At 45.2% G+C, this 161,528-nt stretch carries 151 protein-coding genes, 1 rRNA gene and 7 pseudogenes (2 of these 159 running past the window's edge); 107 read left to right on the plus strand and 52 right to left on the minus strand.

The genetic code is table 11. The annotated features are described in order from the left end of the window. From NSQ09_RS09725 to NSQ09_RS09745, 5 genes are all read left to right on the plus strand, one after another. A protein-coding gene (locus NSQ09_RS09725; RefSeq protein WP_041337838.1) for an extracellular solute-binding protein crosses the window boundary here: on the plus strand, nucleotides 1-138 show its 3' portion. 1,371 nt of this gene lie to the left of the window's left edge; only the last 138 of its 1,509 coding nucleotides appear in the window; its start codon lies beyond the left edge, outside the window; it ends in the stop codon at nucleotides 136-138. Between the two features lie 54 nt (nucleotides 139-192). Further along, nucleotides 193-1,149: an ABC transporter permease gene (locus NSQ09_RS09730; protein ID WP_014479122.1), complete on the plus strand. Its 957-nt coding sequence runs from the start codon at nucleotides 193-195 to the stop codon at nucleotides 1,147-1,149. Between the two features lie 13 nt (nucleotides 1,150-1,162). Continuing rightward, nucleotides 1,163-2,050, plus strand: a complete 888-nt coding sequence (locus tag NSQ09_RS09735) for a carbohydrate ABC transporter permease (RefSeq protein ID WP_069964041.1) — start codon at nucleotides 1,163-1,165, stop codon at nucleotides 2,048-2,050. An 8-nt stretch (nucleotides 2,051-2,058) separates the two neighbouring features. Beyond that, on the plus strand, nucleotides 2,059-3,399 hold the full coding sequence (gene lplD, locus NSQ09_RS09740; RefSeq protein ID WP_272515669.1) for an alpha-galacturonidase LplD: 1,341 nt from the start codon (nucleotides 2,059-2,061) through the stop codon (nucleotides 3,397-3,399). A gap of 74 nt (nucleotides 3,400-3,473) precedes the next feature. Beyond that, nucleotides 3,474-4,169 (plus strand): DUF421 domain-containing protein, encoded by a 696-nt coding sequence (locus NSQ09_RS09745; protein WP_272515668.1) that lies wholly within the window; start codon nucleotides 3,474-3,476, stop codon nucleotides 4,167-4,169. A 36-nt stretch (nucleotides 4,170-4,205) separates the two neighbouring features. On the opposite strand, the gene hmoA is transcribed toward NSQ09_RS09745, so the two are convergent. From hmoA to NSQ09_RS09760, 3 genes are all read right to left on the minus strand, one after another. Next, on the minus strand, nucleotides 4,206-4,532 hold the full coding sequence (gene hmoA, locus NSQ09_RS09750; protein ID WP_003243958.1) for a heme-degrading oxygenase HmoA: 327 nt from the start codon (nucleotides 4,530-4,532) through the stop codon (nucleotides 4,206-4,208). Nucleotides 4,533-4,635: 103 nt separating this feature from the next. Then, nucleotides 4,636-4,998 (minus strand): VOC family protein, encoded by a 363-nt coding sequence (locus NSQ09_RS09755; RefSeq protein ID WP_041332676.1) that lies wholly within the window; start codon nucleotides 4,996-4,998, stop codon nucleotides 4,636-4,638. A gap of 91 nt (nucleotides 4,999-5,089) precedes the next feature. Next, nucleotides 5,090-5,560: a hypothetical protein gene (locus NSQ09_RS09760; RefSeq protein ID WP_341031187.1), complete on the minus strand. Its 471-nt coding sequence runs from the start codon at nucleotides 5,558-5,560 to the stop codon at nucleotides 5,090-5,092. A gap of 197 nt (nucleotides 5,561-5,757) precedes the next feature. Here NSQ09_RS09760 and NSQ09_RS09765 point away from each other — a divergent pair, with 197 nt between their 5' ends. The 5 genes and pseudogenes from NSQ09_RS09765 (at nucleotide 5,758) to NSQ09_RS09785 (ending at nucleotide 9,721) form a co-directional block, all read left to right on the plus strand. Beyond that, nucleotides 5,758-6,630, plus strand: coding sequence for an STAS domain-containing protein (locus tag NSQ09_RS09765; protein ID WP_341031190.1), 873 nt, complete (start codon nucleotides 5,758-5,760; stop codon nucleotides 6,628-6,630). A gap of 154 nt (nucleotides 6,631-6,784) precedes the next feature. Next, nucleotides 6,785-6,952 (plus strand): YezD family protein, encoded by a 168-nt coding sequence (locus tag NSQ09_RS09770; RefSeq protein ID WP_003244522.1) that lies wholly within the window; start codon nucleotides 6,785-6,787, stop codon nucleotides 6,950-6,952. Nucleotides 6,953-7,060: 108 nt separating this feature from the next. Beyond that, nucleotides 7,061-7,705 carry a Bax inhibitor-1/YccA family protein gene (locus tag NSQ09_RS09775; protein ID WP_015252597.1) on the plus strand — a complete coding sequence of 215 codons (645 nt, stop codon included), beginning with the start codon at nucleotides 7,061-7,063 and terminating at the stop codon, nucleotides 7,703-7,705. 68 nt (nucleotides 7,706-7,773) lie between these two features. Then, nucleotides 7,774-8,111: pseudogene (locus tag NSQ09_RS09780) on the plus strand (FAD-dependent monooxygenase); the annotation flags it as partial. Nucleotides 8,112-8,290: 179 nt separating this feature from the next. After that, complete coding sequence (locus tag NSQ09_RS09785) at nucleotides 8,291-9,721, plus strand: excalibur calcium-binding domain-containing protein (RefSeq protein WP_270581550.1); 1,431 nt, start codon at nucleotides 8,291-8,293, stop codon at nucleotides 9,719-9,721. 144 nt (nucleotides 9,722-9,865) lie between these two features. Here the strand turns inward: NSQ09_RS09785 and NSQ09_RS09790 are convergent, their stop codons facing one another. From NSQ09_RS09790 to NSQ09_RS09800, 3 genes are all read right to left on the minus strand, one after another. Further along, entirely contained in the window at nucleotides 9,866-11,113 is a 1,248-nt protein-coding gene (locus tag NSQ09_RS09790) for an IS256-like element ISBsu2 family transposase (RefSeq protein ID WP_031600262.1), read from the minus strand. A gap of 100 nt (nucleotides 11,114-11,213) precedes the next feature. Beyond that, entirely contained in the window at nucleotides 11,214-12,461 is a 1,248-nt protein-coding gene (locus NSQ09_RS09795) for an IS256-like element ISBsu2 family transposase (protein ID WP_031600262.1), read from the minus strand. A 135-nt stretch (nucleotides 12,462-12,596) separates the two neighbouring features. After that, the gene (locus NSQ09_RS09800; protein WP_017695590.1) at nucleotides 12,597-13,670 is read right to left on the minus strand and encodes a DUF3900 domain-containing protein; all 1,074 of its coding nucleotides are present in this window, start codon (nucleotides 13,668-13,670) and stop codon (nucleotides 12,597-12,599) included. Nucleotides 13,671-13,814: 144 nt separating this feature from the next. Here NSQ09_RS09800 and cypD point away from each other — a divergent pair, with 144 nt between their 5' ends. The 7 genes from cypD (at nucleotide 13,815) to NSQ09_RS09835 (ending at nucleotide 24,419) form a co-directional block, all read left to right on the plus strand. Continuing rightward, nucleotides 13,815-17,000: a bifunctional P-450/NADPH--P450 reductase gene (gene cypD, locus NSQ09_RS09805; RefSeq protein ID WP_258996389.1), complete on the plus strand. Its 3,186-nt coding sequence runs from the start codon at nucleotides 13,815-13,817 to the stop codon at nucleotides 16,998-17,000. Nucleotides 17,001-17,446: 446 nt separating this feature from the next. Then, a complete protein-coding gene (ltaS1, locus tag NSQ09_RS09810; RefSeq protein WP_003243930.1) occupies nucleotides 17,447-19,366 on the plus strand; it encodes a lipoteichoic acid synthase LtaS1 in 1,920 nt (639 codons plus the stop codon). Nucleotides 19,367-19,601: 235 nt separating this feature from the next. Next, entirely contained in the window at nucleotides 19,602-20,366 is a 765-nt protein-coding gene (locus NSQ09_RS09815; RefSeq protein WP_014479136.1) for a glucose-1-phosphate cytidylyltransferase, read from the plus strand. A gap of 6 nt (nucleotides 20,367-20,372) precedes the next feature. Then, nucleotides 20,373-21,341: a GDP-mannose 4,6-dehydratase gene (locus NSQ09_RS09820; RefSeq protein WP_003244102.1), complete on the plus strand. Its 969-nt coding sequence runs from the start codon at nucleotides 20,373-20,375 to the stop codon at nucleotides 21,339-21,341. Nucleotides 21,342-21,364: 23 nt separating this feature from the next. Then, the gene (locus NSQ09_RS09825) at nucleotides 21,365-22,276 is read left to right on the plus strand and encodes a putative nucleotide-diphospho-sugar transferase (RefSeq protein WP_038428585.1); all 912 of its coding nucleotides are present in this window, start codon (nucleotides 21,365-21,367) and stop codon (nucleotides 22,274-22,276) included. A 28-nt stretch (nucleotides 22,277-22,304) separates the two neighbouring features. Then, nucleotides 22,305-23,483 carry a glycosyltransferase family 2 protein gene (locus tag NSQ09_RS09830; RefSeq protein ID WP_326233860.1) on the plus strand — a complete coding sequence of 393 codons (1,179 nt, stop codon included), beginning with the start codon at nucleotides 22,305-22,307 and terminating at the stop codon, nucleotides 23,481-23,483. After that, nucleotides 23,484-24,419 carry a putative nucleotide-diphospho-sugar transferase gene (locus NSQ09_RS09835; protein WP_041337843.1) on the plus strand — a complete coding sequence of 312 codons (936 nt, stop codon included), beginning with the start codon at nucleotides 23,484-23,486 and terminating at the stop codon, nucleotides 24,417-24,419. 28 nt (nucleotides 24,420-24,447) lie between these two features. Here NSQ09_RS09835 and NSQ09_RS09840 read toward each other — a convergent pair whose 3' ends face one another. From NSQ09_RS09840 to NSQ09_RS09850, 3 genes are all read right to left on the minus strand, one after another. Continuing rightward, nucleotides 24,448-25,677, minus strand: a complete 1,230-nt coding sequence (locus NSQ09_RS09840; RefSeq protein ID WP_041351090.1) for an MFS transporter — start codon at nucleotides 25,675-25,677, stop codon at nucleotides 24,448-24,450. 111 nt (nucleotides 25,678-25,788) lie between these two features. Next, on the minus strand, nucleotides 25,789-26,496 hold the full coding sequence (locus NSQ09_RS09845; RefSeq protein WP_041351089.1) for a YjjG family noncanonical pyrimidine nucleotidase: 708 nt from the start codon (nucleotides 26,494-26,496) through the stop codon (nucleotides 25,789-25,791). Nucleotides 26,497-26,587: 91 nt separating this feature from the next. After that, nucleotides 26,588-27,973 (minus strand): amino acid permease, encoded by a 1,386-nt coding sequence (locus NSQ09_RS09850; RefSeq protein ID WP_328207010.1) that lies wholly within the window; start codon nucleotides 27,971-27,973, stop codon nucleotides 26,588-26,590. 249 nt (nucleotides 27,974-28,222) lie between these two features. Here NSQ09_RS09850 and yfmT point away from each other — a divergent pair, with 249 nt between their 5' ends. The 7 genes from yfmT (at nucleotide 28,223) to NSQ09_RS09885 (ending at nucleotide 35,397) form a co-directional block, all read left to right on the plus strand. After that, a complete protein-coding gene (gene yfmT / locus NSQ09_RS09855) occupies nucleotides 28,223-29,680 on the plus strand; it encodes a benzaldehyde dehydrogenase (protein WP_328207012.1) in 1,458 nt (485 codons plus the stop codon). Between the two features lie 469 nt (nucleotides 29,681-30,149). Further along, nucleotides 30,150-30,554 (plus strand): methyl-accepting chemotaxis protein, encoded by a 405-nt coding sequence (locus NSQ09_RS23080; RefSeq protein ID WP_369888597.1) that lies wholly within the window; start codon nucleotides 30,150-30,152, stop codon nucleotides 30,552-30,554. 134 nt (nucleotides 30,555-30,688) lie between these two features. Continuing rightward, nucleotides 30,689-32,578, plus strand: a complete 1,890-nt coding sequence (locus NSQ09_RS09865; protein WP_017695580.1) for an ABC-F family ATP-binding cassette domain-containing protein — start codon at nucleotides 30,689-30,691, stop codon at nucleotides 32,576-32,578. A 122-nt stretch (nucleotides 32,579-32,700) separates the two neighbouring features. Further along, nucleotides 32,701-33,147: a YfmQ family protein gene (locus tag NSQ09_RS09870; protein WP_017695579.1), complete on the plus strand. Its 447-nt coding sequence runs from the start codon at nucleotides 32,701-32,703 to the stop codon at nucleotides 33,145-33,147. A gap of 125 nt (nucleotides 33,148-33,272) precedes the next feature. Continuing rightward, nucleotides 33,273-33,695, plus strand: a complete 423-nt coding sequence (locus NSQ09_RS09875) for a MerR family transcriptional regulator (protein WP_014479143.1) — start codon at nucleotides 33,273-33,275, stop codon at nucleotides 33,693-33,695. A gap of 65 nt (nucleotides 33,696-33,760) precedes the next feature. Beyond that, nucleotides 33,761-34,951 (plus strand): MFS transporter, encoded by a 1,191-nt coding sequence (locus NSQ09_RS09880; protein ID WP_041338227.1) that lies wholly within the window; start codon nucleotides 33,761-33,763, stop codon nucleotides 34,949-34,951. A gap of 290 nt (nucleotides 34,952-35,241) precedes the next feature. After that, nucleotides 35,242-35,397, plus strand: a complete 156-nt coding sequence (locus NSQ09_RS09885; protein WP_080262654.1) for a hypothetical protein — start codon at nucleotides 35,242-35,244, stop codon at nucleotides 35,395-35,397. A 119-nt stretch (nucleotides 35,398-35,516) separates the two neighbouring features. Here the strand turns inward: NSQ09_RS09885 and NSQ09_RS09890 are convergent, their stop codons facing one another. Further along, nucleotides 35,517-37,073, minus strand: a complete 1,557-nt coding sequence (locus NSQ09_RS09890) for an ABC-F family ATP-binding cassette domain-containing protein (RefSeq protein WP_014476110.1) — start codon at nucleotides 37,071-37,073, stop codon at nucleotides 35,517-35,519. Nucleotides 37,074-37,246: 173 nt separating this feature from the next. Between NSQ09_RS09890 and NSQ09_RS09895 the strand changes: the two genes are divergently transcribed. After that, nucleotides 37,247-38,377: a DEAD/DEAH box helicase gene (locus NSQ09_RS09895; protein ID WP_029317503.1), complete on the plus strand. Its 1,131-nt coding sequence runs from the start codon at nucleotides 37,247-37,249 to the stop codon at nucleotides 38,375-38,377. A 67-nt stretch (nucleotides 38,378-38,444) separates the two neighbouring features. Next, nucleotides 38,445-38,906, plus strand: coding sequence for a GNAT family N-acetyltransferase (locus NSQ09_RS09900; protein WP_341031212.1), 462 nt, complete (start codon nucleotides 38,445-38,447; stop codon nucleotides 38,904-38,906). On the opposite strand, the gene NSQ09_RS09905 is transcribed toward NSQ09_RS09900, so the two are convergent. The 7 genes from NSQ09_RS09905 to NSQ09_RS09935 all read right to left on the minus strand — a co-directional run bounded on the left by NSQ09_RS09905 (nucleotide 38,898) and on the right by NSQ09_RS09935 (nucleotide 45,736). After that, nucleotides 38,898-40,145, minus strand: coding sequence for an IS256-like element ISBsu2 family transposase (locus NSQ09_RS09905; protein WP_031600262.1), 1,248 nt, complete (start codon nucleotides 40,143-40,145; stop codon nucleotides 38,898-38,900). The two genes, NSQ09_RS09900 and NSQ09_RS09905, sit on opposite strands and share 9 nt — an antisense overlap. Nucleotides 40,146-40,320: 175 nt before the next feature. Continuing rightward, on the minus strand, nucleotides 40,321-41,340 hold the full coding sequence (locus NSQ09_RS09910) for an NADP-dependent oxidoreductase (RefSeq protein WP_095843569.1): 1,020 nt from the start codon (nucleotides 41,338-41,340) through the stop codon (nucleotides 40,321-40,323). 103 nt (nucleotides 41,341-41,443) lie between these two features. Then, a complete protein-coding gene (gene yfmF / locus NSQ09_RS09915; protein ID WP_003233737.1) occupies nucleotides 41,444-42,244 on the minus strand; it encodes a Fe(3+)-citrate ABC transporter ATP-binding protein YfmF in 801 nt (266 codons plus the stop codon). 12 nt (nucleotides 42,245-42,256) lie between these two features. Beyond that, a complete protein-coding gene (gene yfmE, locus NSQ09_RS09920; protein ID WP_144453928.1) occupies nucleotides 42,257-43,240 on the minus strand; it encodes a Fe(3+)-citrate ABC transporter permease YfmE in 984 nt (327 codons plus the stop codon). Then, nucleotides 43,237-44,238, minus strand: a complete 1,002-nt coding sequence (gene fecD, locus NSQ09_RS09925) for a Fe(3+) dicitrate ABC transporter permease FecD (protein WP_015482945.1) — start codon at nucleotides 44,236-44,238, stop codon at nucleotides 43,237-43,239. Before fecD ends, yfmE begins: the two co-directional genes overlap by 4 nt. A 72-nt stretch (nucleotides 44,239-44,310) precedes the next feature. Then, entirely contained in the window at nucleotides 44,311-45,258 is a 948-nt protein-coding gene (gene yfmC / locus NSQ09_RS09930) for a Fe(3+)-citrate ABC transporter substrate-binding protein YfmC (RefSeq protein WP_129137513.1), read from the minus strand. A gap of 109 nt (nucleotides 45,259-45,367) precedes the next feature. After that, nucleotides 45,368-45,736, minus strand: a complete 369-nt coding sequence (locus NSQ09_RS09935; protein WP_015252572.1) for a YfmB family protein — start codon at nucleotides 45,734-45,736, stop codon at nucleotides 45,368-45,370. A 243-nt stretch (nucleotides 45,737-45,979) separates the two neighbouring features. Between NSQ09_RS09935 and NSQ09_RS09940 the strand changes: the two genes are divergently transcribed. The 3 genes from NSQ09_RS09940 (at nucleotide 45,980) to NSQ09_RS09950 (ending at nucleotide 49,342) form a co-directional block, all read left to right on the plus strand. After that, on the plus strand, nucleotides 45,980-46,327 hold the full coding sequence (locus NSQ09_RS09940) for a general stress protein (RefSeq protein WP_003233729.1): 348 nt from the start codon (nucleotides 45,980-45,982) through the stop codon (nucleotides 46,325-46,327). A 190-nt stretch (nucleotides 46,328-46,517) separates the two neighbouring features. Further along, the gene (locus NSQ09_RS09945; protein ID WP_003244025.1) at nucleotides 46,518-47,780 is read left to right on the plus strand and encodes a pectate lyase; all 1,263 of its coding nucleotides are present in this window, start codon (nucleotides 46,518-46,520) and stop codon (nucleotides 47,778-47,780) included. Nucleotides 47,781-47,905: 125 nt separating this feature from the next. Then, nucleotides 47,906-49,342 (plus strand): anion permease, encoded by a 1,437-nt coding sequence (locus NSQ09_RS09950; RefSeq protein WP_015383080.1) that lies wholly within the window; start codon nucleotides 47,906-47,908, stop codon nucleotides 49,340-49,342. A 131-nt stretch (nucleotides 49,343-49,473) separates the two neighbouring features. Here NSQ09_RS09950 and NSQ09_RS09955 read toward each other — a convergent pair whose 3' ends face one another. Beyond that, on the minus strand, nucleotides 49,474-50,826 hold the full coding sequence (locus tag NSQ09_RS09955) for an IS1182 family transposase (RefSeq protein ID WP_014478984.1): 1,353 nt from the start codon (nucleotides 50,824-50,826) through the stop codon (nucleotides 49,474-49,476). A gap of 219 nt (nucleotides 50,827-51,045) precedes the next feature. On the opposite strand from NSQ09_RS09955, the gene yflR reads away from it, so the two are divergent. The 7 genes from yflR (at nucleotide 51,046) to nosA (ending at nucleotide 57,845) form a co-directional block, all read left to right on the plus strand. Further along, on the plus strand, nucleotides 51,046-52,674 hold the full coding sequence (yflR, locus tag NSQ09_RS09960) for a two-component sensor histidine kinase CitS (RefSeq protein ID WP_341031218.1): 1,629 nt from the start codon (nucleotides 51,046-51,048) through the stop codon (nucleotides 52,672-52,674). Continuing rightward, a complete protein-coding gene (gene citT / locus NSQ09_RS09965; protein WP_041332880.1) occupies nucleotides 52,646-53,326 on the plus strand; it encodes a two-component response regulator CitT in 681 nt (226 codons plus the stop codon). The genes yflR and citT overlap by 29 nt, the downstream gene beginning before the upstream one ends. 2 nt (nucleotides 53,327-53,328) lie before the next feature. Further along, complete coding sequence (locus NSQ09_RS09970; RefSeq protein ID WP_041332877.1) at nucleotides 53,329-54,288, plus strand: tripartite tricarboxylate transporter substrate binding protein; 960 nt, start codon at nucleotides 53,329-53,331, stop codon at nucleotides 54,286-54,288. Between the two features lie 26 nt (nucleotides 54,289-54,314). Beyond that, the gene (locus tag NSQ09_RS09975) at nucleotides 54,315-54,440 is read left to right on the plus strand and encodes a hypothetical protein (RefSeq protein WP_041057042.1); all 126 of its coding nucleotides are present in this window, start codon (nucleotides 54,315-54,317) and stop codon (nucleotides 54,438-54,440) included. A 43-nt stretch (nucleotides 54,441-54,483) separates the two neighbouring features. Beyond that, the gene (gene citM / locus NSQ09_RS09980; RefSeq protein ID WP_041057044.1) at nucleotides 54,484-55,785 is read left to right on the plus strand and encodes a citrate transporter CitM; all 1,302 of its coding nucleotides are present in this window, start codon (nucleotides 54,484-54,486) and stop codon (nucleotides 55,783-55,785) included. A gap of 55 nt (nucleotides 55,786-55,840) precedes the next feature. After that, nucleotides 55,841-56,635, plus strand: coding sequence for an MBL fold metallo-hydrolase (locus NSQ09_RS09985; protein ID WP_129137515.1), 795 nt, complete (start codon nucleotides 55,841-55,843; stop codon nucleotides 56,633-56,635). 118 nt (nucleotides 56,636-56,753) lie between these two features. After that, on the plus strand, nucleotides 56,754-57,845 hold the full coding sequence (gene nosA / locus NSQ09_RS09990; protein ID WP_041338238.1) for a nitric oxide synthase: 1,092 nt from the start codon (nucleotides 56,754-56,756) through the stop codon (nucleotides 57,843-57,845). Here nosA and NSQ09_RS09995 read toward each other — a convergent pair. Continuing rightward, nucleotides 57,836-58,111 carry an acylphosphatase gene (locus NSQ09_RS09995; RefSeq protein WP_003233709.1) on the minus strand — a complete coding sequence of 92 codons (276 nt, stop codon included), beginning with the start codon at nucleotides 58,109-58,111 and terminating at the stop codon, nucleotides 57,836-57,838. The two genes, nosA and NSQ09_RS09995, sit on opposite strands and share 10 nt — an antisense overlap. Nucleotides 58,112-58,177: 66 nt before the next feature. On the opposite strand from NSQ09_RS09995, the pseudogene NSQ09_RS10000 reads away from it, so the two are divergent. Next, a pseudogene (locus NSQ09_RS10000) lies at nucleotides 58,178-58,835 on the plus strand (MOSC domain-containing protein). 40 nt (nucleotides 58,836-58,875) lie between these two features. On the opposite strand, the gene NSQ09_RS10005 reads toward NSQ09_RS10000, so the two are convergent. The 4 genes and pseudogenes from NSQ09_RS10005 to map all read right to left on the minus strand — a co-directional run bounded on the left by NSQ09_RS10005 (nucleotide 58,876) and on the right by map (nucleotide 60,573). Further along, entirely contained in the window at nucleotides 58,876-59,013 is a 138-nt protein-coding gene (locus tag NSQ09_RS10005; protein ID WP_003239885.1) for a YflJ family protein, read from the minus strand. A gap of 156 nt (nucleotides 59,014-59,169) precedes the next feature. Continuing rightward, a complete protein-coding gene (locus NSQ09_RS10010) occupies nucleotides 59,170-59,325 on the minus strand; it encodes a hypothetical protein (protein ID WP_003244572.1) in 156 nt (51 codons plus the stop codon). A gap of 106 nt (nucleotides 59,326-59,431) precedes the next feature. Next, nucleotides 59,432-59,742, minus strand: a pseudogene (locus tag NSQ09_RS10015) (DUF3243 family protein). A gap of 81 nt (nucleotides 59,743-59,823) precedes the next feature. After that, nucleotides 59,824-60,573, minus strand: coding sequence for a type I methionyl aminopeptidase (gene map, locus NSQ09_RS10020; protein WP_017697493.1), 750 nt, complete (start codon nucleotides 60,571-60,573; stop codon nucleotides 59,824-59,826). A 172-nt stretch (nucleotides 60,574-60,745) separates the two neighbouring features. Between map and nagE the strand changes: the two genes are divergently transcribed. Continuing rightward, entirely contained in the window at nucleotides 60,746-62,104 is a 1,359-nt protein-coding gene (gene nagE, locus NSQ09_RS10025) for an N-acetylglucosamine-specific PTS transporter subunit IIBC (protein WP_003243372.1), read from the plus strand. Between the two features lie 32 nt (nucleotides 62,105-62,136). Here the strand turns inward: nagE and ltaS are convergent, their stop codons facing one another. Beyond that, the gene (gene ltaS, locus NSQ09_RS10030) at nucleotides 62,137-64,086 is read right to left on the minus strand and encodes a lipoteichoic acid synthase (protein WP_041338240.1); all 1,950 of its coding nucleotides are present in this window, start codon (nucleotides 64,084-64,086) and stop codon (nucleotides 62,137-62,139) included. Between the two features lie 100 nt (nucleotides 64,087-64,186). On the opposite strand from ltaS, the gene NSQ09_RS10035 reads away from it, so the two are divergent. The 3 genes and pseudogenes from NSQ09_RS10035 to NSQ09_RS10045 form a co-directional block, all read left to right on the plus strand. Beyond that, nucleotides 64,187-64,324, plus strand: a complete 138-nt coding sequence (locus tag NSQ09_RS10035; protein ID WP_144453932.1) for a hypothetical protein — start codon at nucleotides 64,187-64,189, stop codon at nucleotides 64,322-64,324. A gap of 18 nt (nucleotides 64,325-64,342) precedes the next feature. Beyond that, a complete protein-coding gene (locus NSQ09_RS10040; protein ID WP_003233692.1) occupies nucleotides 64,343-64,735 on the plus strand; it encodes a DnaJ family domain-containing protein in 393 nt (130 codons plus the stop codon). A gap of 124 nt (nucleotides 64,736-64,859) precedes the next feature. Next, nucleotides 64,860-65,045, plus strand: a pseudogene (locus tag NSQ09_RS10045) (sodium:alanine symporter family protein); the annotation flags it as partial. On the opposite strand, the pseudogene NSQ09_RS10050 reads toward NSQ09_RS10045, so the two are convergent. Then, a pseudogene (locus NSQ09_RS10050) lies at nucleotides 65,045-65,779 on the minus strand (spore germination protein); the annotation flags it as partial. The pseudogenes NSQ09_RS10045 and NSQ09_RS10050 overlap by 1 nt on opposite strands. A gap of 192 nt (nucleotides 65,780-65,971) precedes the next feature. Here NSQ09_RS10050 and treP point away from each other — a divergent pair. The 4 genes from treP to NSQ09_RS10070 all read left to right on the plus strand — a co-directional run bounded on the left by treP (nucleotide 65,972) and on the right by NSQ09_RS10070 (nucleotide 70,685). Beyond that, nucleotides 65,972-67,384, plus strand: a complete 1,413-nt coding sequence (gene treP / locus NSQ09_RS10055) for a PTS system trehalose-specific EIIBC component (protein WP_003233682.1) — start codon at nucleotides 65,972-65,974, stop codon at nucleotides 67,382-67,384. A gap of 70 nt (nucleotides 67,385-67,454) precedes the next feature. Then, the gene (gene treC / locus NSQ09_RS10060) at nucleotides 67,455-69,143 is read left to right on the plus strand and encodes an alpha,alpha-phosphotrehalase (protein WP_341031234.1); all 1,689 of its coding nucleotides are present in this window, start codon (nucleotides 67,455-67,457) and stop codon (nucleotides 69,141-69,143) included. Nucleotides 69,144-69,163: 20 nt separating this feature from the next. After that, nucleotides 69,164-69,880, plus strand: a complete 717-nt coding sequence (gene treR, locus NSQ09_RS10065) for a trehalose operon repressor (protein WP_003233679.1) — start codon at nucleotides 69,164-69,166, stop codon at nucleotides 69,878-69,880. Between the two features lie 139 nt (nucleotides 69,881-70,019). Continuing rightward, nucleotides 70,020-70,685, plus strand: a complete 666-nt coding sequence (locus tag NSQ09_RS10070; RefSeq protein WP_041055571.1) for an NAD(P)H-dependent oxidoreductase — start codon at nucleotides 70,020-70,022, stop codon at nucleotides 70,683-70,685. Between the two features lie 36 nt (nucleotides 70,686-70,721). Here NSQ09_RS10070 and NSQ09_RS10075 read toward each other — a convergent pair whose 3' ends face one another. Beyond that, nucleotides 70,722-75,110 carry a multifunctional 2',3'-cyclic-nucleotide 2'-phosphodiesterase/3'-nucleotidase/5'-nucleotidase gene (locus NSQ09_RS10075; protein ID WP_341031239.1) on the minus strand — a complete coding sequence of 1,463 codons (4,389 nt, stop codon included), beginning with the start codon at nucleotides 75,108-75,110 and terminating at the stop codon, nucleotides 70,722-70,724. Between the two features lie 242 nt (nucleotides 75,111-75,352). On the opposite strand from NSQ09_RS10075, the gene yfkM reads away from it, so the two are divergent. Further along, entirely contained in the window at nucleotides 75,353-75,871 is a 519-nt protein-coding gene (gene yfkM, locus NSQ09_RS10080) for a general stress protein 18 (RefSeq protein WP_257986488.1), read from the plus strand. Nucleotides 75,872-75,909: 38 nt separating this feature from the next. Here the strand turns inward: yfkM and NSQ09_RS10085 are convergent, their stop codons facing one another. After that, nucleotides 75,910-77,100 carry an MFS transporter gene (locus NSQ09_RS10085; RefSeq protein WP_328207021.1) on the minus strand — a complete coding sequence of 397 codons (1,191 nt, stop codon included), beginning with the start codon at nucleotides 77,098-77,100 and terminating at the stop codon, nucleotides 75,910-75,912. Between the two features lie 109 nt (nucleotides 77,101-77,209). Further along, complete coding sequence (locus NSQ09_RS10090; protein ID WP_010330293.1) at nucleotides 77,210-77,425, minus strand: DUF1128 domain-containing protein; 216 nt, start codon at nucleotides 77,423-77,425, stop codon at nucleotides 77,210-77,212. Between the two features lie 202 nt (nucleotides 77,426-77,627). Here NSQ09_RS10090 and yfkJ point away from each other — a divergent pair, with 202 nt between their 5' ends. The 3 genes from yfkJ to NSQ09_RS10105 are packed head-to-tail and all read left to right on the plus strand — an operon-like array spanning nucleotide 77,628 to nucleotide 79,287. Continuing rightward, complete coding sequence (gene yfkJ, locus NSQ09_RS10095; protein ID WP_014479169.1) at nucleotides 77,628-78,098, plus strand: protein-tyrosine-phosphatase; 471 nt, start codon at nucleotides 77,628-77,630, stop codon at nucleotides 78,096-78,098. Between the two features lie 17 nt (nucleotides 78,099-78,115). Continuing rightward, complete coding sequence (locus NSQ09_RS10100; protein WP_003233665.1) at nucleotides 78,116-78,436, plus strand: hypothetical protein; 321 nt, start codon at nucleotides 78,116-78,118, stop codon at nucleotides 78,434-78,436. 23 nt (nucleotides 78,437-78,459) lie between these two features. Continuing rightward, nucleotides 78,460-79,287, plus strand: coding sequence for a YihY family inner membrane protein (locus tag NSQ09_RS10105; RefSeq protein ID WP_041332851.1), 828 nt, complete (start codon nucleotides 78,460-78,462; stop codon nucleotides 79,285-79,287). A gap of 222 nt (nucleotides 79,288-79,509) precedes the next feature. Here NSQ09_RS10105 and NSQ09_RS10110 read toward each other — a convergent pair. Together NSQ09_RS10110 and NSQ09_RS10115 are read right to left on the minus strand one after the other, a co-directional pair. After that, nucleotides 79,510-80,660 (minus strand): IS3 family transposase gene (locus NSQ09_RS10110; protein WP_087614160.1). Its coding sequence is split into 2 segments (ribosomal slippage): nucleotides 79,510-80,387 and nucleotides 80,387-80,660, totalling 1,152 coding nucleotides; the frame shifts between segments, so codons are not numbered across the junction. 116 nt (nucleotides 80,661-80,776) lie between these two features. Beyond that, nucleotides 80,777-81,954: pseudogene (locus NSQ09_RS10115) on the minus strand (MFS transporter). Nucleotides 81,955-82,121: 167 nt separating this feature from the next. Between NSQ09_RS10115 and cax the strand changes: the two are divergent. The 3 genes from cax to NSQ09_RS10130 all read left to right on the plus strand — a co-directional run bounded on the left by cax (nucleotide 82,122) and on the right by NSQ09_RS10130 (nucleotide 85,307). After that, on the plus strand, nucleotides 82,122-83,177 hold the full coding sequence (gene cax, locus NSQ09_RS10120) for a calcium/proton exchanger (protein WP_003242902.1): 1,056 nt from the start codon (nucleotides 82,122-82,124) through the stop codon (nucleotides 83,175-83,177). Between the two features lie 70 nt (nucleotides 83,178-83,247). Next, a complete protein-coding gene (locus NSQ09_RS10125) occupies nucleotides 83,248-84,042 on the plus strand; it encodes a YfkD famly protein (RefSeq protein ID WP_072557051.1) in 795 nt (264 codons plus the stop codon). A gap of 114 nt (nucleotides 84,043-84,156) precedes the next feature. Then, nucleotides 84,157-85,307 (plus strand): IS3 family transposase gene (locus tag NSQ09_RS10130; protein WP_087614160.1). Its coding sequence is split into 2 segments (ribosomal slippage): nucleotides 84,157-84,430 and nucleotides 84,430-85,307, totalling 1,152 coding nucleotides; the frame shifts between segments, so codons are not numbered across the junction. Nucleotides 85,308-85,369: 62 nt separating this feature from the next. Here NSQ09_RS10130 and mscC read toward each other — a convergent pair. Further along, nucleotides 85,370-86,212: a mechanosensitive ion channel protein MscC gene (gene mscC / locus NSQ09_RS10135; RefSeq protein WP_010886444.1), complete on the minus strand. Its 843-nt coding sequence runs from the start codon at nucleotides 86,210-86,212 to the stop codon at nucleotides 85,370-85,372. Further along, nucleotides 86,213-87,334 carry a radical SAM/CxCxxxxC motif protein YfkAB gene (gene yfkAB / locus NSQ09_RS10140; protein ID WP_341031249.1) on the minus strand — a complete coding sequence of 374 codons (1,122 nt, stop codon included), beginning with the start codon at nucleotides 87,332-87,334 and terminating at the stop codon, nucleotides 86,213-86,215. Nucleotides 87,335-87,478: 144 nt separating this feature from the next. On the opposite strand from yfkAB, the gene NSQ09_RS10145 reads away from it, so the two are divergent. The 3 genes from NSQ09_RS10145 to NSQ09_RS10155 all read left to right on the plus strand — a co-directional run bounded on the left by NSQ09_RS10145 (nucleotide 87,479) and on the right by NSQ09_RS10155 (nucleotide 89,821). Beyond that, complete coding sequence (locus tag NSQ09_RS10145; protein WP_003223132.1) at nucleotides 87,479-87,664, plus strand: SE1561 family protein; 186 nt, start codon at nucleotides 87,479-87,481, stop codon at nucleotides 87,662-87,664. Between the two features lie 100 nt (nucleotides 87,665-87,764). Further along, nucleotides 87,765-88,556: a delta-lactam-biosynthetic de-N-acetylase gene (gene pdaA / locus NSQ09_RS10150; protein WP_129093301.1), complete on the plus strand. Its 792-nt coding sequence runs from the start codon at nucleotides 87,765-87,767 to the stop codon at nucleotides 88,554-88,556. A 114-nt stretch (nucleotides 88,557-88,670) separates the two neighbouring features. Further along, nucleotides 88,671-89,821 (plus strand): IS3 family transposase gene (locus NSQ09_RS10155; protein WP_087614160.1). Its coding sequence is split into 2 segments (ribosomal slippage): nucleotides 88,671-88,944 and nucleotides 88,944-89,821, totalling 1,152 coding nucleotides; the frame shifts between segments, so codons are not numbered across the junction. 61 nt (nucleotides 89,822-89,882) lie between these two features. Here NSQ09_RS10155 and NSQ09_RS10160 read toward each other — a convergent pair. Continuing rightward, nucleotides 89,883-90,743, minus strand: a complete 861-nt coding sequence (locus NSQ09_RS10160) for an NAD(P)-dependent oxidoreductase (protein ID WP_046160199.1) — start codon at nucleotides 90,741-90,743, stop codon at nucleotides 89,883-89,885. A gap of 98 nt (nucleotides 90,744-90,841) precedes the next feature. Continuing rightward, nucleotides 90,842-91,801 carry a magnesium/cobalt transporter CorA gene (gene corA / locus NSQ09_RS10165; RefSeq protein ID WP_042978096.1) on the minus strand — a complete coding sequence of 320 codons (960 nt, stop codon included), beginning with the start codon at nucleotides 91,799-91,801 and terminating at the stop codon, nucleotides 90,842-90,844. A gap of 116 nt (nucleotides 91,802-91,917) precedes the next feature. Between corA and NSQ09_RS10170 the strand changes: the two genes are divergently transcribed. From NSQ09_RS10170 to NSQ09_RS10225, 12 genes are all read left to right on the plus strand, one after another. Further along, entirely contained in the window at nucleotides 91,918-92,781 is an 864-nt protein-coding gene (locus NSQ09_RS10170) for a DNA-3-methyladenine glycosylase family protein (RefSeq protein WP_095010724.1), read from the plus strand. A gap of 113 nt (nucleotides 92,782-92,894) precedes the next feature. Next, on the plus strand, nucleotides 92,895-94,295 hold the full coding sequence (gene rlmD, locus NSQ09_RS10175; RefSeq protein ID WP_095843580.1) for a 23S rRNA (uracil(1939)-C(5))-methyltransferase RlmD: 1,401 nt from the start codon (nucleotides 92,895-92,897) through the stop codon (nucleotides 94,293-94,295). Between the two features lie 627 nt (nucleotides 94,296-94,922). Next, entirely contained in the window at nucleotides 94,923-95,207 is a 285-nt protein-coding gene (locus tag NSQ09_RS10180; RefSeq protein WP_129137524.1) for a YfzA family protein, read from the plus strand. A gap of 751 nt (nucleotides 95,208-95,958) precedes the next feature. Then, nucleotides 95,959-96,936 (plus strand): tRNA dihydrouridine synthase, encoded by a 978-nt coding sequence (locus NSQ09_RS10185; protein ID WP_041339072.1) that lies wholly within the window; start codon nucleotides 95,959-95,961, stop codon nucleotides 96,934-96,936. Nucleotides 96,937-97,131: 195 nt separating this feature from the next. Continuing rightward, nucleotides 97,132-97,584 (plus strand): DUF6884 domain-containing protein, encoded by a 453-nt coding sequence (locus NSQ09_RS10190; protein WP_015715510.1) that lies wholly within the window; start codon nucleotides 97,132-97,134, stop codon nucleotides 97,582-97,584. A gap of 27 nt (nucleotides 97,585-97,611) precedes the next feature. Continuing rightward, the gene (locus tag NSQ09_RS10195; RefSeq protein ID WP_069837369.1) at nucleotides 97,612-98,301 is read left to right on the plus strand and encodes a YfjL-like protein; all 690 of its coding nucleotides are present in this window, start codon (nucleotides 97,612-97,614) and stop codon (nucleotides 98,299-98,301) included. Between the two features lie 231 nt (nucleotides 98,302-98,532). Continuing rightward, nucleotides 98,533-99,534, plus strand: a complete 1,002-nt coding sequence (gene acoA / locus NSQ09_RS10200; RefSeq protein ID WP_015383114.1) for an acetoin:2,6-dichlorophenolindophenol oxidoreductase subunit alpha — start codon at nucleotides 98,533-98,535, stop codon at nucleotides 99,532-99,534. A 3-nt stretch (nucleotides 99,535-99,537) separates the two neighbouring features. After that, nucleotides 99,538-100,566 carry an acetoin:2,6-dichlorophenolindophenol oxidoreductase subunit beta gene (gene acoB, locus NSQ09_RS10205; protein ID WP_017696484.1) on the plus strand — a complete coding sequence of 343 codons (1,029 nt, stop codon included), beginning with the start codon at nucleotides 99,538-99,540 and terminating at the stop codon, nucleotides 100,564-100,566. Nucleotides 100,567-100,579: 13 nt separating this feature from the next. After that, nucleotides 100,580-101,776, plus strand: coding sequence for an acetoin dehydrogenase complex dihydrolipoyllysine-residue acetyltransferase (gene acoC, locus NSQ09_RS10210; RefSeq protein WP_017696483.1), 1,197 nt, complete (start codon nucleotides 100,580-100,582; stop codon nucleotides 101,774-101,776). A 20-nt stretch (nucleotides 101,777-101,796) separates the two neighbouring features. Further along, on the plus strand, nucleotides 101,797-103,173 hold the full coding sequence (gene acoL / locus NSQ09_RS10215; RefSeq protein WP_017696482.1) for an acetoin dehydrogenase complex dihydrolipoyl dehydrogenase: 1,377 nt from the start codon (nucleotides 101,797-101,799) through the stop codon (nucleotides 103,171-103,173). 115 nt (nucleotides 103,174-103,288) lie between these two features. Beyond that, on the plus strand, nucleotides 103,289-105,106 hold the full coding sequence (gene acoR / locus NSQ09_RS10220) for an acetoin dehydrogenase operon transcriptional activator AcoR (protein ID WP_041332829.1): 1,818 nt from the start codon (nucleotides 103,289-103,291) through the stop codon (nucleotides 105,104-105,106). 53 nt (nucleotides 105,107-105,159) lie between these two features. Then, nucleotides 105,160-105,339, plus strand: a complete 180-nt coding sequence (locus tag NSQ09_RS10225; RefSeq protein WP_003244276.1) for a small acid-soluble spore protein H — start codon at nucleotides 105,160-105,162, stop codon at nucleotides 105,337-105,339. 35 nt (nucleotides 105,340-105,374) lie between these two features. Here NSQ09_RS10225 and NSQ09_RS10230 read toward each other — a convergent pair whose 3' ends face one another. The 5 genes from NSQ09_RS10230 to NSQ09_RS10250 are packed head-to-tail and all read right to left on the minus strand — an operon-like array spanning nucleotide 105,375 to nucleotide 108,654. Next, nucleotides 105,375-105,704 carry a YnfA family protein gene (locus NSQ09_RS10230; RefSeq protein ID WP_072557049.1) on the minus strand — a complete coding sequence of 110 codons (330 nt, stop codon included), beginning with the start codon at nucleotides 105,702-105,704 and terminating at the stop codon, nucleotides 105,375-105,377. A gap of 49 nt (nucleotides 105,705-105,753) precedes the next feature. Further along, nucleotides 105,754-106,311: a YfjD family protein gene (locus NSQ09_RS10235; RefSeq protein ID WP_017696479.1), complete on the minus strand. Its 558-nt coding sequence runs from the start codon at nucleotides 106,309-106,311 to the stop codon at nucleotides 105,754-105,756. A 23-nt stretch (nucleotides 106,312-106,334) separates the two neighbouring features. Continuing rightward, nucleotides 106,335-107,099, minus strand: coding sequence for a hypothetical protein (locus NSQ09_RS10240; protein WP_017696478.1), 765 nt, complete (start codon nucleotides 107,097-107,099; stop codon nucleotides 106,335-106,337). An 11-nt stretch (nucleotides 107,100-107,110) separates the two neighbouring features. Further along, nucleotides 107,111-108,334 (minus strand): hypothetical protein, encoded by a 1,224-nt coding sequence (locus tag NSQ09_RS10245; RefSeq protein ID WP_017696477.1) that lies wholly within the window; start codon nucleotides 108,332-108,334, stop codon nucleotides 107,111-107,113. A gap of 5 nt (nucleotides 108,335-108,339) precedes the next feature. Next, complete coding sequence (locus tag NSQ09_RS10250) at nucleotides 108,340-108,654, minus strand: WXG100 family type VII secretion target (protein ID WP_017696476.1); 315 nt, start codon at nucleotides 108,652-108,654, stop codon at nucleotides 108,340-108,342. Nucleotides 108,655-108,989: 335 nt separating this feature from the next. On the opposite strand from NSQ09_RS10250, the gene glvA reads away from it, so the two are divergent. From glvA to lnrN, 12 genes are all read left to right on the plus strand, one after another. Continuing rightward, entirely contained in the window at nucleotides 108,990-110,339 is a 1,350-nt protein-coding gene (gene glvA / locus NSQ09_RS10255; protein ID WP_014476180.1) for a maltose-6'-phosphate glucosidase, read from the plus strand. Between the two features lie 64 nt (nucleotides 110,340-110,403). Continuing rightward, nucleotides 110,404-111,168: a MurR/RpiR family transcriptional regulator GlvR gene (glvR, locus tag NSQ09_RS10260; protein WP_128473730.1), complete on the plus strand. Its 765-nt coding sequence runs from the start codon at nucleotides 110,404-110,406 to the stop codon at nucleotides 111,166-111,168. Nucleotides 111,169-111,182: 14 nt separating this feature from the next. Further along, on the plus strand, nucleotides 111,183-112,766 hold the full coding sequence (gene malP, locus NSQ09_RS10265; protein ID WP_003233606.1) for a PTS maltose transporter subunit IIBC: 1,584 nt from the start codon (nucleotides 111,183-111,185) through the stop codon (nucleotides 112,764-112,766). A gap of 105 nt (nucleotides 112,767-112,871) precedes the next feature. Continuing rightward, complete coding sequence (locus tag NSQ09_RS10270; RefSeq protein ID WP_095010722.1) at nucleotides 112,872-114,593, plus strand: ABC transporter ATP-binding protein; 1,722 nt, start codon at nucleotides 112,872-112,874, stop codon at nucleotides 114,591-114,593. Further along, on the plus strand, nucleotides 114,587-116,401 hold the full coding sequence (locus NSQ09_RS10275; RefSeq protein ID WP_144453882.1) for an ABC transporter ATP-binding protein: 1,815 nt from the start codon (nucleotides 114,587-114,589) through the stop codon (nucleotides 116,399-116,401). Before NSQ09_RS10270 ends, NSQ09_RS10275 begins: the two co-directional genes overlap by 7 nt. A gap of 153 nt (nucleotides 116,402-116,554) precedes the next feature. After that, nucleotides 116,555-116,959, plus strand: a complete 405-nt coding sequence (gene catD / locus NSQ09_RS10280) for a DoxX family oxidoreductase CatD (protein ID WP_015252533.1) — start codon at nucleotides 116,555-116,557, stop codon at nucleotides 116,957-116,959. A gap of 17 nt (nucleotides 116,960-116,976) precedes the next feature. Beyond that, nucleotides 116,977-117,834, plus strand: coding sequence for a catechol 2,3-dioxygenase (gene catE, locus NSQ09_RS10285; protein ID WP_128473732.1), 858 nt, complete (start codon nucleotides 116,977-116,979; stop codon nucleotides 117,832-117,834). A gap of 118 nt (nucleotides 117,835-117,952) precedes the next feature. Beyond that, entirely contained in the window at nucleotides 117,953-119,155 is a 1,203-nt protein-coding gene (locus tag NSQ09_RS10290) for a sensor histidine kinase (RefSeq protein ID WP_341031276.1), read from the plus strand. Then, nucleotides 119,152-119,814: a two-component system response regulator LnrK gene (gene lnrK, locus NSQ09_RS10295; RefSeq protein WP_144453876.1), complete on the plus strand. Its 663-nt coding sequence runs from the start codon at nucleotides 119,152-119,154 to the stop codon at nucleotides 119,812-119,814. The genes NSQ09_RS10290 and lnrK overlap by 4 nt, the downstream gene beginning before the upstream one ends. Nucleotides 119,815-119,956: 142 nt before the next feature. After that, on the plus strand, nucleotides 119,957-120,892 hold the full coding sequence (lnrL, locus tag NSQ09_RS10300; protein ID WP_341031279.1) for a linearmycin resistance ATP-binding protein LnrL: 936 nt from the start codon (nucleotides 119,957-119,959) through the stop codon (nucleotides 120,890-120,892). Between the two features lie 12 nt (nucleotides 120,893-120,904). Then, nucleotides 120,905-122,095: a linearmycin resistance permease LnrM gene (lnrM, locus tag NSQ09_RS10305; RefSeq protein ID WP_341031282.1), complete on the plus strand. Its 1,191-nt coding sequence runs from the start codon at nucleotides 120,905-120,907 to the stop codon at nucleotides 122,093-122,095. A gap of 13 nt (nucleotides 122,096-122,108) precedes the next feature. Next, nucleotides 122,109-123,266, plus strand: coding sequence for a linearmycin resistance permease LnrN (gene lnrN, locus NSQ09_RS10310; RefSeq protein WP_003243650.1), 1,158 nt, complete (start codon nucleotides 122,109-122,111; stop codon nucleotides 123,264-123,266). A gap of 72 nt (nucleotides 123,267-123,338) precedes the next feature. On the opposite strand, the gene padR is transcribed toward lnrN, so the two are convergent. Further along, entirely contained in the window at nucleotides 123,339-123,887 is a 549-nt protein-coding gene (padR, locus tag NSQ09_RS10315; RefSeq protein ID WP_341031285.1) for a transcriptional regulator PadR, read from the minus strand. Between the two features lie 272 nt (nucleotides 123,888-124,159). On the opposite strand from padR, the gene estB reads away from it, so the two are divergent. The 3 genes from estB to bstA all read left to right on the plus strand — a co-directional run bounded on the left by estB (nucleotide 124,160) and on the right by bstA (nucleotide 126,747). Then, nucleotides 124,160-124,792, plus strand: a complete 633-nt coding sequence (estB, locus tag NSQ09_RS10320) for an esterase EstB (protein ID WP_041332795.1) — start codon at nucleotides 124,160-124,162, stop codon at nucleotides 124,790-124,792. A 218-nt stretch (nucleotides 124,793-125,010) separates the two neighbouring features. Then, nucleotides 125,011-126,099: an acyltransferase family protein gene (locus tag NSQ09_RS10325; protein WP_017696460.1), complete on the plus strand. Its 1,089-nt coding sequence runs from the start codon at nucleotides 125,011-125,013 to the stop codon at nucleotides 126,097-126,099. A 111-nt stretch (nucleotides 126,100-126,210) separates the two neighbouring features. Then, the gene (gene bstA, locus NSQ09_RS10330; RefSeq protein WP_017696459.1) at nucleotides 126,211-126,747 is read left to right on the plus strand and encodes a bacillithiol transferase BstA; all 537 of its coding nucleotides are present in this window, start codon (nucleotides 126,211-126,213) and stop codon (nucleotides 126,745-126,747) included. Here bstA and NSQ09_RS10335 read toward each other — a convergent pair. Continuing rightward, nucleotides 126,744-128,300 carry an MFS transporter gene (locus tag NSQ09_RS10335; protein WP_341031290.1) on the minus strand — a complete coding sequence of 519 codons (1,557 nt, stop codon included), beginning with the start codon at nucleotides 128,298-128,300 and terminating at the stop codon, nucleotides 126,744-126,746. The two genes, bstA and NSQ09_RS10335, sit on opposite strands and share 4 nt — an antisense overlap. A gap of 111 nt (nucleotides 128,301-128,411) precedes the next feature. Then, the gene (locus NSQ09_RS10340) at nucleotides 128,412-128,894 is read right to left on the minus strand and encodes a MarR family transcriptional regulator (protein ID WP_003233577.1); all 483 of its coding nucleotides are present in this window, start codon (nucleotides 128,892-128,894) and stop codon (nucleotides 128,412-128,414) included. Between the two features lie 171 nt (nucleotides 128,895-129,065). Here NSQ09_RS10340 and mprF point away from each other — a divergent pair, with 171 nt between their 5' ends. Continuing rightward, a complete protein-coding gene (gene mprF / locus NSQ09_RS10345; protein ID WP_095843589.1) occupies nucleotides 129,066-131,636 on the plus strand; it encodes a bifunctional lysylphosphatidylglycerol flippase/synthetase MprF in 2,571 nt (856 codons plus the stop codon). 18 nt (nucleotides 131,637-131,654) lie between these two features. Here mprF and NSQ09_RS10350 read toward each other — a convergent pair whose 3' ends face one another. Beyond that, nucleotides 131,655-132,632 carry an ABC transporter substrate-binding protein gene (locus tag NSQ09_RS10350; protein ID WP_042975711.1) on the minus strand — a complete coding sequence of 326 codons (978 nt, stop codon included), beginning with the start codon at nucleotides 132,630-132,632 and terminating at the stop codon, nucleotides 131,655-131,657. A 130-nt stretch (nucleotides 132,633-132,762) separates the two neighbouring features. On the opposite strand from NSQ09_RS10350, the gene NSQ09_RS10355 reads away from it, so the two are divergent. The 4 genes from NSQ09_RS10355 (at nucleotide 132,763) to NSQ09_RS10370 (ending at nucleotide 136,460) form a co-directional block, all read left to right on the plus strand. After that, a complete protein-coding gene (locus tag NSQ09_RS10355) occupies nucleotides 132,763-133,764 on the plus strand; it encodes a FecCD family ABC transporter permease (protein WP_003233570.1) in 1,002 nt (333 codons plus the stop codon). Continuing rightward, nucleotides 133,761-134,792, plus strand: a complete 1,032-nt coding sequence (locus NSQ09_RS10360) for a FecCD family ABC transporter permease (protein ID WP_003233568.1) — start codon at nucleotides 133,761-133,763, stop codon at nucleotides 134,790-134,792. Before NSQ09_RS10355 ends, NSQ09_RS10360 begins: the two co-directional genes overlap by 4 nt. Before the next feature lie 114 nt (nucleotides 134,793-134,906). Next, nucleotides 134,907-135,788 carry a PhzF family phenazine biosynthesis isomerase gene (locus NSQ09_RS10365; RefSeq protein ID WP_041332789.1) on the plus strand — a complete coding sequence of 294 codons (882 nt, stop codon included), beginning with the start codon at nucleotides 134,907-134,909 and terminating at the stop codon, nucleotides 135,786-135,788. Nucleotides 135,789-135,875: 87 nt separating this feature from the next. Further along, nucleotides 135,876-136,460 carry a nitroreductase family protein gene (locus NSQ09_RS10370; protein WP_003243940.1) on the plus strand — a complete coding sequence of 195 codons (585 nt, stop codon included), beginning with the start codon at nucleotides 135,876-135,878 and terminating at the stop codon, nucleotides 136,458-136,460. A 38-nt stretch (nucleotides 136,461-136,498) separates the two neighbouring features. Here NSQ09_RS10370 and NSQ09_RS10375 read toward each other — a convergent pair whose 3' ends face one another. From NSQ09_RS10375 to NSQ09_RS10385, 3 genes are all read right to left on the minus strand, one after another. Next, nucleotides 136,499-136,690, minus strand: a complete 192-nt coding sequence (locus NSQ09_RS10375) for a YfhD family protein (RefSeq protein WP_003233561.1) — start codon at nucleotides 136,688-136,690, stop codon at nucleotides 136,499-136,501. A gap of 66 nt (nucleotides 136,691-136,756) precedes the next feature. Next, the gene (locus NSQ09_RS10380) at nucleotides 136,757-136,867 is read right to left on the minus strand and encodes a YfhE family protein (RefSeq protein ID WP_003223230.1); all 111 of its coding nucleotides are present in this window, start codon (nucleotides 136,865-136,867) and stop codon (nucleotides 136,757-136,759) included. 54 nt (nucleotides 136,868-136,921) lie between these two features. After that, entirely contained in the window at nucleotides 136,922-137,833 is a 912-nt protein-coding gene (locus tag NSQ09_RS10385; RefSeq protein WP_041332787.1) for a TIGR01777 family oxidoreductase, read from the minus strand. Between the two features lie 88 nt (nucleotides 137,834-137,921). Here NSQ09_RS10385 and recX point away from each other — a divergent pair, with 88 nt between their 5' ends. The 3 genes and pseudogenes from recX (at nucleotide 137,922) to NSQ09_RS10400 (ending at nucleotide 140,349) form a co-directional block, all read left to right on the plus strand. Then, complete coding sequence (gene recX / locus NSQ09_RS10390) at nucleotides 137,922-138,716, plus strand: recombination regulator RecX (protein ID WP_326233824.1); 795 nt, start codon at nucleotides 137,922-137,924, stop codon at nucleotides 138,714-138,716. A gap of 1 nt (nucleotide 138,717) precedes the next feature. After that, a complete protein-coding gene (locus NSQ09_RS10395; RefSeq protein ID WP_024573179.1) occupies nucleotides 138,718-139,032 on the plus strand; it encodes a YfhH family protein in 315 nt (104 codons plus the stop codon). 142 nt (nucleotides 139,033-139,174) lie between these two features. Beyond that, a pseudogene (locus NSQ09_RS10400) lies at nucleotides 139,175-140,349 on the plus strand (MFS transporter). 31 nt (nucleotides 140,350-140,380) lie between these two features. Here the strand turns inward: NSQ09_RS10400 and NSQ09_RS10405 are convergent. After that, complete coding sequence (locus NSQ09_RS10405; protein ID WP_003223241.1) at nucleotides 140,381-140,533, minus strand: small, acid-soluble spore protein K; 153 nt, start codon at nucleotides 140,531-140,533, stop codon at nucleotides 140,381-140,383. 124 nt (nucleotides 140,534-140,657) lie between these two features. Between NSQ09_RS10405 and NSQ09_RS10410 the strand changes: the two genes are divergently transcribed. The 7 genes from NSQ09_RS10410 to NSQ09_RS10440 all read left to right on the plus strand — a co-directional run bounded on the left by NSQ09_RS10410 (nucleotide 140,658) and on the right by NSQ09_RS10440 (nucleotide 148,024). Next, nucleotides 140,658-140,927 (plus strand): YfhJ family protein, encoded by a 270-nt coding sequence (locus tag NSQ09_RS10410; protein ID WP_003243789.1) that lies wholly within the window; start codon nucleotides 140,658-140,660, stop codon nucleotides 140,925-140,927. A gap of 110 nt (nucleotides 140,928-141,037) precedes the next feature. Next, nucleotides 141,038-142,188 (plus strand): IS3 family transposase gene (locus tag NSQ09_RS10415; protein ID WP_087614160.1). Its coding sequence is split into 2 segments (ribosomal slippage): nucleotides 141,038-141,311 and nucleotides 141,311-142,188, totalling 1,152 coding nucleotides; the frame shifts between segments, so codons are not numbered across the junction. 173 nt (nucleotides 142,189-142,361) lie between these two features. Continuing rightward, nucleotides 142,362-142,880 (plus strand): SH3 domain-containing protein, encoded by a 519-nt coding sequence (locus tag NSQ09_RS10420; protein WP_003243363.1) that lies wholly within the window; start codon nucleotides 142,362-142,364, stop codon nucleotides 142,878-142,880. A gap of 84 nt (nucleotides 142,881-142,964) precedes the next feature. Then, complete coding sequence (gene spdL, locus NSQ09_RS10425) at nucleotides 142,965-143,297, plus strand: SdpC immunity protein SpdL (RefSeq protein WP_024573182.1); 333 nt, start codon at nucleotides 142,965-142,967, stop codon at nucleotides 143,295-143,297. Continuing rightward, nucleotides 143,284-144,144, plus strand: a complete 861-nt coding sequence (gene ephM, locus NSQ09_RS10430) for an epoxide hydrolase EphM (protein ID WP_014479220.1) — start codon at nucleotides 143,284-143,286, stop codon at nucleotides 144,142-144,144. Before spdL ends, ephM begins: the two co-directional genes overlap by 14 nt. A 233-nt stretch (nucleotides 144,145-144,377) precedes the next feature. Continuing rightward, complete coding sequence (locus NSQ09_RS10435) at nucleotides 144,378-145,367, plus strand: glycosyltransferase family 2 protein (protein WP_041052569.1); 990 nt, start codon at nucleotides 144,378-144,380, stop codon at nucleotides 145,365-145,367. Between the two features lie 71 nt (nucleotides 145,368-145,438). Then, the gene (locus NSQ09_RS10440; RefSeq protein WP_341031296.1) at nucleotides 145,439-148,024 is read left to right on the plus strand and encodes a YfhO family protein; all 2,586 of its coding nucleotides are present in this window, start codon (nucleotides 145,439-145,441) and stop codon (nucleotides 148,022-148,024) included. On the opposite strand, the gene NSQ09_RS10445 is transcribed toward NSQ09_RS10440, so the two are convergent. Continuing rightward, nucleotides 148,017-149,000: a metal-dependent hydrolase gene (locus NSQ09_RS10445; RefSeq protein WP_041332766.1), complete on the minus strand. Its 984-nt coding sequence runs from the start codon at nucleotides 148,998-149,000 to the stop codon at nucleotides 148,017-148,019. The genes NSQ09_RS10440 and NSQ09_RS10445 overlap by 8 nt on opposite strands. A 215-nt stretch (nucleotides 149,001-149,215) precedes the next feature. Here NSQ09_RS10445 and mutY point away from each other — a divergent pair, with 215 nt between their 5' ends. Beyond that, nucleotides 149,216-150,325: an A/G-specific adenine glycosylase gene (gene mutY, locus NSQ09_RS10450; RefSeq protein WP_026113736.1), complete on the plus strand. Its 1,110-nt coding sequence runs from the start codon at nucleotides 149,216-149,218 to the stop codon at nucleotides 150,323-150,325. A gap of 7 nt (nucleotides 150,326-150,332) precedes the next feature. Here mutY and NSQ09_RS10455 read toward each other — a convergent pair whose 3' ends face one another. Continuing rightward, complete coding sequence (locus NSQ09_RS10455) at nucleotides 150,333-150,557, minus strand: hypothetical protein (protein WP_003233542.1); 225 nt, start codon at nucleotides 150,555-150,557, stop codon at nucleotides 150,333-150,335. Nucleotides 150,558-150,638: 81 nt separating this feature from the next. On the opposite strand from NSQ09_RS10455, the gene fabL reads away from it, so the two are divergent. The 5 genes from fabL (at nucleotide 150,639) to NSQ09_RS10480 (ending at nucleotide 154,650) form a co-directional block, all read left to right on the plus strand. Next, a complete protein-coding gene (gene fabL / locus NSQ09_RS10460; protein WP_341031300.1) occupies nucleotides 150,639-151,391 on the plus strand; it encodes an enoyl-[acyl-carrier-protein] reductase FabL in 753 nt (250 codons plus the stop codon). 68 nt (nucleotides 151,392-151,459) lie between these two features. Next, a complete protein-coding gene (sspE, locus tag NSQ09_RS10465; protein WP_041332762.1) occupies nucleotides 151,460-151,714 on the plus strand; it encodes a gamma type acid-soluble spore protein SspE in 255 nt (84 codons plus the stop codon). A 172-nt stretch (nucleotides 151,715-151,886) separates the two neighbouring features. After that, on the plus strand, nucleotides 151,887-152,147 hold the full coding sequence (locus NSQ09_RS10470) for a YgaB family protein (protein ID WP_003242708.1): 261 nt from the start codon (nucleotides 151,887-151,889) through the stop codon (nucleotides 152,145-152,147). Nucleotides 152,148-152,290: 143 nt separating this feature from the next. Then, complete coding sequence (gene ntdP, locus NSQ09_RS10475) at nucleotides 152,291-152,821, plus strand: nucleoside tri-diphosphate phosphatase (protein WP_003223272.1); 531 nt, start codon at nucleotides 152,291-152,293, stop codon at nucleotides 152,819-152,821. An 86-nt stretch (nucleotides 152,822-152,907) separates the two neighbouring features. After that, complete coding sequence (locus NSQ09_RS10480) at nucleotides 152,908-154,650, plus strand: ABC transporter ATP-binding protein (protein WP_009966836.1); 1,743 nt, start codon at nucleotides 152,908-152,910, stop codon at nucleotides 154,648-154,650. Between the two features lie 74 nt (nucleotides 154,651-154,724). Here the strand turns inward: NSQ09_RS10480 and NSQ09_RS10485 are convergent, their stop codons facing one another. Both NSQ09_RS10485 and NSQ09_RS10490 read right to left on the minus strand, forming a co-directional pair. Next, a complete protein-coding gene (locus NSQ09_RS10485; RefSeq protein ID WP_041052566.1) occupies nucleotides 154,725-155,786 on the minus strand; it encodes an aromatic acid exporter family protein in 1,062 nt (353 codons plus the stop codon). A gap of 220 nt (nucleotides 155,787-156,006) precedes the next feature. Beyond that, complete coding sequence (locus NSQ09_RS10490) at nucleotides 156,007-157,296, minus strand: glutamate-1-semialdehyde 2,1-aminomutase (RefSeq protein WP_341031305.1); 1,290 nt, start codon at nucleotides 157,294-157,296, stop codon at nucleotides 156,007-156,009. 151 nt (nucleotides 157,297-157,447) lie between these two features. Between NSQ09_RS10490 and bcp the strand changes: the two genes are divergently transcribed. Both bcp and perR read left to right on the plus strand, forming a co-directional pair. Then, complete coding sequence (gene bcp, locus NSQ09_RS10495; protein WP_003233532.1) at nucleotides 157,448-157,921, plus strand: thioredoxin-dependent thiol peroxidase; 474 nt, start codon at nucleotides 157,448-157,450, stop codon at nucleotides 157,919-157,921. 122 nt (nucleotides 157,922-158,043) lie between these two features. Further along, nucleotides 158,044-158,481 carry a peroxide-responsive transcriptional repressor PerR gene (gene perR, locus NSQ09_RS10500; protein WP_003223285.1) on the plus strand — a complete coding sequence of 146 codons (438 nt, stop codon included), beginning with the start codon at nucleotides 158,044-158,046 and terminating at the stop codon, nucleotides 158,479-158,481. A 34-nt stretch (nucleotides 158,482-158,515) separates the two neighbouring features. Here the strand turns inward: perR and NSQ09_RS10505 are convergent, their stop codons facing one another. Beyond that, on the minus strand, nucleotides 158,516-158,869 hold the full coding sequence (locus NSQ09_RS10505) for a YgzB family protein (RefSeq protein WP_014479226.1): 354 nt from the start codon (nucleotides 158,867-158,869) through the stop codon (nucleotides 158,516-158,518). 207 nt (nucleotides 158,870-159,076) lie between these two features. Here NSQ09_RS10505 and NSQ09_RS10510 point away from each other — a divergent pair, with 207 nt between their 5' ends. Then, a complete protein-coding gene (locus tag NSQ09_RS10510; RefSeq protein ID WP_003243727.1) occupies nucleotides 159,077-159,961 on the plus strand; it encodes a nucleotidyltransferase-like protein in 885 nt (294 codons plus the stop codon). Between the two features lie 293 nt (nucleotides 159,962-160,254). Further along, a 16S ribosomal RNA gene (locus NSQ09_RS10515) occupies nucleotides 160,255-161,528 on the plus strand; it runs 276 nt beyond the window's last position.

Here is a 161,528-nt window from a genome sequence, read left to right on the forward strand (position 1 = left end):
ATCCTCGACGCGAGAACACAATTTATCATTGGAGAAATTGATGAAAAAGGGTTCGATGATGCGGTGGAGCTTTGGAAAAAAAGCGGCGGCAATGAACTGATGAAGGACTTGAACAAATTGTACCAATCGTCAAAATAAACCGATGCGCCTGCCTTTCGGCGGGCGCCCCGGTATCACGAAAGGAGAACAGATATGGAAACAGTGCCGAAGAAGGGAGATGCACCTGTTCTCACCGCTGGAAAAGGCATCAGCTGGATGGCTGCGCTCAAACGGGACAAATGGCTTTATCTTCTTCTTATTCCCGGTCTGCTTTATTTCTTGATTTTCAAATACTTGCCGATGTGGGGCGTGCTCATCGCTTTTAAAGACTACTCGCCATATCTCGGTTTCTGGAAAAGCGAATGGGTCGGCTTTGATTATTTCAAAGACTTTTTTATGAATCCGGATTTTTTCCGGCTGCTGCGCAACACCCTCATGCTGGCGAGCCTGGATCTTTTGTTTGCCTTTCCCGCGCCTCTCATTTTGGCTCTGCTTTTGAATGAGGTAAGAAAGGCCGTGTATAAAAGATGTATCCAAACCTTTATTTACGTACCCCATTTTGTATCATGGACAATTGTGGTCAGCATCACCTTCGTTTTCTTTACTGTCGATACAGGTGTGATCAACAAATTGATTATGAGCCTGACAGGTGAGCAGATTTCTTTCTTGTCGGATGCAGACTGGTTCCGGCCAATGATTGTGATGCAAAGCATTTGGAAGGAGACAGGCTGGGGAACGATTCTATTTTTGGCAGCGCTTGCTACGGTTGATCAAGAGCAGTATGAAGCGGCCATCATGGACGGAGCGGGACGGTTCAGGAGAATGTGGCATATTACGCTGCCGGCGATTAGAAGCACCATTATCGTTTTGTTGATTTTAAGAATCGGCAGCTTTTTGAATCTAGGCTTTGAACAGGTGTATTTGATGACGAACTCGCTCAACCGCAGTGTGGCTGACATCTTCGACACGTATGTGTACATGATGGGGATTACCCAAGGGGCGTATAGCTACAGCACGGCGGTCGGTTTGTTTAAATCAGTTGTCGGGATTATCTTGATTTTTGGCGCCAATTACATTGCGAAAAAGTTTGATCAGGAAGGATTGTTTTAGAGGAGGGAGAGGTATGGCTGAAATTCACACGATGCACAACACCAAAGCCGGACGGGTGTTTGACGTCTGCAACATTCTGTTTCTCGGCGGTGTCGGCGCGATTACCATTTTGCCGTTTTTATATATTATCGCCGGTTCCTTTGCGACAGAAGCGGAACTCGCCCAGCGGAGCTTCTTTATTTTCCCGAAAACCTTTACACTTGATGCTTACAAGTATGTGTTTTCGACACCGACGTTCCTTCGAAGCATGGGCGTGTCCATCTTCATCACGGTGGTTGGGACGGCTGTACAGCTGTTTTTTACCTTCACGATGGCGTATCCGCTGGCGAAGCGGCATGTGAAGGGACGGAATCTGCTGTTGAATCTGGTGATTTTCTCCATGCTGTTTTCAGGCGGCATGATTCCGATGTACCTTGTCGTAAAATCACTTGGCCTTTTGGATACGTATTGGGCATTGATTCTGCCGATGGCGATTAATCCGTTCAACCTGATTATTATCAAAAACTTCTTTCAGCAGCTGCCGCGCGAGCTGGAGGAATCAGCAAAAATTGACGGCTGTTCCGAAATCGGCGTCTTCTGGCGGATCGCCCTGCCACTGTCAAAGCCAGTTATTGCGACCTTTGCGCTGTTTTATGCGGTCGGGATTTGGAATGATTTCTTCCACGCTCTCTTATATATCAATGACAGTTCAAAATGGCCGCTGCAAATGGTGCTTCGCCAAGTCACGATTTTATCGGATTTAACGGCGACCAATGGCGATACGATGCAAAATGCCGTTCCGCCGGAGCAGGGAATTAAACTCGCTGTCATTGTCATTGCGACGCTGCCGATTTTGGCGGTCTATCCATTTTTACAAAAACACTTTGCAAAAGGAATGCTGATCGGTTCGGTGAAAGGCTGAGAAAGGGAGTGTTTCATATCAGTACATTAGATCAGATTAAGATTGCCTATATCGGCGGGGGGTCCCAAGACTGGGCCAGAAGCCTGATGAGTGATTTGTCGATTGATGAACGGATGTCAGGCACGGTGGCGCTCTATGATCTTGATTTTGAAGCCGCTCAGAAAAATGAAGTGATCGGCAATCACAGCGGGAACGGCAGATGGAGATATGAGGCTGTTTCTACTTTGAAAAAGGCGTTATCAGCCGCGGATATCGTCATTATTTCCATTTTGCCGGGATCACTGGATGATATGGAAGTCGATGTGCACTTGCCTGAGCGCCGCGGTATTTATCAGTCTGTAGGTGATACTGTCGGGCCTGGAGGGATCATCAGGGGCTTGCGTGCTGTGCCGATATTTGCGGAAATTGCCCGGGCAATAAGAGACTACGCACCTGAATCATGGGTCATTAATTATACAAACCCGATGTCTGTCTGTACAAGAGTGCTGTATAAAGTGTTTCCCGGCATCAAAGCGATTGGCTGCTGCCACGAGGTATTCGGGACGCAAAAGCTATTGGCGGAAATGGTCACGGAAAGACTGGGGATAGAGGGGCCGCGGCGTGAGGATATCCGCGTTAATGTGCTCGGCATTAACCATTTTACATGGATCACAAAAGCCTCTTACCGCCATATTGACCTGCTGCCTATATTCCGTGAATTCAGCGCGCACTATGGGGAATCAGGATATGAGCTGGAGGGGGAAAGCTGGAGGGACAGCGTCTTTTGTTCGGCACACCGTGTTGCGTTTGATTTATTTGAAACGTATGGCGCCATCCCTGCTGCGGGTGACAGGCATCTGGCAGAGTTTCTTCCCGGCCCATACCTCAAACAGCCTGAGGTATGGAAATTTCATCTCACACCTATACCATTCAGAAAACAAGACAGAGCTGAGAAACGACAAGAAACAGAACGGTTGATCGTGCAACAACGGGGCGTTGCTGAGAAAGCTTCGGGAGAAGAAGGCGTGAATATCATAGCGGCTCTTCTCGGATTGGGTGAACTCGTCACAAATGTAAATATGCCGAATCAAGGCCAGGTCTCAAACCTTCCTATACAAGCCATTGTCGAAACAAACGCATTCATCACAAGGAACCGTGTCCAGCCGATTTTGTCCGGAGCGCTTCCGAAAGGTGTGGAAATGCTGGCGACTAGGCATATATCCAATCAGGAGGCAGTGGCGGACGCAGGTTTAACAAAGGACACTGGCCTCGCGTTTCAAGCCTTCCTCAATGACCCGCTTGTCAAGATTGACCGCAGTGATGCAGAGCAGCTTTTCAATGACATGCTCCAATTCACCATGCAACGTTGAGCGGAGCTTTTCCGGTTTAGAAAGGAAAGCATTGACCATACTGATAGTATAATCAAGAAGTAGGTGCTATCAATATGGGAAATTATTTAAGCGTTGCGGTAGAACTGGTCTGCGGTCTAGGCATTTTATTTATCATCTTAAAGCTTCTCGGGAAAACCCAATTTTCTCAAATTACGCCGTTTGATTTTATCTCTGCTTTAATTTTAGGAGAATTGGTCGGAAATGCCGTTTACGATCATGAAATCAAAATCAAAGAAATTATTTTTGCTTTGCTATTGTGGGGCTTGCTGATTTATATTATTGAATTTATCACGCAAAAAATGAAATCATCGCGAAAGTTCTTGGAGGGCGAGCCGAATATCGTCATCCGCAAAGGGGAGCTTCAATATAAAGTATTGAAGAAAAATAAGATGGACATTAACCAGCTGCAAAGCCTTTTGAGGCAAGCTGGGAGCTTTTCGATCCAAGAAGTAGAATATGCGATTTTGGAAACAAACGGGATGGTCAGTGTGCTTCCAAAATCCGACTTTGACAAACCGACAAATAAGGATTTGCAGATTCCTTCGAAGTCCGTTTCTCTGCCGATCACTTTAATCATAGATGGAGAGGTTGTCCGGGATAATTTGAAGGAAGCAGGTGTGGATGAACAGTGGCTGAAGCAAGAATTGAAAAAGAAGAACATTGATAAGACGGAGGACGTGTTATTTGCAGAATGGCATAAAAATAAGCCGCTGTATACCGTAACATACGAACAAAGCAGATCAACATGACTCTTAGAAAAAAGCTTGCAGCAAGGCGCAAGCTTTTTATTGATTGTATGTCCCTTGTTTGACAGCACGTACATGGTACATGCTCACTTCAGTGCTGATCAGATAGTCAGGCTTTGGTTTGCCTTTGTTTGCTTTGTGGCCGGCGATATGCGCATCGCTTTTTTCCCATTGCTTCCAGTGATCCTCTGATTCCCAGCGAATCATGACAACAACTTCTTCATCACCGCGGCGCACATTTTTTTCAAGCACTGTCACATCAATTAAACCTTCTTGTTTTTCAATGATTCCTTCAGCGCTGAAACGTTCTATGACTTTATCTGCAAAGCCTTCTTTAACCGTCATTTTTCTCAACTGTACAAACATTTGTCTCACTCCAATCATTCTCACATATGAATAATTGTAAATGAAATTCATTCTCAATGTCAAAGAAAGCGCAGGGCGGAATCGAACCGCCGTGCGCAACAGTTTATTCTTTTAATAAAAACACATTTCCGTCTTCGTCCTTAAATTGAACGAAGGTGCCCCACTCCATTTGATTGGGCTCACCGAGAAATTCTACACCGTTTGTCTTCATTTTCTCGTATGTACCAAAGATGTCTTCGCATTCAAACACAATAGAAGCCTTCATTTGCTCTGAGCCTTTCATCATGGCTTTCGGGTAAATGACTAAACGAGTCTCGGCCCCTTTTGGCGCAACCTCCAGCCAGCTTGCTTCAGGTCCCATTGGGTGGTCCGCTGCAATATCAAAGCCTACCTTCTCTGTCCAAAATTGCTTCGCTTTCTGCTGGTCCTCGACATATATAGCAACAGTGCCAATTTGTTTGATCATAGGGAAACCTCCAAGTTGAAAAGATAATAATACTATAACCTGTTTACGGACGAAGTAACATAAAAAAATCAGCCGGGAAACCGGCTGATTATTAAAATGAGCAGCTTACAACATCGATGTGATTTGTGTCTAAGGCGAAATAAACCCAGCGGCGCCGTGAGGAATCCCAATAAAAGCCGCCGACGGATCTTCTGCCAAGGATGATCGGGTAAAACCAAAATGAGCGGCCATTGGTTAACCAAACATAGGTAAATCGGAAAAGGCAAGGACGAATGGTGATTGGTTCAACTAACAAAACGGCTCCTTGAGAACCCTGCGGTTTTGGGGGTTTCGCTGGTATTTGGGAAGGAGGAGGTCCCTGCGGCGCACCGCCGAAGCCTGGGCTGGCACCGCCGCCAAAGCCTGGAACAGCGCCACCGCCAATACCAGGGCCGGAGCCGCCGCCAGAGCCCGGAACAGCGCCGCTGCCAATGCCAGGCCATGGATATCGGTATTCATATTCAAAAGCAGGCCAAGGCTCATAAAAATGCCCCGCAAACATATAAGGATCAACATAATACATGTGATAACGTCCTTTCTCATTGTAAACTGTACATTGCAGTTTATGCGGGCGGACTCTTATTGGTGCATTCGCCTAAGGATATAAAGCTGGAATGCTCTCAGAGAGCATAATCATTTGATTTTTCTCTAGTCTTATTCACAATTCCGATTTATCATTTTATAATGAAAGTGCTTCTATTACGAAAAAGGAGACAGACCGTGAATATCGATCAATTATTATATCAATATATCATAGACAACACTGCGGATATTACTGAGAAATGGTTCAGTTTGCGTTGCCAGCTAAAAGGCGAGCTATATTCCGCCAGCCATTTAAGTGAAGAAACGAAAACACTTTTAACCGAGCAGCATACATTTACCAATATAACAATCGCAAGCGCATTTCTGGAGGATCAAACCGATTTTCAAGAAAACATGACAAAATGGGCGGAAAACGTTGCGAAAAACAGGGTAGAGCAGGATGTTCAAGTGCATGAGGTCGTAGAAGCCATATCCAATTCTAGAATCTCATTCTGGGACGCAGTCGCAACATTTATAAAAGAGAATCAGGAGATCATCACAAATGAGGATGCAGACCGATGGAACCGCATTGTGAATCAGTCGTTCGATAAGCTGATTATTGAATTCTCCGAGCAGTACCAAAAATTCATGCTGATGAGGCTCACATCTCAGCAGGAATTGATCTCAGAGCTTGGCTGCCCGGTCATTTCCATTGCCGATGGAATCGGGATATTGCCGCTTATCGGCTCCATTGATACAAAACGGGCACATGTCATTTTAGAAACAGTGCCGGTCCGCTGTGTCGAGAGAAAAATCACAAGCCTCGCCGTTGATCTTTCAGGTGTTCCGATTGTGGATACCATGGTGGCTCAGCAATTGTACAACCTGTCTAAAACGCTTTTCTTATTAGGCGTCAAAGCCGTATTTTCAGGGATTCGCCCGGATGTGGCCCAAACATCGATTCAATTGGGGCTTGATTTTAGTGAATATGAAACGTACGGCACGCTGAAGCAGGCATTAGAAAACATGGGTGTCCGCTGTATTGTTGAGGAATTGGAAGAAAACAAATAGAAAGTTTCCAGGCATATGATTGTCCGTCACCGGGTGATCATATGCCTTTTTGATTTGAACAGAAATCACCATTGATTTATCAAAAAAAACATAATATTATAATTCTTATAAGAATACTGTGAATTAAAACCTGTTCATCAGGGGGGAAGGTCTTTTGGTTTCAAAATCAACGATTGATCCGGAAGTGATTGAAAAAATAATCAGCTCGCTGGAAACACTCGATTTCGGCACCGTTCAGATTACGGTTCATGATTCTCAGATTACCCAAATTGAGAAAATAGAAAAGCACCGTTTTTCGCTGAAAAGGAAAGAATCAAAATGATAATGTAAAGGGCGTTTGTTTCATTAAATTCTCCTTAAAACATATACATATTTCATCCAATTTTTATATAATAGACCTTTAAGATCATTTTTTAGGAGGATTTTTGACATGCAAGCTACGGTTCACGAGAGTAAGCAATCGATCATGCAACGCATTTTGACAGTCTTTGTCTTCACTTTGCTGATCGCGACTGTAGGCCTTTTTATCGGCCAATTTGTTCCTGCCGCTTTGATGCTGCCGCTTTCTATTCTTGAAGTGGCGATGATTATTCTGGCCTTCTGGATGCGCAGAAGAAAAGCGGTCGGGTATGCGTTTGTATATACATTCGCGTTCGTTTCCGGCATTACCTTATTTCCGATCGTCAGCCATTACGCTTCCATCGCCGGCGCCTATGTCGTGCTTGAAGCCTTTGGCTCTACATTTGTCATTTTTGCCGTCTTAGGCACAATCGGCGCAAAAATGAAGAAGGATTTATCCTTCCTGTGGTCATTTCTGCTGGTAGCGGTGCTCGCCCTCGCAGTGGTAGGGATTTTCAACATTTTCAGCCCGTTAAACTCAGCGGCGATGATGGCGTATTCCGTGATCGGAACCATCGTCTTTTCCCTTTACATTTTGTATGATTTGAATCAAATCAAACACCGCCACATTACGGAAGACTTGATTCCGGTTATGGCGTTATCGCTGTACCTAGACTTTATCAACTTGTTCATCAACCTGCTCCGCTTCTTCGGCATTTTGAGCAGTGATGATTAATGAAAAAGCGCCTGTCTTTGGATAGGCGCTTTTTTTCCATACATAAAAAGGGCAGATGGAGTGTTTATGAGTATCCTATCATTTTAAATACGCTGGAGCAGGTCACAGTGCTGGAGCCATGGTACGAAGACCCGTCATCATCGGAGGAGACGCCGCCCACGCCGGTGCGCCAACCCTGGCACAAGGAGTGGCAATGGCGATCGAGGATGCCATCGTCCTCGCCGAAGAACTCCAAAACCACGCCGACCACGAAACAGCATTACAGGCGTACTATAAAAGAAGAGCCCCACGAGCGCTCAAAGTCCAGAACCTATCATCGGAAATCGTCCGCCGTGGGCTGAAAGGAGAGCCGGGAGCGGAAGAACTGATTGGGGAATGCTATGCGGTGTTGAGGGAAGGATATTAAATAGGAAAAGTCCAGAAAGTGATTTCTGGACTTTTTTGTTTAGAAAGACACAAGTGTTTAACTAAATTATCTAGAAATTGATAACAATAAATGATGTAAAATCATCCGGTATTTGGTAAAATTAAGTCAAAAAATATAAGTTTCTGTTAGAATATCATTATGTAAAATAGGGGGACATTATGGAAAAGTGGATAGGTAAACGCCCTACAATAGGTCAAAAAACCTTAGTAACAAAGTATGGAAGATTATTACAAGAAGCAGAAATCGCAACCTTATCGTCGCAGGAAAGCGTTCTAAAGATTATCGAAGCTGAATGTGATAAAAAAAGTGGTAGAGAATTAAAAGGGATATTAGCACTTACTACACAATCCATTTTCTTTGTTTCTAAGCACGAACAGATGACTTATGAATATTCACAAATTAATGATATTGAAGTAAGGACTAATGGAAAAGATAAAAATAGTTGGAGTTTAAGCCTTAAAATAGGCCGTAAAAAACGTACATTCGATGATATTAAGAAAAACGATGATAGCCAAGAATTTATAGAGATTTTAGAATACATAATAACTAATCAATCAAAAGAAATTCTAACGACAGTTACACATGATTTTGATTATTTTTTACATGCTGAAAAATTAAATGATTTACAAAATCGAAATGTTAAAATTACTTCATTTCTAATGAAGAGGGACAATCTAAATCTGTCGAAAAATGGTGAACGATTATTGCGTGAAAAGCATAAAGGTGCTTCCTTGATAGCGGAAGGCTTTTTTCAAGAGGATAGACAAAGTAAGGGTAATTTTATTGTACTCGACAATCAAGTGGTGTACTTATATGAATTTAATAATAAAGAAAGAAAAGCCAAACTATTAAATAAGTGGGATTTTAAATATTTTTCTCATGCGGTTATTGATCGATTTGCAATAAAAACAGTTATCAATGTTACGGAGACAGGAAAAAGTTTAATTATAAATCTATCTGGCAAGGAATTTGTTTCTATTTTAAATGATGCAAATATTCCCCTACATCAGAAGAAGAGGAAATGGTACCAAAAAATCCTAGGGTTCCGAAGTGGTAAGTGGTGGAAGAGAGCTATTGCTTCATTGGTTTACCTGCTGATATTACTGTTAACCTTTAACGCATTTTTTGGTGAAAACAATAAAGAAGCTAGCTCTGTAAAATCAAGTGATAAAACAGCTGTTTCAAAGACCGAACAAAAGGAAGAACAGACAGAAAATCAAAGCAAACAGGAAGGTAATGAACAACAAGATAATAAGAGTAAGAAAGAAGAAAAAGCAAAAAAGCAAGCAGAAGAGAAACGTAAGCAAGAGGAAGAAGCGCGATTAGCAGAAGAAAAACGCAAGCAAGAGGAAGAAGCACGACTAGCACAAGAAAAGCGCAAGCAAGAGGAAGAAGCGCGACTAGCACAAGAAAAGCGTAAGCAAGAGAAAGAGATACAACAAGCAGAGGCACAAGAACAACAGACGAATGTCTATTACAAAAATTGTACCGTAGCACGGCAAGCTGGTGTTGCACCTATCCATTCTGGTGAACCGGGATATGCTAAACATCTTGACCGTGATGGTGATGGAATTGCTTGTGATCGCTAATTCATATATGGTTATCTAAAGAAAGAGAGAATACTGAAGGGCTTGTCAAGAAAAGTGTGTAAGTTATTCTAGGATATTTCTTCACACGTTGGGCTTGTCAAGAAAAGTGTGTAAGTTATGGGCTTGTCAAGAAAAGTGTGTAAGTTATTCTAGATATTTCTTCACACGTTCCTTTAGGTGGTCATGAACTAATAGTTGATTCATGACCATAGCCCATTGCTGGATGCGTCCACCATCCCATTTCTTTTCTAATTCTTTTGTTCGTAAAAACAATATTTTTAATAGGGCATTCTCATGGGGGAATGCTCCTTTTTTCGTGACTTTTCGAAAGCTAGAGTGGATACTTTCAACGGCATTTGTAGTGTACATGATTTTACGAATATTACCACCATAATCGAAAAGTTGTTCCACATGAGAAAAGTTTCGTTTCCATACGTCTACAGCTCCAGGGTACGTAGACCACTGCTTTTCAAAAGATTCAAATGCACTGTGACAAGCCTTAAGGCTTGGAGCTCCATACACTTTCTTTAAGGCAGCAGTAAAAGGCTTGTAGTCTTTACTTGGTATATACTTAATCGAATTTCGAATTAAATGAACAATACATCTCTGTACGGTCACATCAGGAAAAATCGCACGTGCTCCTTCTTCCAGACCACTAACGCCATCCATTGAGAGAAAGAAGATATCTTCTACACCACGAGATTTGATTTCATCAAAAATTTGCATCCATTTATGTTTACTTTCCGTTTCATTCAACCACAAACCTAGAATGTCCTTTTTACCTTCTATGGTATATCCTAGTATTGTGTAAACGGCATACTTCTTCGTTTCATAGTCATTACGAATGGTTGTGTAAAGACAATCGACAAACACAAAAGGGTAACAGTTACTTAAGGGACGATTTTGCCACTCTTCTAAATTAGGAAGTACAGTATCCGTAATGTCGGATACCATTTCATGAGATACAGAAAAGCCATAGATGTCTTCTATCGTGGAAGAAATGTCTCGTTGTGACATTCCTCTGGCATACATCGAAATGACCTTATCCTCTATAGAGGATACATCTCTTTTACGCTTTGGAATCAACTGCGGTTCAAATGAACCATCACGATCACGGGGGACTGCAATTTCAACTTCTCCTGCTGTTGTTTTCACGATCTTTTTGCCATATCCATTTCTTCTATTTCTTGTTTCTTTTTCTCCCTTGTCATTGGATTCATAGCCCAAATGGTGATTCATTTCACCTTTTAGCATTGACTCAAACATGGGACCAAATATGTCTTTTAATGCTTCTTGCATATCTTCTACTGATTTAGGCTGATACTGTTCGATAATCTTGTTAGCTAATTCTACGGAGTTCGGATCTCTTTTCAATTTCCCCACTGAAACCACTCCTTTAGCTTTATACTTATTATTCTATCAAATAAAAAACTGTGTGAGTAAGGAACCGTACGCATTCCTTACTTACACAGTTAATATTACACTCCCGAAGTTATTCTAGATATTTCTTCACACGTTCCTTTAGGTGGTCATGAACTAATAGTTGATTCATGACCATAGCCCATTGCTGGATGCGTCCACCATCCCATTTCTTTTCTAATTCTTTTGTTCGTAAAAACAATATTTTTAATAGGGCATTCTCATGGGGGAATGCTCCTTTTTTCGTGACTTTTCGAAAGCTAGAGTGGATACTTTCAACGGCATTTGTAGTGTACATGATTTTACGAATATTACCACCATAATCGAAAAGTTGTTCCACATGAGAAAAGTTTCGTTTCCATACGTCTACAGCTCCAGGGTACGTAGACCACTGCTTTTCAAAAGATTCAAATGCACTGTGACAAGCCTTAAGGCTTGGAGCTCCATACACTTTCTTTAAGGCAGCAGTAAAAGGCTTGTAGTCTTTACTTGGTATATACTTAATCGAATTTCGAATTAAATGAACAATACATCTCTGTACGGTCACATCAGGAAAAATCGCACGTGCTCCTTCTTCCAGACCACTAACGCCATCCATTGAGAGAAAGAAGATATCTTCTACACCACGAGATTTGATTTCATCAAAAATTTGCATCCATTTATGTTTACTTTCCGTTTCATTCAACCACAAACCTAGAATGTCCTTTTTACCTTCTATGGTATATCCTAGTATTGTGTAAACGGCATACTTCTTCGTTTCATAGTCATTACGAATGGTTGTGTAAAGACAATCGACAAACACAAAAGGGTAACAGTTACTTAAGGGACGATTTTGCCACTCTTCTAAATTAGGAAGTACAGTATCCGTAATGTCGGATACCATTTCATGAGATACAGAAAAGCCATAGATGTCTTCTATCGTGGAAGAAATGTCTCGTTGTGACATTCCTCTGGCATACATCGAAATGACCTTATCCTCTATAGAGGATACATCTCTTTTACGCTTTGGAATCAACTGCGGTTCAAATGAACCATCACGATCACGGGGGACTGCAATTTCAACTTCTCCTGCCGTTGTTTTCACGATCTTTTTGCCATATCCATTTCTTCTATTTCTTGTTTCTTTTTCTCCCTTGTCATTGGATTCATAGCCCAAATGGTGATTCATTTCACCTTTTAGCATTGACTCAAACATGGGACCAAATATGTCTTTTAATGCTTCTTGCATATCTTCTACTGATTTAGGCTGATACTGTTCGATAATCTTGTTAGCTAATTCTACGGAGTTCGGATCTCTTTTCAATTTCCCCACTGAAACCACTCCTTTAGCTTTATACTTATTATTCTATCAAATAAAAAACTGTGTGAGTAAGGAACCGTACGCATTCCTTACTTACACAGTTAATATTACACTCCCATACTGAAATATTCTCTCTTTTATTATTTTCAACAAACGTTAATCGTCATTTATATTTTTCCCTTTTATCCGCTCAATCACCTCATGCAGCCCCTCAGGCTTATAAAACTCCACCGGCGAACTGCCTTTCTCAAACGAAATCGTCTCGGCTTCAATCAGCGCGACATAGCGCCCGTTTACTTTTGCGAGATGAATAGAATCGCCAAAATCCGCTAGCAATCCCTTAATCTCTGTTTCTCCGACTTTCATTTTCAGCTGGGCCTCTGGCGTGTGCTCGATGATTTGGGCGGAGGCTTCGATGACTTGATGGGTGTCGAGGCGCTCTTGGATTTCCCGTTTTTCGCTTGCTTCCCAAATCTCAATGTCGTGCTCGAACTGCTTGAGCTCTTCGCTGTTGTCTTCAAATGTCTCGTAGACGTGCTCCTGTACCATGTTCATGACCTGATTTTTCATGATTTCCGGCATCGATTCTCCGTACTCGACGAATTTCAGAAAGTCCTCAAAATAGCGGGCGTGCGAAGCCTGGTGGATTTTCAGCTCACCTTCCTCGACCATTCCTTCCTCTGGCATGTACGGGTATTGGATGCTTTTCATGTTTTTTGTCGTGATCGCCATTTCGACTTTTTTAATGAGAGAAGACGCGTCAGAGATGCGGGCGACCTTCGGCTCAAAATCACATTTCATAATGAAGACAAATGACTCGTCAAAGTATTTTCTCGGCACGGCCGAAGCGACGAGAAACACGCCGCCGCGAACCGCGCTTGTGTCGAGGTACGTGCGGACGAACAGCTCACTCAGCTCATTGAAGTCTTCTTTTGTTTCCGCCAGACGCGCGCGGTTGAACATGTTGTAGTTTGGGTTGGAATCGAGCTCGTGGCCGGGCTCGACGATAAAATGGCCGATTTTCGTCGGGACCTGCTCGGACTGCGGATGGCGGTCGGCTTTCCGTTTGACGATTTTTTTCAGTTCCCCGTCGAGAAAGTCCTTCAGCTCGCTTTCTTCAAATTCGCCCGTATCAAGGGTCTGGAAGTGCTTGAACTGCTTGTTCGCCTGCTCATCTTTGCCTTCCACCTGTATGACATAAAAGGATAAAAACCGAATTTCAAAATCCATATATAAACTCACCTTATTCGCGTATTGTACAGCTTCTCAAGTATAGAAAAAACAGCGATCATGCGTCAATTGGGAGAATAATCATGACCATGAAAGGGAAATGTAATCAAATAGAAGGCATCTCATACGGAAAGGAATGGTTCGATGAAGGAAACAAGCCCGATTCCTCAGCCGAAGACGTTTGGGCCGCTCGGCAATTTGCCTTTAATCGATAAAGACAAGCCGACGCTTTCGCTGATCAAACTGGCGGAAGAACAGGGCCCAATTTTTCAAATCCATACACCCGCGGGCACGACCATTGTAGTGTCCGGCCACGAATTGGTGAAAGAGGTTTGTGATGAAGAACGGTTTGATAAAAGCATTGAAGGCGCCTTGGAAAAGGTTCGCGCATTTTCCGGTGACGGATTGTTTACGAGCTGGACGCATGAGCCTAACTGGAGAAAAGCGCACAACATTCTGATGCCGACTTTCAGCCAGCGGGCCATGAAGGACTATCATGAGAAAATGGTCGATATCGCTGTTCAGCTCATTCAAAAATGGGCAAGGCTCAACCCGAATGAAGCAGTCGATGTCCCGGGAGATATGACCCGGCTGACGCTCGACACCATTGGGCTATGCGGGTTTAACTACCGCTTTAACAGTTACTACAGAGAAACGCCCCACCCGTTTATCAACAGCATGGTGCGGGCGCTTGATGAAGCGATGCATCAAATGCAGCGGCTTGATGTTCAAGATAAGCTTATGGTCAGAACAAAACGGCAATTCCGCCATGATATTCAAACGATGTTTTCGTTAGTCGACAGCATTATTGCAGAGCGCAGGGCGAATGGAGACCAGGATGAAAAAGATTTGCTCGCCCGCATGCTGAATGTGGAAGATCCGGAAACGGGTGAAAAGCTCGACGACGAAAATATCCGCTTTCAAATCATTACGTTTTTGATTGCCGGCCATGAAACAACGAGCGGCCTGCTTTCCTTTGCGACTTACTTTTTATTGAAGCATCCTGACAAACTGAAAAAGGCGTATGAAGAGGTCGATCGGGTGCTGACGGATGCAGCGCCGACCTATAAACAAGTGCTGGAGCTTACATACATACGGATGATTTTAAATGAATCACTGCGCTTATGGCCGACAGCTCCGGCTTTCAGCCTTTATCCAAAAGAAGATACAGTCATTGGCGGGAAATTCCCGATCACGACGAAAGACAGAATTTCTGTGCTGATTCCGCAGCTTCATCGTGATCGAGACGCTTGGGGAAAGGACGCCGAGGAATTCCGGCCGGAACGGTTCGAGCATCAGGACCAAGTGCCTCATCATGCGTACAAACCATTCGGAAATGGACAACGGGCCTGTATCGGCATGCAGTTTGCCCTTCATGAAGCCACACTTGTGTTAGGCATGATTCTAAAATATTTCACATTGATTGATCATGAGAATTATGAGCTTGATATCAAACAAACCTTAACACTTAAGCCGGGCGATTTTCACATCAGGGTTCAAAGCCGTCATCAGGAAGCCATTCATGCGGACGTCCAGACAGCTGAAAAAGCCGCGCCTGATGAGCAAAAGGAGAAAACGGAAGCAAAGGGCGCATCGGTCATCGGTCTTAACAACCGCCCGCTTCTCGTGCTGTACGGCTCAGATACCGGCACCGCAGAAGGCGTCGCCCGGGAGCTTGCTGATACTGCCAGTCTTCACGACGTAAGGACAGAGACAGCACCTCTGAACGACCGGATTGGAAAGCTGCCGAAAGAGGGAGCGGTTGTCATTGTGACCTCGTCTTATAATGGAAAGCCGCCAAGCAATGCCGGACAATTCGTGCAGTGGCTTCAAGAAATCAAACCGGGTGAGCTTGAGGGCGTCCATTACGCGGTATTTGGCTGCGGCGACCACAACTGGGCGAGCACGTATCAATACGTGCCGAGATTCATTGATGAGCAGCTTGCAGAAAAAGGCGCGACTCGGTTTTCTGGGCGCGGGGAAGGGGATGTCAGCGGTGATTTTGAAGGGCAGCTTGACGAGTGGAAAAAAAGCATGTGGGCGGATGCCATCAAAGCATTCGGACTTGAGCTTAATGAAAACGCAGATAAGGAACGAAGCACGCTGAGCCTTCAGTTTGTCAGAGGGCTGGGCGAGTCTCCGCTCGCTAGATCGTACGAAGCCTCTCACGCATCCATTGCCGAAAATCGTGAACTCCAGTCCGCAGACAGCGATCGAAGCACTCGCCATATCGAAATTGCATTGCCGCCGGATGTTGAATATCAAGAGGGCGACCATCTTGGCGTATTGCCAAAAAACAGCCAAACCAATGTCAGCCGGATTCTCCACAGATTCGGCCTGAAGGGCACCGACCAAGTGACATTGTCGGCAAGCGGCCGCAGTGCGGGGCATCTGCCATTGGGCCGTCCTGTCAGCCTGTATGATCTTCTCAGCTACAGCGTCGAGGTGCAGGAAGCAGCCACAAGAGCGCAAATACGTGAACTGGCGGCATTTACAGTGTGTCCGCCGCATAGGCGTGAATTAGAAGAACTGTCAGCAGAGGGTGTTTATCAGGAGCAAATATTGAAAAAAAGAATTTCCATGCTGGATCTGCTTGAAAAGTACGAAGCGTGCGACATGCCGTTTGAACGATTTTTAGAGCTTTTACGTCCGTTAAAACCGAGATATTATTCAATTTCAAGCTCTCCAAGAGTGAATCCGCGGCTAGCATCGATCACAGTCGGCGTCGTGCGCGGCCCTGCGTGGAGCGGCCGTGGCGAATACAGGGGCGTGGCATCAAATGATTTAGCTGAGCGTCAAGCGGGTGATGATGTCGTGATGTTTATCCGCACACCGGAATCCCGGTTTCAGCTTCCGGAAGACCCTGAAACGCCAATCATTATGGTCGGACCTGGCACGGGAGTCGCGCCATTCCGCGGTTTCCTTCAAGCCCGCGAAGTTTTAAAGCGGGAGGGGAAAACGCTCGGTGAAGCTCATCTCTATTTTGGATGCAGGAACGATCGTGATTTTATATACCGCGATGAACTTGAGCAGTTTGAAAAAGACGGAATCGTCACTGTCCACACAGCCTTTTCCCGCAAAGAAGGCATGCCGAAAACGTATGTCCAGCATGTCATGGCTGACCATGCAGAAACGTTAATATCAATTCTTGACCGCGGAGGCAGGCTTTATGTATGCGGTGACGGCAGCAAAATGGCCCCGGATGTGGAGGCGGCACTGCAAAAGGCGTATCAGTCTGTTCATGGCACCGGGGAGCAAGAAGCGCAAAACTGGCTGAGACATCTGCAGGGTACCGGTATGTACACCAAAGATGTCTGGGCAGGGATATAGATAAAGAAGACTGGAGACATCCAGTCTTTTTTGTCCTTTCGAAAAAATGGTGATCGCGCTAAACATTCATGCATACAATAACTTCAGTCCGCCGGAAGGGCGGGCTGTCTGCAAAACCTATTTTTCGTTTTTGCTAGTTTATGTTATTCTTATACTCGGTATCTATTTCTTTTTTCAAAGGCACACATGACAAAAGAAATCCTTTTTTTATTTCCGAGAAAAAAATGTGAAACGAAATGAAGGTTTCTTTCGTCCAGTGATTGGTTTCCAAATGGTTGTAATAAAAATGATATGGTGCGAAACATAAATATTCCGGCTTGCCGCGGTGTATTTATTGTTGTGTGATGCCTTGATTTTGTTTGGAAAGAAGGAATTGGAAGGCAGGATATAAAGAGCAGGTAAATATGAATGAAGAACTTAAAGTGTTTAAGAAAGTAGAGGTTGCCATGAAGAAACTTTTTTCTTACAAACTTAGCTTTTTTGTGCTGGCTGTTATACTGTTTTGGGCAAAAACGTATTTATCCTACAAGACTGAGTTTAATCTTGGGGTAAAAGGCACAACCCAGGAGATCCTCCTGATATTTAACCCATTCTCAAGCGCCGTCTTCTTTTTAGGACTGGCTTTGCTGGCGAAAGGGCGTAAATCAGCCATTATTATGCTGATTATCGATTTCTTGATGACATTTGTGTTATATGCAAATATTTTATTCTATCGTTTCTTTGACGATTTCTTGACGTTCCCGAACATTAAACAGTCCGGAAACGTTGGAAACATGGGAGACGGGATTTTCAGTATCATGGCCGGTCATGATATTTTCTATTTCTTGGATATTATCATTTTGATTGCGGTATTGATCTGGAGACCTGAATTAAAAGAATACAAAATGAAAAAACGCTTTGCATCTTTAGTGATCCTTTCTGGGATCGCACTGTTTTTCATCAACCTGCACTATGCGGAAAAAGACCGTCCGCAGCTGCTGACAAGAACGTTTGACCGCAATTATATTGTGAAATATTTAGGTTTATACAACTACACCATTTATGACGGTGTACAGACGGCTCAAACAGAAACGCAACGGGCCTATGCAAGCAGCGATGATTTAACAAGCGTCGAGAATTACACGACGTCTCATTATGCGAAACCGAACGCCGAGTACTTCGGCTCTGCCAAAGGCAAAAATATCATTAAAATTCACCTCGAAAGCTTCCAGTCATTCCTGATTGACTACAAGCTAAACGGTGAAGAGGTGACGCCTTTCTTAAATAAGCTTGCGCACGGCGGGGAAGATGTGACGTATTTTGATAACTTCTTCCATCAGACAGGCCAGGGAAAAACATCTGATGCCGAGCTGACAATGGATAACTCGATCTTCGGTCTTCCTGAAGGCTCCGCGTTTGTGACGAAAGGCGAAAACACTTACCAGTCGCTTCCTGCGATTTTAGACCAGAAGGAAGGCTATACAAGCGCCGTCCTGCATGGTGATTACAAATCGTTCTGGAACCGTGACCAGATTTACAAACATATCGGATATGACAAGTTCTTCGACGCAAGCACGTATGATATGTCAGATGAAAATGTGATTAATATGGGGCTTAAGGATAAGCCGTTCTTTACAGAATCGATTCCAAAGCTTGAATCTCTTAAACAGCCATTTTATGCGCATTTGATTACATTGACAAACCATTATCCGTTTAACCTTGATGAAAAAGACGCGTCTCTTAAAAAAGCGACAACAGGCGATAACACAGTTGACAGCTACTTCCAGACAGCGCGTTACCTTGACGAAGCGCTTGAGCAATTCTTCAAGGAGCTGAAGGAAGCCGGCCTGTATGACAACTCAGTCATCATGATTTACGGTGACCATAACGGTATTTCTGAAAACCATAACCGAGCGATGAAAGAGATTCTTGGAAAAGAGATCACAGATTATCAAAACGCACAGAACCAGCGTGTGCCGCTGATGATCCGCGTTCCTGGCAAAAAAGGCGGAGTGAACCATACGTATGGCGGCGAAATTGACGTTATGCCGACACTTCTGCACTTAGAAGGAATTGATTCTCAGAAATACATCAACTTTGGTACTGATTTATTCTCTAAAGACCACGACGATACGGTGGCATTCAGAAACGGAGACTTCGTAACGCCGAAGTACACATCAGTCGACAATATCATTTACGATACGAAGACAGGTGAAAAACTGAAAGCGAATGAAGAAACGAAGAATCTGAAAACAAGAGTGAACCAGCAGCTGAGCCTTTCAGACAGTGTCCTGTACAAAGACTTGCTGAGGTTCCATAAACTAAATGATTTCAAAGCCGTTGATCCGTCAGACTATCATTACGGCAAGGAAAAAGAAATCAAATAAGATAAAAAAAGAGCCTTGAGCGGGCGCATTGCCTTCGCTCAAGGCTCTTTTTTGGTTATACAACCAACTTGAAAAAATAGATTCCATTTGGTCACCAAGGCTGGCTTTTTCTCATATCATTACAGTAGATTTTGAAACCGGATTGAAATCGGACAAATTATCGGGGAAATGCCTTGATAGATTGTGAAGATGTACCAGGTTTCGAACTCAATATTCATAGAGATGAGGGGTAGAGATGAAAGCGGTCATTCTCTGCGGCGGAAAAGGAACGAGAATGAGTGAAGTCACGAATGACATTCCTAAACCGCTCGCCATGATAGGCGGCAAACCGATTCTATGGCATATTATGAAAATTTATCAGTACTACGGAGTAAACGAGTTTATTCTGCTTTTGGGCTATAAAGGAGAAAAAATCAAGGAATACTTTCTCGATTATGAATGGAAGCACAACAGCCTGACACTCGACAGCTCTACGGGAGAGGTACAGATGCTGGGGCAGCCTGAAACGTGGAAAATTACGTTTTTGGAGACTGGGGAAGATACGCTGACAGCCGGAAGAATCTTGCAGGCGAAAGACTATATCGGTGATGAAACATTTCTGCTTACCTATGGGGACGGGCTGGCCAATATCAATCTTTTCCATCTCATCAGCTATCATCAGACAAAAGGTGCTGCCGCGACTGTCACCGGCATTGACAAAGTCTCGCAGTTTGGCACCTTGACGGTTGAGGACGGCATGGCGAAAACATTTTCTGAGAAGACATCAAGTGACGGAATCATCAACGGCGGATTCTTCGTTCTCAGTCCAAAGGTTTTCGATTATTTGCCGAAGGACGGAAACACGATGTTCGAAGATGAACCGCTGAAGAACCTTGCCAAAGACGGGGAGCTTGCTGTGTACCGCCATTACGGATTTTGGACGGCCATTGATACGTATAAAAATCTCTTAGAAGTCAACAAAATGTGGAATCAAGGACAACAAGTATGGAAGGTATGGTGAATCGATTTGAGTTTCTGGAAAAATAAAAACGTATTTGTCACGGGATGCACAGGTCTTTTAGGAAGCTATTTGGTGAAAGAGCTGATTGAACAGGGCGCAAACGTTACGGGGCTTGTCAGGGATCATGTGCCTCAATCCAATCTTTATCAGGGAGAACATATCAAGAAAATGAACATCGTGCGGGGCTCTCTTGAGGACTTGGCTGTGATTGAACGCGCGCTTGGCGAGTATGAGATCGACACTGTCTTTCATCTTGCTGCACAAGCGATTGTCGGCGTGGCAAACCGCAACCCGATTTCTACCTTTGAAGCGAATATCCTCGGCACATGGAATATTCTCGAAGCCTGCCGCAAGCATCCGTTAATTAAGCGGGTCATTGTCGCTTCAAGTGATAAAGCTTACGGCGATCAAGAAAACCTTCCATACGATGAAAACATGCCGCTGCAAGGCAAGCACCCGTACGACGTCTCAAAAAGCTGCGCAGATCTGATCAGCCACACCTATTTTCACACGTACGGGCTTCCGGTCTGCATTACGCGCTGCGGAAACTTATACGGCGGCGGAGATTTGAACTTCAACCGCATCATTCCTCAGACGATTCAGCTTGTGCTGAACGGGGAAGCGCCGGAAATCCGAAGCGACGGTACCTTTGTACGGGACTACTTCTATATTGAAGACGCCGTTCAGGCTTATCTGCTTCTTGCAGAAAAAATGGAAGAAAACAATCTTGCCGGAGAGGCCTTTAACTTCAGCAATGAGATCCAGCTGACCGTACTTGAACTGGTAGAGAAAATATTAAAGAAAATGAACAGTAATCTGAAACCTAAGGTGCTGAATCAGGGAAGCAATGAAATCAAACATCAATATTTATCCGCGGAAAAAGCGAGAAAGCTGCTGAATTGGACACCGGCCTACACCATTGATGAGGGACTTGAAAAAACGATTGAGTGGTATACGGAATTCTTCAAAAAGTAATGTGAAACGAGGTGAACAAGACTGTGACCAGCGCGTATTGCACCGTTTTATCAAAAGGAAGATTATATCAGGCAGTCGCTTTGTTTAAGTCGTTAGAGCAAGTTGATCAAGACAGTCCCATTTTTATACTTTGCATGGATGAAGATACGCACCGCGTGTTACAGAAGCTGAAGATGAAGCAGCTGAACCTTGTGCCGGTGGCCGCTCTTGAAAATGAATTGCTGCTGAAGCTGAAGGAAACTAGAGATCAAAGTGAGTATTGCTGGACGATGAAGCCGATCTTTCTGCAAGCTGTGCTGAACAGCAATCCTGAGCTGGAGCGTGTGACGTATATTGACGGGGATCTCTTTTTCTATGCAGATCCATCGCCGATTTTTGAAAACCAGCCGGACTGCTCGGTGCTGCTTTCACGAGGGGATATTGTAATCCCTTCTTTTGAGAAAGAGCAGATTGACATGCTGCAGCGTCTTTTAGGCAGATATAATTCCGGGTTTATCAGCTTCAAGCATGATGATGCAGGCACGGATTGCTTGGAGTGGTGGAAGGAACGCTGTCTTGAGGAATGCAAAAATGCACCGGGTGAAGGGAAATTCGGTGATCAGGGCTATTTGGATTATATGTCTGAGCTGTTTCCGAATGTGTGTGACATTACAACACCCGGCGTGAACATTGGGCATTGGAATTATGGGCAGCATACGTTTTCCTGGAAAGATGGCCGGATCGTGCTGGAGGATGGCAGTCCGCTGATCTTTTATCATTTCAGCGGATACCGAATCGTCAGCATCAATGAAATCAAACAGATTCATGAAACAACCCGCACAGATCTGCCGTTTGTGCATGAACTGTATCAAGAGACACTGCCGCATATCATTCAGCACATCAAAACGTTAGACCCTGAATTTAACGGTTTTGCTTCAAAAGATGACAACAAATAAATGAGTAAATACAGGAAGTGAAAATGAAGTGAAAGCAAGCGTTATTATTCCTGCATATAATTCAAAGGAGCGCCTTTACAACAGCCTTCTGTCACTAAACCAGCAGGAGTGCGATGAAGAATTCGAAGTCATTGTAGCGGACAATGGCTCTGAGGACGGGACGCTCTCGATGCTTGAGTCATTTCAAGCTGATTTTCCGCTGATCTTTACACGGATTAAAGAAAACAGGGGCATTGCGTACGGACGAAATCAGGCGCTTCGCAATGCCAGAGGAGACATCCTGATTTTCCATGACAGCGATATGCTTGCGGCAAAGGACCTTGTGGCAAAACATATTAAAGCCCATGAGAACGAAGAGAATCTCGTCGTGTGCGGGTTGTTTTGGAAACGGATCTACAGTTTTTACTATGAACGGTTTGAAGAAGAACATAAGGAACAGCTCGCAAAGCTCACAGGTGAAATGCCGAAGAAAGACAAACAAAAGCTGCTGGAGGAAGCGGACATCAAAAACGGAAGCTTTCTTGATAAAAGCTTTGACCTCGATACCGACTTTATAGACGTGCTCAAGAAGATTTTAGATGAGTACGGCGATGACTTGAAAGGCTATCATATGCCATGGCGCTTTTTTATCACGAATAATTCCTCTGTGAAACGCAAGCATGTGGTTGACCTCGGTTTATTTGACGAAGGCATTGTGCGGTACGGGTTTGAGGATTATGACCTCGGGATCAGGCTTCATCAGGCCGGATTGACCTTCAGGCTTCGCCGTGATATTGTCAGTGTTCATCAGGAACATCCAAGCAATTGTAAATCTGTAGACGATATTCGGGCAAACATTGCCTATATGTGCGATAAATACAATAACATCCGCTCTTTAGACGTTCATCTCGCTTTTAATGGGCCGTTCCCGCCTGACATGACGAACAGAATCATGACTGATATTCAAAAGCTGCTGGAATCACAGAAATATGATATGCTGCTGAATCTGTTTCTTGAGCTTCTGCATGTTGTTAAAGAGCGCAACATTGATCCGGATCGGCGAAAGAAATCCCAAAGGGTGACGGCGAAAAGCTTTGATTTACAAACTGTCCGCAAGCTTCTGCCAAAAGCGAAGAAAAAGCTAGGCGTGAACGATTTTGCCAACGCACTGTATGCGCTTGTCAACGATTTGCTGCACGTGGATCTTAGATCATTGGATGTGGTATAAGTGAGTACATTTCATTTTTCAACGATAGTGTCAAGGACACATATCTTTAAGCTCATGCCTATGATTCATTCTCTCCATGAGCATTGCGATGATTTTCATTTATATGTGCTGTGTGTCGACCAGAAAGCGTATGAATTGCTTCAGCACGTGCTATGGGAGCATGTAACCTTTGTGCAGCTGCATGAAATGGAAGACCCGGAGCTGCTGAAAGCGAAAAGCAACAGAACGTTTCATGAATATTGCTGGACGTTAAAGCCCGCCTTTTTGTTTCATGTGATGAGCAAGTGGGATGACGCTGAATACTTTGCCCATATGGATACGGATCTATTTTTCTTTTCTGATCCGGCACGTATTTTTGCAGAAAACCCAACGGCGTCTCTGTATTTGACTGATCATCGTAATTCGCCGCGCTTCATGTCCTACTACAACCGAACCGGACGCTTTAATACAGGCTTTGTCGGCGCCGGTAATACAAAGGAAGCATATGAAGCGGTGTGGCAGTGGAGACAGGACTGTATTGAATTTTGCACGGTCGAAATGGATACGGAACGAAAGACATATGGTGATCAAAGATATGTGGAGAAATGGCCGGCGCAGTTTAAAGGTGTTCATGTTGTCAAATCAATAGGAGCCAATACAGCGCTTTGGAATATCGAAAACTATAAGGTCGGGCAAAAGGACGGCCGCGTGTATATAGATGAAACGCCGCTGATTTTCTATCATTTCTCTGGGTTTACACTGGTGACAGAAAAAGAGTTTAATCTTTGCTGGTACTATCGGATTGAAGACGAAGCGACAATTGAGATGATTTATATGCCGTATATATTAAATCTGAAAAGATGGATTGATGAAATACAGTCGGCGTTTCCGGACTTTGCGGATGGCTTTATCCCGAAGCACGCAGTGCCTGACACTCATTTTATCCAGCTGGATTAAAAAACCCCTGCCGCCTGGCAGGGTTTTTTCAGCTATGCCATTCTCTAAGCTTCTGGTCACTCGGCAATAGGAAGGCAAGGATGCCGAGAACAGGGAGAAAGGCAATGGCGATCATCGTCGGGGTCAGTCCCGCGGCGTCAATCAGAGCGCCCAGCGCCACAGCGCCGATTGCGCCCATCCCGAAGGCAAGCCCGACGGTTAAACCGGACATTGTGCCGATTTTTCCAGGAACTAGCTCCTGTGCGTAGACGACCGTTACAGAAAAGCTCGACATCAGAACCAAGCCAATCAATGCGAGCACGCCATAGGCGAGAACCGGGCCGGCAAATGGCAGCACAATCGCCAGCGGCGCCGAGCATAACAGCGAACCGAGGATAACGAAGCGTTTTCCAAAACGGTCTGCAAGCGGGCCGCCGAGAAACGTGCCGATTGCGCCGAACAGCAAGAAGACAAAAATATAGCTTTGTGCCTGCTGAATGCTTACGTGATATGTATCCATCGCGTAAAACGTGTAAAAGTTACCGATCGCACTCGTATACCAAGAACGAGCAAAAATGAGAAATATAATAATAATAAGAGCAGATACAACAGATTTGGTGATGGCCGTGTTTTCAGCCGTTTTCTTTTGTTTGCCTGATTTCTGGGCAAGGCTGCCGAGACGTGAGGCGTACCATTTCGCGATATACATGAGAAACATAACAGCAAGCGCGGCGACAAGCGTGAACCAAACAGCGCCGAATTGCCCGAGCGGCACAAGAATCAGCGCGGTGATCAGCGGCGCCATCGCCTGGCCTGAGTTTCCGCCCACCTGATAAATCGACTGGGCGAGCCCGCGTTTTGTGCCGGCGGCCATATACGCCACACGGGAGCCCTCCGGATGGAAAATGGCCGAGCCTAATCCAATGAAAAACACACAGCATAAGATCGTTATGAATGACGGGGCAAATGCAAGGCCCAAAATGCCAAGCATGCTGGCGGTCAAACCGACTGGCAGCGCATACGGCCGCGGCCGTTTATCGGTATACCAGCCGACAACAGGCTGCATGACGGATGACACCATGTTTAATGTGAAAGCGATGATGCCGAGCTGTGTAAACGTCAGGCTCATGGAGCGTTCCAAAATAGGTAACATGGCCGGAATCACAGCTTGAAGCGAATCGTTGAGCATATGGCAGATTCCGATAATAATCAAAATCGGATACACCGTGGTGCCTGGTTTTTGAACTGTTTTTTCTTTTAACGGGGCGGCGATAGCCAATTGAGTCTCCTCCTTACATATATAACCAAAGCATACCACCATATTATTCATAAGGTGAAGAATTTATCAAGAGGAAAAAAGATTCTTATGAAAGAAATACCGTCAGCCTGATTAGCAGCTGACGGTATTTTCGATATTCAAAATGTGATATAGCTCTTCAAGCTTACGAATCTCATAGGTTGGTATGATCTCTGGCACATTCGGCTTCATGTCAGGGTTCATCCAGCAAGTATCAAGCTCGGCGAGCTGTCCGCCTTTGATATCAGCAGTTAGTGAATCCCCGATGATTAATGTGTGCTCTGCTGAAAACTGAGGAATCCGTTCAAACACGTAATCGAAATATTCCTTCATCGGCTTTTGGAAGCCTGTGTCTTCAGAAACGAAAATGTCCTTGAAGAATGGAAATAATCCTGAATCACGGAGACGCTTATATTGTGTGTGAGACACGCCGTTTGTCACGATGTACAAATCAAACTGTTGCTGCAGATTTGAGATGAGATCAAATGCACCGTCAATAAGCTGATGTCCTTCTTCAAGAAAGCGGCGGTATTTTTGCTCAAGCAAGGTGCCGTCCGCCTCGTAACCGTACTCCTTGAGCAAAGCGGAAAAACGCGTGTTTACGACTTCATCCCGTGTCATCTTACCTTCTTCAAAGGCTCTCCAGAGACCTTGATTGATAGTTTTATACTGCGCCTTCATGTCATTTGTTAAAGGAATGTTCTGATCTTCAAACAGCAAACGCAGGGCTAAAGCTTCTGCCGCTTGAAAATCAAGGATGGTATCATCTGCATCAAATAATAAAGTGCGGTATCGTTTCATCTGTGTGTCTCCCTTTCTCATATGTACTCAAAGTATAGCACATAAAAAAAGGAAAAAGCCGGCGGGTGAGGCACCGCCGGCTAAAAAGAGATTATTTGTTTAATAAGCTGTGTTTTCTCGAATATAGGAAGTAAACCAGCGTTCCGACAGCGATCCAGATGACAAATGAAAGCCATGTGACGCCGGGAAGGCTGTACATGAACCAAATGCAGATGCCTGCGCTGATAATCGGCACAACCGGAACGAACGGCACTCTGAAGGACGCCTTGATTTCAGGATGTTTCTTTCTTAGCACAATGACAGCAATAGATATGACCGTAAACGCGGCAAGTGTTCCCATGTTCACCAGGTGGGCCAGCGTTCCGAGGTTAATAAAGCCGGCGATTCCCGCTGCAACGATCCCTGTCAGCCATGTGTTGCGGAACGGGGTTTTAAATGACGGATGAACCTTTGCGAACAATCCAGGCAGAAGGCCGTCTCTGCTCATGGCAAATGTCAAACGAACCTGAGCATACAGCAAAGCGAGCATCACCGTCGTAATCCCGATAATCGCACCGACAGAAATAATTCCGGCAACAGCGTCCTGTCCGACGAATGTCAGCGCAAAGGATACAGGATCTCCGACATTCAATTTGGCATAAGGCATCATGCCTGTCAGCACAAGCGATACCGCGATGTACAGAACCGTGCAGACGGCTAGAGCTGAAATAATGCCGACGGGCATGTTTTTTTGCGGATTTTTCACTTCCTCTGACGCGTTAGAAACCGCGTCAAACCCAAGGTACGCGAAGAATACAGTGGCAGCGCTAAGTATGACGCCTTTCATCCCGAATGGCATAAAAGGAGACCAGTTATCCGGTTTCACATAGCCGATGCCGACAATAATGAACAATAATATGATCGCGATTTTCATCAGTACGATGACGTTGTTAAAGCGTGTGCTTTCCTTGACGCCTCTGCTGACAATCGCAGTGATGAGGAGAATGATCACCGCAGCCGGAAGGTTAAATACGGCGCCCGCCGTGCTTCCCGGCGCTCCTGTCAGTGCAGCCGGAATATGAAGATTGAAGCCGGCAAGCAGTGATTGAAAGTATGAAGACCAGCCGGTGGCAACCGCCGACAGTGCAATGACATATTCAAGCATGAGATCCCACCCGATCAAAAAGGCGAGCAGCTCTCCAAGTGTCACGTATGAGTATGAGTACACGCTTCCCGAAATCGGAATGGAAGACGAAAACTCAGCATAACAGAAAGCAGCCAGCGCACAGGCGAGCCCCGCTAAAATAAACGATATGATGAGGGCGGGACCTGCACCGGTCGCTGCCACTGTTCCTGTAATGACAAAAATCCCTGTACCGATGACACAACCGATACCGAGCAAGGTTAAATCAAATGCGCTTAACGTACGGGCAAGGCTTTTTGACTTGCTCTGCGCACTCAATGTTTCAAGCGGTTTTTTTCTAAATAATGAACTCATCAAAAGTTCCTCCTAGAAATATTCAAAATATTCTAATCATTATATGCAGTTCTTGTTGTATTATATTGTCGAAATTTGACGCAGTCAATAAAATATTTTTCTGCTTTAAATGATAGAAGCGAAACAGCGTTGTCGTATCATAGGATAGTAATTTTTACTAATCGTATATTCAATTTTATGCAAGATGAACCGATAGAAAAAATAGATTCGCCCATATTTTGATTTGCGGTTATAAAGGAGATGCTGACCATGTTTCAATATGAAGAGTTGAATAAACAGTTTATCGGCGGGAAATGGCAGGAGGGCAGCAGCCCAAATGTATTGGAAAACAAAAATCCTTATACTCAAAAAACATTCACAACATTCCGTAAAGCGACTGCTGACGATATAGATGAAGCGTACAGGGCAGCGGCGCTGGCGAAGAAAAAATGGGATGCGGTCAATCCGTTCGAGAAAAGAACCATTTTAGAAAAAGCCGTCACGTATATCGAAGAGAACGAAGAAGCCATTATTTATTTGATTATGGAGGAGCTTGGCGGAACAAGGCTCAAAGCAGCTTTTGAAATCGGTCTTGTCAAAAACATCATAAAAGAAGCGGCAACGTTCCCTGTCCGCATGGAAGGCAAAATTCTTCCGTCCACAATAGACGGCAAGGAAAACAGATTATATCGCGTGCCGGCAGGCGTTGTCGGTGTCATCAGCCCGTTTAACTTCCCATTCTTTTTATCTATGAAATCAGTGGCGCCTGCACTCGGAGCCGGCAATGGCGTTGTGCTAAAGCCGCATGAGGAAACGCCGATTTGCGGCGGAACGCTGATTGCGAAAATTTTTGAGAACGCGGGAATTCCAGAGGGACTGCTGAATGTTGTTGTCACAGACATTGCTGAAATCGGCGACAGCTTCGTTGAGCATCCAGTGCCGCGGATCATCTCATTTACCGGTTCTACGAAAGTCGGCAGCTACATCGGACAGCTTGCGATGAAGCATTTTAAAAAGCCGCTTCTTGAGCTTGGCGGGAACAGCGCCTTCATCGTACTTGAGGATGCAGATATAGAATATGCGGTCAATGCGGCGGTGTTCAGCCGATTTACACATCAAGGACAGATTTGCATGTCAGCCAACCGAGTGCTTGTTCATTCTTCTATTTATGACAAGTTCCTTGAGCTGTACCAGGCAAAAGTGGAATCGCTGAAAGTCGGCGACCCAATGGATCCTGATACGATTATCGGGCCATTAATCAACAGCAGACAGACGGACGGGCTGATGAAGACTGTAGAGCAAGCAATTGAAGAAGGCGCTGTACCAGTGAAGCTTGGCGGATTTAACGGGACGATCGTGGAACCCACGATCTTAAAAGACGTCAAACCGTTCATGAGCATTGCCAAGGAAGAGCTGTTCGGACCAGTCGTCTCCTTTATGAAGTTTGATTCAGAAGACGAAGCGGTGGATATCGCAAACGAAACCCCGTTTGGCTTGAGCGGCGCCGTACATACGTCAAATCTTGAGCGCGGCGTGGCTTTTGCGAAACGTATTGAAACAGGCATGATTCACGTTAATGACACGACCATTAATGATGAACCGAATGTAGCCTTCGGCGGTGAAAAGCAATCAGGCCTCGGCCGTTTGAACGGTGAGTGGAGCCTTGAAGAATTTACAACGCTGAAATGGATCTCGGTTCAGCACGAAAAACGCAGCTTCCCTTATTAATGAATAGGAGTGAATGGACTTGAGCATAAAAACGGAAAAAGAAACCGCAGATATTCTGGACGCATTTATCAAAGTAGCCCCTTATTTAAACAGCCTGGTTCAGGATGATATTACAATCGGCATTTATGATACGGAAAAACTGCTCGTGAATATACCGGCCAAAAGCTTTTCGCTGAACGTAAAAGCCGGCGATCCGCTGCGGGAAGGGGATATCATCACAGATGCCATCCGAAGCAATCAGAAGAAGACGAGCATGGTTCCGAAAGAATTGTTCGGCTTCCCATTGATCGCGCGTGCCATCCCGCTGCACGACGAGAATGGAAGAGTCATTGGAGGCGTCGGCCTCGGAACGAGCCTTGAGGAGTCGTCAAAGCTGCATGATGTGGCGGAAAGCTTATCAGCTGTCGTTGAACAAACAGCCGCAGCCATTTCCGACATTTCTGAATCAATTAACGGGTTTTCAACTCAAATGTCGGGCATTTCCTCTCAGGCGAAAAAAGTAAGCGAAAGCGCCGGTGAAATCGCCGATATTTCAGTAACTGTTAAAGGCATCTCGGACCAAAGCAATCTGCTCGGCTTGAACGCCGCGATCGAAGCGGCAAGAGCAGGGGAGTCCGGAAAAGGGTTCTCTGTCGTCGCAGATGAGATCAGAAAGCTAGCGACGCATTCAAAAGAAAATGTCGGCCAAATTGACCAGATTACGAAAAAAATCCACAGCCTGCTGAAAGGGCTGGAGGAATCCATTGAGTCGATTAACCAGCATACAGACGGACAAGCCGCTGCCGTTGAACAAATTTCCGCCACGATGCAGGAGATTTCAGGAAGCGCGCAGCATCTTGCAAAAATGGCTGAAAAAGCGCTTGAGGAAGAGTAAGAGACCGGGGACAAACATCCCCGGTCTTTTTCTTATCCTGCATTTCCATGAAATTCGTCTGACGTTTTACTAGTTTTATTCCAGCGGCTGATTTAAAATGTACACATGAACTTACGTGAGGATTGATAGGAACCATGAGCATATTAAAAGCGGAAAATCTTTATAAAACATACGGAGATAAAACATTATTTGACCATATCTCCTTTCATATTGAAGAGAATGAGAGAATCGGATTAATCGGGCCGAACGGAACTGGAAAATCAACGCTGCTGAAAGTAATTGCCGGCTTGGAATCTATCGAAGAAGGAGAAATCACGAAATCCGGAAGCGTGCAGGTCGAATTTCTTCATCAAGACCCGGAGCTGCCTGCGGGGCAAACAGTGCTGGAGCATATCTATTCCGGTGAATCGGCTGTGATGAAAACCTTACGTGAATATGAAAAAGCGCTGTATGAACTGGGGAAAGATCCCGAAAATGAACAGCGCCAGAAACACCTGCTGGCAGCGCAGGCGAAAATGGACGCGAACAATGCATGGGATGCAAACACCTTGGCAAAAACCGTATTGTCTAAGCTGGGCGTCAACGACGTAACAAAACCGGTCAATGAGCTCTCAGGCGGCCAGAAAAAACGGGTGGCCATTGCCAAAAACTTAATTCAGCCCGCTGATCTGCTCATTTTGGACGAGCCGACAAACCATTTGGATAATGAAACGATTGAGTGGCTTGAAGGGTATTTAAGCCAATATCCCGGCGCCGTCATGCTGGTGACGCACGATAGATATTTCTTAAACCGTGTCACCAACCGCATTTATGAGCTTGAAAGAGGCAGCCTCTACACGTACAAAGGCAACTATGAAGTGTTTTTAGAAAAACGCGCGGAACGGGAAGCGCAGGCTGAGCAAAAGGAAACGAAGCGGCAAAACCTGCTGCGCCGCGAGCTGGCCTGGCTCAGACGAGGAGCGAAAGCCCGCTCAACAAAACAAAAGGCGAGAATTGACCGGGTAGAGACGCTTAAAGAGCAGAAAGGCCCTCAGTCATCAGGTTCACTCGATTTTGCCATTGGCTCGCACCGTCTCGGAAAACAGGTTATTGAAGCGGAGAACGTCATGATCGCTTATGACGGCCGCATGCTCGTCGACCGTTTTAATGAACTTGTCATACCAGGTGAACGGATCGGGATCATCGGGCCGAACGGCATCGGGAAAACAACGCTGTTAAATGCCCTTGCCGGCCGTCATACGCCGGACGGAGGCGATATTACGATCGGACAGACGGTCAGAATCGGCTACTATACTCAGGATCATAGTGAAATGAACGGTGAGTTAAAGGTCATTGACTATATAAAAGAAACGGCGGAGGTCGTAAAAACGGCAGATGGCGATATGATTACAGCTGAACAAATGCTCGAGCGTTTCCTCTTCCCGCGTTCAATGCAGCAGACGTATATCCGCAAGCTGTCCGGCGGGGAAAAACGCCGTTTATACTTGCTTCAGGTTCTCATGCAGGAGCCGAATGTCCTGTTTCTCGATGAGCCGACGAACGATTTGGATACTGAAACATTAAGCGTTCTTGAGGATTATATTGACCAGTTTCCTGGCGTCGTCATCACCGTATCCCATGACCGCTATTTCCTTGACCGCGTCGTCGACCGTTTGATTGTATTTGAAGGAAATGGCGTCATTTCCCGCTTTCAAGGCTCCTACAGCGACTATATGGAGGAGTCAAAAGCGAAAAAAGCGGCCCCAAAACCGACAGCTGAGGAAAAAACGGCTGAAGCCGAGCCGAAGAAAAAACGGAAAAAGCTTTCTTACAAAGACCAGCTGGAATGGGACGGCATCGAAGATAAAATTGCCCAGCTGGAAGAAAAGCATGAACAGCTTGAAGCTGACATCGCCGCAGCAGGCAGTGATTTTGGCAAAATCCAAGAGCTGATGGCCGAGCAGGCGAAAACGGCGGAAGAGCTTGAGGCTGCGATGGACCGCTGGACAGAATTGTCCCTCATGATCGAAGAACTGGAAAGCTAAAAAGCGTGGCCGCAGCAGGCCGCGCTTTTTTTCACATAATGGACAAAAACGAACCGGCCTGCTTATGTTAGGATAAAATTGTGTGTCAGCGGCACATGGAAAACTAACGGAGATGATGAAGTATGACATGGGCGATCGTGATGTTAATTCTCATGAGTCTGGTGAAAATCGTATTAACCTGTCTTCCTACAGGCGTCATAGAATGGCTGCTCGGTAAATTTGAAGTGCACGCCAAGCTGAGTGGCGAAAATGCGAGTCTCTCTCTAGATGGAAAACGCCTCGAGGGTGCAGAGAAGCAGAAAGTGATTGATCAATTTAACGAAGCTATCTTCCTGGAAAAATATTATATCTATCCAGGTGATGAAGAGCGTTATTTACATCCGGAAAACGGCGGGACGCCGCTGGTGATAGATACAAAAAAAGGAAACAAAGACGTGAAGCTGTTCGTGTACCGCTATGACGACCATATTGACGTCGTGAAACAGTACAAGAAGAAAGTGATCGCGTATCGAGTGCTTTCTGAAAGCCTTCAAAAAGAGTCTCTGTCAGTGGCGGGAAGTTTAGCTTAAACAGGAAAGTGAAAGGCGGGTGCTTTATGCTACTCGTCTTTTTTATTGTTTTTTAAAACTTAACGTTTACGTTAAGGTTCAATAAGGTGTATAATGGTAACAGAAACGGTGAAGGGGGATTTACCTTGGAATGGATGAAGATTGATCAAGTGGCCAAAAGAAGCGGACTGACAAAGCGGACCATCCGGTTTTATGAAGAAATCGGCTTGATTCCGGCGCCGAAACGGACAGACGGCGGTGTAAGGCTTTATTCAGAGGATGATATGGAGGAGCTTGAGAAAGTCATCAGCACAAAAGAGGTGCTCGGTTTTTCCCTTCAGGAGCTTCAGCATTTCATGGAAACCAGCCGCCAGCTAGAGTTAAACAAAGAGGGGTATTTGTTGTCACTGGATCCAAAGGAACGGAAAGAAAAACTGGAGGAAATTCAGGAAACCCTGAATCACCAGCTGAGTTTGATTGATGAGAAAATCCGCACATTCCAAAGCTTTAAAGAACGCCTGCAAGGCATGAAAGGCAAAGCGGAACGCGCCATTCAATCAATCGAATGAAAAGTTTGTTAAACGCTATTTTTGTAGCGTTTCTTTTAATGGAATAAAGATGGAGGTCAGGTCAAATGGATAAGACAACACAAGTGAATCAGAAAACAGGCTTGCTCAGCCAGCCGAAAGCGGTATGGGCTGTCGCGTTTGCCTGTGTGATTTCTTTTATGGGAATCGGGCTGGTCGATCCAATTCTTCCGGCTATTGCCGCACAATTACATGCTTCACCTAGTGAAGTATCACTCTTGTTTACAAGTTATTTGCTTGTAACCGGATTTATGATGTTTTTCTCAGGAGCCATTTCCAGCCGCATCGGCGCGAAATGGACGTTAATTCTCGGACTTATTTTTATTATTGTATTTGCGGGGCTTGGCGGCAGCTCAAGCTCAATCGCTCAGTTAGTCGGCTATCGCGGCGGCTGGGGATTAGGGAATGCTTTGTTTATTTCAACAGCGCTTGCGGTCATCGTCGGCGTGTCAGTCGGCGGCAGCGCCCAAGCGATTATTTTGTATGAGGCCGCGCTTGGTCTCGGAATTTCCGTCGGGCCGCTTGCAGGCGGAGAGCTCGGAAGCATTTCATGGCGCGCACCGTTTTTCGGAGTATCTGTCCTGATGTTTATTGCGTTAATCGCGATTTCTTTCATGCTTCCGAAGCTGCCGAAACCGGCAAAACGCGTCGGTGTGTTTGATGCGATGAAGGCGCTCAAATATAAAGGCCTGCTGACAATGGCGGTATCGGCATTCCTATACAACTTTGGATTTTTTATTTTGCTTGCTTATTCTCCGTTCGTTCTGGATTTAGATGAACACGGTCTTGGATATGTCTTCTTCGGCTGGGGCCTTCTGCTGGCGATTACGTCAGTCTTTACGGCGCCGCTCGTCCACAAAGCGCTGGGCACTGTGCGTTCGCTCGTCGTTCTCTTTATCGCCTTTGCGGCCATTCTCATTATTATGGGGATCTGGACAGACCATCAGACTTTGATTATTACATGTATCGTTGTCGCCGGTGCTGTCCTCGGTATGGTGAATACGATCATGACAACTGCTGTGATGGGTTCTGCGCCGGTTGAACGTTCAATCGCGTCTTCAGCCTACAGCTCAGTCCGCTTCATCGGCGGCGCGCTCGCCCCGTGGATTGCAGGAATGCTGTCAGAACACTTCACCGCAAGCACACCATATACAGTCGGAGGAATCGTCGTTTTTGTCGGCATGCTTGTCCTTCTCATGGGACGTAAACATCTTGCTGGGATTAAGGCGGGACATTAATAACGAAAGACACTGCACAGATGCAGTGTCTTTTTATTCGTTATAATGCATCATAATCGAATTGGTGCAGGAAAGGACAACCTTTATGACACAATTTTACTATTTTCCGGCTGAAAACTCCCTTTAGAAACCGGTTTTTTCGGTCAGCAAGAACGGCGTTCGCGGAAAGGGCATCCGCTTCGGTCAGGCATTGATGCGGCTGGGATTTATCTTGCAGAAGCTGAGAATGTGTCCGTTCATTTACGATTGCCATTTCAGTGATGGTTCATGCTGTAGAGGGGACGTTTGCCATGGATAAGGCAAAACCTGACGAATATGATCAGAAATGTTTAGAAACGCTCTATCAATACATACACAGCGTCATGAAAAACAGCTTTTCTCGGTCGAGTGGTTTACCGCTTGGGCAGATGAGGAGGATTTTGAGCTGTCTGCCAAAAGAGAGCTGACACTTGATGAATTCACATCTCCATTGCAGCTCATTTTAAAAGACAGAGAGCTTTTGAGAATCGTTCAGAAAAAATGGCAGTAAAAAACCCGCCCTTCAGCAGGCGGGTTTTTTTATAAATTAAAGCACTTTCGTCGTCCAAGACTCGCAGTTCCACGTTTCTGTCGCAATATCCATATAAAAGTCTGGCTCGTGGGAAATGAGCAGAATGGAGCCTTTATATTCTTTCAGAGCGCGCTTGAGCTCTTCCTTGGCATCGACATCCAAGTGGTTTGTCGGCTCATCGAGCACCAGCAGGTTTGTTTCTGAGTTGATTAGCTTGCACAATCTGACTTTCGCTTTTTCGCCTCCGCTTAATACGGAGACGCGGCTTTCGATATGCTTTGTCGTCAGTCCGCATTTTGCCAGAGCGGCACGGATTTCATACTGCGTATAAGAAGGGAATTCGCTCCATACTTCTTCGATGCACGTATTGTTGTTTGTTTCCTTGACCTCTTGCTCGAAATAGCCGGTATAGATGTGCTCACCGCGTTCTACAGAGCCTTCGAGCGGCTGGATTTCGCCAAGCAAACTTTTCAGCAACGTCGTTTTTCCGATCCCGTTTGCGCCGTAAAGGGCGATTTTTTGGCCGCGTTCCATGCGGAGGTTGAGCGGACGGGACAGCGGGGAATCGTAACCGATCACGAGATCCTTCGTTTCAAAAATCAGCTTGCCTGACGTTCTCGCCGGCTTAAAGTGGAATTCCGGCTTTGGCTTTTCTGCCGCAAGCTCGATCATATCCATCTTATCGAGTTTCTTTTGGCGGGACATCGCCATGTTTCTCGTGCTGACACGCGCTTTGTTGCGGGCAACGAAATCCTTCAGCTCCGCGACTTCCTGCTGCTGCTTTTTGTAGGCCGCTTCAAGCTGCTGTTTCTTCACCTCGTAGACTTCCATAAACTGATGGTAGTCGCCGACATAGCGTGTCAGCTCTTGATTTTCAACGTGATAAATCAGGTTGATGACGCTGTTTAAGAACGGAATATCGTGGGAAATCAGAATGAACGCGTTCTCGTATTCCTGCAGGTAGCGCTTCAGCCATTCAATATGCTGTTCATCAAGATAGTTGGTCGGCTCATCGAGAAGCAGAATTTCCGGCTTTTCAAGGAGAAGCTTAGCGAGAAGGACCTTTGTGCGCTGGCCGCCGCTCAAATCGGTGACATCGCGCTCTAAACCGATATCACTCAAGCCGAGGCCGCGGGCGATTTCTTCCACTTTGGAATCAATAACATAAAAATCATTGTTTGTCAGCGCGTCTTGAATGACGCCGACTTCTTCAAGCAGCTTCTCGAGCTCGTCGGGATCAGCCTCGCCCATTTTGTTGTAAATCTCGTTCATTTCCTCTTCCATCGCAAATAAATAATGGAACGCGTCTTTCAGGACGTCACGAATGGATTTTCCTTTTTCAAGCACGGTATGCTGGTCAAGATAGCCGACACGGACATTTTTTGACCACTCGACTTTTCCCTCATCAGGTTCAAGCTTTCCGGTAATAATATTCATGAAGGTTGATTTTCCTTCACCGTTTGCGCCGATCAGCCCGACGTGCTCGCCTTTTAACAGGCGGAAGGAGACGTTATTAAAAATGGCCCGGTCACCGAAGCCGTGGCTTAAATCCTTTACAGATAAAATACTCATGTTTACACCTCTATCGTTTATCAAACACGCTCAATCGGCGTGTAATATTCACCCTTTTGATTATAAAGGAGGATTCGGAATGTTGAAAGGTATAGGAAAGAAAAAGAAAAATTGCGTTCCGGGCGAGGTTTTGAGATACTATGGAATAGATTTCAGGAATTGAGGAGAACAAAATGACGCAAACTTGGCCATTTTTACATAATGCACAATCATTTATACAAGAGAATTGGAATGCTTCCGGCTTTCAAAAGCCAACTCCTGTACAGGAGCAGGCTGCCCAGCTGATCATGGACGGAAAGGATGTCATCGCGGAATCGCCGACAGGCACAGGGAAGACGCTGGCGTATGCGCTGCCGGTCTTGGAGCGGATCAAACCAGAGCAAAAGCATCCGCAGGCGGTGATTTTAGCGCCTTCCCGTGAGCTGGTGATGCAGATTTTTCAGGTGATTCAGGATTGGAAAGCGGGCTCAGAGCTGCGCGCGGCTTCCTTAATCGGCGGGGCGAATGTGAAGAAGCAGGTCGAAAAGCTGAAGAAACATCCGCATATCATCGTCGGCACGCCAGGCAGGGTATTTGAACTGATTAAAGCAAAGAAACTCAAAATGCATGAAGTGAAAACGATTGTATTTGATGAAGCGGATCAGCTTATCCTGCCGGAGCATCGCGAGACGATCAAACAAATTATTAAAACGACATTAAGAGACCGCCAGCTTCTATGTTTTTCCGCGACACTCAAAAAGGAAACAGAGGATGTGCTCCGCGAATTGGCGCAAGAGCCTGAGGTGTTGAAGGTACAGCGAAGCAAGGCGGAGGCAGGGAAAGTGAAACATCAATACCTGATTTGCGACCAGCGCGACAAAGTGAAGCTGCTGCAAAAGCTGTCAAGGCTTGAAGGCATGCAGGCACTCGTATTTGTGAGAGACATTGGCAACCTGAGTGTATATGCGGAAAAGCTGGCATATCACCACGTTGAACTCGGCGTTTTGCACAGCGAAGCGAAAAAAATGGAGCGGGCGAAAATCATTGCCGCATTCGAAAACGGAGAGTTTCCTCTTTTATTGGCGACTGACATTGCAGCACGCGGTTTAGACATTGAAAACCTGCCATACGTGATTCATGCTGATATTCCAGATGAAGATGGCTATGTCCACAGATCAGGACGAACAGGCCGGGCCGGAAAAGAAGGCAACGTGCTGAGCCTTGTGACAAAATTGGAGGAATCAAAGCTGAAAAAAATGGCGAAGAAGCTTGGTGTTGAGCTGAGTGAAGCTGTGTATGCAGGCGGAAAACTGAAGACGAAATAAAAAGGAGGGCGGAAAGCCCTTTTTTTGTTGTAAAATAATAGAAAAGATTTTGCGCGGAGGTGGGAAAATGGCTTCAATAGACAGGTTTCAAGTAATGCAGGAGCCAGAGCTGAAAATACTTGAACACTGGTTTGAGAATGAGGATACCAGACGGAGAATGGATGGGATGCTGCCATTAGATGAGTGGTATGCACGAGTAAATAAAGATAAACACGATACTGTCATCATGGCGTATGATGGACAGCTGCCGGCAGGGATGGTCGTTATTGAGTTCGGGGAGAAGCGGACATATATTGGATTGATCGTCAATCCTTTGTACCGGCTTCAAGGGTACGGAAAACGGATATTGCAAAAGCTGATGACCGAACCTGATTTTACTAGCGTGCGGGAATGGGTGGCATGCATTGAAGAAGACAATCGAATCAGTTTAGCTTGCTTTCAAGCAGCAGGATTCACTTTGGAAGATACAGAACCTGATGAAGATGGTTTTCTTACGGGCTTGTCAAGAAAAGTGTGTAAGTTATTCTAGATATTTCTTCACACGTTCCTTTAGGTGGTCATGAACTAATAGTTGATTCATGACCATAGCCCATTGCTGGATGCGTCCACCATCCCATTTCTTTTCTAATTCTTTTGTTCGTAAAAACAATATTTTTAATAGGGCATTCTCATGGGGGAATGCTCCTTTTTTCGTGACTTTTCGAAAGCTAGAGTGGATACTTTCAACGGCATTTGTAGTGTACATGATTTTACGAATATTACCACCATAATCGAAAAGTTGTTCCACATGAGAAAAGTTTCGTTTCCATACGTCTACAGCTCCAGGGTACGTAGACCACTGCTTTTCAAAAGATTCAAATGCACTGTGACAAGCCTTAAGGCTTGGAGCTCCATACACTTTCTTTAAGGCAGCAGTAAAAGGCTTGTAGTCTTTACTTGGTATATACTTAATCGAATTTCGAATTAAATGAACAATACATCTCTGTACGGTCACATCAGGAAAAATCGCACGTGCTCCTTCTTCCAGACCACTAACGCCATCCATTGAGAGAAAGAAGATATCTTCTACACCACGAGATTTGATTTCATCAAAAATTTGCATCCATTTATGTTTACTTTCCGTTTCATTCAACCACAAACCTAGAATGTCCTTTTTACCTTCTATGGTATATCCTAGTATTGTGTAAACGGCATACTTCTTCGTTTCATAGTCATTACGAATGGTTGTGTAAAGACAATCGACAAACACAAAAGGGTAACAGTTACTTAAGGGACGATTTTGCCACTCTTCTAAATTAGGAAGTACAGTATCCGTAATGTCGGATACCATTTCATGAGATACAGAAAAGCCATAGATGTCTTCTATCGTGGAAGAAATGTCTCGTTGTGACATTCCTCTGGCATACATCGAAATGACCTTATCCTCTATAGAGGATACATCTCTTTTACGCTTTGGAATCAACTGCGGTTCAAATGAACCATCACGATCACGGGGGACTGCAATTTCAACTTCTCCTGCCGTTGTTTTCACGATCTTTTTGCCATATCCATTTCTTCTATTTCTTGTTTCTTTTTCTCCCTTGTCATTGGATTCATAGCCCAAATGGTGATTCATTTCACCTTTTAGCATTGACTCAAACATGGGACCAAATATGTCTTTTAATGCTTCTTGCATATCTTCTACTGATTTAGGCTGATACTGTTCGATAATCTTGTTAGCTAATTCTACGGAGTTCGGATCTCTTTTCAATTTCCCCACTGAAACCACTCCTTTAGCTTTATACGTATTATTCTATCAAATAAAAAACTGTGTGAGTAAGGAACCGTACGCATTCCTTACTTACACAGTTAATATTACACTCCCTTTCTTACGCTGATTCTTCGCAGCTGATCTCATCGAAACATAAAAGGAGGGCAAAAAGCCCTCCCGTTTTCATCTTCATTCAGCTCGGATCACTGACCTTGATCAGCTGTTTCCCTTTATTTTCTCCCTTAAATAAACCGAGAAACGCGTCAGGAATGTTTTCGAAGCCTTCTGTGATGGTTTCCTCGTAATGGAGTTTACCAGCCTTCAGCCATTCTGCCAGCTGTTTTGCTCCCTCAGAAAAACGATCGAAGTAGTCGCTTACGATAAAGCCTTGCATCAGCGACTTCGTTTTAATGAGTTTTGATTGGACACGAGGGCCCATGTCATCTGCTTCGCTTTCTGCGTTATAGGAAGAAATGGCGCCGCACACCGGAATGCGGGCAAATTCATTGAGCAGATTCATCACCGCGTCTGAAATCGGTCCGCCGACATTGTCAAAATACACATCGACACCGTCAGGACAAGCGTTTTGAAGCGCTTTTTGGATATCATCCGCTGTTTTGTAATTGATGGCTTCATCAAACTGAAGCTCCTGTTTTAAATAGTCGATTTTTTCATCAGAACCCGCGATACCGACAACTCGCGCGCCTTTGATTTTGGCAATTTGCCCGACTGTTGAACCGACGGCTCCCGCAGCTCCGGAGACAACCACGGTTTCGCCTTCCTTCGGGCGTCCGATGTCCAGCAATCCGAAGTATGCTGTTAAGCCGGTCATTCCCAAAATGCCGAGATAGGCCGAAGCGGGAGCAAGGCTTGTATCAATTTTTCGCAAGGCAGACTCGCCCACAGCGGAAAATTCCTGCCAGCTGAGATTTCCGATGACGATATCGCCTTTTTTCAGATGATTCCCGTCTGACACAACTTCAGCGATAACCCCGCCAGAAAGCGCTTTATCCAAGGCGAACGGCTCAACATATGACTTCGTATCCTGCATACGGCCGCGCATATAAGGGTCAACCGATACATAAAGCGTTTTGACAAGCACTTCCCCTTGCTTGGGTTCAGGAACCGGAATGGTTTCAAAGCGAAAGTCTTCATGAACAGGAATACCTTGTGGACGTCTTGCTAATTGAATTTGCTGCTGAGATGCTGTCATTTTTATCCTCCTATCACTTGGTTGACACCACTGTAACATGGACAGGAGAGGAAATACAAAAGGTAAGCTGGCATACAAAAAAGGAGAGGGGCTCCTCTCCTTTTCATTTCGCCCGTAGTTTCGGGCACAGTCCCGTCGGCAGGCACATTGGCTTCTGGTCGATCGGGCTTCTCATGATGCAGCATTCCAAGCCGAAGACTTCACGGAAAAATGGCTGGGTGAACACATCTTCCGGTGTTCCGGCGTTGTATATTTTTCCGTCCAGCACACTGATCAGATAGTCAGCGTATTGAGCGGCTTGGTTTAAATCATGGAGCACCATGACAACGGTGCGGCCATGGTCGCGGTTCAGCTTTTTCAGCAGTTCAAGCACTTCAATCTGGTGTGAGATGTCTAAATACGTGGTCGGCTCATCAAGCAAAAGCAAATCAGTGCCTTGCGCAAGTGCCATTGAAATCCAGGCTCTTTGTCTTTGGCCGCCTGAAAGGGCATCCAGCGTCCGATCCTTCAGTTCAATCATGCCCGTTGCTTCCAGCGCCCACTCTACCATGTCATGATCCTCTTGGGTATGCTTGGATAACAGCTTTTTGTGAGGATGTCTGCCAAAATAGCATAATTCCTCTACCGTCAATCCTTCAGGGGCCTGAGGAGATTGTGGAAGAATGGCCAGTTTTTTTGCGACTTCTTTTGATGGCTGGCGGTGGATGTCTTTTCCTTCTAGTAGCACTGTACCGCTTTTCGGGGCCATCAGCCTGGCGAGCGATTTGAGGATTGTTGATTTACCGCAGCCATTAGCGCCGATGAGCGCAGTGATTTTTCCTTCTTCTATCTTTAAGTCGACTCCGTCAATAATCACTGTACTGTCATATGAAAGAGTGAGCTGGTCTGCAGCCAGTTTTCCCATGGTATCCTCTCCCTACTGTTTCCTCGCTTCGAATTTCAATAAATATAAGAAATAAGGCGCGCCGATCACGGCTGTCAGTATTCCGGCAGGTATTTCAACCGGAGGCATGATGCCGCGCCCTAACGTATCTGCAATTAATAATATAATAGCACCAATCAATGCCGATGCAGGCAGTAAATATTTAGCTTTTTCTCCGGTAAGCCGTCTGGCGATATGCGGAGCAAGCAAGCCGATAAAACCGATTGAGCCGACGACGGCTACACAGCTTCCCGCCAGCGCCACCGCGGTGAAAATCAGGATGAATCTCAGCCGGTTTGCGTTTTCTCCGAGACCCTGTGCAAGCTCATCCCCGAGTGACATAAGATCCAGCTTCGGTATGAGTATGCAGACGATCGGAAAAAGAATCAAAAGCCATGGCGCAAGCAGCTTGACTTCTTCCCAGTTTCTTCCCCAGAGGCTTCCTGTCAGCCAAATGAGTGCAGCATTCACGTCGCCTGGAAACTTTACCATCATATATTGCATTCCGGCATGGCAGACCGCGCCTAAAGCAATGCCTGATAAAGCCAGTGAAGAGGGCTGAATGCTCTTTAATAGTACAGCAATAATGGCGGCTCCGGCAAATGCGGAGAACGGAAGCACGTATACCGGCGACTCAGGAAAGATGAGAATCACAGCCATCGCCGCAAGTCCGGAGCCTTTTGAAATGCCGACAACGTCCGGGGAAGCGAGCGGATTTCGGATCACACCCTGTAAAATCGCTCCGGCAGCGGCAAGCCCTGCACCGGCCAAAATTGCTAATATGATGCGGGGAAGGCGATATTGCTGGATGATAAATTCAAAGGAATGATCCAGTCCCAGCAGATTCGTCACTACCGCATCAGGTGAAATGTATAATGCACCGATTCCCATGCTGATGACGGACAGAACGATTAAAATCACGGCCAATATGAGTATCGCCAGCAAGGGGCGTTTTTGTTTTCTGGTTGTTTTCTTCATTTCAGATGTCGCCCTTTCCTTGCCAAATATAAGAAAAACGGCGTTCCGATAATCGCGGTGACAATGCCGACCGGTGATTCATAAGGAAATGCAATCCATCTGGCCAGAACATCTGCGTACACCAGCAAAATGGCACCGAACAGTGCCGAAAACGGAAGCACGTATTGATAATGTTCTCCGATCAGCTTGCGGACAATATGCGGGACGAGCAGCCCGACAAAGCCAATCGGCCCGGCGACGGCTACGGAAGCGCCGGAAAGGATTAAAATAATCAAACTGATCAGAATCCGGATGCCGTTCATATTTTGTCCAAGCCCTTTTGCTGTTTCGTCTCCGAGACCGAGAACAGAAACAGAACCGGAAAATACGAGGGCAAGCCCGATGCCAATGACAGAAAACGGAGCGATGGTTATGACATCCTGCCAGTTGCTGCCGTCGATTGCGCCTGTCATCCAGTACAGAACATCCTCACCTGACTCATTTAAAATAATGATGGCCTGTGTCATAGAGGAGAGGAACAAATGCACGGCCATTCCCGACAGCGCCAGCTTGACAGGTGTCATTCCGCCGGATGAGGCAATCATATACACAATCGCGCCGCCTGCTGCCGCACCCGCAAAAGCGAATATAACAGATGAATAGGGCGATGCCGGCAGAATGACGAGAGAAGCAACGACAAAAAGCGATGCACCCGCATTCACACCGAAAATTTGGGGTGAAGCCAGAGGATTTCTGGTCATAGCCTGCATCAGCGCCCCTGCTACAGCTAGGCTGGCGCCGACAAAAACGCCGATTAATGTGCGGGGAAGGCGAAGAGTAGAGATGATGAGCTGTTCCTTTGAACCGTCCCATACAAAAAGATATTTCAATGAATCTATGATGCCGATGTCTGAGGCTCCTACTGAAAGATTCAGCCCAAGCCCAAATATAAAAATAATCAGTGCAATGATAAACATCATCAGTCTTGATGATGAGCGCCGTTTGGCTGAATGATACAACAGTCTCACTTCCTTACTGCGTCTGGTTGCAAAAACGAAGAAGCAAGGATTTCCCCTCGCTTCTCATTTGTCCTATTTATTATACACTTTTTTAAGCACATCTTTGGCGCTTGTTTCACTAGACTTGATGCCTCTGAATCTTGTCCAAGTGTCACGGTCCGCATCATAGACTTGTCCATTTTTCACCGCTTTGAGATTTTTCCAGAGCGGGTTCGTTTTCCACTCATCTACAATGGTTTTGCCTTCGTTGGCTGAGATGAACAAAATATCAGGATCGATTTTGCTCAATTGCTCAAGGCTGACCTCTTGATAGGCGTTATCTGACTTCACAGCGTGTGTAAAGCCTAGCATTTTAAAGATTTCTCCGTCATAGGATGATGATGTATGAAGCTGGAAGGAATCCGCTCTTGCAACGCCGAGAACGATGTTGCGGTTTTCATCTTTCGGAAGTTCGGCTTTTAGATCGTTGATGACTTTTTTGTGCTCGGCAAGCTTTTCTTTTCCTTCATCTTCTTTATTTAATGCTTTAGCAATGGTCGTAAAGCTGTCGATCGTTTCGTCATATGTCGCTTCACGGCTTTTTAATTCAATCGTCGGGGCGATTTTTTTCAGCTGTTTATAAATGTTTTTATGGCGCTCAGCGTCAGCGATGATTAAATCAGGCTTCAAGGAACTGATGACCTCAAGATTGGGTTCGCTGCGTGTGCCTACAGATGTGTAATCAATGGAGCTTGCGACAAGCTTTTTAATCATATCTTTTTTGTTGTCATCGGCGATGCCCACCGGCGTAATGCCGAGATTGTGAACGGCATCCAAGAATGAAAGCTCAAGCACAACCACCCGCTTAGGTGTGCCGCTTACTGTCGTTTTTCCTTCTTCGTCATGGATCACTCTGGAATCCTTAGACTCGCTTTCGCCGCTTCCGTTGTTATTCTGGCTTGATGAACAGCCGGATACAATGAGGCAGGCGAGCAATAAAACACTCATGATGGCAATCAACTTGTTAGAATAGGTGCGCATGTCATTCTTCCTTTTTTCAGATTTAGTAATGAGAATCATTATCACATGTAACACTATAATAGCATGGCTTATCATGTCAATATTTTTTTAGTAAAGAAAGATGCGTTTTTTACTGCTTTCTCATGAAAGCATCATCAGACACAAATAAGTGGTATGAAGCGTTACCGTGTCTTCGAGACAAAAACGCATGGGCGTTGGCTTTAGAGGTTTCGAACATATCAGCAGTGACATAAGGAAGGAGAGTGCTGAGATAACCGGACAATTTCTTTTCTATTTCATCTGTTAGTGCAAATTCAATGTCGCCGATATTCATGATAATCGAGAAAACAAAGTCGATATCGATATGAAAATGTTCCTCGGCAAAAACCGCAAGCTCGTGAATTCCTGGTGAACATCCGGCACGCTTATGGAAAATCTGTTTGACTAAATCACTCACAATCCAAGCATTGTATTGCTGTTCTGGTGAAAAGTATTGCATTAGACATACCTCCTGCTCGTACGGATAAAGGCAGCGTTTCATGGTCGTGTGCTCCGTGCAGCGGCTTCTCCTTAATTTTGATTTTTCTGAAAATAGGTCCCGTTCCTATCACTTTACCATGGACGGAAAACAAATAGCTACTACCATTCCTCCTGTTTTTCTCTTTAATGTTCTGGAATCTGTTTCAGGTACAGACGATCGGGTATGAAAGAAATATAGAAAACATGAAGGAGGAATATCGACATGAAACCAGTTGTAAAAGAGTATACAAATGACGAACAGCTCATGAAGGATGTAGAGGAATTGCAGAAAATGGGTGTTGCGAAAGAGGATGTATACGTCTTAGCTCACGACGATGACAGAACTGAACGCCTGGCAGACAACACGAACGCCAACACGATCGGAGCCAAAGAAACAGGTTTCAAGCACGCGGTGGGAAATATCTTCAATAAAAAAGGAGACGAGCTCCGCAATAAAATTCACGAAATCGGTTTTTCTGAAGATGAAGCCGCTCAATTTGAAAAACGCTTAGATGAAGGAAAAGTGCTTCTCTTTGTGACAGATAACGAAAAAGTGAAAGCTTGGGCATAAAGCAAGGAAAAAACCAAAAGGCCAATGTCGGCCTTTTGGTTTTTTTGCGGTCTTTGCGGTGGGATTTTGCAGAATGCCGCAATAGGATAGCGGAACATTTTCGGTTCTGAATGTCCCTCAATTTGCTATTATATTTTTGTGATAAATTGGAATAAAATCTCACAAAATAGAAAATGGGGGTACATAGTGGATGAAAAAAGTGATGTTAGCTACGGCTTTGTTTTTAGGATTGACTCCAGCTGGCGCGAACGCAGCTGATTTAGGCCACCAGACGTTGGGATCCAATGATGGCTGGGGCGCGTACTCGACCGGCACGACAGGCGGATCAAAAGCATCCTCCTCAAATGTGTATACCGTCAGCAACAGAAACCAGCTTGTCTCGGCATTAGGGAAGGAAACGAACACAACGCCAAAAATCATTTATATCAAGGGAACGATTGACATGAACGTGGATGACAATCTGAAGCCGCTTGGCCTAAATGACTATAAAGATCCGGAGTATGATTTGGACAAATATTTGAAAGCCTATGATCCTAGCACATGGGGCAAAAAAGAGCCGTCGGGAACACAAGAAGAAGCGAGAGCGCGCTCTCAGAAAAACCAAAAAGCACGGGTCATGGTGGATATCCCTGCAAACACGACGATCGTCGGTTCAGGGACTAACGCTAAAGTCGTGGGAGGAAACTTCCAAATCAAGAGTGATAACGTCATTATTCGCAACATTGAATTCCAGGATGCCTATGACTATTTTCCGCAATGGGATCCGACTGACGGAAGCTCAGGGAACTGGAACTCACAATACGACAACATCACGATAAACGGCGGCACACACATCTGGATTGATCACTGTACATTTAATGACGGTTCGCGTCCGGACAGCACATCACCGAAATATTATGGAAGAAAATATCAGCACCATGACGGCCAAACGGATGCTTCCAACGGTGCTAACTATATCACGATGTCCTACAACTATTATCACGATCATGATAAAAGCTCCATTTTCGGATCAAGTGACAGCAAAACCTCCGATGACGGCAAATTAAAAATTACGCTGCATCATAACCGCTATAAAAATATTGTCCAGCGCGCGCCGAGAGTCCGCTTCGGGCAAGTGCACGTATACAACAACTATTATGAAGGAAGCACAAGCTCTTCAAGTTATCCTTTCAGCTATGCATGGGGAATCGGAAAGTCATCTAAAATCTATGCCCAAAACAATGTCATTGACGTACCGGGACTGTCAGCTGCTAAAACGATCAGCGTATTCAGCGGGGGAACGGCTTTATATGACTCCGGCACGTTGCTGAACGGCACACAGATCAACGCATCGGCTGCAAACGGGCTGAGCTCTTCTGTCGGCTGGACGCCGTCTCTGCATGGGTCGATTGATGCTTCTGCTAATGTGAAATCAAATGTCATAAATCAAGCGGGTGCGGGTAAATTAAATTAAGAAAGTGAAAAACACAAAGGGTGCTAACCTTTGTGTTTTTTAATTAATTAAAATGTTTATTAACTTAGTTAAGGAGTAGAATGGAAAAGGGATCGGAAAACAAGTATATAGGAGGAGACCTATTTATGGCTTCAGAAAAAGACGCAGGAAAACAGTCAGCAGTAAAGCTTGTTCCATTGCTTATTACTGTCGCTGTGGGACTAATCATCTGGTTTATTCCCGCTCCGTCCGGACTTGAACCTAAAGCTTGGCATTTGTTTGCGATTTTTGTCGCGACAATTATCGGCTTTATCTCCAAGCCCTTGCCAATGGGTGCAATTGCAATTTTTGCATTGGCGGTTACTGCACTAACTGGAACACTATCAATTGAGGATACATTAAGCGGATTCGGGAATAAGACCATTTGGCTTATCGTTATCGCATTCTTTATTTCCCGGGGATTTATCAAAACCGGGCTCGGTGCGAGAATTTCGTATGTATTCGTTCAGAAATTCGGGAAAAAAACCCTTGGACTTTCTTATTCACTGCTATTCAGTGATTTAATACTTTCACCTGCTATTCCAAGTAATACGGCGCGTGCAGGAGGCATTATATTTCCTATTATCAGATCATTATCCGAAACATTCGGATCAAGCCCGGCAAATGGAACAGAGAGGAAAATCGGTGCATTCTTATTAAAAACCGGTTTTCAGGGGAATCTGATCACATCTGCTATGTTCCTGACAGCGATGGCGGCGAACCCGCTGATTGCCAAGCTGGCCCATGATGTCGCAGGGGTGGACTTAACATGGACAAGCTGGGCAATTGCCGCGATTGTGCCGGGACTTGTAAGCTTAATCATCACGCCGCTTGTGATTTACAAGCTGTATCCGCCGGAAATCAAAGAAACACCGGATGCGGCGAAAATCGCAACAGAAAAACTGAAAGAAATGGGACCGTTCAAAAAATCAGAGCTTTCCATGGTTATCGTGTTTCTTTTGGTGCTTGTGCTGTGGATTTTTGGCGGCAGCTTTAACATCGACGCAACCACAACCGCATTGATCGGTTTGTCCGTTCTCTTATTATCACAAGTTTTGACTTGGGATGATATCAAGAAAGAACAGGGCGCTTGGGATACGCTCACTTGGTTTGCGGCGCTTGTCATGCTCGCCAACTTCTTGAATGAATTAGGCATGGTGTCTTGGTTCAGTAATGCCATGAAATCATCCGTATCAGGGTTCTCTTGGATTGTGGCATTCATCATTTTAATTGTTGTGTATTATTACTCTCACTATTTCTTTGCAAGTGCGACAGCCCACATCAGTGCGATGTATTCAGCATTTTTGGCTGTCGTCGTGGCAGCGGGCGCACCGCCGCTTTTAGCAGCGCTGAGCCTCGCGTTCATCAGTAACCTGTTCGGGTCAACGACTCATTACGGTTCTGGAGCGGCACCGGTCTTCTTCGGAGCAGGCTACATCCCGCAAGGCAAATGGTGGTCCATCGGATTTATCCTGTCGATTGTTCATATCATCGTATGGCTTGTGATCGGCGGATTATGGTGGAAAGTACTGGGTATATGGTAGAAAGAAAAAGGCAGACGCGGTCTGCCTCAGCTTGTAGAGAAAACGATGTTTTTTCTACAAGCTTTTTTGTTTTATACTGTTTCTTTAGATATTCACCAGGTTTCAGATGCAGAAAAAGCGCTCCCACATGCCTAGCCTTGCTTGGCTAGGTATGTGGCAATCTTCTTCATGTTCTGGCATGCGGCTGTGAGGAGAACTTGTTCACTCACATTTCGTTTTCCCCTCAACCTGCAATAGCGAAGCCCATGCAGCTGTTTTGAATCTGCAAAGCTTCGCTCTATTTTTTCTTTTCTTTTTTTGTAGAGGTTTTTTCCTGAAACAGACAAGCGATTTTGTCTGACCTTTTCTTTATGATCTTCCCATACATGTCGAGTAATCACTTTCTGCCGATTCTTTGATTTTGTACAGTTTTCAAGCAGTGGGCATGAGGAACATATTTCAGGATTTGATTTATATGACCGGTAGCCTTTTCGGTCAGTTGTTGAGTATGTAAGTGTTTGGTGATTTGGACAAATGTATCTGTCTTGTTCACTGTCATAATGAAATTTCCATTTTGGAAACAAGCCTCGGATAGGGTGATAACGTCTATGTGCGATGACACCAAAGATTTGGCGGTCAGATAATCCTTTACAGATCGGAGTCGTTAAATATCCGGAATCAAGGGCGACGGCTTCTACTTGAAAACCAAATCGTGCGATTTGGTGGTCTAATCGGTCAAGATAAGGCACAGAATCATGGACATTTCCAGGTGTGACGTAGGCATCGGTGATAATGTTGTATTTCATATCTGTTGTGCGGTGATCTAAATAGAAAAAACCTTCTGGTTTGTTTTCACGATACAGATAGCCACTTTCCGGATCGGTTGTACTGTGGCGGATCTCTTTTTCAGCTTTCACCTCCTCTTTGGCTGTTAATGGTTTTTTTCCGTGTTCCTCCCGATCCTCTTGAATGGCTTCATTTAAATCCTTGATATAGTTTTGGGTATCCTGCGCAATTGTTTTTCTTGTGTATTTATGCTTGTTGGCATTGGCTTTAAGGTGTGTGGAGTCGGTGAATAGGACTCGTCCGCCCACCATGTCATGATTGATGGCCTGAAGAACGATCTCATCAAAAATGTCTTGGAAGATGGTTGTATCTTTAAAGCGTGTGCGTCTGTTCCAGCTGATGGTGGAGTGGTGTGGAACCGGGTCGTTTATGTTCAATCCGAGAAACCATCTGTACGCCATATTGTAGTAAATTTCTTTTTCAAGCTGTCTTTCTGAACGGATACCATAGAGGTATCCGATAAACATCATTTTAAATAAAATAAGCGGATCAAGTGAGGGGCGGCCTTTGTTTTCACTGTAGTAAGGTTTCACCTTTTCAATGATGAAAGAGAAGTCTATGTGTTTATCAATTTTCCGAAGCAGGTGATCCTCTTCAACGAGTTGGTCAAGCAGAACAAATTCGGCTGTGTTTTGAGAAGAGTTTCTTGTGTGGAACATGAGAAAGACACCGTCCTTTTAAGTCTTTCTTTTATTTTATTACAGAAGAATGGATATTTTAAGGAAAAATAAAGGCTGACGAGATTTTCTCGACAGCCTGAGGCAGACGCGGTCTGCCTTTTTTTTATTTTCACTCCTTCGCAAGAAAACGGATTTTGAAAAATGAGAAAATTTCCTGTGAAAAATGGTATGATCTAGGTAGAAAGGACGGCTGGTGCTGTGGTGAAAAAGCGGTTCCATTTTTCCCTGCAAACAAAAATAATGGGGCTGATTGCGGCTCTGCTGGTCTTTGTCATTGGTGTGCTGACCATTACGTTAGCCGTTCAGCATACACAGGGAGAACGGAGACAGGCAGAGCAGCTGGCGGTTCAAACGGCGAGAACCATCTCCTATATGCCGCCGGTTAAAGAGCTCATTGAGAGAAAAGGCGGACATGCGGCTGAGACGCAAGAGGTCATTGAACAAATGAAAGAACAGACTGGCGCGTTTGCCATTTATGTTTTGGACGAAAAAGGAGACATTCGCAGCGCCTCTGGAAAAAGCGGATTAAAGAAACTGGAGCGCAGCAGAGAAATTTTGTTTGGCGGTTCGCATGTTTCTGAAACAAAAGCGGATGGACGAAGAGTGATCAGAGGGAGCGCGCCAATTATAAAAGAACAGAAGGGATACAGCCAAGTGATCGGCAGCGTATCTGTTGATTTTCTGCAAACGGAGACAGAGCAAAGCATCAAAAAGCATTTGAGAAATTTGAGTGTGATTGCTGTGCTTGTACTGCTGCTCGGATTTATTGGCGCCGCCGTGCTGGCGAAAAGCATCAGAAAGGATACGCTTGGGCTTGAACCGCATGAGATCGCGGCTCTATATCGTGAGAGGAACGCAATGCTTTTCGCGATTCGAGAAGGGATTATTGCCACCAATCGTGAAGGCGTCGTCACCATGATGAACGTATCGGCGGCCGAGATGCTGAAGCTGCCCGAGCCTGTGACCCATCTTCCTATAGATGACGTCATGCCGGGAGCAGGGCTGATGTCTGTGCTTGAACAAGGAGAAATGCTGCCGAACCAGGAGGTAAGCGTCAACGATCAAGTGTTTATTATCAATACGAAAGTGATGAATCAAGGCGGGCAGGCGTATGGGATTGTCGTCAGCTTCAGGGAGAAAACAGAGCTGAAGAAGCTGATCGACACATTGACAGAGGTTCGCAAATATTCAGAGGATCTCAGGGCGCAGACTCATGAATTTTCAAATAAGCTTTATGCGATTTTAGGGCTGCTTGAGCTTGGGGAGTATGATGAAGCCATTGATCTGATTAAAGAGGAATATGCGATACAAAATGAACAGCATGATCTTTTATTCCATAACATTCATTCGCAGCAGGTGCAGGCCATTTTGTTAGGGAAAATAAGCAAGGCATCGGAAAAGAAGGTCAAGCTGGTGATTGATGAGAACAGCTCACTCGCGCCTCTTCCTGCACATATCGGCTTGTCCCATCTTATTACGATTATTGGCAATTTAATTGATAACGCTTTCGAAGCTGTAGCGGAGCAAAGCGTGAAGGAAGTTTTGTTTTTTATCACGGATATGGGCCATGACATTGTCATTGAAGTATCAGACACAGGGCCCGGTGTGCCGCCAGAGAAAATAGAAGCTGTGTTTGAGAGAGGCTATTCTTCAAAGGGGATGAGGAGAGGCTACGGTCTGGCCAATGTGAAAGACTCAGTGCGTGAACTGGGCGGCTGGATCGAACTGGCGAATCAAAAAACTGGCGGGGCGGTATTCACTGTGTTTATACCGAAGGAGAAACAAAGGGGGAATCCATTTGATTCACATCGCGATTGCGGAGGATGATTTTCGAGTTGCGCAAATCCATGAGAGATTGATTAAACAGCTTGATGGATTCAAGATTATCGGCAAGGCGGCTAACGCAAAAGAGACATTGGCGCTTTTGAAGGAACACAAGGCTGATTTGCTTCTGTTGGATATTTATATGCCGGACGAGCTTGGGACCGCGTTGATTCCCGATATACGAAGCCAATTTCCTGAAGTGGACATTATGATTATCACAGCGGCAACAGAAACCCGGCATTTGCAGGAAGCGCTAAGGGCAGGAATTGCCCACTATTTGATCAAACCCGTAACGGCTGACAAGTTCAGGCAGGTGCTGCTTCAGTATAAAGAAAAAAGGAAGCTGCTCATGTCTCAGCCGGAGGTCAGCCAATCCATGATCGACCATATTTTTGGGAACGGTGTGAAGACAGCTTTGCCGGCAGAGGATTTGCCGACTGGCATTAATTCGATTACACTGCGAAAAATTAAGGAAGCGCTTCAGACTGCGTCAGAAGGATTGACAGCGGAGGAACTTGGGGAAAAAATGGGGGCGTCACGAACAACTGCCCGCCGTTATGCCGAGTACCTTGTGTCAAAGGAAGAAGCAATAGCCGAGCTTGAATACGGGATTATCGGCAGGCCGGAGAGAAAATATTATTTGGCGGCGGATTAGATATGAAAAAATCTATAATATTATTGATTTTTCTATTGATCTTTATGCAGGGTGATATCAGGCAGGCGGCTGCGCCGCGCCTGCCGGACGGGCCGATAGAAATTGTCGTCCCCGCCGAACCTTCTGGCGGCTGGGACGTCACAGCGCAGGCGATCCAATCAGTATTGAGGAAGAAGCAGATCGTGAAGGATGATGTTCATATCGTCTATAAATCCGGCGGAGGGGGAGAGAAAGGCTGGAAATATGTCAACAAAAGCAGCAAACAAACCATCAGCATGACGTCCAGCCTAATATTGAGCAATGATCTTCTCGGGCAAAGCAAATTAAAAATGTCCGATTTTACTCCGCTCGCCATTCTCTCCAAGGAATGGCAGACGGTTGCATTGCCAAAAGGATCAGCGTTAACAAATGGCAAGGATGTGCTGAATGAGATCAACATGCATCCCGGCAAGGTGAGAATCGGCTTTGCCCCGGGGTTTGGCAATGATGATCAGCTCTCGTTCGTCAGAGCGGCAGATATGTACGGCATTGACCCGTTTGACATTCAATTCTCACAGTATGACAGCAGCGAACAGCTCATTCAGGCGCTGATCAGACATGAGATAGAAGCGGCTTCCATGACACTTTCTGAAGCGAAACCATATGAACGAAACGGCGATATCACGTTAGCCGCTGTAACATCTGATAAAAGACTTCCCGGTTTTCCAAATGTACCGACGTGGAAGGAGCAGGGAATCCCGTTTGTTTTTTCTCATTGGAGAGGGATTTTGGGCCCGAAAAATATGTCTGAGGAAGAGATTTCTTACTGGGATCAAGCGCTAAAGAAGGTCACCTCTTCACCTGAATGGAAGCGGAAAATAAACGAACAGGACTGGGAAAGCTTTTATTTGAACAGCAGGGAAACGAAACGGTTTTTAGAAGAGCAATCCGCTTTTTATCAAAGCATCATGACAGGAAATTAAGATCCCGGCATCCCGGGATTTTTTTCATGCTGAAAATTGATCAAAAAGAACAAAACGGTTTTAAAAATTTAAAAATACAAAAAAACCAAATTATTTACTTGCGGTTGGTTTTCCCATACGATGGCAAAAAGGCAAGACAAAAAGGGGAGTAAGGGAGAAAAAAATGTAAGCGGATTCATTTAAGGGGGAATGGATGTGTTAGCAATCTTAGGCTTTCTCATGATGCTTGTGTTTATGGCATTGATCATGACAAAACGGCTTTCTGTTTTAACAGCATTAGTTTTGACGCCGATTGTGTTTGCGCTTATCGCCGGATTTGGATTTACTGAAGTTGGGGACATGATGATTTCGGGGATTCAGCAAGTCGCGCCGACTGCGGTCATGATTATGTTTGCGATCTTATATTTTGGAATTATGATTGATACAGGCCTGTTTGATCCAATGGTTGGCAAAATTTTAAGCATGGTCAAAGGAGACCCTTTAAAAATTGTTGTCGGGACAGCGGTCCTTACAATGCTCGTCGCCTTGGACGGAGATGGCTCGACAACGTACATGATTACGACAAGCGCCATGCTTCCGCTCTATTTGCTGCTAGGCATCCGGCCAATTATCTTGGCAGGAATCGCGGGAGTCGGCATGGGAATCATGAACACGATTCCATGGGGCGGTGCGACGCCGAGGGCCGCGAGTGCGCTGGGGGTTGATCCAGCTGAGCTTACAGGGCCGATGATTCCTGTCATTGCAAGCGGGATGCTTTGTATGGTGGCGGTTGCGTATGTGCTTGGAAAAGCGGAACGAAAGCGCCTTGGTGTGATTGAACTGAAACAGCCAGCCGATGCCAATGAACCGGCTGCTGCGGTTGAAGATGAGTGGAAGCGGCCGAAGCTTTGGTGGTTCAATTTATTGTTAACGCTTTCTTTAATAGGATGTTTAGTATCGGGTAAAGTCAGTTTAACCGTACTGTTTGTCATTGCGTTTTGTATTGCGCTGATTGTGAATTATCCCAATCTCGAGCATCAGAGACAGCGCATCGCGGCGCATTCCAGCAACGTGCTGGCTATCGGTTCAATGATTTTTGCCGCGGGGGTGTTCACGGGGATTTTGACAGGCACGAAAATGGTTGATGAAATGGCGATCTCGCTCGTGTCCATGATACCGGAACAAATGGGCGGATTGATCCCGGCGATTGTTGCCTTAACAAGCGGCATTTTCACATTCTTGATGCCGAATGACGCGTATTTCTACGGGGTGCTGCCGATTTTATCAGAAACAGCTGTCGCATACGGTGTGGATAAAGTGGAAATTGCCAGAGCCTCTATTATCGGCCAGCCGATTCATATGCTGAGTCCGCTTGTGCCATCCACTCATTTGCTTGTCGGACTCGTCGGAGTTTCTATTGACGACCATCAAAAATTCGCATTGAAATGGGCGGTTCTCGCAGTGATCGTCATGACGGCTATCGCTCTATTGATCGGTGCGATCTCTATTTCCGTATGATAATTCAGGCGTAATGACACACACTAACGGCATACAACATTCCGGAGGTGTCATTATGAGTGATCCTTATATGCCGCTGACTTCCGTCAGAAGCGGAACGGGGTTCGAAGCGGCAAAAGGGGTGCACGGCCTGACTGTGCAAATTGCGAATGTCTATTTTATTCAGCTGCCTTCTGAACCTCACTCATTTGTTTTAATTGATGCCGGCATGCCTCAATCAGCCGGCATGATTGTCAATGAAGCCAAACAAAGATTCGGTGAAGGGTTTCAGCTGAAGGCGATTATCCTCACACACGGGCACTTTGACCATATTGGGGCAATCGAAGAGATCCTTGAGCATTGGGATGTGCCTGTTTATATCCATTCTCGGGAAATGCCCTATGTAACAGGTAAAGAGGATTATCCTCCGGCTCGTCCTGACAGCAAGAGCGGGCTGGTCGCCAAGCTGTCGCCGCTGTTTCCGCGGCACTCCATCGATATTTCCTCACATGTCCAGGCACTGCCGGAAGACGGTTCAGTTCCTTTTCTTGACGAGTGGATATGGATCGCGACACCAGGACACACGCCGGGCCATATTTCGTTATTCCGCGATGACGGACGCGTGCTTGTGGCAGGTGATGCTGTTATTACAGTGGAACAAGAGAAAATGGCTGACGTCTTGATACAAAAACAGGAGCTTCACGGGCCGCCGGCTTATTTCACGCCTGACACAGAGACGGCCGCGGAGTCCATTCTAAAGCTGGCCGGTCTTGAACCGGAAGCGTTATTGACCGGGCACGGCATACCGATGACCGGCAAAAACTTTCGAAGTGACTTAACTGAATTGGCAAATCGGTTATCGTCTATTTGACACCCGCACCACGCGGGTGTTTTTTATTGTTTTCCAGGAAGTTGCAGAAAAATCATTTGTCTTGCCGCTTAAAAACGATACAATGAAAAGCATGAAGTGATGTGAAGGGGAGAGTTTGTTGGAAGAAAAAGAAATACTCTGGAACGAAGCGAAAGCGTTTATTGCCGCATGCTATCAGGAATTGGGAAAGGAGGAGGAAGTGAAAGACCGTCTCGAGGACATTAAAAGCGAAATTGACCTGACCGGAAGCTATGTACATACGAAGGAAGAGCTGGAGCACGGAGCGAAAATGGCTTGGAGAAACAGTAACCGCTGCATCGGCAGATTGTTCTGGAATTCGCTGAATGTTATTGACAGACGAGACGTCCGGACGAAGGAGGAAGTGCGTGACGCCCTCTTTCACCATATTGAAACCGCCACCAATAACGGGAAAATCAGACCGACCATTACGATTCTCCCTCCGGAAGAGAAGGGTGAAAAGCAAGTCGAGATCTGGAATCATCAGCTGATCCGGTACGCTGGATATGAGTCAGACGGAGAAAGAATCGGCGACCCGGCTTCCTGTTCACTGACAGCAGCCTGCGAAGAGCTCGGCTGGCGCGGAGAGCGAACGGATTTTGACCTGCTGCCGCTCATTTTTCGCATGAAAGGCGACAAACAGCCTGTCTGGTATGAGCTGCCGCGTTCACTTGTGATCGAGGTTCCAATCACACATCCGGACATCGAGGCGTTTTCTGATTTGGAGCTGAAGTGGTACGGCGTGCCTATCATCTCTGATATGAAGCTTGAAGTCGGGGGCATTCATTATAATGCCGCGCCATTTAACGGCTGGTATATGGGCACGGAGATCGGAGCGAGAAACCTCGCAGATGAAAAGCGGTACGACAAGCTGAAAAAAGTAGCGTCCGTGATCGGCATCGCCGCTGATTACAATACGGATTTATGGAAGGATCAAGCGCTAGTTGAATTGAATAAAGCTGTGCTGCACTCGTATAAAAAGCAGGGTGTCAGCATCGTTGACCATCATACAGCGGCAAGCCAGTTTAAACGGTTTGAAGAACAGGAGGAAGAAGCGGGCAGAAAGCTGACGGGAGACTGGACGTGGCTGATTCCGCCAATTTCACCCGCTGCCACTCATATCTTCCACCGATCCTATGATAACTCAATCGTTAAGCCGAATTACTTTTATCAAGATAAGCCTTATGAGTAAACAATAGAAAATCGATGATGGCCTTCAAGGCTGCGGGATTCAGTCACAGAGATGTCGGTAACCTTTGAGAAAGGGCTTCCGTTCTTTACAGCCTCAACAAACGATTGCAGGGCGTTTTCCGGACCCTCTGCCAAAATCTCGACACGCCCGTCATCACGGTTTTTGACCCAGCCGGCCAGTTTTCGCTTATCAGCTTCCATTTGAACAAAATAGCGAAAGCCCACACCTTGAACCCGGCCGTTTACAATGATTCGGTATTGAAGCATGTAAAAACCACCTTTTCTTTTTATGATAATCAATCATTTTACAACCTGTAAAGGGGATGTGTTTGTATGAAACCAGAGCGCTATTCAGTTCTTTCTCTTAATCTGGGAAAACCGCAGACGCTTGAATATGACGGAAAGAAAATCGAAACCGGCATCATGAAGCGGCCGGCTGAATCAGCCGTCATGCTGTATCGGGAGAATTTTGAAGGAGACTGACAGGCGGACCTCGTCAACCACGGCGGACCTGATAAGGCTGTCTGTGTCTACCCGGCGGAGCATTATGGGAAGAGTTCCTCTCAAGACCGCTGTCAAATGCCGCATTTGGAGAAAATCTGACGGTCGCGGGCCTGACTGAGGAGAATGTTTGCATCGGGGATGTGTTCAGGATTGATGAAGCTGTTGTTCAGGTCAGCCAGCCGCGCCAGCCGTGTGTAAAGCTGGCGAAAAAGTTTGGTGTAAAAGAAATGGTGCTGAAGGTCCAGCAAACCGGCTATACAGGGTTTTATTTTCGCGTGCTGGAGGAGGGCAGGGTGTCTCCCGGCGCGAACCTTGAATTGCTGTCCAGAGGAGAGAAGGGCATATCCGTCCAGTTCGCCAACCGCATCAACTACCATGATGCAAAAAATCTCACCGCCATAGAACTGATTTTAAGTGAGGCTGCACTATCGGAAAGCTGGAGAGCGTCCTTTATGAAAAAAAGGACAGGCTGCTGCCGGTTGAATAGAAAAAAGCCGCGCATATCAACGTGCGCGGCTTTGCCATATTTAAGATTGTTTTTTCTTTGTTTCAAGCAGGTTGGCAAGAAAATAGGTTTTATAGCTTTGAAGCTTTCTTCCCTCATGGTGCGTGATCCCCTGCTTTTTTAGTTCTGCCACATACCAGCCTTTACTGCCGTAATGCATGTCAGAAAACTCCTTTCCCTATCTGATTTCGAAACGATTGGCATTGTAACATCTATAAAAAGATGCTGAAAAGAGATGCGGGGAAAACTGAGCCTTTCGCACTAGATGTACGAATGTTCTTCTGTATGTATATGCGGAGCAAAAGCCGAATATGATTTAATGACCGGTTAGTTTGATCATGACAACGCCAAATGTCATAATGGCGAAAACAATGCCGATATATGTGAGCATCCCGTTTTTTTTCTTAACGCCGTAAACGGTCATAATGATGCCTTCAATGAAAAAAATGATGCCGAAAATAATAAACCACATGCAGATAAAGGCTCCTTTCACAGAGATAATAGTAGTGTAGCATATCTGAAAGAGCCGGGCTGTGACAATATCAAGAAAGCCGGGCGCATATCGCCCGGCTCATGTTTTATTGTTTATCAACCAATTTGACCAGAAGCTGTGCCAAATGTTCTTTCTCATCTTCGTCCGCAACGCTCCAAAGCTCTTGCAGCAGCATTTCTTCACCGTTTTGCGGCTCTTCATGCTTTGCGAGGTAGTCTCTCAGGATCGCAGCGCTTTTTACAAGCTTGCCGTCATCCAATCCCAGCTTTTTGCCTCGGTTGACTTGTTTTTTCAGGTAGCCTTTAAATTCATCAAAGTCTTTTAAAATGTCTTCTTTTATTGTGCCATGCATCGCGTTCATTTCGCAATTTGGATTTTTTCTTGATCTCTGTTCATTGCAAGACCTCCTCGTGCAGAATAATGATGTTTTACCTGCTATTGGAGGAGGTTAAACCTGCCGGAAGCCCGGAATGTGTTTTACAGTTTCGTCAGGATAATCGGTTCATCTTTTGTGATGACGATCGTGTGTTCAACTTGGGCAACCATGCTTTTATCCGGCGTCTTGAGCGTCCAGCCGTCTCCAGCTTCAAAAATCGTTTCTGCTTTCGTTGAAATAAACGGTTCAAGCGCGATGACTGTGCCATTTTTGAACAGCGCGTTATCAAACGGATCATAATAGTTCATGATGTGGTTCGGCGCTTCATGCAGGCTTCGGCCGATTCCGTGGCCGGTCAGGGTTTTGATGACGGTAAAGCCTTGAGAGCGTGCTTCATGATAAACGGCTCTTCCGATCTGGTTTTGGCGCTTGCCCGCTTTTGCCTGCTGAAGCCCCTTTTGAAATGCGTTTTCCGCGCATTGGCAAAGCTTATGAAGGCGTTCTTCTCCTTCACCGAGCACAAATGAGATGCCTGTGTCGGAATAGAAGCCGCCAAATTCAGCGGAGATGTCGATGTTGACAAGGTCCCCTGCTTTTAAAATTTTGGATGTGCTTGGTATGCCGTGAGCCACTTCATCATTTACGCTGATGCATGTCACGCCTGGAAAATCGTATTCCTTCTCAGGAGCTGAAACGGCGCCGTGCTCATCAAGCACAGCTTTTCCGATAAGGTCAAGGTCTTTTGTGCTCATGCCGGGCTCTGCCTTCCGCTTCATTTCTTCACGCGCAAGCGCGACGATTCTTCCGATTTTTTTCAGGCCTTCTAATTCTTGATCGTTTGTTACAATCATCTGTCATTCCCGCTTTCTTTTTAAATAATCTAGATTAAGCTTACCACAACTGTCTTAAAAATAGGAAACACACGGACCTGGGAAAAAAGAAATACCCCCGGGAAAATTGGTATAGATCACTAGATATCTTATATGGTATATTTGAAAAAAAAAGGGTATGAGGGGGATGGGTATGCTTTCATTTTTACAAAAACTCGGGAAGTCATTTATGCTCCCGATTGCGGTTCTGCCTGCGGTTGGAATTATCCTTGCGCTTGGCAGAGAGGATGTATTTAATATCCCGTTTGTCTATCAGGCGGGGACGGCGGTTTTTGATCATCTGCCGCTTATTTTTGCGATCGGTATTGCCATCGGCATTTCAAAAGACAGCAATGGGGCAGCGGGTTTATCAGGGGCGATATCGTATCTGATGCTTGACGCGGCAACAAAGACAATTGATAAAACAAATAACATGGCGGTGTTTGGGGGAATTATTGCCGGTTTAATTGCCGGTTACACCTATAACCGCTTCAAGGATACCAAGCTGCCTGAATATCTCGGGTTCTTCAGTGGCAGACGGCTTGTGCCGATTTTAACAGCCATTATTACGATCATTTTAGCGGGCATATTCGGAGTGGTCTGGCCGCCGATTCAATCGTGTATCAACTCGTTTGGAGAGTGGATGCTCGGGCTCGGCGGCATCGGGGCAGGCATATTCGGCCTATTCAACAGGCTGTTAATTCCGCTTGGCCTTCACCATGTGCTGAACAATATTTTCTGGTTCCAATTCGGAGAATATAACGGAGTGACAGGGGATTTGGCGCGCTTTTTCGCGAAAGATCCGACTGCGGGCACATATATGACCGGATTTTTCCCAATCATGATGTTCGGTCTTCCGGCGGCGTGTCTGGCTATGGTTGTGACTGCGAAGCCGTCTAAACGGAAAGCGACGGCTGGAATGATGATTGGATTTGCTTTAACGGCGTTTATCACAGGGATTACGGAGCCGATTGAGTTTGCATTTATGTTTTTATCTCCGCTTTTATACGCTGTTCACGCGGTCTTAACCGGGTTATCTTTATTTATCGTCAACTGGCTCGGCATCCGCTCAGGCTTCTCTTTTTCAGCCGGAGCTATCGATTATGTGCTCAGCTATGGAATCGCGGAAAAACCGCTGCTTCTGCTTTTGGTAGGTATATGCTATGCAGCGGTATACTTTATCGTGTTTTATGTACTGATTAAGGCTTTGAATTTAAAAACGCCTGGACGGGAAGACGATGATGTGGATGAAGTGCTGGATGAAAATACTGTCCAGGATGTAAATGAAAACATCATGCTGAAAGGGCTCGGCGGAAAAGAAAACCTTCAAACCATTGATCATTGCGCCACAAGGCTGCGACTGACTGTGAAGGATACCGCTTTGGTGGATGAAGCGCTGCTAAAAAAAGCAGGCGCAAAAGGGGTTGTCAAATCGGGCGGACAATCGGTTCAAGTCATTATTGGCCCGAATGTGGAATTTGCAGCTGAGGAATTAAGAGCTGCTGTCAAATAAAAAAGCGGAGAGGTTGCCCTCTCCGCTTTTTCTTATTTATCTTCGTTATCCTTTGACGTTTCGGAAGAATCTTCGTCATGTTTTGTGTAATCATAATCAGAAGGATTCACCTTCTTAAAACCTTTCGGCTCGTAGAACCGCAGCAGGTCTCCGTTTATGATTTTATCGGACATTTCAAGTTCCTTCTTGACGAGTGAGTCTTCTGACTTGTCTACTTCGGATTCATCGAGTTCTTTTCCGGTTTTCGTGTCGTAATACTTACCGGATATTTTCGTGTACTTCGGTGAAATAAAGTCTCCGTTTCGAAACGGAATCACTTCACGGTGTTCTTTCGATAAAATATCAGAACCGGACATCAGATAGTCCTTCGTATCCACTCCGAGCAGATGCAGAATGGTAGGAGCCACATCAACGTCTCCGGCATATTTATGAACTTTCTCGCCCTTCACGCCGGCAGCGTGGATAAAGAGCGGCACCCGTTGAAGCTGGGCGTTGTCGTAATCAGTGATTTCATCTTTGCCAAGCACTTTCGCCATCGCTTTATTGTGGTTTTCAGAGATGCCGTAGTGGTCTCCGTACATCACAATAATCGATTTATCATATAACCCGTCTTTTTTCAGATCATTGAAGAATTGTTCAATGGACTGATCAAGGTAATGGGCTGACTGGAAGTAGTTATCGACGACAGAGTCACCAAAGTCTCCAGCCGGGAAGTCTGTATCCCCCTCATCCATTCCGAATGGGAAGTGGTTGGACAGGGTAATGAACTTCGTATAGAACGGCTGCGGCAGGCTTTCCAGCAGCGGCATTGATTCTTTGAAGAACGGTTTGTCTTTCATGCCGTAGTTTTTCGTGTTTTCTTCGTTCATGTCATAGTAGGCAGAATCAAAGAATTTATCAATGCCTTCCGCTTTGTACATTTCGTTACGGTTCCAGAACGTCTGCGTGTTCCCGTGGAAAGCAGCAGATGTGTAATTCTTAGACTTCAGAATCGCCGGAACGGATTGCAGCGTGTTTTGCGCTTTGTTTACGAAAACTGAACCTTGAGCCAGCGGGTACAGAGAGTTTTCCATCATAAATTCAGCATCAGATGTTTTACCTTGTCCCGTTTGGTGGAAAAAGTTATCAAAGTAGAACGTTTCGTTATCATGTGCCAGTTTATTTAAGAACGGTGTCACTTCTTTGCCGTCAATTTTATAGTCGATGATAAATGACTGCAAAGATTCAAGTGAAACGTAAATGACGTTTTTGCCTTCCGCTTTGCCGAAATACACGTTATTCGGCACATCGTAATTGGCTTTCATGTAGTTTTCCACTTCCGTCACGTCGCTGGAATCGGCAAGCGCGCGCTGGCTGTTGGACTTGATATTCTGTACAGCGTCATAAATCGTGAAATTGTATGTTCCCAAGTATTTCACAAGATAGTTCCGGTCGAATGATCTTGTCAGCAATTCAGGACGGTCTGATTCCGCAACTGCCAGGTTGATCAAGAACACAAGAATTGAAGACGCAAAAATAATTCGGAACGATTTTTTGCTTGACGTTTCGGCAGGCTTGTTTACTTTGATCGCCAAGATGATCAGGATGATCGTATCGATAAAGTAAAAGGCGTCAGTCGGTCTCATCAGCGAAAATGCGCTGTCTCCGAGTTGGCCGCCGTTTGTTTTAGCCTGCATAATGACCGGAATTGTAATAAAATCATTGAAAAATCTGTAGTACACAATGTTGGCGTACAGTAAAAAAGACATTAAAAAATGAATCACTATAATGGCTGTCTGCTGTAATTTTTTCTTGAACAAGAGTCCAAAGCCAAGAAAGAACAAGCTTGAGCTAAGAGGATTCACAAAAAGCAATATTTTTTGTATCGTGTTGTCTATTCCTAAGTTGAAATTCAGGACATAACCGACATACGTTTTGATCCATAACAGGACGACCGCAATTAAGAAGAAGGCCAGTCCTCTTTCTTTTATAAATGTTTTCATTGTTACACTCCTTTTTTCCGATCCAGTTCGAGCGAAACGATAGAAAAAACGAACGTATCCAATATAACACGAATCAGCAGATTAGAAAAGTGAAAATCGTATGATGGAGAAAGTGGCGAAAAACGCCGTCGAATCAACGTTTCGCTTTGATATTACCAAATGTAAAACAAGGTATCTTTCTAGAAATAAAGGAATAAAATGGCACATTGAGAATTGTATGATAAAATATAAGGTATAGATAAAAAGAGGTGAAATGATGGATTTTTCCCATATTGTGTCTGAAGATAAAATTAAGCGCGCCATCAAAGACGGGGACTTTCAAAACCTCCCGGGAATGGGGAAGCCGCTGCCGAAGGATGACGCGGCACACTTGCCGGAATCGCTGCGCATGGGCTATCGTATTTTGAAAAACGCGGGAATGGCAGAGGACGAGGGCGCGCTCAAAAAAGAGCTTATGACCATCGACCATTTAATCGAAAAGTGCTATGACGAAAAAGAACGCGAGCAATTAATCAGAAAAAAATCTGAAAAGCAATTGCTGCTTGATAAGCTTGTCGACAAAAAAGGCATGTTTTCAAAGCCAGCATCCGCTTTTTATAAGAATAAAGTATATGACCGGCTTGGACGAAACAGACCTTCTTCCAGCTGATTGGTCTGATCTGCAGGATGGCGATTGATAAAAGCCATCCTTTTTATGTTCCAAGTTCTATGTCAAAAGGTTTATGTTTTTCCATCTATGGGAAATGACCCATAAACGAAATAAGGGTGATGGGATGGAACGACTATTAGTATGGATAGAGCATATATCTGATTGGCTGTGGGGCCCGCCGCTAATCATCCTGCTGACGGGGACGGGGTTGTATTTCACTATTTTGCTGAAAGGTTTTCAATTTCGCTATCCTTTATACATTTTCAAACAGGGAAAAAAGCCGAAGGGAGAAGGCACAGTCACACCGCTTTGCAGCTGGGGGAATGGCGAGTACGTGTCGTCTTCGATAAACTCTTCAATATATCCGCTTTCTAAAACAGCATCAATCTTTATCTTTTTGATTCTTTTTTTTGCTTTGTCAATGACCTTTGGATCGGCAAGCCCGTCAATATAGGCCAAGACAACATCGGTTTTGGTTTTCGTGCCGATTTTAAACGAAATCATTTTAAGCTGAAACGTTTTGACGCGAAAGCGCACAAGAGCGGTATTGACCCTGAGGCTTTCAGTGAAGCCCTCTCTTGACCCTCTGATGGTCGATTCTGTTATCGGCTCTTCAATGCTTCTTCTTTGTCCGCCTTTTATATTTAAGATCAGGCCTTTTGAGTGCCCGTCGGCAAATAAAACCGCGTTCCCCTCAATGATGGATGCAGCCACTTTGCTCATACTCGTTTCTGTTGCAACACTTGAAATGGATAGAGTATTTTGCAGCGCCTCTTCATGTTCATTTATTTGTTCCGTCAAATGCATTAAGAAAGGGCGGAGGGCGTGATCCTGAATATGTTCAGATTTTACAATTCCTTCGATATAAACAATAAATCCGCACAGCCCGTTTCCAAAGTCAAATTGTCTAAATACGATGTTTGAGCAACCTTCTGTAAGCTGGGTCAGATTATCGAGGTTTTCCTTCAAATTGGGAGAGATCGGTCTGTCCTGATTGTCTTCTAGCTCTTTGATGCGCTGAAGCGCTTTGTCGCATTTATTGATAGAGGCTCACCCTGCTTTTTAATGTCATATTCAATAAGTGCTTGTGACTTTTAGGGTAACCTTGTCTGTTTCATATATTCCAGACTAGGATGAAAGCGCTATAAAAAAGTGTTGACTACCTGTATATACAGGAATACAATATGATTATAAGTTGTATATACAAGTTATAAAAACGGATACGGAGGGGTTGGCATGGGGGAACTGAACAAATCGGCACGTCAGATTGTCGAAGCAGTCGGCGGTGCTGAAAATATTGCAGCGGCAACTCATTGTGTTACACGTTTGCGTTTTGCTTTAATAGATGAAAGCAAGGTTGACCAAGAGATGCTTGATCAAATTGATGTGGTAAAGGGATCATTCTCGACAAACGGACAGTTTCAGGTCGTAATCGGCCAGGGAACTGTCAATAAAGTATATGCTGAACTGGTCAAGGAAACGGGGATTGGCGAGTCAACAAAGGATGAAGTGAAAAAGGCCTCAGAAAAAAATATGAATCCTTTGCAGCGTGCTGTGAAAACGCTTGCAGATATTTTTATTCCAATATTGCCTGCGATTGTCACGGCAGGTCTTTTAATGGGGATCAATAACATTTTAACGGCGGAAGGCATTTTCTTCAGCACAAAATCGATTGTGCAGGTTTATCCGCAGTGGGCGGATCTTGCTAATATGATTAACCTGATTGCAGGCACGGCCTTTACGTTTTTGCCTGCGTTAATCGGATGGTCTGCCGTCAAGCGGTTCGGCGGCAATCCGCTTCTCGGCATCGTGCTCGGGGTTATGCTCGTGCATCCTGATTTGCTGAATGCGTGGGGATATGGCGCGGCAGAACAAAGCGGAGAGATCCCGGTATGGAATCTATTCGGCCTAGAGGTGCAGAAAGTCGGCTATCAGGGCCAGGTGCTCCCAATTTTGCTTGCTTCTTATATGCTGGCGAAGATTGAGGTATTTTTAACAAAACGCACACCTGAGGGCATACAGCTGCTCGTTGTCGCACCAATTACGCTTCTCTTAACGGGATTTGCCTCTTTTATCATTATCGGCCCGATTACATTTGCGATCGGTAATGTACTGACTTCAGGGCTTATCTCGGTGTTTGGTTCTTTTGCCGCACTGGGCGGCCTGTTATATGGCGGTTTCTACTCAGCGCTCGTGATTACCGGTATGCATCACACGTTTCTTGCAGTCGACCTGCAGCTCATCGGTTCAAAGCTCGGCGGCACCTTTTTATGGCCGATGCTGGCGCTTTCTAATATCGCACAAGGTTCGGCGGCTCTGGCCATGATGTTTATCGTGAAGGATGAGAAACAAAAAGGCCTCTCCCTCACATCAGGGATTTCTGCTTATCTTGGCATTACAGAGCCTGCCATCTTTGGGGTGAATCTGCGATACAGATTCCCGTTTATCATTGCAATGGTCAGCTCTGGCCTGGCCGGAATGTATATTTCTTCTCAAGGTGTGCTGGCAAGCTCCGTCGGTGTCGGCGGCGTGCCGGGGATTTTCTCAATCATGAGCCAGTACTGGGGCGCGTTTGCAATCGGGATGGCTATTGTATTGATCGTGCCGTTTGCCGGAACATACGCGTATGCGAGATTCAAACATAAATAACAAATGGGGAGCGGGACGTGTTGAACGTTCCCTTTTCCCGTTTTCAATTTAAATATGGTGGTGGAAACAGATGAAAACAGAACAAACGCCATGGTGGAAAAAAGCTGTGGTTTATCAAATTTATCCGAAAAGCTTTAACGATACGACGGGAAACGGTGTCGGCGATTTGAACGGCATTATTGAAAAGCTGGATTACTTAAAAACACTTCAGGTGGATGTGCTTTGGCTGACGCCGATTTATGATTCTCCTCAGCATGATAATGGGTACGATACTCGTGATTATTACTCGATTTATCCTGAATACGGAACGATGGAGGATTTTGAGCGGCTAGTGTCCGAAGCACATAAAAGAGACCTGAAAGTCGTCATGGATCTTGTGGTCAATCATACGTCAACAGAGCACAAATGGTTTCGCGAGGCGATCTCTTCAATAGACAGTCCGTATCGTGATTTTTATATATGGAAAGACCCGCAGGAAAACGGTTCTCTTCCGACAAACTGGGAATCGAAATTCGGCGGCTCGGCATGGGAGCTTGACGAAGCATCGGGCCAATACTATTTGCATCTGTTTGATGTGACGCAGGCTGATTTGAATTGGGAAAATGAAGAGGTCAGAAAGCATGTCTATGACATGATGCATTTTTGGTTTGAAAAGGGAATAGATGGCTTCAGGCTTGATGTCATCAACCTGATTTCTAAAGATCAGCGCTTTCCGGATGCGGAAGACGGAGAGGACGGCCGTGCCTATTACACTGACGGGCCGCGGGTGCACGAATATCTGCATGAAATGAACGAAAAGGTGTTTTCGCATTACGACAGCATGACGGTCGGTGAGATGTCTTCAACAACCGTAGACCACTGTATCCGGTATACGAATCCTGACAATAAAGAACTTGATATGACATTCAGCTTCCATCATCTCAAGGTTGACTATCCTAACGGCGAAAAATGGGCCTTGGCGCCGTTTGACTTTTTGAAGCTGAAGGAGATCCTATCTGACTGGCAAACGGGGATGTACGCAGGAGGAGGATGGAACGCTCTGTTCTGGTGCAATCATGATCAGCCGCGCGTTGTATCAAGATATGGAGATGATGGCGCATATAGGGTGAAATCGGCGAAAATGCTTGCTACGGCCATTCATATGATGCAGGGCACGCCTTATATTTATCAGGGCGAGGAGCTGGGGATGACGAATCCGAAGTTTACTGACATAAGCTCCTATCGGGATGTCGAATCGCTGAACATGTATCACGCCTTTAAGGAAAAAGGAATGGCTGATCAAGAGATCACAGCCATTTTACAGGCGAAATCCCGTGACAATTCCAGAACCCCTGTTCAGTGGGATGCTACGGAGAATGGCGGTTTTACAACGGGCACCCCATGGATACCGGTCGCCGGCAACTATCGGGAAATCAATGCCGAAGCGGCGCTGAGGGATCAAAATTCGGTGTTTTACCATTATCAAAAATTGATTCAGATTCGCAAAATGTATGACATTGTGACAGAGGGAACGTATGAGATAATCGCAAAGGATGACCCGAACATTTTTGCGTATCTAAGACACGGCAGCAATGAAAAGCTGCTCGTGATCAATAATTTTTACGGGACAGAGGCGGCCTTTACACTGCCGGACTCTTTAGCGCCTGACGAATGGAAGGCAGAGGTGCTGTTGACGAACGATGAAGCAAGGGAAGGGCTTCAGAACATGACGCTTCGCCCGTATGAGTCCATTGTTTATCGTTTAACGAAACCGTGTTAAACTAAGCTGGGTGGTCCATAATGAAGGTGAATAAATTCATCACAATTTATAAAGACATCGCACAGCAAATTGAAGGCGGCCGATGGAAAGCAGAGGAGATTCTTCCGTCTGAACATGAGTTGACCGCACAGTACGGTACATCAAGAGAAACGGTCCGAAAGGCGCTTCATATGCTCGCGCAAAACGGTTATATCCAGAAAATCAGGGGAAAAGGCTCCGTCGTGCTCAATCGTGAAAAAATGCAGTTTCCCGTTTCGGGCCTTGTCAGCTTCAAGGAGCTCGCGCAAACGCTTGGCAAAGAAACGAAAACAACTGTACACAAATTCGGGCTGGAGCCTCCGTCAGAGCTGATCCAAAAACAGCTCCGGGCCAATCTGGATGACGACATCTGGGAAGTCATCAGGTCTAGAAAGATTGACGGGGAACATGTGATTTTGGACAAGGATTACTTTTTCAGAAAGCATGTCCCTCACCTGACGAAAGAAATTTGTGAAAACTCCATATATGAATATATAGAAGGAGAGCTCGGTCTTTCGATCAGTTACGCCCAAAAAGAAATTGTCGCCGAGCCGTGTACGGACGAGGACAGAGAGCTGCTCGATTTACGCGGCTATGACCATATGGTCGTGGTGAGAAACTACGTCTTTTTGGAGGATACCAGTTTGTTTCAATATACGGAAAGCAGACACCGTCTCGACAAATTCCGATTTGTTGATTTTGCGCGGCGGGGGAAATGAGAGAGGCGCCTGCCTGCGGCAGCGCGCTTTTTTGTTTGGTATCAAAATTGATACTATCCAACAAAAATGTGCGTACTTTTACTTTTTATCATAATGGCTACAATAGAGATGAGAGTAACCTAAAGGAGAGGTGTTTTACATGGCAGATCTAAAGAAACAAATTCTGGATGCATACAATTTCAGGCATGCGACTAAGGAATTTGACCCGAATAAAAAAGTGTCAGACAGCGATTTTGAATTTATTTTAGAAACAGGAAGACTGTCTCCGAGCTCACTCGGCCTTGAGCCTTGGAAATTTGTCGTCGTCCAAAATCCGGAGTTCCGCGAGAAGCTTCGTGAATACACATGGGGCGCGCAAAAGCAGCTGCCGACCGCAAGCCATTTCGTCTTGATTCTTGCGCGTACAGCGAAGGATATCAAATATAATGCGGACTACATCAAACGTCATTTAAAAGAAGTAAAACAAATGCCTCATGACGTGTACGAAGGCTATTTAAGCAAAACAGAAGAATTCCAGAAAAACGATTTGCATTTGCTTGAAAGTGAAAGAACATTGTTTGACTGGGCATCAAAACAAACTTATATCGCGCTTGGCAACATGATGACTGCCGCTGCGCAAATCGGTGTTGATTCTTGCCCGATCGAAGGCTTCCAGTACGATCACATTCACCGTATTCTTGAAGAAGAAGGCCTTCTGGAAAACGGAAGCTTCGATATTTCTGTGATGGTGGCATTTGGCTACCGAGTGAGAGACCCTCGTCCGAAAACAAGATCTGCTGTTGAAGATGTTGTGAAGTGGGTTTAAATACAGAAAGCTGCTCGCATAGCGAGCAGCTCTTTTTTATGCCTGATTCGCTCTATTCTGTTTTCTCCTCTGATGTAAGTACAATGCCGTGCCGAGTGCGCTAATCAGAAATCCGGCCAACAGGATCGAGTACATGGATGTGGCTGTGTCCGGAAGCAGGCCGCCAGCCGGACCGTCTGTTCCTGATCCGCCCGAACCGTTTCCACCAGAGCCGTTAGTCGGTTGAGTGCCGGGAGGCGTATCATTTCCTCCGTTTCCGTCAGTTGGCTGTTTTCCGCCTGGTTTGTCGGAGCCTCCGCCATGACTGCCGTCATCACCGCCTGTCGGTTGGTCGGACGGGAATGCCGGCGGTTTGTTGTTCGAACCGGAATTTAAGATCGTGTATTCGCTGAAGTGGTTTGTATATCCTGTCACCATATCATCATCGACTGATCCGTGACCTGTCTTTGTGAAAGCTTTCTTTTTTCTATCGACGTGATAAATGGCAGGGTTATGGGCTTCTTCAATATCAAACATGCGAAGCGAAAGCTGTACGGGCTCCTTGAATGATTTTATTTCTTTTCCTTTTTGCTTCACTGTAAAGTCATATACATCTGACAGTGACACATCCAATTCTCCCGTGGACTTGATTCCGATTGCAGTGTCTGCGGTTTTAAGGTTCGCCATTGGCATCTTCATGCTGTACCAGTAGTTGAACACCGTCAATGAAGGATCTGATTCTCTTTCTTTCAAAAGTTTGACCTGATCTTTTTTCATTTTAAGATTGATAGGCTTCTCTTGAGATCCTTCATGTGTTCCGTAATAGACAAACGGCGTGTTGGCATTTTTAGCGTAAATCGCAAATTTGTCTTCATCAAGTGTCCAGCTGCCGTCCTTCTGCTTTGTCGGCAGGAATACTTCTTTGATCCGTCCTTCAACTTTAGGAGAGACCTTCTTTCCTAGTTTTTTCAGCTGTTCGGTGAAAATCTCATAATCAACGTAGCCAAGGTCTTCACCATGGGAGGCTTCTGTAAAGACAGAATATCCGTCTCCTCCGGCACCAACAAAATTATTTGTTGCCACGCGGTAGGTATCATCCGTATTTATAGCAACTTTGTCTCCGTTAGGCGATTCAATTTTCACTTCTAACACACGGTGTCCAGGTTCGTTGTTTAATGTAAAGGTATATTCGATTCCGGCCACCTGAGGGAAAGCGCCGCCGCCATTTTCCACATTGCTTAGGCCTTGTTCAAGGGCTTCTTTAATTTGTTTTCCGGTTAAATCGGCCACGTAAAGCGTATTGCCGAACGGCATCACGTTGAGCACCTCGCCGAGTGTGATATCACCTTTGTCAATGCCTGCTCTGATGCCGCCGCCATTTGTTATCGCTATTCTGGCGCCGGCTGCTTCTTTCGCTTTTGCCAGCATACCGTCCGCGATGAAGTTTCCGAGATTCGTTTCTTTCGTGCGCACATGCTCACGCTGGCCGTCAAGCGCCACATCCGTATAGCCGACTTTTTCATTTTTTACGTCTTCTAATTCACTTTTGAACTGATCAAGCTCTTGTTTTGCTTCTGCGTTTTCTTCTGTATGCTCATCAATTGGCAGCACGCTCAGATTTGATTTGTCTGTTTGCACAACGCCATTTTCATCAAACGCGACATCAACGCGCCCCAAGAATTGGCCGTATTCTTTTGCCTGCGCCACGATCGTTGGTTCTTCGTTGTTTACGACCTCCATTTTGTCTACGAGGGTGTGAGTGTGACCGCCGATGATCAAGTCAATGCCTTTTACTTTTTTGGCTAGCTCAAGATCCCGGTTATGCCCGATGTGGGTTAAAGCGATAATTTTATTTACTTTTTCTTCTTCCTGAATCGCTTTGACGGTGTTTTGTGCTGTTTCAAAGGCATCATTGAATACGATGCTTTTGCCCGGGCTTGATGTGGTGGCCGTATCTTCCGTTGTCAGGCCGAATACGGCGACTTTCTCCCCGTCAACGTCTAACAGAATGTAAGGGTGGATGCCGGCCTCTTTCTTTTCACCTGCGGTAAAGGTTTGCGGCTTTTTGACAAGTGATTTCAGCTTGGGCTCATTTGACACATCTACGTTTGCGCTGACAATCGGAAATTCCGGCGCTTCGAAGTGATAGCGGTTCGCCGGATCAACGGTCGCGCTGTTTCCGCTTAGAAAATCAGAAAGCACCGTCGGGCCTTTGTCAAATTCATGGTTCCCGAAGGTCATGGCGTCATAGCCCATCATGTTCATTATTTTCAGATCGGCCAAACCGTTCCATTTTGTAAAATACAGATCGCCGGAAAACACATCTCCCGCATCAAGGAGAATGTTGTGGTTTGTTTCGCTGCGCACTTCGTTGATTTTCGTCATTCGTCTCGCTGCATCATCGAGATGGGCGTGCGTATCATTGGTGTGCATGACGGTCAGGTCCCACAGTCCGTCTTTAGGAGGAACTGGATTTGAATCATCATCGAATTGCAGCTTATACACACCATAGCCTTCATTCGCAGACTTGCCTACATAAGCGACATCGTCTGCTTTATCGGCAAATGGCTTCGCCAAAAGCGATGATTCAAACGTTAGATTCGTGCCGGAAACAGGCGCGATTGACCAGTTGTTGTCTGCCTTTGGATTGACTGTTTTTTGTTCAATAATGTAATCCATCAGCACCTGCCTGTTTTCAACCGCAGAGCCGTGGACAATTTTATCGCTCGTCAAGTGAGGGAAACCGCCGCCTCCTGACGCACGATAGTTATTGGTGACCACGAGAAATTCCTGGCTTGGGCTGATCGGCTTGCCTTCATAGGAAAGGTTGATGATCCGGGATGAATCCGCATTGATCACTTTTCCGTTCTCATTGTATTTAGCCGGTTTTGTCACATCGACCTGATATGTGACACCGTCAATCACGTCAAAATTATAGGAGCGGAAATTCTCGTTCAGCAAGGCCTGATCGCCGCCTTTGGCTGGATCAATTTGATTGAATTGGCCTGCTGACATCTCCAGCCAGTCCTTGACCTCGCTGCCTGTCAGCTTGACGATTTGAACAGTATTATCGTAAAGATACAAGTCACCGACATTTTTAATCGCAAGATCTCCGGCTGGAATGTTTGTATAGTAATTGGCTCCGTTTCTGCCGCCTGCTTTAAACGGCGCTCCAGCGGATAAAATCGGCAGGTTCTTGTACTCGGTATCCTTCATTTCTTTTTCGGCATACCATTTTTGTGCGTCAGTCACGATCTGAATGGAAGGATCATCTTTGACCTGTGCAAAGAAGCTGTTAATATCTGCTTCGGTTTTGCCCACTGCCTTTCGGACATACTCCAGTGTGTTTTGATGTGTTTGCTGAATGGTGTTTGTAACGGTTTCGTTTCTTGATGTGACGTTGCCAGCAATAGATTCAATACTTCCTTTGGAATCTGCTACCTTCCATGAGCCGTCCGCCTTTTCAAGCTTGAGGTCAATCACGCCTAAATATTTGCCCCAGCTGCTTGGCATGACGACAGGAATGCCGTTAATTGTTCCCTTTTCCACATCGAACTGAGCAACACCCGCATACTCGGCGGAAGGAAAGAGTCCGTGCTGATGGCCCGAGATAATCGCGTCAATGCCTTTCGTTTTGGTGGCAAGGTCAAACACGGCGTTTTCTGCACCTGTTGATTGTGACTGCTTTTCAATGCCGGTGTGGGCGAGGGCAATAATGACATCTGCGCCTTCCGCCTTCATTTTCGGGATCGTTTCATTGGCGGATTCTACGATATCCTGCACCTGCACCTGCCCCTCGAGATTCTTTTTGTCCCATGTCATGATTTGCGGCGGGACAAAGCCTATATAGCCGACTTTTACTTTTTGCTCATTACCGCTTTCGTCAGTGACCGTTTTCTCTTTTATCACATACGGCGTGTAACGGTTTTCGCCGCTAGTTGTTTTGACGTTGGCATTTACAATCGGGAAATCGGCTCCTTTGATTGTGCCGTCGAGAAAGTCGAGCCCGTAGTTGAATTCATGATTGCCAAGCGTTCCGGCGTCGTATTTCAGCGCGTTCATGACGCTGATAATCGGATGGGTTTTCGCGCCGGAGATAATGTCGTCTTTTTGATATTTCACCGCGTATTCACCCAGCGGATTCCCTTGAATCAAGTCGCCGTTATCCACAAGCAGGGTGTTAGGGTTTTGCTCGCGGTGCTTTTGGATCAATTGCGCTGTTCTCGCCAGACCGAAATCCGCCGTTTCTTTGTCGCTGTAGTAATCGTAATCCATCATGTTGGCATGAATATCAGTCGTAGCCAAAATACTCAGATGCACCTGAGGAGCCGCGCTTTCTTCTGCATGAATGGGTGGTGTTGGGAGGATTAGGCTAAGTATCATAATTGGGGGCAAAAGAATACGGAGAATGTTTTCGACGTGTGTTCGTCTTTTCTGTATTCTCACCAGTTCTCCACCTTTCAACGAAATTTGTGTTACAGCTCCTATTGTAAGAATATTTTGTAACTATTTGTAGGTGTTTCTTTATGATTATTGTAAAAGGGAGAAAAATGAGTATTATGTATCAGTATCAAGCGGCAAATACTGGGTATTTATGCTTATCGTTTGCCACAATCGCGGAATGTTTATTTTAGTGTGGCTGGGGTAGAATGTTTTATGTAGACATATAAAGCGGGAGGTTATGAATCATGAGGAAAAAAATTGCAGTTGTTTTAACAGATTATTTTGAGGACAGCGAGTACACTGAGCCTGCGAAAGCCTTTAAAGAAGCGGGACATGAACTGACTGTCATCGAAAATGAAAAAGGAAAAACAGTAAAAGGCAAGCAGGGGAAAGCGGAAGTGACAGTTGACGCGTCCATTGACGACGTAAACCCTTCAGACTTTGATGCGCTTTTGATTCCTGGAGGATTTTCACCAGACCAGCTTCGCGCTGACGATCGTTTCGTCCAATTTGTAAAAGCGTTTATGACTGACAAAAAGCCGGTATTCGCTATTTGCCACGGCCCGCAGCTTTTAATCAATGCGAAAGCGCTCGACGGCCGAAAAGCGACAGGCTATACGTCCATTCGTGTTGACATGGAAAACGCCGGAGCCGACGTTGTGGACAAGGAAGTGGTTGTTTGCCAGGATCAACTGGTTACAAGCCGAACACCGGACGACATTCCGGCATTTAACCGCGAATCATTGGCATTGCTTGAGAAATAAGAAAAAACGGACGCTCAGGGGCGTCCGTTTTTTGTTGCTTAGGCTTGAGCACCTGTCAGTTTCTTGTACCTGTAATACAAGAAAGCAGCTGCAGCCGTTCCGATGACCGCAATGCCGAAGTCGAATATGAAAATATGGGCGATGCCCCCCGCTTTTGCGATAAGCCCTGTTGCAATCGGCAGCAGAATCGATGCAAGGCTTGAAGCGGTCGCTACAATTCCGGTAACGGTTCCTTTTCGCTTCCAGAAAAGCTCTGTCATTAACGTAATGGTAATTTGAAACACACCCGCAGTTGAAAAGCCTAAGAAAAAGGCAGTGATGTCCAGCACAACTGGGATATGAACGATCAGCATGACTGCGAGCGTACATAAAGTAATAATAGGATATAAGAGCGTTATGAAGACAGGTTTGACCCATCTGTTCAGCAAAACGGCTAATAATAAAACAGATGCCAGAGATCCTATACTATAATAGCTCAGCAGTTGTACAGATGCTGATTCAGCTAAACCGGCTGCCTTTTGCGCGTAGCTCGGGAGCCAGATTTGAGAAACCGTAAATAAAGCCGTGGATGTAAAACCGATGATAATCAGTGCGGTGCCTTCTTTCTGAAAAACGGGTTCAGACAAGAAAACGGGAGATTCCTGTTGGCCGCTATTAGTTGGTTTCTTATGTTTTTTAGGAAACGAAAGCGTTGATAAATAAATAATATTCAGGAGATAGACCGCTGCCGGCAGATAAAAAGCAAATCCGTAAAACATGCTGTGGTCTGCTAAAAATGTGATCAAAAGCGGCAAAAGTGCGGCCCCGACAGACATAAAGGCCTTGACCAAGACATTCGCCGAACCGGAAGCAGACGGAAAAAGCTCGGTTAGGGCCGGATATGTTCCGGCATCCATCGCTGAATTTGCGACTCCGGCTAATAAGGCGAACACAAACGCCAGCTGATAGCTCGGTGATAAAGGAATACCGACTAAAAAGACGGCCATAATTCCCGCAGAAGCGACAACAAGCGGCTTTCTGCCGATTTTATCTGATAGAACTCCGGAAATGCCGTATGTCAGCAGTTTGCCAAACCCGATAGCGGCAATGACATAACTGATGCCGGTCGGATCGGTATTCCACTGTTTTGTTAATGAAGACATATTGGATGCGAGAATGATGTTGACCATCCCCAGAAAGAAGTAGTTGATATACATTCCGGATGCTGTTTTGATAGATGTCGTTTGCATGCTTGTACTCCTTCAAATCTTATTCGAACACTTTGCTGTTTACTGTTCTAAGGAAAATTGGTTTGGGGAAATGATAAAAAAGACTCGCCGAGTTTCCGGCCAGTCTCCATTATTTACGAAGCGAGGCTAATTCTTGAGCAATCGCCTGCATTTCACTTGGGCTGAATGATTCTTTTTTCATCACCATGCTGTGAAGGTACGTGAGGTCTTCAATCTTCTCATCACTGAAATCCTCCGCTTTGATTACGCCGACGTTCAGCATGTTCAGCTTTTGGGAAATCTCTTCAATCATTTGAGTTAATGTTTCTGTATTTGGGCTGGACAAATGGTTCCATCCTTTCTATGCGCAATATAGGTATGTTTTATTCTAACAGAATTCCATCAGAAAAAAACCCTATTCTAAAAGCAGGCTTTTCATTCCAAAAAAGTGAAGACATCAGTTGAAAAGAAAATGAACATCCTACTAAGATATTCATGAAGGTTTCTTTTTAGAGAAATAGGGGCAAAGAATAGGGAGGTTGCACAACATGATAAGCGTGTTATTTGTTTGTTTAGGAAACATTTGCCGGTCTCCGATGGCGGAAGCGATTTTTCGGGACCTGGCAGCCAAAAAAGGATTAGAGGGGAAAATCAAGGCGGACTCAGCGGGAATCGGCGGCTGGCACATCGGCAATCCGCCGCATGAGGGAACGCAGGAGATATTGCGCAGAGAAGGAATCAGCTTTGATGGCATGCTGGCGCGTCAAGTCAGCGAACAGGATCTGGACGATTTTGACTATATCATTGCAATGGATGCAGAAAATATCGGAAGTCTCAGAAGCATGGCGGGATTTAAAAACACCTCGCATATCAAAAGGCTTTTGGACTATGTTGAAGATTCAGATCTTGCCGACGTTCCCGATCCTTACTACACAGGGAATTTTGAAGAAGTCTGCCAATTAATCAAATCGGGCTGTGAGCATCTGCTTGCGTCTATTCAAAAAGAAAAACAATTGTGAGTGAAAGGAGAATTTGCATGAACAACGAACGTTTAATGCTGAAAGGGATATTTCTAGGAGCTGCGGCAGGCGCGGCGTTATCACTGCTCCATAAGCCGACAAGACAGGCGTGCGGCATGAGATGGCTGACATGCAAGCATAAACTTTCACTGTATAAAAGCAATCCGGAGCTGTTAAAAAACACTGTCATCACAAAAGTGGATGAGGCCAAAAAGCTCGCCCAAACGCTTTCAAAGGAAGTCGACTTTGTGAACCAGCAGGTGAAAGAGCTGAAGAAAACAACGCCGCAAGTGATGGAACTCGTGCAAGAAACGAAAGAGCATTTTTCAAAAAAATGATCAAACATGCGAGGTGAGACGACATGAGTTTTTTGAAAGAGCTTTTCAGCAGATACACCCTTCATGAAGGACAAAGCAAATCAGCGGAGCTGGCGTATTTTTTTCTATTGTCACTGTTTCCGTTTTTGATTTTTATGCTGACGCTCACCGCGTATCTTCCGCTTTCTACCGATGATGTTTTAGGAGTCATAGAACAATATGCTCCCGCCAGTGCGATGTCTCTCGTTGAATCCATTACCCATCAAACCTTAAATAATCGAAATGGCGGTTTGCTGTCATTCGGGATTATCGCCGCATTATGGTCTGCGTCTAATGGAATGAACGCGATCGTCCGGTCGCTGAACCACGCGTATGATGTGGAAGAAAACCGCTCTTTTATCATTGTTCGTCTAACCTCGATTTTTTTGACGGTTGCCATGGTATTTACGATTTTAGTGGCTTTGCTTCTGCCGGTATTTGGCCGGGAGATTGGAAGGCTCGCTTCTGACTTTGTCGGCGCGTCGGATCTGTTTTTATCCGTCTGGGCCGCCATTCGCTGGGGTGTCAGCCCGCTTGTGCTTTTGATTGTTTTTTCCGCGCTGTATGTGATTGCGCCGAACAAAAAGCTGTCTCTCCGGTTTGTCATGCCGGGTGCGGTCTTTGCGACCATCGGCTGGATTATTGTCAGCACACTGTTTTCGTTTTACGTCAGCACGTTTGCGAACTATAGCGCCACTTACGGGAGCATCGGGGGAATCATCGTTCTGATGATTTGGTTTTACTTGAGCGGCATTTTAATTATCCTAGGCGGAGAGATCAACGCTCTTTTACATAAACGTAAAAAGCTTCCTGATGAAAATCCCTACCATTAGCGCACCCTATAAACGAACTTCGGTTCAAAAAGAAGTCGGGGGGATATCGTGATGACCAAGCATACGAAAAAAGGCGGAAGCCATAACAAACAAAATTCGAAAAGCAAATCGAGCAATAAAACAAGCGGAAGCGCCAACGGACAAAACGGCTACCATTAGCATAAAAGCCTCCTGACATGATGGGACTGACCCCCGTTTTTGAGACAGGGATCAAAACACCTTTTAAACAGCCAATTGCCGATAATTTATCGGTGATTGGTTGTTTAGTTTCGTTTGAATACGAATATTGTTATAATAATGAATGTATTCTATGACAGTGCGTTCTACGATGGCGGTCGTGGTTCGATCAATGCTGTTAAGATAGAACGTTTCAGACTTTAGTGAGGAATGAAACGATTCGATGGAGGCATTATCAGCGGGTGTCCCTTTGCGGGACATGCTCATGGTAATGCCTTTTGTTTTAACAGCTTTCTGATACTCGTAAGATGTATACACAGATCCTTGGTCACTATGTAACACGCAGTTCTCAGGCAGTGTTGGCAGTTGATCAAGTGTGTGTAAGACAAAGTCTGTGTCCTGCTTATCTCCAATCGTAAAAGCAATCACTTCTCCATTATATACATCCAATATACTGGAAAGGTACAATTGTTTCTGTCCATAAGGCAAATACGTGATGTCTGTTACTAGTTTTTCAAGAGGATGATCAGACTGAAAGTTCCTATCTAATATATTGTCGACCACGGCATATGGCTGCCCATTCTTCTTGCGCTTTTTCACCTTAACCCGGCACTGCCACTGATTTTTCTGCATAATACGCTGAACCGTTTTATGGTTAATACACATTCTCTTTTTTAATATAGCTGTGATTTTTCGATATCCATATCGATACTGGTGCTCTCGGCACAACGTGCCGATTTGTTTTTCTAAATGGCGCTTGGGATGATCTTTCTTCAGATTCTTCTTCCAACGATAATAAGACGAGCGAGAGATACCTAAATGAATACAGATATCCTGCACGGTCATTGTGCTGTGCAATTCTTCTACAAGTTCGACTGACGTTTGGCTATCAACTTCCTTTCCAATTCGTTGTACTTTTTTAACACTTCATTCTGTTGTCTCAGATATCGATTCTCTGCCTGCAGTTTCTCTAATTCGGAAGAATACTCCGGACCTTTTCCATAAGTGTATTGCTTACCAACAGGCTGTTCAAATCGATGTGTATCACCAGCCTTATACCATCTGACCCATGTCTTAATCTGCGTATTATTTTTGATATTCAACTCCTGCATGATCTCTTTCATAGGTACGCCTGCCAATCTCATTTCTACAGCCTTCTGTTTCACTTCAACCGGATAACTCACTCTTGTCCCCATAGAAAAAACACCTCCAAGTCTAATTTCGGATAACAATCATCCGTATTCAAACTTGAAGGTGTTTTTATTTGTCTCATCTTATGGGGTCAGTCCCATGATGTCGGGAGGCTTTTTGATTAAGAAGATGAAGAATAGGTTTCAGCCGGTGACCAGCTTTTCGGTTTGCCCAGCACAAGGGCCAGCCACACAGCGCTAAGCGTGAGAGTAATGAAGTAGAACAAGTTTGCGCTTTCAAATGTCTGCATATACCAGCCGCCGGCAACCGGACCGAGGATGCTGCCGAGACTGAATGTAATGCCGCAAAGCAGGTTCCCCGCCGGCAGGAGGTGGGGCGGGAGAAGATCTGTCATATAGCTGATGCCAAGTGTAAAGGTTGATCCTACTGCCATTCCTGCAATAAAAAAGCAGCCGCTGATCACGTAGGGCGAAGGAAATACACCGGCGATAAAAAAGCAAAGAGCCCCAGTCAGTAAAATCACCAGCAGCACATTCCGCCTGCCGTATCTATCGCTGAGGATGCCGAGCGGAAACTGAAAGATAATGCTTCCAATCGCAAATGCTGGAAGGATGATCGCTACTGCGTCTACTGATATCCCCAAACGGAGCGCGTACACCGGAAAGCTTCCGTTCAGCGCCGTTTCCAGAAAGCCATAGCCAAATGTAGGCATAAAGGCAACCCACCCAAACAGCATGGCCTGATAAAATCGCCTGAAACTATTGTCTGATTTGGTTTCATGAGGACTGGTTTCCGGGTATGCATTTTGTAGAAAGAAAACAAAAAGCCACGCAAACAGACTGATGCAGCCGGATACGATAAAAGGAAGCGACGGACTCAGTTTGACAAGCGGCACCATGAACGGGCCTGCGGCAAAGCCAAGGCCAAAGGAAAGCCCATAAATAGACAGGTTTCTTCCGCGATTTTGTTTTGATGACATGGAGGTCACCCACGTTTGCGCGTAGAAAAGTGAAGCATGTGGTCGCCGATTCCAATGAACAGGCGAAGCAGGAACCAGACCCAAACTGACTGAAGCCAAATAAATCCGAATAAGCTTAAAATGACAATGCTTCCGCCCATGACGATCAACGGCTTGAATCCGAGCTTTCTGAGCGGCGCTTCCATAAACGGCGAAGCCAAAAGCACACCGATATAAAGCCCGGTCGCGTGCAGGCCGTTGATAGCAGCGGATTCTCCATTTGTTTCAAAAATGATTGAAATGACAGGCAGCAGCATGCCTTGTGAAAACCCAGAAATGGAAACGAGCAAGACAAGGATAAAGAAATGAAATCGTGACATCGTGTCAGTTCTCCTTATGTGGAATCTATGTTGATCGTACAATGTTTTCCAAAAGCAGGCAACCTGAAAAAAGCCTATATCACGCTATACATTTGCCCTCGTGTAATCATGAAGGTTTTTGTGAAGAATAAAAATAAAACAAGTCATAAAAAAGGAGCTATTTCACCATGAATCGTATCTTTTTTATTTTAGTGGCGGCCGGTGTTCCGCTTTCTGTGATTGGCAGTTTGATGCATTGGCCTTCCGCGGTTCTATTTGCCGTTTATTGCGTGACGATTATCGCGCTTGCAAGCTATATGGGGAGGGCGACAGAATCACTGTCCATTATTGCAGGACCGCGTATCGGCGGTTTGTTGAATGCAACCTTCGGGAATGCGGTGGAGCTGATTATTTCCCTTTTTGCATTAAAGGAAGGCCTGACAGGAATCGTGCTTGCCTCTTTAACCGGTTCAGTGCTGGGGAACCTGCTGCTGGTAGCGGGCCTATCGTTTTTTGTCGGCGGTTTAAAATATAAGCGGCAGGAATTTAATATCCATGATGCCCGCCATAATTCCGGGCTTCTGATTTTTGCCATCATTGTCGCCTTTGTGATTCCGGAGGTATTCTCTGTTGGTATGGGAAACGCCAGCAAACTCAATTTAAGCATCGGCATCAGCATCATTATGATTCTGTTATATGTGGCGGCGCTGTACTTTAAACTTGTCACGCATCGGGGCGTTTATCAGCCGAATAATGCCGCTCAGACTGAAGAAGAGGAAGAGCCGGAATGGTCAGGGAAGGTTGCGACGATTGTCTTGTTTGCGGCAACGATTGTGGTTGCATACATATCCGAAAACCTGGTCCATACCTTTCACTCGGTGGCTGAACAGTTCGGCTGGAGCGAGCTGTTTATCGGGGTCATCATCGTGGCGATTGTAGGAAATGCGGCGGAGCACGCGTCAGCGATTATTATGGCCTTCAAAAATAAAATGGACATTGCGGTTGAAATTGCAGTCGGCTCTACGCTGCAGATCGCTATGTTTGTCGCACCGGTTCTCGTCATCTGTTCTATCTTTTTTCCGACAAGCATGCCGCTTGTATTTACATTGCCGGAGCTCGTCGCGATGGTATCAGCGGTTCTCTTGATGATCGCGATTTCAAATGACGGGGATTCCAACTGGTTTGAAGGTGCGACACTGCTTGCTGCATATGTCATTATGGCGATCGGCTTTTTCCTTCTTTAACCTGAAAAAATGATGGATAACAACAAAGCGGGATGAAAAGACTAAGGGAAAATGCCATAGAAAGAGTGATATGATGAAAAAGCTATTTCATTCCACACTTATTGTGTTGTTATTCTTTAGTTTTTTCGGCGTTCAGCCCATCCACGCGAAAAAGCAGTTTAAGGTTCCTAATTCTGTCGCAAGCATTTCAAAGGAAAACACGTATCCGAATGCTTCACAGGATCAGCCAATGCTTCAGCCGAGCAAGCTGGCAAGGGAATTGCTCGATCATTCTGAGGTGAAGATTGAAAATCCGCATCTCATCAAAATGCTGAATGAATCCAACATATCCGGCACACCGCTTGCAGTAGGGTACCGGGCGACAATATTTCTCGGGAAATGGGCGCTCGGCTATGAATCAAATGAAACAGTCGCAAACTGGGAATATAAAAAAATCAATACAAACCGTGCGGATAACCGCGGCGGGAAAGAAACGGCTGAAATGCATTATGCCCAGGAACAGCAGTACAGAGTGAAGGGCGGCCTGACAGCTAAAGTTCCAAATGCTGAAGATGTCAAAAGCATGATGATGCAAAAAGCAATGAAGAAAACGAACCTCCCGCTTGCATTTGAGACGGTCATTGGGGCTGGCACAAAACGGGATCAGATTTATAAAGTCGCTCCTAAAAAAATTGGTTATCTACATGCATATGCACCGGCTGTGAATGAAAAAGGAAAAGTGACTTACGGAGAAGTGTACTTAGTGCTGAAAGGAAATAAACGAAAACTCGTCGTGAAAAATGTCACGTCACAGGGAATCGGCGCGTGGATTCCGGTTCAAGATCATGTCACGTTTGGCTTTCAGCTTTCCTCACTGCCAAGATAAATAAAAAACTGATTCCAACTGGGACTGACCCCATAAGATGAGACAAATAAAAACACCTTCAAGTTTGAATACGGATGATTGTTATCCGAAATTAGACTTGGAGGTGTTTTTTCTATGGGGACAAGAGTGAGTTATCCGGTTGAAGTGAAACAGAAGGCTGTAGAAATGAGATTGGCAGGCGTACCTATGAAAGAGATCATGCAGGAGTTGAATATCAAAAATAATACGCAGATTAAGACATGGGTCAGATGGTATAAGGCTGGTGATACACATCGATTTGAACAGCCTGTTGGTAAGCAATACACTTATGGAAAAGGTCCGGAGTATTCTTCCGAATTAGAGAAACTGCAGGCAGAGAATCGATATCTGAGACAACAGAATGAAGTGTTAAAAAAGTACAACGAATTGGAAAGGAAGTTGATAGCCAAACGTCAGTCGAACTTGTAGAAGAATTGCACAGCACAATGACCGTGCAGGATATCTGTATTCATTTAGGTATCTCTCGCTCGTCTTATTATCGTTGGAAGAAGAATCTGAAGAAAGATCATCCCAAGCGCCATTTAGAAAAACAAATCGGCACGTTGTGCCGAGAGCACCAGTATCGATATGGATATCGAAAAATCACAGCTATATTAAAAAAGAGAATGTGTATTAACCATAAAACGGTTCAGCGTATTATGCAGAAAAATCAGTGGCAGTGCCGGGTTAAGGTGAAAAAGCGCAAGAAGAATGGGCAGCCATATGCCGTGGTCGACAATATATTAGATAGGAACTTTCAGTCTGATCATCCTCTTGAAAAACTAGTAACAGACATCACGTATTTGCCTTATGGACAGAAACAATTGTACCTTTCCAGTATATTGGATGTATATAATGGAGAAGTGATTGCTTTTACGATTGGAGATAAGCAGGACACAGACTTTGTCTTACACACACTTGATCAACTGCCAACACTGCCTGAGAACTGCGTGTTACATAGTGACCAAGGATCTGTGTATACATCTTACGAGTATCAGAAAGCTGTTAAAACAAAAGGCATTACCATGAGCATGTCCCGCAAAGGGACACCCGCTGATAATGCCTCCATCGAATCGTTTCATTCCTCACTAAAGTCTGAAACGTTCTATCTTAACAGCATTGATCGAACCACGACCGCCATCGTAGAACGCACTGTCATAGAATACATTCATTATTATAACAATATTCGTATTCAAACGAAACTAAACAACCAATCACCGATAAATTATCGGCAATTGGCTGTTTAAAAGGTGTTTTGATCCCTGTCTCAAAAACGGGGGTCAGTCCCAACTCGGAATCAGTTTTTTGTTTATTGGGTTCTCTCGATTCGGACCGCTTCCTCAAGCATTTGCACATTGTTTTGGTAGAGTTGGCGAACGAGAACCCGTCTTACTGCAAGGCTGGCACTGAAATAATCATCATCTTTCACCATGCCTTTAACCGTAAATTCGACGCCGCGATTGATTTTATTCAATGCGGTGATGCCGTGGATTTGAAATGGTTCTGTCGGATTGCCGAATTCATCCCGCTTCAATGAATCACGAAGCTCTTCGTTCAGCATGTCACATGCCTCTTCCAACACGCTGTACACGCGGTCCGGATCTTCTTTAAAGCTGATAAGAAAGGATTCGGTAATCCGCATAAAATCAATATTATAGTTCTCTATTTGTCTGACCTCGCCGTTGCTGATGGTGAGCAGCTTCCCGCTCCATTCCCGGATTTGCAGCGAGCGGAGGCCGATTTCCTCCACTGTTCCGTTGAACAAGTTGTTGACGGTGACATAATCGCCTTTGTGCAGCTGGCGTTCATATATTAAGAACACACCAGCCAGCACATCTTTGATCAGCGATTGGGCGCCAAAACCGATCACGATACCTGCTACGCCCGCCCCGGCCAATATCTTGCCGAAATCATGCACAAATAAAGAAATAACGTAAAAGATAAAACCAATTGTCGCCGTATACTGGGTGACAGAACGGACAAGGCTTTCAATCGTTTTTTCCTTTTTTTCTTCAATAAAATCCGTCCGTTTAAAAAATAGCTGTACCAGCCGGTTGATGATAAAGACACCGATCCAAAGGATAACGGCAACGAGGAGAATATCGACGATTTTATTTTGAAAAATCTCCGTAAGTGTTTCTTTCATCCGCATCTAACTCCTGGCTTGACGTTTTGTGAAGTCTGTATCCTGATAATAACTGTTTTTGACAAGAACATTCGGTCCGAGGCACCGGACATTCGGGCAGTGGCAACTTAGTTCCTTCGCAAGCTTGGTCTCTCTCCACTTTTCATAAGCGGAAGGGAGGCTGTCCGTCTGAATGTTGCCAAGCGGCGGGGTATCACCGAAATCGGTCACGATAATGTTTCCGTCGAAAATGTTCACATTCAGGCGGGATCGGCCGTCAGGGTCATTTCGCACTGTGACGTTTTTCGCCGCGCGAAGCCGGCGAAGCAGCTTTTGGTCGTCTTCGTCCGGACTGCAGGCATAAAACGGCAGCGTTCCGAACAGCATCCACGTATTTTCATCACGAATATCCAGCAAGCGGTGAATGGCCTTTCTCATCTCTTTCAGGCTGAGGGATTCAAGAGCGCTTGCGAAATCGCTTGGATACATTGGGTGTACCTCGTGACGCTGACATTTCATATCTTCTGTGATTTGGCGGTGAATATGCTCAATATGCGGAAGAGTTCGTTTGTTCAGCATCGTTTCCGCAGATACCATTACTCCGGCATCCACGAGCGTGCGGCTGTTTTCGATCATTTTTTCAAAATAGCGCGCGCGCTGTTCGAAGGTCGGTTTTCTGTCCATCATGGCAAAGCCGATTTCAGCAAAATCTTCAACTGTACCCCAGTTATGAGAAATATGTAGCACATCGAGATACGGAATGATCCATTCGTACCGCTCGATGTCGAGGGTCAGATTTGAATTAATTTGTGTCCGCACACCCCGTTCATGGGCATATTTCAATAAAGGAACAACATATTCTTTTACTGATTTCAACGAAAGCATCGGCTCTCCGCCTGTGATGCTGATGGATCTGAGGCGCGGGATTTCCTCCAGCCGTTTTAACAGAAGATCTATTGGCAGAGCATTCGGGTCTTTAGGCTGCAATGTATAGCCTACAGCACAATGCTCGCATCTCATATTGCACAGTGTCGTCGTTGTGAATTCAACGTTTGTCAGCTGCATGTCTCCGTATTGGTCAACATCCATATAGGCTTCCCAAGGGTCAAACTCGGGCGTAATCGGACGCAGCTTCGTGTTTTGTGTCATGACTATCTAACTCCTTTATAAATGGGCATACTAACGCTGCCAACAGTTAATTTTAGACCTGATTTGCCAAGATCGCAAGTAGCGCGGCGATTGAAAAACGGCAAAAAATGAGCTACCATAATAAAAAATGAATGGAGGAACAGAATGGGGAACGCCGTAAACAATAAAGATCAGCAGATTGATTATTTAAAGAACAGACTTGACATGTTTATGAACGTCATCGATTCATTAGACCCTGAAGCAACCGACGTTGAAGATATAGACAGGCTTATCAGCATGCTTGATGACCTGGAAGCCAAATACGAACGTTTTAAAAAAGATTGGGAATAAAACCGCGCGCCCGCCGCGGTTTTTTTATTGGCATAAAGCAACAGTATAAAACAAAGCCCCTATCTGTAAAATAAGAAAAAATGCAGAAGGAGCGCTGGCCATGAAGTGGATGTGTTCAATATGCTGCGCCGCCGTATTGCTTGCCGGAGGTGCAGCACAGGCGGAAGCGGTGCCGAATGAGCCGATTAATTGGGGCTTTAAACGAAGTGTCAATCATCAGCCGCCAGATGCCGGGAAGCAGCTGAACAGTTTGATTGAAAAATATGACGCGTTTTATTTAGGGAATACAAAGGAAAAAACGATTTACTTAACGTTTGATAACGGATATGAAAATGGCTATACGCCAAAAGTGCTTGATGTCTTAAAAAAACATCGCGTAACAGGAACGTTTTTTGTCACCGGGCATTTCGTAAAGGACCAGCCTCAGCTGATCAAACGTATGTCAGATGAGGGCCATATTATCGGCAACCATTCCTTTCACCATCCGGATTTAACGACAAAAACAGCTGATCAGATTCAGGATGAACTTGATTCAGTCAACGAAGAGGTTTTTAAAATTACGGGAAAGCAGGACAACCTGTATTTGCGTCCGCCGCGCGGCGTGTTCAGTGAGTACGTACTGAAAGAAACGAAACGCCTCGGCTATCAAACCGTTTTCTGGTCGGTCGCTTTTGTTGATTGGAAAATCAACAACCAAAAGGGGAAGAAATATGCCTACGATCATATGATCAAGCAGGCGCACCCGGGCGCCATTTACCTGCTTCACACCGTATCGAGGAACAATGCAGAAGCGCTGGATGACGCGATTACAGATCTGAAAAAACAGGGCTACACATTTAAAAGCATTGATGATCTGATGTTTGAGAAAGAAATGAGGCTGCCGTCTTTGTAAAGAGAAAAACCTCTCCTTAAGGGACTGACCCCATAAGATGAGACAAATAAAAACACCTTCAAGTTTGAATACGGATGATTGTTATCCGAAATTAGACTTGGAGGTGTTTTTTCTATGGGGACAAGAGTGAGTTATCCGGTTGAAGTGAAACAGAAGGCTGTAGAAATGAGATTGGCAGGCGTACCTATGAAAGAGATCATGCAGGAGTTGAATATCAAAAATAATACGCAGATTAAGACATGGGTCAGATGGTATAAGGCTGGTGATACACATCGATTTGAACAGCCTGTTGGTAAGCAATACACTTATGGAAAAGGTCCGGAGTATTCTTCCGAATTAGAGAAACTGCAGGCAGAGAATCGATATCTGAGACAACAGAATGAAGTGTTAAAAAAGTACAACGAATTGGAAAGGAAGTTGATAGCCAAACGTCAGTCGAACTTGTAGAAGAATTGCACAGCACAATGACCGTGCAGGATATCTGTATTCATTTAGGTATCTCTCGCTCGTCTTATTATCGTTGGAAGAAGAATCTGAAGAAAGATCATCCCAAGCGCCATTTAGAAAAACAAATCGGCACGTTGTGCCGAGAGCACCAGTATCGATATGGATATCGAAAAATCACAGCTATATTAAAAAAGAGAATGTGTATTAACCATAAAACGGTTCAGCGTATTATGCAGAAAAATCAGTGGCAGTGCCGGGTTAAGGTGAAAAAGCGCAAGAAGAATGGGCAGCCATATGCCGTGGTCGACAATATATTAGATAGGAACTTTCAGTCTGATCATCCTCTTGAAAAACTAGTAACAGACATCACGTATTTGCCTTATGGACAGAAACAATTGTACCTTTCCAGTATATTGGATGTATATAATGGAGAAGTGATTGCTTTTACGATTGGAGATAAGCAGGACACAGACTTTGTCTTACACACACTTGATCAACTGCCAACACTGCCTGAGAACTGCGTGTTACATAGTGACCAAGGATCTGTGTATACATCTTACGAGTATCAGAAAGCTGTTAAAACAAAAGGCATTACCATGAGCATGTCCCGCAAAGGGACACCCGCTGATAATGCCTCCATCGAATCGTTTCATTCCTCACTAAAGTCTGAAACGTTCTATCTTAACAGCATTGATCGAACCACGACCGCCATCGTAGAACGCACTGTCATAGAATACATTCATTATTATAACAATATTCGTATTCAAACGAAACTAAACAACCAATCACCGATAAATTATCGGCAATTGGCTGTTTAAAAGGTGTTTTGATCCCTGTCTCAAAAACGGGGGTCAGTCCCTTAAACGGAGAGGCTTTTCTTTATTTTATACATTTAATCAGTGCGGCCCAGTCCAGATCTCCGAAGCCCTGTTCAATCCCGCTTTCAAAATGGCTCTTGGCCAGCTCGGCAAGAGGAAGATTTGCAGAAACCCGTTTTGCGGCGGCGAGTGCCAGGTTGGTATCCTTCAGCCCTAAAGACATTTTGAAGCCGGCCGGCTCAAATTTCTGCTCGGCCATAATGGTTCCGTAATTTTGATAGACTGGAGAACCAAAGAGCGCGCTGGCGATTTCTAAAAATTGTTTTTGTTCTAAGCCGTATTTCTCCATCATTAAGAAGGATTCAGATAACGCCTCCAGCATAGACACGAGTAAGAAATTGATGCTGATTTTCGCTGCATTTGCTATCTTGCTTTCTTCGCCGACGTCAAATACCTGCTGGCTGAGGCTGTCGAGCAGAGGCTTGGCGGTTTGCTTCGCTTCCGCCGGTCCTGCTGTTATGATGCGAAGCGCGGCTTTGGCTGCGGCATCCGGTCTGCCAAGGACGGGAGCGGCGAGAAAGGATTGTCCTTTCTCTGCATGAGCCGCTGCGAGCTTTTCTGAGAACTCAACACTGATTGTGCTCATCGAGATGTGAATGCCGTTCTCTGCTAATCCTTCAAGCAGCCCGTCTTCTCCGAATGTCACGGTGCTGACAGAATCATCATCTGCAAGCATTGTGATGACAATATCAGCGGACTTTGCCGCCAGCCGCGGCGTATCAGCTGCCTGTGCGCCTGCTGTGACAAGGTCTTCTGTCTTTTGTTTCGTCCGGTTATAGACAGTCAATTCGTAGCCTGCTTGAAGAACATTTCGGGCAATGGGCTGTCCCATATTGCCGAGTCCGATGACAGCAATTTTCAATCTGATCACTCCCTGAATATTTTTTCCATTATAAACAATATGAACAGAATATGCATAGCGATCGGCTTACAACAAAAAAGAACAGCTGCTCGCTGTCCTCATTTAAAAATATTGAACCATCCTTTATGTCTAAACCAAATCAGCATTCCAATCACAAGCGCGGTCATCAGGCCAAGTACAGCGAAATATCCGTATTTCCAATGCAGTTCCGGCATAAAGTCGAAGTTCATACCGTATACACCGGCAATAAAGGTGAGCGGGATGAAAATGGTTGATACGATCGTCAGTGTCATCATAATCGCATTCATCCGGTTTGAGTTTAGCGTCACGTAGCTGTCACGCAAGTCGGACGTCATGTCACGGTTGGATTCCACAATTTCAGACAACTTTAACAAATGATCATATATGTCGCTGAAATAGGCTTTCGTCTCCCGCTGCTCTTTCACATGGTCAAGGCTTAAAATCCGGTAGAGCAAATCACGCATCGGGATAATCGTCCGTCTTAAATGCAATAGGTCTGTTCTGAGATCAAACACCTCGTTCATCAGCGTTCCATACGTTTTGTGGGGACGGCTTTCTTCAATTTCATTCAGCCGGTCTTCAATTTTATACACGAGAGGAAAATATTCATCAACAAGCTGATCCATGATCATATAAGAAATATGCCCGGGCCCTTTTTTCAATATGTCCGGTGAAGCATACAAACGCTCCCGGACTTTAGCGATACCGGGCGTTTCGTGTAAATGAAAGGTGACGACAAATTTTTCGCCTTGAAAGATATCGACTTCCTCCGTCTCAAGTGTTTCCTTATTCAGCGCATGAATCACGTAAAAACGATAGCCGTCATAATGGTCAAGCTTCGGCCGCTGCATATGCTGGAAGCAATCCTCAATGGCAAGCGGGTGAAAATGAAAAAAATCTCTCAATAACGCCGTTTCCGTATCCTCCGGGCCGTAAAAATCAACCCAGTACCATGCAATATCAGGCTGTTCCACTCGTTCGATTGGTATATTTTTCAGCAGCTGATGCTCTGTTGTGATTGCGGTAATGTTGATCATAAACAACCCTCCACCTGCCATTATATCATGCGGTCTTTATGAGAAAAGTATACGGTACTCTCTGCCTGTTCCAGCGGCATGTTATACTGAACAAAAACGGAAAAAGGGTGGATCACATGTGGAAGGAAAAAGTATCTGTCACGCCGCCGTATCATTTTGACCGCGTATTGGACAGGCTGTCTTTAGACCCCCTCAATGCTGTCGATCGAGAGGCGAGAGAAGTCCGCGTGCCGATCAGAAATCATGCGGGAGACGTATGTATTGTAAAAGTACAGGCGTTAGGCTATGCTGACGAGCCTGAGTTCCTCGTCAGCGGGGAAACGGATCAGGATGAGATGATGAAGGAAATCAAGCGGATTTTTCAATGGGAACATCATTTGCAGCACGTTCTGGATCATTTCTCAAAAACGAGTCTGTCCGCCATTTTTGAAGAGCATGCCGGGACGCCGCTTGTTCTGGACTACAGCGTGTACAACTGCATGATGAAATGCATTATCCACCAGCAGCTTAATCTTTCCTTCGCTTACACGCTAACAGAACGATTTGTTCATGCGTTTGGCGAGCAGAAGGATGGCGTGTGGTGCTATCCAAAGCCGGAAACGATTGCGGAACTCGATTATCAGGATCTGCGTGATCTGCAATTCAGCATGAGAAAAGCGGAATACACCATTGATACATCAAGGATGATCGCAGAAGGCACACTCAGCTTGTCAGAGCTGCCGCATATGGCAGATGAAGACATTATGAAGAAATTGATCAAAATCAGGGGTATCGGCCCGTGGACCGTGCAAAATATCCTCATGTTCGGACTTGGCCGTCCCAATTTATTCCCGCTTGCCGATATCGGCCTCCAGAATGCCATCAAACGCCACTTTCAGCTGGACGATAAGCCGGCAAAGGATGTCATGCTGGCGATGAGCAAGGAGTGGGAGCCTTATTTAAGCTATGCGTCTTTATATTTGTGGAGGAGTATAGAATAATTCATCTGACAATGAAGGAAATCCTGCAAACGTGTTATACTAGAAAGATGTGAAAAAACCATTTCACTTTCTGCCATCTGCAGAAAGCTTTATATAGAAACGGAGAGAACAACGTGAACCAACAAAAGAAACAGGCGCCCGTCGAACTGAAGGTCGGACAAACTTTTCCGCTGACGATTAAGCGTCTCGGCATTAACGGAGAAGGTGTCGGCTATTTTAAGAAAAAAGTCGTCTTCGTGCCCGGTGCGCTTCCTGGCGAAGAAGTTGTTGTGCAGGCCACAAAGGTCCAGCCGAAGTTTTCGGAGGGCCGCATTAAGAAAATCCGCAAGGCATCTGAGCACCGGGTGGCACCGCCTTGCCCTGTTTATGAACAATGCGGCGGCTGTCAGCTTCAGCACCTTGCATACAGCCAGCAGCTTCGGGAAAAACGCGATATCGTCATTCAGTCTCTTGAACGCCATACGAAGTTTAAAGTTGAAAACATAGAAATCAAAGAAACGATTGGCATGGACAACCCGTGGAATTACCGCAATAAAAGCCAATTCCAGATCGGGCGCTCGCAAAGCGGCAGCATCATCGCCGGCTTATACGGCCTTGATTCTCATGACATCGTGCCGATTAAAGACTGTATCGTTCAGCATCCGGCAACGAACAAAACAACAGGCATCGTCCGCCGCATTTTAGAGGACTTCAATGTGTCTGTTTATAATGAAAGAAAACGAAAAGGCGACGTTCGCACGATCGTGACGAGAGTCGGCTTTGAAACAGGCGAAGTGCAGGTCGTGCTTGTAACCGCAAAAGAAACGCTTCCGCACAAGGAAGAAATCGTCAAAGCGATTCAAAAGCGATTGCCAGAGGTCAAATCCATTATTCAGAATGTAAACGGGGCGAAAACCTCAGTGATTTTTGGTGAGAAAACAAAACAGCTCGCCGGAAAAACAGTGATTCAAGAAGTGCTCGGCGACGTATCTTTTGAATTGAGCGCCCGCGCTTTCTTCCAGCTCAATCCGGAACAGACCGTCAAGCTGTATGATGAAGTGAAAAAAGCGGCGCAGCTGACCGGAAAAGAAAAAGTCGTTGATGCGTATTGCGGCGTCGGCACTATCGGCATGTGGGTGGCGGACGGAGCGAAGGAAGTCCGCGGCATGGACGTCATCAAGGAATCAATTGACGATGCTAAGAAAAACGCCAAAAAACACGGCATGGCAAATGCCACATACGTAACAGGAACAGCCGAGCACTGGCTCCCGAAATGGACGAAAGAAGGCTTCCGCCCGGACGTCGTCATCGTAGACCCGCCAAGAACGGGCTGTGACAGCACGTTCCTGGACACGATCAAACAAGTCAAACCGAAACGCTTCGTCTACGTTTCCTGCAATCCATCCACGCTTGCGAAGGATTTGCAGACGCTGTCGAAGGACTATCGCGTGGACTATATTCAGCCTGTCGATATGTTTCCGCAGACGGCGCATGTTGAAGCAGTGGCGAGACTTGTATTGAAATCGTCTAACTAAAAAGAACATTTCCCAGTCATAAAATAGTTTTCCTAATAAGACCTGGATTTCGGTAAAATAAACAATTCCGATTTCCGGGTCTTTTTCGTGCGCAGCCCTTGTCCTAACTGTCTTTCCCCAATTTTATCTTCCTTCTTTTCTCGGAGATCTTTATTTTAACTGGCGAAAAGAATTGAAAAAACGTGTTGAAAAGCGGGTGAAAAAAAGCGTTATTTAACCGGAAAAATTTCCTTCAAGTATGATTAAAATACATGAGAAGAATGATGTGAAATCATAGATATATTTTTCATAATTTGTAAAATTATATATTGACTTGCAGTTATTACGTGTGAAATATTGATGATAGGAATATAAGGAAAGGTATGGCGTATATCATTTCAAGAGTCATTCGATGTAAAAAGTTGAAACATTGTAATAAACGAAAGAGGTGAAAATGATGGCCAACCCCATTTTAAAATGAATAACGTATTAGCATTACAACAATTAAATAATAGTGCCGAGACGATAACAACTATTACAGTAATACCTACAATGGTTATATCCTTGCGACAATCATGCTTCATAATATAATGATTTTAGATTGACACTTGGCTAAAAAGTATTGCAGAGAAGGAAATGGATAATTAAATGGATAAAGTATATAAAAAACGACCGTTATATAAAAGAAGTTGGTTTCAAACATTTTTGGCATTTTTAGTATCTCAGTTTTATTTTAATTTTGTAGAATTAACGGGATGGGGTCCTAAGTATAGAGAAATGAATGGATTCCCAGCAAACATAGTTGAACTAGATTTCTTTCAAACATATCTTTCATTCTATGATAATCCATGGTTTAATATTATTACTGTTTTCTTGGGAGTTTTCACTATTATACAAATAATTACAGGGATAACAAAGGATATTCGAAATTAAAGCAATAACTTCTGATGCCTTATTTACTGATGAAAGAAAATGAAGACTTTCTTAATTAATTTTATGAGTGAAGACTGCGACACATAGTCAGCAGTCTATTTTATTGGTTCTGGATCAGGATTACCGAATTATAACCCTGTACAAATATATAGTAGGTTGCCACTTGCTGCGTTGGTTATTTTCTAAATCATGAGCAAATGCCAAATGATTCAGATTGAAGTTCTTGAATTCTTTTAAATAAGGATTTATTTTCTCTTCTCATCCTCTTTACTCCATGTGATTCACAAGTGTTAGCAGCTTAAGTAGAGGTTTTTTCATTCTCTTGAGTATTCAGTTATACCACCCCCAACTCAATTTGCTTAATCGAAGTTTATCTCTTGAAATTAGTTTTTCCGCAAATATGATATTGAGATACGGATATGGTGTAGCGTTAAATATCTTATCTTCAATAACAGGGCAATTATTTTGCGTTGGTAATATGGAGAACTCATATGATATTCTATTTAGGTTGGAATCCTTTTTATCCAAAAGTTCAAAAGTAAGGCCACTAAGAAAGACGAAGGTCAGCGCAAGTTAACCACAATATAAAAAATAGGGTAGATAATCATCCCACGTGAAATGTTCAAAATTTACTATAGATTGATAAGAAATGCTTTCGCATGCGATAAGTGTAAAAAGAAGCATGGTCAGTTTTTTAATATTGAGATACAGGTCTAGCTGTATCCTCTAATGAAAGGATTTGATTTTTGTTATGACAGAAAATTTCTGGCGTGAATTGCCACGGCCATTTTTTGTACTGGCACCAATGGAAGATGTGACAGATGTTGTTTTCCGGCATGTAGTAAGTGAAGCAGGCAGACCGGATGTGTTTTTTACAGAGTTCACAAACTCAGAGAGCTATTGCCACCCGGATGGGAAGGATAGCGTGCGCGGCCGTTTGACTTTTACAGAGGATGAACAGCCAATTGTGGCCCATATATGGGGAGATAAGCCTGAAAACTTCCGTAAAATGAGTATTGGCATGGCAGAGTTAGGATTTAAAGGACTAGATATCAATATGGGCTGCCCTGTGCCTAATGTGACACAGAACGGTAAGGGAAGCGGTCTTATCCGCCGGCCGGAAGTTGCAGCAGAGTTAATACAAGCAGCAAAAGCAGGGGGATTGCCCGTAAGCGTAAAAACAAGACTTGGTTTCACGGATGTAGACGAATGGCGCGAGTGGCTGACACACGTATTGAAACAGGATATTGCCAATCTTTCTATTCATCTGCGCACAAGAGCAGAAATGAGCAAAGTAGATGCGCATTGGGAACTCATCCCGGAGATTAAGAAACTTCGTGACGAGGTGGCACCAGATACACTTTTGACGATCAATGGTGATATCCCTGACCGCCAAACTGGCTTAAAACTTGCTGAACAATACGGTGTTGATGGAATTATGATAGGGCGCGGTATTTTTACAAATCCATTTGCCTTTGAAAAGGAGCCGAAAGAGCATAGCAGCAAGGAATTGCTTGATCTCTTAAGGCTGCATCTGGATCTTCATGATAAATATTCAGCATTAGAAGCCCGTCCGTACAAGCCTCTTCCTCGCTTTTTCAAAATTTATCTCCGCGGGTTCCGAGGGGCAAGTGAATTAAGAAATCAATGCATGAACACAAAGTCAACAGATGAAGTGCGTGCATTGCTCGACGACTTTGAGAGAAAGTATCTTGATGGGATAGAGTAACTGCAGTGCTTGATTCAAAAAAGGCTAACAATAAAAAGGGATTTTTACACAATTCTTGACTAAAATAAACCTGGATTTTCGGTAAATCCGGGTCTTTTTTGTACGCAGCTTTTACTCAGCCTGTCTTTTCTCTAATTTATTGTAAGAAAATAATGGTATATTTAGTGGAGATATCTTATAAGGGGGGAGAGGAAAATGAAACGGCTATGCATCATCCCCTGCGGCAAGAAAAAAATCTGGGACGTCCAGCCTGATGCCGGGCCGGTAAGAGCAGAGGACGCTTATCTCAGCCCGTTTCATCAGGCGTGCGAGCGGTATGCAAAAACATTTTTCGATGAGTGGGTGATTTTGTCTGCGAAGCACGGGTTCCTCCGCCCTGATGATCTCGTTTCGGGAAATTACGATGTCACTTTTGGCACCGGTCATCCGGAAATCATGACAGCGGACGAGCTGAGCCGCCAATTTCACGAAAAAGGCTTTTCTGATATCGAAGAGCTAGTCATGCTTGGCGGAAAAAAATATCGAAGCGTTCTAAACGCCGTCATCGGAGAGCACCAGCATATCAGCTGGCCGCTATCATCTTACAAAGGCATAGGCTATATGCTCCAAGCGCTGAACCGGGCTGTTGAAGAAAAGCATGAACTGTAGCACGTATATGAAGAAAAGAGTGGGAACATGAAAAAACTTGTGTTTGGCTTGCTTGCCATTGCATTATTCGGATGCGGTCTATATATCTATCATGTATGGTTCGGTAATCCATTTTCGAAAAATGCTGCAGAACAGAAGCTAGTCTCTTATGTGAAACAAACCTATCCTAAGAAAGAAATCAAGATCACGAATGGGGTATATAACGCTAAAACCTCTGAATATGTATTCGAAGCAACCTCCCAATCTCATCGCTACCCAATGTGTACGAAGGGATTTCTGCATCCTAAAGTAACGTGCGATGGAATTGAAGAAGCGTATACCGAATCAGTATCAAAACATGTAAATGAAGAAGCAACGAAGGCAATCGAAGCAGATCTGAAAAAAGCGGTTCCTCGACTTATAAAAGCTGATGCTGCTTTGAGTATTGAAAACGGACAGTTCACGTTAGATACAAAATGGAACAAACAGCTGGCTGAAAAAGCGCCTATGAGCATGACGATTCAGTTAGACGCCAGCGGGTTATCAAAAACAGATGCCGCAAAGATGGCGGAAACGGTCAGAAAAACGCTAAATGAAAAGGGATATACATACTCAAACGGCACGATAGACTGTATGCAGAAGGACGGGAACGGCGGTATCGGATATGTTAAATATTCAATTGATTTTCTTTCGAAAGCAGCTATTCAGTCAAACGATGCAGAGGAACTAGGAAGTTAAAAAGATTTCCAAGGAAATAAATACGTCGATTATTGTCAAAGGCCGGGTGATATCCGGCCTTTTTTTTGCATGCTGTAAAGCGAGACAAATGAATCAGTTTGAGACAAAACGAGACACACGTCTCAAACTGTCTCCAAGGTGAAGACGAGAAGACTGATTTTACGGGCTCAAAAGACTGGCACACTTCTTGCATTTATAATGGTGAACCCTAAATAGAAGGAGGCGCACAAAATGGAATTGTTAAAACGAGAAGGCTTGTCATTAACTGAGGAAAAAGCGCTGTGGATGTACCAAAAGATGCTGGAGATCAGGGGCTTTGAAGACAAAGTGCATGAACTGTTCGCCCAGGGAGTGCTTCCCGGATTCGTTCATTTATATGCCGGTGAGGAAGCCGTGGCTGTAGGGGTGTGCGCTCATTTACATGATGGCGACAGCATTACAAGCACCCACAGGGGACATGGACATTGTATCGCCAAAGGCTGTGATCTGGACGGCATGATGGCGGAAATTTTCGGGAAAGCGACCGGATTGTGCAAAGGCAAGGGCGGTTCTATGCACATTGCGGATCTTGATAAAGGCATGTTAGGCGCAAATGGAATCGTCGGGGGCGGCTTTACGCTCGCATGCGGATCAGCACTCACGGCTAAATATAAACAGACTAAAAATGTAAGCGTTTGCTTTTTTGGAGACGGGGCAAATAACCAAGGCACCTTCCACGAAGGGCTGAATCTAGCGGCTGTATGGAACCTTCCTGTCGTGTTTGTTGCTGAAAACAACGGCTATGGTGAAGCTACCCCATTTGAGTACGCATCAGCCTGTGATTCAATCGCCGATCGGGCGGCTGCTTATAACATGCCGGGGGTTACAGTTGACGGCAAAGATATTTTAGCAGTTTACCAGGCAGCCGAGGAAGCGATAGAAAGAGCAAGAAACGGCGGCGGCCCGTCTTTGATTGAATGTATGACCTACAGAAACTACGGCCATTTCGAAGGAGATGCCCAGACCTATAAAACGAAGGATGAAAGAGTTGAGCACCTTGAAGAAAAAGATGCCATTCAAGGTTTTAAAAACTACCTTTTAAAAGAAACAGATGCTAATAAGCTGTCAGACATTGAACAGCGTGTCAGCGAATCGATTGAAAAAGCCGTCTCGTTCAGCGAAGACAGCCCATATCCAAAAGATTCGGAGCTGCTGACAGATGTGTATGTGTCATATGAAAAAGGAGGAATGTAAGAGATGGCGAGAGTCATAAGCATGTCAGACGCGATCAATGAAGCAATGAAGCTTGCGATGAGAAAAGACGAAAATGTGCTTTTGATCGGTGAGGATGTCGCCGGGGGAGCGGCGGTCGATCATTTGCAGGATGATGAAGCATGGGGCGGTGTATTAGGGATCACAAAGGGACTCGTACAGGAATTCGGGCGCACAAGAGTGCTGGACACTCCGATTTCTGAGGCGGGCTACATGGGTGCGGCTATGGCTGCGGCATCAACCGGTTTGAGACCGATTGCCGAGCTAATGTTTAACGATTTTATCGGCACGTGCTTTGATCAGGTGATCAACCAAGGGGCGAAATTCCGTTATATGTTTGGCGGAAAAGCGCAAGTGCCGATTACCGTCCGCACCACATACGGAGCAGGGTTCCGGGCCGCTGCCCAGCATTCACAAGCGCTGTATGGCCTTTTCACGAGCATCCCTGGACTGAAGACAGTTGTTCCATCCAATCCGTATGATGCCAAAGGTCTGCTGCTTGCAGCAATAGAAGATAATGATCCGGTGTTCTTCTTTGAAGACAAAACGTCCTACAACATGAAGGGCGAGGTGCCGGAAGATTATTATACAATTCCCCTCGGAAAAGCGGATATCAAACGCGAGGGCAATGATGTTACGCTCTTTGCAGTCGGCAAGCAGGTCAATACTGCGCTTGAAGCGGCTGCACAGCTTTCAGAGAGGGGCATCGAAGCCGAGGTCCTTGATCCCCGCAGTCTGTCTCCTCTGGATGAGGATGCGATTTTCACATCGTTGGAAAAAACAAACCGGCTGATCATCATTGATGAAGCCAATCCGCGATGCAGCATTGCCACGGATATTGCAGCGATTGTCGCAGACAAAGGCTTTGATTTGCTTGATGCGCCGATTAAACGGATTACAGCACCGCATACACCGGTTCCGTTTTCACCGGTGCTTGAAGATCAATATTTGCCGACACCAGATAAAATTGTCAGCGTCACGCTTGAATTGCTTGGCGAGCCGGCAATGAATTAAAGGGGGGACACAAATGGCGGTAAAAGTAGTGATGCCAAAATTGGGAATGGCCATGAAACAAGGGGAAGTATCGATATGGAATAAAAAAGTAGGCGACCCGGTTGAAAAGGGAGAAAGCATTGCCAGCATTCAATCGGAGAAAATTGAAATGGAGATCGAAGCGCCTGAAAAAGGAACGCTGATCGATATCAAAGTGAAAGAGGGTGAAGAGGTTCCGCCCGGCACAGCGATCTGCTATATCGGGGACGCTAATGAGTCGGTGCAGGAAGAGGCGAGTGCGCCTGTTGCTGAAGACAGCGTGCCGCAAGCCGTTCAGCCCGTCAAACAAGAAAACAAACCCGCAGCCTCCAAAAAAGATCGATTGAAAATATCTCCAGTTGCGAGGAAAATAGCAGAAAAAGCAGGATTAGACCTAAAACAGCTGAAAGGAACTGGACCAGGCGGACGAATCGTGAAGGATGACGTGACAAAGGCTCTTGCTGAACAGAAAAAAGATCAGGCAAAGCCTGGTTCGGAACAGAAAGCGCAGGAAATCCCGGTGACAGGCATGAGAAAGGTCATCGCTGCCCGAATGCAGGAAAGCCTGGCAAACAGCGCACAGCTGACGATCACGATGAAAGCTGATATCACCAAGCTTGCCACTCTTCAAAAACAGCTTTCACCAACTGCGGAAGAGAGATACGGCACAAAACTGACGATCACTCATTTTGTCTCAAGAGCCGCCGTTCTCGCTCTGCAAGCTCACCCTGTGCTGAACAGCTTTTATCAAAATGAGCGCATCATCACACATCCTCATGTGCACCTTGGTATGGCTGTAGCCTTGGAAAATGGCTTAGTGGTGCCTGTGATCCGCCATGCTGAAAAGCTATCGCTGATTGAACTGGCTCAATCTATCTCAGAAAATGCCAAAAAAGCACGCGAGGGACGTGCGGGAAGCGAAGAACTGCAAGGCTCTACCTTCTCCATTACAAACCTTGGCGCATTTGGAGTTGAGCATTTCACACCAATACTAAATCCGCCGGAAACAGGCATTCTCGGCATCGGAGCAAGCTATGACACGCCGGTGTATCAAGGGGAGGAAATCGTCAGAAGCACAGTCCTGCCGCTCAGCCTGACATTTGATCACAGAGCGTGTGACGGCGCCCCTGCCGCTGCATTCCTGAAGGCGATGAAAACATATTTGGAAGAACCCGCAGCATTAATTTTATAGGAAAAGCAGGTGAAAACGACATGACATTAGCCATTATCGGCGGCGGACCTGCAGGCTATGCGGCTGCGGTTTCTGCGGCACAGCAGGGCAGAAACGTGCTGCTCATTGACAAAGGCAAGCTTGGGGGGACCTGCCTGAATGAAGGCTGCATCCCGACAAAGTCTTTGTTAGAAAGCGCAAACGTTCTTGATAAAATCAAGCATGCCGACAGCTTTGGAATCGAACTTCCGGCAGGTGCGATATCAGTCGATTGGAGTAAAATGCAAAGCCGAAAACAACAGGTTGTCAGTCAGCTTGTCCAAGGCGTTCAGTACCTAATGAAGAAAAATCAAATACAGGTTGTAAAGGGAACAGCCTCCTTTCTTTCTGAAAGAAAGCTCTTAATCGAAGGAGAAAATGGAAAAGAAATCAGAGAGGCGGACCAAGTATTGATTGCCTCCGGGTCAGAGCCAATCGAGCTGCCTTTCGCTCCGTTTGACGGCGAATGGATCATCGACAGCAAAGACGCGCTTTCTCTTTCCGAAATTCCGTCTTCACTAGTCATTGTCGGCGGCGGTGTCATCGGGTGTGAGTATGCAGGGCTGTTTGCCAGATTGGGATCGAAGGTGACCATCATTGAAACAGCGGACCAGCTGATCCCGGCTGAAGACGAAGATATTGCCCGTCTTTTTCAGGAGAAACTTGAGGAAGACGGTGTCGAAGTGCATACCTCATCCAGATTAGAGCGGGTGGATCAAACGGCCAAAACAGCAATATGGAAAAGCGGTCAGCGAGAGTTTAAAACGAAGGCCGATTATGTGCTGGTGGCGATCGGCAGAAAACCCCGTCTTGACGGATTACAGCTGGAACAGGCGGGAGTTGATTTTTCTCCAACAGGCATTCTGGTGAATGGGCACATGCAGACGAACGTGCCTCATATTTACGCGTGCGGAGATGCTATAGGGGGCATTCAGCTGGCGCATGCCGCTTTCCATGAGGGCATCATCGCTGCTTCTCATGCTTCCGGAAGGGATGTCAAAATCAATGAGAAACATGTGCCGCGCTGCATCTATACGTCCCCGGAAATCGCGTGTATCGGAATGACAGAACGACAGGCAAGAAGCATATACGGGGATGTGAAGATCGGCGAATTTTCTTTTTCCGCAAACGGCAAGGCGCTCATTAAACAGCAAGCGGAAGGAAAGGTCAAAATCATGGCTGAACCGGAATTCGGCGAAATCGTGGGTGTCTCGATGATTGGCCCGGATGTAACCGAGCTCATCGGCCAAGCGGCAGCGATCATGAATGGTGAGATGACGGCAGATATGGCGGAGCATTTTATCGCCGCCCATCCGACTTTATCGGAAACATTGCATGAGGCGCTGTTAAGCACGATCGGCCTTGCGGTACATGCATAATAAAGGAAAAAGCAGGCGCATGGATATAAGGCGCCTGCTTTTTTATTGTTGAAAGCGCTTTATTTTTCCCCTACAATAGATGAAAACGGCGTGTAAGGGAGGAGCGATCAAGGAAATGAATTCGGTCCCAAACGATTTGCAAACCTGGAAACGTTTTGTGAAAGACGGTGTGCTTGACGAAGCCCGATTAAGAAAACGGATTGCCGAGTCATGGCATCGCTGCAAAAAAGCTGAGGTCAATCCTTATTTAGAAAAAGGCCCGAAGGTTTTACAGCAAACGGAGCTGGATCAGCAGTCAAAAAAACATTCATTCTTCTTGACGACCGCAAAGCCTTACCTCGAAAAACTGCTGCCTGCCATAAAAGAAATGGAAATGATGGCGCTGTTAATTGATTCAGACGGTGTTGTTCTGGCATTGGACGGCCATCCCCGCGCGCTCTATGAAGCCAAACGCATCAACTTTGTTGAAGGGGCATGTTGGACGGAAACGGCTGTCGGAACAAATGCGATTGGCACGGCGCTCCACATCAGCGAGCCGGTTGCAATACAGGGATCAGAGCATTACTCCATTGCTTCCCATCTTTGGAACTGTTCAGCCGCTCCGATTCACCATGAGGATGGCAGCCTTGCGGGTGTGATTGACATATCGTGTCCGGCGGCAGGCGCTCATCCTCATATGCTTGGTATTGCCACTGCGATCGCCTATGCAGCTGAACGGGAACTCGCAGCTAAAAGCCGTGAGAAAGAGCTCGAGCTGATCAGTCGTTTTGGAGAGAGAGCTGCATCCAGTGTGCCGATGGTGCTATGCAATAACAAGCAGCACATCATCAGTGCGAGCATACCGATTCGAACCTCAATGCCGGATTGGCAGGGCCGGCACCTGTATGAGTTGAAGGAACGGGGCTACTCAATCGAAAAAGCTGTCACCATAGGAGATGGCGGCACTTGTTTTTATCTTTCGGAACATAAGAAAAAGAAGGTGTTTCGATTCAATGGAGTGATCGGGAAAAGCGGCAGATCGCAAGCGATGCTGATGAACCTTGAACGTGCAGCTGCGGCAGATGCAACGGTCTGTTTGTCGGGCGAAACTGGTACGGGAAAGGAAGTCGCGGCTCGCGCTCTTCATGAGAACAGTGAGAGACGTCACGGTCCGTTTGTTGCTGTCAATTGCGGAGCGATTCCGTCTGATTTGATTGAGAGCGAACTGTTCGGATATGCAGAGGGAGCTTTTACGGGAGCGAAACGAAATGGCTATAAAGGCGCCTTTCAAAAAGCGAATCAAGGCACATTATTTTTAGATGAAATCGGAGAAATTTCCCACTCGATGCAGGTTGCACTTTTACGGGTGCTTCAGGAACGCAAGATAACGCCAATCGGCGGGACGAAAGAAATTCCGGTTGATATCAGAGTTATTGCCGCCACACATTGTGATTTACGCGAGCTTGCCGAAAACGGAAAAATCAGAGAGGACTTGTTTTACCGTCTTCATGTCTATCCAATTGAACTGCCTCCATTACGCGATCGCACCGAGGATATCCCGGACCTCTTTGAGTACTACAAACAGAAGAATCATTGGCCAGGCGAACTTCCTTCTGATTTTTGTCATGTGCTGAAGCAATGGAAGTGGCCGGGGAATATCCGTGAGCTGTTTAATGTGTTTGAACGTCTTTCTATCAGATTTCCGGACGGCCGGCTGAGGGATGAACCGCTACCCGCTTTACTGGAAGCCGCTGGATTGCCGGCCAGCTCTGCAGAAAAAAAGCCGGCTGTTGCCGGCGTGCTTACCTTTCGTGAGCAAATCCAAAAGGATATGATGATCAAAGCGCTTGAATCTGCAAAAGGAAACGTCTCTCAAGCCGCAAAAATCAGCGGGATCCCCCGAAGCACTTTCTACAAACGCCTGAAAAAATTCAACTTGTCCGCTGAATCATAAAGCATACTTCCTTCAGGAAATGGAAACGTTATGTATTGAAGGAGGGTGTTACGATGAATATTCAAAGGGCGAAAGAAATTGTAGAATCTCCCGACATGAAGAAAGTAACATATAACGGCGTTCCTATTTACATTCAGCACGTAAATGAAGAAACTGGAACAGCAAGAATTTATCCGCTTGACGAACCGCAAGAGGAGCATGAAGTGCAGCTGAACAGCTTAAAAGAGGATTAAACAAAAATGGCCCGCTTCATAAGCAGGCCATTTTGTTATCCGCGCGGCGCAAATAAAATAACACAGACACCGATGAGACAAATGAATGCGCCGATCCAGTCATACAGATCAGGTGTTTTCCGGTCAACAAGCCATCCCCACAGGACCGCAAGCACGATGAATACTCCGCCATAAGCGGCGTATACACGGCCGAAGGATGGGAAGGACTGAAACGTCGGAAGAATGCCGTATACAATGAGGATCAGCGCCCCGGCGATTCCGTAGCCGGCTGGCTTTGCCTCTCTCAGCCATAGCCAAACCAGATATCCGCCGCCAATTTCGGCAAGCCCTGCCGCGATAAATAAAAGAATGGTAATCAGCATCATGAGCACTCCTCAATTTGCATTTATCTTTCATTATAGAGGAGGAGAGCTTTTAAAGCTTCGGATGATTCTCAAATTCCTTCAAATACGCACTGCGTTGGATGTCTGTAAACTGTCCGATCCAATTGCTTTTCGCCTCTTCACTCAAATGGGGAAGGATATAGCGTTCAACCGCTTCGAAAAACAACGGATTCGCGATGATGTTCCAGGTCGGGATGCGAACGATTTTCCCGTCTGTTTTTTCGATGATAATATCCTCAAAAAAGATCCCTTTCAAACTGTATTGATGACGTCCCATATAAAGCCGCTTCACCTCGGAAAACAGCACGCTGCGCTTTCTCGAAAAGATCTCGCCATTAGGTCCGGTCTTTATGCTGAAAATGACATTTCCACGGCTTGTGAAGGCAGGAAAAGCCATAAAGAATGTGATCAATCCATAAATCATCGCCAGTAAACCGCCGCCCAAATAAAGCAGGGCATATTTAGATTCAAACGTGAGGGCTTCAGACACCAGCCAGACTCCCACAATAAAGGCGCCCCCTGTAGCGAGGAACAGCCATATTCTAAAAAACAGTCTGCTTTTGACCTTAATTACTTCATTGTTTTTCAATTGCTATTCTCCTTTATCGCTCTTTAGCCAAAAATTCCTTTTATCACATCTTTATTTGCTGTTACGATAGAAAATTCATTTTGGGTAATACCTGTTACCAGCCAAGTATGATGGCTGCCAGGCAGAACGAAAGCCATGTCAGCCACTTCCGGGGAGTTGTCTTTGTCATAAACCAGCCGCATCAGCGTATCCATTTTTCCTTTTCGCAAAGCCAGATCATTTACAAAACGGGTAACGTCCTCTTGGTGATCATGCTTATCTAGAAACTCCTTGAGAAGTGTGGGAGTGTCTGAAGCGCCCTCCAAAAGCAATTCAAATTCAGTTGATGTCAGAGAGATCAGTGATTCTTTGTGATCTTCTGCATCTATTATATTTAAAAACTCGGATGTTTTAGAGAGTAATCCATTAGTTGAATCCATTTTTTTGATTCTATGCACCTGTTCATCAAACAGCAATTCATGAGAGTAAGTACCAAACTTTGAAACATGGCAGGATATATTCTGTTCTTTGCCTTGTTCATCAAATTTGGACAGCTTCACTGTATAGTCGGCGTCGTTTAACACATGGATAAACGGACAGTATTCGTCCTTTAGCCGATATTGATGATTCCGATATTCCGCCGCATCTTTGGCTAAGAGTGAGCGGCACGCGGCTTCAAATAAGGCGCCGAGCTGTTCATCTTCTATTTCGGGAAAATAGGCTTGTTTTAAGGCCATTCCCTGTTCGAAAAACCCTTCGCTGTAAAAACAAAACAAGAGTTCTTCTATGCTGATTGTAAACTGCTTCATTGTTTATTCTCCTATCCAAATGAAAATTTCCCTTTAAGGAAATGGGTTGCGCCGTGTATGAGCGAATCCGCTGTTTTCTTTGCTTTTTCTATTCCTTTTTTCGCACTGTCTATCCCTTTATGTATCGTTTTATTCGCCGCATCTATGCCGTCATTCACTGATTTGACGACTTTGCCGGCTGATTCCAGTCCTTTTTTGGCTGTATCAACGACAGCATGGATCGGTTCTTTAAGTTTTATCGCTGCTTTTTCAGCATAGACTGATGTGAATTTTGCGATTTTTTCCCCAACAAACCCTCCTACTGCCGAACCAATTGTGCCTCCGATTACTGTGCCGACAGGACCTAACACACTTCCTACGGCACCGCCCACAACAGCACCAGCTGTGGCACCGCCGGCAACAAAAATCGTATTATTCACAGCATTTCCGACAGCCTTGGCGTTTTCACGCTTGAGAACTTCGGGTTTGTCCTGGTATTTTGCATAATTTTCAGCAATTTTCACGCCTGCTCCGAATGTTTCGGTCGCACCGGTAATCAGTGTGGCGGTAATGGCATTTCCTTTCGCGAATCTCAAGCCCGTTTTTCCCACATCCTTCAAAGTGGAGCGTACGCCGGCTTCATTAAGAAATCCTTTTGTGTAGCTTCTGACGCTGTTTGAAAAATCCACCGTGTCCTGAGGGAAGTATTTTGTAAACTTTTTATGTACCAAATCTGAAAATGGACGGTTGGTCTTTTTTAACAAATATTTAGGATTCAAAAGCACTCTTGCCGCTTTTTGATAACGTGAGCTGTCAACGGCCCTGGAAATATCCAAGAGCAGTTTTGAGTGCTGGGCTGTATGCAAGCCGCTTGGCTGTTTCACAAATTTCGTAAGCCCTAATCCGTAATATTTTCCCTGCGTCAGCATAAGAGCGGTTAAGCTTGTCATCGTACCGTATTTGTCGTAGGCATTGTAGAGCTTTCGCAAAATATCATCTTGTTCCACAAATTTATCGCCTGTTTTTCTGATGAAAATCTCATTGTCACTCAGCTTAGTGACGAGCGCCTTTCCTGAGCTCCACGCATCGCCCACTCCAGAAAAACAGCTGCTGTAGAGGGGATCGCATTGCAAAATCATCTGCCCCAGCTCCACATGCAGGTCCTTATATTTGTTTTCCATATCAGTTAATTCAGTGACTACATCATTTGCAAGCTGTTCGAGCTTATCCGGATCAACTGCAATGTTTCCTGACACACCGTTCACCTCCCGAGTTTATGTCTTTCCTCTCTTGCTTTACGCTCCAGTTCTTCCATTCTGGCAATTTCAGCTTTTCGTTCTTCTATTTTGACAGCGGCAGCCTTCAGCTCTTGGCTTGTTTCAAGCAGCTCCTGTTCGAATTGATCGTAGGCGGCTTTCGTTTCCTCGAAATCCTGGTCAAACGAATCTCTTGATTTGCCCTGCCAAGCATCTCCCAATGCAAATAACCGGGATTCAAGCAACATTTTGGAGCTTCTGACCTCTTCTGCGGCCGCACTGTACTTGTTTGCCAGCTCAATGACTTTATATGAGTCCAACTTTTGTCCCCTGCCTTTTCTAAATTCACGCACAATTGGATGTTTTATATAAATGATTATAAATAATTCGGCATGTATCCGAATCGTACAAAAGAACCTTTTCATAAGAATTGGAAGGGCGTATATTCACTTAAAATTCACAGTTGGTGAGACTTTAAGATTACAAAAAAGGTAAAAAAAACAAATCCCTCAGACATAAGCCAAATGAGAAATTTCCCGCTCTATGGGAAAAAACACTAAAGTTGATCAAATGACCTAAGTGCGCCAAACGTGTTACGGGACGGGCTATCTCATGGTATAAATGGAATTGTAAACGTTATCAAGGAGGTCGTCATATGAAGAAAAAATCATTCTCAATCGTAATAGCGGGCGGAGGGAGCACTTTCACTCCAGGGATCGTACTCATGCTCTTGGACCATTTGGAGGAGTTTCCGATCAGAAAGCTGAAGCTGTATGATAATGATAAGGAGAGACAGGATCGAATTGCAGGCGCCTGTGACGTTTTTATCAGAGAAAAAGCGCCGGATATTGAATTTGCAGCGACGACTGACCCGGAAGAAGCTTTTACAGATGTCGATTTTGTTATGGCGCACATCAGAGTAGGGAAATACGCGATGCGTGCGCTTGATGAGCAAATTCCGTTAAAGTACGGAGTTGTCGGCCAGGAGACGTGCGGGCCGGGCGGGATCGCATACGGTATGCGTTCGATCGGCGGTGTGCTTGAAATATTAGATTACATGGAAAAATACTCGCCTGATGCGTGGATGCTCAATTATTCCAATCCGGCGGCAATTGTGGCTGAAGCTACGAGACGCCTTAGACCGAATTCTAAAATTCTCAATATCTGTGATATGCCGGTTGGGATCGAAGACCGGATGGCGCAAATTCTTGGCTTATCCTCAAGAAAAGAAATGAAGGTCCGCTATTACGGATTAAATCACTTCGGCTGGTGGACATCAATTCAGGATCAAGAGGGCAACGATTTAATGCCGAAGCTGAAGGAGCATGTATCTCAATACGGCTATATTCCGAAAACAGAGGCTGAAGCGGTGGAAGCGAGCTGGAATGACACATTCGCCAAAGCGCGTGACGTGCAGGCCGCAGATCCTGACACACTGCCGAATACGTATTTGCAATATTATTTGTTCCCAGATGATATGGTGAAAAAATCAAATCCGAATCATACGCGGGCAAATGAAGTGATGGAAGGGCGCGAAGCTTTTATTTTCAGCCAATGTGACATGATTACACGTGAGCAGTCCACAGAAAACAGCGAAATCAAAATCGATGACCACGCATCATATATCGTTGATCTTGCCCGGGCGATTGCCTACAACACAGGTGAAAGAATGCTGTTGATCGTTGAAAATAACGGCGCAATTGCGAACTTTGACCCGACTGCGATGGTCGAGGTGCCATGCATTGTCGGCTCAAATGGGCCTGAACCGATTACCGTCGGCACCATTCCGCAATTCCAAAAAGGGCTTATGGAGCAGCAGGTATCCGTTGAGAAGCTGACTGTTGAAGCATGGGCGGAGAAATCGTTCCAAAAGCTGTGGCAGGCGCTAATTTTGTCAAAAACAGTGCCGAACGCGCGTGTGGCAAGACTCATTCTCGAGGATTTAATGGAGGCCAACAAAGACTTCTGGCCTGAGCTTGATCAAAGCCCGACCCGTATATCATAACTGAAATTCCCCCATTTTCGAATCTGTAATTGTATATAATAGAAAGAAAATGGGGGGATCTGATATGCAGCTCGAAGAACTGATAAATCAGCACTACAGCAAATTGAATGACAACGATTTTCATATTTTAAAATATATATTGAATCATAAGCACACATGCTATCACCTTGGAATCGACGCGCTGGCCAAAGCTTGCAGTGTATCGCGTTCCTCAATTTTACGGCTTGCCCAAAAGCTCGGTTTCAGCGGTTACAGTGAATTTCGCGTCTTTTTAAAGTGGGAAGATCAGCCGGAAGAAGGCGAGAGTATGAGTTTTGAAAAGCTGCTTGATGATATTGAAGCAAATTTGAAGTTCTTAAGGACAAAGGACATGACGGACATGTGCCAGCTGATTGATGCAGCTGACCGCATTTTCGTCTACGGTTCTGGAAATGCGCAAAAGATATGCGCCCGCGACCTGCAAAGAATGTTTATTCCGCGCCATCGCTATCTTATTTTGATTGAAGACACAAATGAATTTAATTTGATGCGCGATGATTTTAAAGTAAACGATCTGTTTATCATCATTTCTCTTTCCGGAGAAACACCGGAGCTGATTCCTCAGGCAAGAATGCTTTCTGCAAAGGGTATTCCCTTTATTTCCATTACGAATTTAAAAAACAATGTCCTCGCCCAGCTGACTCCGCATAATCTTTATGCGACAAGCAGACCTGTGACATTAAGCGATAAAACGGAAATTGTCGCTTTTGCACCGTTTTTTCTCGTTGGCGAAGCATTGTTCCGCGCATATGTTGATTACAAAGAGGCAGAAAAAAATGACAATGAGTAGCAGGGGGTTCTGGTATGATGCAAAAAATTCAGCGCTTTGGAAGCGCGATGTTTGTGCCTGTTTTATTATTCGCGTTCGCCGGCATTATCGTCGGTATCAGCACGCTCTTTAAAAATAAAACCCTCATGGGACCGCTCGCCGATCCTGACGGTTTTTGGTATCAGTGCTGGTATATCATTGAGCAGGGCGGCTGGACTGTCTTTAACCAAATGCCGCTCTTATTCGCCATTGGCATCCCGGTTGCTTTGGCGAAGAAAGCTCAGGCACGCGCTTGTTTGGAAGCGCTTACTGTCTACCTGACATTCAACTATTTTGTCAGCGCGATATTGACGGTATGGGGAGGAGCATTTGGCGTCGACATGAATCAAGAGGTCGGCGGAACGAGCGGGTTAACGATGATTGCGGGCATAAAAACGCTCGATACCAATATCATCGGAGCCATCTTTATTTCTTCGATTGTCGTCTTTTTGCATAATCGCTATTTTGATAAAAAACTGCCCGATTTTCTCGGCATCTTTCAAGGCTCAACATATATCGTGATGATTTCCTTCTTTATTATGATCCCAATTGCCTTGGCTGTGTCTTATATTTGGCCGATGGTTCAATCGGGAATCGGCTCGCTTCAAAGCTTCCTGGTTGCTTCTGGGGCGGTGGGCGTTTGGATATACACGTTTTTGGAACGGATTTTAATTCCGACCGGCCTTCATCACTTTATTTACACGCCGTTTATTTATGGCCCGGCTGTAGCGGAAGGCGGGATCGTCACGTATTGGGCACAGCATCTTGGCGAATATTCGCAAAGCGCCAAACCGCTGAAGGAGCTCTTTCCGCAAGGCGGATTCGCGCTTCACGGCAACTCGAAAATCTTCGGTATTCCGGGTATCGCCCTGGCTTTTTATGTGACAGCCAAAAAGGAAAAGAAAAAACTCGTCGCAGGGCTGCTGATTCCTGTCACACTGACAGCGATTGTCGCCGGTATTACAGAGCCAATTGAGTTTACGTTCTTATTCATTTCACCTTTCTTATTTGCGGTTCACGCCGTGCTTGCCGCCACAATGTCGACAGTTATGTATATGGCCGGCGTCGTCGGAAATATGGGAGGCGGACTGATTGAGGCGGTAACCTTGAACTGGATTCCGCTCTTTGGCAGCCACGGTATGACATATGTGTATCAAATTTTGATCGGGCTCTCGTTTACAGCAATTTATTTTTTCGTCTTCAGATTTTTAATCCTCAAATTCAATATCGCTACACCAGGACGGGAAAAGGATGAACAGCAGGAAACAAAGCTGTATTCGAAAAAGGAATACAGAGAACGAAAAAACAAGGATGAAACGGCCTCCGCTGCTGAAACGGCTGATGACACCGCTTTTCTGTATATTGAAGCGCTGGGCGGAAAAGACAACATCACTGAAGTCACAAACTGCGCCACCCGCCTCAGAGTCAGTGTCAAGGACGAAACAAAGGTTGAACCCGACAGCGTATTCCGCGCGCTTGGCGCACACGGCGTTGTCAGGAACGGGAAGGCGTTTCAGGTAATTATCGGATTAAGCGTACCGCAGATGCGGGAGCGTGTGGAAAAAATATTGAATCAATAAAGACTGCCCTCCTTTTCGGGAGGGTTTTCGTTTGCCGTCAAAAAGACCGCCATAGTAAAGTAAAGAAAGAGACAATCGAGTAAAAAGGGGTTTGGAGGCTTTTACATGCAAAAGGCTTTGTCGTTTTTAAAACCATATTCATTGCTGGCGGGAATTGCGCTGATTCTTATGTTGACGGAGCTTGCAGTTGAACTGCTGCAGCCTTTATTGATTGCAAAAATCATCGACGATGGGATATTGAAGCAAGATCTGCGGCATGTTTGGATATGGGGCGCGGTCATGATCGGGCTGACCGTGTTATCCTTTGCGGCGGGGATGCTGAATTCCTTTTATGCCGCCCATGTCAGCCAAAGCTTTTCCTATGATACGAGAAAAGGGCTTTTTCAAAAAATCCAGTCCTTCTCCTATTCCACATTTGGACAGTTTTCGTCCTCTTCTTATATTACAAGGCTGACAAACGACGTCACACAGGTTCAAAATATGATTTTTATGAGTTTGCGGTTTATGCTGCGGGCTCCCTTAATGATTGCAGGCGGCATTGTACTGTCGCTTGCCGTTAATGTGAAACTCGGCTTTTTTCTGCTTGTGACCATTCCGATCCTGATCTTGTTTTTGCTATGGGTATTAAGGAAAGGCGGGGCACTGTTCCGCTCAGTGCAGAAAAGGCTGGATCAAGTGAACACCATCATGCAGGAAAATTTAATCGCAATCAAGCTGATCAAAGCGCTGCTTCGCGGCAGCCACGAAGTCAAACGATTTATCAAAGCCAACACAAGGCTGATGGAAAAAACGGTTTCGGCCTTTCAGCTTGTGGAATTCACGATGCCTGTACTGATGCTTTTGATGAATCTCTGCATCCTTTTGATTTTGTGGGCGGGGTCCTACAGTATTACGAGCGGAAGCACTCAGGTTGGCGATGTTGTTGCGATAATTAACTACGCAACACGAATTACAGGCGCGCTTTCGATGTTTCCGTTTTTGATTATGATTTTCACCAGGGCGAAGGCTTCAGGGGATAGAATCGGTGAGGTGCTTGAAACAGAAGGCGACGAGCGGGAGGAAGGCATCATATTTGATCGTTTGTCAGGACAGATTGAGTTTCAGCATGTATCCTTTCGCTATCCTGAAATGGACAGAGAAGCGCTCAGGAATGTCTCATTTTCCGCAAAGCCAAGAGAAACGATCGCGATTCTCGGTGCGACGGGCTCGGGCAAGTCCACGCTTTTTCAGCTCATTCCGCGGCTTTATCAGCCGGATTCAGGCCGCATTTACATAGATGAAAAGCCGGTTCAAGATATTCCGGCTGAAGGGCTGCGCAGGCAAATTGGATATGTACCGCAGGAAGTCCTCTTGTTTTCCGGCACAATCAAAGAAAACATCGCTTGGGGCAAAGAAAATGCTTCACTAGATGAAATAATGGATGCGGCCAAACATGCGCAAATTCATGAAACGATTTTGAAGCTCCCAAATGGATATGACACTGTTTTGGGGCAAAGAGGCGTCAACCTGTCCGGCGGCCAAAAGCAGCGGATTTCCATTGCGCGGGCACTGATTCGAAAACCGGCTATCCTTCTATTAGATGACAGCACAAGCGCGCTTGATCTGCAAACGGAGGCGAAGCTGCTTGAAGCAATCAGCACATACCATTGCACAACTTTGATCATTACACAAAAAATAACCACGGCGATGAAAGCTGATCAGATTTTGCTGCTTGAGGACGGCGAACTGATTGAAAAAGGCACTCATAGTGAGCTGCTTTCTGCATCTCAGTTATACAAGCGCATTTACGAGTCACAATTCGGAAGGGAGGGGAGCGAGTCATGCTAAAAGACATCCGCAAGCCTTTCCAATATCCCAAACTGCCAATTGACAAAAAAGAAGGCGCGAAAAAGCGGGCGAAAGCAAAGGATACAAAGGGCACACTGAGACGAATCTGGTCTTACTTGGCTGAAAGAAAAGGACTGCTCATACTTGTCATGCTAATGGTTGTCATCAGCGCCATATTCGGACTCCTTGGTCCCTTTGTGATCGGAAAGGCCATTGACCATTTTATCGTCGGGAAAACGGTCAGCGGCTTGATTCCCGTTTTGCTTCTTCTACTCGCTATCTATATCATTCAGTCCCTGTCGCTTTGGTTTCAAAACTATTGGATGATTACGATCTCGCAGGGCACGGTTTTCAGAATGAGAAGCGAATTGTTCACCCATCTGCATGAGCTGCCGATTCCATTTTTTGATAAACAGCGGCACGGCGAGCTGATGAGCCGGGTGACGAATGACATCGAAAATGTCAGTTCTACCTTAAACACGTCAGTCATTCAAATTTTGTCAAGCGTGATCACCTTTGTCGGGACGATTGCGGTGATGCTGTACATGAGCCCGCTCCTTACATTGATTACACTGACCATTATTCCGGTGATGGCAGCAAGCTTGAAATGGATCACCAACCGAACGGGAAAGCTGTTTAAAGAACAGCAGAAAAATCTTGGTGATCTGAATGGGTATATTGAGGAATCTGTTTCAGGCGCAAAGGTCATCAAAGCATACTCGCGTGAGAAGCAGATTACTGCTGAATTTCTCGAAAAAAACGCTGCACTCAAGACGTCGGGCTTTTGGGCGCAGACGATTTCGGGGTTTATCCCGAAGGTCATGAACTCTTTGAATAACTTAAGCTTTACAATGATAGCGGCAATCGGCGGTTTGTTTGCGCTGAAAGGCTGGATCTCGATCGGCTCCATCGTCGTCTTTGCCGAGTATTCAAGACAATTTACACGCCCTTTAAACGATCTGGCCAACCAGTTTAATACGATGCTGTCCGCAATCGCCGGCGCTGAACGGGTGTTTGACGTGCTTGATGAAAAAGAAGAGCGCGAGGATGAAAAGAACGCCGTGCATCAGCCCATCCAAACAGGCAGCATTGAATTCCGGGATGTGTCCTTCGGTTACGATAAAGGGCAGCATACCCTGAAGCATTTACAGTTTACCGTGCCTGCGGGGCAGTCCATCGCGTTTGTCGGACCGACGGGGGCGGGGAAGACAACCGTCACTAACCTTCTCGCCCGTTTTTACGAGCCTGACGAAGGAAAAATTTTAATCGACGGTACAGATATTAAAACCCTTACTAGAGCAAGCCTGAGAAAAAACATGGGGTTTGTTCTTCAGGATTCTTTCTTATTTCAGGGAACGATCAGAGAAAACATTCGCTACGGCAGGCTTGATGCTTCTGATCAGGAAGTCGAAGCCGCTGCAAAAACAGCGAATGCCCATAGTTTTATTAAAAGGCTGCCAAAAGGGTATGACACCGTGCTGACGCAAAACGATTCGGGCATCAGTCAAGGACAGAAGCAGTTGATTTCTATAGCGAGGGCGGTGCTTGCCGATCCGGTTCTTCTCATTTTGGATGAAGCGACAAGCAACATTGATACCGTAACAGAAGTCAACATTCAAGAAGCGCTCGCCCGTTTAATGGAAGGAAGAACAAGCGTCATCATTGCCCACAGGCTGAACACCATTCAAAGAGCGGACCAGATTGTGGTGCTAAAAGACGGTGAAATGATTGAAAAAGGCAGCCATGACGAGCTGATTCGGCAAAAAGGATTTTACAGTGACTTATATGAAAGCCAATTTGAGAAATAGACCTTTGTCCTGCACAGAGGTCTTTTTTGTTACAGTTTTATAGTACTTTTATTTCATTTTCGTAAAATGTAACAAAATTACTTGACGTAAACAAGTTATGTATATATACTAGCTTACATTAAGTAAGTGATAACATTTATCAAGGAGGATAAAATGAATAAATCATTTGAAATTGGCACATTACTTTTAAGAGTTATTACAGGTATTATCTTTTTTGTTCACGGTTTATCAAAGTTTCAGGGAATGGAGGGCACCATCCAATTTTTCGGCAGCATAGGCCTTCCAAGCTTTATGGCGTATGTCATCGCAGCGATTGAACTCATTGGCGGAGTGCTTGTCTTCTTCGGATTGGCTACACGTATTGTCGGTGTACTGTTCGCTCTTACACTGATCGGCGCCATCATCACTGTTAAGCTGAAAGCGCCATTCATGGGCAATGCAGAATTTGATTACCTTCTGCTTTTGACATCCATTCACCTGGCGCTTACTGGAAGCCGATTCCTGGCGCTGGACCCATTTGTGTTTAAAGGAAAAAAGAACGAAAACGTTTCAGCATAAGAAAAGAGGCATGCAGCATGACCAGCATTCATGAGGATACACACATTGGCTATGCCAAACTCACAATTCGCAGTCTGGAGCGTTCGCTTCAGTTCTACTGTAACGTCATCGGTTTTCAAGTCTTAAAAAAGACGGATCGCCAAGCGGAATTAACGGCTGACGGGAAACGCGTACTGCTTATTCTTGAAGAAAATCCGAGCGCTGTCGTCTTGCCTGAACGGTCTGTGACAGGCCTTTATCACTTTGCGATTCTTCTTCCGGACAGGAAAGAACTTGGGATTGCGCTTGCCCGCTTGATTGAACACGGCATTGCTATCGGACATGGAGACCATGCTGTCAGCGAAGCGCTCTACCTGTCTGATCCTGACGGAAACGGCATTGAAATGTACGCTGACCGCCCCCGCAGCACGTGGCAGCGTGATTGGGAAGGAAACTATGTCATGACGACAACCGCTGTTGACATTGAGGGCCTTCTGGAAGAGGCAGGAGATGAGCGGAAAACATCGCTTCCGAACGATACAATCATCGGACACATTCATCTGCATGTCAGTGATTTGAAAGAAGCAAAGGCGTTTTATACAGATGTACTGGGCTTTGACATTGTCGGAAACTATGCGGGCATGTCCGCCCTCTTCGTTTCAGCCGGGGGGTACCACCATCATATCGGCTTAAACATTTGGGCGGGAAGAAATGCGCCGCCTAAACCGACAAATGCCAGCGGACTAGATTATTATACTGTTGTCCTGCCTCACCAAGAGGAGCTGGATTTGGTGGCAAACCGAGTCAAACATGCCGGGTATTCGATTGAAGAGACGGAAAACAGCTTTCGTGTGAAAGACCCTGTTTCCGGCGCCTATATTACATTTGTGATTTAACTGCAATCCCCTTGCCGAAAAAAACGGCAGGGGGATTTTTTATTTTCTGGAAACTCCTGTGAAAAATGCCCTGAGGCAGGTATGATAAGAAGGGAATTGGGTATTGGGAGTGATGAGCGTGAAGGCTCTTTTTTTTACTAGGATTTTCACCTTAATGGTAAGCTGTTCGGTTTATTTTCTTCTTGTAGAGGATGACAGCTGGTTTGAGTATTTGTTCATCGCTGGCGGTGCAAGTGTATTCTTAGCAAATCATCTCTTATTAAGGGTACAGAAATATGCGATTATTTTTTGTCTAATTGATATTGCAGTTGGCTTTTCGTTCGGTTTCATGTTTCCGGGTACAGGTTTATATATTACATTGCTCAGCCCGGTTGCAGTTACCTTTTTTCTGAAGGGATTTGACCGAAAAACTGTATGGTCTGTCCTGTGTTTTTGTTTTATGATGTGGCTGATTGTTCTATTACGCACATATCATATGCTTGGTGATGAATATGTGATGGATCATTGCATCAGCATGACATTCGTTGTCTTCTGTGGTGTCGTCGGCAAATTAATCCGCAAGCTGTTGGATGCGCAGGATACGGCAAAACAGCAGTTTCAGGAACTGACGGAGTCCCATCTGGCGCTGTCTGCTGCACATCAGGAGCTCCATTTATATGCGAAGCAGGTTGAAGAGCTGACTGCCATTTACGAGCGGAACAGAATGGCGCGGGAAATCTATGATACAGTGGGGCATAAAATGACGGCCCTTCTCGTCCAGCTGCAGCTTTTGCGTGAATGGCAAAAAAGAGACAGCAAAAAAGCGGATGAGACAGTAGGTGTCTGTGAAACACTTGCCCGTGAAGCGCTTGATGATGTCCGCTTATCAGTACGCACTCTGCAAACTGAAAACGATCCTTCGCTAATCGAATCGCTGAAACAGCTGACAGAGGACTTTTGCAAAAATGCAGGAGTCACAACAGAATTTGCGGTCAGCGGTGATCCTGCAATCATCCCGCTGTCTCTCCATCCGACACTGATCAGAACGGTGCAGGAAGCACTGACCAATGCCAAACGGCACGGCGGCGCCGCAGCTTGTTCGATACAGCTTGCCTGCACAACGGACAGCATCAGCCTTGTCATTAAGGATGACGGCAAAGGCAATCCCGAGGCAGCACTTGGTTTTGGTCTCTTGAATATGAAAAAGCGGGCAGCGGAGCATGGCGGAACGATCCGCTTTGAAAGCGAACAGGATCAAGGATTTACTGTGAATGCAGAATTTTCACTTGCCAATAAAAAATGGAGCTTCAGGCCCGTGCAGCAAAAGGAGAGTTTATCATGATTAAGATCATCATTACCGACGATCAGGATATCGTCAGAGAAGGGCTGGCATCCCTGCTCCAGCTCCGAGAAGAGCTCGATGTGATCGCAACGGCGCGAAACGGACAGGAAGCCTTCGAAAAGGCGAAAGAGCTGGAGCCGGATATCGTGTTAATGGACATCCGCATGCCGGTTTCCAACGGGGTGGAGGGAACAAAATTAATCACAAGTTCACTGCCCGGCGTAAAGGTTTTGATGCTGACAACCTTTAAGGATTCAGCGCTGATTGCTGAAGCGCTTGAAGAAGGAGCAAGCGGGTACCTGCTGAAGGATATGTCGGCAGATACGATTGTAAAAGCGGTGATGACTGTTCATTCTGGCGGAATGGTGCTTCCGCCGGAATTGACTGCCCAAATGCTGAATGGATGGAAGCGTGAAAAACAGCTGAAAGGAATAAATGAGATAGAAAAACCTAAGGAGCTGCTCGACCTGACCGAGCGCGAAATCGAAGTTCTGGCTGAGCTGGGGTACGGGCTGAATAACAAAGAAATTGCCGAAAAGCTTTACATTACAGAAGGCACAGTCAAAAACCACGTTTCAAATATTATCAGCAAGCTGGCTGTCAGGGACAGAACCCAAGCCGCCATTTACTCGGTCAGATATGGTGTATCTGTCTTTTGACATATGACGTTTTGCATATACGCTTCTCTGAAAAGGCCTTTTACAGGCCTTTTTTTCATGCCCTATGTTCTATCTGCCGCTACATGCCGCACGCCTTTCTTTCTTCTACAATGGCAATGGATCAAAAAAGGAGTGAGACGACGTGCTGCAAGCAGAAAGTATCAAAAAGGCATATGGGAAAAAAACAATCGTGAAAGGTATTTCTTTTTCCCTCCAAAAGGGGGAGTCGTTCGGTCTGCTCGGGCCAAACGGTGCGGGGAAGTCCACAACCATCTCGATGATTTCCGGCCTTGTGCCGCATGACAGCGGGAACATCACGGTGGGCGGCTATGTTATCGGAAAAGAAACGGCCAAAGCGAAACAAAAAATCGGCATTGTTCCGCAGGAAATTGCATTATATCCGACGCTGACGGCTCATGAGAATCTAATGTTTTGGGGGAAAATGTACGGACTTACGCACGGTGAGGCCAAAAAAAGAGCGGCTGAGGTCCTTGAATATGTCGGTCTGACTGAGCGGGCTAAAGATAAGATTGAAACATTCTCCGGGGGGATGAAACGAAGAATCAACATCGGTGCGGCTTTAATGCATAAGCCCGAGCTGCTGATTATGGATGAACCGACTGTCGGTATTGACCCTCAATCGAGAAATCACATTTTAGAAACGGTCAAACAGCTCAACGAAACGGGCATGACAGTGATCTATACGAGTCATTACATGGAAGAAGTTGAGTTTTTATGCGACCGGATCGGGATAATTGATCAGGGGGAAATGATTGCGATTGGCACAAAAACTGATTTGTGCAGCCGCCTTGGAGGCGATACCATCATTCAGCTCACGGTCAGCGGGATCAATGAAGCCTTTCTTTTGGCGATCCGATCTCTGGCCCATGTGAATGATGTAACAGTCCAGGAGTCAGAGCTCAAAATCGACATTTCTGCGGCTCATCATGAGAAAGTCGTCACCAGTCTGCTTGCTGAAGCTGCTGCTCATCATATAAACCTGCTGTCCCTTCAGGTGCAGGAACCGAATCTGGAGCGCCTGTTTCTGAATCTGACCGGCCGCACGTTGCGGGATTGAGGAGGGACGGCAATGAAAAAAAGCATATGGATCGCATGGAAAGATGTGAAAATCAGAATCACGGACAGAAAAGGGTTTATGATGCTTATCCTAATGCCGCTCATCCTAACCTGTATTTTAGGCGCAGCGCTCGGATCAGTTGTTGACGGAGGCAGCCGGATTGATGATATCAAAGTCGGCTACATTCAATCAGACCAGTCAGATACAGCAAACATGTTTACAAAAGATGTTCTCAAAAAAATGAAGTCGATAAAGGTCATAAAAGTCGGCAGCAAAGACAAGATGAAAAAACTGATTGATGAAAAGAAAATCGATGTAGGCATCGTTATCCCGAACCATTGGGAAGCCGGCAAAACCTCAGCTGTTGTTAATGCCGCTCCTGATCAAACATTGAAAAGTTCCATCATTGAAACAGCTGCAAGCTCATTTATAGAGCAATATAAAGCGGTAAAGGAAGCCGCGTCAGGCTCAATGGACTACATCAGTAAAACGGAAGCTGTAAAGCAAGGAAAACTTGACCCTGCACAGTTTGCAGAAAAGCTGGCAAAGACGCTAGAAAAAGAAACAGGTGACAAGCTTACTATTGCGGAAAAATCTGTCGGCAGCAAAGCCGTTACCAGTTTTCAATACTATTCGGCGGCAATGCTTTGCATGTTTATGCTGTTTCATATCACAGTCGGGGCGAAATCATTTTTACAGGAAAAGGATACGGAGACGCTTGCCAGAATGCTGATGACGCCTGCGCAAAAATCCGTCATTCTCTTCGGAAAATGGCTTGGGACGTATCTGTTTGCCATCATACAATTTTTCATATTTCTGATCGTCACAATCAACGTATTTGGTGTGGACTGGGGCGGTAATCTGCTGTTCGTGAGTGTACTCGGGCTTTCTTACGCCGCAGCTGTATCTGGTATTTCAATGCTGCTTGCGTCGTGCATCAGCGATATGAAAACTGCAGATGCGATAGGCGGCTTCGGCATTCAATTGCTTGCGGTTCTCGGCGGGTCCATGCTGCCGCTGTACCAATTTCCGGACGTCTTGCAGTCTGTATCCAAAGCGGTGCCAAATCGCTGGGCGCTTGACGGCTTTCTTTCTTTAATGGAAGGGGGAGGCTGGGCTGACCTTCAAAAGCCTGTGCTTCTTTTTGCGGCGATCGGCTTTTGTTCACTTGTAATTGGTATCAGACGGCTTCATACAAGATAAGGAGGTACAAAAGGTGAAAAAAATTCTAGCCATTTGTGGCATTGAGCTTTCTCTCATTTTTAAGAAGCCACAGAACTATTTGATCATGTTTGCTGCCCCGCTTTTGCTTACCTTTGTATTTGGGAGTATGCTCAGCGGCAATGATGATAAGGTGCGGCTTGCAATCGTTGATCAGGACGATACGATTCTCTCACAGCATTATATTCGGCAGCTGAAGGCACACGATGATATGTATGTATTCGAAAACATGTCTGAAAGCAAAGCGTCAGAAAAGCTGAAACAAAAGAAAATTGCCGGGATCATCGTCATTTCCCGCTCGTTCCAGACACAGCTGGAAAAAGGCAAACATCCTGAGCTGATTTTCCGTCACGGCCCTGAGCTGTCGGAAGCGCCGATGGTCAAACAATATGCAGAAAGCGCATTGGCAACGCTCAATATTCAGGTGACCGCGGCAAAAACGGCATCTCAGACAGCGGGAGAGAACTGGAAGGCGGCGTATAAAACGGTTTTCGCCAAAAAACATGAAGATATAGTTCCGGCTGTAACACGACAGACGCTCAGTGATAAAAAAGAGGGTGCGGAAGCAAGTGACACAGCCTCCAGAGCAGCAGGGTTTTCCATCCTGTTTGTCATGCTGACCATGATGGGAGCGGCTGGAACTATTTTAGAAGCAAGGAAAAACGGCGTATGGTCCAGATTGCTTACAGCCTCTGTCAGCCGAGCCGAAATCGGTGCTGGGTATGTGCTGTCCTTCTTTGTCATTGGCTGGATTCAATTTGGCATATTGCTTCTTTCCACCCATTGGCTGTTCGGCATCAACTGGGGGAATCCGGCTGCAGTTATTGTATTAGTGTCACTTTTTCTATTGACCGTTGTCGGCATTGGATTGATGATTGCGGCCAACGTCAGAACGCCAGAACAGCAGCTTGCGTTCGGCAACTTGTTTGTCATCGCAACATGTATGGTGAGCGGGATGTATTGGCCGATCGACATTGAACCGAAATTTATGCAATCCATCGCTGAATTTCTTCCGCAAAAGTGGGCGATGAGCGGGTTGACAGAGATTATCGCTAACGGTGCCCGCGTCACAGATATTCTTGGGATCTGCGGCATCTTGCTTGCATTTGCGGCGATCACTTTCGCAGCGGGGCTGAAAGCGCTCCGAGCCTAAAAAACATCTGCCGTTTAGGCAGATGTTTTTTTGCATGTGGGTACATTCGTATGGGTGCAGCCTGAACTGCGGTTAATCCTTATCTATCATAGCTAAAATTGATTCCAGCCAAGAAACGTAATTTTTCTCCCGCTCCAGCGCTTTCGTCAGCACAAGATAGTGGCCGAAGTCCGGTGAAGAAAATGACATCGGCTCTGCTGAAGCTATAAGCTTTTCATAGCTTCCCTGTAAGTCAGAAAGCTTGGCCTGGCGTTTTTGCAGCTGGTCTTTGAACAAATCAGAAGCCTCCTGGCGCGATAGACAAGAAATGAAATAAGCCTTCAGCATAAATTCATCCTTCACCGTCTCGGGTATCGGCTGGTGGCGGATCAGCCAGTCATGCAGCTCCTGCTTTCCGCTGTCTGTCAGGGTGTACATCTTTTTCTCCAGCTTTGTGCCCTGAATCGTTGTCCGGAACGTGATAAATCCTTCATCCGTCAGCTTTTTGAGCTCAGGGTAAATCTGGCTGTGCTTGGCGCTCCAAAACTGGCCGAGCTCCTCTTTAAAATAACTCGTAATATCGTATCCACTCAATTCGCCTTTTCGCAAAAGCCCTAATATGGCGTATTTTAATACTCTCATGCTATCCTCCGTGTCTGGCTGTTTCGCAAAACAGATGAGCCGGTGCTCAACTGTGATTCTAACTGCCTATTCCCCTTATTATAGAAAAGGGAGGAAGGGAACACAACCGGGCTCTTTGGAAATGAAGATAAAAGGTTTGTCAGAAGGTATCCGATTTATCTCCGTCAATATAAAAGAGATTTAAATTTAATTTTCAGAAAAAATAGTAACGATATTGATTTTTTATATATAATAGGAAATTGGTGGTATGAAAATTTTTTGGGGGAATAAACGTGAAAAAAGTACCTATGGCATTCATTATTTGTTTATCGCTGATTCTATCTGTTTTAGCCGCTCCGCCGTCTGGCGCAAAAGCTGAATCAGTACATAATCCTGTCGTTCTTGTTCATGGAATAAGTGGTGCATCATACAACTTTTTCGCTATTAAAAACTACTTAATCTCTCAAGGCTGGCAAAGCAACAAACTGTACGCAATTGATTTTTATGATAAAACAGGAAACAACCTAAATAACGGCCCGCAGCTTGCTTCATATGTTGACCGTGTTTTAAAAGAGACGGGGGCAAAAAAAGTAGATATTGTGGCTCATAGTATGGGAGGCGCCAATACGCTGTACTATATTAAATATTTAGGCGGGGGCAATAAGATTCAAAATGTCGTAACGCTTGGAGGGGCTAATGGTTTAGTGTCATCAACGGCGCTGCCGGGTACAGATCCTAATCAAAAGATCCTCTATACATCTATTTACAGTCTCAATGATCAAATTGTAATCAATAGCTTGTCTCGGTTACAAGGAGCGCGAAACATCCAGCTTTATGGCATCGGTCATATTGGCTTGCTCTCTAATAGCCAAGTGAACGGCTATATCAAAGAAGGGCTGAATGGCGGAGGCCTCAATACAAATTAATATCTTCATAAAAAACCTGCAGTCTTCGTTACGGCAGGTTTTTTGCATTTTTCTAGCAATCTCGCCTGAGAAAGATACACCAAAAAGCCAGAAGGGTTTATGACCTTAGTCTATCATGCATACGTCAATTTATGACATCAGGCACTTTTTCAAATAGAACAGACATGTTAAGGTACAACCATCGATTTCTATCAAATTGAAATAAAAGGAGCGCTGTTATGCAAATTAAAGAAATTTTTATGATCCGCTGCATTTCGTGCTTAAGTGTCGTCCTGCTCCATATCATTTCAATGGTCCTGATGCTTCAGGCAGAAGCTCTTGCAGATATTTCTCACACTGTTGATTCTTTCCGTACTCTCCTGATGTTCAGCACGCCCGCTTTTATTTTCATCTCTGAATTTTTACTGGCCCGTTCTTATCCTGATGGGGTGCCGGACGGTTTTTTAAAGAAGCGGGGAAAAGTGATTTTTGTTCCTTTTTTATTTATCGCGGCCATTGATGCCCTGCTGATGACCAGTGCGATGGGGGGAGAGATAACCTTTCTCGCGTTTGTGCAAAAGTATCTGGCGAATGTATTCCTAGGAAACTTTATCGGGTACTTCATTCTCGTCATCTTTCAGTTTTACATGCTGCATATGATGTTTCATGAGTATTTGAAAAAAGCATCTCCGAAATGGGTGCTGTCTATCTCATTTGTGGTGACAGTCGCTTATTTAAGCTATTTCTCCGCAGTCAGCCCGGCTCCTGCTTCTAAAGAGGGCGGGTCATTTCCGTTTTTCTGGGTTCCGTTCGCAGGCTGGCTTTTCTACTTTTGTCTAGCCTACTATTGCGGAAAAGAATACAAGCGTTTCTTAGCGCTGCTGAACCAATACCGCTGGGTCGTATACGGTTGCGCAATTGCTTCTGGTGCGCTGGTTGTCACTGTTTCTTATGTCGGCGAAATCGGCATGATCAGCTCGAAGCGGCCTGATATCATGCTGTATTCGACAAGCATGATTTTCCTGTGCTTTCACTTGTTTTCTAAAATGAAGCATGTGCCGAAAATCATGATGTTTATCAGCAACTATTCCTTTTCGATTTATCTGCTCCATGCCTATTTTATGATGATAGGCTACGTGTTGCTTTTGAATATGCCCGAAATTCCCGCCGTACCGGCTGTTCTCCTGCTGTTTGCCGTGTGCACAGCCGGCCCGATTATGACCTCATGGGCGCTGAATAAGTTCAAATACGGGTATTTATTTGTGGGGAAAATTTATCAGCCAAAACAGAAGAAGGTAACAGTCGAAGTGCGTGATCACGCAGGGTGAAAAACAATCGGCAGGGGGGCTCCTGCCGATTGTTGTGTATTAAATCATACAGTATACACAATCTTTTTCTTGTAAAATAAAGGAGAAGAGTGAATAGAAGGGAGAACATTCATGACATCAGTCAATCTAAGCTACCCAATAGGAGAATACAAGCCGAGGGAATCCATATCGAAGGAGCAAAAAGATAAATGGATTCAAGTACTTGAAGAAGTGCCGGCAAAATTGAAGCAAGCTGTAGAGGGCATGACGGACAGCCAGCTTGACACACCGTACCGGGACGGTGGATGGACCGTTCGGCAAGTTGTTCATCATCTGGCTGACAGTCATATGAACAGCTATATTCGTTTTAAATTGAGCTTGACGGAAGAGACACCGGCTATCCGTCCGTATGATGAAAAAGCATGGTCGGAGCTAAAAGACTCGAAAACGGCAGATCCGAGCGGCTCACTTTCGCTTTTGCAGGAGCTTCACGGAAGATGGACGTCTCTGCTCCGCACCCTGACGGATCAGCAATTTAAGCGCGGATTTTATCACCCTGATACAAAGGAGATCATTACCCTGGAGAACGCGCTCGGCCTGTATGTCTGGCACTCACATCACCATATCGCTCATATTACGGAGCTTTCTAGACGGATGGGGTGGTCTTAACGCTTTTGCCGGCGGAAAGCCGGAATACTGATAGCAGCAATCACCAGAAGTGAGATCACAGCAGCCGCTGCATATAAATGATCATAGCCGCTGGAGACACTCGCATGAATGGCGTCGCTTATCGCGATTTTGACTTCAGGAACGGGAATGCGTTCGATTTGTTCTTGTAAAGAAGAAACATCAGAACTGTCGATCTCCGGAATCATCTGCATCGCCTTTTCTGAATATCCGCTGTCCGATAAGCGGCTGCTGATTTCATCATCTATTTGGTCAAACCCGGCTGTGATAAAACCTGCATAAAGAGTAGGCGCCAATGTCAGTCCGATTTGCCTTACCAATGAAAGTGTACCGAGCGCCGTGCCCTTATTCGATTTAGCCGTCTCTGATACAAGGACGTTCAGCGGAGCGCCTAACAGAAAGCCAAAACCGATCCCAGCCGCCACACTTGCGATCACAAACTCCCATTTTTCCGTCACCCAGAGCGGAAATAAAGCAAACCCCGCACATGAGATGATTCCCGACAGAATAACGGTTTTTACAGGACCTTTTTTGTCGGTAAGCGCTCCGCCAAGCCAAGCGCCAATTCCGGAAGCCAACGCAAGCGGCGTCATCCAATAGCCTGCTTTTGCGGCAGGGACACCCAAATACTGCTCGACATATGACGGGATAAAAATGACTGCCGCCAAGAGCCCCCCGGATAACAAACCGATGATAAGCGTGCGCTGAAACATATGGTTTCGCAGCAGAGAATACGCCAAAATGGGATCGCCTCCTCGCATTTCAACTCTCTTTTCATACGAGATAAGCGCTGCAAAACAAAGTATGCCAAAAATAATACATCCATAAACCTCCGGATTCCCCAAGCTGTGTAAGAGATTTGCCCCGTCAAGGTTCGTCATGCCGTACATCACGGCTAAAATCGACAGGGATAGAAGGAAGATTCCGGCTGCGTCGAGGCGCTTAGCTTCAGGTGCTTTTGTTTCCGCGATAAAATATGCGCCGAAAACAACCAATAGCACGGCAATCGGCAAATTAATCAAAAATAGCCAATGCCAAGACCCGGTCCAATCAAGCAGAAAGCTTCCGATATTTGGCCCGAGCACAGCGGCCATCCCGTTCATTGCGCCAAGCAGCCCAAGCGCCTGCCCCTGTTTTTCCTTTGGGAGAGTCGCGAGAATGTGAGAGCTGCCGATGATGAAAATCCCGCCGCCTCCAAGCGCCTGAATCAGCCGCGATATCAGAAAGAGCGGGAAGCTTTGGCTCAAAGCAACAAGCAAAGAACCAAGTCCGAACAGGCAAACCTCAATGAGAAAGAGTTTTTTTCTGCCGTAGCGGTCGGAAAGCTTTCCGACGATTGGCACACTGACGCTAAGACCAAGCGTATAAAGGGTAATGCCCCATGATCCCCAGGAAGGAGAAACGGAAAACGACTCGTTTATCGTTGTTAAGGCAGCTGAAATAATTCCGTTATCTAGCGCAGCCATAAATACACCAATCGTAAACAGGCTGATCGCCCACTTTTGGCCTTTCTGCTCTGTTAATGCTTCAGGCATATTCATCAACCCCTTTTTTATTCACTAGAAGTATATTATTCATTTTAAATGAACTAAATGTCAAATAAAAAAAGCCTGCTCCCGCAGTTTGCGGATGACAGACTTACAGATTTATTCTTTTTTCGCTTTTTCTAATGCTCTTGAAAGGATAGACAGCCCTTCGGAAACAGCCTGCTTTTCTTCAGGGGACAGCAGCTCTAATGAACGCTTCAATTTCAGGTGGCCTTTTTCATACAAACCCCGGAAAATCTTTTTCGCATTCTCTGTCAACTGAACAACTACAGAGCGGCGGTCCTCTTCAGAATGTGAGCGTTTGACAAATCCTGATTTTTCAAGCCGGTCAAGCAGCCCAGTTGTATTGGACAGGGAAGCCCCCATTTTTTCAGCAATGTCGCTCACTTTCAATGTTCCATGGTTGTTTAATAGCATCAGCACCTTCATTTGCGGCATGCTCATATCCAGCTTCATCCACTCGGACACATCACCGAGCCCGGCGGACGTTAAGACTTTCATATAGAGCACCCATATTTCCCGTTCCTCCGATGAAAGAATGTTTTCGTTTAATACTGTTGTATCGTGTAAATTATATTCCATTTCATCACTTCCTCATCATTCACTCCTCTTACCATATTACTCGATTTTCACTCCAGAAAGAAAGTGAGCAGAAACCGCATGCGGGACTTTGTCCGAAAAATAACGGTAGTGTATAATGAGTTGGAGATTATTGGGGGAGAGGATCGAACTAGAATATGATTGGAGAGACCATTGCTGATTAAAAAGAATGCTTTATCAATATTAAAAATCGTTTTTCCTATTGCTGTTTTGCTATTTGTTATTTATCAATCGAAAAAAGAACTGACAAATCTGTCTTTCAAACGTACGCTCATGGTCATCAACGGACTGGAACGAACGGACTTATTCATGCTTGTGTTGATCGGCTTGCTGGCTGTTGCGGCCATGTCGCTGTATGATTACGTCCTGAAATACTCACTGCGCCTATCGATCACAAACGGAAAAGTATTCAGGGTTTCCTGGATCGCCAATTCATTTAATAATGTGCTGGGCTTCGGCGGTTTAGCCGGCGTCGGGTTAAGAATGATGTTCTATAAGGAGCATACGAAAGACCATAAGGCACTCGTGAAAGGAATCGCCTGGCTCACATCATCTATGCTGCTCGGATTATCTGTTTTCAGCATTTTCGTCGCTGCGAGAGTGCTGCCAGTGGATGAAGTGATTCATGAAAAGCCTTGGCTATGGGCGGTCGTTATCGGTTTTGCGCTGATATTGCCGCTGTCTTTGGCGGTGTCCAAAATAAAAGACCGCAAAGCTGGGGACGAAGAGAATGCGGATAAAGTGAAAAATCCGATTTTCGCATATATTGGAGCTTCAGTTGTTGAATGGCTCATGGCCGGGATCGTCATCTATTTTGCTTTGTTCGCTATGGGCATTCATGCAGATATCAGGTATGTGTTCGGGGTGTTCGTCATTGCGGCGATCGGAGGAATGATCAGCCTCGTGCCGGGCGGCTTCGGCTCGTTTGACCTTTTATTTTTGCTGGGGATGGAGCAGCTTGGCTATCATCAGGAGGCCATCGTTACTTCTATTGTGTTGTACAGGCTCGCCTACTCATTTATCCCATTTATCTTGGGACTGTTCTTTGCCGCAGGCGACCTGACGGAAAATACAATGAAGCGGCTTGAAACGAACCCGCGCATCGCACCGGCAATTGAGACGACAAACGTTCTGCTTGTTGTTCAGCGTGCGGTATTAGTGAGAATTTTGCAAGGCTCGCTTTCCCTTATTGTGTTCGTAGCAGGTCTGATTGTCCTGGCCTCAGTTTCCTTGCCGATTGACAGGCTGACGGTTATACCGCACATTCCGCGCCCGGCGCTTTTGCTGTTCAACGGCCTGTCCTTAAGCTCAGCGCTCATTCTGCTGATTTTGCCGATCGAGCTTTATAAACGGACAAAACGTTCCTATACGATGGCCATTACAGCGCTTGTCGGCGGCTTTGTGTTCAGCTTTTTAAAAGGGCTTAACATCAGCGCGATATTTGTACTGCCGATGATTATCGTATTGCTTGTGCTATTGAAAAAACAATTTGTCCGCGAACAGGCATCCTATACACTGGGACAATTGATATTCGCTGTGGCGCTGTTTACTGTGGCGCTCTTTAACTACAATCTGATCGCGGGCTTTATTTGGGACCGGATGAAGAAGGTGCTGCGTCACGAATATTTCGTCCACAGCACCTCGCATATTACACATGCAACCATCATGGCGATCATCATTGTGCCGCTGTTCTTCTTGATATTTACAGTGGTCTATCATAAGAGAACGAAACCGATCGGAGAGAAAGCTGACCCTGAGCGTCTTACTGCGTTTCTCAATGAAAAAGGCGGCAACGCGCTGAGCCATCTCGGTTTTCTTGGAGATAAGCGGTTTTATTTTTCCAGTGATGGGAATGCACTGCTTCTGTTTGGGAAAATCGCCAGAAGGCTGGTCGTGCTCGGCGATCCGTCTGGCCAAAGAGAATCATTCCCGCTCGTGCTGGAAGAATTTCTGAACGAAGCGCATCAGAAGGGATTCAGTGTTTTGTTCTATCAAATTGAACGAGAGGACATGGCGCTGTATCACGATTTTGGCTACAACTTCTTTAAATTGGGCGAGGAAGCATATGTAGATTTAAATACATTTACCTTGACTGGGAAGAAAAAGGCCGGCCTTCGGGCAATCAATAACCGCTTTGAGCGGGAGGAGTATACTTTCCATGTGGATCATCCCCCATTTTCTGATGCGTTTTTGGAGGAGCTGAAGCAAATCTCAGACGAATGGCTCGGCTCGAAAAAAGAGAAGGGATTCTCGCTCGGATTTTTTGATCCTTCTTATTTACAGAAAGCGCCGATCGCCTATATGAAAAATGCAGAGGGAGATATCGTTGCATTCGCAAATGTCATGCCGATGTACCAGGAAGGAGAGATATCGGTTGATCTGATGCGCTATCGCGGCGACGCTCCAAATGGCATTATGGACGCATTGTTTATCCGTATGTTTTTATGGGCAAAGGAAGAGGGCTGCACGTCATTTAATATGGGGATGGCACCCTTGGCCAATGTCGGCACTGCCTTTACATCCTTCTGGTCCGAAAGGTTTGCCGCTGTCATTTTTAATAATGTCAGATACATGTACAGTTTCAGCGGCCTAAGAGCCTTTAAAGAAAAATACAAACCGGAGTGGCGAGGGAAATACTTGGCGTATCGGAAAAACAGATCTCTTTCTGTCACCATGTTCCTCGTTACACGTCTGATTGGCAAAAGCAAAAAAGACTCCGTCTAATAAGACGGAGTCTTTTTTTTATTTCGTTTTTAAAAAATAGGTTTCAATATCATCAAGCAGGTAGTTTGCGGCTTTAATTCCGCCTGCGGTTGTCCACACGACGTCATCGACTTCATGCGCGTTACCTGACTTCACGGCCTTCAGGTTTTTCCATAGTGAACTGCTTGTCCACTGATTGGCCCATTTTTCATTTTCTTTTGCATTATCGGCTTTATATGTGAAATAAAACAGCACATCGGCATCCATATCAGGAATAGATTCTTTACTGTCGGTTGAGAACGTAAATTGGTCCTTTTGTTTCTTGAACAGTTCCACTTGTTTTTCAGGGCGTTTGAAGCCAAGCTGGTCTAAAATAATCCCAGGAAATGAATCGGTATAATAGATTCTTGATTCACCGGATAAAAAGCGTACGACAGAAACGGTTTTGTTTGTCTGGTCGCCCAGCTTGTTTTTTAAATCAGAAACGCGTTTATCAAAATCGGCAATGACTTCCTTGCCTTTATCCGCCTTATTCACCGCGTTGGCGTATAGAGTCAGGTTATCCTTCCAGTTCCCGGCCAAAGATTCAGCGAAAACAGTCGGCGCAATCGCATTTAACTGATCATAAATTTTTTCCTGGCGCACTTTGTTTCCAATAATCAAATCAGGCTTTAATTCTGCGATGGCTTCCACATTCGGTTCCGTTTCAAGACCGACGTTTTTAACACCTTTCATGTCATCTTTCAGATAGTCATACCACGGGTCGCCCTTCCATGACTTTACGGCTCCGACCGGCTTAATGCCAAGCGCTAAGAGCGCCTCTGTTCCTTCATTAGTTAAAACAACAATCCGTTTTGGATTGGCGGGAATGTTGTCTGATGTCCCCATTGCATGTTTGACCGTTCTTGTTTTGCTGCTTGACCCCTCGCTGTTGCTTGAACTTTCTGAACTATTACAGGCAGAAAGTACTATAACGGCCATTAAAAATACGAATAGCATGCTGATATGCTTTTTCATCTTTTTCCTCCCAATATTGAAATTCATTATCATTTAGATCATAATAAGCAGTGTTAAGAGTGTCAATCCCTAATTGAGGATTATTCTCAAAAACAAACATTACATAGTAAATAACTAGGAGAATTAGATCATGATCTGCAAAAAGGCATCTTCAAAATGGATTGTGTTAGTATGTCTGATTTTCATTTTACTGGCGGCTGTCTGCGCAAGCGTCGTGTACGGCTATACAGGTACGTCATGGAGACAGGTCTATCAGGCGTTTACTTCCTTCAACGGAACAAATGAGCATGTCATCATCAAGGATGTCAGGCTTCCGCGCGCTTTGGTTGCCACAGTTGTCGGCGCCTCGCTTGCAGCCGCGGGCGCTCTTATGCAGGCGCTCACAAAAAATCCGCTTGCGTCACCGGGCATTTTCGGGATTAACGCCGGTGCAGGTTTTTTTATTGTTGCCGGATCGTTTTTTCTGCATATTCAGTCACCTCAGGCATTAGTATGGAGCTCGTTTCTGGGGGCAGCATTTACCGCCGCGATCGTCTATGCAGCAGGCTCGCTTGGGAGGGAAGGGCTGACGCCAATCAAACTGACGCTGGCGGGAGCTGCCATGGCGGCTATGTTTTCTTCTCTGACACAGGGCTTGCTTTCTGTTAATGAACTCGAGCTTGCCCAGGTGCTTTTTTGGCTGACCGGCTCTGTGCAGGGCCGGAGTCTGGATCTGCTGATGACGATGTTTCCATATGCAGCGGCAGCGCTTGTGATCTGCTTCTTTCTCGGCCAAAAAATTAATCTCCTCGTCATGGGAGAAGATGTGGCAAAAGGACTCGGCCAAAAAACAGGCCTGTTAAAATTTGTGATGGCGCTTTGTGTTGTCATGCTTGCAGGGTCCGCTGTCGCCATTGCCGGGCCGATTTCTTTTATCGGCATCATTATTCCGCATTTTGCCCGCTTTGTCGTTGGTAATGATTATCGCTGGGTTCTGCCATTTTCCGCTGTTTTGGGTGCCATTTTGCTTGTTTGCGCGGATATCGGTGCGCGATATATCATTATGCCTCAGGAAGTTCCTGTCGGGGTCATGACCGCCATCATCGGAATGCCTGTGTTTGTGTACATCGCAAGAAGGGGGGCGAAGCTATGAAACTTCGTTTTGGCGTTACTGCGGCTGAAAAGAAAGCATGGATCGTCTTTTTAATTTTACTGGGGTTAACAGCTGCTGTACTCATCATAAGCGCAGGTCTCGGACAAAGGTTTATTCCTCCCTGGGATGTAGCAAAAACATTCTTTGGTGCAGGTTCCAAGCTGGATGAACTGATGATCATGTCGTTCCGCATGCCAAGAATTTTGACAGCTTTATGCGCCGGTGTCTGCTTGGCAGCGGCAGGCGCGATATTGCAGGGGCTCGTCAGAAACCCTCTCGCATCTCCGGATATTATCGGAATAACAGGAGGAGCGGCGGTAGCGGTCGTGCTTTTAATGATGTTCTTCTCAGACCGCAGCAGTTCACTTACGATCAGTCTGTCATGGCTTCCAGCAGCCGCATTTATCGGCGCATCGGCTGTCGGGCTCATCGTCTATTTACTGGCATACAAAAATGGCGCCTCCACATTTCGGCTGGTGCTTATCGGAATCGGATTTTCAATGTCGGCGCAGGCGATGACTACCCTGTTGATGATCAAAGGCCCGATTTACCGAGCATCACAAGCCAATGTGTATATCACTGGGTCAGTTTATGGGTCAAACTGGCAGCATGTAAAAATAGCTATTATCTTATCTGTCATTCTCTTATTCATTTGTTTTGTCGCGCTAAAAAATATGAATATACAGGTGCTGGGTGAAGATATTGCGGCGGGTGCAGGAAGCGCTGTGCAGCGAAATCGTTTTTTCTTGCTACTTTTGAGTACGGCTCTTACTGGTTGTGCAGTTTCAGTTGCCGGCACAATCGGTTTTGTCGGGCTGATGGCGCCCCATATTGCAAGACGGCTTGTCGGCTCATCTTATGGCGCGCTGCTCCCAGCGTCGGCACTTATTGGAGCTCTGCTCGTTTTAACAGCTGATATCGTCGGCAGAACCTTATTTGCTCCGGTGGAAGTGCCGGCCGGCGTCTTTACAGCGGCTATCGGCGCACCTTATTTTATTTATTTGCTCTATAAAACAAGAAATTCTTAATCGTTACACCCATTTTCTTAAAAAAGAAAATGGGTTTTTTTGATAATGACTGAAGATTCGTAATTATTTTTGCTATACTGACAGAGACATTGATAAAGAAAGGGCGGCAGATGAATGAAAGAAGCAGAGGTATTAAAATATGAAGCATTTACAAGCAGCCCCGGCAAAGGAAACCCTGCAGGCGTCGTTTTGCAGGGAGACGATTATACGGAAGACGAGATGCAGATCATAGCTGAGCGTGCCGGGTATTCAGAAACCTCCTTTATCCGAAAAAGCGAGTCGGCCGATCTTGAACTCCGTTACTTTACCCCTGGACACGAAATGAATTTGTGCGGTCATGCGACAGTTGCTTCTCTTTACGCATTATGTGAGAAAGGAATGCTGGAGAGCGGTAAAACGTACAGCATCCAAACGAAAGCGGGTATCCTGCCTGTGAAGATTTCTGAAAAAGATGGCCGTATTCATATCACGCTTGAACAGGCCGCTCCGCAATTCAAACCATTTACAGGCGATCGGGGAAAACTTGCGAACGCACTGGGTATCACCGAAGAGGATTTTCATGAAGACCTTCCGATTGTGTTTGGCAGCACTGGCATATGGACAGCCATCGTTCCGCTTAAATCATTGGAGGCTTCCAAAAAAATGGTGCCAGATAACAAACAATTTCCGGAAGTGTTAATTGATCTGCCAAAAGCTTCAGTCCATCCGTTTACCTTTGAAACCGTTCATCCCGACAGCGACCTGCACGGACGCCACTTTTCATCCCCGTATTCGGGAACGATTGAAGACCCCGTGACCGGCACAGCTTCCGGCGTGATGGGGGCCTATATGAAACAATATGGCAATGCCAAGCAGCATAAATTTATCATTGAACAAGGGCAGGAAATTGGAAAAGACGGAAAAGTGGAGATCGAAATGAACGAAGCCGGCGGCCATGTGAAAGTGAACATGACAGGAACAGCCGTTTACTCAGAAACCCGTATTCTTAAAATCTAATACGGATGGTGGTTTACAAAAAGATGCACTTTCCGTTATCATTATGAAATGATAATCATTTTCAATTGCATAGGAAGGTGAGACGGTATGCCTCAAACCGAACAAATACATCAGCATTCAGTACTGCGTGACATCATACGCAGCAGAAGATCGATTCGAAAGTTTAAACAAGAGCCAGTACCTTCAGCAGTCATTCTTGACATGCTAGAAACGGCAAAATATGCGCCAAATCACAGAGTGACAGAGCCATGGAGATTTATTTACGTTTCCAGTGAGACAGGTAAAGCGAACCTCATCAATACATTTGCAGCGTTTTCTAAGAAATCCAAGCCGGATATGACAGAGGAAAAGCTTCAAAATTTCAAAAACACACTTGGGCGCGTTCCGGGATTTCTCCTCGTCGTGTTTCAGGAAGATGAAAACGAAAGAGCGCGGGACGACGATTTTGCGGCAACAAGCTCGTTGATTCAAAATCTTCAGCTTCTTGCTTGGGAAAAAGGAATCGGCATGGTTTGGAAAAGCGGAAAAATCCTTTATGACAAAGAAGTCCATCAGGCCTTTGGTTTGCAGGATAATGAGCGTTTCGCCGCCATCATACAAACAGGTTATCCTGACGAGGCGCCGGAAGTGAAAAAACGCACACCGATCCGCGACCGGTTTACTGAAATGTAAAAAGCCCCTTGTCTCAAACGGAGACAAGGGGTTTTTCATTAACGAGATTTCTTTTTCGCTCTGTTGTCGGCTGCTTTCGCACGCTCTTGCGCTTCGCGGTCATCTGCATCAGCAAGCTCGGTTGAATATTCTTCGTAAACGCCGTCAGTTTCCCTTTTTAAGGCATCGGGAACTTGTGGAAGCTTTTGTTTGTTTTTATCACGGTTTTTGTGGATATGATTTCTGCCCATATCAAATTCCCCCTAAAAAGTGATATCAAACAAATATAGTATTTGGTTTTAAGGGGCTATGTATTCCTACTTCCGCTTAGCAGCTTTTTCCGCTTTTTTAAATTCGCCTGAATAAAGAACTTCCTGCATTTTTTTCAGGTTGGCGCCTTGCTGGTGCTTCTCCCTCTTTTTTTCCATAAAAAGGACCTCCTTCAACCATGTTATTCTTAAGGTTGACGCTTCCTGCTGTTTTTATACAGTCTTTCGGTCCGCTATCAGCTGTGAGAGTGCAAATTCAAGATCCGAATATGTAAAACGAAATCCAGAGGTTATCGCTTTTTTCGGAAGAGCGCGCTGTCCTTTCACAATCAAAAGACTCATTTCACCCAATGCTTTTGATAAAAAGAATTCCGGGACGGGGAGCCAGTGCGGGCGGTGCTTCACCCGTGCAATCGTTTTTCCGAATTGCTTCATGTCCACAGGATTGGGCGCGGTGACATTCATTGGGCCTGAGATGCCGGCGTTTTCCACCGCATATCGGATCATCTGGGCCGCATCCTCGACATGAATCCATGACAGCCACTGCCTTCCCGTTCCGATCGTTCCGCCGGCCAGAAACTTATAGGGGAGAACCATAAGCGGTAGAGCACCTCTTTCTCCAAGCATCACGCCAAATCTTGCATAAACCGTCCGGATGCCCATCGCTTCAATATTCTGTCCTTCCTTTTCCCACAGGTGTGCAGTATGGCTGAGAAAATCCTCATCTGACGTTGCAGAATCCTCTGTGAAAGTTTTCTCAAGGCTTGTCCCGTAAATACCCACGGCACTGGCTTGGATCAATGTCTTCGGCTTCTCCTTCTGTTTCTGAATAAGCCGCTGCACTTCACGCGTCGCATTGATACGGCTGGAGAGAATGTGCTGCTTCGTTTTTTCTGTCCAGCGGCCAAAAATCGATTTTCCCGCAAGGTTTATCCAGACATCAATATGAGGAAGTTCCTGCTCCGGGGCGGCTCCTTCCGTCAGCCATTGCACATATGTCATATTTTTTTGTTCAGTTTCTCTTGCGTTTCTTGATAAAATATAAACATGGTGTCCCTGGCGGATAAGAACGCCTGTCAGATGCTGGCCGAGAAAACCGGTTCCGCCCGTCATTGCGATATTCATGAACATCTCTCCTCATCGTTCTAATAAATATACTTTACCTCATTTTAATAAAAGAAAACGCGTTTCAGGCCTGAGAAGGGAGATTAAGATGCCGTTTATTACAAAAATATCAACGCAAAAAAAGAATACGGAACGCTTCAATATTTTTCTGGATGATAAATACGCCTTCAGCGTGGACGCGGATGTGCTCGTGAAATTTGAGCTCAAGAAGGGAAAAGAACTCGATGATCTTGACATCATTGAGATTCAATACGGCGATGAAGTGAAGAAAGGCTTCAACCGTGCGCTTGACTTTTTATCCTATCGAATGCGGTCGACGAAAGAGGTCGAGGACCACTTAAAGAAAAAAGAAACCTCGCCCCCCGTCATTGCGGAAGTCATCCATAGGCTTAACGATTACAAGTACTTAAACGACCAGGAATTTGCCGCAGCCTATGTCAGCACTCACAAAAAAACAAACGGAAAAGGCCCTGATGTTTTGTTCAGAGAGCTAAGAGCGAAGGGAATTGATGACGATACAATTAAGGAGGCGCTAAGTTCCTTTTCCTTTGAAGATCAGACAAGAGAAGCGGTCAAGCATGTTGAAAAGCTTCTCAAAAAAGATAAAAAGCTTTCGACGAAAGAACTCAAACAGCGCGCCCAGCTGCAGCTTCAGCGCAAGGGCTTCTCATTTGATGTTATCAGCGCGGCGATGAATCAGATTGAATATGAAAATGATGAAGACACAGAGAAAGAAGCGCTGCGCCTTCACGCGGAAAAAGCGTTTAGAAAATACCGCTATGACGGCTCATATGAAAGCGCCATGAAGGTCAAACAATTTTTATTCCGCAAAGGATTCTCACTCGATTTAATCGAGCAATTACTGCAGGAAGAGGAGTACTGAAATGGACAAACGATACAGTCAAATGACACCGCACGAACTCAATACCGAAATCGCATTACTTTCTGAAAAAGCAAGAAAAGCCGAACAGCATGGAATCATAAACGAACTGGCAGTGCTCGAACGGAAAATTACGATGGCAAAAGCATATTTGCTGAACCCGGAAGATTACTCACCGGGAGAAACATATCGTGTGGAAAACACTGAGGACGAGTTTACCATCAGTTATTTAAATGGCGTTTTCGCATGGGGATACAGAACCTCTTCCCCTCAGCAAGAGGAAGCGCTGCCAATCTCAGTATTGCAAGAAAAAGAATAAAGCGTAACAGGAGGCTGATGATCAGCCTCTTTTTGTTTGCAGCACATTTACACGAATTTTTAAAGAAAAAATCATTGAATTCACTTGAAAAATCTTTTAAGATGAAACTCGTTGTTTTTTAAAATCAAAGGAGGCGATGACGTTGAGTATCAAAAACCCATCTGTAAAATTTATTATATTTGTTCTTATGATTTGTACATTTTCAATCGGCTATACAGAATACGCGGTGATGGGTATTTTGACGTCGATTGCCAATGACTTTCATATACAGGTTTCATCCGCAGGGCTTCAAGCGTTTGTTTGACAGGGCCGCTCGTCACCATCATTTCCGTCAAGCTTCCGAGAAAGCCTGTGCTTCTTGGGCTTATGGCGATATTTATCCTTTCAAACCTGATGAGCGCACTGGCGCCGAATTTTGCGGTATTGGCCATTTCAAGAATTTTATCTGCGTCCATTCACGGCGCTTTCTTCGCGATTGCCATGGTATTCGCAAGTGAAATGGTTCCGCCGGAAAAGCGTGCTGCAGCTGCTGCTTCAATGAACGGCGGACTGACAGTGGCTCTAATGCTTGGTGTTCCATTCGGCTCTTATCTCGGAGATGTCCTGAATTGGAGAGCGGTGTTTTCCATCATTACGGCACTTGGTGTCATCGGATTTTTAGGCCTTATGGCTGCCGTGCCGAACAGAAAACCAAAAGTGATCCCAATGCTTATGAATGAGTGGGGGGTTTTTAAACACAAACAAGTGCTGTTTTCCTTCGCGATTACCATTTTAGGCTATTCCGGTGTCTTTATCGCCTACACCTTTATCGAACCCATTTTAAGGCATTCAGCCGGATTCAGCACGGTTGGCATTACAGGTGCTCTCTTTGCGTATGGATTGGGAGGCGTTGCCGGGAATTTCTTAGCGGGAAAAGTACCGCTGTCTTTGCTGACTCGGACGATGATCGGTGTAATGATCGGTTTAATCGGTGTTCTGGCTGTATTTCCTTACATCGCCATTTACCCGGCTGCAGCCATTGTGGCAACGTTCCTATTCGGGGCATGCGCATTCGGCACGCCGCCTCTTTTGCAAACAAAGGTCATTTCCTCATCTGAGGGCGGCACGACCATTGCCGCAGCTGTCAGCGTATCAGCATTTAACCTTGCCAATGCCCTTGGTGCATGGATCGGCGGAATGATTTTAAACGGAACAGGCTCTTATTCCTGGCTGTTTGCAGGCGGTGCGCTTATGACCGCATGCGGACTTGTGCTTTCTACCTTCGCACACTTATCAGAAAAGAAGAGCGTCTACGAATATCAAGTCAATAAAGGGTAAAAACAGCTGCAGTGTATGCAGCTGTTCTTCTTTACCGTTTGCCTGAGGCTCTCATTCTTTCTTGAGGATGCTGATTGATAGATCCGTCAGCACGCTTTGAAGCATAGTCGTCCTTTGCTCTCGGTTCACCCTGAAATTTGTTTTCGTTTTCGTAAGGAAATCCTTTTTCTTTATTTCGGACCATGTCATATCCCCCTAGGTTCGAGATCAAAAAGTTGCGTCTTTTCAGATGAAGACGTAAGGTTAGTATATGGAGAACACCACGTAATAAAGCGTTATTTTTTTCCTGAAGAAAGGAGACTGCACACATGAATATGTACATTGAGAAACTGACTAATCTGCTTCTGGAAAAGAACGAGATGATCAGCTATATACAGGCAAAAACGTGGGTGGAATTGTTATGGAGCGATTTCGAAGCAACCTACGCAAAAGCCGGACACGCCTATCAAGGTGAAAAAATGACTGAAAAAATCGTCACACAATGGATTGAAAACTATGGCGGCCAGCTCCACCTTTTTCAAAGCTCCCGTAACGACGTGAATGATTACTTAAATCAAAGCAGAGGCCTTTTGCATTAAAAACCTGCCGTTAACGGGGACTGACCCCATAAGATGAGACAAATAAAAACACCTTCAAGTTTGAATACGGATGATTGTTATCCGAAATTAGACTTGGAGGTGTTTTTTCTATGGGGACAAGAGTGAGTTATCCGGTTGAAGTGAAACAGAAGGCTGTAGAAATGAGATTGGCAGGCGTACCTATGAAAGAGATCATGCAGGAGTTGAATATCAAAAATAATACGCAGATTAAGACATGGGTCAGATGGTATAAGGCTGGTGATACACATCGATTTGAACAGCCTGTTGGTAAGCAATACACTTATGGAAAAGGTCCGGAGTATTCTTCCGAATTAGAGAAACTGCAGGCAGAGAATCGATATCTGAGACAACAGAATGAAGTGTTAAAAAAGTACAACGAATTGGAAAGGAAGTTGATAGCCAAACGTCAGTCGAACTTGTAGAAGAATTGCACAGCACAATGACCGTGCAGGATATCTGTATTCATTTAGGTATCTCTCGCTCGTCTTATTATCGTTGGAAGAAGAATCTGAAGAAAGATCATCCCAAGCGCCATTTAGAAAAACAAATCGGCACGTTGTGCCGAGAGCACCAGTATCGATATGGATATCGAAAAATCACAGCTATATTAAAAAAGAGAATGTGTATTAACCATAAAACGGTTCAGCGTATTATGCAGAAAAATCAGTGGCAGTGCCGGGTTAAGGTGAAAAAGCGCAAGAAGAATGGGCAGCCATATGCCGTGGTCGACAATATATTAGATAGGAACTTTCAGTCTGATCATCCTCTTGAAAAACTAGTAACAGACATCACGTATTTGCCTTATGGACAGAAACAATTGTACCTTTCCAGTATATTGGATGTATATAATGGAGAAGTGATTGCTTTTACGATTGGAGATAAGCAGGACACAGACTTTGTCTTACACACACTTGATCAACTGCCAACACTGCCTGAGAACTGCGTGTTACATAGTGACCAAGGATCTGTGTATACATCTTACGAGTATCAGAAAGCTGTTAAAACAAAAGGCATTACCATGAGCATGTCCCGCAAAGGGACACCCGCTGATAATGCCTCCATCGAATCGTTTCATTCCTCACTAAAGTCTGAAACGTTCTATCTTAACAGCATTGATCGAACCACGACCGCCATCGTAGAACGCACTGTCATAGAATACATTCATTATTATAACAATATTCGTATTCAAACGAAACTAAACAACCAATCACCGATAAATTATCGGCAATTGGCTGTTTAAAAGGTGTTTTGATCCCTGTCTCAAAAACGGGGGTCAGTCCCAACGACCGGCAGGTTTTTTCATTTTCTTAAAATTACCTTAACAGGAAGAAATCATAAACAAAACATGTTTCACCAGCCTGTCAATCAGGGAATACCACTTATATCTTGTCAAAATGCGAGGAGGAGCTTTATATGAAAAAGAAACAAGTAATGCTCGCTTTAACAGCTGCCGCAGGACTGGGTTTGACAGCACTTCATTCCGCTCCCGCAGCAAAAGCTGCGCCCCTTCACGACATATCTGTCAGCATGCCATCATCCGATACTTACATCATAAAAGCAGGAAAGCTGAATGTCCGGACTGAGCCAAATCATGAAGGTGATATTCTCGGCACTGTATCATCAGAACAAAAGGTAAAAGTCGATAGGTTCGTAAATGCCGATTGGGCTCAAATTCATTTCAAAGGAAAGAAAGCATATATTTCAACTCACTTTTTAATGAAAACCGCAAGCCAAGCGAAAACAACGAAACAGACAGCCTTCTATACACCGACGCCCGAAAACGGAAAAGCTAAGCAGCTCTCATCTGGAACAGAGGTGACAATACTTGGGTGGGGATTCAGTGAAAACGGCGGATTTGACTTCACTTGGGCGTTCGTGGATTATGGCGGAGTTAAAGGCTATATTCACACAAAGGATTTACAAATGCGATAAAAAGGCAGGCCGAGGCTTGTCTTTTTGCCTATGCATGAAACATTTCTTCTTTCTGCACGTAACAATGAGAAAGGAGATGATGATATGACGGGTTTAGTCGGCGGAGGGCTTATGATCATTGCGGGCATACTGATCAAACTGTTTCCTCCCAAATCGATCAACAGTGTGTACGGGTACAGAACGAGACGCTCAATGTCAGATCAAAGATTATGGAATGAAGCGAACCGTTACAGTGCATCATTAATGATCCTGTCAGGCTTGGTGATTGCGGGAATGGGTTTGCTGCTGGGATCAAACTTGATTATTCTTCAGCTTATCCTGCTGATTGCCGCCTGTGTCATAACATTTATGCTAACGGAGAAAAGGCTGAAAATCATGACGCACAGTCAAGGAGGAGATAGAAGTGGACGGAGTTAAATGCCAGTTTGTTAATACGAACGGAATCACGCTCCACGTTGCAGCCGCAGGACCGGAAGACGGCCCGTTAATTGTCCTGCTCCATGGATTTCCTGAGTTTTGGTACGGCTGGAAAAATCAAATCAAACCGCTTGTTGATGCGGGTTACCGGGTCATTGCTCCTGATCAGCGGGGCTACAATCTCAGTGACAAACCGGAAGGAATTGATTCATATCGGATTGATACATTAAGAGATGATATCATCGGGCTTATTACGCAATTCACTGATGAAAAAGCAATTGTTATCGGTCATGACTGGGGAGGGGCTGTCGCATGGCATTTGGCTTCCACACGCCCGGAATATCTTGAAAAACTGATCGCGATCAATATCCCGCACCCGCACGTCATGAAAACCGTAACGCCGCTTTATCCGCCGCAATGGCTGAAAAGCTCGTATATCGCATACTTCCAGCTGCCCGATATACCGGAGGCATCACTAAGGGAAAATGATTATGAAACATTAGACAAAGCGATTGGATTATCCGACCGTCCCGCGCTTTTTACATCCGAGGATGTCAGCAGGTACAAAGAAGCGTGGAAACAGCCGGGCGCGCTGACAGCTATGCTGAACTGGTACAGAGCCCTCAGAAAAGGAAGCTTGGCAGAGAAACCCTCTTACGAAACAGTACCTTACCGAATGATCTGGGGAATGGAAGACCGCTTTTTGAGCAGAAAGCTTGCGAAAGAGACGGAAAGGCATTGCCCGAATGGACATCTTATCTTTGTTGATGAAGCTTCCCATTGGATTAACCACGAAAAACCAGCCATCGTCAATCAGCTGATTTTGGAATATCTTAAGAACCAATAAGCTAAAATTTCTCTCCATCCGTCTGTCATAATGGCAGACTTTTTCTGTGCGTTTTTTTTTCATAGTCTGTTTTAAACATGACAAAATAACATTAAAAATCATGAATGTCACCATAAAATTGTAACAAAAAACAGGTTTAAACGACTTTAAAAAAAGGAATAGCCTTACTGAAGATTTGTGTAAAACTCCCCTAAGGCAATACTTAAAAAGAATAATAAAAAGAAGGTGCCTTAATGAAGCAAGGATTAATCTCGATTATTATCCCGTCTTACAATGAAGGGTATAATGTCAAACTCATTCATGAATCTTTAAAAAAGGAATTTAAAAACATTCATTATGACTATGAGATATTCTTCATAAACGACGGAAGTGTTGATGACACGCTTCAGCAGATCAAAGACTTGGCAGCGACGTGCAGCCGGGTGAAGTATATATCTTTTTCTCGAAACTTTGGAAAAGAAGCCGCGATTTTGGCGGGCTTTGAGCATGTTCAGGGCGAGGCGGTTATTGTAATGGATGCCGATCTGCAGCATCCGACATATTTGCTGAAGGAATTTATCAAAGGCTACGAAGAAGGGTATGACCAAGTCATTGCCCAAAGGAACAGAAAAGGGGACAGCTTTGTCCGCTCACTCTTATCATCTATGTACTACAAGTTCATTAATAAAGCGGTGGAAGTCGATTTGCGTGACGGTGTCGGTGACTTCAGATTGTTAAGCCGCCAAGCTGTGAATGCACTTTTGAAGCTGAGCGAAGGAAACCGCTTCTCAAAAGGCCTTTTTTGCTGGATTGGCTTTGATCAGAAAATTGTATTTTATGAAAATATCGAACGAAAAAACGGCACCTCCAAATGGTCGTTCAGCAGTCTGTTTAATTACGGCATGGACGGCGTCGTTTCATTTAATCATAAGCCGCTGAGATTATGTTTTTATACAGGCATTTTCATCCTGCTGCTTTCCATCATTTATATCATTGCCACATTCGTTAAAATTCTCACTAACGGTATTTCTGTGCCTGGGTATTTCACCATTATCTCAGCAGTGTTATTTCTCGGCGGAGTACAGCTGTTAAGCCTTGGAATTATAGGTGAATATATCGGCCGAATCTATTATGAAACAAAAAAACGCCCGCATTATTTGATCAAAGAAGCGAATATCCCGAACAAAGACCTGCCTGAAACGAACGAATTAAAAAGCATGCGGCGTCTGACAAAAATGCACTGAAAATACCAAGCGCCATTGGCAGTGCTTTTTTTGCGTGTCTATTATCTTAAAAGCAAGACTGGAGAATTTATATGAAAAGAAAACATATCATGATCTATGCGGCCAGTTTGCTGGTGTCCGTTCTGGCACACGCTTTTTTTGTGAAAGAATGGGCGGAAGGCAGGTATATGACAGGTCCGGGTGACGGGCTTGCGCAAATGATCGTATTTAAAAAATTATTATTTGACCAATATACACACGGGAATTTTTTCTACAATTATTCATTCGGACTTGGCGGCGGCACATTCAGTCAGCTCGGCTATTATTTTTCTGCGTCTTTTCTTTTTCTTGCTGTGTCCGCCGCTGTTTGGCTGCTTCAAGCCGTCCAGCTGATCGGAGAAGCGGATACGCTTTTTTGGGCAGAGTCAGCTGTTTTTATCAGTATTTTCAAATTGAGCTTGATCATCTTTACGTCCGCTTCTGTTTTTCATTATCTTCTCAAGCACAGGGCGGCATCGTTCACGGGAGCTGTGTTATACGGCGTCTCAATTATTTATTTCCGTCACGAAGCGTATTGGGAATTTTTCACCGATACAATGGTTTGGCTTCCGCTGCTTGTGCTTGGCGCAGAAAAAATTATTAGAGAGCGGCGTCCGGCATGGTTTATCGTTGCGTGTTCGCTGACGTTAATCAATAATTTTTACTTTGCATACATAAACCTTATATTCATCGGAATCTATGTGCTGTTCAGATGGCTGATCCGTTTGGAACCACATGAAGAGAAAAGATGGATTCAAATCAGATTATTTCTGGTTTCAGGCTTCATTTCTTTTGGCATCAGTGCGGCGGCGTTTGTGCCCGTAGTATACGGTTTTTTAAACAACCTGCGCCCTCCATACAGCCAGAAAATAGAGTGGCTCAATTTCGATGATAATATCTTATTTTCGAGCCGGATCATCATTGTGCCGGCCGCTTTTCTGCTGTTTTTGTTTATGATTTCTTTTTACAAAAACCGTGTGTTTCGTCTCTTTGCCGGATTGAGCCTGCTGTTTATTCTTTTTCATTTCAGTCCGTATGCGGCAAGCGTCTTTAACGGTTTTTCCGCCCCGCAAAACCGGTTTGAATATGTTCTGGCCTTTACCATTGCGGGAGCAGCTGCGGCTGGTTTGTCACAGCTGTCTGATTTGAAACGGAAAGAACTGCTCCCGGCCGCAGCTGTCGTCCTGCTTCTTTACTTGTATCATATCCAAAGGTATAAGCTCGATATATGGAAGCCTGCGAATGAAAGTATTCTATTGCTCTTACTCATGACAATCGCAGCCTTGTTTGCTGCAGCTTTTGCGAAAAAACGGGCAAACATGGCTGTGTACGGCATAATCATTCTTTCTTCACTGTTTGTCGCCAACTCCTATCAAAAATACGCGCTCTCAGAAGGCGGCGATTTGGACAGTGTGACAAAAGAATATCTTACAAGTGAGGAATACAGAGGGCGGGAATCATCTGAGCTCATTAGACGTTTACAGAAGGAAGACGATGATCCGCTCATGAGAATCGACTGGATGAACGGGGTCCGCAATAATACGCCAATCATTTACGGGTTTAATGGCTTCAGCGCGTATTCCAGCATTTTAAACAAAGATCTGCTGGCCTTCTATTGGAATGATTTAAGCATCGATATGGGCAGGGAAAGCGTCAGCCGTTACGCGTCATTGGGAGACAGGGCGAATTTATACAGCCTGCTTTACGGCAAATATTATATGACCGAAAAAACAAACGAAGCCAGCGTCCCGTACGGCTTCAAAAAGCATTTAGAAACAGAGCATTATGCAGTTTATGAGAATCAGTACATGCTTCCATTCGTCAAAACAGCCGATGCCATATACAGCGAAAGTGAGCTGGACCGATTGCCCGCTCTTGCGAAAGAACAGGCGATGCTGAAAGGAATCATATTAAAAGATCCATCAGGAAAAACGGAGCAGACACCAAAACCGTCCAATTTGATCACCAAGTCGGACATCACCGCAAAACAAGCCCAGTATCAAAAGGGGCTGCTAACCGTAACTGGAGAAAACGGAGGAGAGCTGATCATCACCCCGAAACAGCCATCATCCGCTCCGGGAGACTACTATGTCAGCTTTTATTTGAAAAGCAAAGCAAAAGACAAAGGATTTACGTTAAAGGTAAATGATTATGTCACAACAAGGAAATCGAACAAATCGATATATAAAACCGGAGTAAATAATATAACGGTAAGAGTGCCTAAATCACACCATATCTCAATCAATCTTCCGAAAGGAACTTATGAACTGAGAAACATAGCGCTCTATGAAGAAAATTACCAAACGCTGAAAAACGCTGTAATGCAAAATAAAACAGAGAAAGCAGACAAACTGAATTGGAACAAAAATCGACTGACCTTTGCCTATTATCTGTCAAAAGACCAGTACATCATGCTTCCGATCCCATATGAAAAAGGCTGGGAGCTGAAGATCAATGGAAAAACACAGAAGATCGAAAAAGCGGATTATGCTTTTATAAGCTTCAAGGCGCAAAAGGGAGACAATCACATTGAGCTGACTTACTATCCGCCATACTTCAAAATATCGGCGATCATATCTCTCGTCAGTCTGCTGCTTGCTGTTTTTTATATAAGACGTAAAAAGCCCGGCTCTATATAGAGCCGAGCTTTAATTTTTTCTGAAGTTTTTCTTCGCTGAATATCCATCCCGTATAGGATGAACGAATCGTGAGATCATGGCCGATGTGAACAATTGCGACAAACGGATAATGGCCTTTGCTCCGATAACGCAGGTCGATAAATCTCACCTCATAATGATCTTTAAACGTATCCACTTCCCACCGGTAAACCGGAGAAAAGGACAGAAACGCCGCGATGTTATCATCCTGCTTTGCCGCATGCATTACATCGGTTTCAGGAACAGGCACCCGATTAAATGTATCCAGAATCACGACATGTCCTTCCATGCTTCTTCCTACATAGAAAGCATGTGCTGTCGTCACTGCGATTCGCCATTGCCTGAATTTCATCGTTGGAGAAATAATAATGCTTTCGATCTCATCATGAATCATCTCATGAAGCTTCCGTTTAATTCTCAGCTGCATGATCAGGCGCACCAAGTAGTAGCCTGCCAATATGATATATAAGCTGAGAAACGTGATGCCGGGACTTCCGCCTGCATACCAAATCGCGATAGCTGCCAGATGGCTGATAAAAATAAACGGATCAAACGTATTAATCAGCCCGAGCGCAACCCATTTTTTCGAAAACGGACGAATGGCTTGTGTTCCATAGGCGTTGAATATATCAACAAAGACATGCAGAACGACTGCCAGCAGTGTCCACAGCCACAGGTGCAGAAAATCGGCCTGAGGATAAAATAAATACAGAATCGCCGGGATGATGACAGACCAAAACAAAACGGCGGGAATTGAATGGGTAAATCCTCTGTGATTCCTTATATAAACAGCATTGTTTTTAAGCTTTAACACAGTATCAATATCCGGAGCCTGAGAGCCCGCAAGCGTTGCGATCATAACAGCGTGAGCCATTGCCGGATCTGATCCGACAACAGGATCAAGCGTCGCAATACCGCCCAGTGCGATGCCCATAAGAACATGTGTGCCCGTATCCATAGGTGACCTCCTTGCAGGATGATCCTGCACATTCACTTTGTAAGAAATTCCCCATTTTCATATACCCAATTTTTAAACTGATTCAATCGTTCTCATATGTTTCCGCTTTTTCTTTATTACTATTTAATGTAACATATTATCGTACTGTGCCCTTAGTGTACAACAAAAAACAGTCTAAAGAAAAGCGGGGCGCGAAAGACTGGGGAGAAACACATATGAACGTACTTGAAGACAAATTAAAACAAAAAGACATACAGCAATTTCGCGATGATTTAATCTCATGGTTTGAACGAGAGCAGCGCGTTTTGCCGTGGAGAGAGGACCAAGATCCATATAAGGTGTGGGTATCTGAAGTCATGCTGCAGCAAACGAGAGTAGAGACAGTGATTCCTTACTTTCTCCGGTTTGTGGAACAATTCCCGACAGTGGAAGCGCTCGCTGATGCTGATGAAGAAAAGGTGCTGAAAGCATGGGAAGGGCTCGGCTATTATTCGCGAGTCAGAAACCTGCAAAGCGCGGTAAAAGAAGTGAAACAGGAATACGGCGGCATTGTCCCTCCAGACGAGAAAGAATTTGGCGGGTTAAAAGGCGTTGGCCCTTATACAAAGGGAGCGGTGCTCAGCATTGCCTACAATAAACCCATTCCCGCAGTTGACGGAAATGTGATGCGTGTCATGTCCAGAATTCTTTCTATTTGGGATGATATTGCCAAACCAAAAACAAGAACGATCTTTGAAGACGCCATACGAGCTTTTATTTCCAAAGAAAAACCATCTGAATTTAATCAGGGCTTGATGGAGCTTGGAGCCTTGATCTGTACGCCAAAATCACCCTCATGCCTGCTTTGCCCGGTTCAGCAGCATTGCTCAGCATTTGAAGAAGGCACTGAACGGGAGCTTCCGGTAAAAAGCAAAAAGAAAAAGCCCGGGATCAAAACCATGGCCGCGATCGTACTGACTGATGAAGACGGACAAGTGTATATCCACAAACGGCCGTCTAAAGGTTTGCTCGCCAACCTGTGGGAATTCCCTAATCTTGAAACACAAAAAGGGATCAAAACTGAGCGTGAACAGCTCATCGCTTTCTTAGAAAACGAATATGGCATACAAGCTGATATCAGTGATCTGCAAGGTGTAGTCGAGCATGTTTTCACCCACCTGGTATGGAATATTTCAGTGTTTTTCGGTAAAGTAAAACAAGTGTCGGATACCAGCGAGCTGAAAAAAGTAACGAAAGAAGAGCTCGAACAATTTGCGTTCCCGGTGTCACATCAAAAAATCTGGAAGATGGCAGTAGAAGCAGCCGCCATCTCGGCTGCTCCGTAAACCAGTCTTAATCGTAAGAGACGCGCGTGCCGTGGCTGTAGTCCGCTTCATTGCGCTTCATTCCGCCGCGCGCTTCAATTTCTTGCGTTAATTCCCGGTATTTTGATTGGCCTTCTTCGTTCAAATAAGGCATAATTTGCTGAAAGGCATGATGAAAATAAGCGAGTTCACTGTTCTTCCAATCTTTTTTGGAAACCATGTTCAATTCGCTCATATCACGTCCGACATACATAACAGAAGACCCCCTTTAAAGTTCTTGCCATTATTGTTTGTGGAAATAAAAGAACTATACGCTACAAGGAGATGAGGAAAAATGGAACAAAATAAATGTGCACTCGTAACAGGAAGCAGCCGCGGTGTCGGAAAAGCGGCCGCGATCAGACTTGCTGAGAACGGCTATAACATCGTCATTAACTATGCGCGCAGCAAAAAAGCAGCATTAGAAACAGCGGAAGAAATCGAAAAGCTTGGCGTTAAAGTGCTTGTCGTAAAAGCAAACGTAGGACAGCCTGCAAAAATCAAAGAAATGTTTCAGCAAATTGATGAAACGTTCGGCAGACTTGATGTTTTTGTCAATAATGCCGCTTCAGGAGTACTAAGACCTGTCATGGAATTAGAAGAAACACACTGGGACTGGACGATGAACATTAATGCGAAAGCATTGCTTTTCTGCGCTCAGGAAGCTGCAAAGCTAATGGAGAAGAACGGAGGCGGGCATATTGTCAGCATTAGTTCATTAGGCTCTATCCGCTATCTTGAAAACTACACCACGGTCGGTGTATCAAAAGCAGCGTTAGAGGTTTTAACCCGTTATCTTGCCGTTGAGCTTTCACCAAAACAAATTATCGTCAATGCTGTTTCAGGCGGAGCGATCGACACAGATGCGCTGAAACACTTCCCGAATAGAGAAGATCTGCTTGAGGATGCGCGCCAAAACACCCCGGCGGGACGCATGGTCGAAATTAAAGACATGGTTGATACTGTTGAGTTTCTAGTGTCTTCCAAGGCTGACATGATCCGCGGACAGACAATTATCGTTGACGGCGGACGCTCACTGCTCGTTTAAAAATTTTTAAAAAAGAGGAATAGCTATACGATCACCTGCACATTCTAATGACCGTGGAGGTGATAACAATGGCTAACTCAAATAACTTCAGCAAAACAAACGCTAAACAAGTTAGAAAACAAAACCAACAATCAGCTGCTGGTCAAGGTCAATTTGGCACTGAATTTGCTAGCGAAACAAACGCTCAGCAAGTCAGTAAACAAAACCAGCAATCAGCTGGCCAACAAGGTCAATTCGGCACTGAATTCGCTAGTGAAACTGACGTACAGCAGGTAAGACAGCAAAACCAATCTGCTGAACAAAACAAACAACAAAACAGCTAATCACTGAAACAGAAAAAAGCACTTCATCTTCGGGTGGAAGTGCTTTTTTCTGTTTGAAAAACGACAAAACTTGTGGAAGGTCTACAGAATGAGTCAAAGGGTTTGCTTTACGGAGATCGAAATGATTAAAGGAGGAAATGTTTATACTTTCATCAGGCTGAAGGAGGAACCGATGACGGAATTTGAAAAGCTGGTAAGTGAACAGATGAAAACGATGGATAAGCTTCTCGATCTCCAATCAGAGCTCGACCGCTGCAAACAAATTGAGGCGGAACTCCGGCATTTGGAAAGGGATGCAAGGCTGCGTGGGATTCAGGCTGAAATTGCGGTAAAACGGAAACACCTTGCCGATATACAGGATATGTTTCAAAAGCAGACAGAGCAGGTCATTCGTTCATATCGCAGCTCAGAAAAGCCGTCTTCCTTTGTGTAGTGCAGGAATATGCCATTCCCCGGCCGGAATGGCTCTTTTATTTTCATTTTTCAATTTGTAACGTTATAATAGGTAAAAGACGTTGTCGGTAAGCAAATTTGGACATACTAACTGTAGGGCTTTATAGAAAGTAGGGGAGAAATATGGGCTATCCCAAGGAAGGAGAAACCATTCAAATTCACAGCTATAAGCACAACGGGCTGATTCATAGAATTTGGAATGAGACAACAATCTTAAAAAGTACAGAAATGTGTGTCATCGGAGCCAATGACCGGACGATGGTAACTGAATCAGACGGCCGGACATGGATCACCAGAGAGCCCGCAATCTGTTATTTTCACGCAAGACAATGGTTTAATGTCATCGGGATGCTGAGGGAAGACGGGGTTCATTATTATTGCAACATCAGTTCTCCGTTTGCCTATGATGGCGAAGCAATTAAATATATTGATTATGACTTAGATGTTAAGGTTTTTCCTGACATGACCTACAATATTCTCGACGAAGACGAATATGATGATCATCGGAAAGCCATGAATTATCCAAAAGAAATCGACAGTATTTTAAGAGACTACTTAAATACGTTGCTCCATTGGATTCACCAGCGTCAGGGACCGTTTGCGCCCGAGTTTGTCGATATGTGGTATGAACGGTATTTGCGCTATACAAAATAATGGTTACGTAAAAACCTGTTGCGGGGTACAACAGGTTTTTCACATGGGCTCACACACATCATGATAAAGAGAGAGGGGGAATCAACGTGGGGGTTATGAAACGCTACATGCAGTTCGTCAAACCTTATAAGAAGCAAATTTTCGTTACAGTGTTAATCGGGATCGTAAAATTCTCCATTCCGCTTGCTCTCCCATTGCTTCTGAAGTACGTAGTTGACGACATTATTCAAGGAGGCGGCACGGCTAGTGACAAAACAACGTCATTGTTCACGATTATGGCGATCATGTTCGCCTTATTTTTAATTTTGCGCCCGCCTGTTGAATATTACCGGCAATATTTTGCCCAGTGGACTGCCAGCAAGGTGCTTTATGATATAAGAGCTAAGCTGTTTGACCATATACAAAAACTGAGCCTGCGTTTTTACGCGAATACAAGAACAGGGGAAGTCATTTCCCGAGTGATTAATGATGTAGAACAAACAAAGGATTTCGTCATCACAGGGCTGATGAATATATGGCTCGATATGCTGACGATTTTGATTGTAATCTCTATCATGCTCACACTGGACGTTAAATTAACGCTGATTTCTATCGTATTATTCCCATTATACGGAATATCAGTGAAGTATTTTTACGGCCGTTTACGAAAGCTGACAAGGGAGCGCTCACAGGCTCTTGCTCAAGTGCAGGGGCATTTGCACGAACGCATTCAAGGCATGCCTGTCATCAGAAGCTTTGCGATAGAAGATCATGAACAGGCTCAATTTAATGAGAAAAACGGACATTTCTTAGATAAAGCCATCCGCCACACGAATTGGAACGCCAAAACCTTTGCGGTCGTTAATACCATTACAGATTTGGCGCCGCTCATCGTCATAGCGTGCGCCGGGTATTTTGTCATTAATGGACCGCTGACAGTCGGAACAATGGTCGCGTTTGTCGGATATATTGACAGAATGTACAACCCTGTTAGAAGGCTGATCAATTCCTCTACAACTTTGACACAGTCAATCGCATCAATGGACAGGGTGTTTGAATTTATTGACGAGCCCTATGAACTCACTGACAAACCAAATGCGATAAAGGCCGATCAGATTCGCGGAGGAGTGGAGTTTCAAAACGTTTCGTTTCAATATGAGAAGGACAAAGAAAATATTCTTCATGATGTATCCTTAAAAGTAAATAGAGGAGAAACTGTAGCACTCGTCGGCATGAGCGGAGGAGGAAAATCAACGCTCGTCAGCCTGATCCCAAGATTTTATGATGTAACAAGCGGCAGACTGCTGATTGATGGGACGGATATTCGCGATTATGAAGCAAGAAGCCTTCGCAACCAGGTTGGTATGGTGCTTCAGGATACCTTTTTATTTAGTGAAACGATTCGGGAAAATATCGCGATCGGCAAGCCTGATGCCACACTTGAAGAGATAATCGAAGCCGCCAAAGCTGCAAATGCCCATGAATTTATTATGAGTTTTCCGGAAGGATATGAGACCCGGGTGGGAGAACGAGGCGTTAAGCTTTCAGGCGGACAAAAGCAGCGGATCTCAATTGCGCGGGTATTCCTGAAAAATCCGCCGCTCCTCATTTTAGATGAAGCTACATCAGCTCTGGATTTGGAAAGTGAGCATTACATTCAAGAAGCGATGGACAAACTGGCGAAGGATAGAACAACTTTTGTTGTCGCCCACCGTTTATCGACAATCACCCATGCGGATAAGATTGTTGTCATGGAAAACGGGACAATCATTGAAATCGGAACCCATGATGAACTCATGGACTATGAGAGCCAGTACAAGCACTTATTTACCATTCAAAATTTGAACTAAAACATCAATCTTATATCCTTTTAATGAAGGATATAAGATTTTTTTGTATAAAAAAACCCGGCTGTTTAACCGGGTTACTCTTCTGTTTCTATTTCGCAGTCTTTCGGATGATACGTTTGAAAGCTTGTGATAAGTGTTTCCAAATGTTCAAGCTGCTCGCGATATTCCACGGCGCTTGCCATAATATTGAGCATGTTGTAATCAATAAGCTCCTCATCCGTATTCTGCTGATTTTTTAAAAATGACTTTGTTAAAAGCTGCTTATACCGGATGCCTTCTTCAACCGCGTCATCATGCGGCTTGATTTTTCCGACAAACCTCATCAAAATCCGTTCGTGCCAGTAAAGCAGGTAATCAAGTTCTTCAGTCAATGTTTCCTGAAATTCTTCAGGCATATGATAGATGTCGTTTTCCAGACGATGCAGCTTCTTCAGGGTATCAAGTGCCCGGTTTGCAGTAATAATGGCCTGTCTGAACAGGACGAGCTTTCTTGATTTCACATAAGTCGTTTTCTTAAAGTAACTTCTTTCTTCTTTATATAGAAGATATGTTTGATCAAGCTTGATCATTTTTTCTTTCAGTTTTTCAATATCCTCTTTCAAAATCGAATGCTCTGTTGACTGCCGCATGATCAGCCTGATCCACTTCATAATTTCGTCGGTGTTTTCGACGGTATTATGAATCAGCTTTGTTTCATACTTAGGAGGCAAAAACACAAGGTTGACGATAAAGGAAGAAAGCACCCCTAAGATGACTGTGCTTGTTCTGATCAGCGCGAACATTAAAAAGTCGTCACCGGCGGATTCTAATATCGCAATAACTGTTACAAGAGCAATCGAAATTGTATGTTCAATTTTAAGTTTCAGCATGATTGTAATAACAATAACTGCTGTTAACCCGATCATAATCGGGCTGGGTCCGAAAATAAGGCCGAACACTGTCGCAATCACAGCTCCGATGATATTTGCTTGAACCTGGTCAATAATAATGAGAAAAGAGCGGTAAATCGACGGCTGGATCGCAAATATCGCTGCAATTCCAGCGAAAATCGGCGCGGGAAGCCCGATCCACGAAGCCAAATAAAGGGCAAGTGTAATCGCAATCCCGGTTTTGAAAATGCGGGCACCAAGTTTCATTGGTTTGTGCGTGCATTCCTTTCTATAGTAAATTGTGTGACATAGCAAATGGGCTAATCCTTAAAATTCCCGGTTAGTTTATTTGCTAAACAATTAAGTAATATACAGGGATCGATACAAATATTCAAGCTATTTTTCTAGAAAAAGACCAAAATCTTACACGTTGTTTGATTCCATAAAAAAAACAGGAGCCCAAAGCTCCTGTTCAAGGTATTTGATTCTAGTTTTTTAGATGTTTAAATGCATCCTCGACCGCTGCAAGCGTGTCTTTAATATCCTGCTCTGTATGTGCTGTGGTAATAAACCAAGCTTCATACTTAGAAGGTGCTAAATTAATTCCGCGTTCCAGCATCAGCTTGAAAAACGTAGCGAATGTTTCTCCGTCACTCCGTTCAGCCTGCTCGTAATTTTCCACTTTCTCATCAGAGAAGTATACCGTGAGCGCACCTTTTAACCGGTTGACCGTAATGGTGATGCCGTGTGTTTCTGCGTGCTTCAAAATACCTTCCTCAAGCATAGCGCCAAGGTGATCAAGCTTTTCATACACGCCTTTTTCTTTGAGCACTTCCAGACAAGCGATGCCTGATAGGATGGAAGCGGGGTTCCCTGCCATTGTTCCTGCCTGATAAGCAGGTCCTAGCGGAGCTACCTGCTCCATGATTTCTTGTTTGCCGCCATAGGCGCCAATCGGAAGTCCGCCGCCGATAATTTTCCCGAGTGCTGTTAAATCTGGTTTCACCTGTAAGAGATCCTGCGCGCCGCCATACATAAAGCGGAAAGCCGTAATGACTTCATCGTAAATAACGAGAGCGCCTGCATTATGTGTCAATTCATTTACTTTTTCTAAGAAGCCCTCTTTCGGCTCGACGATACCGAAGTTACCGACAATCGGTTCAACGAGAACTGCCGCGATTTCACTGCCCCATTTATCAAGAGCCGCTTTATAGCTATCGATATCATTAAATGGTACTGTGATCACTTCGTTTGCAATGCTTTTCGGTACACCGGCTGAGTCTGGTGTGCCGAGAGTAGACGGACCGGAGCCTGCGGCGACAAGCACAAGGTCCGAATGCCCGTGATAGCAGCCCGCAAATTTAATGATTTTTGTCCGGCCTGTATATGCGCGAGCCACGCGGATGGTCGTCATAACGGCTTCTGTACCCGAATTGACGAATCTTACTTTGTCCAAAGCGGGAATGGCTTCTTTGAGCATCTTTGCAAATGTAACCTCGTGTTTTGTTGGTGTTCCATACAGTACACCTTTCTCTGCCGCTTTTTTAATCGCTTCTGTAATATGCGGGTGGGCATGTCCTGTAATAATCGGACCGTACGCCGCTAAATAATCGATGTATTTGTTGCCGTCCACATCCCAAAAATAAGCGCCGCTTGCTTTCTCCATTGCAACAGGAGAACCGCCGCCGACTGCTTTATATGATCTAGACGGGCTGTTTACACCGCCGACAATGTGCTGTAATGCCTCATTGTGAAGTTCAATTGATTTTGTATGCAAGAATAAAAACCTCCTATATCTCCATGCGTCCTTTCTATTGTAGCATGCTTCCGAACAAGAACAATGGCTTCGGGCTTCAGATTCAGCTGAGATGGTTGTAATCTGGACAAGAATTGGATACGCTTAATAAAAAAACTCCGGAGGTAACGTAATGACTATAGAAATCGGACAAAAAGCGCCTGATCTTGAGTTAAAAGGCGATCATGGGGAAACAGTAAAATTATCGGATTATAAAGGAAAGTACATCGTGCTTTATTTTTATCCAAAGGACATGACACCGGGATGTACAACTGAAGCATGCGATTTTCGGGACAGTCACGAAAGCTTCGCCGAACTGGATGCCGTCATTATTGGCGTCAGCCCGGACAGCCAGGAAAAACACGGAAAATTTAAAGAGAAGCATAACCTTCCATTTCTGCTTCTTGTTGATGACGAGCATAAGCTGGCGGAAGCATTTGATGTGTGGAAGCTGAAGAAAAACTTCGGAAAAGAGTATATGGGAATCGAGCGTTCCACTTTTTTAATTGATAAAGAAGGCCGGCTCATTAAAGAATGGAGAAAAGTAAAAGTAAAGGACCATGTAGCCGAAGCGCTTCAAACCCTCAAAGATATGTCGGAAAAGTAAATCTCTATGAGCCTATGCTTACTTTTACCCTGATATCAATTGACAAATTATCGTAGAAAGAGTTACACTAATTATAAACATTACAATGTAAGAATTTTTTTTAGAAGAGAGGTGCATGACGGATGGCTGCACATGAACTAAAAGAAGCCTTAGAAACGTTGAAGGAAACCGGAGTTCGCATTACTCCTCAACGTCATGCGATTCTGGAATATCTCGTTAACTCTATGGCTCATCCAACAGCGGACGATATATATAAAGCTCTGGAAGGGAAATTTCCTAACATGAGCGTAGCGACAGTATATAACAATTTGCGTGTGTTCCGGGAATCAGGTTTGGTAAAAGAGCTCACATACGGTGATGCTTCCAGCAGATTCGATTTTGTGACATCCGATCACTATCACGCGATTTGCGAAAACTGCGGTAAAATTGTGGACTTCCACTACCCGGGCCTTGATGAAGTGGAACAGCTCGCTGCCCACGTCACGGGCTTCAAGGTAAGCCACCACCGTTTAGAAATTTACGGCGTCTGCCAAGAGTGTTCGAAAAAAGAAAATCATTAAAAATAAGCTGACCGCACGAAACGGTCAGCTTATTTTATTTCGACATTTTCTTTTTATTATAAGACTCATCAAATTCTTTTCCTTCTAATCCCTTATCTAAAGTCAGCGGTTCTCGGCAATGCATGCACATATCGACTCTTCCTAAAACCTTTGTCTCTTTATCACAGCCTGGACAAATGACGCGAACCGCTTTGGTCGAAAGCATTCCGATCCAAAAGTAAACAACCGTGCTGAGACCGATGGATAAAAGCCCAAGAATCATAAACAAACTAGATAGCAAAACTGACTCTTTGAAAAAGATCCCGATGTACATAATGATAAACCCAACGAAAACCAAACTTAACGCAAATGTTCTGATTTTATTAATTTTGCTGGAGTATTTCGCCATGTCCATCCCCCTCTGTTTTAACTATAGCACAAACCCGATGGGATTTTCTTCATGTTTTCGGTTGAACTGGAATTTACATATGGAGAGTTACTGTGAAATTGTTTATAATAGTTCAATGTGTTTAGAAAAAAGGAATTTCGTTTTAACCATAGAATTGAATCAAATAGAGAATAAAAAAATTTGAACAATTGCATTGGAGGAATAGTGATGGAAAATCTTCTCCGTCCAATTTACCAAGAAAGAGCAAGTCACCCCAATACATTGGCTGTCATTATGATTGAGAGAAGAAACAAAACATCTTCCTTAACAGATAACTTTGATGCAGCTTTGCTGGTGATTGTTAAGGATGCTGATGAACCAGTTTTTATAAAGCATTATGAATTTGATCATCAAACAGCTTCTTTGCATGTGGTAACAGATTCTCAGATTCAAGAATGGATTTTGCTTGGAACAAATAGAAGAATCATAGATTGGATTGTAAATGGCAGAGTCTTGTTTGACCGTAATGAATACGTAGTTGAACTGATTGACAGGCTGAATACATTTCCGTTTGCCGAACGTAAACTGAAGATCGGACTCGAATACGGCAAATTAATCAGAAGGTATGTTGAAGGGAAAGCTTTTTTTGAAGCCAATCAATTTTTAGATGCCTACAATGCCGTTGTTCATGCGCTGCATCATTTAGCACGTATTGAAGTAATCGACAGAGGATTCCATCCCGAAACCACGGTGTGGAGCCAAGTGCGCCAGATGGAGCCCCAAGTGTACAAATTATATTCCGAGCTGATTGAAAGTCATGAGAGCCTGGAAAAAAGACTTGAATTATTATTCTTAGCAAATGATTTTCTCATCCATTCCAAAGCCGAGATCGGTTCGGCGCATCTTTTCGAAGTAATGAAAGAAAAAGACATTTGGCAATTCGGTGAGCTTCTTCAACATCATGACCTAAAGCACTTTACCCAAGATCTTGGCGTTATGCTTGATTACTTGACAGAAAAGGGACTTATCAACGTCTGCCAGATAGAAACGAAAGGACAGGCTGTCTATCACCGAGGATATTCTTTTAAAAAAGGTGTTGACTCTGATTCTTGACCGTGTTATATTATTAAACGTCGCTGATGCGCTTCTGAGAAAACAAGCTCACAGCGGCGGGAAAATAAATCAAAAAAACATTTGACAAAAGAAAGTCAAAATGTTATATTAATAAAGTCGCTTCAACAAGAAGTGAAAATGATCTTTGAAAACTAAACAAGACAAAACGTACCTGTTAATTCAGTTTTAAAAAAATCGCACAGCGATGTGCGTAGTCAGTCAAACTAGGGCCTGCACGACGCAGGTCACACAGGTGTCGCCGCAGGATGCGGTGGACTTAACCTGTGATCCATTTATCGGAGAGTTTGATCCTGGCTCAGGACGAACGCTGGCGGCGTGCCTAATACATGCAAGTCGAGCGGACAGATGGGAGCTTGCTCCCTGATGTTAGCGGCGGACGGGTGAGTAACACGTGGGTAACCTGCCTGTAAGACTGGGATAACTCCGGGAAACCGGGGCTAATACCGGATGGTTGTTTGAACCGCATGGTTCAAACATAAAAGGTGGCTTCGGCTACCACTTACAGATGGACCCGCGGCGCATTAGCTAGTTGGTGAGGTAATGGCTCACCAAGGCAACGATGCGTAGCCGACCTGAGAGGGTGATCGGCCACACTGGGACTGAGACACGGCCCAGACTCCTACGGGAGGCAGCAGTAGGGAATCTTCCGCAATGGACGAAAGTCTGACGGAGCAACGCCGCGTGAGTGATGAAGGTTTTCGGATCGTAAAGCTCTGTTGTTAGGGAAGAACAAGTACCGTTCGAATAGGGCGGTACCTTGACGGTACCTAACCAGAAAGCCACGGCTAACTACGTGCCAGCAGCCGCGGTAATACGTAGGTGGCAAGCGTTGTCCGGAATTATTGGGCGTAAAGGGCTCGCAGGCGGTTTCTTAAGTCTGATGTGAAAGCCCCCGGCTCAACCGGGGAGGGTCATTGGAAACTGGGGAACTTGAGTGCAGAAGAGGAGAGTGGAATTCCACGTGTAGCGGTGAAATGCGTAGAGATGTGGAGGAACACCAGTGGCGAAGGCGACTCTCTGGTCTGTAACTGACGCTGAGGAGCGAAAGCGTGGGGAGCGAACAGGATTAGATACCCTGGTAGTCCACGCCGTAAACGATGAGTGCTAAGTGTTAGGGGGTTTCCGCCCCTTAGTGCTGCAGCTAACGCATTAAGCACTCCGCCTGGGGAGTACGGTCGCAAGACTGAAACTCAAAGGAATTGACGGGGGCCCGCACAAGCGGTGGAGCATGTGGTTTAATTCGAAGCAACGCGAAGAACCTTACCAGGTCTTGACATCCTCTGACAATCCTAGAGATAGGACGTCCCCTTCGGGGGCAGAGTGACAGGTGGTGCATGGTTGTCGTCAGCTCGTGTCGTGAGATGTTGGGTTAAGTCCCGCAACGAGCGCAACCCTTGATCTTAGTTGCCAGCATTCAGTTGGGCACTCTAAGGTGACTGCCGGTGACAAACCGGAGGAAGGTGGGGATGACGTCAAATCATCATGCCCCTTATGACCTGGGCTACACACGTGCTACAATGGACAGAACAAAGGGCAGCGAAACCGC

Origin of the sequence: Bacillus sp. FSL W8-1202 (assembly GCF_038006165.1) — a bacterium.
Classification (GTDB): Bacteria; Bacillota; Bacilli; order Bacillales; family Bacillaceae; genus Bacillus; species Bacillus subtilis.

What these genes read in the sequence shown, in the direction of transcription:
- sspE (WP_041332762.1), top strand. Translation starts at nt 151,460, where the DNA reads ATGGCTAACTCAAATAACTTCAGCAAAACAAACGCTAAACAAGTTAGA.
- NSQ09_RS09890 (WP_014476110.1), bottom strand. Translation starts at nt 37,073, where the DNA reads ATGAGTATTTTATCTGTAAAGGATTTAAGCCACGGCTTCGGTGACCGG.
- NSQ09_RS10225 (WP_003244276.1), top strand. Translation starts at nt 105,160, where the DNA reads ATGAATATTCAAAGGGCGAAAGAAATTGTAGAATCTCCCGACATGAAG.
- acoB (WP_017696484.1), top strand. Translation starts at nt 99,538, where the DNA reads ATGGCGAGAGTCATAAGCATGTCAGACGCGATCAATGAAGCAATGAAG.
- NSQ09_RS10365 (WP_041332789.1), top strand. Translation starts at nt 134,907, where the DNA reads ATGAAAGAAGCAGAGGTATTAAAATATGAAGCATTTACAAGCAGCCCC.
- yfmT (WP_328207012.1), top strand. Translation starts at nt 28,223, where the DNA reads ATGTTTCAATATGAAGAGTTGAATAAACAGTTTATCGGCGGGAAATGG.
- NSQ09_RS10275 (WP_144453882.1), top strand. Translation starts at nt 114,587, where the DNA reads ATGCTAAAAGACATCCGCAAGCCTTTCCAATATCCCAAACTGCCAATT.
- cax (WP_003242902.1), top strand. Translation starts at nt 82,122, where the DNA reads ATGAATCGTATCTTTTTTATTTTAGTGGCGGCCGGTGTTCCGCTTTCT.
- yfkJ (WP_014479169.1), top strand. Translation starts at nt 77,628, where the DNA reads ATGATAAGCGTGTTATTTGTTTGTTTAGGAAACATTTGCCGGTCTCCG.
- NSQ09_RS09950 (WP_015383080.1), top strand. Translation starts at nt 47,906, where the DNA reads ATGGCTTCAGAAAAAGACGCAGGAAAACAGTCAGCAGTAAAGCTTGTT.
- yfmC (WP_129137513.1), bottom strand. Translation starts at nt 45,258, where the DNA reads ATGCGCACCTATTCTAACAAGTTGATTGCCATCATGAGTGTTTTATTG.
- NSQ09_RS09900 (WP_341031212.1), top strand. Translation starts at nt 38,445, where the DNA reads ATGGCTTCAATAGACAGGTTTCAAGTAATGCAGGAGCCAGAGCTGAAA.
- NSQ09_RS10350 (WP_042975711.1), bottom strand. Translation starts at nt 132,632, where the DNA reads ATGAAAAAGCATATCAGCATGCTATTCGTATTTTTAATGGCCGTTATA.
- NSQ09_RS09945 (WP_003244025.1), top strand. Translation starts at nt 46,518, where the DNA reads ATGAAAAAAGTGATGTTAGCTACGGCTTTGTTTTTAGGATTGACTCCA.
- yfmF (WP_003233737.1), bottom strand. Translation starts at nt 42,244, where the DNA reads ATGGGAAAACTGGCTGCAGACCAGCTCACTCTTTCATATGACAGTACA.
- ltaS (WP_041338240.1), bottom strand. Translation starts at nt 64,086, where the DNA reads ATGAAAACATTTATAAAAGAAAGAGGACTGGCCTTCTTCTTAATTGCG.
- yfkM (WP_257986488.1), top strand. Translation starts at nt 75,353, where the DNA reads ATGAGGAAAAAAATTGCAGTTGTTTTAACAGATTATTTTGAGGACAGC.
- NSQ09_RS09800 (WP_017695590.1), bottom strand. Translation starts at nt 13,670, where the DNA reads ATGGATTTTGAAATTCGGTTTTTATCCTTTTATGTCATACAGGTGGAA.
- catE (WP_128473732.1), top strand. Translation starts at nt 116,977, where the DNA reads ATGACCAGCATTCATGAGGATACACACATTGGCTATGCCAAACTCACA.
- cypD (WP_258996389.1), top strand. Translation starts at nt 13,815, where the DNA reads ATGAAGGAAACAAGCCCGATTCCTCAGCCGAAGACGTTTGGGCCGCTC.
- NSQ09_RS10100 (WP_003233665.1), top strand. Translation starts at nt 78,116, where the DNA reads ATGAACAACGAACGTTTAATGCTGAAAGGGATATTTCTAGGAGCTGCG.
- NSQ09_RS09845 (WP_041351089.1), bottom strand. Translation starts at nt 26,496, where the DNA reads ATGAAACGATACCGCACTTTATTATTTGATGCAGATGATACCATCCTT.
- NSQ09_RS09870 (WP_017695579.1), top strand. Translation starts at nt 32,701, where the DNA reads ATGACATGGGCGATCGTGATGTTAATTCTCATGAGTCTGGTGAAAATC.
- NSQ09_RS10385 (WP_041332787.1), bottom strand. Translation starts at nt 137,833, where the DNA reads ATGAATATCGCAATGACGGGCGGAACCGGTTTTCTCGGCCAGCATCTG.
- bstA (WP_017696459.1), top strand. Translation starts at nt 126,211, where the DNA reads ATGACATCAGTCAATCTAAGCTACCCAATAGGAGAATACAAGCCGAGG.
- acoA (WP_015383114.1), top strand. Translation starts at nt 98,533, where the DNA reads ATGGAATTGTTAAAACGAGAAGGCTTGTCATTAACTGAGGAAAAAGCG.
- NSQ09_RS10325 (WP_017696460.1), top strand. Translation starts at nt 125,011, where the DNA reads ATGCAAATTAAAGAAATTTTTATGATCCGCTGCATTTCGTGCTTAAGT.
- NSQ09_RS09815 (WP_014479136.1), top strand. Translation starts at nt 19,602, where the DNA reads ATGAAAGCGGTCATTCTCTGCGGCGGAAAAGGAACGAGAATGAGTGAA.
- NSQ09_RS09985 (WP_129137515.1), top strand. Translation starts at nt 55,841, where the DNA reads ATGAGTGATCCTTATATGCCGCTGACTTCCGTCAGAAGCGGAACGGGG.
- treP (WP_003233682.1), top strand. Translation starts at nt 65,972, where the DNA reads ATGGGGGAACTGAACAAATCGGCACGTCAGATTGTCGAAGCAGTCGGC.
- NSQ09_RS09850 (WP_328207010.1), bottom strand. Translation starts at nt 27,973, where the DNA reads ATGAGTTCATTATTTAGAAAAAAACCGCTTGAAACATTGAGTGCGCAG.
- spdL (WP_024573182.1), top strand. Translation starts at nt 142,965, where the DNA reads ATGACGGGTTTAGTCGGCGGAGGGCTTATGATCATTGCGGGCATACTG.
- NSQ09_RS10035 (WP_144453932.1), top strand. Translation starts at nt 64,187, where the DNA reads ATGATGGAGAAAGTGGCGAAAAACGCCGTCGAATCAACGTTTCGCTTT.
- yfkAB (WP_341031249.1), bottom strand. Translation starts at nt 87,334, where the DNA reads ATGACACAAAACACGAAGCTGCGTCCGATTACGCCCGAGTTTGACCCT.
- treR (WP_003233679.1), top strand. Translation starts at nt 69,164, where the DNA reads ATGAAGGTGAATAAATTCATCACAATTTATAAAGACATCGCACAGCAA.
- glvR (WP_128473730.1), top strand. Translation starts at nt 110,404, where the DNA reads ATGCAGCTCGAAGAACTGATAAATCAGCACTACAGCAAATTGAATGAC.
- NSQ09_RS10470 (WP_003242708.1), top strand. Translation starts at nt 151,887, where the DNA reads ATGACGGAATTTGAAAAGCTGGTAAGTGAACAGATGAAAACGATGGAT.
- NSQ09_RS09975 (WP_041057042.1), top strand. Translation starts at nt 54,315, where the DNA reads ATGCTGAAAATTGATCAAAAAGAACAAAACGGTTTTAAAAATTTAAAA.
- NSQ09_RS09755 (WP_041332676.1), bottom strand. Translation starts at nt 4,998, where the DNA reads ATGATCAAACAAATTGGCACTGTTGCTATATATGTCGAGGACCAGCAG.
- NSQ09_RS09885 (WP_080262654.1), top strand. Translation starts at nt 35,242, where the DNA reads ATGGATAAGGCAAAACCTGACGAATATGATCAGAAATGTTTAGAAACG.
- NSQ09_RS10335 (WP_341031290.1), bottom strand. Translation starts at nt 128,300, where the DNA reads ATGCCTGAAGCATTAACAGAGCAGAAAGGCCAAAAGTGGGCGATCAGC.
- padR (WP_341031285.1), bottom strand. Translation starts at nt 123,887, where the DNA reads ATGAGAGTATTAAAATACGCCATATTAGGGCTTTTGCGAAAAGGCGAA.
- mscC (WP_010886444.1), bottom strand. Translation starts at nt 86,212, where the DNA reads ATGCGGATGAAAGAAACACTTACGGAGATTTTTCAAAATAAAATCGTC.
- lnrM (WP_341031282.1), top strand. Translation starts at nt 120,905, where the DNA reads ATGAAAAAAAGCATATGGATCGCATGGAAAGATGTGAAAATCAGAATC.
- acoL (WP_017696482.1), top strand. Translation starts at nt 101,797, where the DNA reads ATGACATTAGCCATTATCGGCGGCGGACCTGCAGGCTATGCGGCTGCG.
- NSQ09_RS10340 (WP_003233577.1), bottom strand. Translation starts at nt 128,894, where the DNA reads ATGGAATATAATTTACACGATACAACAGTATTAAACGAAAACATTCTT.
- NSQ09_RS09760 (WP_341031187.1), bottom strand. Translation starts at nt 5,560, where the DNA reads ATGTATTATGTTGATCCTTATATGTTTGCGGGGCATTTTTATGAGCCT.
- NSQ09_RS10105 (WP_041332851.1), top strand. Translation starts at nt 78,460, where the DNA reads ATGAGTTTTTTGAAAGAGCTTTTCAGCAGATACACCCTTCATGAAGGA.
- pdaA (WP_129093301.1), top strand. Translation starts at nt 87,765, where the DNA reads ATGAAGTGGATGTGTTCAATATGCTGCGCCGCCGTATTGCTTGCCGGA.
- NSQ09_RS10070 (WP_041055571.1), top strand. Translation starts at nt 70,020, where the DNA reads ATGGCAGATCTAAAGAAACAAATTCTGGATGCATACAATTTCAGGCAT.
- NSQ09_RS09955 (WP_014478984.1), bottom strand. Translation starts at nt 50,826, where the DNA reads ATGTTCCACACAAGAAACTCTTCTCAAAACACAGCCGAATTTGTTCTG.
- bcp (WP_003233532.1), top strand. Translation starts at nt 157,448, where the DNA reads ATGACTATAGAAATCGGACAAAAAGCGCCTGATCTTGAGTTAAAAGGC.
- NSQ09_RS10410 (WP_003243789.1), top strand. Translation starts at nt 140,658, where the DNA reads ATGAATATGTACATTGAGAAACTGACTAATCTGCTTCTGGAAAAGAAC.
- NSQ09_RS10085 (WP_328207021.1), bottom strand. Translation starts at nt 77,100, where the DNA reads ATGCAAACGACATCTATCAAAACAGCATCCGGAATGTATATCAACTAC.
- mutY (WP_026113736.1), top strand. Translation starts at nt 149,216, where the DNA reads ATGAACGTACTTGAAGACAAATTAAAACAAAAAGACATACAGCAATTT.
- NSQ09_RS09745 (WP_272515668.1), top strand. Translation starts at nt 3,474, where the DNA reads ATGGGAAATTATTTAAGCGTTGCGGTAGAACTGGTCTGCGGTCTAGGC.
- NSQ09_RS10005 (WP_003239885.1), bottom strand. Translation starts at nt 59,013, where the DNA reads ATGCATTACGGCAGTAAAGGCTGGTATGTGGCAGAACTAAAAAAGCAG.
- NSQ09_RS09880 (WP_041338227.1), top strand. Translation starts at nt 33,761, where the DNA reads ATGGATAAGACAACACAAGTGAATCAGAAAACAGGCTTGCTCAGCCAG.
- NSQ09_RS10180 (WP_129137524.1), top strand. Translation starts at nt 94,923, where the DNA reads ATGGATAAAGTATATAAAAAACGACCGTTATATAAAAGAAGTTGGTTT.
- NSQ09_RS10185 (WP_041339072.1), top strand. Translation starts at nt 95,959, where the DNA reads ATGACAGAAAATTTCTGGCGTGAATTGCCACGGCCATTTTTTGTACTG.
- NSQ09_RS10040 (WP_003233692.1), top strand. Translation starts at nt 64,343, where the DNA reads ATGGATTTTTCCCATATTGTGTCTGAAGATAAAATTAAGCGCGCCATC.
- NSQ09_RS10505 (WP_014479226.1), bottom strand. Translation starts at nt 158,869, where the DNA reads ATGGCGAAATACTCCAGCAAAATTAATAAAATCAGAACATTTGCGTTA.
- corA (WP_042978096.1), bottom strand. Translation starts at nt 91,801, where the DNA reads ATGATCAACATTACCGCAATCACAACAGAGCATCAGCTGCTGAAAAAT.
- NSQ09_RS09735 (WP_069964041.1), top strand. Translation starts at nt 1,163, where the DNA reads ATGGCTGAAATTCACACGATGCACAACACCAAAGCCGGACGGGTGTTT.
- NSQ09_RS10360 (WP_003233568.1), top strand. Translation starts at nt 133,761, where the DNA reads ATGAAACTTCGTTTTGGCGTTACTGCGGCTGAAAAGAAAGCATGGATC.
- NSQ09_RS10455 (WP_003233542.1), bottom strand. Translation starts at nt 150,557, where the DNA reads ATGTATGTCGGACGTGATATGAGCGAATTGAACATGGTTTCCAAAAAA.
- NSQ09_RS10370 (WP_003243940.1), top strand. Translation starts at nt 135,876, where the DNA reads ATGCCTCAAACCGAACAAATACATCAGCATTCAGTACTGCGTGACATC.
- glvA (WP_014476180.1), top strand. Translation starts at nt 108,990, where the DNA reads ATGAAGAAAAAATCATTCTCAATCGTAATAGCGGGCGGAGGGAGCACT.
- yfmE (WP_144453928.1), bottom strand. Translation starts at nt 43,240, where the DNA reads ATGAAGAAAACAACCAGAAAACAAAAACGCCCCTTGCTGGCGATACTC.
- ntdP (WP_003223272.1), top strand. Translation starts at nt 152,291, where the DNA reads ATGGGCTATCCCAAGGAAGGAGAAACCATTCAAATTCACAGCTATAAG.
- NSQ09_RS10125 (WP_072557051.1), top strand. Translation starts at nt 83,248, where the DNA reads ATGATGAAAAAGCTATTTCATTCCACACTTATTGTGTTGTTATTCTTT.
- treC (WP_341031234.1), top strand. Translation starts at nt 67,455, where the DNA reads ATGAAAACAGAACAAACGCCATGGTGGAAAAAAGCTGTGGTTTATCAA.
- NSQ09_RS09995 (WP_003233709.1), bottom strand. Translation starts at nt 58,111, where the DNA reads ATGCTTCAATACCGAATCATTGTAAACGGCCGGGTTCAAGGTGTGGGC.
- NSQ09_RS09895 (WP_029317503.1), top strand. Translation starts at nt 37,247, where the DNA reads ATGACGCAAACTTGGCCATTTTTACATAATGCACAATCATTTATACAA.
- lnrK (WP_144453876.1), top strand. Translation starts at nt 119,152, where the DNA reads ATGATTAAGATCATCATTACCGACGATCAGGATATCGTCAGAGAAGGG.
- perR (WP_003223285.1), top strand. Translation starts at nt 158,044, where the DNA reads ATGGCTGCACATGAACTAAAAGAAGCCTTAGAAACGTTGAAGGAAACC.
- malP (WP_003233606.1), top strand. Translation starts at nt 111,183, where the DNA reads ATGATGCAAAAAATTCAGCGCTTTGGAAGCGCGATGTTTGTGCCTGTT.
- ltaS1 (WP_003243930.1), top strand. Translation starts at nt 17,447, where the DNA reads ATGAAGAAACTTTTTTCTTACAAACTTAGCTTTTTTGTGCTGGCTGTT.
- hmoA (WP_003243958.1), bottom strand. Translation starts at nt 4,532, where the DNA reads ATGTTTGTACAGTTGAGAAAAATGACGGTTAAAGAAGGCTTTGCAGAT.
- NSQ09_RS10195 (WP_069837369.1), top strand. Translation starts at nt 97,612, where the DNA reads ATGAAAAAACTTGTGTTTGGCTTGCTTGCCATTGCATTATTCGGATGC.
- NSQ09_RS10510 (WP_003243727.1), top strand. Translation starts at nt 159,077, where the DNA reads ATGGAAAATCTTCTCCGTCCAATTTACCAAGAAAGAGCAAGTCACCCC.
- NSQ09_RS09730 (WP_014479122.1), top strand. Translation starts at nt 193, where the DNA reads ATGGAAACAGTGCCGAAGAAGGGAGATGCACCTGTTCTCACCGCTGGA.
- NSQ09_RS10405 (WP_003223241.1), bottom strand. Translation starts at nt 140,533, where the DNA reads ATGGTCCGAAATAAAGAAAAAGGATTTCCTTACGAAAACGAAAACAAA.
- NSQ09_RS10010 (WP_003244572.1), bottom strand. Translation starts at nt 59,325, where the DNA reads ATGTGGTTTATTATTTTCGGCATCATTTTTTTCATTGAAGGCATCATT.
- NSQ09_RS10230 (WP_072557049.1), bottom strand. Translation starts at nt 105,704, where the DNA reads ATGATGCTGATTACCATTCTTTTATTTATCGCGGCAGGGCTTGCCGAA.
- NSQ09_RS10395 (WP_024573179.1), top strand. Translation starts at nt 138,718, where the DNA reads ATGGACAAACGATACAGTCAAATGACACCGCACGAACTCAATACCGAA.
- NSQ09_RS10270 (WP_095010722.1), top strand. Translation starts at nt 112,872, where the DNA reads ATGCAAAAGGCTTTGTCGTTTTTAAAACCATATTCATTGCTGGCGGGA.
- map (WP_017697493.1), bottom strand. Translation starts at nt 60,573, where the DNA reads ATGATTGTAACAAACGATCAAGAATTAGAAGGCCTGAAAAAAATCGGA.
- NSQ09_RS09935 (WP_015252572.1), bottom strand. Translation starts at nt 45,736, where the DNA reads ATGCAATACTTTTCACCAGAACAGCAATACAATGCTTGGATTGTGAGT.
- recX (WP_326233824.1), top strand. Translation starts at nt 137,922, where the DNA reads ATGCCGTTTATTACAAAAATATCAACGCAAAAAAAGAATACGGAACGC.
- acoC (WP_017696483.1), top strand. Translation starts at nt 100,580, where the DNA reads ATGGCGGTAAAAGTAGTGATGCCAAAATTGGGAATGGCCATGAAACAA.
- NSQ09_RS09775 (WP_015252597.1), top strand. Translation starts at nt 7,061, where the DNA reads ATGCAAGCTACGGTTCACGAGAGTAAGCAATCGATCATGCAACGCATT.
- NSQ09_RS10240 (WP_017696478.1), bottom strand. Translation starts at nt 107,099, where the DNA reads ATGAAGCAGTTTACAATCAGCATAGAAGAACTCTTGTTTTGTTTTTAC.
- NSQ09_RS10355 (WP_003233570.1), top strand. Translation starts at nt 132,763, where the DNA reads ATGATCTGCAAAAAGGCATCTTCAAAATGGATTGTGTTAGTATGTCTG.
- NSQ09_RS10440 (WP_341031296.1), top strand. Translation starts at nt 145,439, where the DNA reads ATGAAAAGAAAACATATCATGATCTATGCGGCCAGTTTGCTGGTGTCC.
- NSQ09_RS09865 (WP_017695580.1), top strand. Translation starts at nt 30,689, where the DNA reads ATGAGCATATTAAAAGCGGAAAATCTTTATAAAACATACGGAGATAAA.
- NSQ09_RS09910 (WP_095843569.1), bottom strand. Translation starts at nt 41,340, where the DNA reads ATGACAGCATCTCAGCAGCAAATTCAATTAGCAAGACGTCCACAAGGT.
- NSQ09_RS10445 (WP_041332766.1), bottom strand. Translation starts at nt 149,000, where the DNA reads ATGGATACGGGCACACATGTTCTTATGGGCATCGCACTGGGCGGTATT.
- NSQ09_RS10485 (WP_041052566.1), bottom strand. Translation starts at nt 155,786, where the DNA reads ATGAAACTTGGTGCCCGCATTTTCAAAACCGGGATTGCGATTACACTT.
- NSQ09_RS10435 (WP_041052569.1), top strand. Translation starts at nt 144,378, where the DNA reads ATGAAGCAAGGATTAATCTCGATTATTATCCCGTCTTACAATGAAGGG.
- acoR (WP_041332829.1), top strand. Translation starts at nt 103,289, where the DNA reads ATGAATTCGGTCCCAAACGATTTGCAAACCTGGAAACGTTTTGTGAAA.
- NSQ09_RS09940 (WP_003233729.1), top strand. Translation starts at nt 45,980, where the DNA reads ATGAAACCAGTTGTAAAAGAGTATACAAATGACGAACAGCTCATGAAG.
- NSQ09_RS10375 (WP_003233561.1), bottom strand. Translation starts at nt 136,690, where the DNA reads ATGGGCAGAAATCATATCCACAAAAACCGTGATAAAAACAAACAAAAG.
- catD (WP_015252533.1), top strand. Translation starts at nt 116,555, where the DNA reads ATGAATAAATCATTTGAAATTGGCACATTACTTTTAAGAGTTATTACA.
- NSQ09_RS09785 (WP_270581550.1), top strand. Translation starts at nt 8,291, where the DNA reads ATGGAAAAGTGGATAGGTAAACGCCCTACAATAGGTCAAAAAACCTTA.
- nagE (WP_003243372.1), top strand. Translation starts at nt 60,746, where the DNA reads ATGCTTTCATTTTTACAAAAACTCGGGAAGTCATTTATGCTCCCGATT.
- NSQ09_RS10380 (WP_003223230.1), bottom strand. Translation starts at nt 136,867, where the DNA reads ATGGAAAAAAAGAGGGAGAAGCACCAGCAAGGCGCCAACCTGAAAAAA.
- NSQ09_RS10170 (WP_095010724.1), top strand. Translation starts at nt 91,918, where the DNA reads ATGTGGAAGGAAAAAGTATCTGTCACGCCGCCGTATCATTTTGACCGC.
- NSQ09_RS09970 (WP_041332877.1), top strand. Translation starts at nt 53,329, where the DNA reads ATGAAAAAATCTATAATATTATTGATTTTTCTATTGATCTTTATGCAG.
- NSQ09_RS10420 (WP_003243363.1), top strand. Translation starts at nt 142,362, where the DNA reads ATGAAAAAGAAACAAGTAATGCTCGCTTTAACAGCTGCCGCAGGACTG.
- fabL (WP_341031300.1), top strand. Translation starts at nt 150,639, where the DNA reads ATGGAACAAAATAAATGTGCACTCGTAACAGGAAGCAGCCGCGGTGTC.
- NSQ09_RS10190 (WP_015715510.1), top strand. Translation starts at nt 97,132, where the DNA reads ATGAAACGGCTATGCATCATCCCCTGCGGCAAGAAAAAAATCTGGGAC.
- NSQ09_RS10145 (WP_003223132.1), top strand. Translation starts at nt 87,479, where the DNA reads ATGGGGAACGCCGTAAACAATAAAGATCAGCAGATTGATTATTTAAAG.
- NSQ09_RS23080 (WP_369888597.1), top strand. Translation starts at nt 30,150, where the DNA reads ATGTCGGGCATTTCCTCTCAGGCGAAAAAAGTAAGCGAAAGCGCCGGT.